The organism is Enterobacter sp. BIGb0383, assembly GCF_003751845.1.
Taxonomy (GTDB): Bacteria; Pseudomonadota; Gammaproteobacteria; order Enterobacterales; family Enterobacteriaceae; genus BIGb0383.
The window spans coordinates 228,345-457,054 of sequence record NZ_RJKQ01000002.1 but is presented as its reverse complement, the minus strand read 5'-3'; the positions used below and the strand labels follow the sequence as shown (position 1 = coordinate 457,054).

Below are 228,710 nucleotides of genomic sequence, written 5' to 3'. Positions count from 1 at the left end.
CGGGATGATGGATCCGCCGCGCCCTGAAGCCATTGAGGCTATTCACGCCTGCCAGACCGCCGGTATTCGCGTAAAAATGATCACCGGGGATCACCCGCAAACGGCCATGAGTATTGGACAGATGCTGGGGATCGGCAACAGCGAGCAGGCGGTTACCGGCTATGAGCTGGAGAAAATGAGCGACGGCGAACTGGCAAAAGCCGCGCTGGAATTCGATATCTTCGCCCGTACCAGCCCGGAACATAAGCTGCGTCTGGTCAAAGCGCTGCAGGATAACGGTGAAGTGGTCGGAATGACCGGCGACGGCGTTAACGATGCCCCGGCCCTGCGTCAGGCGGATGTCGGTATCGCGATGGGCATCAAAGGGACGGAAGTCACCAAAGAGGCTGCCGATATGGTCCTCACCGATGATAACTTTGCGACCATTGCCAGCTCGGTTAAAGAGGGGCGTCGGGTTTACGACAACCTGAAAAAAACCATCCTGTTTATTATGCCGACCAACCTGGCGCAGGGGCTGCTGATTATTATCGCGCTGCTGATGGGCAACCTTATTCCGCTGACGCCGGTATTGATCCTGTGGATGAATATGGCGACGTCCGTGACGCTCTCCTTTGGTCTGGCCTTCGAAGCGGCAGAGCGCAATGCCATGCATCGTCCGCCACGGCAGGCCGGCCGCCATGTGATGGACGCATTTGCTATCTGGCGCGTCGCCTTTGTCGGGACCATGATTGCCGTCAGCGCCTTTATGCTTGAAGCCTGGCTGCAGCCTCGCGGCTATTCTCCGGAGTTTATTCGCACCGTGCTGTTGCAGATGCTGGTGACCGCGCAGTGGGTGTATATGATCAACTGCCGCAGCAGCGACAGCTTCTCGTTAAACGCGGGCCTGCTGAAGAACAAAGGTATCTGGCTGGTGAGCGGCGTACTGCTTCTGCTGCAGCTGGCGATTGTCTACCTGCCGTTTATGCAGTCCATGTTTGGCACCGCCGCGCTGCCGCTGAAGTTCTGGCTGCTGACTCTGGGCGTTGCCGGTGCGATGTTCATTATCGTTGAAATTGAGAAGCGGCTGACGCGCCGGTTCCGCCAGTGCCATTCCGGCGCATCTATTGGCGGAGCGGTTCGGGAAGGTGCGAGATAAGGTGACACGGGGCGGCTAATCGGCCGCCCAGATTTCGCAGTGCCGCTGTACCAGGCCGATCAGCGAGCCGCCGTCGCTGACAAAATCGCGCATTCTTTTTGCCTCGCTGTCGGCGGTGTTGACCAGCCGGGCAATATCGTCCAGGGCGCTGGCGGCGTGAAAGGTGTCGGAGAACGCGTCGAGTTTCTCCAGCAAATGAGTAAGATCTTCTCCGATAGTGCGCTGGTTGCCGGTATGCACATCCGTTAGCATCCCCTGTAATCCAAAGCGGCACGCCTGATAACGGTTAAATTTATACAGCAGATAATCTTCAGGCTGATGTTTAAACGGTCGGGTTGCCAGAATCCAGTGGGCGAGGGTCTGAATAAACCCCGCCATGCTGATGGCCCGCCCGATCGTGAGCGGGGTATCCATCACTCTCACTTCCACGGTACCGAAATGCGGACTGGGGCGAATGTCCCAGTGCAGATCCTTGATGCTGTCGATCATGCTGGTATAGCTCAGCTGGCGGAACAGCCTGCGAAACTCATCCCAGTTTGCAACCCACGGCATCGGGCCGTTGTCGGGAAAGGCGGAAAACAGGTTTAGCCTGGCGCAGTCAAAGCTGCTGTCACTTCCCTGTAGCCAGGGCGAGGCGGCGTTGAGCGCGATAAAGTGCGGTACAAAGCGTGACAGGCCGTGGAGCAGATAGATCGCCTCGTCGCCGCTGGCACAGCCGACGTGCACATGCTGACCAAACACCGTCGACTGGCGCACCAGGTAGCCAAACATATCCAGAGTGTGCTGGTAGCGTTCGCTGGCGCAGACTTCCTGACGCTGCCACTGCTGAAACGGATGGGTTCCGCCGCCACAGATACCGACGTGCCGTTCAGCCGCCACGCGCAGAATTGAATGCTGCATCGCGCTGAGCTGGGCATGGGCCTGATGAATATCGCGGCAGACGCCGGTCGCGACCTCCAGCATACTTTCGGTAATGTCGTGTTTAACCTCGCCGCTTTTTATCTCACCCGCAAGACGCGCAATCAGCGCCGAAGAGTCCTGACTCAGATCGTATCCCGGTGGGTTTACCACCTGCAGCTCCAGCTCAATACCGAGGGTAAAAGGATCTGAAACGTGGAAGTCGGGTAGAGGCATGGTTCTGCTCGCGTCGGGGGTTTTGCTTTAGTATAGGTGGGAAAGGCCGCACCGACGTGCGGCCTGTTTGCGCAGCGATTACCAGCAGATAAAGCCGCCGTCTACCACCAGGTCAACGCCGGTGCAGAACGAGGCCGCGTCACTGGCAAGGAACAGCGCCGGACCGGCCATCTCTTCGACCTTTGCCATGCGCTGCATCGGGGTCTGGCTTTCAAACTCGCGGGTCTGATGTACCATCTCCGGGCGGGTGTTCATCGGCGTGGCGGTATAGCCAGGGCTGATGCTGTTGACGCGGATATGCTTATCGACCCACTCCATCGCCAGACTTTTGCTCAGATGGATCACGCCGGCTTTGGAACTGTTGTAATGCGCCTGCTCCAGCCCCCGGTTCACGATAATCCCGGACATGGAGGCGATATTGATAATCGACCCGCCGCCGCATTCGGCCATCAGCTCCGCTTCGGCCTTACAGGAATTCCATACTCCGGTCAGGTTGATATCAATCACCCGCTGCCACTGCTCGGCTTCCATCTCCAGCGCCGGGTTGGCGTTGGCAATACCCGCGGCATTCACCGCAATATCGAGGCGACCATACTGGCTTTTCGCCTGAGCAACCGCGTCACGAAGATGACTAAGCTGGCGGACATCGCCGGTAAACAGGCTGGCTTCACCGCCGATATCGGTAATATGCTTAACGGTGTCGCGCAGTCCGCCGTCTTCACGCACGTCGAAACACACCACCTTCGCCCCGGCGCTGGCCAGCGCGCAGGCAATGGTCTGGCCGATACCGCTACCCGCGCCCGTAACAAAGGCGACCCGCTGACTGAGGCTAAAGAGTTCCTGTGAGAAGTTTTTGGCAATCATTTATTGCGTTCCTTAATGGCGTTGCAGATGAGCAGGGTCCGTCAGGACATGATCAGGCCGCCGTCAACGTTAATGGTCTGGCCGGTGATATAGCGGGCGTCGTCAGAGGCCAGGAAGGCGACCAGCCCGGCGACGTCTTCCGGTTTTCCGGCGCGTTTTAAGGGAATGCCTTCTACCCATTCGGCCATCAGCTCACCTTTGCCGTAGCGTTTTTCGTCGGTGCTGAGAATTTCCCCCCAGACGCGATCGTTGTAGTCCCACATTTCGCTTTCGATAATGCCCGGACAGAAGGCGTTTACCGTGATATTCCAGGGTGCCAGCTCCTGAGACAGGCTCTGAGTGATGCCGATAACACCCATTTTGCTGGCGGCATAGTGCGGGGTGTAGATAAAGCCCTGGCGGCCCTGGCCGGAAGAGGTGTTAATCAGGCAGCCCTGGTTCTGCTTGACCATATATTTCGCCGCTTCACGACAGCAGAGCCAGACGCCGGTGGTATTTACGGCCAGCACCTTGTCAAAATCGGCCTTCGGCATCTTGTCGAAGTAGTCGATGGTGATCACGCCAGCGTTCTGGATCGAGACGTCGATAGTGCCAAAGCGTGCGGCGGCCTGGGCATAGAGATCCTGCACCTGGGCTTCATCGGTGACATCCACCTCAAGGGAGAGGATATCGGCATGGTAACGCTGACGCAGGCTCTCCGCCGTGTCATGGACCCGTGCAGCGTTGGACACCATCACCAGGCGTGCGCCATCGCGGGCAAAGCGCTCGGCGATCCCGGCCCCAATTCCGCGACAGGCTCCGGTGATCACCACGGTTTTTTGCTCAAAGTTTCGTTGCATGAACGTGCTCCTTCCTTTAAAGAGTCCGGGCGCGCCCGCGCCCGGTAAAATAGCGTGTTAACCCGGCGTCGCTTCCGAAGAGGGCGCTGCCGCCATTTTTTCGTCGTGGCGGCGCAGCAGGATGACCTTGTTTTGCAGGCGCTGCTGGAACTGGTCGACGATGACGGCGGTGACGATCACCACGCCCTTAATCACCATCTGCCAGAAGTCGCTGACGCCCATCATCACCATGCCGTCGGCAAGGAAAACGATGACGAAGGCCCCGATAATCGACCCGGAAACCCGCCCGCGACCGCCCGCCAGCGCTGTGCCGCCGAGCACCGTTGCGCCAATGGCGTCCATTTCGAACATATTGCCGGTCATCGGGTGGGCGGTTTGCAGCTGCGAGGCCACGACCAGTCCGACCAGCGCGGCACAGAGCCCGGAAAAGGCATAGACGAAGATTTTGGTTTTAATAATGGGCACACCGGCCAGACGGGCGGCGGATTCATTGCCGCCGATGGCGTAGATATAGCGGCCCAGCGGCGTTTTGGTGGTCAGCCAGAAGCCCAGCACCAGGAAGCCGATCATCAGCCAGATAGGGATATAGACGCCCAGCAGGGTGCCGGAACCCAGGGTGGCAAAACCGGTATTGCCCAGCGCTTCGATACCGTTGAGATTGGCGTAGGTGCTGCCGTCGTTAAACAGCAGGGCTGAACCGCGAGCGACGTACATCATGCCGAGGGTACAAATAAACGGCGCGACGCCAAAGCGAGTCACCACCGCCCCGTTGATAAACCCGGCGAAGATACCGAACAGTGCGACCAGGGCAATCACTTCCGGGACGTTAAAGAAAATGATGCTGCCGTTCCACAGCGGCAGGCCGTTGGTCAGCAACGCACCGGCGACCATACCGCAGATCCCGGCGACCGCGCCGACGGAGAGATCGATCCCACCGGTGAGGATCACCAGGGTCATGCCAATCGCCAGCAGGCCGGTGATCGCCACGTGCTGGGTCATGATCAGCAGGTTCGACGGCGTCAGGAAGTTCGGTACCATCACGCTGAAGAAGCCGATCACCAGCAGCAGGGCGATAAAGGTTCGGGCTTTCAGCAGGTACATGTAAATCATATATTTCTGGTTCATGATGGTTTCCAGCCTGGTTAATCTTGTGGAGTGGACGCGGCAATCAGTTTTTCCCGGGTGGCCGCGTGCCGGGGCAGGTCGGCGGCGATACGTCCGTCGGCCATCACCAGAATTCTGTCCGCCAGCGCCATCACCTCGTCCAGCTCCGAGGAGGAGAACATGACCGCCAGCCCCTGCTGGGCCATACGGCCAATCAGGTGATAGACATCGGTTTTTGCGCCGACGTCGATGCCGCGGGTTGGCTCATCCAGCAAGACGACCTGCGGCTGCGTCATCAGGGCTTTGCCCAGTACGACCTTCTGTTGGTTGCCGCCGCTCAGGGAGGTGACCGGCAGCTCCGGGTCGCTGACTTTAATCGCCAGCTGGGCAATCATGTCGTTAACGTTATCCCGCTCTTTGTGCGGATTCAGCCAGCGCCATGCGCGGCGAAAGCCCTTCAGGCTGTGGTCGGAAAGGGTCATATTGGACTGGATAGACATTATCTGAACGACGCCTTCGCCCTGACGATCTTCCGGCACCAGCGCCAGCCCCTTCTTCAGCCGGGTGTGAAACTGGGCTTTGTCGATACGCTCATCGTTAAGGTGGATCTCGCCCTGCTGACAGCTCATCAGGCCGATGAGCCCTTTGAACAGTTCCGTGCGCCCGGCGCCTAGCAGGCCGTAAATGCCGATCACTTCGCCTTTATTGAGGCTGAAGCTGACGTCGTTCAGACGATAGCCGCCGCTCTGGTGCAGGGCGGTAAGGCCGTTAACCTTCAGGACCGGCGCACCCTGCGGGGCGGGCTGGTAGTCGAAGTGCTTTTTCTTATCCCCGACCATCTGTTCTATGATCCAGGGCACGCTGGCGTCACACACATCGCGTTCGGCGATAAAGCGTCCGTCGCGGAAGATAGTGATGTGATCGCCGATCTCCATCAGCTCTTCCAGCCGGTGGGAGATATAGATAATGGTTACGCCGCGGCGCTTAAGCTGCTCGATAACGTTGAACAGAACCTTCACTTCCGACTGGCTGAGCGCCGAGGTTGGTTCGTCCATAATCAGTACCCGGGTGTCTTTCGACAGGGCGCGGGCAATCTCAACCAGCTGCTGGTGGCCGATCCCCAGCTCACCCAGTGGGCTGAGCGGGTCAACATCCAGCTCCAGCCGTTCAAGTAACGATTTTGCCAGCTGATACTGGTATGCCTCGTTAATCCGCCCGCGCTGGAAATACTCGTTGGCGATAAAAATGTTGTCCATCACGTTCATATTGGGAAACAGGTTCAGCTCCTGGAAAATAATGCTGATACCCTGTTTTTCCGCCTGGTGGGTGGAGCCGAGCGTAACGGGCTGGCCGTCGAGGAAAATCTGCCCGGAGGAGGGCGTTTCTACTCCGGCGAGCATTTTCATCATCGTCGACTTACCGGCTCCGTTCTCGCCAATCAGGACGTTGACCTTGTTGCGATAAACCCGGTAGTTGACGTCGTCGAGCGCCACCACGCCGGGATAGACGCGCGAGACATTGCGCGTCTCGATAATCACGTCCGACAGCGCTTCAGGGGCTGAATTATCGGGTTTCATTGGGCAGCCTCCCGCGCTACGATCTGCACCGGTGTTATCTCCGGCACCGTTTGCGGCGTATCCCAGGCGGAGAAGACGCCGTAGATCAGGCGGCTTTCACCCTCTTTCAGCTGCGCGGCCTGGATGGCGTTAACGGCCTGGTCGTTAATGGCGCGGCCATATTCACCGAACAGCACCTGGTCATTGAAGTCCTGGTAGCTGGCACCCTTAAAGCCGTCGCGCAGCAGCGTGCCGCGTAGGGTCGGGCCAATCTGGACCACCACGTTCTCACCGCTGTCTTCACGCAGGGTCATTTTGCCGCTGCGGGATTTGGTATCCAGGCGGCTGACGGTGCCCTGAACGCTGACGTAAAAGATGCACGGATTTTCGTCGGATGAACGATAGCCCAGGGTTTTACAGGCGCTGTAAAAGTCAGGCGCGGCGCGCAGGGACGTCATCAGCTCCGGCAGGGGGCGTGCATCGCGCACGACCTGAGGCACCAGCGTGTTTTTCCAGGTTTGCGCGACCGACGCCATATGCGGGTTAGGCGGTGACTTCAGGTCGGCAAGTTCCTGCTGAGAGACAATGCGGCAGCCGCCCAGCCCCAGAATGGCCGCCAGCAGCCAGATTTTTCTGGACATAACCTTCTCCTCTGCGCCCCCGAAGGGGCGCGACTGCGTTAACTCAGGACTTGATATTGAAATCCTGTACTTTGTCGGCGTTTTCCTGCGTCATCAGGATGCCGCGGAACATCACGCGCTGTTTCGCGGGTTTTGTGCCTTTTTGCAGGTAGTTATCGAGGTCGGTTACGCCCTGGGCTGCAATCCCCTGGGCCTGCAGCATGACCGTGGCTTTCAGCGTTCCGGCTTTAACGGCGTCGCGTTCGTCATTGCTGCCGTCAATGCCGACCACCACCACATCATCACGTCCCGCAGCTTTCAGGGCGGCAATCGCGCCCAGTGCCACCGGGCCGTTACCGCAGATCACGCCCTTAACGTCCGGGTGCGCCTGCAGGATGCTGTCCATAATGCGTTTGCCGTCGATCAGGGTGCCTTTCGCATCCTGGCGGGCGACGCTGACCATATCCGGATACTGGTCGAGCACCTGGTGGAAGGATTTGGAGCGGGTAACGCAGTTGTTATCCGCCAGGTTACAGGTCAGCTCGGCGTATTTGCCTTTCTCCGCCATTTTTTCGACGAATACGTTGGCGACTTCAGAGCCGGCCTGGAAGTTGTTGTGGGTGATCTGGACCAGAGCGACGTCATCAACCGGAATCTCACGGTTAATCAGCACCACCGGAATACCGGCATCTTTGGCTTTTTTAATGGCCGCGACGCTTGCCGTTGAGTCGGCGTTATCCAGCACAATGCCCTGGATCTTCTGGCCGATGGCGGTATCGATAAGCTCACTCTGCTTTTTCACGTCTTCGCCGTGGGAAAGCACCGTGGTTTTATAGCCCAGCTGCTGCGCTTTCTGGCTGGCCCCTTTTGCTTCTGACGCGTAGTAAGGGTTATCCAGTGAGTTGACCATAATCAGGATGGTGCCTTTTTCTGCGGCGTTAGCGGCGAAGGAGAAGGCGCCAAGGACGGCGACGGTTAACAGGTTTAAAGGTAATTTCATATCGATGTTCTCTCTGTATTGTTTTTGTCGGGTAGGGTTATGCCTGCGGTTTTACGCTTTCCCTGCGCGCATCCGTTGCCTTCCATCGAGTACGTTCAACCGCGTTTTTCCACTGGTGCCAGCGCTTTTGTAATCGTCCGTGGCGCGCCATATCTGGCTGGAACGCGCCGTGGGCGGAAAGGAATTGCTGCATTTCGTCGGGTGACATTGCGCTGACCGCTTTGCGGGCCAGCAGGGCTGCGCCAATGGCGGAAAGTTCCGGCACGTCGCTGCGCATCACCGGGCAGCCGAGCAGATCGGCCTGATACTGCATCAGCCAGTCGTTGCCGGTCGGGCCGCCGTCAACCATCAGCGCGCTCAGGGTGAAATCCGCATGCTGGCGCATGGCGACCACCACATCGGCAATCTGATAGGTAATAGATTCCAGCGCGGCACGGATCAGATGTGCGCGTTTGACGCCACGGCTCAGGCCGCAGATCACCCCGCGGGCGCTCTCATCCCACCAGGGCGCGCCAAGCCCGGTCAATGCCGGAACAAAATAGACGCCCAGCGTCGATTCAACCGAGGCGGGCAGGGTGTTGAGCGCGTGCAGGCGTTCAGCGTCGCTCAGTTCATTCAGCCCCGTGCAGTCGGCCATCCACGCCACGGCATCGCCCGTATGAGGGATATTGCCCTCCAGCCCGTAGACGATCTGTTCCCCGTCGTGCCAGGCGATGGTAGTCGCCAGCGCGTCAATATCGCACTGGGCGGAGCTGACCGGCGCCATGACCGAGGAGCCGGTGCCGTAGGTGGCTTTGACGCAGCCCGGTTTACCCATCGCATGGGCGAAAAGGGCCGCATGGGAGTCGCCGACCATCGACATCACCGGGATGCCGTCGGGAATATTCTTCAGCCCACGGGTGACGCCAAACAGGCCGCTGGAGGGTTTGATTTCCGGCAGCGCGGCGCGTGGGATCTGGAAGATGTTCAGCATCTCATCATCCCAGTCGCCGCTGTGCAGGCTAAGCAGCTGGGTACGGGCGGCGTTGGAGTAGTCACAGCAGAAGGCGTCGCCGCCGGTCAGGTTCCACAGCAGCCAGCTGTCGATGGTGCCAAGACAGATCTCGCCCTGGGCTGCCAGCGCCAGGCCATTGGGTACGGATTCCAGCAGCCAGCGCATTTTCGAGCCGGAAAAGAGCGGGGCGACGGGCAGGCCGGTGGTGGATTTGATCTGCTGCTCAAGGCGATCGCGGCGCAGACCTTCGCAGAACTCTGCGCTACGGGAACACTGCCAGGTGATGGCGCTGGCAAGCGGTTTGCCGTTGCTGCGATACCAGCCAATCGCGGTTTCCCGCTGGTTGCTGATGGCGAGAGCCGCGACGTTCTCGGTCCCCACTTCAGCGATGGCGCGGGACAGCACATCCAGAGAAGCCTCGACCAGCATCTCGCCGGACTGTTCAACCCAACCCTCACGCGGCGTTTCAATAGTGAGCGGCCGGGAGAATTTGGCGATAACCTTTCCCTGGCCATCCAGCGCAACGGCTTTGGCGTTGGTTGTCCCTTCATCGAGGGCGATAATAATCTCTTTGTGTGCCCGCATAACCTTGTCTCCAGATGTTCGCTGATACGCACTTCATCCACGCGGTTTTTATTGGTTGTGAATATATATTCGGTATTGATTATTTATTTAATACCTTAGCCAGATAATTTGCGATGAGCCACAGGCAAAATCGGCAATTGTGCTAAGAATCACAATATCGGTTAACAAATGGGCAACGAGAGACAGGAGAATTGAAAAATAAGGCGGAGGGGTAATGGTATGAAATTAAAGGAAATACTAACGTATTTACCTCCGGGGAACTGGCGTTCTCCCGAAGGCAAATAATCCTGAGATCAGGCTTTCATCAGGCCACGGGCGGTGTGGTAATCGGTGATAAGCACATCGATATAGCCGCCGCTCATCGCGCCTTTGATCGCGGCAACTTTTTCAACGCCACCGGCAAGAGCGACCACATTCGGGCATTTTTTGACTTTGCTCAGCTCCATACCAATCACCGGATCTTCGTCGTTTTGCAGTACCCCATCGCCCTGCTTATCGAAGTAGTGCAGGCAGATATCGCCGACGGCACCGCGGGTGGCGAGCGTTTGCAGCATCTCTTCGTGATAATAGTTGCCGGAGGTTTTCAGCAGCTGGGAAGGTTCCAGAATGCCAACGCCGACGATAGCAATATCCACATCGTCAAAGCGGGCGGTGACCTCGGCCACGTCTTTGCTGGCAATCAGTCGGTTTTTCTCTTCCATCGAGCCTTCGATGCTCTGCGACGGCAGCAGCCAGGCCTGACAGTTAAGCTGCTGGGCCAGGGTTTGCGTCAGGATCGTGGCCTGGACATTGCCATTCGGGCCGACGCCGCCGAGCAGCTGGATCACGCCGCTGGCCTTCAGGTTCTGGGCGTGGACCTCATCGACCATGGCGCGAATAGTTGAACTCCAGGAGGAGACACCCACCAGGTCTTTAGGCCGCAGGCGCGTTTCCAGATAGTGAGCGGCAGCGGAGCCTATGGCGCGCTTGATGGCCTGATCGCTGGCATCCTCTTCGGCATCGACGATGATGGCCTGGCGAATGCCGTAGCGCTCTTCGATCCCTTTTTCGAGATTGTGGAAGATGTTAGACGGCTGCACGACGCTGATTTTAACGACCCCTTCTTTCTGACAGCGGCTGATAGCGCGTGAGACGAAAGACTGCGAGAGGGAGAGCAATTCGGCAATATCGGACTGCTTGCGACCTTCCAGATAATAAAGATTAGCAATTTTAACCAGAAGGCGTTGTTCATCCTGCTTAGCCATACAATTCCTCAATAAAAATCAACAGTGTGAAGCCACAGGCTCGTTCCTATGATACGCGACAAATGCGGGCCTCTGAGTGTGATACAACACAAAAAATTATCAATTCGCGCAATCCACTATAGACAAACCCGGAAAGAGAATACCATAATTGAATAAAGAATCGATAATGAATATATATTCAATGCGATTGAACATACCCTGTTGCTATTGATGGCGGTGGGATGGATAAAAAGGCGGCTTCCCGGGCTTTTTTTTGTGACTAACGGAATAAATATTCGAGTGTGAAATAAAATTCAGAGGTGTTAGATGAATCCCTACAACGACGATGTTAAAACGCTGGAACAAAAAGCACGGGCGGTGCGGCGACATATTATTCGGCTCAATGCCAATAGTCCCGCAGGCGGCCATACCGGGGCCGATCTCTCTCAGGTCGAACTGCTGACCGCGCTCTATTTTCGCATCCTCAACGTGGCACCCGACCGGCTCGATGACGACGAGCGGGATATTTATATCCAGTCAAAAGGCCATGCGGTGGGCTGCTACTACTGCGTGTTGGCGGAAGCCGGGTTTATCCCCGTTGACTGGCTGAGTACCTATCAGCACCCCAACTCCCATCTGCCGGGCCATCCCGTGAAGCAGAAAACGCCGGGTATTGAGCTGAATACCGGTGCACTGGGCCACGGTTTCCCGGTCGCGGTTGGACTGGCGCTGGCCGCGAAGAAAAACAACAGCCGCCGCCGTATCTTCCTGGTAACCGGCGACGGTGAGCTGGCCGAAGGCAGTAACTGGGAAGCCGCGCTGGCCGCTGCCCATTACGGTCTCGATAACCTGGTGATTATCAACGACAAGAATAATCTCCAGCTGGCGGGCGCCACCCGCGACATTATGAATACCGATCCGCTGGCGGAAAAATGGCTCGCCTTCGGGATGGCGGTGACCGAGTGCGACGGCAACGATATGGCGTCGGTGGTTTCAGCCATTGAAGGGCTGACCGCCAACGGCAAGCCTAATGTGATTATCGCGCACACCACCAAAGGCGCGGGCGTCTCCTTTATTCAGGGTCGTCCCGAATGGCACCACCGGGTGCCGAAAGGTGAAGAAATTGAACTGGCGCTGGAGGAACTGAAAGATGAGTAATGCAGAACACTTAGCCACGGTGATGGTGGACGCGTTTATTGACGCCGTCGATCGGGGTATCGATCTGGTCCCGGTGGTGGCGGACTCGACCTCCACGGCCAAAATTTCGCCCTTTATTAAACGTTTCCCCGACCGGCTGGTGAATGTCGGTATTGCTGAGCAGAGTCTGGTTGGGATGGCCGCCGGGCTGGCGCTGGGCGGTAAGGTGGCGGTAACCTGTAATGCCGCACCCTTCCTGATCTCCCGCGCCAACGAGCAGATTAAGGTCGATATCTGCTACAACAACACCAACGTGAAACTCTTCGGGCTGAACGCCGGTGGCAGCTACGGACCGCTGGCCAGCACTCACCATTCGATTGATGATATTTCGGTGATGCGCGGTTTCGGCAATATCCAGATTTTTGCCCCGTCTTCGCCGCGGGAGTGCCGCCAGATTATCGATTATGCTCTGGCGTATGAAGGCCCGGTCTATATCCGCATGGACGGCAAAGCCCTGCCGGAACTCTATGACGAGCACTATCGCTTTGTGCCCGGCGCGGTAAACCTGCTGCGCGAAGACGGCGACGTGGCGCTGGTCGCGATGGGATCGACGGTTCATGAAGCGGTGGATGCGGCTACGCTGCTGGCGGATGCGGGCGTGCAGGCGAAGGTGATTAGCGTCCCGTCTATTCGCCCGTGCGATACGGCGGCGCTGGCACAGGCGCTGGCGGGCTGCAAAGCGGTGATTACCGTCGAGGAGCATAACGTGAACGGCGGGCTGGGCAGTCTGGTGGCGGAAGTGCTGGCCGAGCAGGCGATGGGCATTCGGCTCAAGCGTCTGGGGATCCCCGACGGGGAGTATGCGGCGGCAGCGGATCGCGGCTTCCTGCGTCGCTACCACGGTTTTGATGCTCAGGGTATTGCGGAAACGGCGCTGGCGCTTCGCTAGCTGCGAATAAAAGAAAAGCCTGCGCAATGCAGGCTTTATCTGGTTAACGCAGCGGCGTTTTCCGCGCCGGTGCGTCTCCGGCCACATAGTACGGCGCGTCGCTTCTCGGCAGCACCTTACCGCGAATGGCGTCGGCGATTTTTTCCCCGATCATAATCGTGGTGGCGTTCAGGTTGCCGGTCACAATCTGCGGCATAATCGAGGCGTCCACCACTCTTAATCCCCGCATCCCGTGAACCCGTCCTTCGTTATCCACCACGGCCATCTCGTCATAGCCCATTTTGCAGGTGCCACACGGGTGGAAGGCGGTTTCGGCGTGGTCGCGGACAAAGGCATCCAGCTGTTCATCCGTCTGGCATTCGATACCGGGACTGATCTCCCGACCGCGATAAGCATCCAGCGCGGGCTGGTTGATAATCTCCCGGGTGATACGGATAGCGTCACGGAACTCATTCCAGTCCTGCTCGCTGGACATGTAATTAAACAGAATTGCGGGCGCATCGTGCGGGTTGCGCGACGTCAGCTGCACGTGCCCACGGCTCGGGGAGCGCATGGAGCCAACGTGACACTGGAAGCCGTGCTCTTTTACCGCGTTGGAGCCGTTGTAGTTAATCGCCACCGGGAGGAAGTGATACTGAATATTCGGCCAGGCAAACTCACTGCGGCTGCGGATAAAGCCGCCGGCTTCAAAGTGATTGCTGGCGCCGACGCCGGTGCCGTTAAACAGCCACTCCGCGCCAATTTTCGGCTGGTTGTGCATCTGCAGGGCAGGGTAGAGCGAGACCGGCTGGGTGCATTCATACTGCAGATACATCTCCAGATGGTCCTGCAGGTTTTCCCCGACGCCTGGCAGGTCGTGTACCAGCGGCACGCCGACCTGTTCCAGAAGTGCGGCACTGCCGACACCGGAACGCTGCAGGATCTGCGGTGACGCAATCGCGCCCGCGCACAGCAGGACCTCTTTGCGTGCCGTGGCCCGCGACGGTATTGTACTGTCGCCTTCCAGCCACTCTACGCCAACGGCGCGCTTCTCTTCGAAGAGAATATGGTCGGTCATGGCGTGGGTAATAATCGTCAGGTTCGGACGCGGTTTTGCCTGGTCAAGATAGCCACGAGCGGTGCTGGCGCGGCGGCCTTTCGGCGTGACGGTACGGTCCATCGGACCAAAACCTTCCTGCTGATAGCCGTTAAGATCGTCCGTGCGCGGATATCCGGCCTGCACCCCGGCTTCCACCATGGCGTGGAACAGCGGGTTGTTGTCTTTCTTCGGCGTGGTCACGCTGACCGGACCGTCGGCACCGTGATAATCATTGGCGCCGATATCGCGGGTTTCCGCCTTGCGGTAGTAAGGCAGACAGTCGGCGTAGGTCCAGTTTTCCAGACCCTGAGCTGCGGCCCAGTTGTCGAGATCCATCGCGTTACCGCGAATGTAGCACATGCCGTTAATCAGGGATGAACCACCCAGACCTTTGCCGCGGCCGCACTCCATACGACGGTTATTCATATGCGGTTCCGGCTCGGTTTCATAGGCCCAATTATAGCGCTTACCCTGCAGCGGGAACGCCAGCGCTGCGGGCATCTGGGTACGAAAATCGAGTCGGTAATCCGGGCCGCCCGCTTCCAGCAGAAGCACGGTAGTATCAGGATCTTCCGTCAGTCGGGTTGCCAGTACGTTACCGGCGGAGCCGGCTCCGATAATAATGTAGTCAAATTGCAAAAAAACCTCCCGGTTAAAATATGGACTGGAATTTACCCATCTCAACCTGGATGGACTTCACCTGGGTATAACTCTGAAGCGTCATTACCCCGTTTTCGCGGCCAATACCGGAATGTTTGTAGCCGCCCACCGGCATCTCTGCCGGGGATTCGCCCCAGGTGTTGATCCAGCAGATACCCGCTTCGAGCTGATGAATGGCGCTGTGCGCACGGTTCAGATCGGCGGTGACAACGCCTGCTGCAAGGCCGTAATCCGTGTCGTTGGCGCGGCGAATCGCTTCTTCATCGCTTTCATAGGTGAGGATGGACATCACCGGCCCGAAAATCTCTTCCCGCACGATGGTCATCTTGTCCGTGCAGTCGGTGAACACGGTCGGGGCAACCCAGGCGCCGTTATCAAAGCCTTCGCCTTTCAGCACGTCGCCGCCGCAAAGCAGCGTTGCACCTTCTTCTTTACCTTTGGCGATATAGCGCAGCACGTTGTCGCGATGGGGGAAGCTGACAAGCGGGCCAAAGTTGGTGTTTTCATCGAACAGATCGCCCGCACGAATGCGGCCCACGCGCTCAACGATTTTCTGCTCAAATTCGTTCTTAAATTTCGCGGGTACAAAAACCCTGGTGCCGTTGGTGCAGACCTGACCGGAGCTGAAAAAGTTGGCCATCATGGCGATATCGGCGGCGAGATCCAGGTCCGCATCGTCGAAAATCACCAGCGGCGATTTGCCGCCCAGCTCCATCGTCACCTCTTTCAGGGACGAGGCCGCCGAATTCGCCATCACTTTTTTGCCGCTGGCGACGCCGCCGGTAAAGGAGACTTTGGCGATACCCGGATGCTCGGTCAGGAACTGGCCCGTTTCGGCACCGAGTCCTGGCAGCACGTTAAACACGCCGTCCGGCAGGCCAGCTTCGGTGTAGATCTCCGCAAGCTTGAGGGCGGTAAGCGGCGTCACTTCGCTTGGCTTGAAGATCATCGCGTTGCCTGCTGCCAGCGCCGGAGCCGATTTCCACAGGGCAATCTGAATCGGGTAGTTCCATGCGCCAATGCCTGCTACTACGCCCAGCGGTTCGCGGCGGGTATAGACGAATGAGGTGTCGCGCAGCGGGATCTGACTGCCTTCCAGCGCGGGGATAAGCCCGGCGTAATACTCCAGCACGTCCGCGCCGGTCACAATATCGACGCTGGCGGTTTCGGAATACGCTTTGCCGGTGTCGAGGGTTTCCAGCTTAGCCAGCTCATCATTGCGTTCGCGCAGGATCTCCACGGCGCGGCGCAGAATGCGGGAGCGCTCCATCGCGCTCATGGCGGCCCAGATTTTTTGTCCGCGTTGGGCACTCTGTACGGCGCGGTCGACATCCTCGCGGCCAGCGGCCTGGACGCTTGCCAGGACTTCGCCGTTTGCCGGGTTAATGGTATCGAAGGTGTTGCCGCTGGTGGCGGCGGTGTAGCGACCGTCGATATAAAGCTGTTGCTCGGCCATTCGGGACATAATTTCTCCTCGCTTAGTCGGTGTCGGTCAGCAAATGCTGACGAATAAAATGATGGGTCAGAGCCTCTGCGCGGTTGCGATCCAGCGGTTTGCCGCTCAGGGCGGCGCGCAGCCACAGACCGTCGATCAGCGCCGCCAGGCCGTAGCCTGCTTCCTGTGCCTGTTCGCGAGGGAGCTCGCGGCTGAACTCGCTGACCAGGTTGGACAGCAGGCGTTTGCTGCTGACCTGCTGCAGGCGAAACAGCATCGGCTGATGCATGCTGCTGGCCCAGAACGCCAGCCAGGCGTTCATCGCCGCGCCGCCAATCTGGCTATCGTCAAAGTTGCCCGCCACGATAGCGCGCAGTCGCTCTTCTGCGCTGGCGTCGGGCAGGGCGTGCAGGCGACTGAGCACCGCATGACGAAGCTGGCCGGTGATATCGCGCATCGTCGCTTCCAGCAGGCCATTTTTATCCCTGAAGTAGTGACTGATGATCCCGGTGGAGACACCCGCCCGACGGGCAATTTGCGCGATAGTCGCATCGTGCATTCCCACCTCATTAATGGCGGCAAGCGTGGCATCAATTAACTGACGCCGACGTATCGGCTGCATCCCCACTTTTGGCATCGCTACAGGCTCTTTTCATCACTTTCGTTAATCTATTAAAGCGTTTTTTGATTGGACGTTCAATATAAAATGTGTATTAATTGTTACGGATTTAAGCTTATGTAAGGATGTGTATGGTTAAGGGGTGTAAATAAAAATGAATTGAATCAATATATTATTTCTAAAGTCATTTTTAACAGTAGGGTTTTATTTCAATTTTGTTAAAAATGGATTTCTCGTTTTTCTACTTAAAATCATTAGCTGCTCATCTGAGTAGTCACCGTTACTTAGTCTGAGGTAATCGATGACGAATCTGACGAATACCAGAGAAAAGGACAAAATCAATCCGGTGGTTTTCTACACCTCGGCAGGACTGATTTTGTTGTTTTCCCTGTGCACCATTTTCTTCCGTGACTTTTCTGCGCTGTGGATTGGCCGCACGCTGAACTGGGTCTCTTCCACTTTTGGCTGGTACTACCTGCTGGCCGCCACGCTCTATATTGTGTTTGTGGTCTGTATCGCCTGTTCCCGCTTTGGCTCGGTCAAGCTGGGTCCGGAGCAGTCAAAGCCCGAGTTCAGCCTGTTGAGCTGGGCGGCGATGCTGTTTGCCGCCGGGATCGGTATCGACCTGATGTTCTTCTCCGTTGCCGAACCGGTCACTCAGTATATGCAGCCGCCGGAAGGCGCGGGTCAAACCATCGAAGCAGCGCGCCAGGCGATGGTCTGGACGATGTTCCACTACGGTCTGACCGGCTGGGCCATGTACGCCCTGATGGGCATGGCGCTGGGCTACTTCAGCTATCGTTATAATCTGCCGCTCACCATTCGCTCGGCGCTGTACCCGATCTTTGGCAAAAAGATTAACGGGCCTATCGGCCACAGCGTGGATATTGCTGCGGTGATCGGCACTATCTTCGGGATCGCCACAACCCTCGGGATCGGCGTGGTGCAGCTTAACTACGGCCTGAGCGTGCTGTTTGATATCCCGGACTCGATGGCGGCCAAAGCGGCGCTGATTGCGCTGTCGGTGATTATCGCCACGATTTCGGTGACATCCGGCGTCGATAAAGGCATCCGTATTCTCTCCGAGCTGAATGTGGTGCTGGCCCTGGGCCTGATCCTGTTCGTCCTCTTTATGGGCGATACCTCGTTCCTGCTCAACGCGCTGGTGCTCAACGTTGGCGACTATGTGAATCGCTTTATGGGGATGACCCTTAACAGCTTCGCTTTCGATCGTCCGGTGGAGTGGATGAACAGCTGGACCCTGTTCTTCTGGGCCTGGTGGGTGGCCTGGTCACCGTTTGTTGGCCTGTTCCTGGCGCGCATTTCCCGTGGGCGTACCATCCGCCAGTTTGTGCTCGGCACGCTGATTATTCCGTTTACCTTTACGCTGCTGTGGCTGTCGGTCTTCGGGAACAGTGCCCTGTACGAGATCATTCACGGCGATGCGGGTTTTGCCGAGGAGGCGATGGCTCACCCTGAACGTGGGTTCTACAGTCTGCTGGCGCAGTATCCGGCGTTTACCTTTAGCGCGTCGGTGGCGACCATTACCGGTCTGCTGTTCTACGTCACCTCCGCCGACTCCGGCGCGCTGGTGCTGGGGAACTTCACCTCGAAGCTGAAGGATATCAACAGCGATGCGCCGAACTGGCTGCGTATCTTCTGGTCGGTGGTGATTGGCCTGTTGACCCTCGGGATGCTGATGACCAACGGGATTTCGGCGCTGCAAAATACCACGGTGATCATGGGCCTGCCGTTTAGCTTTGTGATCTTCTTTGTGATGGCCGGGCTCTATAAATCCCTGAAGATTGAGGATTACCGCCGCGCCAGCGCCAGCCGCCATACGGCTCCACGACCTATGGGCGTGCAGGACCGACTGAGCTGGAAGAAACGTCTCTCGCGTTTGATGAACTATCCTGGCACCCGCTACACCCGCCAGATGATGGAGACGGTCTGTTTCCCGGCCATGGAAGAGGTAGCTCAGGAGCTGAAGCTGCGCGGTGCACAGGTGGAGTTACATAGCCTGCCGCCGGAAGAAGAGGAAAATCTGGGCCATCTGGAACTGCTGGTCAACCTGGGCGATGAGCATAATTTCGTTTATCAGGTCTGGCCGCGACAGTACACCATTCCTGGCTTTACCGGACGGGCACGCAGCGGTAAGTCTCACTATTACCGGCTGGAAACCTTCCTGCTGGAGGGCAGTCTGGGTAACGATCTGATGGATTACAGTAAAGAACAGGTGATCACCGATATCCTCGACCAGTACGAGCGGCACCTGAACTTTATCCATCTGCACCGGGAAGCGCCGGGGAATAGCGTGACGTTCCCGGGGATGTGATATCAGCTGGCGAGGGTAATCACCTGCTGGTGGTCCTGAACCCAGGCAACCGACAGGGAGGTTCCCGCCAGCTGCGGGGAGAAGTCGGCCAGACAGGTCAGGGTTATCTGCCGGGCATCAATGGCGATGACCCTGACGCTGGTAAATCCGGGCAGCGCTTTAGCTAACGGCGAGAAGGCTTTATACAGGCTCTCTTTTGCCGAAAATGCGACCGTCAGCGCCAGGGGGAAAGGCAGTCCGCTCTCCTCCAGGCGCTGACGCTCTTCTGGCGTCACCATCTCTGCCGCCAGTTCTTCGGCCAATTCTGGCGTGAATACCGTTTCCAGATCGATGCCTACCGGCTGCCGGGCGACCAGCGCCAGCGCCGTGGTCCCGCAGTGGGTGATACTGCCGTGCAGTTCTGCAGGCCAGAGCGGCTCTCTGTTTTCACCGATGCCGGGCACGTTTTTTTCACCGAACGCCGTTAACGCATGCACCGCCGCGATACGCCCGGCCAGATGTTCCGCCCGGCGCTTGCGTCCTGCGGTGGCAAGGCTGGTATGGTGCGGTAGCCACAGCAGGTCCGTTTGCAAAAAGGTCGTGGGATCAAAATCGATGCGATGTAGGGTAAATCCGGAGAAGACGAGGGTGTGATGCCGGGTATGCATGGGGAACTCCCGGCCCCTCTTCGTGAGAAGAGGGGCGGATGGGGATTAGAAGTGCGTGTTCACACTCATATACCAGGTACGACCCGGCTCGTTAAAGGTTGCTGCGCCTGCGCCATACATCCAGCCGTTATCACCACCGGTGCTCTGGGCATTACCCCGACGCCACTGACGCTTGTCGAAGACGTTATCCACGCCGCCGGTCAGACTGACATTTTTAGTGGCATCCCAGGTCGCGCTCAGACCAACAATGCTGTACGGGCTGACTTCGTTAGCCGCAGAGCCGGTGACCGGCTTCGCCTGGTAATCGTATTTCTTCGGCTGCTGTTTGCCGTACCAGGTAAAGGTGGACTGAACGGAGAGATCGTCCTGTACCTGCCAGCTCAGGGTTGAGTTGAGCGTATACTGCGGAATAATCGACAGGCGATCGCCGGTAGATTTATTTTTACTCTGCAGCATCCAGGTAAAGTTGTTGCTCCAGGTGACCGTTTCGGCAACCGGAATATTCAGCGTCCCTTCCAGGCCTTCAACCACCGCTTTCGGCACGTTGGTCCACTGATAGATATCGGTGGTCACGGTGCCTAAGGTGGTTTCCGCCAGCGGCGTCATACCGGCTTCAATCTTATTGCGGTAGTCGTTGCGGAACCAGGTGATACCGGCCAGCCAGTCGTCGTGTTTAAACTCAAGGCCGACTTCTTTGTTGACGCTGGTTTCGGCTTTCAGGTTGTCGTTGCCCATCATATAACAGCCGACTTGTTTGTTGTTGCTGTCAAGGCGGGCACGGTAGCAGCCCTGGCCCTTACTGTAGAGAATATAGTCGGTGTTGGTCTGGTACAGGCTCGGGGCTTTATAGGCGCGGGCAATCCCCATTTTCAGGGTAAAGTCGTCGCTCAGGCCCTGAGTCAGGTTCAGAGACGGGCTCCAGTTACTGCCTGTTTTGCTGTGATTATCAAAACGCAGGGCCGGGGTCAGCATAGTGCTGTCGGTCAGCTCCATATTGTTTTCAGCAAACAGAGAGAAGATCTCTGCTTGTGAATAAGGGCTGCGGCCTGTGCTGCTGCGGCCCGGGATATTACCGCCCTGGAGAGCCTGGGTGTTCGAGGCCATATCCTTCATGAGCTGCTGGTTCCACTCAGTACCGAGGGTCAGGTTCTGATTAACACCCAGTTCGAAAGGCAGGCTCACTTCACTGTGCAGGGTAACATCACCCAGGTCGATATCATTAAAGGTATTGCTGGAGAACAACCCTTCTAAACCGCCTGCCAGACCTTCGGCAAGACGGGTGTTGCGGGTATGTTCGTACTGGCCCCAGGTATTAGTTGTGACGCCATTATCCCAGCCACCCGTCCAGGTCAGGTTATAGGTCTGGCGGTAGAGACGGTTGGTCTCTTTACCATAATTTGAGCGGACAAGATTTTTGCCACTTCCCTGGCTGTCGTTGTTGGTATTCTGGGTATCGCCCGCGTAGAGGTTGCCCTGACGGCTGTAGCCGGATTCAAACTCCAGCGCCTGCATCGGCGCAAAATCCCAGCGCAGCATGCCGTTAATGTCTTTATTTACAGAACCTTCACGACCGGCTGGCATCGTGTTCTGGTAGATACCGGTACGTTCAGAACGATGGCTCTGGTTAATATCCCAGGCGTCGGCCTGCGTTTTCGCCATATTGCCGTAAAGGCGGAAGCTGAAATCTCCGCCCAGCGGACCGGTCAGGCTAAAGTTGGTGCGGCGGGTGGAACCTTCGTCTTTATGTTCCGGGGCGTTCATGTACGCATCCCAGGAGCCGTGCCATTCGCCGGTGGCTTTCTTGGTGATGATATTGACCACGCCACCGGCCGCGCCGTTGCCGTAGCGCGCCGCCGCCGGGCCGCGCAGGACTTCAATACGTTCGATCATTTCCGGCGGAACCCAGGCGGTATCGCCGCGGGTATCACGCTCGCCGCGCCAGCCCAGACGAACAGAGTTGCGGCTGGTGACCGGCTTGCCGTCGATCAGGATCAGGGTATTTTCCGGGCCCATACCGCGAATATCGATCTGGCGGTTGTTGCCACGCTGGCCGCTGGTGGAGTTACCGGTCAGGTTAACGCCCGGCATGGTGCGGATAATCTCGGAGACGTCGCGAGCCGCCGGGTTCTTACGAATTTCATCGGCGGTGATGGTCGATACGCCCGGCGCCTGCAGGTTTTGCTGCGCGGCGGTGATCACCATCGTATCTTCATGAGCGGTTGCCGCGTCGGTGGTTTCCTCTGCGTGCAGAGGCAGTGCCACACCGTAAATTCCCAGATTGACCAGCAAGGCCAGGGAGTGAATCTTCTTATTCATTGTACGTCCTGCTTTTCGTCGCGACCTGGCCCGGTATCCTTGCCTAATGGGCGAGCTGGCTGCATGGTAATGACCGGTGACTACGGGCGTGGCCCGTCCGTAAGGCTGGCGTGCAGTCTCCGGCATGATTTATCTTCAGGAATCGCGCTTCCCACAGCGCGCCAATACGCTATTGCAAATGAAAATAATTATCAATAATATTATCTTTATTTCTATGACGTAACACAAAAATTAGCTGGAAACATGGAGTTATATCGGTGGTGTCGTTAGCAGCAGGAAGTGATGACTGGTGGCGGGCGAAAAATGGCCCTGAATGGACGCCGGAAGGCGACCAGTACCGCGTGACCTTCTGGTGGCGTGACCCGTCAGGAACCGAAGCCACATCGTCGATCCGGCGGGTGTGGATCTATATTACCGGCGTGACCGACCACCATCAGAACGCCATGCCGCAATCTCTGGCTCGCCTGCCGGGCACCGATATCTGGCAGTGGCAGACGCAGCTGGCACCGACCTGGCGCGGCAGCTACTGCCTGATCCCCTCTGAACGTGACGATGATTTCCCCGCTGCGGCCTTTGCCGACGCGGGCCCGGACCGCCAGGCCCTGCGCGAAGGGTGGCGAAAACTGCTGCCCCGCGCCGTAGCCGATCCGCTAAACCGTCAGAGCTGGAAGGGCGGACGCGGTCATGCCGTCTCCGCGCTTGAAATGCCGCTGGCCCCGGTTCAGCCCGGCTGGGAGGCCCAGGATGTGCCCTTTACGCCGGCGCGCTGTATTGAGTGGCAAAGTCAGCGGCTGGGAAACCTTCGCCGCGTCTGGATCTTTACCACCGGCGACGCGCAGCCCGAAGAACGCCCGCTGGCGCTGCTGCTTGACGGGCAATTCTGGGCGGAAAGCATGCCGGTCTGGCCCGCCCTCGCCAGCCTGACTCGCGAAGGCAGGCTGCCTCCTGCGGTCTATCTGTTGATTGACGTTATCGACACGGTCCATCGCAGCGAAGAACTCCCCTGCAACCCCGATTTCTGGCTCGCCGTTCAGGATGAGCTGCTGCCGATGATTCACGCGCAGACGCCCTTTAGCCCTCTTCCCGAACGGACCCTCGTGGCCGGGCAGAGCTTTGGCGGACTGGCGGCGATGTACGCCGGTCTGCACTGGCCCGAACGCTTTGGCTGCGTGCTGAGCCAGTCCGGATCCTACTGGTGGCCAAACCGTGGCAACCACCAGCAGGGCGAGATCCCGCGCCAGCTGGCCAGCGGCGAGCTACAGCCACCGCCGCTGCGCATTGTGCTGGAAGCGGGTGCCAGAGAACCGATTATTTTCCGCGCCAACCAGACACTCTTTTCCCTGTTGCAGCCGTCGCAGCGGTCGCTTATCTGGCGTGAAGTCGATGGCGGACACGATGCGCTGTGCTGGCGCGGCGGGCTGACTGCGGGGTTGATTAGCCTTTGGCAGCCGTTTCTTGCGCCTGATAACAGCCGAGATTAAACACAGGAGTGTGGTATGCAATTCAGTAATCCCTTCGACGATCTGCAGGGACAATTTTACCTGCTGCAAAACGGGCAGCAGCAGTTCAGCCTGTGGCCGCAGCAGTGTGCGCTGCCGGAAGGCTGGCAGATAGTGTGTGAGCCGCAGTCGGCTGATGCCTGTCAGCAGTGGCTGGATACGCACTGGCAAACTCTGCTTCCTTCCCACTATGCACAGCAGGAGGCGGTCCAGTGAGTATGCGGATGCCTTTAGTGGCCGCCCAGCCCGGGATCTGGATGGCGGAAAAACTCTCTTCTCTGCCCAATGCCTGGAGCGTGGCCCACTACGTTGAACTGACCGGCGAGCTGGACGCAGCGCTGCTGGCGAAGGCGATCGTCGCCGGAATGGCGCAGGCCGATACCCTGCGGATGCGTTTTGCTGAAGATGACGGGGAAGTGTGGCAGTGGGTGGATGAGACGCTGACCTTCGCCGCACCACAGCTTACGGATCTGCGTAGCCATCGCGATACTCACGCGGCGGCGCTGGCCCTGATGCAGGCCGATCTGAACCAGGATCTGCGTGTGGACAGCGGTAAGCCGCTGGTCTTCCATCAGCTGTTGCAGGTGGCGGATAACCGCTGGTACTGGTATCAGCGTTATCATCATTTAGTCGTGGATGGTTTCAGTTTCCCGGCTATTACCCGCCAGATCGCTGCAATTTATCAGGCATGGCGTCGTCAGGAATCAACGCCCGCCTCGCCCTTTACCCCCTTTGCCGAGGTGGTGGAAGAGTATCAGCGCTATCGCAACGGTGAGGCTTACGTCCGCGACGGGGCGTTCTGGGCAGAGCAGCGCCGTCAGTTGCCGCCTCCGGCTTCGCTCTCCACCAGTCCGCTGCCGGGACGCGCGGCGACGACCGATATTCTGCGCCTTAAACTGAGCGCTGACCGGCAGGCTTTCAGCCAGCTGGCCGCCGCTGCACCCGGCAGTCAGCCTGCCGATTTGGCCCTGGCGCTGGTTTCCCTCTGGCTGGGTCGACTGTGCGGGCGTAACGATTACGCCGCCGGATTTATCTTTATGCGTCGAATGGGCTCGGCGGCGCTGTGCGCCACCGGACCGGTACTGAACGTTCTGCCTCTGGCGGTGCATATTGATCCTGCCGCGACCCTGTCACAGCTGGCCGCCAGCCTGGCCGGACAGCTGAAAAAAATGCGTCGTCATCAACGCTATGATGCCGAGCAGATTGTCCGCGACAGCGGCAGACCGGCCGGAGACGAACCGCTGTTCGGGCCGGTGCTCAATATCAAAGTATTTGATTATCAGCTCAGTCTTGATGGCGTCAGCGCCGTCACCCACACCCTGGCGACCGGACCGGTTAACGATCTGGAGATGGCGCTGTTCCCGGATGAGCAGGGCGGGTTGACGATCGAGCTGCTGGCCAACAAGGCCCGCTATGATGAAGCGACGCTGGCAGGTCATGCCGGGCGCCTTATTCAGCTGGTTCAGCAGTTTGCCGCCGATCCTCAGCTGCGCTGTGGCGATGCAGATCTGCTTACCGCAGAGGAACATCATCATCTGACGCGGATTAACGATACTGCCGTGATGCTGCCGACGGAGACGCTGAGTAGCCTGGTGGCGAAGCAGACGCAAAAAACGCCGGATGCAACGGCTCTTGCGGATGCCCGTTTTTCCTTTAGCTATCGGGAGATGCGCCAGCAGGTGCAGGCCCTGGCTCAGCGGCTGCGTGCGCGGGGCGTGCGTCCCGGCGACAGCGTGGCGGTGGCGCTGCCGCGCTCGGTTTTTTTAACCCTCGCCCTGCACGGCATTGTTGAAGCCGGTGCCGCCTGGCTGCCGCTCGATACCGGCTATCCGGACGACCGCCTGCGTATGATGCTGGAGGACGCGAAGCCTTCTCTGCTGATCACCTCTGAAGATCAGCTGAGTCGCTTTAGCGATATTCCGGATCTCGACAGCCTCTGCTACAGCACACCGCTGCCGACTGAAGAGACGGCATCTCTCGCGCTCTCCCGCCCTGAGCATACCGCTTATATTATTTTCACTTCCGGCTCGACCGGTAGGCCAAAAGGGGTGATGGTCGGACAGACCGCCATCGTTAACCGCCTCCTGTGGATGCAAAATCATTATCCTCTGACGGCAGCGGACGTGGTGGCGCAGAAGACGCCATGCAGCTTTGACGTCTCCGTCTGGGAATTCTTCTGGCCGTTTATCGCCGGGGCTAAGCTGGTCATGGCCGAGCCGGAGGCGCATCGCGACCCGCTGGCGATGCAGGAATTCTTTGCCCGCTATGGCGTAACTACGACCCACTTTGTGCCCTCGATGCTGGCGGCCTTTGTCGCCTCGCTGACGCCGGAAAGCGCCGAAAGCTGCCGAACGCTGCAACGCGTATTCTGCAGCGGTGAAGCGCTACCGACGGATCTGTGTCGGGAGTGGGAGCAGTTAACCGGTGCGCCGTTGCATAACCTGTACGGGCCAACCGAAGCGGCGGTGGATGTCAGCTGGTATCCGGCCTTTGGCGAGACGCTTGCGGCAGTGACCGGCAATAGTGTGCCGATTGGCTTCCCGGTGTGGAATACCGGTCTGCGGATCCTCGATGCCCTGATGCATCCGGTGCCGCCGGGCGTGGCAGGCGATCTCTATCTGACCGGCATCCAGCTGGCCCAGGGCTACCTTGGCCGACCGGATCTGACCGCCAGCCGCTTTATTGCCGATCCTTTTGCGCCCGGCGAGCGGATGTACCGCACCGGGGACGTCGCCCGCTGGCTGGAGAACGGCGCGGTGGAATATCTGGGCCGCAGTGACGATCAGCTAAAAATTCGCGGTCAACGTATCGAACTGGGGGAAATTGACAGGGCAATGCAGGCGCTGCCGGGCGTGGTCCAGGCGGTGACTCACGCCTGCGTGTTTAATCAGGCGGCGGCTACCGGCGGCGATGCGCGTCAGCTGGTGGGCTATATCGTTGCTGATTCCGGGCTGCCGATAGCGATGGAACCTCTGCTGGAACAGTTGCGTCAGCAGCTGCCGCCGCATATGGTGCCGGTGGTGCTGCTTCAGCTCAGTGAATTGCCTCTGAGCGCTAACGGCAAGCTGGATCGCAAATCGCTCCCGCTGCCGCAGCTCACCTCTGCGACCTCGGGTCGCGCGCCGCTGCCGGGCACGGAAACCCAGGTTGCCGACGCCTTCAGCCAGCTTCTGGGCTGCGAGGTACAGGATATTGAAGCTGACTTCTTTGCGCTGGGCGGTCACTCTCTGCTGGCGATGCGTCTTGCCGCGATGCTGAGCCGCCAGTTTGCGCGACAGGTCACGCCGGGACAGGTCATGGTTGCCTCCACGGTGGCGAAGCTTTCGGCGCTGCTGGAGTCCGATCTTAGCGATGAGCAGACACAGCGTCTGGGCTATGAAACCCTGCTGCCGCTGCGCGAAAGCAGCGGGCCAACGCTGTTTTGCTTCCACCCGGCCTCCGGTTTTGCCTGGCAGTTTAGCGTCCTGGCGCGCTATCTCAGCCCGCGCTGGTCCATTACCGGGATTCAGTCTCCGCGACCCAACGGGCCGATGGCGACCGCCGCCACGCTGGATGCGGTCTGCGAGCAGCATCTGGCGACCCTGCTGGCGATCCAGCCTCACGGGCCTTATTACCTGTTTGGTTACTCTCTCGGTGGGACGCTTGCGCAGGGTATTGCTGCCCGGCTGCGGGCGCGTGGGGAAGAGGTCGCATTCTTAGGCCTGCTGGATACCTGGCCGCCGGAAACGCAAAACTGGGCGGAAAAAGAGGCTAACGGACTGGATCCTGCCGTACTGGAGGAGATTGCCCGCGAGCGCGAGGCGTTTATTGCCGCGCAACAGGGGCAGGGCAGCAGCGAACTGTTTAACGCTATTGAAGGGAACTATGCCGATGCGGTCCGTCTGCTGACCACCGCCCACAGCCAGCCTTTCGATGGCAAAGCCACGCTCTTTGTCGCCGAGCGCACGCTACCCGCCGGGATGGATCCGCATCGCGCCTGGGGCCCGTGGGTCGGTGAGCTGGAGGTGTATACACAGGACTGTGCCCACGTGGATATTATCTCACCGCAGGCGTTTGAAACGATTGGGCCGCAGCTGCGGGAGTTATTAGATTAACGCCCTCCTTTAATACTGCCTTTTATATCCTCATCCCCGGCTATATGCCGGGGATTTTTCATCAGCGATGCTGATGCAATAGATAATATTTATCCTAAAAAAGTGTAAATGACTTATTTTCAGATATGTTTTGACATATCTGAAATGAGAGGCGTTATCTTTAAAGAAGATTACTGTTTTTTCTTTTGTATGTTTATATGTGTTATTGACATGTCTTAAGGCGATGACATTATCAGGAAGCGGAACTGCCTGAAATGTAATTGACATTATCAATGTAATTCCGGTAAGCATATTTTAAATGAATCATTGCGACGCAGAGCGCTATTAGATCGCTTAATGGACAGATAAGGAATTATCAAAGGATGGGCTGAGCATGAGGAGAGTTATCAAGTTAAGGAAGAGAATTAAAAGTACAGCGCTTGTGGTTCTGGGCCTGGCCGTTGTTTTCGTGGCCTGGTTTACCTGCGTCCAGGTTAGCGTGTATGGACATAATTACCATGCTGTTATAGAGAATCTAGATATTGTTATAAAAAAACCACAGTGCCTTGATTCTTTTTCCCGAGCGGAGTCATTAAAAAGAAAGTTTTCTTATAAATTATATTTGTGGTTGAAGTTGGATGAAAATAAAAGATTAAATCCTACATTAAGACTTGAGAAAGTACCTGAGGAATTGATAGCTGATTATTTTTATATTGCTGAGGATGCAACGACTGCGCAGAAAAGGCTCGAGTGTGAATTTTCAAATATCAGGATGGAGTTACATCCTGATGTCGGGGAAGGATTTATATATTTTGTGTACGTTTACTACAATGACATCATTAGCATAGTAGATGTTTTTCATGCTGGAATATATGCGCATATTAATGATGGCAAGGTCACAGAGGTGTCCGGGGATCTACACTGGGGTATTAGATAAAGGGAGTTTGATGATGAGTGCAAACATTGAAAAAATAGAGGTTGGCTACATATTTCTGAGGTATGGGTTTTATCATAAATACATTGTATATACGAATGTTAACGGAGAGAGATATAGCGTAAGAGGTGGGCCAGAAAGCCAGCTAGGTGATTATGGTAAACTTATTACAGAACATTCTGAATATAAAGATGGCTACAAAGATTATGATAAAGATAAACTGCATCATTTTGAGACAATCATAGAGAGTGACGATCTTTCTGAATTCTGGAACAAGATAAAAGAAAAGATGGCCTCGCTAAATGGTCAAGAGGAATATAATCGCTTAACCCACAACTCTAATACCGCTGTGGATTTGTCCTTGTGTTATGCGGGGCTTAATTTACCTCAAAATGACGGGGTCTGGGGGTATTGGGCACCAGCATCCTTAGATGATACTGATTACAATCCTTTACCGTTAAATCTGCCCCCGGATCTCTGCGGTAACGGAGTTGCCGGTCCCAGTCTGTCACCCGCTAAAAACACCACCTCACCTGTGATTCTCGATCTTGACGGCGATGGTATCGAAACGCTCTCCGTCAAAGCGGGGATCTTTTTCGATCACGATAATAATCTTTTTGCGGAAAACACCGGCTGGGTCAGCGCGGATGATGGCCTGCTGGTGCTGGATCGTAATGGCAACGGTGTGATTGATAACGGCAGTGAACTTTTCGGCAATAACACCGAGCTTGAAAATGGGCTGCTGGCAAAAAATGGTTACGAGGCGCTCAGAGAGCTGGACAAGAGCAATGATGGCCAGCTGGATAGCAGCGATGCTATCTGGGAGCAGCTTCAGGTCTGGCAGGACGCGAACAGCAACGGTCGGGTGGATGAGGGGGAATTGCGCTCGCTGGAACAGGCCGGCGTGGCCTCTATTGCTACCGGGTATAAAAACACGGACTTTATTGATAGCCAGGACAATGCGCATAAACAGACGGGAAGTGTCACCTGGGCCGATGACTCTGTCGGAAAAAGCGCCGATGTCTGGTTCAATACAAACACCGGGTATACGCGCTATGACGGAGTGGTCAATATCAGTGCAGAGGTCCGCGCGCTTCCCTATATTCGTGGTTTTGGCAATATGACGGACCTGCACGTTGCGATGAGCCAGAATACCGCGCTGCGGGGGATGGTCGAAAAGTATATATCGACTTCGCAAGAGGAAGATGCGGAGGCTTTATTACAGGATATTATCTTTGAGTGGGCTGGCGTGACGAATGTCGTTGCTGGTAGCAGGGGCAACAATATTGATGCCCGCTATCTGGCGGTACTCGAATCAGCCACCGGAGAACCCTATAAAAATGTGACAAATGGTACGGTCAATCCTCTACAAAATGCGGCGGGCGTGCTTAAGAATGAATACGTGCGTTTTGCAAAATATATTGAGGCCAGCTTACTGTCACAGACGTTGTATCGGGAGGAGTTTTCCAGTATCAGCCTCGAAATAAAATCCGATACAAGCGGAATAACATACAATTTCGCTGTCTTCGAAGCCCGCCTTGAGACGTTAAAAGAAACCAATATTGAACGCTACTTACAGGTAAGGAAGGTTTTTTATGCGCAGCTGGAATATATGCCCTCCCTTGCTGAAGAGCGTAAACGGTTCGGGATTGCTGGTGCCGTTCTTTTTGGCAATGATGAGAATAATGTGCTTAACGGTAAGGCGACGGATGATTATCTGTTGGGTGGTGCGGGAAATGACACGCTTAACGGCGGAGCCGGAAATGACACCTATATATTCAGCCGGGGAGACGGGCAGGACACCCTCAGCGGTGACTATGGCAGCAATGCTGAGGTAAACGTCCTGAATTTTGGCACCGGTATCACGGTGGATGATGTGACGGTCAGACGGAGCGGGGACAGCGGGCTGCTGCTGAGGCTGGTGAACAGCACCGATTATATTCTGGTAAAAAACTTTTTCTCCTCCGATACGCCGAATGGAAATTACAACCCGCTCCAGCAGGTGCAGTTTGCCGACGGCACGCTCTGGACGGTGGCGGATCTGGTGGCAAGGGCACTGCAGACGACGGAGAATGCGGACAGTATCAGGGGCACGTCCGGGGCGGATGTACTGCACGGCCTGGGCGGTGATGATGTCCTGTACGGGATGGCAGGTAACGACGTTCTGATGGGAGGCACCGGGAACGATGTCCTGAATGGCGGGGCCGGAAACGACATTTATGTGTTCAGCCGGGGTGAAGGGCAGGACACTCTGAGCGGTAGCTATGGCAGCAGTACTGAGGTAAACATCCTGAAGTTTGAGGCTGGTATCACGGTGGATGATGTGACAGTCAGACGCAGCGGTAGCAGCGATCTGCTGCTGAGGCTGGTGAACAGCACTGACTCTATTCTGGTGAAGGAATTTTTCTACTTCGACACGCCGAACGGTTATTACAATCCACTCCAGCAGGTACAGTTTGCCGACGGCACGCACTGGACGGTGGCCGATCTGGTAGGAAGGGCACTGCAGACGACGGAGAGTGCGGACAGTATCAGGGGCACGTCCGGGGTGGATGTTCTGTACGGTCTGGGCGGTGATGATGTCCTGTACGGGATGGCAGGTAACGACGTTCTGGCAGGAGGCACCGGGAACGATGTCCTGAATGGCGGGGCCGGAAACGACATTTATGTGTTCAGCCGGGGAGACGGGCAGGACACCCTCAGCGGTGACTATGGCAGCAATGCTGAGGTAAACATCCTGAAGTTTGAGGCTGGTATCACGGTGAATGATGTGACGGTCAGACGCAGCGGGGACAGCGGGTTGCTGCTGAAGCTGGTGAACAGCACCGATTATATTCTGGTAAAAAACTTTTTCTACTCCGATACGCCGAACGGTTATTACAACCCGCTCCAGCAGGTGCAATTTGCCGACGGCACGGTCTGGACGGTGGCCGATCTGGTAGGAAGGGCACTGCAGACGACGGAGAGTGCGGACAGTATCAGGGGCACGTCCGGGGTGGATGTACTGTACGGCCTTGGCGGTGATGATGTCCTGTACGGGATGGCAGGTAACGATGTTCTGGCGGGAGGCACCGGGAACGATGTCCTGAACGGCGGAGCTGGAAACGACACTTATTTGTTCAGCCGTGGAGACGGTCAGGATATCCTGCGGGGGTCCTGGCACAACATTGCGGAGACGAACACCCTGGTGTTTGACGCCGGTATCACGGTGGATGATGTGACGGTCAGACGCAGCGGTAGCAGCGGGCTGCTGCTGAGGCTGGTGAACAGCACTGACTCTATTCTGGTCGAGGACTTCTTCTCATCCGACAAACCGGACGGCTATTACAACCCACTCCAGCAGGTGCAGTTTGCCGATGGTACGGTCTGGACGGTGGCGGATCTGGTCTCGCAGACGCAGACACCGCCGGTGACAAAAAGTGCAGCTATCCTTGCAGGCCTGAATACTCTGCGTTTTACCGATGACATTCAGAGTGAAGACGTCGCGCTCAGCCGTGACGACGATAGTCTGATTTTGTCCTTTCACAACGGTAGCGACCCAATCACTGTCGAACACTATTTTACAGAGAACAACACTTATCTCGTTGATGAAATTCAGTTCAGCGATGTCAGCTGGCTTTCACAGGATGTCAGCAATTACCTCGACTATGATATTCCCCTTCCGCAGCCGGATACGGGTTATGCGACGCCGTCTATCGAGTTGTTAAAGCAGTCGGTAGTTCAGTTTTTGGCGAGCGGAGAGGATGCCGATGAGGCTGGCGGAGAAGCCATAACGCAGCTGACGCTGCCAAAAAGTGATGCCCAGAGCTGGTCTTCCGCTGCGGGCTATTAATCTGGACTGAGATAAAGGAGGCGGGTCAAGGCATTACCTCTTTGTCTTTATCCCCGTCGTCCCAGCGGCACCACCAGCGGCGTCTGCGCCACAGGATCGTCGATTATGGTGCAGCGTAAACCGTATATGGCTTCAATCAGCTCCGCCGTCACAATCTCTTTTGGTGCGCCCTGTGCCACGATCTTGCCGTCACGCAGCGCGATAAGATGGGTGGCGTAGCGGCAGGCCTGGTTGAGGTCGTGCAGGACGGCGGCAAGCGTATAGCCCTTCTCCCGGTTTAGCTCGCTCAGCAGCTCCAGCAGATCGATCTGATGGCCGATATCGAGCCAGGTGGTCGGCTCGTCAAGCAGCATAATCGACGTTTCCTGGGCCAGGACCATGGCGATCCACACTCGCTGTCGCTGACCGCCGGAGAGCGTATCCACGCTGCGATTCGCCAGATCGGTGATGCCGGTGGCGGTCATCGCACGTTTGACGGCCTGCTCATCCTCTTCACGCCAGCGCGCAAACAGCGGCTGATGCGGATAGCGTCCGCGTGACACCAGCTCCTGAACCGTAATATCGCCGGGCGTGGTAGCGTTCTGCGCCAGCAGGCCAATCCGCCGCGCAACCTCTTTGCTGGCGTAGTTCTGGATCAGCTCGCCATCGAGCCAGACGCTGCCTTCCAGCGGCGTCATCAGGCGGCTCAGCGTGCGCAGCAGGGTCGACTTGCCGCAGCCGTTAGGGCCGATAATTGCCGTAAAATGTCCATCGGGGATGGTGACGGAGAGCGACTCGGCAATGGTTTTTTTGCCATACCCGAGCGTTAAGCTATCGCCATGCAGGCGGGCTACAGTCGCGGTCATTTTTTACGGGACTCCTGAATTAACAGCACAATAAGGTAGATACCGCCCAGGCTGACGGTGACAACGCCAACCGGAAGTTGATACGGCATAAAGGCCTGCTGCGCGGCAATATCGGCCAGCAGCAACAGGACTGCGCCACACAGCGCTGACTGGGTCAGTCCCCAGCGCACCGTGCCGCTGAGGCGGCGGGCGATATGCGGGGCAACCAACGCAATAAACGAAATAGGCCCGGCCAGCGCGGTGGAGGCGGCGGTGAGTACGACGGCGACCAGCATCAGCAGCAGTCGGGATCGCTCGACGCTCACGCCGAGGGCGCAGGCGCTGTCGTCACCCATCTCCAGCAGCCGCAGGCGGCGGACCAGCAGCCCGGAAAACACCAGCATCAGCAGGAGCAGCGGCGCGGAAGGCCAGGTTTTAGCCCAGGTCAGGCCGTTTAGCGATCCCGCATTCCACAGCCCGGCGGTGACCGCCGTTTCCAGCGAGGCGTGCAGCAGCAGCCAGGTATTAAACGCCACCAGCATGGCACGAATACCAATCCCGATAATAATCAGGCGGAAGGTTTCGATGCCGTTGCGCCAGGCCAGCAGCCAGACCAGCAGAGAGGTGAGAATGCCGCCCGCCATCGCCGCAAAGGCAATCGCGGTAAGGTGCTGACCAAACAGCACCATCGCCACCAGCACGCCGCTCCATGCGCCGGTATTGAAGCCCATCACATCCGGGCTGCCCAGCGGGTTACGCATCAGGGACTGAAAAATAGCGCCGCTGACGCCGAGCGCGGCGCCGATCAGCAGGGCCATCAGCGCACGAGGCAGACGCCACTCCGTGACAACAAGGGTGATATTACGCGGCGCATCGCCGGTCAGGGCTGCCAGCACCTGGCCGAACTCCAGATTGACCGCGCCGCGCTGCAGGCTCCACAGCATAAGCACCAGGGCGGTAACGGTTAGCAGCAGGCAACTGGTCAGCAAGCGTCGTGAGACGGGCATCATGCGCCACCTCCATTACGCTGGCGACGTACCAGCCAGATCAGCACCGGTGCGCCGAGGAAGGCGCTGACCACGGAAACCCGCAGCTCGCCAGGCACCAGCAGGCGGCCAAGAATATCGGCAAACAGCAGCAGAGCCGGGGTGGCAAGTAACGTGACCGGCAGAGACCACCGGTGATCGGCCCCGACCATCCAGCGCGCCATATGCGGCATCATCAGACCGATAAAGGCAATCGGCCCGACAACTGCGGTGGCGGAACCACACAGGACCGTTATCACCAGCAGGCCGATGAGCTGCGTGCGTGCGACTTTACTCCCCAATGCCGTTGCCGTATCGCTGCCGAGACTCAGGCTGTTTAACGAACGGCTGAGCATCAGCGCCACGCTGCCCGCGACGAGAATCGGCACGACCACCACTTTCAGCGTTTCCAGGGTACGGATATCCAGCGAGCCGGCCTGCCAGAAGCGCAGCTGGTCGTAGACAACGGGATTAAGCAGGGCGATACCGCTGGAGAGACCTTCCAGCACGGCACCGAGGGCAACGCCCGCGAGGGTAAGGCGAACCGGGCTAAGTTGGCCGCCGCCCTGACTGCCCGTCAGGGCCACCAGCAGCGACGCGGCCAGCGCGCCGCAGAAAGCGAGAAGAAGCTGTTCGTGGGGAGAGGAGATCCCAAGCCAGGCCGCACCAAGGACGATAGCAAAGCTGGCCCCGGCATTGACGCCGAGAACGCCCGGATCGGCCAGCGGATTACGGGTCAGGCTTTGCATCAGCGCACCGGCCAGGCCGAGGGCGGCGCCGGCCAGCAAACCGGCCAGCGTGCGTGGCAGACGCGCATCGAGCACGATGGTGCAGTCCGCGCTCTGGCAGGTACCGATAAACGCATCTGCCACCACGGTAAACGGCAGTGATTTTGCGCCAATCAGCAGGCTCAGAACGACAGCAATGAGTAACAGCAGAATTAAGCCGGGCAGGGCAAGTGCGCGAGCCGCGGAGGGGGTCAATGACATAACAACTTCCCTGACGTACACGGCGTCATTTGCGGGTGTGTACGCTAATGATTCTAATTATCGTTATCGATTCAGTGCGTTTATGGTAGCATGTGCGCCCTCTGACCTGGTAATAAAAGTTCGTATTAAGGCGTTGTAATGAACCGACAATCCTGGCTGCTCAACCTCAGCCTCTTACAAACGCATCCGGCATTTCGCGCCGTGTTCCTTGCCCGTTTTATTTCCATCGTGTCTCTGGGGTTACTGGGCGTTGCCGTGCCCGTACAGATCCAGGCGATGACTCAGTCGACCTGGCAGGTAGGCCTCGCGGTGACCCTGACCGGTGGTACCATGTTTATCGGCCTGATGGCCGGTGGCGTGCTTGCTGACCGCCTTGAACGTAAAAAACTGATCCTGATCTCCCGTGCGACCTGTGGTATCGGCTTTATTGGCCTGTGGCTTAACGCCCAGCTGCCGGAGCCTTCCCTGCTGGCAATCTATCTGCTGGGGATATGGGATGGCTTCTTCGCCTCTCTCGGCGTCACCGCGCTGCTGGCGGCAACCCCGGCGATTGTTGGTCGTGAGAATCTGATGCAGGCGGGGGCGATCACCATGCTGACGGTGCGCCTCGGCTCGGTGATTTCACCTATGCTCGGTGGCCTGCTGCTGGCCAGCGGCGACGTCTCCCTGAACTATGGTCTGGCGGCTATCGGGACTTTTATCACCCTGCTGCCGCTGCTGTCGCTGCCGCTATTACCGCCACCGCCGCAGCAGCGCGAGCATCCGCTGACCTCGCTGTTGACGGCATTTCGTTTTCTGCTGCAAAACCCGCTGGTGGGCGGTATCGCTCTGCTCGGCGGTCTGCTGACGATGGCCAGCGCGGTCCGTGTGCTCTATCCGGCTCTGGCGCAGAACTGGCAGATGTCCGCCGCGCAGATTGGTTTTCTGTACGCGGCTATTCCGCTCGGTGCGGCACTGGGTGCCCTGACCAGCGGTAATCTTGCTCATCACGCGCGTCCCGGCTTAGTAATGCTGCTGGCGACGGTGGGATCGTTCCTGACCATCGCGCTGTTTGGCCTGATGCCCGTCTGGGCGCTGGGCGTCTTTTGCCTGGCGCTGTTTGGCTGGCTGAGCGCGGTTAGCTCTCTGCTGCAATACACCCTGCTGCAGACCCAGACCCCGGAAGCGATGCTCGGGCGTATTAACGGGCTCTGGACGGCGCAGAACGTGACCGGCGACGCCATTGGTGCGGCGGTGCTGGGTGGTCTCGGAGCGGTAATGACGCCGGTGGCGTCGGCAAGCGTGGGTGGCATGAGTCTGATGCTGGTGGGACTGATACTGCTGGTGGTGCTCGGGGAACTTAGACGTTTTCGCCAGACGCCTCCGGTGGTGGAGGCGTCCGCACGCTAATTAGCCAAACAGCGTTGCCAGCCGCTGTAGCAGCAGGGTGGCGCTGTAGTAGTCAAGACGGAAGGTTTCGGTGCCGAGCGCATAGACCCGCTTTTCCGCGACCGGTGGGAGATGAGCCAGTAGCGGATTGGCGTAAACCGCGCTGGCGTCTTTTTCGTCACCGGCAAACAGCAGCAGGGTCTGGCCGTTCAGCCCGGCCGCCAGGTTTTCGCCACCAAGCTGGATAATGTCATGACGCTTGCCCTGGCTTTTACTGGTGGTGAGTCCGGCGGGCAGGGTGGCGATGGTGAAACCGAGCTGCTCCAGCAGTTTGCCCTGGGCCGATTCAGCGGTCCACAGGTTAGCCCCGTGGGCGGCAGCGACGTAGACCAGCGCGCTAACCGGCTGCGGCGGCAGCGTCATTCGCTGTTTAACCTCGGCCAGCTGTTTATCAAAGCTGGCGATCCGCGCGGTGGCCTGCTTTTCCTGGCCGGTGATAGTGCCGAGCTGAGTCAGCAGCTCCTGCCAGCTTTTATCGTCATAGTTGACGATCAGTGTCGGGGCGATGGTGGAGAGCTGATCGTATAATGCCAGCGCGGAGTCACCGCCGGTGGCGCTGATCAGGATCAGGTCCGGCATTTGCGCCGCGACGGCTTCGGCGCTCGGCTCGCCGATATAGAGCCGGGCCAGCTGACGTGATTTGGCGATATCGCCCCACTGACGCAGAAAGCCTTGATCGTCGGCAAAGCGGTTACCCGGCGTGGTGGCGCCGCTGGCGACGACCGGCGCATCAATCGCCAGCAGCGAGCCGGTCAGCGTCACGCTGGTGGACACAATCCGCATCGGTTTTTGCTCGAGGGTATGCGTACCCCGGCTATCGGTGACCTGGCGCGGCCAGTCGGCGGCCTGCGCTGAGTTTAATCCTGAAATGAGAAACGCCGATATCAGCACAACCTGATGGCAAAAAGAACGAAATGTCACGGGGCGGCATCCTGTTTTTGTTGAGGTTAATGCGTCTCATTTTCAGTGTTGTATCCTGTGGATGCAAGCAATACCGCTATAACCGCACTGCGCGCTGTTGACACGGCCAGTGTTTACTTTTAGGTTAGCGGCTAAATAGAAATGATAATTATTCTTAAATATCGTTTTCGGAGGATAGTATGGAGACCTCAGTGGCAGAGGAAATACAGCAGACATCGGCACTTCTGCCGTCAGACAGCTTCTTCTTTATGTCGCCGTACCGCAGTTTTACGACTTCGGGCTGTTTCGCGCGTTTTTCTGAACCTGCCGCAGGCGGGGACGACCGCAACAGTCTGTTCCAGAAAAAACTGACCCAGGCGTTTAGCGACGCCAAAAGCGCGGGTATTAAAAATCCGGTAATGGTAGGCGCGATCCCGTTCGATACCACGCAGCCTTCCGCGCTGTTTATCCCGGAAAGCTGTGAGGCCTTCTCGCGTCCGGACAAACAGCGCTCGTCGCGCTATGTTGCCGGAACGCAGCTGAACGTCACTGCGCGAACCGCTATTCCGGAGCAGGCGCAGTTTATGGCGATGGTGGAAGAGGCCGCACGGCTCACCGCTACCCCGCAGGTGAATAAAGTGGTGCTGTCGCGCCTGAACGACATTACCACCGCCGAGAAAATTAACAGCGGTGCGCTGCTGGAACGACTGATCGCCCAGAACCCGGCCAGCTTTAATTTCCACGTCCCGCTCCCTGACGGCAGCGTGCTGCTGGGCGCCAGCCCTGAACTGCTGCTGCGTAAAGAGGGAGACGTCTTCAGCTCTCTGCCGCTGGCGGGTTCGGCCCGTCGTCAGCCGGACGATATGCTGGATCGCGAAGCCGGTAACAAGCTGCTGGCTTCGGAAAAGGATCGTCACGAGCATGATCTGGTAACCCAGGCCATGCGCACACAGCTTTCGGCCCGCAGCGCTCAGCTGACCCTGCCGGATTCTCCGCAGCTCATCACGACTCCGACGCTCTGGCATCTGGCGACGCCCATTGAAGGCCAGGCCCTCGACGGCGAAAACGCCCTGACTCTGGCCTGCCTGCTGCATCCGACGCCGGCCCTCAGCGGCTTCCCGCACGAGGCGGCAAAATCCCTGATTACTCAGCTTGAGCCGTTCGATCGCGAACTCTTTGGCGGGATTGTCGGCTGGTGCGATGCCGAAGGTAACGGTGAGTGGGTAGTGACCATTCGCTGTGCGCGGCTGTATGAAAAGCGGGTGCGTCTGTTTGCCGGAGCCGGGATTGTCCCTGCCTCTTCACCGGCCGCCGAATGGCGTGAAACCGGCGTCAAACTCTCGACCATGCTTAATGTTTTTGGATTGCAGTAAGGAGCAATAATGACCCTTCCCTTTACCCGCTGGCCCGACGAATTCGCGGCGCGCTATCGTGAGAAAGGTTACTGGCTGGATTTGCCGCTCAGCGATATTCTGACGCGCCATGCCGATAGCGACGAGACGGCGCTGATCGACGGTGAACGCCAGTACAGCTACCGCCAGCTTAACCGTGAGGCGGATAACCTGGCGGCATCTCTTCTGCGTCATGGCGTTCAGCCTGGTGAAACGGCACTGGTACAGCTGGGTAACGTCGCGGAATTTTACGTGACCCTGTTTGCGCTGCTGAAAGCCGGTATTGTGCCGGTCAATGCTCTGTTCAGCCATCAGCGCAACGAGCTGAACGCCTACGCTACGCAGATCGAACCGACCCTGCTGATTGCCGATCGCGCGCATGCTCTGTTCGGCAATGATGAGTTTCTTAATCAGTTTGTCGCTGAACATTGCTCTGTCCGCGTGGTGCTGCTGCGCGGCGATAACGGCGAGCACGCCCTGGAGTCGGCGATTGCCGAACCGGCAGCGATCCCAGTCGCAACGCCCACGCCTGCCGATGAGGTGGCGTTTTTCCAGCTCTCCGGCGGCAGTACCGGCACGCCTAAGCTGATCCCGCGCACCCATAACGATTACTACTACAGCATCCGCCGCAGTAATGAGGTGTGCCATTTCACGGCGCAGACCCGCTATCTGTGCGCGCTCCCGGCGGCCCATAACTACCCGATGAGCTCTCCCGGCGCGCTGGGCGTGTTTCTGGCCGGTGGCTGCGTGGTGCTGGCAGCGGATCCGAGCGCCACGCTCTGTTTCCCGCTGATCGAACAGCATCAGATTACGGTCACCGCGCTGGTGCCGCCTGCGGTCAGCCTGTGGTTACAGGCGATTGCCGAGTGGGGCAGCAATCAGCAACTGCGCACGCTGACGCTGCTGCAGGTTGGCGGGGCGCGGCTTTCCGCTACCCTTGCCGCCCGTATTCCGCAGGAGATTGGCTGCCAGCTTCAGCAGGTATTTGGCATGGCAGAAGGGCTGGTGAACTACACCGCGCTCGACGATACGCCGGAGCGGATCAATAACACCCAGGGCCGTCCGATGAGCCCGGACGATGAAGTCTGGGTCGCCGATGAGCAGGGTAACCCGCTCCCGGCGGGGGAAGTGGGGCGTCTGATGACTCGCGGACCGTACACCTTCCGGGGCTATTTCAATAGCCCGCAGCATAATGCTCAGGCGTTTGATGCCAACGGTTTTTACTGCTCCGGCGATCTGATCGCCATCGATGACCAGGGCTATATCACCGTCCAGGGGCGTGAGAAAGATCAGATCAACCGCGGCGGAGAGAAGATCGCCGCCGAGGAGATCGAAAACCTGCTTCTGCGCCACGAGTCGGTGATCCATGCCGCGCTGGTCAGTATGGAAGACAGCCTGCTGGGTGAAAAAAGCTGTGCTTTCCTGGTGGTCAGCGCGCCTCTGCGTCCTGTGGACGTGCGCCGTTTCCTGCGTCAGCAGGGGATCGCCGAGTTTAAATTGCCGGATCGCGTCGAATGCGTGGATGAGTTACCGCTGACGCCGGTTGGTAAAGTGGATAAAAAACAATTACGCCAGCGGCTGGCTGACCGCACGCTGGCCTGAAGGAGAAGACAAGATGGCCATTCCGAAGCTGCAGGCTTATGCGCTGCCGGACGCAGCGGACATTCCGCAGAACAAAGTCAGCTGGGCCTTTGAGCCTGAGCGCGCCGCGCTGCTGATCCACGATATGCAGGATTATTTCGTCAGCTTCTGGGGCGAAAACTGCGAAATGATGGAGAAGGTGGTCGCCAATATTGCCGCCCTGCGTCAGTTCTGCAAACAGCACAATATCCCGGTGTACTACACCGCTCAGCCGAAAGAACAGAGCGATGAAGACCGCGCTCTGCTCAACGATATGTGGGGACCGGGTCTGACCCGTTCTCCGGAACAGCAGAAGGTCGTTGCGGCTCTGGCCCCGGATGACGCCGATACGGTGCTCGTGAAATGGCGTTACAGCGCCTTCCACCGCTCGCCGCTGGAGGAGATGCTGAAAGAGACCGGCCGCAACCAGCTGCTGATCACCGGCGTTTACGCTCATATCGGCTGCATGACCACCGCCACCGATGCGTTTATGCGCGATATCAAACCCTTTATGGTTGCCGATGCGCTGGCGGATTTCAGCCGCGAAGAGCATCTGATGGCCCTGAAATACGTAGCCGGGCGTTCCGGGAGAGTCGTGATGACTGAAGAACTGTTGCCGGTCCCGACCAGCAAAGCCGCGCTGCGTGCGCTGATCCTGCCTCTGCTCGATGAATCCGACGAGCCGATGGATGATGAAAACCTGATCGACTACGGCCTTGATTCCGTGCGCATGATGGCGCTTGCCGCCCGCTGGCGCAAAGCGTTCGCCGATATCGATTTTGTGATGCTGGCAAAAAATCCGTCAATCGATGCCTGGTGGGCGCTGCTGTCCCGCGAGGTGAAGTAATGTCCGGTTTCGATTTTACCGGCAAAACGGTGTGGGTGACCGGGGCCGGTAAAGGCATCGGCTATGCCACGGCGTTAGCCTTTAGCGAGGCCGGTGCCAGCGTCACCGGTTTCGATCTCGCTTTTGGCCAGCAGGACTATCCCTTTGCCACCGAGCAGCTGGATATCGCCGATGCGGCTCAGGTCGCAGAGGTTTGCGGCCGCCTGCTGGCAAACCTGACCCTGCTCGACGTGCTGGTTAACGCCGCCGGGATCCTGCATATGGGGCCGACCGAGGCGCTGACGGCGGAAGCCTGGCAGCAGACCTTTGCGGTCAACGTCGGCGGGGCGTTTAACCTGTTCCAGCAGACGATCCCGCAGTTCCGCCGCCAGCAGGGCGGGGCGATTGTGACCGTCTCATCCGATGCGGCCCATACTCCGCGTCTGGGCATGAGCGCTTACGGTGCTTCGAAGGCGGCGCTGAAAAGCCTGGCCCTGACCGTCGGCCTTGAGCTGTCGGCGGCGCGGGTGCGCTGCAACCTGGTCTCTCCGGGCTCAACCGATACGGATATGCAGCGCACGCTGTGGACCAGTGACGACGCCGAACAGCTGCGTATTCGCGGCTTCGGCGAGCAGTTTAAGTTGGGGATCCCGTTGGGTAAAATCGCCCGTCCGCAGGAGATCGCCAGTACGGTTCTGTTCCTTGCCTCTGACCACGCCAGCCATATCACGCTGCAGGATATCGTGGTGGACGGCGGCTCGACGCTGGGGGCCTGATGATCTGGAAACGTCATCTCTCCCTTGAGGAGCTGAATGCCACCAGCCTGAATACCATGGTGGCCCATCTGGGCATTGTCTATACGAAGATCGGCGACGAGACGCTGGAAGCCGAAATGCCGGTCGACAGCCGCACTCATCAGCCCTTCGGCCTGCTGCACGGTGGGGCGTCGGCGGCGCTGGCGGAAACGCTGGGGTCAATGGCGGGTTACCTGATGACCCGCGAAGGCCAGTGCGTGGTGGGAACCGAGCTTAACGCCAGCCACCATCGCCCGGTTTCTCAGGGTAAAGTGCGCGGCGTCTGCCAGCCGTTGCATCTCGGCCGTCAGAGCCAGAGCTGGGAAATAGTAGTCTTTGACGAGCAGGGACGTCGCTGCTGCACCTGTCGCCTTAGTACTGCGGTAATGGGCTGATCTTATACCCTCGTCTTTCTGGCGAGGGTCACTTCTCCTCCTGCTTTTTTCATCCGTTTAACTTCCTGGAAGTGATCCCGTTAACACTGTGATGTAAATCCCCGGTTTTCTTGTTGTTTCGTCATGTATATAAGTTGTTAAATCGCGCCGAATGATCTAGAAACAAAATGTAACATTCTCATCGATCCTGGAGCGGGGCACCATCATGAATAACGCAGGGAAATACCTTATATGGGCAGTGCTGGCGGTTATCGGTGCTTTTGCCCTGGGCTATATAGCACTTAACCGGGGCGAACAAATCAACGCCTTGTGGATTGTCGTGGCGGCGGTCTGTATCTACCTGATTGCCTATCGTTTCTATGGTCTGTATATCGCTAAAAACGTGCTGGGCGTTGACCCGACGCGAATGACGCCTGCGGTACGGCATAACGACGGCCTCGACTATGTGCCGACCGACAAAAAAGTGCTGTTCGGTCATCACTTTGCCGCAATTGCCGGTGCAGGACCGCTGGTTGGACCGGTGCTGGCCGCACAGATGGGCTATCTGCCGGGGATGCTGTGGATCCTTGCCGGGGTGGTGCTGGCCGGTGCGGTGCAGGACTTTATGGTGCTGTTTGTTTCCACCCGTCGCGACGGGCGTTCTCTCGGCGAGCTGGTGAAAACCGAAATGGGGCCAACTGCCGGGGTTATCGCGCTGGTGGCCTGCTTTATGATTATGGTGATTATCCTCGCGGTGCTGGCGATGATCGTGGTGAAAGCGCTGACCCACAGCCCGTGGGGAACCTACACGGTGGCCTTTACCATTCCGCTGGCGATCTTTATGGGGATCTATATCCGCTATCTGCGGCCGGGGCGTATCGGCGAGGTTTCTGTTATCGGACTGGTGTTCCTGATCTTCGCGATTATTTCCGGCGGCTGGGTGGCGGAAAGCGAAACCTGGGCACCGTACTTTGACTTTACCGGCGTGCAGCTGACCTGGATGCTGGTGGGCTATGGCTTTGTCGCGGCGGTACTGCCGGTCTGGCTGCTGCTGGCCCCGCGTGATTATCTCTCTACGTTCCTGAAAATCGGTACCATTATCGGGCTGGCGATCGGTATCCTGGTGATGCGTCCGACGCTGACCATGCCTGCGATGACCAAATTTATCGACGGCACCGGACCGGTCTGGACGGGTAACCTGTTCCCGTTCCTGTTTATTACTATCGCCTGTGGCGCGGTGTCCGGCTTCCACGCGCTGATCTCATCCGGCACCACCCCGAAAATGCTCGCCAGCGAAGGGCAGGCCTGCTTTATCGGCTATGGCGGGATGTTGATGGAGTCGTTTGTGGCGATTATGGCGCTGGTCTCCGCCTGTATTATCGATCCGGGCGTCTACTTCGCGATGAACAGCCCGATGGCGGTGCTGGCTCCGGCGGGAACGGTTGACGTGGTGGCATCAGCGGCTCAGGTGGTGAGCGGCTGGGGCTTTAGCGTGACGCCGGAGACGCTGCATCAGATAGCTAACGAGGTCGGCGAGCAGTCGATTATCTCGCGTGCAGGCGGGGCTCCGACTCTGGCGGTGGGGATGGCCTATATTCTGCACGGCTCCTTTGGCGGACTGATGGAGGTCTCATTCTGGTATCACTTTGCCATTCTGTTTGAAGCCCTGTTTATTCTGACGGCGGTCGATGCAGGAACCCGTGCGGCGCGCTTTATGCTGCAGGATCTGCTGGGGGTGATTAACCCGAATCTGAAACGGACCGACTCGCTGCCCGCGAACCTGCTGGCAACGGCCCTGTGCGTGCTGGCGTGGGGATACTTCCTGCACCAGGGCGTGGTGGATCCGCTGGGAGGCATTAATACCCTGTGGCCGCTGTTCGGTATTGCTAACCAGATGCTGGCGGGTATGGCGCTGATGCTCTGTGCGGTTGTCCTCTTCAAAATGAAGCGCCAGCGCTACGCGTGGGTGGCACTGCTGCCGACAAGCTGGCTGCTGATTTGTACGCTGACCGCAGGCTGGCAGAAAGCCTTTAGCAGCGATGCGAAAGTGGGGTTCCTGGCCATTGCCAATAAGTTCCAGGCGATGATCGACAGCGGGGCCATTCCGCCGCAGTATACTGAGTCTCAGCTGTCACAGCTGGTGTTCAATAACCGTCTCGACGCCGGACTGACCATCTTCTTTATGGTGGTGGTCGTGGTCCTGGCGATGTACTCGATTAAGACCGCCCTGGCGGCACTGAAAGAGGAACATCCGACGGCGAACGAGACGCCGTATGAGCCGATGCCTGAGAATATCGACAAAATTGTGGCCCAGGCGAAAAGCGCGCACTAGTCAATTGCCCCCTCTTTCCCGGGCGGGGAAGAGGGGGAAAACCCAGGAGAGCACCATGTTCGATACACTGTCTAAAGCGGGTAAATATTTGGGTCAGGCGGCGAAGATGATGGTTGGCGTGCCCGACTACGACAACTACGTCGAGCATATGCGCATCAATCACCCGGACCAGACGCCAATGACTTACGAGGCGTTTTTCCGCGATCGGCAGGACGCGCGTTACGGTGGAAAGGACGGGGCGCGCTGCTGTTGATTTCCGGTAATCTTGCCCAATCAGGGAAGATAGAGTGCAATCTGCTCCTGCTGGCAACCGTAAAGCGCCGCCAGTTTTTCGCGGGTACGCTTTTGTGGGCGGGAATCCACGGATTCCAGTTGGGAAACGGCAGACTGGCTGATGCCCAGTTTATCCGCCACTTCCTGCTGGGATAAACCACGATAGATACGCCATGCCGCCTGCAGGCTGACGTTCTCTTTATCCATAATGCTGGCGACGCTATCAGGAATACCTACGTCATCATATTCGTCTGATTCGTAGGGCACATCCTCCCAGTCTTCTTCGTTTTCATCGTCGATCCCGGACATTTGCAGACGCATACGGAAGTATTCGGCGTAGGGGATTACGGCGTAGAGTCGGTTACCTTTTTCATCCTTAATAAACTGTACTGTCATAGCGCACAGGCTCCTCATGCAGGTATGTCGTAGAGGTTCTGCGTTTCACTGCGACAACGGTGCAGCGTTCGCTTCCCTCAGGATGCGTGAGGATAATACGGTAATCTCCCACGCGTAGCCGGTAATGGTTTTCTGGCCCCGACAGTTTTTTCAGATCCGGCAGCGGCGCCATGATGTCGCCGATGTCGTACAGCTTTTGCTTAATCCTCTCGCGGTAGCGGCCATCAATATTCAATAGCTGTTTTTTCGCGTTTCTGGACCAGATGATTTCCATTGAGATCTCCACTGTATACCCTTACAGTCCATAAGTAAATAATTAGATTATTAGCTGATCGCGTAATATCTTATGGCTGATAGCCTAATGCTCAGGGAGAGATGTGCAAAGTGGGAAGGCGAAAGCGGTCGAGGAGGATCGCAAATGTCTCTGCTCAGAAGCAGAGACATGCATAAAAGAGGGGGAAATTAACGCTGGAAGGTTTCGACTTTCTCAAAGGCCGCAAGCAGGCTCTCCGGCGTCAGGGTTACCGGCAGATAGTGAATGGACTCGACCGGACGCAGGGTGTGAGCAATCACTTTATCCAGCTCTGCACGGTTATGAATATCGACCTCCAGCGCCGCCAGCGTGGTTGGCAGATTGAAGCGCTGGTAAGCGGCAATCAGCTGCGCCAGCACGTCATCCTGGCCAAGCAGGGCGCTCTGTACCAGAATACCGTAGGCCACTTTGGTGCCGTGCAGGAATTTATCCGTCTGCGGTAATACCGTCAGGCCATTGTGTACCGCATGGGCTGCGGCGACGCGGGTATAGCGTTCGCCCAGGCCACCCACCATGCCGCCACCGGCAATAATCGCATCCACCACGTCACTGAAATCCTGGGTGAGTTCGCCGCGCTGCTTGTCCGCCAGCGCCGCCTCGCTTTTCTCCAGCAAAATATCGCGGATAGCCAGCGCGCCGTTAATGCCCAGACGCACGGTCAGAGGCAGTTTCTCCGGCTGCTGCGCCAGCACCACCGCTTCATACCATTTCGCAAGGGTATCGCCGATACCCGCCAGCAGATACTCCTCCGGCGCGGCGAGGATAATTTCCGGCTCCACCAGAACCAGGAAGTTGGCATCGTCAAAAATTTCAAACTGCAGAGCCTGACCAGCATCGTTGTACCACACGGAGAGCGGCGTCCAGGCGGCGCAGGTAGCGGCGATAGTGGGAATTGCGACAACCGGCAGGCCAAGACGGCGAGCCACCGCTTTTACCGTATCCAGCAGGGCACCGCCGCCGATCCCGATCACCACCGCACGGTCATCACCGGCTTCGCGTACCAACTCATTTACATCTTTTTCGCTGCAGTGGCCGGTAAAGGGCAGGTGTTTTGCACCCGGCAGGTCAAAGCTTTCCGGCAGATAAGGGCGTGCAGCCGCGAAGGCGCGATCGCCATAAATCCACACCGCCCGGGAGAGCTGATCGGCCGTAAAGAAGTCGTTCAGGCGTGCCAGACTGCCCGGATGAGAGAAGTAGTTGGCCGGGCCGATCACCACGCGAATTTCGGTGTTGCTCATTTGTTGGTTCCTTGTGTATTATCGCTATCCCGATGGTATGTCTGGATGTCCGGATGGCTAAGATTATTTAGCTTTATCTTATGCCTTTTCTGTCATTGTCAGTCAAGTCGGGCTATGAAAAATTCATCAAATCAATCATTCATTCAGGAGTTTGTCGCCATGAGCGCTAACCACCTCAGCATGCGCGGAATAAACCTGGCCTTTGCCGGTTTCAGGGCGCTGTCGCATGTCGATTTCGACATTAAAGGTGGCTCTGTCCATGCGCTGACCGGCGCGAATGGCGCGGGCAAATCAACCCTGATGGCGGTGCTGTGCGGCACCCACGATCACTATGAAGGCGAGATCGCCATCAATAACCAGGTGGTCTCAATCCGCTCTCCGCGTGATGCTAAGCAGTATGGGATCCATCTGGTGCAGCAGGAAGTCGATGTGGCGCTGGTGCCCGGCCTGAGCATTGCCGAAAATATCATGCTCGACCGCCTTGCTGAACCCGGCCACCGCTATAGCTGGTCGACTGTGCGTCAGCAGGCAAAGGCCGCGCTGGCACAGCTGGATATTAGCTTCGACGTGCGCCGCTCGGTGGATAGCTGCACCCTGGCGGAAAAGCAGCAAATCTTACTGGCGCGTGCGCTCTCCCATCACTGCCGTTTTCTGATCCTCGATGAACCCACAGCCCCGCTGGACCAGCATGAAAGTGAGCGCTTGTTCACCGTGGTGCGACGTCTTCAGGGACAGGGCATTGGCGTGGTCTTTATCTCGCACCGCATCCATGAGCTAAAAGCAATCTGCGACACCCTGACGGTGCTGCGCGACGGGCGTCTGATTGAGACCGGCCCGATGGCCGACCTGAGCGGTGAGGCCATCGTCGAAAAGATGCTGGGTCACGAGCTGAACGATATCTATCCGCCGCGCCGTCCGCCGCACGGTGAAGAAACCCTTTTAAATATTGATGGCCTGAATGATGATGGGCTGCTGCAGGATATCTCTCTGCGCCTGCGCAAAGGTGAAATTCTGGGGATTGCGGGTCTTGCGGGGGCCGGTAAAACCGAGCTGTGTAAAGCCCTGTTTGGTGCCACAAAAAGCCGTGCAACGCGCGGAGAACTGAATGGTCAGCCGTGGCAGCCAAATAACCCAGCGGATTCCGTCACGCGTGGCATGGCGCTGGTGCCGGAAGAGCGGCGCAAAGAGGGGATTTTTATCGAAGATCCCATCAGCATGAACCTCTCCGTCAGCGCCGATAACAGTTTCTCCCGCTGGAGTCTGTTCGGCCATCGTCAGGCCTGGCGCTGGGCGGAAGAAGTTATCGCCCGGGTCGGGATCCGTACCACCGGTCCGGCGCAGACGCTGCGTCGTCTCTCCGGCGGCAATCAGCAGAAGGTCGCCATCGGTAAATGGTTGCGGGCCAATGCCAACGTGCTGATTTTTGATGAGCCGACCAAAGGCGTGGACGTAAAAGCCAAAACCGACCTGTTTCAGCTGATTGACGGCCTGGCCCGTGAAGGCAAAGGCATTATTTACGCATCCGGCGAGTTCGCCGAGCTGGTCGGACTGTGCGACCGAATTTGTGTGTTGTGGGATGGCCGCATTGTGGCTGAGATTGCGGGCGCCGACGCCCGCGAAGAGACTTTACTGTACTATTCGACCGGAGGAACGGCAGCGTGAGCAAAGCCCTTTCAGTGAATGCGGCGGCGTCTGGCCGTCAGCAATTTTTCGATTTTCTCTATAAATGGGGCATGTTGCTGACCGTTGTTCTGTTGATCGCCATCTTTGGTATCGCTTCAGACAATTTCCTCGACCCGTTTAATATCATCAATATTCTGCGTTCCATCGCCATTGTGACGGTGATTGCGATTGGCGTGTCGATTTCCCTGACCGTTGGCGGGTTTGACCTGTCCGTTGGCTCGACCGCCTCGCTGGCCAATGCGCTGGTGATCTCGCTGTTTGTCTGGCACGGCTTTGGTACCACCGAGGCCATTCTGGTCACCCTGGCGCTTTGTACGCTGATTGGCCTGTTTAACGCCTTCCTGATTGTTGTGCTGCGTATTCCTGACATGCTGGCAACGCTGGCGAGCCTGTTTGTGATTCAGGGCGTGGCGATGACCTACAGCTACGGCGGTTCGATTACGCAAAATATGGTGCTGCCGAGCGGTGAAATGGCGGAAGGCATCATACCGGAAGGCTTTGGCCTGCTGGGCCAGGTGCCGACTATCGTGATTATTATGCTGGTGGTAACCCTGGTGGCGCAGCTTGGCCTGTCGCTGACCACCCACGGCCGCCGGATGTATGCCATCGGCGGCAACCCGGAAGCCGCGCGTCTCTCCGGCATTCGCACCGTCCGCTATAAAGTGGTGGCCTATGTGATTGCGTCCCTGCTGGCTGGTCTTGGCGGCATTCTGCTGGCTTCGCGTATCGGTTCTTCGCAGGTCAACGCGGGCGGTGGTTATCTGATGGATGCGGTTGCGGCGGCGTGGATTGGTTTCTCGCTGGCCGGTTCCGGCAAGCCAAACGCGTTGGGTACGCTGGTGGGCGCGGTGATCCTCGGCGTGCTTTCCAACGGGCTGGTGATGCTCTCCGTACCTTACTATGCAATGGATATCATCAAGGGGCTGGTGCTGGCTGGCGCTCTTGCACTCACGTATTTCCAGCGTCGATAGCAAACATTATAAACAACAGGGTAAACACAACATGAAAAAGATAGCACTGTCACTGCTGGCGCTGGGCTTACTGAGTGCGCTGCCGGGCTATGCCGCCACGCCTGCGCCGGTTCCGGCCGGGATTGCCAACCATGACGGTCAGATCCGTATTGCGATAGTTCGTAACCTCGGCTCCGACGATAACACCACCCAGTTTGTCTCCGGCGCGGTGCTGGAAGGGAAAAAGCTTGGCTTTAAGGTCAGCACCTTCCTGAGCAACGGCGACGATGCCAAATTCCAGGATTTCGTCAACCAGGCCATCAGCCAGAAATATGACGGGATTATTCTCTCCCAGGGCCGCGACCCGTACTCCACCGCGCTGGTGAAAAAAGCGCGCGATGCTGGGATTGCCGTTTCCGTCTTTGATACCGCCGTCACTGGCGATATTCCGGGCGTGACCGTGACTCAGCAGGATGACGCTTCCCTGACCAATCTGTCCGCAGGCCAGCTGATTAAAGACTTTAACGGCAAGGCGAATATCATCAAGCTGTGGGTCGCCGGTTTCCCGCCGATGGAGCGTCGTCAGGCAGCATGGAAAGAGCTGCAGAAAGCGAATCCGGGCATCAAAGAGCTGGAATCCATCGGTGCGGTCTCCTCTGACGTGCAGGGCGATACCGCCAACAAAGTCGGCGCGGTGCTGGCGAAATACCCGAAAGGGCAGATTGATGCCATCTGGGGTACCTGGGATGCCTTCAGTCAGGGCGCTTACAAAGCGCTGAAAGAGAATGGTCGTACCGAAATCAAACTCTACAGCATCGATGTCTCTAACCAGGATCTGCAGCTGATGCGTGAAGCCAACAGCCCGTGGAAACTGAGCGTGGCTGTGGATCCTAAGCTGATTGGTGCCACCAACGTGCGTCTGATTGCCAATAAGATTGCCGGTGAGCAGACTCCTGCGACCTACGACTTTAAAGCGGCGGCTATCCCGCAGGCGCTGCTGGCAAGCCAGGGTGGCGCGGTCAACGTAGCGTCGCTTGCGAAAATCATTCCAGGCTGGGGCCAGACTGAAGACTTTATCGCGCCGTGGTTCGCCACGCTGGAAGCCAAACACAAATAAGGATGCCCCATGGCGAGTGAACTCCCGCGTCCCGAATACAGCCGCAATATGCGGCTGATCGGTCACAGCGATCAGGGCGGACGCCCCGATGGCGTGCAGCTGATGGTCCATCGTGGCTTTGCCTATATTGGCCATATGGTGTCGCAGGGCTTTTCCATAGTCGACGTGCGCGATCCGAAGAACCCAAAGGCTGCCGGCTATGTGCCGGCGCCGCCGGGCACCTGGAATGTGCATCTGCAGGCGCATGACGATCTGCTGCTGGTCATCAACGCCCGGGATCTGTTTGCCGATGCCCGTTTTGCCGATGAGAAGGTGTACTACACCCGTCAGGTCGGTGAAACGGTCAGCGACGTGCAGGATAAAGGCTGGAGCGCCGGGCTGCGGATTTTTGATATCTCGACGCCGGATAAACCGCGCGAAATCAGCTTCCTCTCCCTGGACGGTATCGGTATTCACCGTATCTGGTACGTGGGCGGACGCTGGGCCTATGTGTCGGCGCTGATCGACGGCTTCACGGACTATATCTTCCTGACTATCGACCTTGCTGACCCGCGCAAGCCTGAAGTGGCCGGGCGCTGGTGGCTACCGGGTATGAACCAGTCTGAAGGTGAAACGCCGTCCTGGCCGGAAGGTAAACGCTACGCGTTGCACCATGCCATTATCAGCGGTGATACCGCCTACGGCAGCTGGCGCGATGGCGGCCTGACGATTCTGGACGTGAAGGATCGCAGTCAGCCGCAGCTTATCAGCCACCGCAACTGGAGCCCGCCTTTTGGCGGCGGAACACATACAGCGCTGCCGCTGCCGGACAGGGATCTGCTGGTGGTGCTGGATGAAGCGGTGCTCGATAATCAGGAAGATGGCGAGAAGCTGATCTGGCTGTTTGATATTCGCGAGCCGTCCAACCCGGTGAGTATCTCCACCTTCCCGCAGCCGAACGAGATTGATTATGTGGCAAAGGGCGCGCACTTCGGGCCGCATAACCTGCATGAAAACCGCCCTGGTAGCTTTGTCAGCTCAACGCTGATTTTCGCAACCTACCAGAACGCGGGCGTGCGGGCATACGATATCTCCGATCCTTATCGTCCGGTGGAAACAGGCGCGCTGGTGCCAGCGGCACCTGAAAAGATGATGGATACGCGGCCGAACCGTCCGCAGATTATTCAGTCCTGTGATGTGTTTGTTGACGCGCAGGGGATTATCTACAGCACTGACTATAACGGCGGGCTATCGGTGATTGAGTATCTGGGGTAAGTGAAAAACGTCCTCTCCCGACGGGAGAGGACGTTTTAATGCCGGTTTAGCTGTACTGGCGCACCCGCGCAATCAGTTCGTCGACGTTATCAATCCGCTCAGCAATCACAATCAGGGCTTTGCCCAGCGCAATCGCGTGTTTCAGGCAGGCGTGACGCATCTCTTCATCGCCGATGGTATCGAGATCGGCCACGTGGGACAGGCCCACGCTGCGGCGGATAAGCTCGGTGCCGCAGAAGCCGATGGCATCGTGCCAGACTTTTTGCAGAAACGCCGACGCGTAGCCCGGATACGCCAGCGCGACGTCGCGGGTTTTCTCCGCGGCCAGCGCCTGGAAACGTTCGGCAAAGCTGTGCCACAGTTCCTGAATATCTGTCAGACGCTGCTCGCGGGCAGCGGCGGCATCGCGGACCCCCATATGGCCCGGCAGGCCGCAGAAGTTCAGCAGCAGGTTGCCGATGGCGGTCCCGACATCAAAGCCGATCGGGCCGACATAGCCAAACTCGGCATCGATAGCCTTCAGGCTGCCTTCGGCCACAAACAGGGAGCCGCTGTGAATATCACCGTGCAGCAGCGCTTCGCTGTGGGCGAAGAAGCGGTGCTTCAGCGCGGCGACCGCCAGGCGAAGCTGATCGTCGTTGCGCAGGGCGGCGATGTCGCTTTCCAGCGCGGCCGGATAGTTATTGCGCTCGTGGACCAGGTACGGATCGTTAAAGAACAGATCCTCGGTGATTTCGCACATTTCCGGGTTAATAAAGCGGGCGACCATCGCTTTTTTAGCGTGCGGATGCAGATAAAAATCGCTGGTGTGGAACAGGGTTTGCGCCAGGTACTCGCCGAGCTGGCGGGCGGCCTGCGGGTAATAAACGTTGGCAATAAGCTCCCCGCGCCAGATTTTATGATCGGAGAGATCTTCCATTACCATTACCGCCAGTTCCGGGTCAAAATGGAGGATCTGTACCGTATGCTGCGGGCTGTGCTGATAGTGCTCCGTGAGGGTTTCGGCTTCGAGACGGGCGCGATCCAGGGTCAGCGGCCAGGACTCGCCGACGCAGCGCACGTAGGGCAGAGCCTGCTTAACGATAATGCGGCTGATGCCCTGCTTATCGAAGATTTTAAAGACCAGGTTAAGGTTGCCGTCGCCGACCTCCTGTGCATCCACCAGCGCGGAGGGATCGTCAAGTCCGCCAAATTGTTGGGCGTATGCCACCGCGTCTGAAGCGGTGAAGGTTCGGTATTGCGACATTGCCTTTATCCTCAAATTCTGTTTATAAAGCCATTCAGACGTCTATACATCCGTTGGTCATCCTGACACAATGTGACACAACAACGCAACAGGGATTTAACGACATGCAGAGATTACAGACCACCAGCCTGCGGGTAGCGGACAATCAGCTTTTTATTCTGGATCAGCAGGCCCTGCCGCAGGAAAAATGCTGGCTGCCTGCCGATACGGTGGCATCGCTGGTGGAGCATATTCACGCCCTGCGCGTGCGCGGTGCGCCGTTGATTGGCCTTTCTGCCAGCCTGTTGCTGGCGCTGCTGGCCGAGCGTGGAGAAGGGCGCGAGGCGCTGACTCAGGCGCTTGAAACCCTGCGTGCGTCGCGGCCAACGGCAGTGAACCTGATGAATAACCTCGATCGTATGAAAAAGGTGCTGGCGCAGGATGATTTCGCGACGGCGCTGACGGTGGAAGCTCTGCGGCTGATAGAAGAGGATAAGCAGCTCTGCGAACGTATTGCGCTTGCGGGCAGTGCGCTGGTGACGCCCGGCAGCCGTCTGTTAACCCACTGCAATACCGGCGGGCTGGCGACGGCGGGCGTGGGTACCGCGTTAGGCGTTATCGCGCATGCGTTTCGCGAAGGCAAGGTGGACAATGTCTGGGTGGATGAAACCCGTCCGCTGCTGCAGGGCGGCCGTCTGACCGCCTGGGAACTGGGCGAGCTTGGCGTGCCTTATCATCTGATTACCGACTCGATGGCCGCCAGCCTGATGGCAAAAGGGGAGGTTGATGCCGTCTGGGTGGGCGCCGACCGTATTGCGGCTAACGGCGACGTGGCTAACAAAATAGGGACCTATTCACTGGCGGTGCTGGCGAAGTTCCACGGTATTCCATTCTATGTCGCGGCACCGCAGACTACCCTCGATCCGGCCTGCCCGAACGGGGACGCCATTCCTATTGAACAGCGTGCTGCAACGGAAGTGACCGGCGTCGCGGGCAGCTTTGGGGCAGTACAGTGGGCGCCGGAGAACGCGCGAGTTTATAACCCGGCCTTTGACGTCACGCCTGCATCGCTGATTAGTGGCTGGGTGCTGGATACCGGCGTGGTGACGCCGGAAGATGTGGAGAACGGTGTATTTCGCTAATTATCTCGCCGGATGCAGCAGGACAACGCCGCTATTTTCAGTGTTGTCCGTATCCGTTGGCGGCCCGTTTTTCTCATAGCGCGGCGGCGTAAAGGCCGGATACTCCAGGCTACCTGTCTCGGTGCAGCGCACCGGGGCTTTTGAACCGGCGTAAAACAGATAGTACGTACTGGCGTTCGGGAAATAAGCCAGCTCATCACCGTTGCGAAAGTGCGCGCTCCAGAAGGGCGCGCCGCTTTTGGTCTGCGCCTTCGTTCTGCCGGAGGCGATCTGGAAATGGTTGCCCCACTTCATGGTCATCAGGCTGTAGTCAAAAAAGGAGACCGTCATATCGCCGCGCATCGGGCAATTCAGCCGGATGCCATTATTGGCGCGGGCGACGGAGGCAAAGGTCAGCAGGAGTAAGAACAGCGAAAATTTCATCAGAGAGTCCGGGGAGAGATCCAGAAGAAAGGGTAATCCATTTTCTCGATCTGTCACCCGGAAAAGGTATGTCAGCGCAATATAAAGCGAATCAGGATGTTAAGGGCTGAGTTACCACTTCATCTCGCCGGTATTCACCTGCGCACTCAGCTCAAGTGAACTCTCTTCTGCCAGCTGCGGATACACCGACTTTAAGGCCTTTATCACACCGGCGGAATCTTTATGCTCAGCCAGGGCTTTTTCAAAAGCCTGCAGGTAGTCGAGCGTAAAGGTAATCGCAGTATCACCCGCCGGACGCTCGCCCAGATAGTGGCCCGGAATCACCTGCTGTGGTTTATGTGCCTGCATCTCCTTCAGGGTGTCGGCCCAGAGTTTACGAATAGCCGGTGTCTGGGTATCTGCCGTCCAGACATGAATACCGGATGACACGCCTGTACCGCCAAGAATGGCTTTGTTTGCCGGGATCCAGACATACGCAGCGTAGTCATCGGCGTGTTTCAGCTCAATGGCTTCGCCGTCAACGGTAAAGCGGGTTGCGTGAGTGGCTTGTGGCACGACGATTTTGGTCGGCGCGCCGTCCTTCATCTGCGGGCCCCAGAAGGCCAGCTTGGCGTCTTTTGTGGCCACGATATGCTCAACCACCTTCGGCGTGGCGACCACTTTCACCTGCGGGAACGCTGCCACAATGGGCTGCAGGCCAAAGTAAAAGTCCGGATCGCCGGAGGTGATCACCACCTCTTTCAGCGTTTTGCCGCTGGCTTTGATCATCTCCACCAGCTTCTCACCATCCTTCACGCTGAACTGGGCATCAAACAGAATCGCCTCTTTCGGGCCGGAGACCAGGGTTGAGGAGACGGCAAAGACGCCCTTATCCTGCGGGTTATATACGTCCAGCTGTAGCGGTGCGGCAAAGGCAGGTGCGGTGGCCATTGCCAGCAGCAGAGAGAGTGATTTCATTTTCATTGTAAAATTCCTTACTGGATAGCCTGAATCAGGTGAGGTTGAACCATGGCAAAGAATGCCTCGGGGTTGCCGTAATATTTTCCGACCGGTTGCAGGCGGCAGTCGCCGTCCTGACTGATAATCGCCGCTGACGGGAAGCCCTGGCCGCCCATCTGCGCCATTAACATTCGCCCGTGCTGAATCGCTGAAAGCGCCTCGTGCTCCGGAATTTGCTCCAGTGCAACGCCATCGCCCTCCGTCTGGCGCAGCACCTCATTGACGATCTCCGGGCGTGTGATATCCCTGCCGTCGCGGTACCAGGCCGTCTGAATCGCATTCAGAAAACGCAGGTCCGCGCCGTTCTGGACAAAACACTGGGCCGCCAGCAGGCCGCGTGTGGCGGGAAGGGAGTCGAGCAGCAGGTCCGCCGACGCCAGCAGATTGTCCCGGTATTCACCCCCGAAAGGCATACCGGTCAGCGTCGCAATGCGGGCGTCATGTTCGTGGACGTGCGCCAGCCAGTCGGCGTCAAGGCGACGGCGCTGGGAGCCGACGAACAGACCGCCGGGCAGAATGAACTGCCGCAGCGGGAAATCCTGCGCCATGCGGTTAAGCAGCGGCAATGCGCCGTAGCTCCAGCCGCACAGGGGATCGATAATCCAGTAAAGCCCGGCCTGAAATGCCATTGCGTTCTCTCTCCACGTTTCGTTGTTGGCTCTATTATTAAGCGATCGTGGTTCTGATAGAATTCCTGAAACAATACATGCTGAGTTTCGTAAATCGATCTAATGGGGCGACGATGGACAGGATCATGGCGGCAATCACCTATAACCGGATCTGCGAGCTCGGTAGCCTGAGCGCGGCGGCAAGATCGCTTGGGATCTCTCGCCCGATGGTTAGCCGCTATCTCGATGAGATGGAGAAGTGGGCGGGTGCACGACTGCTGCATCGCTCCACCCGTCGCCTGACGATTACGCCAGCCGGTGAGAAGGCGCTGGAGAAAACCCGCCAGATGGCGTTGCTTTCGCAGGAGATCGAAGGGGATAGCACCAGCCTGACGCCATCCGGGACGCTGCGCGTCGCCTGCGCTCACTTTACCGCTACCCATATTCTGGGCCCGGTGATACCGACATTTCTCTCTCATTATCCGGCGTTGAGAATTGAGGTCGATATCAATAACCAGCCCGTCAGCCTTGTCGGAGAGCGTATTGACCTGGCGATTCGTATCACCAATAATCCGGAGCCCGGCACCATCGCCCGTTTGCTCGGCGAGTGCCGGTCCGTACTGTGCGCCTCGCCTGGCTATCTTCAGCGCTACGGCGACATCAGGACGCCGGACGATCTCCGCCAGCATAATTGCCTGCACTACAGCCGCTTTTCCGGCCAGTCCTGGACCTTCCGCGATCCGCAGAAGGGCACGCTTTCGGTAGCAGTCAAAGGCAACTTTAGTGCCGGGATCTCCTCGCTGCTCTGCGATATGGCGATGGCCGATGCGGGCCTGGCGATGGTCCCGGAAATCGAAGCCCGCCAGGGGCTGGCAAGCGGGAAACTGGTGCGGGTGCTACCGCATCTGGAGCCGCAAACGCTGGGGATTTACGGCCTGTACCAGTCCCGCGATCACCAGCATGCGGCGCTGGGGTTATTGCTGGATGCGGTAAAGGTGTCGGTGAGTGAGGGGTAATTTATCCCCTGCCAGGGATATGATGGTCTTTATCCTTTTGTCGGGATAAAATGCATGATTATTGACACTATCCCTTACTGGGTATAAGAATGAACTTATCCTTACCTGGGTATAAATAAATATGGAAGCCGCGCCGCAGATGATACAACCGAATATTTACAGCCCGACTCAGCTGGCAAATTATATGAGGCTTGTCCGGCAGAAAAACCGATGGACGCAAAGCGAACTGGCTAAGCGGATTGGGATTAAACAGGCCACGATCTCTAACTTCGAAAATAACCCCGACAAAGCGACCGTCACGACGTTGTTTAAAATACTGCAGTCTCTGGATATGGTGATGGTAGTGCATGAAAAAGGGGATAACGTGGCGGAAGACAGCCAGAATTATCAAGGAGATATGGACTGGTAATGGCAAAGCTTGTGGCCTGGATGAACAGTGAGCGTGTCGGCGAACTCACAAAGAAAACCAACGGCGCGCACACTTTCCGATGATTTCTCAAAGCCTGTTGCCGGGGCGATATGTTCGAATATGCATAAGCGGTTATTGAAAAGCCTTTGATGGATTGCAATACAGGTGGGTAACAATGGAATTCAGCGCGTACTTTCTTGATAAAGAATTTTCTCCAGAGGAATACGTACCGGAAAAGGAACATAATCCCTTTGGGCTGCGTGGTGCGCTTCGTCGTAAAGTAATGGTTTGCAGAGATAACCAGCCCGTTTTGCTTGTGCATATCTTTGTTGATTCAGATAAAGAGGGTTACCTGCTTGAACAGTGTTTCAGTGAACTTCTGCTAAATGAACACCACATTGCTATTTTATTCGGGCAGCATGTGCATATTTTAGACATTGCAAGTCAGCAGATACGCACTGTTTATCTTAACGATTATGTGGGAGACCTCTATCCATTGCCGGATGTGAATGCGGGTGTGCTGAGTGACACATTCCTGGCAGCCACATTTGAGTATGTCTTCTTGGTTGATATCCACGGGAGTATTATCTGGCAATCTCCGATGTGCGCCGTCGATGGTGTACTTATCAGTGAGGTGGCTGACGGGGTGATTTATGGTAGAGGTGACTGGGACCCACCGGGCGGATGGGAACCGTTCAGGCTTTCGCTGAACGACGGGACATTTATAAAACCATAACGAAGTCGAATATCCCCGAGTGGGGATATTTTATTGTTTATCCCTTTCTGGGGATAAACGGGATATCTCCATCGCCACGCAATCCTGAAGCCACGCCATAAAACTTTCCGCCCGCTGAATAAAGTGCTCAGGAGTATCTGTCGGGCTGTGGCTCTCGGTAAGCAGATACCCCATCTCATCGCTCTGTTCTGGATAGCGTGTGACAAAACGGGCGGCATTTTCCTCCAGGGTATCGGGCCAGTCGGCGTCGCTATCCGTTCGCAGCATATTCGTTGAACGCACCAGTTTTCTGGCTGCGGCACGCTGGGTAAACAGCCGTTCAGGCCCGGGAGCAAGTTCGCGTAGCTGTCTGATAAAACGGTTCAGGACTGACACCATATCGCCGTTGACAGCAACGGCAACCGCACGCGACGGACGAAAAAGTGGGAAATCAGCACGTAAATCCTCTCCGTAAATGCACCGGCAGTGATGCTTCAGCCAGTAGCCCCAACTGTTGTGATTATCAGGGTTTTGTACCCCCGCCAGCGTCCCGATATCAAAGTCGATTTTGCTGATAACAGGATGGGCGAGGGCAAGGTTGATACGTAAAGCCTTGAGTGCCTGTTGCTCATCTTCTGTCGGCGGGCGAGTAAGAATCAGACTGATATCAAGGTCAGAGCGTCCGGCAACGGCGCTGCCCTGCGCGACACTACCATAGACGTAGATACTGTGGACCAGAAAAGTCTGGCTTTGCGTCAGTTGGTTTATCAGGGCATTTACCACCGGCTGAAAGGTGTTTTGCAAAGGACCGGCGGGCGGCGTTGCAATAAATCCGTTTTGATCCAGAGCCATTAAAACCTCGTGAACAGGGCGTAAGATTGAATGCACAGGGTAACCGATGATCATTGCAGCTGCGAATGCGATAGCAAAAACAAGGAATAACGATGGATTCGACTTTTATCTCTCTTTGCTTTGGTCATCTGATATTGATGGCTATCGCCCTCCCGCTGGTGATGCAGAAGATCAAGCCTAACCATCTGTACGGTGTCCGGACTGCATTCACGTTGAGCAATAAAACGGTCTGGTATCAGGCGAATCGCTTCTGGGGGATCGCGATGATCGCCTCAGGTCTGGCGTTTTTTCTGCTCTCTGCACTGCTCGGCAACTGGCGGGCTGATGCGGATGAGCAACATGTTTCCATTGCCCTGTTTCTGGTGACGGTTTTGCTGCCTGCCGTTTTGACGATGGGGAAGCTTCGGTGTCTGAAAAAAGAGTGAGGGTTGTGTAACACAAGAGTCAGTGTCGGAAGGAGATACGCATTTCTTAAATTGGAACAGTTATCAGGGTTATATCCTGCCTGCAAAGCCAGCATAATTCGTCGCGTTAGCCTTTAACGGGTTCTGGCGAAGGATATTTGCAAAGGAAGGCGGGTCTGGATGAGTGAGATTTCATTTAAAGAAATACATTCCCTGTGTCTTATTACAACGCAACAGATAGTTGATGGTTTGGGTTGGGACACTATTATCGTCACTGTTCTTAGCGATATAGACGAAGCACGTCTTACTGCGGGTTCACTGCGTGCCAGGCTCAACTGGGCGTGGGCGATAGCGTTTTACAGAGAAAGCGCGAACGACAGTATTAGCAAAATCGCTCTCAGGGATATTGATCATGGCAAAGCAGGGGCTTTACATGCGGCGATTATTTGTAAACATGATGCGCGAAGAGAAATGTTCTCTGTTTGTATGATGGAAAATTTTATCGTGGACAGAGAGAGTGCGCTGACGGGGAAAGTGGCGCTTATTGCGTTGATCTATGCAACAACGTTCTGCCAGATTTCTGGACTTAATTACGTTTATATCCAGGACCCCTTACCTGAGGCTTTACCCTGGTACCGCACCTATGGATTCGCTCCTGTATGGTACGATTACAGCAAGGTTTCAGCTGAAGTGGAAGATATCCTGTATTACATCCGTCTAAAGATAATCAATAGTGCGTAGCACGTCCTCAAAAGCAAAGAGGGCTGTTTGTTTTATACTCAAATGAGATGTAGGATTGGGTGCACCACCGGAAAGTCACAAAGGAGGCGTGATGATCAAGCAAAGCAAAAAAGTGGACAGGGATAAAGCCGCAGCGGCTGCAAAGTCGGCCATTGATTTTTGGGCAACCATTGACGGTAATAAGCTTGCCAGCGTGTGTCGGACAGAGAAGTTTGTGGAACTTATCGGGCCGCTAAAAAAACCTGAAACAACCCGTCCCATATAATATTTTTGGTGTTTATTCATGAAGGGCTCCGAAAGGAGCCTTTTTGTTTTCGGTTAATCCACGGTTTTGGGCTTCACCACCTTACCGCCCGAAACTTTCCTCTTCGCCAGCCTGGCGCCGTTTTTCCCCGCCATCTCAACCAGCCGTTTAAACGTCGGACACTCCATATGCGACGGCGCAGGACAGTCGGCGACGTGGCGCAGCGTATCGCGCAGGGATGTCAGCTTCTGGATTTGCTGGTCAATCTCGTCGGCTTTTTGATGCAGTTCCCCGCGCGGCAGGTCCGGCGCGCCGTTGATGCCGAACATCCCGGCAATCTCTTCCAGTGAAAAGCCGGCGGCTTTTCCCATGGCGATCAGCCTGAGCTGTAGCAGCACCTCATGGGGAAACTGTCTGCGCAGGCCGTGGCGCTGTGTTGAGGCGATCAGCCCGACCTTTTCGTAATAGCGCAGGGCCGAAGGCTTTATGCCGCTCTTTTCCGCGACCTCTCCGATATCTAAAAATTTCATGCTTGACCTCAACTCGACTTTAAGTCGTAGGATGCGCCGGAACAGAACTTTCGGCAAGAGGAGCACGACAATGGAGCAGACGGAATCAACTCTTCAGGTAAAGAGACAAACGGGGATCGCCCTGGCCCTGGCGTTATCGATGCTGCTGGCGGCACTGGGTACCAGCATTGCCAATATCGCCTTGCCCACGCTGGCGGAAGTCTTCTCTGCGTCCTTTACGCAGGTGCAGGCGGTGGTGGTGGGCTATCTGGTGGCACTCACTGTGGCGGTGCTGATCGCAGGCCGTCTCGGTGACCGGTGGGGACTGAAGCCTGCGTTAATTGGGGGGCTTATTCTTTTTGCGGTCGCGTCCGTGCTGTGCAGCCTGGCATCCGGCCTGTGGTGGCTGGTTGCCGCCCGGGCCTTGCAGGGAATTGGCGCGGCTTTTCTGATGACGCTTGCGATGGCGCTGATGCGCCAGACCACGCCGCAGGAACGAATGGGTAGGGCGATGGGATTACTGGGCATGACCTCAGCGCTGGGGACGGCGCTTGGCCCCACGCTTGGCGGGCTGCTGTTAGCGGAACTGGGGTGGCGCAGTATTTTCTGGGTGCTGTGCCCGCTGGCCTGTATCGCGTTGATGTTGATCCTTGTCGCGCTGCCCACTGAACCGGGTAAACGAACGGGTAAGCCGCCTGGCTTGTGGTCAGTCCTCGACCGACATCTGGCCCCGGGTCTGATCGTTAACGTGCTGGTGGCGGGTATTGTTATGACGACGCTGGTGGTTGGCCCTTTTTATCTGGGAATCGGGCTGGGGCTGGATGCTCAAACCGTGGGTCTGGTGATGGCGACCGGGCCGGGGATCGCCATCTTCTGCGGTATCCCTTCCGGGCGGCTGGTTGATGCCTGGGGAAGCCGTCGGGTGCTGAGTCTGGGGCTGTTTCTGCTGGCAACTGGAGCGATTATGCTCGCTTTTGTGCCGAATGCCATTGGCGCTGCCGGATACGTGCTCTCGGTGATGGTGCTGACGCCGGGCTATCAACTTTTCCAGACGGCGAATAACACCGGCGTTTTGGCTGATGTCCCTAAGGAGCGCCAGGGAACGGTATCCGGCCTGCTTAATCTGTCGCGCAATATTGGCCTGATTGCCGGGGCATCGGTCATGGGCGCGCTCTTTGCCTTCGGTGCGGGGACGGAAGATATTGCCCATGCGACGGGTTCAGCGATCGAAGCCGGGATGCGGCTGACGTTCCTCGTGGCAGCAGGTGCAGTCGTCTGTGGGATTGCCATTGTGCGCCTGGCGGGGCGTTGATTAACGCTCTCCGCCAGAGAAGGCTTAAAACGCGTTCATCAGAATATAGGTCGCGTCCTGGCGTTTGTGCTGGTCAATTAAAGGCACCAGGCGTCTGAAGTGCTCGCTGGCGCAGTGGGCATCCAGCGCCGCCCGGTCAGGCCACTCTTCGATAAAGATAAAATGACCGGGATCTTTCTCATCAATATACAAATCGTAGGCGATGCAAAGCGGCTCCTGTCGGGTAGCCGAAACCAGTTCCCGATATAGTGGAGTAACGATTTCAATCGCTTCTGGCCTGATAAAATCTTCGGCAATCACTTTAAGCATTCTGTCTCCTGACGTGTAAATCCGTTGTGCCGGGATGGTAGCAAAGATTAAGGGGAAGAGGGGAGCGGGATGAAAAACTCTGCGGGAGAAATACTCAATACCAGAAACAAAGGGGCTTACGCCCCTTAAACATCAAAACCTTACGCCAGCCGCGGATACTTATCCGCAATCGCATCCCCGGTAAACTGCGCAATCCAGCCTTCCGGGTTATCGAAGATACGGATCGCCGTAAAGTTCGGCTCTGAGCCCATATCAAACCAGTGCGGCGTACCGGCCGGGACGGAGATCAGGTCGTTCTTCTCGCACAGGACCTGGAACACTTCGTCGCCGATATGCAGGCAGAACAGCCCTGCGCCCTCAACAAAGAAACGCACTTCATCTTCGCCGTGGGTATGTTCGTTCAGGAACTTCGCGCGCAGCTCGTCCTTGTTCGGGTTGTCGGCGCGCAGGCTGATGACGTCCCAGCTCTGGTAGCCTTTCTCTTCCACCAGACGGTCGATGGCGTGCTGGTAAGCGTTTATCACCGTTTCAGGGGCCGGATTAGCGCCGAGATCGCGGTCGGCCTGCCAGCGTTCGAAGCGCACGCCTTTGCCGTTGAGCTGCTGCTGGATCTCACCGGCGTCGGTGCTGTGCCACGTTGAGGTGCTGGCGTCGTTTACGGAGAAAATAGTCAGGGCGCTCATGAGGGGATCTGCTCCGGGTTAATGTGATCAAAACGATGAACCTGATGGTGGTGGCTGGCGGCATCGTTATCGCCGCGAATCAGCTGAACAGTACGCAAGCCTGCCTGTTCAGCGGCGTCCAGTTCCTGGTGGATATCCGACAGGAATAGCACCGAGGCGGGCGGCAGCGATAACTGGGCGGCAATATTCACATAGGACTGCGCTTCGCGCTTGGCCCCGATATGGGTATCAAAGTAGCCGCTGAACAGATGAGTAATATCACCTTCGTCGCTGTAGCCAAATAACAGTTTCTGCGCTGCAACGGAGCCAGAAGAATAAACATAGAGATCAAGGCCCTGCGACTTCCATTTTTCAAGGGAAGGCAGCACGTCCGGGTAGAGGTGGCCGGTAAAGTCGCCGTTAACGTAGCCTTCCTGCCAGATAATGCCCTGCAGCGCTTTTAACGCGGTGGATTTACGGTCTTCATCCATAAAGGCAAACAGAGTGTCGATAAGCTCCGGCGTGGTCGCCTCGGGGTTATCGATTTCACCGCGCAGGTTATCGAGGATCGAGGTGACCGGCTCGGCAAACTGCTGGGAGGTCACAAACGCGGCCAGCCGCTCGCGGGCGTACGGAAACAGAACGTTGTGCACAAAGCGAATATCGCTGGTGGTGCCTTCAATATCGGTAACGATCGCGCGGATCATAGCTTCTCCAGTTGGCGCAGGCGTAGCTCGCATTCGAATAAGAATTCCAGCCCTTCCAGATGACGGCGCGCTTCGGCGACGCTGCGGCCCCAGCAGGTGAGGCCGTGGCCGCGCAGCAGAAACCCGTAATCCAGCGGATGTGTCTGCGCCCGATCTTCTATGCGACGGGCGAGGGCATCAATATCCTGGTCATTATCGAACAGGGGAATATTGAGTGTATCAAGGTGGCTGGTCTGTCCGCTAAGGGATTTCTGCATCTCATAGCCGTTGAGGGCCAGCGTGGCCGATTTCTCGATGCGCGACAGCACCGTGGCGTTAACCGTATGCACGTGCAGCACCGCGTTAGCCTGCGGATAGAGGCGATAAATCAGCGTATGCAGACCGGTTTCGGCAGAGGGTTTGCGTCCGGATGGGACGCTGTTGGTGGCGATCTCTACCTGCAGGAAGTCGGCGGTGGTGAGCGTGCCTTTATCCTTGCCGGATTCGCTGAGCCAGCACCAGCGGTCGTTTTCACGCACCGACATATTGCCGCCGGTGGCCGGAGCCCAGCCTTTACTGCCTATCCAGTGACAGGCCTCGACGAGGGGAGTGAGTTGCAGGTTGTCTGTCATAGCCTTCTTTTTACCTCTGCGGGCAGGGCGCGTGGTGTGTCGTTTAGACGTCTAAGCGTCTTGATTGCCAAATATTAACATCGTGTTATAGTGGCTTCAACATAAGTATTACAGGCAGACACGCACATCATGAGCAACCTCGCACCCGTTCCGCAAAGCAAACTTCCCAACCTTGGCACCACCATTTTTACCCGCATGAGCGCCCTGGCACAGGAACATCAGGCGATTAACCTCTCCCAGGGTTTTCCTGATTTCGACGGGCCGCGCTATCTGCAGGAACGACTGGCGCACCATGTGGCGCAGGGTGCAAACCAGTACGCGCCGATGACCGGCGCTCAGGCGCTGCGTGATGCCATTGCCGATAAAACCGAGGCGCTCTACGGCCATCGTCCCGATGTGAATACGGATATCACCGTCACCGCGGGGGCAACTGAGGCGCTGTATGCCGCGATTACGGCGCTGGTGCGTCAGGGCGATGAGGTTGTCTGCTTCGACCCAAGCTACGACAGCTATGCGCCAGCGGTGGAGCTTTCCGGTGGGGTGTTAAAGCGCGTGGCGCTGCAGCCGCCGCATTTTCGCGTTGACTGGCAGGCGTTTGCAGGACTGATCTCTCCGCGAACCCGGCTGGTTATTCTGAATACGCCACATAACCCTTCTGCCACCGTCTGGCGCAAAGAGGACTACGCTGCGCTCTGGCAGGCCATTGCGGAGCAGGAGATCTATGTTCTGAGCGATGAAGTGTACGAGCATATTTGCTTTGCCGATGAGGGACATGCCAGCGTCCTGGCGCATCCTCAGCTGCGGGAACGGGCAATTGCCGTGTCGTCATTCGGTAAAACCTACCATATGACCGGCTGGAAGGTGGGTTACTGCGTGGCGCCAGCGGCGCTCAGCGCGGAGCTGCGCAAGGTGCACCAGTATCTGACGTTCTCGGTGAATACGCCTGCCCAGCTGGCGCTGGCGGATATGCTGCGCGCTCAGCCGGAACACTATCGCGAACTGCCGGACTTCTATCGCGCTCGCCGCGATGTACTGATTAACGCGCTGCGCGGCAGCCGTCTGGAAATACTGCCCTGTGAAGGCACCTACTTCCTGCTGGCGGACTACAGTGCGATTTCGGATCTCGATGATGTTAGCTTCTGCGAGTGGCTGACCAAAGAAGCCGGCGTGGCGGCAATACCGCTGTCTGTCTTCTGCGCCGATACTTTCCCGCATAAGCTGATACGCCTGTGCTTCGCCAAGCAGGAATCTACCCTGCTGGCGGCGGCGGAACGTCTGTGCAAACTGTAACTATTTAGCCGGAACGGGCGGCTCGCTGAACAGCTCCAGCAGCCCGTTAAGCTGCTTCATCTTCTGCACTTCGTCGGCGCTCATTCCAAGCTCCACGGCGATTTTCGCGTCCGTCCAGCCGTGCCCTGACAGCTCCCGTACCAGTTCTGAGGTCGCCCCAGGATTATTGCGCCCCCGGGCGCGGTTATGGCGCATGCTGGTGGCCATTCGCGAGGGTCTGCTGCTCGTGGGCAGGCAGGCCACGGGCAGATAGCCGTTAAGGGTTTTTTGCAGCCCCAGGCGGGAACGACACAGCTGGCGGCGATGCGCACCATCGATGATGTCATAATGCTGCTTGTCATTTTTGCTGACGACCAGCGGTTGAGTCAGGCCATCGCTCTCCAGAGAGCGCTGAAGCAGGCGGGTTTCCGCCAACGCCAGATGATTCGGGTTATAGTTGTTGGTCTCGATCTGCTCATCCCTGACCCACAGCACGCAGTCAACGGGCTGCTCTTTAAAGGGGCTGAGTTCGTGCATGGCCTGGCGAAAGGCGTTCAGGGCGCTAATGCGTTCGTCATCGGCTAGCGACGTCAGATAATCTTTTATTTCGCTTATTAATCGTTGTTGCATCCTATTTCATCCCTTGCGTGTTAATCCATGCACCGTGGTGCTACCGCAGGCGAAACCCGACTGAGGGGGCATATGTATAAGCAACACGCGCCAGACAGAACCGGGAAATAGCCAGGTTATTTAAGTCATAAATAAAAAGCAGATAATCACGAGCAGAATAGAGCGGAAAGACGTGAGATTCAACGGGGATAAATTCGCTGACCGGGGCGAAATACTCAAGTAAGATGCAGCTGAATGACTGTTATTTTTATAATAAACAATGCCTTATTAAGGGGGTTGTGACAGGGTTGAGTGGAGGGTAATAAGAATTATTATCGAAGGTTATTCTGTTACTGAGTGTAAGTAATAGATGTGTTAAATAGATTCTGGATTTATATATTAATGTCTTTAATTAATTTCCCGTGTGTTATTTATAAGCTTCATTAATTTATTTGCGGGCTGATAATTACGTTGTTTATGATTTTCTCACTGCCGTAGGCGGCGCAGACCAAACCTATCACAGCCATAGGCAGGACCTGCCGTACTCGCATTGCCCTTTTATTCTTCGGGTGGTGTAATTCATTTGCTGTACGACCTGTTCTTCAGGATATGTAGAGCGCAACGCACGCCAGCCTGACTGGCACTGAAGGTACTTTCGGGTATTTCAGGTAACAGGGCCGCCCGACCAGGCGGCCTTTTTACTTTTTGACACGCTAAGCAACAAACGGCATGACACCGACGTTGATAGGCTGAGCCATACTCTTGGGCGGTTTGTTAGATAACGCTTATTGATTTGATAAAGCAAACGCATTGGCCCATGTGAAGAAAGTTCGTTACCTTACATCTCAACGAAAACACGGAGGAAGTATAGATGTCCTTAATTAACACCAAGATCAAACCTTTTAAAAACCAGGCATTCAAAAACGGCGAATTTGTTGAAGTCACCGAAAAAGACACTGAAGGCCGCTGGAGCGTCTTCTTCTTCTACCCGGCTGACTTTACTTTCGTATGCCCGACTGAACTGGGCGACGTAGCCGACCATTTCGACGAGTTCCAGAAACTGGGCGTGGATATCTACTCTGTATCAACCGATACCCACTTCACCCATAAAGCATGGCACAGCAGCTCTGACACCATCGCGAAAATCAAATACGCGATGATTGGCGACCCGACCGGTGCCCTGACCCGTAACTTCGAGAACATGCGCGAAGACGAAGGTCTGGCTGACCGCGGTACCTTTATCGTTGACCCGCAGGGCATCATCCAGGCGATCGAAGTGACCGCTGAAGGTATCGGCCGCGACGCATCTGACCTGCTGCGTAAAGTGAAAGCTGCACAGTATGTTGCTTCCCACCCGGGTGAAGTGTGCCCGGCAAAATGGAAAGAAGGCGACGCGACGCTGGCTCCGTCCCTGGATCTCGTCGGTAAAATCTAATCGCGCTTTAGCGTGACGCGAATCGGGTGCGTCAGCACCCGATTTTCTTAGCAGGCACCATGACGCAAGCTGCGTTCAGACCGACCTTAATAACAAAGCAGCTTACATGATGATGTTTTAAGCCCAGGAGATAGCATGCTCGACACCAATATGAAAACACAGCTCAGGGCCTACCTTGAGAAACTGACCAAACCTGTTGAGCTGATTGCCACGCTGGATGACAGCGCTAAATCGGCAGAAATCAAAGAACTGCTGGCTGAAATCGCGGAACTCTCCGACAAGGTTACCTTTAAAGAAGATAACGGCCTTGCGGTACGTAAACCGTCGTTCCTGATTACTAACCCAGGCTCCAGCAACGGCCCGCGCTTTGCCGGTTCCCCGCTGGGACATGAATTTACCTCGCTGGTTCTGGCCCTGCTGTGGACCGGCGGCCATCCGTCAAAAGAGGCGCAGGCGCTGCTGGAGCAGATCCGCGATATCGACGGTGATTTTGAATTTGAAACCTATTACTCCCTGACCTGCCATAACTGCCCGGACGTAGTCCAGGCGCTGAACCTGATGGCGGTGCTGAACCCGCGTATCAAACATACGGCGGTTGACGGTGGCACCTTCCAGAACGAAATCACCGATCGCAACGTGATGGGTGTTCCGGCGGTCTTCGTTAACGGGAAAGAGTTTGGTCAGGGTCGTATGACGCTGGCGGAAATCGTCGGCAAAATCGATACCGGTGCGGAAAAACGTGCGGCGGAGGCACTCAACCAGCGTGAGGCTTACGACGTGCTGATTGTTGGTTCCGGCCCGGCGGGCGCGGCGGCGGCGGTTTACTCGGCGCGTAAAGGTATTCGTACCGGCCTGATGGGCGAACGCTTCGGCGGCCAGGTGCTGGATACGGTGGATATCGAAAACTATATTTCTGTGCCGAAGACCGAAGGTCAGAAGCTGGCGGGTGCGCTGAAGGCACACGTTGATGACTACGATGTGGATGTTATCGATACCCAGAGCGCATCCCGTCTGGTTCCTGCGGCCACCGAAGGCGGCCTGCACCAGATTGAAACCGCCTCCGGCGCGGTGCTGAAAGCGCGTAGCGTAATTATTGCCACCGGTGCCAAATGGCGCAATATGAACGTGCCGGGCGAAGATCAGTATCGCACCAAAGGCGTGACCTACTGCCCGCACTGCGACGGCCCGCTGTTTAAAGGCAAACGCGTGGCGGTGATCGGCGGCGGTAACTCCGGCGTGGAAGCGGCCATCGACCTTGCGGGGATCGTTGAGCATGTCACCCTTCTGGAATTTGCCCCGGAAATGAAAGCCGACCAGGTTCTTCAGGATAAAGTCCGTAGCCTGAGCAATGTGGATATCATCCTCAATGCGCAGACCACCGAAGTGAAAGGCGATGGTAGCAAGCTGACCGGCCTGGAATATCGCGACCGCGTCAGCGGTGATGTGCACCAGATTGCGCTTGCGGGGATCTTCGTCCAGATTGGTCTGCTGCCGAATACCACCTGGCTGGAAGGAGCCATTGAACGTAACCGCATGGGCGAGATTATTATCGACGCCAAATGCGAAACCAGCGTCAAAGGCGTATTCGCCGCTGGTGACTGCACCACGGTGCCGTACAAACAGATCATCATCGCCACCGGCGAAGGTGCAAAAGCCTCACTGAGCGCCTTTGACTATCTGATCCGCAGTAAAAGTGCCTGAAAAATAAGAAAGTAAGATAACCTGCAAAACAGAGAGGCTACCGAAAGGTAGCCTCTTTTTTATCTGCGGTTAACGGACAACCAGAACCGGAATATGCGCGTGGCGCACGATACTGGAGGCGTTAGAACCCAGCAGGTGGGTACTGATACTCGGGTTACGCGAGCCAATCACCACCACGTTAGCGCTCAGCTCTTCCGCCAGCTCGTTAATCGCATCGCGGATATTTCCGCGGCGGACGTGAAGCTTAATGCGTGCAGGATCGATGCTGAAGTGTTCGACGGTGGCGCGAAGGCGGGTTTCCGCCTCCTGCTGCAGATGCTCTTCGAAGCGGCGGACATCGGCTGCGAAGCGGTGCAGACTCAGGCTGGATGCGCCGGGTAACACGTGGACCAGATGGATAACGCCATCCTGCTGCGCCAGAAATTCAGCGTGGGTGATGGCCTTGTTGCTTAACTCCATTTCGTACACGTCAACCGGCATAATAATGGTGCTGTACATACGAGTTCCTCCCTTTAATGAACCTGCTTATATAACAGCACATTATTCGGAAAGTTTTTGTCATTCAGCTCGCATATTTGTCGGCCTGCGCAGGCTTTGGCGTAAAGTTTTGTTATCGGTGGGGAAGAAAACGGAAAGAGGATGCGGACACATCCTCTGAGAAAAGCGACGGGCGCTTTATGCAGAACGGTTAGCGGTTGAATTCACCGGCGGCTTCAGGCTGGTAGTTCAGCGCCAGCACTTCCAGGTGGGTGGTGGCACCGCCCGGCAACTCCCAGTGGATGGTGTCGCCAACCCGCAGTCCCAGCAGGGCCGCACCGACCGGTGCCATCACGGAAAGCTGGGTGTTACTGTCGGTCAGCTGCGCCGGGAACACCAGGGTACGCACGCGCTCTTCACCGCTGCTCAGATCGCGGAATTTCACTTCGCTATTCATAGTGACCACATCAGCCGGCATGGTTTGCGGGGAACACATCTGCGCACGATCCAGCTCGTCATTCAGCGCGTCGGCGACCGGAGAGTTTGCATAAGCAGGCTGTTCCAGCAGGCGGTCAATACGTTCGGCGTCAAAGTCATTAATTATGATGGCTGGTCTGGCCATTACTTACTCCATATCGTTAAGGCGGCACTGGCCGCAGGATCCAAAAGAAAACCCCCACCGTCAAAGGTGAGGGTTTTACAGGGTATGATACTGAGACTTTGCTTAACGGTGAAGTGACTCAGCGCACATCAGAGCAAGATGCTGCCGATTACCGCCAGAATAAAGGCGATTGAGCCAAGCAGCGTCTCCATCACAGTCCAGGTTTTGAGCGTGGTTTTCTCGTCCATCTCCAGGAAACGCCCCACCAGCCAGAAGCCGGAGTCGTTCACGTGGGAGAGCACGGTTGCGCCGCCCGCGATAGCGATAACGATAAAGCAGAGATCGAACTGGCTCAGGCCAGGCGTTGCCTGCACCATTGGGGCAACCAGTGCCGCGGCCGTCGTCAGTGCGACGGTTGCTGAACCCTGGGCCACGCGCAGCGCGGTGGAGATCACGAACGCGGCAACGATCACCGGCAGGCCGGTATCTGACAGCACGCCCGCCAGCGCATCGCCGATACCGCTGGCGCGCAGTACGCCGCCGAACATCCCGCCAGCACCCGTTACCAGGATAATGCCGCAGATCGGACCCAGTGCGCCGTCACAGATTTTTTCCAGATGCTTCAGGCTGTGCTGACGGCTGAAGACCATCAGAGCAAAGATGACGGTGATCAACAATGCTACCGGCGTTTTACCCAGCATACGCAAGAAGTTCACCAGTATGCTCTCTTTCTCGACCCAACCCATAACTACAGCGGTGTTAAGACCTGTTTCGAGGAAAATAAGCACCAGCGGCATCAGCAGAATGGTTAAGACCATACCGAATGACGGTGGTTGATGATTTGGGTCCGCCTGCACTTCGCCCAGGAAAGAGGATGGCAGTTTGATATCAAACTTTTTACCCGCGTACAGGCCGTACAGGTATCCACCGAAGTACCAGGTCGGCAGGGCGATAATCAGGCCGATGATCACCAGCAGACCAATATTGGCACCCAGCAATTCACTGGCTGCAACCGGACCCGGATGCGGTGGGACCAGGGCGTGCATGACCGCAAAGGCACCGGCTGCCGGGAAAGCGTATTTCAGCGTGGAGCCGCCAAACTGTTTGGCTACGCTAAAGATAATCGGCAGCATCACCACCAGACCGGCGTCAAAGAAGATCGGGAATCCGAACAGTAGCGAAGCGATGCCGAGTGCAAACGGTGCACGCTGTGCGCCAAATTTACCGATCAGTGTATCAGCCAGCACTTTTGCCCCGCCGGAAACCTCCAGCAGGCGGCCAATCATTGCCCCCAGTCCTACCAGCAGCGCAACACCTGCCAGCGTACTACCAAAACCAGACAACAGGGTTGGCACGACTTTATCAAATGCGATCCCGGTGGCAAGTGCGACAACAATGCTCACTAATGTTAATGCTAAAAAGGCATGCACCCGGAAGCGCATAATTAAAACGAGCAACAGTACTACTGCACCTGCTGCTATACCCAGAAGCGCACCGGCTCCAAGGGCGTTAGTCATATCGGTCATCATTTTTATCCTCAGCATTCGGCTCAGTGAAACCGTAGCGTAATCCCTGCTTTTATCACTGATACCGGTAACATGATACTGGTAACATGGAGGGGGATGTAAATAACTCATGACATACTTATTAACAAATTGAGAAGCAGCTCAAAGAATGGCAATTTCGCAGTTGCGCGGGGCAAAAGCGCCATTGTAGATGGTGCCCGGGATCAGAAGCCTGCTTTATCAATCACAAAGGCGGAGCCGCAGTTGCCGGGATGCGGCTGCGACAGTAGAGAGGTGGCAGAAAGAGGACCGTTAATCGCGCTGGCCCTAAGAGCAATCTGCATTTCGGTCAGATAAGCCGGTTTTCCGCTGCAGGTAAGCTTAATCGCCCGGGCGGCCTCATTGCCCCAGGTATTGATGACGGCGTCGTCAAACTCGCTCCGGGTAACGGTCTTACCGTAGTTCTGTGCCAGAAACTGGCCAATCGGGCTGTTTCTGACCTCGTCATTCATCCGCACCATGGTGCTGAAATACGCGTCAGGATCGAAGCCGAAACAGACGCCATGTTTGGCGTACTCATAGCGCTCCAGACAGGACTTACCGCCGGAGGCGGGCATCATGCGGTTAAGCTTATTGGCGACTTCCAGCGACAGACCCGTTTCTTCGGCGGCGCATTTACGGCTGGCTTTGGCTTCAGGATAGTTGGGGAGCGGACGGGTGGCGCAGCCGAAGCGCATCCAGCGGCGTTCATCGACGCCGTGGGCGGAGACAGATTTCGGCAGGCCCGGCCACAGGCCATGGATGGTTAAAAATTCGCGTTTATCTTCGCGCTCTTTCTGCGAGCGGCATTCTGCCGGACCGCTGCCCAGCCTGTCGTGCTGGCTCTGACAAAAGCCGGTCTGCCAGGACAGGGCCAGCACATAGCGATCAAAATCACCAAACTGCGTGGGTGTCAGCGGCGCTGCCGCTGTCTGAGTGGTCCACAGCGCAAACACGCTGGCACAGGCGATGACGAAATCCTTCCCGAACATATCGATTCCTGATGGCAGAGAGAGTGGAGGCAGGGGGTATTAAAGCATAAAAAAAGGCGCTGGATAGCGCCTTTTCAGTGCGGGATAACGGATCAGGCCGCGCTGCCCGGTACCAGAATTTCGGTCGCGATAATGACCACGATCAGGCCGACGATCACCGGCACAGAGGTGCGTTTCACCACTTCGAACGGGGAGATTTTCGCCATACCGGCCACCGCAACCACCACGCCGGAGACCGGGGAGATGGTGCGACCCAGGTTGGAGGCCTGCAGCATCGGGATCGACAGGTAAGCCGGATTGATCCCGGAAGAGTGGGCCAGTTTCGGGATCATCTCCACGAACGCATAAAACGGCGCGTTGCCGGAACCGGTGGTCATTGCCGCCAGCATGGTGAGGATCACCAGCACCAGCATCAGGATAATGCTTGCCGATCCGAAAGAGGTGGCAATCGAGATCAGGCTCTGGATAAAACCGATGGTGCTCAGGCCCTGGGCGAACACGCCCGCAGCGACCAGCAGCATTACCACGCCCGCGAAGGCGTCAGCCATTCCACGGTAGGCCACTTCGAGACCGGCGAAGACCTTCTGACCATTAAAGCCACGGATGAACTCGAGGATGGCGGCCAGCAGCATACAGATCACCAGAATGGTGATGATATGCAGTTCAGGACCCCATTTACCGTCAAAAATCAGTACCCCGATAATCGGCGTAAACGGCAGAATGGCGTAAAACCCAGGTGCGCTGGTGGTGATCTCGTTGACGTCGAGCATCTCGTGGCTGACGTTCTCTTTTTTATCCAGATAGCGCTGCCAGAAGAAATGCGCCACGGCCATCGCCAGAATGGCGGCAATGGAGATCGGCAGGGTGGTTTTAAACGCAAAATCCACCAGCGGCATTTCCGCCGCCTGGGCGGCAAGTACCACGTCGCCGGACGTCGGCGACAGGATAATGGCGGCCGGGGAGGCACAGATTGCGGCAGCCGCGCCGCGGCTGATACCGACGTTAACCATGACCGGGAAGAGCGTCGCCATCAGCAGCACGCCAAGGCCGGTGGCGGAGGAGACGGCCAGCGACATCAGGCAGGCGACAAAATAGGCCGCGACCATCAGGATATAAGGGGAGTTGATATAGCGCAGCGGACGCGAAGCCAGCTTCACGACCATATCGTTGGCGCCGATATGCGTCATATAGGCGGCAAAACCGCACAGCATCATAATCATCATCCCGAGATCGCCACCGCGGCTCATCAGCAGGATTTTGATATATTCGACAATATCGGTCGCGGTGTAGCCGGTGCTGGTCGCGCTGGACGGCAACACCTGGTGGCCCATCAGGGCGCTGATAATCAGCAGGGCCAGGCCGCCGACGAAGAGCACGCCGGTCGCCGAGTAGCCTTTAATGATATAGCGTGCCACGCCGACAATGACGGCCACGCCAATAAGAAGTTCAAGCAACGTTAACATTATTATCACCTGGTAGTATAAAGACTGCCCTGTCCGCAATTTTTACCCCGATATTCAGGGTATACCCAAAGAGGAGTGGCAATTTGCCGAAGAAACGGGTAGTCGTTGCTGATTAAAATCAATAAATCGACTACTAAATAAGCCGTCAGGATTATTTTTGTCCGAATAGCGACAAGCCGCCCACCATCATCTTGATTGCGCTGATAAAAGCAAGATGTATTTGTTTTGATGTTTAAATGAAAAATAAAAGTTAACAGTATTTTACCTGTGGGTTTTATTTATTCTCTGAACGTAAATCATCTAAAAAAGCCTTTAAAAATAAAAAAGAGGCTGCCTATACTCGAGCCTCTTCCACGCTAATTCTGACGAGCTGATATGCACGCTAGCCGGGGTAATTGCCTGCACTGTTTACGAAAGTATCTGCTGATACTTTTGTTGGCATTCTGCTGGCTGCTTATCCAGAGTCAGGTAGCGATTGCTTCCCATCACTGCGATCTCAGCGTGGATGGCGAGGCGGTGATGCTCCAGCATCAACAGCATCAGATGGCGGAGGACACGCCCGCCTACAGCATGATGAAAGGCCCCCTGTGCGAAAAGCACTGCGTCCCGGATATCATGCAAAAAGATCCCCAGCACACACCGCTGATTGCGCTTCCTGCCGCCACGACTCTGGCGGTAGTGACCCCGCTTTGTACAGAAACCATCGGCAGTGGCTGGGCGTTATCACCTCCGGCTACGGGGCCACCGGCAACCATTCGGTTCTGCCGGTTCAGAGAGTAGAAACACCTGTAACGCACTGAATTTTATCTATTCATTTACCGTTATCAGGAGTTTTTATGTTTGCTTATCTTTCCCGTGCGCTGACAGGCGTACTGCTGGTGCTGTCTGCGTCTCTTGCGCAGGCCCACGATATGTCTGCCCATGCGGGTATGAATCATTCTCCCTCCACGCCCGAGGTGTATCACACCGAAGGGACAGTCAAAGCGGTCAGCCCTCAGGCGTTGACCATTTCCCATCAGGCCATCAGCGCGCTGAACTGGCCGCCGATGACCATGCGTTTTGCGCCGCCGGAAGGCGAAGCGCTGCCGGCCGTTGCCGTCGGGGATAAAGTCAGTTTCAGCTTTACCCGGCGCGAAGGTGGCTACCAGCTTGTCTCACTGACGCCTCTGCGCTAACGGAGGCACCATGCAACGACGCACACTATGCCTGTGGCCTGGTGGGGTGTTGCTCGGCTTCATATGCTTTGCCGTACAGGCAGAGTCGTGGACGCTGACGCAAACCCTGACCGCCGCCCAGCGCTATTCGGCGGAGATCTCCGCCAGCAAAAATGAGGCGCAGGCCCTCGATGCAATGGCCGATTCCGCCCGCGAACTTCCGGATCCGCAACTGCGGTTCGGGATCGAAAACGTCCCTGTTCAGGGCAGCAACGGGCGCAGGTTGACCCGGGAAGGGATGACCATGCAGCGGGTCGGCGTGATGCAGCGCTATGTCAGCGAGGAGAAGCGGGAACGTAAAGCGCAGACCTTGCTGGCCCAGTCGCAAAGCGTCAACGCCCAGGCCGATGCCATCCGTGCCGGGCTGCAGCGGGATACTGCTCAGGCCTGGCTGGATCTGGCCCTGTCGACGCAGGCGCTGAATACCGCCCGGACGCTGGTGGCCGAAACCCGGCGTCAGATGGCGGGACAGAAAGCCAGCGTCAGCGGCGGATCGGTTCCCGCAGACAGTGTCCTGACGCTGCAGGTCACCCTGAATGCCATGCGTGATCGGGAGACGCTGGCGGAGCGGGATGTCCGCCTTGCGCAGACGCGTCTGATGGAACTGACCGGTCAGCAGCTGGATGGGATTAGCGGGAAACTGCCGCCTTATCAGCGGCTGCCCGCAGAAGAGCGAGTGATTGAAGAGGGCGTAACGCTGCATCCGGAAGTGATTGCCGCTTCCCGGGAAGCCAATACCGCCCGGGCGCGTTCGGCCCAGTCGGCGATTGCTGCCATTCCCGATGTTGACGTGGAGCTGTACTACGCCCGCCGCGCCGACGGCTATGAGGATATGGCCGGGGTGATGTTCACCGTCGATCTGCCGCTGTTCCAGGGACGTCGACAGAATAAAGACCACGCCGCCGATGTCTCGATGACCATGCAGGCCAACGATCGTCTGGCCCAGACCGAACGTACCCATCTTGCACAAGTCCGCTCTCTGATCGCCGAATACCAGGCCGCGCAGACCCTGTGGCAGCGCCAGCGGGATGAAACCCTGCCGCTGCAGAAAAAGCGCCTGTCGCTGGTGACCGCGCAGTATGGCGGGGGCCAGTCGGCGCTGCCCGAGCTGCTTGAGGCCCGTCGTGGCGTGCTGGAAACCGAGATGGCACTGAATGAATCGGAAAGAGAAATGGCCCGTCGCTGGGCGGCGATACGCTGGCTGATCCCGCAGGAGATAGCGCTATGAAAAAAACCATTATTGCCGTGGTGGTCAGCGCCCTGCTGGCCGCAGGCGCGGGATATCAGTATGGCCGCCAGCAGCAGACGGCGACGCCAGAAACAGCAGCGAGCGGTGAGCGGCAGGTACTCTACTGGTACGATCCGATGGTGCCCGGCCAGCGGTTTGATAAGCCGGGGAAATCGCCCTTTATGGATATGCAGCTGGTCCCGCGCTATGCCGATGAGATACAGGAACAGGGCGGAGTGAGCGTCAGCACCCGGCAGCAGCAAAATCTGGGCATGCGCACGGCGAAGGCGGAAGTGCGTGTACTGACCCCGGATTTCTCGGCTTTCGCGACCGTCAGCGTGGATGAGCGGAGTATCCGCGTCGTGCCGTCTCCGGCGGCGGGCGTGGTGGAGAAACTCTTTGTGCGTGCGCCTCAGCAGTGGGTGAAAGCCGGTGAGCCGCTGGCGCAGCTCTGGATGCCCCAGTGGACAACCGCCCAGCAGGAGTATCTGGCGGTACGCCAGCTGGGGGATGCGGCGTTGAGTCGGGCGGCCCGCGAACGTCTGGCGCTGCAATTTATGCCGGAGTCGGTGATTCAGATCCTGGAGCGTAGCGGCAAGCCGCAGACGCGTATCACCCTGCGGGCAGAACGGGCGGGTTATGTGACCAGCCTGACGGTCCGGGAAGGCGCGCAGGTGGAGGCGACCGCACCGCTGCTGGAACTGGCAGGTATCGACCCGGTGTGGGTCACGGTGGACTATCCGCAGACCCAGGCGCAGCGGTTAACGCCCGGCAGCGAAGTGGTGGCTACCGCCGATGGCTGGCCCGGTGAGACCTTTCACGGGCGGGTCAGCGAACTGCTTCCCCAGCTGGATGCGGCAACCCGTACTCTGAAAGCGCGTATCGTACTGGATAACCCACAGCACAAACTGAAACCGGGCATGTTTCTCTCCGTCACCCGTCCGGCGGGCCAGTCGCTGCCGCCGGTACTGGCGATCCCGGAAGAGGCGTTGATCGATACCGGCGATGCCCGTCGGGTGCTGGTGGCAAGCGGAGACGGCCATTTTCGTCCGGTTGACGTAGTGCCGGGTATGACCGCCTCCGGCTGGACGCAGATCCAGAGCGGGCTGAAGGAAGGAGACCTGGTGGTCACCTCCGGGCAGTTCCTGATTGACTCAGAGGCCAGCCTGCGTAGCGCCCTGCCGGAAATCGCGACGCCTGCCGCGCAGGAGTATGAAACCCACGGCGTGGTGGAGGCGATAGCCGATGGCACTATTACTCTCAGCCATCAGCCGATTCCCGCCCTCAACTGGGATTCGATGACCATGGACTTTGTGCTGCCGCAGCCGGTGTCGGGTCTGAAGCCCGGCGAGCGAGTGATGTTCCGCTTCCGGCTTGATGATACCGAAGGCGCGGTCATCACCCACCTGATGGCCGACACGGAGGTGATGAAATGATTGCCGCCGTGATCCGCACCGCGCTGCGCAACCGTCTGCTGGTGATCCTCGCCGCTATCGGTATGGCGGCCTGGGGAATCTGGTCATTACAGCGAACGCCGCTGGATGCCCTGCCCGATCTCTCCGATGTTCAGGTGATCGTTCGCGCCAGCTATCCCGGCAAAGCGCCGCAGATTGTCGAGGATCAGATCACTTACCCACTGACCACCACCATGCTGTCGGTGCCCGGCGCGAAAACCGTGCGTGGCTTCTCGATGTTTGGAGATGCTTACGTTTATGTGCTTTTTGAGGACGGGACCGATCTCTACTGGGCGCGCTCCCGCGTGCTGGAGTATTTAAACCAGGTCCAGTCGCAGCTGCCGGAAGGCGCAGAGGTGGCGCTGGGCCCGGATGCGACCGGCGTGGGCTGGATTTTTGAATATGCACTGATCGATCGCAGCGGTAAGCACAGCCTGGCCGACCTGCGGGCGATTCAGGACTGGAACCTGAAATTCGAGCTGAAAACGGTGCCTAACGTGTCGGAGGTCGCCAGCGTTGGCGGCATGGTGCGCCAGTACCAGGTGATCCCCGATCCTGCACGTTTGCGTGCGCTGAATATTACCCATCAGCAGTTAATTGATGCGCTGAAGGCAGCCAACCAGGAAGGTGGCGGCGCGGTGCTGGAGATGGGGGAAGCGGAGTATATGGTGCGCACCACCGGGTATCTGCAAAGCCTGGCGGACTTCCGCAAGGTGGTGATAACCAGCCGGGAAGGCGTCCCGATAATGCTTTCGGACGTGGCGACGGTACGCTACGGGCCGGAGATCCGCCGCGGCGTGGCTGAGTTTAACGGCGAAGGCGAGGTGGCGGGCGGCATTATCGTGATGCGCTACGGCAAGAACGCGCTGGAGACGCTGCATGCGGTGAAAGCGCGTCTGGCGACGCTGCAGAAGACGTTACCTGCGGGCGTGGAGATTGTGCCGGTCTATGACCGCTCAACGCTTATCGAGGAGGCTATCGATACCCTGAGCGCGAAGCTTATCGAAGAGTTTATCGTTGTCGCTCTGGTCTGCACCCTGTTTCTGTTCCATTTTCGCTCCGCGCTGGTGGCGATTGTCTCGCTGCCGCTGGGTATTCTTGGCGCCTTTGTGGTGATGCACTATCAGGGGATCAACGCCAATATCATGTCCCTCGGAGGGATCGCCATTGCCATCGGGGCGATGGTCGATGCGGCAATTGTGATGATTGAGAATATGCACAAGGTGCTTGAGCGCTGGCGGCACGATCATCCTGACCAGGAGCCAGAATCCGGTGACTACTGGCGTATCGCCGAACAGGCGGCGGTGGAAGTCGGACCGGCCCTGTTCTGTAGCCTGCTGATTATCACGCTCTCTTTTATCCCGGTATTTTCGCTGGAGGCGCAGGAAGGGCGGATGTTCTCCCCGCTGGCCTTTACCAAAACCTGGGCGATGGCGGTCGCGGCGGGGCTGGGTATCACTCTGGTTCCGGTGCTGATGGGCTACTTTATTCGCGGTCGGGTGCCGGATGAACAGGCTAACCCGCTTAACCGCTGGCTGATCCGCGTCTATGAGCCACTGCTGGACAAGGTGCTGAGCTGGCCGAAGCTGACTCTGGCGCTTGCTCTGGCCCTGCTGGCCCTGACGCTCTGGCCGCTCAGCCGGCTGGGGAGCGAGTTTATGCCGCCACTTGACGAAGGGGATCTGCTCTATATGCCCTCGACGCTCCCCGGCATCTCGGTCCGTGAAGCGACAAAGCTGCTGCAGCAAACCGACCGGTTAATCAAAAGCGTCCCGGAAGTGGATACGGTGTTCGGCAAAGCGGGTAGGGCGGAAACCGCGACCGATCCCGCCCCGCTGACCATGCTGGAAACCACCATTCGCTTTAAACCACGGGACCAGTGGCGACCGGGAATGACGCCGGAAAAACTGGTGGAGGAGCTGGATAAAACCGTCAGCCTGCCGGGCATTGCTAATGTCTGGGTACCTCCGATTCGTAATCGTCTGGATATGTTGTCCACCGGGATTAAAAGTCCGGTCGGCATTAAGGTCAACGGCAACAATCTGGCGGATATCGAAGAGGTCGCCCGTCAGATTGAGCGGGTGGTGAAAAACGTTCCGGGCGTCACCTCGGCGCTGGCGGAACGTCTCAGCGGCGGGCGCTACGTCGATATCCGTATCGACCGGCTGAAGGCCGCACGCTATGGCGTAACGGTTCAGGAGCTACAGTCGCTGGTGGCGACGCTGGTCGGTGGGGATAATATCGGCCAGACGATTGAAGGACGCGAACGTTATCCCATCAATATCCGCTATCCCCAGGCGTTAAGGGATAACGTCGATAAGCTGCGAATGCTGCCGGTGATCACGGACAGCGGGAGTCAGATTGCGCTGGGAGAGCTGGCCGACATTAGCGTCAGTGAAGGTCCGCCGATGCTGAAAAGTGAAAACGCCCGACTATCGAACTGGATTTATGTCGATCTGCGCGGGCGGGATCTGAAATCGGCGGTGGATGAGATGCAGCAGCGGGTGGCTCAGGAGGTGACGCTACCGCAGGGTGTCAGCCTGTCGTGGTCGGGTCAGTTTGAATATCTTGAGCGGGCAGCGGCGAAGCTACAAATAGTCCTGCCGGTCACGCTAATGATTATTTTCATCCTGCTCTGGCTAACCTTCAGACGTTTATCCGACGTGCTGCTGATTATGGGGACGTTGCCTTTTTCACTTATTGGCGGGGTCTGGCTACTCTGGCTGCTGGGCTATAACCTGTCGGTGGCCGGGGCGGTCGGGTTTATTGCCCTCGCCGGCGTGGCGGCGGAATTCGGGGTGATCATGGTGCTGTATTTAAACCATGCACTGGAGAAGCACCGGATGCTTGAGCCACAGGGCGGGGAAGCCATGCTGATGCGTGCCATTCACGAAGGGGCGGTGCTGCGCGTGCGGCCGAAAGTGATGACCGTGGCGACCATCATGGCCGGGCTGCTGCCGATTATGTGGGGCAGCGGGACCGGTTCTGAGGTGATGAGCCGTATTGCCGCGCCGATGGTCGGAGGCATGATCACCGCGCCGCTGCTGTCGATGCTGGTGATCCCGGCAATATACCAGCTAATCCATCGGCGAGAATAACAATGCTATGCGCCTGTTTTTTTCAGGCGCATATTTCGCGTAAACCGATAAACCAGGAAGCTTTCCTATATTCGTTAAGATTTCATTCATATATCGTGTGCTACTTTTACCCCGAACATGAATAAATGGTAGATCGAACGAGATGTTAGCGAAAAAATTTTTGGCTGTGCTACTGCTCATTTCCGGCACATTGACGCTGTCAGCCACCGCAGCAGAAAAGGGCTGGTTCTCCACCCTCACCGATAATGTCGCAGAGACCTGGAATGCGCCGCAGCATTACGATCTCTATGTACCGGCCATCACCTGGCATGCCCGCTTTGCCTATGACAAGGACAAAACGGACAAATATAACGAACGCCCCTGGGGCGCGGGGTTTGGCCAGTCGCGCTGGGATGAAAAAGGCAACTGGCACGGCATTTACCTGATGGCGTTTAAAGACTCTTACAACAAGTGGGAGCCGATCGGCGGCTATGGCTGGGAGAAAACCTGGCGGCCGCTGGCGGATGACAACGTGCATATGGGGCTGGGCTATACCGTCGGGGTCACGGCCCGCGATAACTGGAAATACATCCCGATTCCGGTACTGCTGCCGATGGCCTCGGTAGGCTACGGTCCGGTCACCTTCCAGATGACTTACATTCCGGGAACTTATAATAACGGAAACGTTTACTTTGCCTGGATGCGTTTTCAGTTTTAAACGCAACGGCAGCCCGTTATGTCAGGCTGAACACCCTGTTTACTGCTAAATCAACGCATAACGTGGTGGTCGAAAAAAAAACATCGACTTTTATCACTTTTTAGCAAAGTTAGACTGGACAAACGTCACCACAATTGGTGTACTGATACCCGACACAGCATTTGTGTCCATTTTTCATGTAAAGGTAATATTGATGTCTAAGATTAAAGGTAACGTTAAGTGGTTTAATGAGTCCAAAGGATTCGGTTTCATTACTCCTGAAGATGGCAGCAAAGATGTATTCGTACATTTCTCTGCAATCCAGTCCAACGGTTTCAAAACTCTGGCTGAAGGTCAGCGTGTAGAGTTCGAAATCACTAACGGTGCCAAAGGCCCTTCTGCTGCAAACGTTAACGCTATCTAAGCGAAACGACAGTAAGAATACAAAAACCCGCCATTGAGCGGGTTTTTTTTGTCCTGCGTTTAGTGGGCAGCCGTGACGGAAACAATCCAGAACGCCAGCGCGGTAAGGGCAAACGAGCCTAACATATTCACCGCAATATTCATCAACGCCCAGCCCGGACGCCCGTCCTGCAGCAGAAACACCACCTCAGCCGAAAAAGTCGAGAAGGTCGTCAGGCCGCCACAGAAGCCGGTGGTCAGCAGTAGCTTCCACATCGGGTCGATATGCGTCATCCGGTTAAACCAGGCCAGTCCCAGACCAATAATAAAGGCGCCGACCAGGTTGGCCGTTAGCGTGCCCAGAGGAATAGCGTGATGCAGCGGGTTGAGCTTCATGCCCAGCACCCAGCGCAGTACGCTACCCGTACCGCCGCCAATAAATACTGCGAAAAGGATTTGTAACACGCGAGATTCCTGCTATTTGATTAATAAGTTTGTTAAGTCTACTGCCGGAACATGGGTTCTGGCTACGCTCATCAGGTAAGGAGATAATAATGCGGGTAGCTGCAGGGCAATTTGTCGTTACGCCCCGGCCGGAGACAAACGCGCAGCAGTGCGTTGAGATGATGGCCCGGGCTCATCGTCAGGGCGCTTCACTGCTGGTGCTGCCTGAGGCGCTGCTGGCGAGGGAGGATGGTGATGCCGATCTGTCGGTAAAATCCGCCCAGACGCTGGAGGGGGCGTTTCTCCGTCTGCTGCTGGCGGAAAGCCGAACCAATACGCTGACAACCGTGCTGACGATCCACGTTCCCTCCACGCCCGGAAGAGCGATCAACACCCTGGTGGTGCTGCGCGGCGGGGAAGTGATTGCCCACTATGGCAAGCTCCATCTCTACGATGCGTTCCGCATTCAGGAGTCACGCCTTGTCGATGCCGGAGAGAGCTTACCGCCGCTGATTGAGGTGGACGGAATGCGGGTCGGGCTAATGACCTGCTACGATCTGCGTTTTCCCGAGCTGGCGCTGAGCCTGGCGTTACGGGGCGCAGATCTGCTGGTCCTGCCAGCGGCCTGGGTACGCGGACCGCTTAAAGAGCATCACTGGGCCACGCTGCTGGCGGCGAGGGCGCTGGACACAACCTGCTATGTTGTCGCCGCAGGCGAATGCGGTAGCCGTAATATCGGTCAGAGCCGGATTGTCGATCCCTTCGGCGTCACTCTTGCCGGGGCCGGGGGCGATCCCGGGCTGATTTTTGCCGAGGTGACGGCGGACTTTGTGCAGGAAGTGCGGGCGCAGCTTCCTGTATTACAAAACCGGCGCTTTGCGCCACCGCAACTCCTTTGACGATTTTTTCGGCAGGGCTTGATTCATCTTGTTACAGATTGCTATTGTGTGCGCGCGTCAAATATCCGTTAATAACCTGCGGACTTTATGGCGCGTAATGCAGCCTGTTTCAGAATAGAAGGTATTTATGGGTGAGATTAGTATTACCAAACTGCTGGTGATTGCCGCGCTTGTGGTGTTGCTGTTTGGTACCAAAAAGTTACGCACGCTGGGTGGTGACCTCGGCGCGGCGATTAAAGGCTTTAAAAAAGCGATGAACGATGACGATGCTACGGCGAAGAAAAACGCCGAAGACGAAGTGACGGCGGAAAAGCTCGCTCACAAAGAGTAAATACTGCGCAGTCAGCGAATAAAAAACCGGCCATGAGGGCCGGTTTTTTTATGGGATGTGTAAGCAGTTGCGTCAGCGCTGCGTTACTTCACTTCCATCCCTTTCGCCTGCAGGTCGGCGTGATAAGAAGAGCGAACAAACGGGCCGCAGGCTGCGTGGGTGAAGCCCATCGCCAGCGCTTCTTCTTTCATTTCATCGAACTCAAGCGGGCTGACATAGCGCTGTACCGGCAGATGGTGACGGCTTGGCTGCAGATACTGGCCCAGCGTCAGCATGGTGACGCCGTGGCGACGCAGGTCGCGCATCACTTCGATGATTTCCGCGTTGGTTTCACCCAGGCCAACCATCAGACCAGACTTGGTCGGGATATCCGGGTGCGCTTCTTTAAAGCGCTCCAGCAGCTTCAGGGACCAGTTGTAGTCGGCGCCCGGACGCACCTGGCGATAGACACGCGGCACGTTTTCCAGGTTGTGGTTAAACACATCCGGCGGCGTGGCGGTGATGATCTCCAGGGCACGATCCATACGGCCACGGAAGTCCGGGACCAGCGTCTCGATTTTAATGGTCGGGCTTTTTTCACGGATGGCGGTGATACAGTCGGCGAAGTGCTGGGCACCGCCGTCGCGCAGGTCATCGCGGTCAACGGAGGTAATGACCACATAGCGCAGCGCCATATCGGCGATGGTCTGAGCCAGCTTCAGCGGCTCGTTTGCATCCGGTGCGACCGGGCGGCCGTGGGCCACGTCGCAGAACGGACAGCGACGGGTACAGATGGCACCCAGGATCATAAAGGTGGCAGTACCGTGGTTGAAACACTCAGCCAGGTTAGGGCAGGAGGCTTCTTCGCACACAGAATGTAAGCCATTCTTGCGCATCGCGGCCTTGATACCCTGGATACGGGAAGAGTCTGCCGGAAGTTTAATCTTCATCCATTCCGGTTTTCTTAACAGCTCTTCGCGCTCTGTTGCCACGTTTTTAACCGGGATAAGGGCCATTTTATCGGCGTCGCGGTATTTAACACCGCGTTCCATCACAATGGGTTTACTCATACGTGCGTGTTCCAGTTGCCAATAACGAGGGAAAGCGTTTCAATTCAAGGTAATGTTGTATTTATCAACTATTTTTGAATTAACGACCGGCAGTATACCATTGATGGGGGTGATAAAGCAGCCTGAGAACCCGGCAAAATGTAAAATAGTTGTTGGTTTATGCGTTTGCCCAGGCGGGACGAGGCAGGAAAGGGACATCTTACAGCGCCTGACGAATCACCTCGACGACGCCTTCAATCACCGGATCGCGCAGGCTGAGCTTGTTATAATGTAGTGAAAATTCAATGCATTCCTCGTTGACTGGCGAAAAATCGATTGTCTGCAGGGGCCAGCACTGGCTGAACAGATCGAAGAAACGCTTCGGCATCAGGCCGAGTAAATCGCTACCGGCAATCAGTGCTGCAATCGTAAACATATTGTAACTGCTGAAGCTGACCTGCCGTTCAGGGAACATATCGTGAATACGCTTACGCAGGTCGCTGTGCCCCTGACCTTCCAGCATCAGCAGCGTGTGCTGAAACTGCTCCAGATCCGGCAGCGTGAGTGGCGCCTGTAGCGCCGGATGGCCTTTCCGACAGACCAGCACCAGCGGGTCGCTATAGAGGATATGATGGGCCAGCGAGCGCACGCTGTGCACGTGACTGTCGATAATCAGGTCCGTCTGGAACTGACTGAGCTGGGTGGCCGCATCCGTCACCGGCGTATTGCGCAGCAGCAGGTGGGGATAGCTCTCTTTTACCGCTTTATAAATGGGCGGCATCAGCATTGCCCCCAGCGAAGGCGGCGTCCCTATGGTAATGGTGCGCTGCTTGTCATAGCTGCCGCTAAGATCCAGCGCGCCAAGAATCGATTCCAGGCCCTGGCTAATATAGTCGTGCAGATGCGTGGCGTAGGCGGTCGGCGTGACGCCCTGGCCTTTGCGGATAAACAGCGGGTCGGGAAAAATAGTGCGCAGTTTCTGAATCGACTGGCTTATTGCCGACGGCGTCAGGTTGAGGATTTTGGCGGCGTTAACGATACCCTTATGGACATATACGGCTTCGAAGATCGTCAGCAAATTAAGATCGATATTACGTAGCGTGCGAAATATTTGCGGCGTGTCATCATCGAGACGCTGGCTAATCCGTCTTTCTGGCAGGTCATTATAATCCACGCTGACTCTCCGAATTCATACACATTATAAATAATAGTAGAAACGTCATTACTCGTTATTATTGTTGTTGACGCATTATTTTGGTGAATGTTTTTGCCTTATAAATCAGCATCTCGCTTTACGGAGCGGTATTTATCAGGCGCGGCAACAGCCTTGCCGCTCAAGGGTATTGAGCAGGTGTCTATTATTAATTAAATCAAGCCGCCATGAAAAAATAGAGAATCTTTCCAGGGTTGTAAAGAGGGAAGGGTGAAACAGTGGCGGTCTGCATAATAAATGACCGCCATACAGGATATATCATCCAGAAATATATTCGTGGGGCGGATTATTTAACCCTGTCAGAAAGTGACGAACCAGTATGGGCTCGATACTGGCCGGCGTGGCATCGGCCACCCAGTCCTTGACCTGCGCCATTTCCATACCCGCATAGCCGCAGGGATTAATCCGCTGGAAAGGGGAAAGGTCCATCGCAATATTGAGTGCCAGGCCGTGGAAAGAGCAGCCTTTACGGATACGCAGGCCGAGAGAGCAAATCTTCTTCTCACCCACATAGACGCCGGGCGCATCGGCACGCGGGAAGGCTTCAATACCCAGCTCAGCCAGCGTATCAACCACGGTCTGCTCCAGCAGGGTCACCAGCTCGCGCACGCCAAGCTTACGACGCTTAAGATTCAGTAACACGTACATGACCTGCTGGCCCGGGCCGTGGTAGGTCACCTGGCCGCCGCGATCGCTCTGGATCACCGGAATATCACCGGTGGCGAGAATATGTTCCGCTTTACCGGCCTGCCCCTGGGTGAAAACCGGGGGATGCTCTACCAGCCATATCTCATCGAACGTGTTTTCATCGCGGGTGTCGGTAAACTCATGCATCGCCTGGGATATCGGTGCGTAGGGCTGCTGACCGAGGTGGCGAACCAGAATTTTATCCTGAAACAAAACGGTATCTCCGGGGAGGAAATAAAAAGAGTGTCGGGGAGTATATCACAGCGGGGAAGGGGTTACCCGGCGTGGCCGGGTAACGATAAGGCTTACAGCACCATACGGACGCTTTCAATATTGCCCAGCTCTTCGTACAGAGTCTCTACCTGCTCGATATGCGTGGCGGTAATAGTGATAGACACCGAATGGTAGTTGCCTTTGCTGCTCGGTTTCACCTGCGGTGAGTAGTCACCCGGCGCGTGGCGCTGTACCACTTCCACCACCTGGTCAACCAGCTCGGGCACCGCCTGGCCCATTACCTTGTAGGTAAAGGAAGTCGGGAATTCAAGCAGTTCGTTAAGTTTGGTTTTCATGTCAGCTCCGGCGTTAAAAAGAACGACTCCTGCCATAAAAGGCAGGAGTCTGGGTCATGCTAAGTATATGGGGATGAAAATCGCTATTTCAAGTGGCGATTTATTAACCGAACCAGTGGTGGAAGGTCAGCTTGATATAGTCGATGATTTTACCGAAGAAATTGCCTTCTTCGATCTGCTGCAGCACCACCAGCGGGCGCTGTTCGATAGTTTTACCGTCCAGCTGGAAGTTAATGGTACCCACGACCTGGTTTTTCTGCAGCGGTGCGTGCAGCTCGCTGCTGTTCAGCACATAGCTGGCTTTCAGATCTTTCATGCGGCCGCGTGGGATAGTCAGATAGACGTCTTTATCCACGCCCAGAGACGCACGGTCGCTGTCGCCGAACCAGGCGGGTTCAGACGCGAACTCTTTGCCCACTTTCAGCGGGTTAACGGTTTCAAAGAAACGGAAGCCCCAGGTCAGCAGCTTTTTACTTTCGGTTTCACGGCCCTTAAAGGTACGTCCGCCCATTACCGCAGAGATCAGGCGCATCTGGCCTTCGGTCGCCGAGGCGACAAGGTTATAGCCCGCTTTGTCCGTATGGCCGGTTTTGATACCGTCAACGTTCAGGCTATTGTCCCACAGCAGACCGTTGCGGTTTGTCTGACGGATACCGTTAAAGGTGAACTCTTTCTCTTTGTAGATGGTGTATTCAGCCGGAACGTCGCGGATCAGAGACTGACCAATCAACGCCATATCGCGTGCGGAGCTGTACTGACCTTCGGCATCGAGACCGTGCACGGTCTGGAAGTGGCTGTTCTGCAGACCCAGGGCGTTAACGTAGCTGTTCATCAGGCTGACAAACGCATCCTGGCTACCGGCAACGAAATCGGCCATCGCTACGCAGGCATCGTTGCCCGACTGCAGGTTAATACCGCGGATCAGCTGCGAAACCGGCACCTGCATGCCCGGCTTCAGGAACATCAGGGAGGAGCCTTTGAAGACCGGGTTGCCGGTGGCCCAGGCGTCGTTGCCGATGGTCACCAGGTCGCTCTCTTTGAACTTACCGGCTTTCATGGCCTGACCGATAACGTAGCTGGTCATCATTTTTGTCAGGCTGGCGGGATCGCGGCGCGCGTCCGCATTCTGCTCTGCCAGAACCTTGCCGGAGTTGTAGTCGATCAGGATCCAGGATTCTGCGTCGATTTGCGGCGCACCCGGGATCATGGTTTTGATATTCAGGTCATCGGCATACGCAACGCTGGTTGCGGCACAGAGAGCCGTGGTGAGCGCCAGGCGCTGCACAAAACGAGCAGAGAAAGTGGTCTTCATGGTCAGAACAACGACATCCGTGATGGAGTTAAAAAAAGTGCCCTACTATAGCAAATGCTATACAGGCGGGCATCTGAGATTGCGCATGACTTTGTTAACGTCACTTACAGAAATTGACAATCTCAGATGCGTACGTAAATCAGTTGGCGCTGGCCACAAACGACTGCAGCTGCGCTTCGCTTTGCAGGCGCTGCTGTAGCGCGCTGGCTTCGGCCTTGCTGCTAAACGGCCCCAGTTGGATACGCCAGACCGCACCGTTCTGTACCACGCGTCCCGGCGCAGAGAACTGCTGGCTTAAGCGCTGCTGGAACTGTTGGGCACGGCCTTGATCGCTGACGGCGCCAACCTGGACCACCAGGCTACCGGCAGCCGCCGGTGCTGCGGCAGGTGCTGCTGTCTGAGCGGCGGGGGCAGCAGCAGGAACGGCACCCTGAACGGAACCCGGTGCCGTAATCGGCGCGTTCTGCGTTGCGACCACTGGCGTAGCGGCAGCCGGTGCTGCGGGCTCACTGCTTTCCAGTACGCCGGTATTCAGCGTGGTCGGGGCACCGAGAAAACCGCTGCTTCTGACCGGAGCGCCAGCGCTGTCTTCGCTTTGCAGCGTCGAATTACTGATCTCGCGAACGTCGCCCTGCGGCTGCATCGCCTGCGGTGCGGAGGAGACGCTGCCCATACCGCCGGCTAAATCCGGACGCGCTGGCAGCGCGTAGGTTTGTTTGGCGATAGTGGTACAGACGGTTCCCGGGCCGGACATGCTGCCATCCTGGGCCACGATAATCGGGTCGATCCGCACCTTGGTATTGTTCGAGTTGTTCAGGCGATCGGCGGCGGCACGGGAGAGGGAAATAACCCGGTCATTGCCGTAGGGGCCGCGATCGTTGATGCGTACCACGAGCATACGCCCGTTCGCCAGGTTGGTGATGCGGGCATAGCTTGGGATCGGCAGCGTCGGGTGCGCCGCCGTCAGCGCTGCGGCGTCAAACATTTCACCGGAGGCGGTCAGGTTGCTGCCCGGCTCGGCGTCATAAATTGCGGCGAAACCGGCCTGGCTGAAGCGGGAGGCATCCTGCACGATTTTGTAGTTTTTACCGTCGCGCTGATAATCCTGGTTGGCCGTGGCGTTCAGAGGCTCAAAGCGAGGCTCCGCGCCGCTGATTTCGACTATCGGACCGTTACATACCGCAGGTTGCGGTGCCACAGCGGTCTGCTGCTGGCCATCATCACTGGTACAGGCCGCCAGCAGTCCCGCCGCGACACAGATTCCGAGCCATTGTTTACGCATTGCGTACCTCTTACACACTTTTCGACAGCATTTTTCTGTGGGTGTGTATCGACATGATGATACCAAACCCGGCCATGAGTACGATGAGCGCTGAGCCTCCGTAACTCACCAGCGGCAGGGGCACCCCTACAACCGGCAGAATACCGCTCACCATACCAATATTCACGAAGACATAAACGAATAAAATCAGCATCAGGCCACCGGCCATTACCCGGCCAAAGGTGGTCTGCGCGTGGGCGGCAATCCACAGCCCGCGCATAATCAGCAGCAGATAGAGCGCCAGCAGGATCAGAATACCCACCAGCCCGAGCTCCTCCGCCAGAACGGCAAAGATAAAGTCCGTATGGCGTTCAGGAAGGAACTCCAGCTGCGACTGCGTACCGTGCAGCCAGCCTTTGCCACCGAAGCCGCCGGAGCCGATAGCAATTTTGGACTGAATAATATGATAGCCCGCGCCGAGCGGATCGGATTCCGGATCCAGCAGCATCATGACGCGCTGACGCTGGTAATCGTGCATCAGGAAGAACCACAGAATCGGAATAAAGGCCGCCAGCAGCAGGGCCGCAATGCCGATCAACCGCCAGCTCAGGCCGGATAAGAACAGCACGAAGAGGCCGGAAAGCGCGACCAGAATCGAGGTGCCGAGGTCAGGCTGAGCGGCAACCAGCAGCGTGGGCATAAAAATCAGTACCAGCGCGATAGCGGTATTTTTCAGCGACGGTGGGCAGACATCGCGGTTAATAAAGCGCGCCACCATCAGCGGTACGGCTATTTTGGCGATTTCCGAGGGCTGGAAACGAATGATACCCAGATCCAGCCAGCGCTGTGCGCCTTTTGAAATGGCCCCGAATGCATCAACGGCAATCAGCAGGATCACGCAGACGATATAGAGATAGGGCGCCCAGCCTTCATAAACCCGGGGCGGGATCTGCGCCATCACCACCATCACCACCAGGCCGATGGCAATCTGACCAATCTTACGTTCGGTCATGCCGATATCCTGGCCGCTGGCGCTCCAGATAACCAGCGAGCTGTACACCAGCAGCGCGAGAATAATCAGCAGAAAGAGAGGGTCGATATGGATTTTATCCCACAGAGACTTTTTGTTGCGGTTATCCGTCATGGTCATTAATCCTCCGCCGCCGCCGTGGCTGGGTTTTCATCCGGTAAATCCGTGTTGTTATCACCCAGCATGATGTGATCGAGGATCTGACGCATGATGGTACCGACCGCCGGCCCTACGCCGCCGTTCTCAAGGATGATCGCCACGGCGACCTGGGGTTTGTCGTAAGGGGCAAATGCCGTCATCAGCTTATGGTCGCGCAGGCGTTCCGCTATCTTATGGGCGTTATAGGTTTCGTTGGCCTTAAGGCCGTAAACCTGAGCAGTACCTGACTTGGCGGCAATTTTATAGGGCGCGCTGGCAAAGTATTTATGCCCGGTACCGTTGGCCCGGTTAGCCACGCCGTACATACCGTCTTTGGCGATCTCCCAGAAGCCGGAGTGAATATCGCCAATGGTGGTTTGTTCCGCCTGCTTCCACGGCACCTGTTTTCCGTCCTGGACGGTACTCATCATCAGGTGCGGAACTTTGACCACCCCGTCGTTAATCAGAGTGACCAGGGCTTTGTTCATCTGCAGCGGCGTCGCCGTCCAGTAGCCCTGGCCGATCCCCACCGGAATGGTGTCGCCCTGGTACCAGGGCTTCTTAACGTGTTTCAGCTTCCATTCGCGGGTAGGCATATTACCGGAACGTTCTTCCGAAAGATCGATACCGGTGTAATGGCCGTAGCCAAACTTGCCCATCCACTCAGACAGGCGGTCGATACCCATATCGTAGGCGACCTGGTAGAAGAAGGTATCCGCCGACTCTTCCAGGGATTTGGTGATATTCAGACGGCCGTGGCCCCATTTTTTCCAGTCGCGATAGCGCTTTTCGGAGCCGGGCAGCTGCCACCAGCCGGGGTCAAACAGGGTCGTATTATGGTTAATTACGCCGGTTGTCAGTGCCGAGACGGCAACAAACGGCTTCACCGTGGAGGCCGGCGGGTAGACACCCTGGGTCGCACGGTTAATCAACGGCGTATTGGGATCGTCCAGTAGGCCTTTGTAGTCTTTCGTGGAGATGCCATCAACAAACAGGTTCGGGTTGTAGCTGGGGGTCGATACCAGCGCCAGAATACCGCCGGTGCGTGGATCGGTGACCACGACGGCGGCACGGCTGCCTTCCAGCAATGTTTCAATATAGGTCTGTAAATTCACATCGATGGTCAGTCGGATATCGAACCCGGCCTGCGGCGGCACTTCTTTCAGCTGGCGGATCACGCGTCCGCGGTTGTTGACCTCGACCTCTTCATAGCCGGTCTGACCATGGAGCATCTCTTCATAGTAGCGCTCGATACCCAGCTTGCCGATATCGTGGGTCGCCGCATAGTTCGCCAGCTTGCCGTCTTTATCCAGGCGTTCGACGTCGCGGTCGTTGATTTTCGACACGTAGCCAATCACGTGGGTCAGGGCGGAGCCATACGGGTAGTAGCGGCGCTTGTAGCCTTTAACTTCCACACCCGGGAAGCGATACTGGTTCACCGCGAAACGTGCGACCTGGATTTCCGTCAGGTTAGTTTTAACCGGGATAGAGGTGAAACGGTGCGAGCGTGAACGCTCTTTTTTGAAATTGGCGATATCATCATCGGTCAGATCGACCACGCTGCGCAGGTCTTCCAGCGTTTGCTGAATGTTATCGACCTTCTCCGGCATCATCTCTACCTGATAGATGGTGCGGTTCAGCGCCAGCGGGATGCCGTTGCGATCGTAAATAATGCCGCGGCTGGGTGCGATGGGCACCAGCTTGATGCGGTTTTCATTGGAGCGCGTCTGGTAGTCGGTAAAGCGGACGATTTGCAGATTGTAGAGGTTGGCGATCAGCACGCCGGTCAGCACGACGATCCCGGCAAAGGCGACCAGCGCCCGACGCACGAAGAGCGCGGATTCTGCGGTATAGTCGCGAAAAGAATTCTGTAATTTCATCCGCTGCTTAATCTACCCTTGTCATCATTACTCGCGGTGGTAAGGGTGGTTAGTGGTGATGCTCCACGCCCGATACAGGCTCTCCGCAACCAGCACCCGCACCAGCGGGTGGGGAAGGGTCAACGCGGAGAGTGACCAACTTTGTTCCGCCGCCGCTTTACAGGCGGGCGACAAACCTTCAGGACCGCCAATCAGCAGGCTGACGTCGCGGCCGTCCATCTTCCACCGCTCCAGTTCATTGGCCAGCTGCGGCGTATCCCAGGGTTTCCCCGGGATATCGAGGGTCACGATGCGGTTCTTGCCCGCGGCGGCCAGCATCAGCTCGCCTTCTTTTTCAAGAATGCGTTTAATATCGGCGTTTTTGCCGCGCTTTCCCGCCGGGATCTCGATCAGTTCAAACGGCATATCTTTCGGAAAGCGTCGCAGGTACTCGGTAAAACCGGTTTGTACCCAGTCGGGCATTTTAGCGCCGACGGCGACCAGCTGAAGCTTCACGCATTAACCCCAGAGTTTTTCCAGCTCGTACAGACGACGGCTCTCTTCCTGCATCACGTGGACGATGACGTCTCCCAGATCGACAACGACCCAGTCAGCGATGGCCTGGCCTTCAACGCCCAGCGGCAGCAGCCCTGAAGCGCGGGATTCCTGCACCACATGATCGGCAATAGAAGCAACGTGGCGGCTGGAGGTGCCGGTACAGATAACCATGCAATCCGTGATGCTGGACTTACCCTTAACGTCGATAGCGATGATGTCCTGACCTTTCAGGTCATCTATTTTGTCGATAACAAAATCCTGGAGTTCTTTACCCTGCAAGTGTTCCCCCTGGGGAGTTGAAAATTAATCAATAGTAAACAGCCCGACAGTATACCCGAAAGTCTCGCGTATTCGGGACAAAATGTTGCCGGATGGGCTCGGGAAAGTGGGCTATCATCCCATCCCGGGCGTGTGATTGCATCGCCATTTTTGTAAAACAATTTCTCGGGCGAGGCCGCACAGGCTGCGGAGAATAGCAGCCTGTCGATGTCTGTCAATGGGACGGCGTCGTTGCGGGTGAAAAAACGGCAAATCAGGCGCTGGCGCGACTGTTCAGCACGCGCAGGGTGGCGAAATCCTCCTTAAGTTCGATCAAACTCCAGCACCCCTGATCCAGATGAAAATGCCACAGGGCGGCGGCGGGCATCTTTAGCAGCAGGGCAATCAGCAGGCTGAGTACGCCCTGGTGGCTGACAATAAGCACATTTTCCCGCTCGCTGTGCTGCGCCAGCTGCGCGATAAATTCGCTGACGCGGGTGCTGAAGTCCTGAAACCCCTCGCCGCCGGGCGGAACGGTATTTTCCCAGTCCGCACACCAGGCCGCCCAGTTTTCCACATCTTCCTCTGCCAGATCGCGATGGTGGCGCATCTCCCACTCACCAAAAAACATCTCGTTCAGCAGCGACGTCGTCTCGACCGGCACGGCCGTATCGGCCAGCACCAGCCGGGCGGTATGCCGGGCGCGCTCCAGCTCGCTGCAAAAGACATGGTCAAAAGTGACGTCCTGCAAGAGTGTATGCAGCGTCCGGGCCTGTTCTATTCCGCGTGCGGTCAGCACCGCCGGAGCATGACCGCAAAACACGCCCGCTACGTTGGCGTCAGTTTCGCCGTGGCGTACCAGCCAGAGCCGCATAGGTTTCTCCCTGTTGATGAAAGCATAAAATTGATTTCGCGACCCTAACCGGTCGTCGTTTTCCGTTAAGATAACCTTTTTGACCGGAGTGGCAATATGGCTTTGCTGAACAGCGCCCACGGGGGCAATATCCGCGAGGCGGCGGCGTGGCTGGGCATCGATCCGCAGCAGTTGCTGGATTTTAGCGCCAATATTAATCCGCTGGGGATGCCCGGGGCCTTAAAGCAGGCGCTTTGTCAGAATATGGACCTGCTGGAACGCTATCCGGATCCCGCCTATCCCGGCTTGTATCAGGCCCTGGCCGCGCATCATCAGCTGCCTGCCGCCTGGCTGCTGGCGGGCAATGGCGAAACGGAGGTGATTTATACTCTCGTACAGATGCTGGCCCCGCGTCGCGCTATGCTGGTTGCGCCGGGCTTTGCTGAATACCGCCGCGCCCTGCAGCAGGTTGACTGCCAGATTGAGACGTTTTTGCTGACGGAAGCCGAAGGCTGGCAGTTAACAGAGTCGATTCTGCCCGCGCTGACGGCGGAGCTGGATTGCCTGTTTTTGTGCACGCCCAATAATCCTACCGGCCTGATGCCGGATGAGAGCCTGCTGCTGGAGATTGTGGCGCGCTGTCGCCAGCTGAATATCGCCCTGATTGTGGATGAGGCCTTTCTCGATTTTCTGCCCGATCGCAGCGGGTTGATCCCGCATCTTGCCAGTAACCCGCACCTCTGGGTACTGCGCTCCCTGACCAAATTCTACGCCATCCCCGGCCTGCGGCTGGGCTATCTGCTGAACAGCGATCCGCAGGCGGTCGCACAGCTGCGTGAACGGCAGATGCCCTGGACCATTAACGCGCTGGCCGCGCTGGCGGGTGAGGTGATTCTGGAGGATAAGGCTTACCAGCAGGCGACGCTACGGTGGCTTAACGCCGAACGTCCCCGGCTCTGTCAGCGGCTGCGGGCGCTTTCCGGCGTAACGGTCCTCGAAGGGCAGGCGAACTATCTGTTTCTGCGCTGTGATGTGGCGGGGCTGGATCTACAGCGCGCGCTGCTGGAGCAGCATGTGCTGATCCGTAGCTGCGCCAACTATCCAGGGCTGGACGAGCGCTATTTTCGGGTGGCAGTGCGTAGCGCGGGGGAAAATGACCGTCTGGTGGAGGCGTTTGAACAGGTTTTAGCGGTATAGCCCTTCGGCATTGATATAGTCGAGCACCGCCTGCGGGAGCAGATCGTCGCAGGCTTCGTGTTGCTCCAGCCGCTCGCGGATCAGCGTGGCGGAGATCGCCAGCCACGGGGTTTCCGCCAGCCAGATTTTACCTGCCGGGAGCCGGTGCAGATCTTCCATATCGCGGGTCAGATGCCGTTCCAGCCACTGCTGGTGCACCTCTTCGGGCATGGTCATTGCGTAACCCGGGCGACGGCAGACGATCAGATGACAGTTATCGAGGATCGTTTCATAGCTGTGCCAGCTGGGGAACGTCAGCAGCGAATCCTGGCCGATAATAAACGCCAGAGAGGCGTCAGGGCCTTGCTCTTCCCGCCAGGCCTGCAGCGTCTGCGCCGTATAAGAGGGCGCGTCGTTCTTCAGCTCTCGTTCATCCAGGCGGAACAGCGGCTTATCGGCAATCGCCAGCTCGACCATCCGCTTACGCTGGGCGCTGGTCGCTTCCGGCTGGGCACGGTGCGGCGGCACGTTGTTGGGCATGATAATGACGCGTGACAGGCCCACCTGATTTGCCAGAGTTTCCACCGGCGTGAGGTGACCATAGTGAATGGGATCGAAAGTCCCGCCAAAGAGTGCCTGTAACGATGTCATATCAACCATCAATAAAGATATCTGCCAGCGCCTTATGACAGAGTAGCAAAGAAAGGCTTTCCAGCTCGTCCCAGACCGACTGGCCGTAATCTTTCTTCAGGGTCAGTTCGATGCGGGTCAGCCAGCTCACCGCCTGACGGAGCTGATCTTTGCTGAGGCGGTTAACGGCATCGGTGATAAGCCCCCGGCGATTCTGCCAGACGCGGTGCTTATCGAACAGGCTACGCAGCGGCGTATGGGCGGACTGGCGCTTGAGATTGACCAGCAGGAGCAGCTCACGCTGTAGGGTACGCAGCAGGATCACCGGTTCCCCGCCCTCAAGACGCAGCTGCTGGAGAATATGCAGCGCACGTTTGCTTTTGGCTGCCAGCAGGGCATCCACCCAGTGGAAAGGCGTGAAGTGGGCAGCATCGTTTACCGCCTGCTCAACCCTTGGCAGGGTCAGTTTGCCGTCAGGCCACAGCAGCGCCAGACGTTCCAGCGCCTGAGAGAGCGCCAGCAGGTTACCTTCATAGCAGTAACAGAGTAGCTGGCTTGCCGGTTCATCAAGCTGGAGCTTGTGTTGTTTTGCCCGCGCCGCCAGCCAGCGCGGCAGCTGCGCCTGTTCCGGCGTCTGGCAGGTCACCAGCACAGCACGATTTGCCAGAGCGGAAAACCAGGCGGCATTTTCCTGGGCTTTGGTCAGCTTATTGCCGCGAACGATCAGCAGCAGATCGTCATGCAGCATGCCGATAAGCGTGGTCAGCTGTTCGCCAATCGCGGCATTAGGACCGTTATCCGGCAGGGTGAGCGTCAGGGTCTGGCGGCTGGCGAACAGGCTCATGGCCTGGCTCAGCGCAAAAAGGGATGACCAGTCCGTGCTGGTATCCAGCACGCACTGATGATGTTCAGTAAAGTCATGGGTCGCGGCAATTTCACGCACCGCATCCTGGCTTTCCTGCAGAAGCAGCGGGTCATTACCGAGCAGCAGATACGCCGCGCGCAGCCCTTCATTGAGCTGCGCGCGGAGTTGTTCAGGGTACAGCCGAATCATCAGTTACCCAGCGTTGCGGAGACACGCGCTGGAGCCGGAGCGGCTTCCTCGCGTGTGGCTTCGGCATCAGCGACTTTCACGCTTGGCAACTGACGGATCAGCTGTTCCGCCGCTTTGATATACATCTCGTTGATGATCATGGTTTGCTCGGCGTTTTTGGCCAGCGCGGTCTGCGGGTTATCGAAGAACGAGCGCCAGACTTTGGTGCTGATAGGGTAAATATCATGCCCCGGGATCAGCACCGACGCGGAAACCGCCATCACCATCTGATATTCAGCGGTACGGCCGTCGCGGAAAATGGACGCGGTGTCTCTGGCGACAGACGCGCCGCCCAGCCGCAGGGACGGAACGTCCTGACGGGTTGAGCCTTTTTCCAGAACCTCGACGCCATTAAGGCGCAGCTGTTCACGTACCGCCCGGGTAAACGGACCGTTCGGATCGCCGCTATCCAGGATCATGGTTTTCATGGTTTCCGGAACCTGCGTGGTGCTACGCAGGTGCCAGCCACATCCGGCGGTGACCAGCACCACCAGAGACAACAACATTGTAGCCAGATGTCGCACGCTTCCTCCCGCGCTTAACCAACAACCAGATTGAGCAGTTTGCCCGGTACGTAAATCACTTTACGCAGGGTAACGCCCTCAAGATACTTCGCCACCAGAGGTTCCTGGCCAGCACGCTCACGGACCTGCTCTTCAGTGGCATCAATCGCAACGGTAATTTTACCGCGGACTTTGCCGTTGACCTGAACCACCACCAGGGTAGTGTTTTCTACCATTGCGCTTTCATCCGCCACCGGCCACGGTGCGTTATCAACGTCGCCTTCACCGCCCAGGGTTGCCCACAGGGTAAAGCTCACGTGCGGCGTGAACGGGTTAAGCATACGTACAACGGCCAGCAGCGCTTCCTGCATCAGAGCGCGGTCCTGCTCGCTCTCCTGCGGTGCTTTTGCCAGTTTGTTCATCAGCTCCATCACGGCTGCAATCGCGGTGTTAAAGGTCTGACGACGGCCAACATCATCGGTCACTTTGGCGATAGTTTTATGAACGTCGCGACGCAGCGCCTGCTGATCTTCGCTCAGCGCGCTGACATTCAGCGGGCTGACCGGGCCCTGGGACGTGTGCTCGTAAACCAGCTTCCAGACGCGTTTCAGGAAGCGGTTTGCGCCTTCCACACCGGATTCCTGCCATTCGAGGGTCATATCCGCCGGAGAGGCGAACATCATAAACAGACGAACGGTATCCGCGCCGTAACGCTCGACCATTTCCTGCGGGTCGATGCCGTTGTTCTTCGATTTGGACATTTTGCTCATGCCGGTATACACCAGCTCATGGCCGTCAGCGTCTTTGGCCTTAATGATACGGCCTTTCTCGTCGCGCTCAACGAGGGCATCTTTCGGGGAAACCCAGTTACGCTCGCCGCTCTCGCCGAGGTAGTAGAAGGCATCGGCCAGCACCATACCCTGACACAGCAGCTGTTTTGCCGGTTCGTCAGAGTTCACCATCCCCGCATCGCGCATCAGCTTGTGGAAGAAGCGGAAGTAGAGCAGGTGCATGATGGCGTGTTCGATACCGCCAATGTAGATATCCACCGGCAGCCAGTAGTTGGCCGCTTTCGGGTCCAGCATGCCTTTGTCGTACTGCGGGCAGGTGTAACGTGCGTAGTACCAGGAAGACTCCATAAAGGTGTCGAAGGTATCGGTTTCACGCAGCGCCGGCTGACCGTTAACGGTGGTTTTCGCCCACTCCGGGTCGGCTTTAATCGGGCTGGTAATGCCGTCCATCACCACGTCTTCCGGCAGGATCACCGGCAGCTGGTCTTCCGGCGTCGGTACCACGGTACCGTCTTCCAGGGTCACCATCGGGATCGGTGCGCCCCAGTAACGCTGACGGGAAACGCCCCAGTCGCGCAGGCGATAATTAACCTTGCGCTCACCGGCACCCATTGCGGCCAGTTTGTCGGCGATGGCGTTAAAGCCTGCGCTGTGGTCCAGACCGTTGAACTCGCCTGAGTTAAACAGCGTGCCTTTCTCGGTGTGCGCCTGAGCGGAGAGATCCGGCTCGCTGCCGTCGACGGCCAGAATAACCGGCTTGATCGCCAGGCTGTATTTGCTGGCAAACTCGTAGTCGCGCTGATCGTGGCCCGGAACGGCCATTACTGCACCCGTGCCGTACTCCATCAGAACAAAGTTTGCTGCCCAGACCGGGACGGTTTCGCCGGTCAGCGGGTGAATCGCTTTGATGCCGGTATCGACGCCTTTTTTCTCCATGGTCGCCATATCGGCTTCTGCCACCTTGGTGTTGCGGCATTCGTCGATAAAGGCAGCCAGCTCCGGTTTCCCGGCGGCAGCCTGCTGCGCCAGCGGATGACCGGCGGCAACGGCCAGGTAGGTCGCGCCCATAAAGGTGTCAGGACGGGTGGTGTAGACGGTCAGCGTCTGGTCGCTGTTCTCAACCTTAAAGGTGATTTCCACCCCTTCAGAACGGCCGATCCAGTTGCGCTGCATGGTCTTGACGGTGTCCGGCCAGTGGTCGAGGTTGTCCAGATCGTTCAGCAGTTCGTCGGCGTAGGCGGTGATTTTGATAAACCACTGCGGGATCTCTTTACGCTCAACTTTGGTGTCGCAGCGCCAGCAGCAGCCGTCGATAACCTGTTCGTTAGCCAGTACGGTCTGGTCGTTCGGGCACCAGTTAACCGCAGAGGTCTTTTTGTAGACCAGGCCTTTTTTAAACAGCTCGGTAAAGAACTTCTGCTCCCAGCGGTAGTATTCCGGGGTGCAGGTTGCCAGCTCGCGGCTCCAGTCGTAGCCAAAACCCAGCATTTTGAGCTGGTTTTTCATGTACGCGATATTGTCGTAGGTCCAGGGAGCCGGTGCGGTGTTGTTTTTTACCGCCGCGCCTTCCGCCGGCAGACCGAATGCATCCCAGCCGATCGGCTGCAGGACGTTTTTGCCCAGCATACGCTGATAGCGAGAGATCACGTCGCCGATGGTGTAGTTACGCACGTGGCCCATGTGTAGTCGGCCAGAAGGATAGGGGAGCATCGACAGGCAATAGTATTTTTCTTTGCTGTCGTCTTCGGTGACTTCGAAGGTGCGCTTCTCTTCCCAGTGAAGCTGTACTTTGGATTCTATCTCTTCCGGGCGGTATTGCTCTTGCATGGCAGCCAGTGGTCCTGTTTTCAAATACGGCTACCAGCGGTAGCCAATGAGATGTGGTATTGCAGATCCGCATAGCATAGCCCAAACCACCGCGTCAAAACAGCCTTTCGCACCGGCTGAGATGAAATCTGACGAGAGCCGCGGATACAAAAATTTACCCGGTCTGTGGGCGGGCTGACAAAGCGGGGCAGAAATAACGTCTATCATTAGAGAGAGTTAACGACCCGGGAGACGAAATGATGAACAAGGTTGCTCAATTTTATCGTGAACTGGTGGCGACATTCACCGAACGTCTGCGTAATGGTGAACGGGATATTGATGCGCTGGTGGAGCAGGCGCGTCAGCGTGTCAGCCAGACCGGTGAGTTAACCCGCACCGAAATCGACGAGCTGACCCGGGCTATTCGCCGGGATCTGGAGGAGTTTGCCCGCAGCTACGGCGAAAGCCAGGACGAACTGACTGACAGCGTGTTTTTACGCGTCATTAAGGAGAGTATCTGGCAGGAGCTGGCGGATATTACCGATAAAACCCAGCTGGAGTGGCGCGAGGTGTTCCAGGATCTTAATCATCACGGGGTTTATCACAGCGGCGAGGTTGTCGGGCTGGGCAATCTGGTGTGCGAGAAGTGCCATTTTCACCTGGCGGTCTATACGCCGGATGTGCTGCCGCTCTGTCCGAAGTGCGGCCACGATCATTTTCACCGTCGGGCGTTTGAGCCCTGAGTCAGCAGATGGCGCGCATCACGCGCGCCATCTCTGTTTTAGTGCAGGATCTTGGCGAGGAAGTCTTTGGCGCGGTCGGATTTCGGGCTGTCGAAGAAGGCGTCTTTATCCGCATCCTCAACGATTTTCCCCTCATCCATAAAGATCACCCGGTTAGCCACTTTACGGGCAAAGCCCATTTCGTGGGTCACCACCATCATGGTCATCCCTTCGTTTGCCAGCTCGACCATCACGTCCAGAACCTCGTTGATCATTTCCGGATCGAGCGCCGAGGTGGGTTCGTCAAACAGCATCGCCACCGGATCCATACAGAGGGCGCGGGCAATTGCCACACGCTGCTGCTGGCCGCCGGAGAGCTGGGCCGGATATTTACTGGCATGAGCGGAAAGGCCGACGCGTTCAAGGAGCTTCTGCGCCTTTTCACGGGCGGCAGCTTTATCGCGCTTAAGCACTTTTACCTGCGCCAGCGTCAGGTTTTCAATGATCGACAGGTGCGGGAACAGCTCGAAATGCTGGAACACCATCCCGACATGGGAGCGCAGCTCCGCCAGGTTGGTCTTTTTGTTGTTCACCTCGGTACCGTTAACGATAATCTCGCCTTTCTGTACCGGTTCCAGACCATTGACCGTTTTAATCAGCGTCGACTTACCGGAGCCGGAAGGGCCGCAGACCACCACAACTTCACCTTTCTTCACTTCCGTTGAGCAGTCGGTCAGCACCTGAAAGTGACCATACCATTTAGAAACATTCTTCAGGGTTATCATTAAACTGTCCTTTTCTTCAACCAGCTGACCAACAGCGATGCACTTAAACTAATAGCGAAATAGATCGCACCCGCAAACAGGACCATCTCAACCTGGGTTCCGTCGCGCTCACCAATGGTGGAAGCGGTGCGGAAGAAGTCGGCCAGGCTAAGCACATACACCAGCGAAGTATCCTGGAACAGGACGATCCCCTGAGTGAGCAGCAGCGGCACCATGGCGCGAAACGCCTGAGGCAGAATGATCAGCTTCATCGACTGCCAGTGGGTCATTCCCAGCGCCAGCGCGGCGCTGGACTGCCCGCGAGAGATACTCTGGATCCCGGCGCGAATAATTTCAGAGTAGTAGGCGGCTTCAAACATCGAGAAGGCCACCATCGCTGAAATCAGGCGGATATCGTTTTTCGGCGACAGTCCCAGCACATCCTGCAGCAGGCCGGGGACGATCAGATAGAACCACAGCAGGACCATCACCAGCGGGATGGAACGGAAAACGTTAACGTAGGCAGTTGCGAACCAGGCGAGCGGTTTAAAGCTCGACATACGCATGACCGCCAGCAGGGTTCCCCAGACGATACCCACAATCACGGCAATGACCGTAATTTTCAGCGTCACCAGCAGTCCGGCGAACAGATAGGGCATCGAGGGAACGATGGAACTCCAGTCAAACTCGTACATTATTTGCCCCCCAGATTGCCAGGCAGGCGAACTTTGCGTTCCACCAGGGTCATTACCAGCATTATGAAAGCGTTAATCACCACATACGCCAGGGTGATGGCGGTAAAAGATTCCCAGGCGTGAGCGGAATAATCCAGCAGTTTTCCCGCCTGCGCCGCCATATCCACCAGACCAATGGTCGAGGCGATGGCGGAGTTTTTCACCAGGTTCATCATCTCCGAGGTCATCGGCGGCACAATCACCCGGTAGGCGTTCGGCAGCAGCACATAGCGATAGGCCTGCGGCAGCGTCAGCCCCATCGCCAGCGCGGCATTTTTTTGTCCACGCGGCAGAGACTCGATGGCGGCGCGTACCTGCTCGCAGACGCGGGCGGCGGTAAACAGCCCCAGGCAGATCATCGACGAGACGAAGAACTGAATATTGGGGTCAAGTTCTGCCTTAAACCACATGCCGATATCTTCCGGCAGCAGTTCAGGTACCACCAGATACCAGGTGAAGAACTGGACGATTAACGGAACGTTACGGAACAGCTCAACGTAGCAGGTGCCGATCCCGGACAGGAAACGGTTAGGTACGGTGCGCAGAATGCCGAACAGGGAACCGACAAGGAAAGCGATGATCCAGGCGGTTATCGAAAGGGCTACGGTGACCTGGAAACCGCTCCAAAGCCAGCCCAGGTAGGTGGTGTTACCGAACGGGGCCTGTTGCAGGAAGATCCCCCAGTTCCAGTCTATTGACATAAATCTACTCCGGAAAAAAAAGGGTAGCAGACGCTACCCTCGAAGATTGTCTGAAGAGCTCACTTCTTTCGCGCCGGGTGGGGAACGACCACCCGACGTATAGTCTGTCCGCGCTGCTTCTACAATCGAGAGGGCAGGAGAACCCGCCCCTAATGGTTTTAATTAGTTAAGAGCCTTGTCGTTTGGTGTTTTGAACAGTGCCTGCATCTCATCAGAGAGGGCAAAGTTCATGTTCAGGTTTTTCGGTGGGATCGGGTTTTTAAACCACTTATCGAACCATTTTGCCGCTTCGCCGGAGGTTTGCGCCTGAGCAATGGTTTCATCGACCAGCTGTTTAAAGGACTCATCGCCTTTACGCATCATGCAGCCATAGGCTTCCTGCGACTGCGGCTTGCCGACGATCTCCCAGTTGTCCGGTTTCTTGGCTTTCGCACGTTCACCGGCCAGCAGGGCATCATCCATCATAAAGGCCACGGCGCGACCGCTCTCCAGAGTACGGAAAGAGTCACCGTGATCTTTGGCGCTGATGATGCGCATATCCATTTTCTGCTCTTCATTCAGCTTGTGCAGCAGCACTTCGGAGGTGGTCCCGGAGGTCACGACAACCGCTTTGCCTTTCAGGTCCGCGAAGTCCTTAACGTCACCGCCTTTTTTCGCCAGCAGACGGGTACCCACCACGAAGATAGTATTCGAGAAGGCGGCCTGTTTCTGACGTTCCAGGTTGTTGGTGGTGGAGCCACACTCAAAATCGAAGGTGCCGTTCTGCAGCAGCGGAATACGGTTCTGAGAAGTGATTGGGATCAGTTTGACCTGCAGATCCGGTTTGTTGAGTTTCTTTTTGACGGCTTCAACGATAGCGTTGGAGTAATCCTGAGAGTAACCCACCACTTTCTGCTGGTTGTCGTAATAGGAGAACGGTACGGAGGATTCGCGGTGCCCAACGACAATCACGCCGTTTTTGGCGATTTTATCCAGGGTGCTGCCTGCTGCAGGTGCATCTTCTGCATGGACTACGCCGGCAGAGATCCCCATCACCAGCATTGCTGTGGCTAGTTTACGTAATTGCATAACTCCAGCTCCTTTATCGTCAGCGTCAGGAACGCGTTGATACCCATTGTGAGTGTTGTGTTGTTATGGTCTGCAACTTTAGCGTGCAGTGTTGTACCCGTTTGTTAACATCTAGTTTGGCTTAATGTAAAGATTTTGCTGCTATATTGTTTATTTTTGCGAAGTGCTCCGCACCATTCAGAGGCAAAAATCTGTCCATGCACCATATTGGTGCCGGGGATGCGCTCCGGTGGTGCGTGCGTGTGAGCATTCGCGCAATTTATTAATTCCAGTTTGAATTAAGCAATTGGCGTGCCAGAGTGAAATTTTTTTGAGAAGACCCGCGCCGGACGGCGCGGGTAAAGCGGGGACTTAACGGCGGCGCTGGCGCAGGCTCAGCAGCAGGGCAGCAAAGCCCATCAGCAGGGTCAGCGCCCAGACGGTCCAGTTTCCGGTCCGGGCATAGGGGCTAATGCCGGTGGTCGGGGTAACCGTAGTCGTCAGCACCTGACGCGTAAACTGCGGGATCATCGCCTGGACTTCGCCCTGCGGACCGATCACAGCGGTAATACCGTTGTTGGTGCTGCGCAGCAGCGGACGCGCCAGCTCCAGAGAGCGCATCCGCGCCATCTGGAAATGCTGCCACGGACCGATGGATTTGCCGAACCAGGCATCGTTGGAGATAGTCAGCAGGAAATCCGTGTCCGGGCGGAAGTTATCGCGTACCTGCTCGCCGAGAATAATCTCGTAGCAGATGGCGGCCGTTAGCTTAAAGCCGTGGACAGAAAGCGCAGGCTGCACGTAGCCGCCACGGCTAAAGGAGGACATCGGCAGGTCGAAGAACGGCGCCAGCGGGCGCAGCAGTGATTCCAGCGGCACAAACTCACCGAACGGCACCAGATGGTTCTTGTAATAGCGATTACGGGAGGCGTAGCTGTAAGGATTATCCTTGCCGAGCGTGATAATCGTATTGTACGTGTCGTAACGGTTTTGCTTATTCAGCCGCGCATCGACGATACCGGTAATCAGGGAGCTGTTGCTGGCAATCAGCTCATTGTTCAGCATGGCGAGGAACTGCTGCTGGTTCATCTCGAGGTCGGAAATGGCCGACTCGGGCCAGATAATCAGCTGGGATTTACCCATCTCCGGACGCGTGGCGTCGAGATAGGTCCGCAGCGTATTCATCAGCTGGTCTTCATCCCATTTCAGCGACTGGGCAATATTGCCCTGCACCAGCGACACCTGAGTGGTGCGTTCCGGTACCGGCGTAAACCACTGGATATAGCGCAGCGGCCAGGGCAGGGCGAACAGCACGACGGCAGCCGCCAGCGGACGCCAGCTGCGGGTTGCCATTGCCAGCACCAGCAGGCCGCTGACCATCATCAGCAGGAAGGTGATCGCCTCCACGCCCATGACCGGTGCCAGTCCCTTCAGCGGGCCGTCAATCTGGCTATAGCCAAACTGCAGCCACGGGAAGCCGGTCAGGATCCAGCCGCGCAGGAATTCGGTGAGCTGCCACACCACCGGCGCTGCCACGGCCAGACGCACCCAGTGAGTCTTCGGCCACAGTCTCGCCAGCACACCGGCAAACAGCCCGGTGTAGAGCGACAAATACGCGGCCAGCAGCACCACCAGGAAGATATTGACGGCTTCGGGCATACCGCCAAACTGGGCGATACTGACGTACACCCAGTTAATGCCGCTGCCAAACAGCCCCATACCCCAGGCGTAGCCAATCGCCGCGCTCTGCAGCGGCCGACGGTTCAGCGTCAGCGCCTGCAGCCCCATCAGGGAGATAAGGGCGGCGGGCCAGAAGTCATAAGGAGAAAAAGCCAGCGTTCCGCTGGCTCCAAGGATCAGCGCCAGCAGCAGTCGTACGCGCTGGCGTTCAAAGACGTGGGCAAATGCCATTTACACTACTCGTCCAGTTTAGGTTGCGGAGAATCGTCCGGAATTCTGACATGAACCTGAATAATACGGCGGCTGTCGGCCATCGCAACTTTGAACTGGTAACCATCAATGTCGATGGATTCGCCACGCGCCGGCAGATGGCCAAACGCCTGCATCACCAGACCGCCGATGGTATCGACTTCTTCGTCGCTAAAGCGGGTACCGAAGCTCTCGTTAAAGTCTTCAATCGGTGCCAGAGCGCGTACCGTCCAGGTGTGGCGGCTGAGCTGGCGGAAGTCGATATCTTCCTCGTCGTCGTACTCGTCTTCGATTTCGCCGACGATCAGCTCAAGGATATCTTCAATGGTCACCAGGCCGGAAACGCCGCCGAACTCGTCGATAACGATAGCCATATGGTAACGCTGGGAGCGAAACTCTTTCAGCATGCGGTCAACCCGCTTGCTTTCCGGCACGACAACCGCCGGGCGTAGCACTTTTTCCATGCTGAAGGCTTCGGCATCGCTGCGCATAAACGGCAGCAGATCCTTGGCCATCAGAATGCCTTCAATATGGTCTTTATCTTCGCTGATTACCGGGAATCGGGAGTGAGCAGACTCGATGATCACATCAAGACACTCGTCGAGGGTCTGGTTGCGTTTCAGGGTGATCATCTGGGAGCGGGGGATCATGATGTCACGAACGCGCTGGTCCGCAATATCCATTACCCCTTCAAGCATATCGCGGGTATCCTCGTCGATAAGCTCGTTTTGTCCGGAGTCGCGGATCAGTGCCAGCAGCTCTTCGCGGTTTTTAGGCTCGGCGTGAAAAAGCTGGCTCAGTAACAGGGAGAAAAAGCCCTTTTTAGTGGTCAGGTTGTCGCTACTGTGGGAATTGTCGTCGCTCATGGCGTCGTATGGGTTCTCATGTGGGTTAATTTGCGCACGTCGCGCGTAAACTCAGCGCCGGACGGCAATTTTTTGCTCTGTTTCGGACCGCGAACGGCCCGAATTCAGAGTCTGTCATAAGCCGGGGCTTATTCCTTCTCGGAAATGTACGGATCCTCATAGCCCAGAGCAAGCATTATCTCTGTCTCAAGGCCTTCCATCTCTTCCGCTTCTTCATCTTCAATATGATCGTAACCCAGCAGATGGAGGCTGCCGTGCACCGTCATATGCGCCCAGTGGGCCTCCAGCGGCTTACCCTGTTCCTGCGCTTCCTGCTCGACCACCTGACGGCAGATAATTAAATCGCCCAGCAGAGGCAGTTCAATACCCGGCGGCGCTTCGAACGGGAAGGAGAGCACGTTGGTCGGCTTATCCTTGCCACGGTAGGTCAGGTTCAGCTCATGGCTTTCTGCGTTATCCACCAGGCGAATCGTCACTTCTGACTCTTCCTGGAACTGGGGGATCACCGCATCCAGCCAGTGCTGGAACTGCGCTTCGGTCGGCAGACCGCTGTTATCTTCACAGGCCAGCTGTAGATCGAGGATCACCTGACTCATTTTTGCTCCTGCTCTTGCGCGTCGCGTTTGCGCTCGGCGGCCAGTTCGGCTTTACGTTTTTGATCGGCTTCTTCCCAGGCCTCATAGGCATTAACGATGCGAGCCACCACCGGATGGCGCACCACGTCTTCGCTGTGGAAGAAGTTAAAGCTAATTTCATCGACCTCGGCCAGCACTTCAATGGCGTGACGCAGGCCGGATTTGGTGCTGCGCGGCAGGTCAACCTGAGTGATATCGCCGGTGATCACCGCTTTCGAGTTAAAGCCGATACGGGTCAGGAACATCTTCATCTGTTCGATGGTGGTGTTCTGGCTCTCATCGAGAATGATAAAGGCGTCGTTCAGGGTACGACCGCGCATATAGGCCAGCGGAGCCACCTCAATCACGTTACGCTCCATCAGCTTTTCAACCTTCTCAAAGCCGAGCATCTCAAACAGGGCGTCGTACAGCGGGCGCAGATACGGGTCCACTTTCTGGCTCAGGTCGCCGGGCAGGAAGCCCAGTTTCTCACCGGCTTCAACCGCCGGACGGGTCAGCAGAATGCGGCGAACATCCTGGCGCTCCAGCGCATCGACGGCGGCCGCGACGGCCAGGTAGGTTTTACCGGTACCTGCAGGACCCACGCCAAACGTAATATCGTGATCGAGAATATTGGCGATGTACTGGGCCTGGTTCGGCGTGCGCGGCTTAATGACGCCGCGTTTGGTCTTAATATTGACCGCCTTGCCGTACTCCGGCACGCTGTCGGCGCTCTGCTCCAGAACACGGGCTTCTTTTATGGCCAGGTGGATCTGCTCCGGGGCGATATCCTGGGTCTGGCCGCGCATCGGGGCCGTATCAACATACAGGGTGCGCAGAATATCGGCGGCAGCGTTAACGCTAATTTCGCGTCCGGTCAGTTTGAAATAATTATCGCGGCGGTTGATGTCGATACCCAGTCGCCGCTCCAGCTGTTTGATATTGTCATCAAACGGGCCACACAGGCTCAGCAGGCGGGAATTGTCTGCCGGCTCAAGGGTTAATTCACGCGTCTCTATGTTCAAACTTATCCTCTTATACATGTCTCGCCGGGCGGCAGGTTTGCCGTCGGGCAATCTCTTCGGGCCTGTCGGGAAATTATTCACGCCACAGGGAAAAGTCGCAAGCATCAGGCGAAATATGTGGGTGGAAGAGAGGAAAAACAAGGCCTGCCCGGACGGACAGGCCGACGGACTATGGCTGATAAATGCCTACGCCCAGCTCGTTCTCTTTGCGGGTACGGGCAATCACCGATGCCGGTGACTCGACGATGCGCAGGCCCATCTCTTCCTCCGTGCGCACGATTTTACCGCGCAGAGAGTTGGTGTAGACATCGACGATCTCAACATCAACAAACTTGCCGATCATATCCGGCGAGCCTTCAAAGTTCACCACGCGGTTATTCTCGGTGCGGCCGGAGAGCTCCATAATGCTCTTACGCGAGGTGCCTTCGACCAGAATACGCTGAGTGGTGCCGAGCATACGGCGGCTCCAGGCCGTCGCCTGCTGGTTGATGCGCTCCTGCAGAATATACAGACGCTGCTTTTTGTCTTCTTCGGGGACATCGTCCACCATATCCGCCGCGGGCGTGCCGGGACGGGCGGAGAAGATAAAGCTAAAGCTGACATCGAAATTCACCTCGCCAATCAGCTTCATGGTCTGCTCGAAGTCCTGAGTACTTTCACCCGGGAAGCCGACGATAAAATCAGAGCTGATCTGGATATCCGGACGGGCGGCGTACAGCTTGCGGATCGTCGATTTGTATTCCAGCGTGGTATGGGTACGGCCCATCAGATTCAGGACGCGGTCAGAGCCGCTCTGCACCGGCAGATGCAGGAAACTCACCAGCTCCGGCGTATCGCGGTAAACCTCGATAATATCGTCGGTAAACTCGATAGGGTGGCTGGTGGTAAAGCGAATGCGGTCGATGCCGTCAATTGCCGCCACCAGGCGCAGCAGTTCGGCAAACGAACCGGTGCTGCCATCGTAGTTCTCTCCGCGCCAGGCGTTGACGTTCTGCCCGAGGAGATTCACCTCACGCACGCCCTGAGCCGCCAGCTGGGCGATCTCAAACAGGATATCGTCACTCGGACGGCTGACTTCCTCACCGCGCGTGTAGGGCACGACGCAGTAGGTACAGTACTTATTGCAGCCTTCCATAATGGAAACAAACGCGCTCGGACCGTCGGCGCGGGGTTCCGGCAGGCGGTCGAATTTTTCAATTTCCGGGAAGCTGATATCTACCACCGGACTGCGGTTGGTGCGCCCGCGGACGCTGTTGATCATCTCCGGCAGGCGGTGCAGGGTCTGCGGCCCAAAAATGATATCAACATAGTGGGCGCGGCTGCGAATATGGTCGCCTTCCTGTGAGGCGACACAGCCGCCAACGCCGATAATAATGTCCGGATTTTTTTCCTTCAGCAGCTTCCAGCGTCCAAGTTGATGGAACACTTTCTCCTGGGCTTTTTCACGGATTGAACAGGTATTCAGCAGCAGAACGTCTGCCTCTTCTGCTACTTCGGTCAGCTTGTAGCCGTGTGTGGCATCGAGAAGATCGGCCATCTTCGATGAATCATACTCATTCATCTGACAGCCCCATGTTTTTATGTGGAGTTTTTTAGTCATCGACATGCTCATGCTCAGTGTAATGGCAGGAATGCAGGGGTCGTATTGTAATGCTTTGATTCCCGGGTGACCATAACTCATCTCTCAACGAAAACAATCGAGAAATCCGGTAAACTGCAGGGAATTAACGATAAGGATAATTGACCATGGCAAATCAACCTACAGATGTCGCCATTGTTGGCGGCGGAATGGTCGGCGGCGCGCTGGCGCTCGGGCTGGCGCAGCATGGTTTTACGGTCACCGTCATTGAGCAGGTGCCGCTACCTGCGTTTGACCCGGCGTCTAATCCCGATGTGCGGGTTTCGGCACTCAGCGCGGCATCCGTATCGCTGCTGCGCGGGCTCGGCGTCTGGGAAGCGGTGCTCGATATGCGCGCGCATCCCTGGCGGCGGCTGGAAACCTGGGAGTGGGAAACGGCGCACGTGGCCTTTGACGCCGCGGAGCTGAAGCTGCCGTTGCTCGGCTATATGGTGGAAAACAATGTGCTGCAGCTGGCGCTGTGGCAGGCGCTGGAAGCGCATCCGCAGGTGACCCTTCACGTACCGGCCTCGTTGAAAACGCTGGAACGCCATCCGCAGCACAGCGTGCTGCATCTGGATAACGGGGAAACGCTGACGGCGAAGCTGGTGGTCGGAGCCGACGGGGGGAATTCCCGCGTCAGGCAGATGGCGGGTATCGGCATTCACGCCTGGCGCTATCAGCAGTCCTGCATGCTCATTAGCGTGCGCTGCGAAGAGGAGCCGGGTGACAGTACCTGGCAGCAGTTTACCCCTTCCGGGCCGCGCGCGTTTCTGCCGCTGTATGGCGAATGGGCCTCGCTGGTCTGGTACGACACGCCCGCCCGCATTCGTCAGCTGCAGAGCATGAGTATGCCGCAGCTGCAGCAGGAGATTGAACGCCATTTCCCGGCCCGCGTCGGGCGCGTTACGCCGGTGGCTGCCGGCGCCTTTCCGCTGACGCGCCGTCACGCGCTGCAGTATATGCAGCCGGGGCTGGCTCTGGTTGGCGATGCGGCCCATACCATTCATCCCCTGGCGGGGCAGGGCGTAAACCTCGGCTATCGCGACGTGGATGCGCTACTGGATGTGCTGGCCAGCGCCCGCAGCCACGGCGAAGCCTGGGCCGACAAACCGGTGCTCAAACGCTACCAGATGCGGCGGATGGCGGATAACCTCATTATGCAAAGCGGAATGGACCTGTTTTACGCCGGGTTCAGCAACGAGCTCGGTCCGTTCAGGGTCCTGCGGAATCTGGGGCTAATGGCGGCACAGCGTTCCGGGGTGCTGAAACGTCAGGCGCTGAAGTACGCGCTGGGGTTGTAACAAAACGGCGGGATGACCGCCGTTTTTTTTCACCGTATTGAGAGCAGTTCTTCCAGTCCCGCATGGCGTGCGTTTCCGTGCGCAAAATAGCCCTGATACCAGACGCTTCCCGTCGGGGTGGTCATCTCCTCGGCGGTGAACTGGCCGCTCAGAAGCTGTTTTAGCGCGATAAGGCTACGGCCAAAGACGTACAGCAGCGCAAGCAAACTGATACCGGCAAGAAGGGCATTAAACGGCGTGACAGGCTGCGCCTGAAACTGCTGGTACAGCATCACAAGACAGAGCGCCTGAATCGCCAGCCTGACAAAAAAACCGCGTAGGAAAAATTGCCGGGTGCGCTGTGGGCTAAGGAAACAGGGGTTCTTGAGAATCGAGCGCTGCTCCCTGACGGGGATGCCCTGCACATAGACCAGCCATTCGCTGTTTTCTTTGATTGTCAGCGCGGTGCCTGCTTCATTGAGCCGATGAATACGCATCGACACCACCACGGGAAAAACGAGTCCGGCCAGCAGCAGATAGCCCACTACGGCAGAAAAACCGAAGACAGCACTGACGAAGGCGAGACTGCCCACGACAAGATACAGAGGCTTATAGAACCATAATGCGGATGTCTGGTAGTTCATGATCAATCCCTTTGGCGACAATTCCTGAGGAAGGAGAATAGCACCGGCAGGGAGTGGAGGCGACAGAAAACAAAAAAGCCCGCCGAAGCGAGCTTTTTTGCTATTAAGTGGCTGGGGTACGAGGATTCGAACCTCGGAATGCTGGTATCAGAAACCAGAGCCTTACCACTTGGCGATACCCCAATTGTAACTCTTACTTTCTTTTCTACTGATATTCTCAGCAGATTGCGTTGAAAAAACAACGTCTTTTTTGAAAATTGGCTGGGGTACGAGGATTCGAACCTCGGAATGCTGGTATCAGAAACCAGAGCCTTACCACTTGGCGATACCCCAATTTTTCATTTTCAGAAAGCAGCAATCGCAACTCTCTAAATTTGGTGGCTACGACGGGACTCGAACCTGTGACCCCATCATTATGAGTGATGTGCTCTAACCAGCTGAGCTACGTAGCCATAATGTACTGCTTTTACTTCCAGCTATTTCTTAAGACATAAAAGCCTCAGAAATATGGCTGGGGTACCTGGATTCGAACCAGGGAATGCCGGTATCAAAAACCGGTGCCTTACCGCTTGGCGATACCCCATCCGTGCAACGCTTGTCGGGAATGGTGCGGGAGGCGAGACTTGAACTCGCACACCTTGCGGCGCCAGAACCTAAATCTGGTGCGTCTACCAATTTCGCCACTCCCGCAAAAAAAGATGGTGGCTACGACGGGATTTGAACCTGTGACCCCATCATTATGAGTGATGTGCTCTAACCAGCTGAGCTACGTAGCCATCTTTTTTCTGCGTTACCTTATCGGCGTTGCGGGGCGCATTATGCGTATTGAGCCTTGTAGCGTCAATACCTTTTTCAACGAAAATTGCCGGAATGTGACTGTTTGGTTGGCTTGTGAACAGGCTGATGGATTATTCGGCAAAGATCCGCGTCTTAACGTCTATATTTCGCTATTTAATGCAAAAGAAACAGGCCCCGCAGGGCCTGTAGCAATAACAGAAACTTATTTATAGGCGGACTGGTGAACGCCGACCGCGCGGCCTGACGGATCGTTCATGGTTTTGAACGCTTCGTCCCATTCGATGGCTTTTGCCGACGAACAGGCCACGGATGGGCCACCAGGAACACACTCTGCCGCACTCGGTAACGGGAACAGCTCTTCGAAGATCTCACGGTACAGATAGGCTTCTTTAGAAGACGGCGTGTTGTGCTGGAAGCGGAAGCGTGCGGTTTCCAGCTGCTGGTCGCTGACCTGCTGTGCCGCCACCTCTTTCAGGGTGTCGATCCAGCTGTAGCCGACGCCGTCGGAGAACTGCTCTTTCTGACGCCACGCCACGCTTGCAGGAAGCATGGACTCGAAACATTCACGCAGGATGTGTTTTTCCATTTTGCCGTTGCCGCACATCTTATCCTGCGGGTTGATACGCATCGCCACATCGAGGAAGTTTTTATCCAGGAATGGCACGCGGGCTTCCACGCCCCAGGCGGACATCGCTTTGTTGGCGCGGGCGCAGTCAAACATATGCAGCGCCTGCAGCTTGCGCACGGTCTCTTCATGCAGCTCTTTGGCATCCGGCGCTTTATGGAAGTAGAGATAGCCGCCGAACACTTCATCTGACCCTTCGCCCGACAGCACCATTTTGATGCCCATCGCTTTGATTTTACGCGACATCAGGTACATCGGCGTGGACGCACGAATGGTGGTCACATCGTAGGTTTCAATGTGATAAATCACGTCGCGAATGGCGTCGAGGCCTTCCTGCACGGTGAAGTGAATTTCATGGTGCACGGTGCCCAGATGGTTAGCCACTTCCTGGGCAGCTTTCAGGTCCGGTGCGCCTTCCAGGCCTACGGCGAAGGAGTGCAGCTGCGGCCACCAGGCCTCTGATTTTTCCTGATCTTCCACACGACGTGCGGCAAATTTCTTGGTAATGGCGGAAATTACCGAAGAGTCCAGACCGCCGGAGAGCAGTACACCGTAAGGCACGTCGGACATCAGGTGGCTCTTGACTGCGTCTTCCAGCGCCTGTTTCAGTTCGGCTTTATCGGTGACGTTATCTTTCACCGCGTCATAGTCGAACCAGTCGCGCTGATAGTACTGGCGAATCACGCCGTCTTTGCTCCACAGGTAGCTACCCGCCGGGAACTCTTCGATGGTGCGGCACACCGGCACCAGCGCTTTCATTTCGGAGGCAACATAGAAGTTGCCGTGCTCATCGTGACCCATATAGAGCGGGATAATCCCGATATGGTCGCGGCCAATCAGGTACGCGTCTTTTTCACTGTCGTAGAGGGCAAAGGCGAACATACCCTGCAGGTCGTCGAGAAACTCCGGTCCTTTCTCCTGATACAGGGCCAGGATCACTTCACAGTCGGAGCCGGTCTGGAACTGATAGCGGTCGCCATATTCGGCGCGCAGGGCCTGATGGTTGTAGATTTCACCGTTGACGGCCAGAGCGTGGGTTTTCTTTTCGTTGTACAGCGGCTGTGCGCCGGCGTTGACGTCGACAATCGACAGACGCTCATGGGCGAGAATCGCTTTATCGCTGGCGTAAACCCCTGACCAGTCCGGACCGCGGTGGCGCATCAGGCGGGAGAGTTCCAGCGCTTTCTTACGCAGCTCTGTCGCGTCGGTTTTAATATCCAGTACACCAAAAATAGAACACATATCCGTCTCCGTTAACCCTGTCTGTCATTGTATTGTTGTAGTGCGTTCTCAAGAAAATGCCGGAAAGGAGAGAAGGGCGCAAGCGGTTTGGCGGTCGAAAAACAAAAAGTGCAATGAGGATTGTTGAAAGCTGAAAAACGATTACGATTCACGCTGCTTTATTGATGAATTATCAATTTTTGGTGCTTTTTATTGATGGTCTCTTTTTAGAGGGCTGCCAGAAATGAAAAACCACGCCCGGGGACGTGGTTGCGCTTCACAGAACGTCGATTTCCGCCACCGACGGATAAATCCATGAGGGCCGGAACGGCATGCTGTCGATATCATCCAGCTGTGAGACGCCGGAGAGGACCAGGATGGTTTCCAGTCCGGCCTGAAAACCGGCCAGAATATCGGTCCGCAGGTTGTCACCGACAATCACCGTCTGCTCAGAGTGGGCCTGCATCTTATTGAGCGCCGCACGGATGATCCACGGGCTGGGCTTGCCGACGTAGAACGGCTTGCGCCCGGAGATTTTCTCGATCCCGGCGCAGAGCGCGCCGCAGGCCGGATAAAAACCGCGGCCGTGGGTATCCGGGTTGGTGGCGATAAAACGTGCGCCGTTAGCCACGAAGAAGGCTGCGCGGTGCATCATTTCCCAGTTATAGGAGCGGGTTTCGCCGACGATAACAAAGTCAGGGTTGATATCGGTAATGGTAAACCCGGCTTTATACAGCTCGTGGATCAGCGCACCTTCGCCGACCACATAGGCTTTCTTCCCTTCCTGACGCTTGAGGAAATCCGCGGTGGCCATCGCCGAGGTATAGAATACGCTGTCCGGCACGTCGATTCCGGCGGAGGCGAAGCGGTTCGCCAGATCCTGCCCGGTCTGTGAAGGGTAGTTGGTTAACAGTACCAGCGGCATCCCTTTCTCCAGAATGCCCGTCAGAAACTCTGCGGCACCCGGTACGGCGACGTTATCGTGCATCAGCACGCCGTCGATATCACAAATCACATTCTTAATGGTCATGGACTACCCAATTTAAAGAGTGAATCGAAAACTAACTTTCAAGCAAATGCTGCAGCAGCACGCCGTTCAGCATGGCGCGTTTCACCAGCGCAAAGGCGCCGATAGCCGAGCGGTGATCGAGGGTTGAACGTACCACCGGCAGATTATGGCGAAACGCCTTCAGCACCTGGGTGTTAATACAGCCTTCAATGGCGGGCAGCAGCACTTTCTCCGCTTCCACAATTTCACCGGCGATCACCACTTTTTGCGGATTAAACAGGTTGATGGCGATGGCAATGGTTTTACCCAACTGACGGCCAACCTGTTCAATCACTTCGCAGGCCAGCGCATCGCCCTTATTGGCAGCTTTACAGATGTTTTTGATGGAGCAGTCGTCCAGGGTGACGCGGCTCTGGTAGCCCTGGCCCAGCAGATGGCGGACGCGCTGCTCGATGGCGGCATTGGCGGCAATGGTTTCCAGGCAGCCGAAGTTACCGCAGTGGCAGCGTTCACCGAGCGGGTCGACCTGAATATGACCGATTTCCCCGACGTTACCGTTGCGGCCGATAAAAATACGGCCATTGGAGATAATCCCCGCGCCGGTACCGCGATGCACGCGCACCAGAATCGAGTCGTCACAGTCCTGGCTTGCACCGAAATAGTGCTCCGCCAGCGCCAGGCTGCGGATATCGTGACCGACAAAGCAGGTCACCTTAAAGCGTTTTTCCAGCGCCTCAACCAGTCCCCAGTTTTCAACCTGGATATGGGGCATATAGCGAATCACGCCGCTTTCAGGATCCACCAGACCCGGCAGAATTACCGAAATGGCAATCAGCTCGCGAATTTTACGCTGGCAGGACTCAAGAAAGGTGGCGATGGTATTGAGCAGCGCGTGCTCCAGGGTTTCCTGGGTCCGCTCCGGCAGAGGGTAGTGCTCTTCGGCCAGTACTTTGCTGCTCAGATCGTAGAGCGTCAGGGTCGTGTCGTAACGTCCCAGACGCACGCCGATAGCATGAAAATTGCGGGTTTCGGTAATAATAGAAATCGCGCGGCGGCCCCCGGTGGAGGCCTGCTGATCCACTTCTTTGATCAGTCCCCGTTCAATCAGCTGGCGGGTAATTTTGGTGACGCTGGCAGGGGCAAGCTGGCTCTGCTCGGCGATCTGAATGCGCGAAATGGGGCCGTGCTGGTCAATCAGGCGGTAAACAGCCGCACCGTTAAGCTGTTTTACGAGGTCAACATTACCGATTTGCGCGTGTCCGCCTGATGTCATAATTACCTACTCAGTGACGACCTCGTTACCATTAACGATGGTCTTGATTACCTTATAATCCGGGGTGAACGCCGTCAGGTTAGCCACGTGGCCCGGCGCGATAACACCAAGCTGTGAGGCAACGCCAATGGCGCGAGCCGGATAGAGCGTGGCCATGCGCAGGGCTTCATCCAGAGCAATGCCGCAATGTTCGACCAGGTTACGTACCCCTTCGATCATCGTCAGCGACGAACCGCTCAGGGTGCCGTTCTCGTCCACGCAGAGTCCATTCCGGTAGTATATTGTTTTACCGGCAAAAATGAACTGCTCAATATTAGCACCCGCCGGTGCGGTGGCGTCGGTGACCAGGCACAGCTTATCGCCTTTGAGCCGTTTAGCATTGCGCACGTTGGCGTAATCGACGTGCAGGCCATCGACGATAATCCCGCAGTAAAGGTCCGGCTCATCAAAGATCGCACCGATCAGGCCCGGTTCGCGCCCGCTGATATAGGGCATCGCGTTATAGAGATGCGTCGCAAAGCCGATCCCGGCCCGGAAGCCTTTCTTCGCTTCCGCCAGGGTGGCGTTGGAGTGGCCAGCGGAGACCAGAATCCCGGCGTCGGTCAGTTGGCGAATGACGGCGGTATCAACCATCTCCGGTGCCAGGGTGATTTTGGTAATCACGTCGGCGTTGTCGCACAGGAAATTGACCAGTTCAGCGTCAGGCTGGCGCACGTAGTCCGGGTTATGCGTGCCTTTTTTGACAATATTCAGCCACGGACCTTCCAGATGCAGACCCAGCGCCTGATGCGGATGCTTCGCCAGGTACTCGCGCATCACGCGCACGCCCTGTTTCATTAACGCATCGCTGGTGGTGATCAGGGTTGGCAGATAGCTGGTACAGCCGGATTTCTCGTTCGCACGCTGCATAATTTCCAGCGTCTCAATCGTCACCGCGTCGGCGCTGTCGTTAAACTGCACGCCGCCGCAGCCGTTGAGCTGCACATCGATAAAACCGGGGGAGATAATGGCGCCCTTGAGTGAACGCTGTTCAATACCCGACGGCAGCTCGGCCAGCGGACAAAGACGTTCGATCCGATCCCCGGAAATGACCAGCGCGTGACCGTCCAGGATTTCGTGACCGGTGTAAATCCGGCCATGGATTAATGCATACATTACGACCCCCGATTGCAAAAAATGTCGCCCCACCGGCAGAGGGCAGGGCGAAGACGACTTTACAGACCTTTGATATTTTCCGCTTCTAATTCATTGAAGTATTTAAGCGTTTTCACTTTCAGTTCCATGGTGGACGGCTCATCGCAGACCATAACGGCCTTCGGATGCAGCTGCAGACAGCTGATGGTCCACATATGGTTCACGTTGCCTTCAACCGCCGCCTGCAGCGCCTGAGCTTTAACGTTGCCCAACACCAGGATCATCACTTCTTCTGCGTCCAGCAGGGTGCCGACGCCGACGGTCAGCGCATATTTCGGGACCTGGTTGACGTCGCCGTCAAAGAAGCGGGAGTTGGCAATACGGGTATCGTGGGTCAGCGTTTTAATGCGCGTACGGGACGAAAGCGATGAAGCCGGTTCGTTAAACGCGATATGACCGTCGTTGCCTACGCCGCCCATAAACAGATGGATCTTGCCGTAAGCGCGGATTTTTTCTTCATAACGACGGCATTCTTCGTCGATATCTGGCGCATTACCGTTGAGCAGGTTAATGTTCGCCGCCGGAATATCCACGTGGTCGAAGAAGTTGCGATGCATAAAGCTGTGGTAGCTTTCCGGGTGCTCTTTTGGCAGGCCGACGTACTCATCCATATTAAAGGTGACGACGTTCTGGAAGCTAACCTGGCCTGCTTTATGCATTTCAACCAGGGCCTTATAGGCGGTCAGCGGTGTGCCGCCGGTTGGCAGACCGAGAAGGAAAGGACGGTCTGCGGTCGGTTTGAAGGCGTTGATACGGTTAACGATATGGCGTGCCGCCCATTTACCAACCTGTTCAGCCGTAGCCAGGGGAATCAGTCTCATTCTGCACCTCTAAAGTTAAAATTAGAAAAGTTTACGAATTGCGTGCCTGGATATCCATAAGCGTAACCTGTTTTGGCGCGGTGGGCGGCAATTCGATTTGATTTTTTGGATGATAAAATAAGTTTTCGCTCTTAGCCAGAGAATGGATAAAGGAACTACAATATTTAGTGATTATTGTCACATAAAGTACGCTTTTAATTTGCGAGGCGAATTAATTTTCCACACACTGATAAAACAGGTGCACCGTCACCATGCTTTTCAGGTTTGTTACACAATAAAAAACGCAGTTCGAACGAGCCAAACCCACATAATTCAACTTGCAGGAAGCGTAGCTAACGCATCTACAACGTGAAGAATGACGGGTATAAACGGGGTCATAGGGGGAGTAAAGTGAGTATTCTTGGATATCTGCAGAAGGTCGGCCGTGCACTGATGGTGCCGGTCGCCACACTACCGGCCGCCGCCATTCTGATGGGCGTTGGCTACTGGATCGACCCTGTTGGTTGGGGTGGCGATAGCGCACTGGCGGCGTTCTTTATCAAGTCGGGTTCCGCCATTATCGACAATATGGGCGTGCTGTTTGCGGTGGGTGTCGCTTACGGTATGTCTAAAGACAAAGACGGCTCTGCCGCGCTGGCGGGCTTTGTCGGTTTCCTGGTCTTAACCACGCTCTGTTCACCGGCTGCCGTGGCGATGATCCAGAAAATCCCGGCCGATCAGGTTCCGGCGGCGTTCGGTAAAATCGAAAACCAGTTCGTCGGTATTCTGGTCGGTATCATCTCTGCCGAGCTGTATAACCGCTTTAGCAGCGTAGAGCTGCCGAAGGCGCTCTCCTTCTTCAGCGGCCGTCGTCTGGTGCCGATCCTCACCTCCTTTGTGATGATCGCCGTGGCCTTTGTGCTGATGTATGTCTGGCCGGTGGTCTTCAGCGGTCTGGTGAACTTTGGTGAGCATATCCAGAAGCTGGGCTCGGTCGGTGCCGGTGTCTACGCGTTCTTCAACCGTCTGCTGATCCCGGTTGGCCTGCATCATGCCCTGAACTCCGTGTTCTGGTTTGACGTGGCCGGTATCAACGATATCCCTAACTTCCTCGGCGGCGCGCAGTCTATCGAAGCCGGTAAAGCGGTTGTGGGCATCACCGGTCGTTATCAGGCAGGCTTCTTCCCGATCATGATGTTCGGTCTGCCGGGTGCGGCGCTGGCGATTTACCACTGCGCACGTCCGGAAAACAAAGCCAAAGTGCTGGGTATCATGATGGCGGGCGCCTTCGCGGCCTTCTTCACCGGGATCACCGAGCCGCTGGAATTCTCCTTTATGTTCGTGGCGCCGGTGCTGTACGTGATCCATGCGATCCTGACCGGTATCTCCGTTTATATCGCGGCCAGCATGCAGTGGATTGCCGGGTTCGGCTTTAGCGCCGGGCTGGTGGATATGTTCTTCTCCGCCCGCAACCCGCTGGCGACCCACTGGTACATGCTGATCCCGCAGGGTCTGGTGTTCTTCGCTATCTACTACGTGGTGTTCCGCTTCACCATCACGAAGTTCAACCTGCTGACGCCGGGCCGTGAGCTGGCCGTTGCCGGGGACGAAACCGATGGTCAGGACGTGAACGTGAGCGGCGACCAGGCTCAGGACACTTCCCAGCTGGCGCGGCAGTACATTGCTGCGGTCGGCGGCTCTGCCAACCTGACCGGCATTGACGCCTGTATTACCCGTCTGCGTCTGACCGTAAAAGACTCTGCGCTGGTCAATGAAAGCCTGGCGAAACGTCTGGGTGCGACCGGCGTCATTCGCCTGAACAAAACCAGCGTGCAGATTATTGTGGGCTTCGTTGCGGAAAAAATTGCTAACGCGATGAAAACCTCGGGTGACGTTCCGGCGGCCGAAGCGGCACCGGTCTCGGTGGCAAAGCCGACGCTGGCTGCGGTAAAACCGCAGGCTGATGCCGGTGCGCGGGTGATTGCCGCGCTGGTTTCGCCCGTTACCGGTGATATCGTGGCCCTGGAACAGGTGCCTGATGAAGCCTTCGCCAGCAAAGCGGTCGGTGACGGCGTGGCGGTGAAGCCGACGGAAAGCCTGGTGGTTTCACCGGCTGCCGGTACCATCGTTAAAATCTTCAACACCAACCATGCATTCTGCCTGGAAACCGAAAAGGGTGCGGAGATCGTGGTCCATATGGGCATCGATACCGTGGCGCTGAACGGACAGGGCTTTACCCGCCTGGTGGAAGAGGGTGCGGAAGTGGTGGCAGGTCAGCCGGTTCTGGAAATGGATCTCGACTTCCTGAACGCCAACGCACGTTCGATGGTCAGCCCGGTAGTCTGCAGCAATATTGACGACTTCAGCGGCCTGACGATTCAGGCTCAGGGTTCGGTGATTGCAGGCCAGACGCCGCTGTATACCATCAGCGGAAAGTAAGGCCAACGGCGTAACGCTGTTGAGGGCGGCGGGGGATTATCCTCCGCCGCTTTTTTTTGTCGTGATATTGACGGCAAATCGACCGCCCGCCCGCTGCCATCACTGAATTGTATAAGTAAAGGTTGTTTCCTGAGCCTGCTTATAAGATCATACGCCGTTATACGTTGTTGACGCTTTGAGGAACCCGCAATGAGTGAGGCTGAAGCCCGCCCGAGTAACTTTATTCGTCAGATCATCGATGAAGATCTGGCTAATGGTAAGCACACCGCTATCTGCACCCGTTTTCCGCCGGAGCCGAACGGCTACCTGCATATCGGCCATGCCAAGTCTATCTGTCTGAACTTTGGTATCGCCCAGGATTATCAGGGTCAGTGCAATCTGCGTTTTGACGATACCAACCCGGTGAAAGAAGACATCGAGTACGTAGAGTCGATCAAAAACGATGTGCAATGGTTAGGGTTCCAGTGGGCTGGCGAGGTTCGCTACTCCTCAAATTATTTCGATCAACTGCATCAGTACGCGATTGAGCTGATCAACAAAGGCCTGGCCTACGTTGACGAGCTGTCAGCGGATCAGATCCGTGAATACCGCGGCACGCTGACGCAGCCGGGTAAAAACAGCCCGTTCCGCGATCGCAGCGTGGAAGAGAACCTGGCCCTGTTCGAAAAAATGCGTGCCGGTGGCTTCGAAGAAGGCAAAGCCTGCCTGCGTGCCAAAATCGACATGGCCTCGCCGTTTATCGTGATGCGCGATCCGGTGCTGTACCGCATTAAGTTTGCCGATCACCACCAGACCGGCAGCAAGTGGTGCATCTACCCGATGTACGACTTTACCCACTGCATTTCCGATGCGCTGGAAGGGATTACCCACTCGCTCTGTACCCTGGAGTTCCAGGACAACCGTCGTCTGTACGACTGGGTGCTGGATAACATCACCATACCGGTGCACCCGCGCCAGTATGAGTTCTCACGTCTTAACCTCGAATATGCGGTGATGTCCAAGCGTAAGCTGAACCTGCTGGTCACCGACAAAATCGTTGAGGGCTGGGATGACCCGCGTATGCCGACCATTTCCGGTCTGCGTCGTCGTGGCTACACCGCGGCGTCTATTCGCGAGTTCTGCAAACGTATCGGCGTGACCAAACAGGACAACACCATCGAGATGGCGTCCCTGGAATCCTGCATTCGTGAAGATCTGAACGAAAACGCCCCGCGTGCGATGGCGGTTATCGATCCGGTTAAGCTGGTTATCGAAAACTACCCGCAGGGTGAAAGCGAAATTGTCACCATGCCTAACCATCCGAATAAGCCGGAAATGGGCAGCCGTGAGGTGCCGTTCAGCGCAGAAATCTGGATCGACCGCGCCGACTTCCGCGAAGAAGCCAACAAGCAGTACAAGCGTCTGGTAATGGGTAAAGAAGTTCGCCTGCGTAATGCCTACGTCATCAAAGCTGAGCGCGTTGAGAAAGACGACGCGGGCACCATCACCACCATTTTCTGCAGCTACGATGCTGAAACCCTGAGCAAAGATCCTGCTGACGGCCGCAAGGTCAAAGGCGTGATCCACTGGGTCAGCGCGGCGCACGCGCTGCCGGTTGAGATTCGTCTCTACGATCGTCTGTTCAGCATCGCTAATCCGGGCGCGGCAGAGGACTTCCTCGCCACCCTTAACCCGGACTCGCTGGTGATCAAACAGGGCTTTGCGGAGCCGGGTCTGCAGAACGCGGAAGAGGGCAAAGCGTACCAGTTCGAGCGTGAAGGTTACTTCTGCCTCGACGGCCGCTACAGCAGCGCTGAGAAGCGCGTCTTTAACCGCACCGTGGGCCTGCGTGATACCTGGGCGAAGATCGGCGAATAAGATCGTCGTTCCCGCCTCCTGAACGCCGCATATTGCGGCGTTTTTTTTTGCTTTACGCTCAGCGGGTTACTTCAAAGATATATTCGCAATGCGAATTAATATCACCAGACTTAAATTTTCATCCCGTTTCCCTTCTCCGTGATATAGCCATAATTCACTGTTTTTATGCTTATTACAGCGCGTTTTGAGAATTGTTACCAAATGCGATGAAATATGTGCAGTCGGTCATAGTCCTGCATTCTGGCGACGAAAAAGCATTGATAATTCGCGTCGCGAAAAATAGTCTTATAGACGATAAGCGAGGGCATTTTCACCGTCGGTTTATCGTTTTCTTATTGCGTATTTTTATTGCTGTCTGCCTTGCGGGCGGCGTTTTGAATGTCAAAGAGGATTAACTCATGCGTACGTTTAATCGTAAACGTAGTACGCTGGCGCTGGCTATTGCAGGCGTCACCGCACTTTCCGGGCTGGCTGTGGCACCCCAGGCCCATGCCGATGGTTTTATTGATGATTCTACCCTGACCGGCGGTATCTATTACTGGCAGCGCGAGCGTGACCGCAAAGATTTACTCGATGGAAATAAATACAAAACCAACCTTGCCCACTCTACCTGGAACGCCAACCTCGATTTTCAGTCCGGCTATGTAGCCGATATGTTCGGGCTGGATATTGCCGCCTTTACCGCCATCGAAATGGCGGAAAACGGCGACAGCGGGCATCCGAATGAAATTGCCTTCTCGGCAAAAAACCGCACCTACGACGAAGACTACAGCGGGGATAAGAGCGGTATCAGCCTCTATAAAGCTGCGGCAAAATTTAAGCTTGGTCCGGTCTGGGCGCGCGCCGGTTATCTCCAGCCGACCGGGCAAACCCTGCTGGCACCACACTGGAGCTTTATGCCTGGTACCTATCAGGGGGCTGAAGCCGGGGCCAACTTCGACTACGCCGATGCGGGTGCGCTGAGCGTCAGCTATATGTGGACCAACGAATATAAAGCGCCGTGGCATCTGGAAACGGATAAGTTTTACCGGAACGATAAAAAGACCAAAGTGGAGTATCTCCACTCGCTGGGGGCAAAATACGACTTTAAAAATGACCTGATCCTGGAGGCGGCTTTTGGGCAGGCGGAAGGCTATATTGACCAGTATTTCGCCAAAGCCAGCTACAGCTTCGATATTGCCGGTAGCCCGCTTTCGACCAGCTATCAGTTCTACGGCAGCCGTGACAAAGTCAGCGGCGGCGTCAACGATATTTATGACGGCACCGCCTGGCTGCAGGCGCTCACCTTCGGCTACAAGGTTGGTCAGGTGGATCTGCGTCTCGAAGGGACATGGGTGAAGGCCGACGGGCAGCAGGGCTACTTCCTCCAGCGCATGACGCCAACCTACGCCTCGTCGAATGGTCGACTGGATATCTGGTGGGACAACCGCTCTGACTTTAACGCCAACGGCGAAAAAGCGGTGTTCGCGGGCGCGATGTACGACCTGGCGAACTGGGATCTGGCCGGCTGGGCCGTGGGGGCATCCTACGTTTATGCCTGGGACGCGAAACCAGGCCGGATGGCGACGCCGGACGCGTGGTACAACGCGGATTACCGCCTGAAAGAGTCGGCTTACAGCCTCGATGCCCGCTATACCGTGCAGGATGGCCGGGCCAAAGGGACACAGTTTAAGCTGCACTTTACCCAGTATGATAACCATTCCGACATCCCAAGCTGGAGCGGCGGCTACGGCAACATCTTCCAGGATGAGCGCGACGTGAAGTTTATGGTCATCGCACCTTTCACCATTTTCTAATCGCCAGGGTTTGAACAGACAAAAAAAGACCCGCTTCGGCGGGTCTTTTCGTTGTTCGACAGGCATAAAAAAGCCAACCGTCAGGTTGGCTTCTGGTGTGCCAGAACCGCTTACTTCGGCTCGTGAGCCTTATCGTCTTCCCGGCAGTCGCCTTCCGCGCAGTGACCGTAAAGATAGAGGCTGTGGTTAGTCAGACGAATACCGTGCTTGACGGCGATTTCGCGCTGGCGAACTTCGATAGAATCATCGCTGAACTCGATAACCTTGCCGCAGTCGAGGCAGATCAGGTGATCGTGATGATGCTGCTGAGTCAGTTCGAAAACGGATTTGCCGCCTTCGAAATTATGACGGGTAACAATCCCGGCATCGTCAAACTGGTTGAGCACGCGATAGACGGTCGCCAGACCAATCTCTTCGCCCATGTCGATCAGGCGTTTGTATAAATCTTCCGCACTGACGTGATGGTTGTCAGGCTCCTGAAGCACTTCCAGGATCTTTAATCGAGGAAGCGTGACTTTCAGGCCGGCCTTCTTTAATGCGGTATTGTTGTCAGTCATGCGGAGTCTGTCCTGTTGCTAAACGATTCACTTCCTTAAGCGGAAGTATTACAGAGTATGCATTCAAGATAATGCGTCTCATTATAGAACTGCCATGTCTAAATGAAAACTACAAGTCTGAAGCAGAGTATGCTTTTAAAAACGAGGTACCGCCAGCAAAGCGGGAAAATGTTACCTCGTAAAAACAGAGGACATTGTACAGGGATGTGCCCAAAAGTTAAAAATTTGTAGCGATTATTTTGATTGCTTTTATCTATTAATACGGTGTAGCAATAATGCCACACCGTTATTAAATCAGGCGTTAATGATATCGCTCAGGTTCAGCTCGGCGGAGATCTGGTTGACCCATTTTTCCACGCGCTCTGCGGTCAGCTCTGGCTGACGGTCTTCATCAATGGCCAGACCCACAAAGTGGTCGTCATCGGCCAGGCCTTTAGAGGCTTCAAAATGGTAGCCCGCGGTTGGCCAGTGGCCCACGATGGCGGCACCACGCGGTTCGATAATATCGCGGATGGTGCCCAGCGCGTCGCAGAAGTATTCCGCGTAGTCTTCCTGGTCACCGCAGCCGAACAGCGCAACCAGCTTGCCGTTGAAGTCGACTTCTTCCAGCGTCGGGAAGAAATCATCCCAGTCGCACTGGGCTTCGCCGTAGTACCAGGTCGGGATGCCGAGCAGCAGGATATCGTAACCCGCCAGATCTTCTTTGCTGCTTTTGGCAATGTCATGAACGTCAGCTACGTCTTTGCCGAGCTGTTTTTGAATCATTTTCGCGATATTTTCGGTGTTACCGGTATCGCTGCCGAAGAAGATGCCAATGATTGCCATGAGTTAAATAACCTCTTGATACTTATTGATATGGTGGTGGCGCATTGCCCACGGATACGAGCAATCATAGCAGAACAGGGAAGGGCGCGGAAACAGCAATCACGCCGTACTGCACTCTTCGCTACATCAAATGGGATAAATGGCGGTTTTTCCGACGCGTTAACGGTCGTGCAGCGCCTGCAGCTGATTCATCAGTATCTCTTCAATCAGCTCGCTACGGCTCATATTGCGGGCATCAGCCAGTTCGTTCAGCGCGTCAACCGCCTGAGCATTGAGCTTGAGCTCAACGCGCTTCAGACCGCAGGCACGGTCGCGCTTCAGCTGGTTACGCTTATTAATGCGCAGCTGTTCATCACGCGAAAGAGGGTTGGTCTTGGGTCTTCCCGGACGACGGTCATTCGCGAACAGATCTATTGTCGTACGGTCAGTTTGTTCTTTTGCCATGATTCAGAGTGACTTGGGGGAAACAAGCAGCCGGGTTCATTGCCCGGACAGGTAGCGCGCCATCATACATCAGGGCAGGGGGATCGCCAACGACCGCGGGCATTATGCCGTGCGGTCGCTGGCTTTTTAATCACTGAGCGGTTTCGTTGAGGTAGCGACGGATAGCGCGCAGCACCGCTTCAGGCTTTTCCGCGTGCACCCAGTGACCGGCACCGGCAATGACGTGCGCCCGCGCCTGCGGGAACTGCGCCAGCAGCGTGTCGCGATACGCTTCAGAAACATAAGGAGAGTTGCCACCGGGAATAAACAGGGCAGGCTTATCCCAGGCCGTGATCGGCTCCCAGCCCACGATATGCTCATACTGGTCCCAGAGAACCGGCACGTTAAAGCGCCATTCGCCGTCGACGAAGGATTTGAGCAGAAACTGGATCACCCCTTCTTCATCCAGGGTTTCACGCATTACCGCCGCCGCCTGCGAGCGGGTGCTGCTGGTGGAGGCGCTGACGGCGTTAATCGCGGCGAAAATCTCGTCATGGCGACGAACGCCGTAGGCGACCGGCGCAATATCAATCGCTACCAACTGGTCGATGCGTTCCGGCGCCAGCGCGGTCAGCGCCATCACCGCTTTGCCGCCCATTGAATGCCCGATAAAGGTCGCTTTCTCAATCTGCTCCGCATCGAGGGTATCCAGCAGATCCTGGGCCATCGCGGCGTAGGTCATCTCCATCGAGCGTGGGGACTGGCCGTGGTTGCGCATATCAACCTGCACCACCTGACGATCGGCGATCAGATCGCGGGCCAGCACGCCCAGGTTGTCGAGGCTGCCGAACAGACCGTGGACCAGCACGATGGGAGAATTATTGTGCGGGTTTTGTGCAGATTGCACGCGGGTATTCAATTTCATAGCAAAGTTCTTTTTTTCGCTTCGTCGGGTTAGGTTATTATGGTGACCATTCTGCCGCCCGGCTGCAAGACCCGGAACTATTCCGAGTTTTGTTGCCATCCTGGTTTGACGCTATCCGCTGTTGAGATTTCACCCTATAATCTCAACGACTTGTATTCAGATAAGACACCGTACTGGATTAAGATGAAAACAATCGAAGTTGATGACGAGCTTTATAGCTATATTGCCAGCCATACCCGGCACATTGGCGAAAGCGCATCCGACATTTTACGGCGTATGCTGAAGTTTTCCCCTGCAACACAGAGCGCTACGCCTCAGGTTGTTAAGGCCGCGCAGCCTGCTACCGCTGCTGTCGTCGCCCCGATCAAAGCGGCGAGTCCGGTTAAAGATAACGTTCGCGCGGTGCGTGAGCTTCTGCTTTCCGACGAGTACGCCGAGCAGAAAAAAGCGGTTAACCGCTTTATGCTGGTGCTGACCACGCTGTATACCCTCGACGGCAAAGCCTTCACCGACGCCACCGAGTCGCTGCACGGGCGTACTCGCGTCTATTTCGCTTCTGATGAGCAGACCCTGCTGAAAAACGGCAGCACCACCAAGCCGAAGCACGTTTCCGGCACGCCGTACTGGGTCATCACCAACACCAATACCGACCGCAAGCGCGGCATGATTGAACATATCATGCAGTCGATGCAGTTCCCGGCGGAGCTGACCGAAAAGGTTTGCGGCACAATTTAACCTTGCATTAAAAGGACCAGGCAATGGCAATCCACAACCGTGCGGGGCAGCCTGCACAGCAGAGTGATTTGATCAACGTCGCCCAGCTGACGGCACAATATTACGTCCTCAAACCGCAGGCGGGTAATGCGGAGCACGCCGTTAAGTTCGGCACCTCCGGCCACCGCGGCAGCGCCGGTCGTCATAGCTTTAACGAACCGCATATCCTGGCGATTGCCCAGGCTATCGCGGAAGAGCGCGCCAAAAACGGCGTGACCGGTCCGTGCTACGTGGGCAAAGACACCCATGCGCTTTCCGAACCGGCATTTATTTCGGTGCTGGAAGTGCTGGCCGCCAACGGCGTTGACGTTATCGTGCAGGAAGATAACGGCTTCACCCCGACGCCGGCAGTCTCTAACGCTATCCTGGTGCATAACAAACGCGGCGGCGCGCTGGCGGACGGTATTGTGATCACCCCGTCGCACAACCCGCCGGAAGATGGCGGTATTAAATACAACCCGCCTAACGGTGGTCCGGCAGATACCAACGTCACCAAAGTGGTGGAAGACCGCGCTAACGCGCTGCTGGCCGACGGCCTGAAAGGCGTGAAACGTCTGTCGCTGGATGCCGCAATGGCTTCAGGTCACGTGAAAGAGCAGGATCTGGTTCAGCCGTTTATTGAAGGGCTGGCAGAGATCGTCGATATGGCGGCGATCCAGAAAGCGGGCCTGACCCTCGGGGTAGATCCGCTGGGCGGCTCCGGGATTGAGTACTGGAAACGTATTGCCGAGCACTACAAGCTTAACCTGACCCTGGTTAACGATCAGGTCGATCAGACCTTCCGCTTTATGCACCTCGACAAAGACGGCGCGATCCGCATGGACTGTTCGTCAGAGTGTGCGATGGCCGGTCTGCTGGCTCTGCGCGATAAGTTCGATCTGGCCTTTGCCAACGACCCGGACTATGACCGTCACGGTATTGTTACCCCGGCCGGTCTGATGAACCCGAATCACTACCTGGCGGTGGCGATCAACTACCTGTTCCAGCACCGTCCGCAGTGGGGCAAAGAGGTTGCCGTTGGCAAAACCCTCGTCTCCTCGGCGATGATTGACCGTGTCGTAAACGACCTGGGCCGTAAGCTGGTGGAAGTGCCGGTCGGCTTTAAATGGTTCGTTGACGGCCTGTTCGACGGCAGCTTCGGCTTTGGCGGCGAAGAGAGCGCGGGTGCATCCTTCCTGCGCTTCGACGGTACGCCGTGGTCCACCGATAAAGACGGGATCATCATGTGTCTGCTGGCGGCGGAAATCACCGCCGTCACCGGTAAAAACCCGCAGCAGCACTATGACGAACTGGCTGCCCGCTTCGGCGCGCCGAGCTATAACCGCCTGCAGGCGGGAGCCACTTCAGCGCAAAAAGCGGCGCTGTCTAAGCTCTCTCCGGAAATGGTGAGCGCCAGCACCCTGGCCGGCGATCCGATTACCGCACGTCTGACGGCCGCACCGGGTAACGGCGCGTCGATTGGCGGTCTGAAGGTGATGACGGAAAACGGCTGGTTTGCAGCGCGTCCGTCGGGTACCGAAGACGCCTACAAAATTTACTGCGAAAGCTTCCTCGGTGAAGAACACCGGAAGCTGATTGAAAAAGAAGCGGTGGAGATTGTCAGCGAAGTGCTGAATAAAGCCTGATAACAAATAACGCCTCCATCGCTGGGGGCGTTTTTTTTATCCCAGCGCGACCATCAGCGCACCGGCGGTGATCAGCGCCACACCAAGTCCCGATATCAGCGATACTTTCTCCCCGAACAGCACGACCGCCAGCAGCACGGCAAAGACCACGCTCAGTTTGTCGATAGGCGCGACCCGCGACACGTCCCCGGTTTTGATGGCCATAAAATAGAACAGCCACGACAGCGCCCCGGCGACGCCGCTCAGCACAATAAAGGCCAGCGCTTTTTTATCCGCCAGAATCGTGGAGATCAGAGAGAGTTTCCCCTGTACCACCACCACGCCCACCAGAAAGAGCGCCATCACCACGGCGCGAATTGCGGTCGCGGTATTGGCGTCCAGATGTTGTAAACCGATTTTGCCGAAAATGGCGACCAGCGAAGCGGTGACCGCTGACAGCAGGGCATAAACGAGCCAGATACTCATAGGTTTTCTCCTTGTGTGCCAGGAGGCTACACCCTCAGAGCATAAAGCGGTAGCCGATTCCTGTTTCAGTCAGTAAATGGCGGGGACGGGCAGGGTCCTGTTCCAGCTTCTGGCGCAGATGGCCCATATAGATGCGCAGATAGTGGCTATGTTCGACGGCGTTCGGCCCCCAGACCTGGCTTAACAGCTGGCGCTGGGTCAGTACCTTACCGGGATTATTGAGCAGTACCGCCAGCAGACGGAATTCGATAGGCGTCAGGTGGATTTCTTCTGTGCCGCGCTGAATACGGCGGGTAGAGAGGTCGACCTGGGTTTCGCCAAAGTGGATAACCGGCTCGCTGGCGCTTCCGGCGGCGTGGCGGCGCAGGGCGACGCGCAGCCGCGCCTGCAGTTCACCGATGCCGAACGGCTTACTGAGGTAGTCATCGGCGCCGGCGTCGAGGGCGGCGATTTTGTCGTGCTCTTCCGTGCGGGCGGAAAGCACGATCACCGGGACCTGGCTCCACTGGCGCAGATCGCGGATAAAATCGATGCCGTCCCCGTCCGGAAGACCGAGGTCGAGGATCACCAGGTCCGGTTTGCGGGTGGCGGCTTCCAGCAGGCCGCGTTGCAGGGTATCCGCGTCATATACGCGCAGGCCATCGGCTTCCAGCGCGGTGCGCAGAAAGCGGCGGATGGCCTGTTCATCTTCAACAATCAGAACGTTGGTCACAGTTCCTCGGCTAATTCATCCAGTTGCGGGGGCGACTCTATCGGCAGTGTAACACGGAAGCTGGCGCCGCCTTCCGGGCGATTGGCGGCGGAAATGGTACCGCCGTGCACCTCGACAATCGCCTGACAGATGGCCAGACCCAGACCCACGCCGGGAATGGCCGACTCTTTATTACCCCGGGCGAATTTGGCAAAAATCGCCCGCTCCTGGCCCGGTGGAATGCCCGGACCGCTATCCCACACCTCCAGCACGAGATGCTGCTCTTCATGACGGGCGCGGATACCAATGGTTGCCTGGTAACCGGCATACTTGAGGGCATTTTCCAGCAGGTTAATCAGTACCCGCTCAAACAGCGGGCCGTCCACCTGCACCAGCATTAAAGGATCGGGCAGGGAGAGGGTGATATGCCGACCGCCCAGACCCGGATCCATCGTACGCAGAGCGCTGCCGATCACCTCTTCCAGGGTCAGCCACTCTTTCTTCAGATTAAAGCCGCCGGACTGAATACGCGCCATATCCAGTAGATTATTGACCAGTCGGGTCGTGTTAAGTACGTGCTGGCGGATCTCATTGGCCTGCGGAGCGTGTTTTGAGCCTTCGCTGGCCAGGTCGAGCGTCAGGATCTCCGCCTGACCAAACAGTACCGTCAGAGGCGTGCGGAGATCGTGAGAGAGCGCCGCCAGCAGAGCGTTGCGAATACTTTCCCGCTCGCTGGAGAGCCTTGCCTGCTGCTCGCGGCTGGTCAGCGCCAGACGCTCCAGGGCGCTGGCGACCAGCAGGGTAAAGGTTTCCAGCAGGCGCTGCTGCTCAGGGATCATCAGTTGGCGCAGGTTGCCCGGCTCAATCACTACCAGCCCCCAGACGTGGCTGGCGCTTTTCAGGGGCAGGATCTGATAGGGCACGCCGGGCAGGGTATCGGTGCCTGCGCCTGCGGGCTGGCCCTTGTCAAAGCTCCAGCGGGCGATGGCATCATCCCAGGGCGTGATGCCCTGGCCTGGCGTAACGGGTACCGGTCGACCATTGTCATCCGGCAGCAGAATTTTACTGCGGGCGTGGAAGGTGGACTGAATAAACTGCTCGCTGGTGGCGGCGATATCGGATTCGCTGCGCCCCACCGCCAGCGCCTTCGACATTTCATACAGATGCCGGGTCCGCTGCTCCCGATAGCGCGCGACCCGCGCCTGATAGCGCACCCCAGCGGTCAGATTGCCGATGGTCAGGCCGACGGTCAGCATCACCGCGAAGGTCAGCAGATACTGGACGTCGGACACGGCCAGAGTGCCGCGAGGAGCAATAAAGAAGAGGTCAAAGCTGACCACGTTACTGACGGTTGCCAGCACCGAGGGCCAGCGGCCATACAGCAGGGCAACGATCACCACGCCCAGCAGGTAGATCATCACCAGGTTCGCGGCGTCGAAGGCGGTCAGCCACTGCATTGCCACCAGGGTTATCAGAGTACACAGGCCCAGCGCCACCAGACAGCCGTGGATCTGGACCCGCCATTTGTCCATTAGCGGGCGGTTATCGGCATTTTTCACCGGCAGAGGCGCGGGTTTATCCTCAAGGGCGACGATCACCAGATCGAGATCCGGTGCCCGGCGGGCCAGACGGTCGGAGAAACTCTCTCCGCTCCACCAGCGACGACGGTTCTGACGACCGAGCATAATTTTGCCGAGGTTATGCTCGCGGGCGTAGCGCACCACGGCTTTTTCCTCTTCCGTGTCGGCCAGGGTGGCGGTTTCCGCCCCCAGCTCCTGGGCCAGCCGCAGCGCGCTGAGGATCGCCCGACGCTGGCGTTCCGGCAGACGGTGCAGGGAAGGGGTTTCCACATAGACCGCGTGCCAGGCGCTGCCGAGCCGGGCCGCCAGACGGGCGGCGGAGCGGACCAGTTTTTCGCTGCCGGTCTGGTGGCCGATACAGAGCAAAATGGCGTCGCGTGTGTGCCAGACCTTGTCCTGGCCCTGCGTATCGCGCCAGGCGCGCATCTGATCGTCAACCCGGTCGGCGGTGCGTCGCAGGGCCAGCTCGCGCAGGGCGATCAGGTTACCTTTACGGAAGAAGTGTTCGATAGCGCGCTCGGCCTGGCCGCCGATATAAACCTTGCCCTCGTTGAGGCGCTGGCGAAGATCATCCGGGGGAAGATCCACCAGCACCACTTCATCGGCGACATCAAAAAACGGGTCCGGTACGGTTTCGCGTACCTGGATACCGGTAACCCCGCTGACCACGTCGTTCAGGCTTTCCAGATGCTGAACGTTAACGGTGGTAAAGACATCGATTCCGGCTTCCAGCAGCTCGTCCACATCCTGCCAGCGCTTTGGATGGCGCGAACCCGGCGCGTTACTGTGGGCCAGTTCGTCCATCAGTATCAACGCCGGACGCCGCGCAAGGGCGGCGTCGAGGTCAAATTCCATCAGGGTTCGCCCGCGATGGGCGACGGCTTTAAGGGGCTGGGTTGCCAGCCCGTTTTGCAAGGCGGCCGTCTCCTTACGGCCGTGGGTCTCTACGACACCGATCAGAATATCCAGCCCCTGCGCCCGGAGCCGCTGCGCTTCGGCCAGCATGGCGTAGGTTTTCCCGACGCCTGCGCAGGCGCCAAAAAAAACCTTCAGCCTGCCGCGATGCGGCTGGGCGGTTTGCTCCAGCAGGCGGTCAGGGTCCGGGCGCAGAGGCTCGTCAGTCATGGCTTAGTTATCCTTGAGCGCATCCAGCGCCATATTCAGTTCGACAATATTGACCACCGGCTGGCCGATAAAACTCACCAGCGGGGTTTGGGTATGGGCGGCAACCAGCGCCTCAACCTGCGCGTCCGGCAGCTGACGCGCTTTTGCCACGCGTGGGATCTGCCACTCTGCCGCCTGAGGTGACAGATGCGGATCCAGACCGCTCGCCGAGGCGGTGACCAGTTCCACCGGCACCTGCGGGTTAGCCTGCGGATTGGCGGCACGCAGGGCAGCAACGCGTTCGGCTACGGCCTTATCCAGCGCCGGATTGCTGGCGGCCAGATTGCTGCCGCCCGATGCTTCTGGATTATAGGGGGCTTCGCCGGTGGCGGAAGGGCGCCCCTGAAAATATCCCGCTGCGCTAAAGTCCTGGCCCATCAGGCGAGAACCGACAAGCAGGCCGTCGCGGTGCAGCAGCGAACCGTTGGCCTGGTCGGGAAACAGCCACTGACCCAGGGCGGTCGTTACCAGCGGATAGAGGCCGCCGGTAATGGCCGTCAGCAACATTAACAACAGAAAGGCGGTACGTAATAAAGCCATTTTTTGAATCCTCTTATACCAGGCCGAGCAGGGTCAGAATCAGGTCAATCAGCTTGATGCCAATAAAGGGCACCAGCAGCCCGCCCAGCCCGTAAATCCACAGGTTGCGACGCAGCATGGCCGAGGCGGTCAGCGGTTTATAGCTCACGCCTTTCAGCGCCAGCGGGATCAGGAACACGATGATCAGGGCGTTAAATATGACCGCGCTTAAAATCGCCGACGCCGGTGAGTGCAGCTGCATCACGTTCAGCGCATTGAGCTGCGGATAGGTGGCAGCAAAGGCGGCCGGGATAATGGCGAAGTACTTCGCCACGTCGTTGGCAATACTGAAGGTGGTCAGGGAGCCACGGGTCATCAGCATCTGTTTGCCGATATGCACCACTTCAATCAATTTGGTGGGGTTGGAATCCAGATCCACCATATTCCCGGCCTCTTTTGCTGCCTGGGTCCCCGAGTTCATCGCCACTGCCACATCGGCCTGGGCCAGCGCGGGCGCATCGTTGGTACCGTCGCCGGTCATCGCCACCAGGCGGCCTTCCGCCTGATACTGGCGGATCAGCGCCAGTTTGGCTTCCGGGGTCGCCTCGGCGAGAAAATCATCCACGCCGGCTTCGGCGGCGATAGCGGCAGCCGTCAGACGGTTATCCCCGGTGATCATCACCGTTTTGATCCCCATTTTGCGCAGCTGGGCGAAACGCTCTTTGATCCCGCCTTTAACGATATCCTTCAGGGCAATCGCGCCGAGGACGGTCGCCCCTTCGGCCACCACCAGCGGGGTGGCACCCTGGCGGGCAACACGCTCAACCAGAATATCGACATCCGCCGGGAAGTGGCCGCCGTTGGCTTCAATATGGCGGCGAATCGCGTCCACGGAGCCTTTGCGGATCGCACGGTCTCCAAGATTAATCCCGCTCATTCGGGTCTGGGCAGTGAAGGGGACGAAGGTCGCCTGCAGGCTCTGGACATCCCGCTCGCGCAGGTTAAAGCGCTGTTTGGCGAGGATCACGATACTGCGACCTTCCGGCGTTTCATCGGCCAGAGAGGAGAGCTGGGCGGCATCCGCCAGGGCGCGCTCTTCCACGCCTGCGGCAGGCAGAAACTCCGATGCCTGACGGTTGCCGAGGGTGATGGTGCCGGTTTTATCCAGCAGCAGGACGTCCACGTCGCCTGCCGCTTCTACGGCACGGCCGCTGGTGGCAATGACGTTAGCGCCGAGCATCCGGCTCATCCCGGCCACGCCAATCGCCGACAGCAGTCCGCCGATGGTGGTGGGGATCAGGCACACCAGCAGGGCAACCAGTACTGTGACGCTGACCGGCTGGCCGCCCCAGGCTGAGAACGGCCACAGGGTGGCGGTTGCCAGCAGGAAAACGAGGGTCAGGGCGATCAGCAGAATGGTGAGGGCGATTTCGTTCGGCGTTTTGCGACGCTGAGCGCCTTCGACCATGGCGATCATCCGGTCGAGGAAGGTTTCACCCGGGTTGACGCTGCACTGAATCACCAGCCAGTCGGAGAGAATGCGCGTGCCGCCGGTCACCGAGGCGAAGTCGCCGCCGGATTCGCGGATCACCGGTGCGGATTCCCCGGTAATCGCGCTCTCATCGACCGACGCGCCACCCTCAAGCACCTCGCCGTCACAGGGGATAATATCCCCGGCTTCGACCAGGACCAGATCGCCTTTGCGCAGATCGGACGCCGGGACATTTTCCGTCTTCGCGTCATGCTGCGGCGCGCTCAGCTTGCGTGCAAAGGCGGTTTTCTTGACGCCTTTCAGGCTGTTGGCCTGCGCTTTGCTGCGACCTTCCGCCAGGGCTTCGGCGAAGTTGGCGAACAGCACCGTAAACCACAGCCAGACGCTGACCGCGCCGGTAAACCCGGCGCTGCCCTGAAGGTGGCCGCTGGCCATCGCAATCGTCAGCAGGGTGGTCAGGACGCTGCCCGCCCAGACGATAAACATCACCGGGTTGCGCCACTGCACGTGCGGACTTAATTTTCGAACGGCATCCATTATTGCCTGTCGGGTCAGGTTTGGCTCGAACAGGGCCAGTTGCTTGCGACTCATAAAACGCGTCTCCGCCAGCTTTACAGTAAAGAGAGATGTTCCGCGACCGGGCCAAGCGCCAGGGCGGGAATAAAGGTCAGGGCGCCAACCAGCAGTACGGTGCCGATCAGCAGGCCGATAAAGAGCGCACCGTGGGTGGGCAGAGTACCGCTACCGACGGGCTGGCTCTTTTTCGTTGCCAGGGAACCGGCAATCGCCAGCACCGGAATAATCACCCCGAAACGGCCGACAAACATGCATACCGCCAGCAGACAGTTCCAGAACGGGGTATTGGCGCTCAGTCCGGCAAAGGCGCTGCCGTTATTGTTGGCGGCTGAAGAAACGGCGTAGAGTACTTCGCTAAAGCCGTGGATCCCCGGATTAAGCATCCCGCCGCGTCCGGCCTCGGTCATCATCGCCAGGGCGGTGCCGAGCAGAACCAGCGCGGGGGTAATCAGGATCGCCAGCGCGGTCATCTTCATTTCACGCACGTCAATTTTCTTGCCGAGGTATTCCGGGGTTCTGCCGATCATCAGCCCGGCGATAAACACCGCCAGCAGCACAAACAGCAGCATGCCATACAGGCCCGATCCGACGCCGCCAAACACCACCTCGCCAATCTGCATCAGCCACATCGGCAGCATTCCGCCAAGAGCAGTAAAGGAGTCATGCATGGCGTTGACCGCACCGCAGGACGCGGCGGTGGTGACCACGGCGTAGAGGCTGCTGGCCAGAATGCCAAAGCGGCTCTCTTTGCCTTCCATATTGATGGCGCTGTCGGCCCCAAGGGCGACAAAGTGCGGGTTACCCTGCCATTCGGCCCACATCACGATGGCGACGCAGACCACGAAAATCAGCGACATCGCCCAGAGAATGGCGTGGCCCTGACGCCTGTCGTTAACCGCATCACCAAAAGCAAAGCACAGCGCGGTGGGGATCAGGAAGATCGCCAGCATCTGCACCAGGTTGGTCAGGGCCGTCGGGTTTTCAAACGGATGCGCCGAGTTAGCGTTAAAGAACCCGCCGCCGTTGGTGCCGAGCATCTTAATCGCTTCCTGAGAGGCGACCGGGCCCATCGGCAGCAGATGCTGTGCACCTTCGAGACTGGTGAAGGCCTGGTACGGCAGGATGTTCTGCAGGGTGCCCTGCTGGATAAAGAACAGCGCAATCAGCAGCGACAGGGGCAGCAGCAGCCACAGGGTGACGCGGGTTAGATCAACCCAGGCATTGCCGAGGGTGGTCGCGCTCTGTCGTGCAAAGGCGCGGATCAGCGCGAAGATCACCGCCAGCCCCGTCGCCGCAGAGAGGAAGTTCTGCACCGTCAGCCCCGCCATCTGGCTGAAATAGCTCAGGGTGCTTTCCCCGGCGTAGGATTGCCAGTTGGTGTTGCTGACAAAGCTGACGGCGGTGTTGAGCGCCAGATGCCACGAGAGGCCAGGCAGCTGCTGCGGGTTAAGCGGCAGCACGGCCTGTAGCATCAGGATGGCAAACAGCAGCCCGAGTCCCAGCAGGTTAAGGGCCAGGATGGCCAGCAGATACTGTCGCCAGTTCATTTCGCGAGTATCGATGGCAAGACTGCGCCACAGAATGCGTTCAATGCCCGCAACCCCCGGCAGCGGCGCACCGAGGATCATTTTCCCCAGAAGCGTACCGACGGGGCGCGCCAGAATAAACAGCACCAGCATAAAGCTGGCAATCAGTAAAAACGCCTGGGCCGCCATCAGAAAGCCTCCGCGTTAATCAGGGCATAAACCAGATAGCCCAGTAACAGGAAAACCAGCACGATGCCGGTGATTACGCCTGCACTCACACTCCACCTCCGGGTGTTTTATTGTCTTGCCATGAAGGTAGATTTTTCGGTGCAAAGATTTCGCAAAAAACGCGGGGGCGGGTGTAAAGAAAGTATAAAAATGGCAAAGACCATTTTTTAACTAATGGTTAGTATTAATTTAACTTTTATGTAACTAATTTTCAGGGCGAATGTAAATAAAGCTTAAATTGACAAAAATTAGTGGTCGGATGAGTAGTAAAATTACAAACAAAACGGTACTCTTTTAAGCAGACAACAATCTATCTTTTCCGGTGATGATTACCGGCCACAAATTAAGGGGAGAAATATGACACTGTATAAAGCGTTTCCGGTCCACGTCGTGATGATGCGTCGCACGCTCGCCGTTGTGGCGGGTCTTCTGGCACTGCCCGCAATGCTGTTCTGGAAAGATCGCTCACGTTTTTATAGCTATCTGCACCGCGTCTGGTCTAAAACCAGCGATAAACCGGTCTGGATGGAGCAGTCTGAAAAGATCGGCTGCGACTTTTACTAAAGCAATGTGATAAAAAAATAAAGACACACGCAGCATAGCCGCCCTCTTCGAGGGCGGTTTTTTTTTGCACGCTGACGTTATGAGAAAGGTCAGGCCACTCAGCCTCTACTTGCGCCTGTAACATTATTAAAACACTATAAGACTGAATTTCCAGACAGTAATTCAGGAGTGTTATGACCACCCATCTGGTTTGGTTTCGCGCCGATTTGCGCGTGAATGACAACCTGGCGCTTGCCGCCGCGTGTCGGAACACCAGTGCGCGTGTGCTGGCGCTCTATATCGCCACCCCCGGACAGTGGAAACAGCATGATATGGCGCCGCGTCAGGCGGCGTATCTGTCGGCGCAGCTTAATGCGCTACAGCAGGCGCTGGCGGAGAAGGGCATTCCGCTACTGTTTCAGAGCGTCGACCGCTTTGCCGACAGCGTTGAAGCCCTGCAGGCGCTTTGCGATAAGCACAACGTTGACGCGCTGTTTTACAACTATCAGTACGAAATCAATGAACGCCTGCGCGATGCGGCGGTGGAAAAACGGCTGGATACGGTGACCTGTCAGGGCTTTGACGACAGCGTCCTGCTGGCGCCGGGCAGCGTCATGACCGGCAGTCGGGAGATGTATAAAGTCTTCACCCCGTTTAAAAATGCGTTTGTGCGTCGCCTCCAGGAGGGGCTGCCCGAATGCGTGGCCGCGCCAAAGATGCGTCCCGACGGTGCGCTAAACGATCCCCTCACGCCGATAACCCTCGACTACCCGCAGGATGATTTTGACGCGACGCTGTTCCCGGTGGGGGAAAAAGCCGCCATCGCGCAGCTGCGCCATTTCTGCCAGCAGGCGGCGGGAAAATATGAAGAGCAGCGCGATTTTCCGGCCATCGAAGGCACCAGCCGTCTCTCCGCCAGCCTGGCGCTGGGCGTGCTGTCGCCGCGTCAGTGCCTGCATCGTCTGCTGGCCGAACAGCCGAAAGCGCTGGATGGCGAGGCTGGTGCCGTCTGGCTGAATGAGCTGATCTGGCGCGAATTCTATCGCCATTTGATGACGTACCATCCTGCCCTTTGTAAGCACCTGCCGTTTATCGGCTGGACCGACGGTGTGCGCTGGCAGGAGGATGAAAGTTTGTTACAGGCCTGGCAGCGGGGGCAGACGGGCTATCCCATCGTCGATGCGGCGATGCAGCAGCTGAATGAAACCGGCTGGATGCATAATCGTCTGCGAATGATCGCTGCCAGTTTCCTGGTTAAGGATTTGCTTATCGACTGGCGCAAGGGAGAGCGTTATTTTATTTCTCAGCTGATCGATGGCGATCTCGCCGCCAACAACGGCGGCTGGCAGTGGGCGGCCTCAACCGGAACGGATGCGGCACCCTATTTTCGTATCTTTAACCCCACCACTCAGGGGGAAAGATTTGATAAAAGCGGCGCGTTTATTCGCCAGTGGCTACCGGCCCTGGCCGACGTGCCGGACAGCGCAATTCATCAACCCTGGACGTGGGCGGACAAGCAGGGCATCACGCTTGAGTATCCCCGCCCCGTTGTGGACCACAAACAGGCGCGCGTCGCCACGCTGGCGGCCTACGAGGCCGCCCGTAAACAGGAAAGAGAGTGACGATGAAAAACACCGAACTGGAACAACTGATCAACGAAAAACTCAACAGCAAGGCCTTCAGTGATTATGGCCCGAATGGCCTGCAGGTTGAGGGACGCGAGACGGTGCAAAAGATTATCACCGGCGTGACCGCCAGCCAGGCGCTGCTCGACGAAGCGGTGCGCCAGGAGGCGGATGCGGTGATCGTGCATCACGGCTATTTCTGGAAAAACGAAGCGCCGATTATCCACGGTATGAAGCGTCAGCGCCTGAAAACCCTGCTGGCAAACGACATCAACCTCTACGGCTGGCATCTGCCGCTGGATGCGCACCCTGAGCTGGGTAATAACGTCCAGCTGGCGGCGCTGCTGGGTATCACCGTGATGGGCGAAATCGACGAACTGCTGCCCTGGGGCGAGCTGGCGATGCCGGTTCCTGGGCTGGAGCTGGCGTCGTGGATTGAAGCGCGCCTCGGCCGCAAGCCGCTGTGGAGCGGCGATACCGGGCCGGACAAGGTTCAGCGCGTGGCCTGGTGCACCGGCGGCGGGCAGGGCTTTATTGATAAAGCGGCCCGCTTCGGCGTCGATGCGTTTATCACCGGGGAAGTCTCGGAACAAACCATCCATTCGGCGCGTGAGCAGGGCCTGCATTTCTATGCGGCCGGACATCATGCGACCGAACGCGGCGGCATTCGCGCCCTGAGCGAATGGCTGAATGAAAACACCGATCTGGATGTCACCTTTATTGACATCCCGAACCCGGCCTGATGAGGAACACCAGAGTGCAGCGAGCGCGTTGTTACCTGTTGGGAGAAACGGCGGTGGTGCTGGAACTTGAACCACCGATGACGCTGGCCAGCCAGAAGCGTATCTGGCGGTTAACCCAGCGTCTGGCGGATTTCCCTGAAGTACGGGAAGCGATCCCGGGCATGAATAATATTACCGTTATCCTGAACGATCCCCAGAATGCGGCGCTGGATGCTATCGAACAGCTCCAGCGCTGGTGGGAAGAGAGCGAAGCCCTGGAGCCGGAATCGCGGGAGATTGCGATCCCGGTAACCTACGGCGGGCAGGGCGGGCCGGATCTGGCGGAGGTGGCGCGCCACAGCGGCCTGAACGAAAAGCAGGTTGTGGAACTGCATGCCTCCGTTGAGTACGTGGTGTGGTTCCTCGGCTTCCAGCCGGGCTTCCCCTATCTGGGCGGCCTGCCGGAACGGCTGGCGACGCCGCGTCGGGGTGAACCGCGCCTGGCGGTACCGGCCGGTTCCGTCGGCATCGGCGGGGCACAGACCGGCATCTATCCGCTGGCAACGCCGGGCGGCTGGCAGCTGATCGGGCATACGGATTTGCCGCTATTCGATCCGAAGAAAGATGAGCCGGTCCTTCTGCGACCGGGCGACAGGGTGCGCTTTGTACCGCAGAAGGAGGGCGTATGCTGACGATTATTCGTGCGGGGATTTACACCTCGGTGCAGGACGGTGGCCGGGACGGTCTGCGTCAGTCGGGGATCAGCCACTGCGGGGCGCTGGACAAACCGGCCCTGCGTATTGCTAACCTGCTGGTGGGCAACGACGCCGACGCTGCAGCCCTGGAAATAACCCTCGGCCAGTGCGAAGTGGAGTTTTCCCATGACGGCTGGTTCGCGCTGACCGGTGCGGGCTGCGACGCCACCCTCGACGGCCATGCCGTCTGGACGGGCTGGCGTCTGCCGGTCAAAGCCGGGCAGCGTCTGACGCTGAAGCGCCCGCGTCACGGCATGCGCAGCTATCTGGCGATTGCGGGCGGCATCGATGTGCCGCAGGTGATGGGCTCGGCGAGCACCGACTTAAAAGTGGGCATTGGAGGTTTTGAAGGGCGTCTGCTGCGCGATGGCGACCGGCTTGCCATCGGGCCTGATGCAAAGACCTTTATTGAATCACGCGGCGTGAAACAGCTGCTTTGGGGCAACCGTATCCGCGTGCTGCGGGGGCCGGAGCATCATGAATTTGATGATGCGTCCCAGGAAGCCTTCTGGCGCTCGCCCTGGCAGCTCAGCCCGCAGAGTAACCGCATGGGCTACCGTCTGCAGGGCCAGCCGCTGGTGCGTACCACCGACCGGGAGATGCTTTCCCACGGTCTGCTGCCCGGCGTGATTCAGGTTCCGCATAACGGCCAGCCCATTGTGCTGATGAACGATGCCCAGACCACCGGGGGCTATCCGCGTATCGCCTGCATTATTGAGGCGGATATGTACCATCTGGCGCAGATCCCGCTGGGACAGCCGATTCACTTTGTACCCTGCACCCTTGAAGAGGCCCTGAAGGCCAGACGCGAGCAGCAGATCTATATTGAACAGCTGGCATGGAGGCTTAATGAAACACGTTGATTTAAATGCCGATCTCGGTGAAGGCTGCACCAGCGACAGCGCCCTGCTGCAGCTGGTCTCGTCGGCCAATATTGCCTGCGGTTTCCACGCGGGCGATGCGCAGACCATGCAGGCCTGCGTACGCGAGGCGCTGAAAAACGGCGTCGCCGTTGGCGCTCACCCGAGCTTCCCGGATCGGGAGAACTTTGGCCGTACGGCAATGCAGCTTCCGCCGGAAACGGTCTATGCGCAAACCCTGTATCAGGTTGGCGCCCTGGCGGCGATCGTAAAGGCAGAAGGTGGGCGGATGCGCCACGTTAAGCCCCACGGCATGCTCTATAACCAGGCGGCAAAAAATGCCGTGCTGGCGGACGCTATCGCCCGGGCTGTTTTTGCCTGCGATCCGGCCCTGGTCCTGGTGGGGCTGGCGGGCAGCGAGCTGATCCGTGCCGGACAGCGTCTGGGCTTAACAACGCGTGAAGAGGTGTTTGCCGACCGGGGATATCAGGCGGACGGCAGCCTCGTTCCGCGTGGTCAGCCGGGGGCATTGATCGACGATGAAGAGCAGGCCCTGGCGCAGACACTGGGGATGATATCCGAAGGTAAAGTGCAGAGCATCGACGGGAGCTGGGCCAGCGTTAACGCCCAGACGGTCTGCCTTCATGGCGACGGTGAGCACGCCCTCGCCTTTGCCCGCCGCTTGCGCTCGGCGTTTGAAGCAGGCAGTATCAGTATTCGTTCCTAAACGAAAATTAAAATAAGACTGTAAACAACTCAACAACATACAGGGTAACAATATCATGGGAGAAGCCGTATCTCTCTGGCCACTGACGGGGATTGCCGTCATCGTGGTCGGGTTCCTTTTGCGCTTTAATCCGGTGCTGGTGGTGATCGTCGCCGGGATTGTCACCGGTCTGGCGGCGCAGATGCCAATCGCCACCATCCTTGAAAAACTGGGTGAAGGCTTCCTTAACACCCGCAACCTGCCGTTTATTCTGCTGATCCCGCTGGCGGTTATCGGCCTGCTGGAGCGTCACGGTCTGAAAGAGCGTGCCCAGGCGTGGATTGCGAAGATCCGCAGCGCCACGGCGGGTCGTCTGCTGATTGTCTATCTGTTTGTCCGTGAAAGCTCGGCAGCGCTTGGGCTGACCAGCCTCGGCGGTCATCCGCAGATGGTTCGCCCGCTGCTGGCCCCGATGGCGGAAGGCGCGGCGGAGAAGAACTACGGCGAATTGCCGGGTGCGGTGCGCTATCGCCTGCGCGCCATGTCGGCGGCGACGGATAACGTCGGCCTATTCTTCGGGGAAGATATCTTTGTCGCCTTCGGCGCGATCATCTTTATGCACAACTTTATGCTGGAGTCCGGTGGGATCCAGACCGAGCCGCTGCATATTGCGCTGTGGGGTATCCCGACGGCGATCTGCGCCTTTATTATTCATGCGACCCGTCTGTGGCGCCTGGATAATCATATTGCGCGCGAGCTGGGCAAAGTGAGCACTGACGGTCAGAACAGAGGAGCGGCATAATGTTTCAGCAAAGCTATCTCTACTGGCTGGCCGGCGCTATTTTGCTGGTGGTGGCCATTATGTCCTGGCGCGACAAGGCCAACCCGCGTCGTCTGACCACCGGCCTTTTCTGGGGGATCTACGGTCTGCTGTTCCTGCTGGGTAACTGGACCTTCGAGCTGGTTGGCGATAAACGCACGGTGCATATTGCCGTCGGTGGGGCGGTGGTTGTGCTGGCGCTGATCGCCGGTTTCGGCGGCGTTCGCCTGGGCAGCTACCATCAGCGTAGCCAGCAGGAGCGCGAAGCCAGCGCCCAGCGCCTTGGCAGCCGTCTGTTCCTGCCCGCTCTGGCAATTCCTGTCATCACTGTTGTCGGCGTACTGCTGTTTAATAATCTGCCGTCGCTACAGCTGGCCCTGTTTGGGCCGGGTAACCACTCGACGCTGGTGACGCTCTTCTCCATGACTGTCGGCTCGCTGGTTGGCCTGGTGAGTGCGGTGATCATGACCCGCGAACAAGCGCATCAGCCGTTGCAGGAGGCGCGTCGCCTGCTGGACTCGATCGGCTGGGCGTTTATTCTGCCGCAGATCCTCGCCACCCTCGGACTGCTGTTTACCACCGCAGGCGTCGGCACCGGTATTGCCTGGCTGACCCAGGAATATCTCGCCGTCGACAGCCGCTTTATCGCCGTGGCGGTCTACGCTATTGGCATGGCGCTGCTGACGATGATTATGGGCAATGCCTTCGCGGCCTTCCCGATTATCACCGCCGGTATTGGTATTCCGGTGCTGGTCCTGCAACACGGCGGTAACCCGGCGGTGATGGCGGCTATCGGGATGTTCTCCGGCTACTGCGGGACGCTGATGACGCCGATGGCGGCCAACTTCAACATTGTTCCGGCCGCGCTGCTGGAGCTGCCGGATAAAAATGCGGTCATTAAGGCGCAGGTACCCACGGCGGTGCTGCTGCTGATTGCTAACGTGTTCCTGCTCTATTTCCTGATGTTCCTGTAAGGAGGGATGATGCGTACGGTACTGGTAACCGGGTTTGAACCTTTTGGCGGTGAGACGATCAACCCTTCCTGGGAAGTCGTTCGCCGTCTTGATAACGTGATTATCGGCGAATGCCGGGTGGTTGCACGACAGCTGCCCTGCGTCTTTGACGAGTCGCTGGCGGTCCTGGACCGGGCAATCGACGAACTCCAGCCGTCGCTGGTGCTGGCCGTTGGCCAGGCCGGTGGTCGCGTTGACCTGACCGTCGAGCGGGTCGCGATTAACGTCGATGACGCGCGTATCCCGGACAATAAAGGCCAGCAGCCGGTGGACCGGCCCGTGGTGGCCAACGGTCCTGCTGCCTGGTTCAGCACGCTGCCGATTAAGGCGATGGTCGCCGCGATCCGTGAGGCCGGTATTCCGGCCTCCGTCTCCCATACGGCGGGCACCTACGTCTGTAACCATGTCATGTATGGCCTACTGCACAAGCTACAGGCCACGCCGGAAGTGAAGGGCGGGTTTATCCATATCCCGTGGCTACCGGAGCAGGCGGTGGCGCATCCGGGCGCGGCCAGCATGGCGGCGGAGACGGTGCTGCACGCGCTGGAAATCGCTATTGAAACAGGGCTGCGGGTCGATACCGATCTCAAACTGTCCGGCGGTACCACGCACTAATCACGGAGTCGTTTATGCCTGAGGGACCGGAGATCCGCCGCGCGGCGGATAGCCTGGAGGCCGCCGTTCAGGGCAAACCGCTGACGGACGTCTGGTTTGCCTTTCCTGAACTTAAGGCGTACGAGCTGACGCTGGTCGGCCAGTGTATCGAGCGTATCGATACCAGGGGAAAAGCGATGCTGACCCGCTTTAGCGGTGGCCTGACGCTCTACAGCCATAATCAGCTGTACGGCGTCTGGCGAGTGGTCGAGGCGGATGAATCGCCGCAAACCACCCGCGTGCTGCGGGTCAGGCTACAGACGGCGGAGAAAGCGATTCTGCTCTATAGCGCCTCGGATATCGAAATGCTGAGCGCGGAACAGCTTGCCACCCATCCGTTTTTACAGCGGGTCGGACCGGACGTGCTCGATATGTCCCTGACGGCAGAGACGGTAAAAGAGCGCCTCCTGTCGCCGCGTTTTCGGCGGCGACAGTTTTCCGGACTGCTGCTGGACCAGACGTTTCTCGCCGGACTGGGCAACTACCTGCGGGTCGAAATCCTCTGGCACACCGAACTGGCTCCGCAGCACAGGGCACAGGATCTTACCGACCCGCAGCTGACTGCGCTGGCGGAATCGTTGCTCGCCATCCCCCGACTCTCCTGGACCACGCGCGGCACGCTGGATGAAAACCGTCACCACGGGGCGCTGTTTCGCTTCCGGGTCTTTCATCGGGCGGGCGAAGCCTGCGAGCGCTGCGGGGGCATTATCGAGAAGACAACCCTCTCTTCGAGGCCGTTTTACTGGTGTCCGGGGTGTCAGCGTTGAGCGCGGGCGCGCTGCCCGGTGAGAAAATAAAGAAGCTTCCCAGCGCCATCAGGCAGGCACTCACCGCACCGTAAATCATCACCCAGCCAAAGCCATCGAGCAGTGCCGTATTGATCGCGTCATAAGGGGCGGCAAGATGTGCCAGTAAGGTGCCAGAACGTTCCACCACCGTGATATCGCCCGCCGCCACTTTCTCTGCCAGCTGACGCAGGCTCTCGCCCGCTGTAACCCCGAACCGCTGGTGCAGGCTGGTCATAATCCCCTGCACCAGGATAAAGCCCATCAGCGCGATATTGAAGGCCAGCGAGATCATCCTGGCGCTGGTATCCGCGCCTGAGGCCATGCCGGCGCGTTCGGTCGGGACGGCGGCGGTAATAGCGTTGGTGACGGTGGTGTTGGTCAGGCCCAGGCCAATACCTGCCAGGATGCAGCCGGGCAGAATCAACCAGCCCGGTAGCCCGGACCCGCTGGCGATTTTCATCAGCGTAAATCCGAGGCCAATCGTCAGCAGCCCCGTGGGGATCACCACGCCCGGCTGAAAACGCAGGGCGAGACGTTCTGCGAAGGGAGGCACAAACAGCGTAGGCAGGGTGTAGGCCAGCAGCGCCAGACCCGTTTCCACGCTGCTGTAGCCCAGCCCGACGTGGAACCAGACCGGCAGATAAATAATAAAGGGCCAGAAGCTGAAGTTTTGCCCCATTGAACCCAGCAGCGCGCCCGAGAAGTTACGTACCCGGAACACCTGGAAGTCGATCATCGGATGCGGGTGGCGGCGCTCCGCGACGATAAAGGCCGCAAAGCTGAGCAGCGACAGGCCGATAATACTCAGGGCTGCGGGGCTGGTGAAGCCCAGGACCGGGCCCTGGGTCACAAACAGGACCAGGCAGCAGACGGCGACCGACAGGGTAATGATACCGCCTATATCCAGCTTGCCCGCCTGCGGGGCACGGGACTCCTGCACGCCCAGCTGGCTCAGGGTTAACGCAATCGCCGCCAGCACAACGTGGATGATAAAGACCCACTCCCAGCTTGCCAGCATCAGGATCGCGGTCCCGACAATCGGGCCAAAGCCCAGACCCGCGCCAAAGACAATGCCCCACCAGGCGAAGGCCCGACTGCGGAGTTTGCCGGTGCGGAACTGGCTGGAGAGAATGGCTATCTGGCAAATCAGCATCATCGCGGCGCTCAGCCCCTGCAGAAAGCGGGCCGCAATCAACACGGACGGGCTTTGCGTCAGCCCGCAGACCAGCGAGGTCAGGCCAAAGGCCAGGATACCCAGGGTAAAGATGCGTTTGCGGCCGTAGCGGTCGGCCAGAGTGCCAACGGCCATCAGGATGGTGGTCATGGCGATGGTATAGGCTGCCATCACCCACTGCAGCTGGCGAAAGCTGGCGCCCATCACCTGCTCAATCGTCGAGAGAACCGGCGGTACGCTGGAGATCTCCAGCCCCATCATCAGCGCAGATAAACAGACAGCGGCGAGGGCAACGTTGCCCTGGCGAGTAGGGGAAAGCGTCATAGGGCATCCTTTAACAAAGTAAAATGTCGTCGTCGGCTTACGGATGCTAGGGATGACGCAGTTATTTAGCAATGCTATGGTTGGGCATATCAGTCACAACAAATCTGGATGATTCATGAGTCGACCCGTGCTGGACGTGGAATCGGTGCAGGCCTTTGTCGCCATTGCCGATTTTCAAAGCTTTACCCGGGCTGCCGAAGCCCTGGGCACCACCCAGGGTGCCATCAGCGTCAAGCTCAAACGGCTGGAGGCGCGGCTGGGCTATAAACTGCTGGAGCGTACTCCCCGGCAGGTTCGCCTCTCTGCCGAGGGCGCGCTGTTTATTAATCCCGCACGGGATTTTTTACTGGCCCACGATCGGGCGGTTGCCTCTCTCTCTGCAGAGTGCCGACGTTTTCGTCTGGGTATCGCCGAGCACGTGGCGGGGCCGGAAATTCCCGTGCTGCTGGCCCGTCTTAATAAACAGGATCCCGCCTTAACGATTGAGGTGCGGCTGGAAAACTCCCGCAGCCTGCTGGATGCCTTCGATAAGGGCGATCTGGATGCGGTTATTGTCCGTCAGGATGACGATAGCCGGGGTGGGGAAGACCTGGGCCCGGAGCATTTCGGCTGGTTTGCCGCACCGGGTTTTCATCAGCATCCGGAGAAACCGCTGCGGCTGGCGGCGCTGGCACCCTGCTGCGGCGTGAGGGATATTGCCATTCGCGCGTTATCCGCAGCGGGTATCAAGTGGAATGAAGTCTTTGTCGGCGGCGGCAGCGCTGCCGTTGTTGCCGCCGTATCGGCGGGCCTGGCCGTCGCGGCGTTTTCCTGCCGCCTGGCACCCTGTGACACGCTTGAAGTCAGCCAGGCGCTGGGATTACCGGCGCTGCCCTCGTCGCGAATTATGCTCCACTCCACCCTGACCGACGGGCGCTCGCGCGATGCGCTGCGTACCCTGGCGGCGGCTTACCGGGAGCACCGCACGGTAAAGCACGCCGGAGTGTCGGTCTGAGGCCGTGCGTTAACGTTGGGTCTGCGTCTGGCGAACTCGTAGTAGCGTATATACCGCGCAGGCCGTGAGCACCGCCAGCCCGGCCAGGACATACAGTATCGTGATGAAAGAGGCGGCATAGCTCTGTGATAACAGGGACTCAAAGCCGGGCAGTAGCGATGACGCCGTGTGGATCTCCCCGAGTGCGGCTCGACTGGATGCTTCCAGGAGTGCCTCCTGTGGCGTCGTTAAAGCCGCCTGGCTCAGGCGATGCTGGATAAGCGTAGCCAGCAGAGCGCCGATCATGGCGATAGCCACGCCGTCGGCAGAGACGCGCACCGTGTTGAAGATGCCCGTCGCCATGCCGACCCGCTCCGGCGACACGACGCTCACCGCCATGGCGTCCATCAGGCCCCACGGAACGCCTATGCCGATACCGATAAGCAGCAGGGGCAGATGTAGCGCCTGTCCACCGCCTTGTGCAAAACCGCTTGCAAGCCATACCAATCCCGCCGCGACAAGCAGCAGACCGACAGCTGAAAGGCTTCCAGGCCTGAACCAGCGCGTCAGCAACGCTGCCAGAAAGGGCACCAGCAGCAGCGGTGCGGCAAGCCAGACCATCATTTTCCCGGCCTGTAACGCGCCATAGCCGTCAATACCGATAAAGCGCCCCGGCAGTATGACGATAAGCAGGATAAACAAAAATGCGGGCGATGCCGCTAATACCTGTACGCCGAGGAATCCCGGGTCGCGGAAAAAATCTAAATCCAGCATCGGATGGGCGGCCCGTCGCTCGATAACAGTAAAGCCGATAAACACCACGCCCGACGCCAGGAGCGCGGTGACCACCAGGATATCATGCCATCCGCTTTCGGGTACGCGCAGCATGCCCCAGGTAAAAAGCCCCAGCGCCAGGGTGAAGGTTATCGCCCCAGGCCAGTCTGGCGTGCCGCTGACCGTCTCCTGTCCGTGTCGGGTGCTGACGGCAACCAGCCCGAGGCCCAGCACCCCGATAATTCCCGTAGTGTAGAATACGCTCTGCCAGCCGCTTGCCTCTACCATCCACCCCGAGACTAACGGTCCGAACGAAAGACCCAGACCAAAGGTTGTGCCCAGCAGGCTGAAAGCCCGGGCGCGAGCAGCCCCCGTAAACAGCGGTGCCAGAGAGGACATGGCTGCCGCAAACGCTGCCGCGCCGCCCAGTCCCTGCAATAACCGCAATAGGTCGATCCACAGTACGGAGGGGGCAAACGGGATGGCAAAGGTAAATACGCAAAACCCTGCCAGCCCGGTTAGCCAGAGACGTCGACGCCCATAAATGTCGGTCAGGCTACCTGCTACCATCATCGCGCCACCGTAGCTGAGGATGTAGGCATTCATGATCCAGCTCAGCTGGGTGGGGCTGCCGCCCAGCGCCTGGCCGATAGCGGGCAATACGACCGCCGGGCCGGTGAAACAGAGCGGGATCAGCAGGCCGGTAAGGCAAGCCGCCAGAAATTGAAGCCCACGCATATGCGTGGCCGGAGAGGTTAACGTTGCGGGCATGGTTTTTGTCTGTCAAAGGGGATGAATGTTGTCCGGCAGGTTAGGCTAATGATCGAGAAAGAAAAACAGGATAAAGTTACAAATACTTCGGACAAAAATGTCTTAAATGGAGGCGTTCAATGATGGATAGCCTGGGGAGCATTGGTATTTTCGTGCGCGTCGCTGGTCGCCTGGGGTTCTCGGCCGTAGCACGCGACCTCGGGGTTTCTCCTTCGGCCGTAGGAAAGGCCGTCGCCCGTCTGGAAGATCGCCTGGGCGTGCGTCTGTTCCACCGCAGCACGCGCACGCTGGCGCTGACGGCGGAAGGCGAAATATTCCTTGAGCGTTGCCGTCGGATCCTGAGCGAAGTTGAGGCGGCCGAGCTGGAAATGACCCGGGCCAGCGAAACGCCGCAGGGCCGATTGCGCATCAGTCTGCCCCGGCATAGCGGTCTGTTCGAACCGGTTATCGCGGATTTTATGCGGCGTTATCCGGCTGTGGAGCTGGATCTGGATTTCTCCGACCGCTTCGTGGATGTCATCGGTGACGGTTTCGATGCGGCAGTGCGAACCGGGAATCTGACCAGTTCGGGGCTTAAACAGCGCAGGCTAGGGGATTTCCGGCGCGTTCTGGTTGCTTCTCCGCACTATATTGAGTCCCACGGACGCCCGGCACAGCCCGCCGACTTGCAGGACCATATCTGCCTGCATTACCGCTTCCATAATACGGGCAAAATAGAACGCTGGCCGCTTCCGCCCGCGTCGGATGACGACGTCCTCGATCTACCGCGCATGTTGATTTGTAACAGCGTGGAAATGCGTATCCATCTGGCCTTGCAGGGCCAGGGCATCGCCTGTCTGCCTGATTTTATCGTGGCAGAACACCTGCGGAGTGGACGATTGCAAACTCTGCTTGAAGACTGTACCGACAATAGCAGCACGATGTGGGTGGTGTGGCCCGCCAGTCGGGATCTGTCGCCCAAACTACGGGCTTTTATTGACTGCCTGAGTGCGCAAGTGCTGAGTCAGGGAACGCGATACTGAAATAAAAAAACGCGCCCGAAAGCGCGTTTTTTAATACCCCGAAAATGATTATTTTTTCAGGTCGCTTTTGAAGTCGCGTTTTTCGTAGCCGGTGTAGAGCTGACGCGGACGGGCAATTTTCATGCCTTCGCTGTGCATCTCGTTCCAGTGCGCGATCCAGCCTACCGTACGCGCCATGGCGAAAATAACGGTGAACATGGAAGACGGGATACCCATCGCTTTCAGAATAATGCCAGAGTAGAAATCGACGTTCGGGTAGAGTTTCTTCTCGATAAAGTACGGGTCGTTCAGCGCAATGTTTTCCAGCTCCATTGCCACTTCCAGCAGTTCATCTTTGCTGCCCAGCTCTTTGAGAACTTCATGACAGGTTTCACGCATCACGGTGGCGCGTGGGTCATAGTTCTTATAGACGCGGTGGCCGAAGCCCATCAGACGGAACGAATCGTTCTTATCTTTGGCGCGGCGAACAAATTCCGGAATGTGCTCAACCGAGCTGATTTCTTCCAGCATTTTCAGCGCGGCTTCGTTAGCACCGCCGTGCGCCGGTCCCCACAGGGAGGCAATACCGGCCGCGATACAGGCAAACGGGTTCGCGCCGCTGGAGCCTGCAGTACGTACGGTCGAGGTCGACGCGTTCTGCTCGTGGTCAGCGTGCAGGATCAGAATACGGTCCATTGCGCGCTCCAGCACCGGGTTAACCTCGTAAGGTTCGCACGGGGTGGAGAACATCATATGCAGGAAGTTACCGGAATAGGAGAGATCGTTACGCGGATAAACAAATGGCTGACCAATCGAATATTTGTAACACATCGCCGCCATAGTCGGCATTTTGGACAGCAGGCGGAACGCGGCAATTTCACGGTGACGTGAGACGTTAACGTCCAGCGAATCGTGGTAGAACGCGGCCAGCGCGCCGGTGACGCCGCACATCACCGCCATCGGGTGAGAGTCGCGACGGAAGCCATGGAACAGGCGAGTGATCTGCTCGTGGATCATGGTGTGACGGGTCACGGTGACGGTGAATTCGTCGAACTCTTTCTGCGTCGGTTTTTCGCCGTACAGCAGGATGTAACAGACTTCCAGATAGTTCGATTCGGTCGCGAGCTGGTCAATCGGGAAACCGCGATGCAGCAGGATGCCTTCGTCACCGTCGATAAAGGTGATTTTGGATTCACACGAAGCGGTAGAGGTGAAGCCCGGGTCAAAGGTAAACATCCCTTTCGAACCCAGACTACGGATATCGATAACATCCTGACCGAGCGTGCCTTTTAGCACATCCAGTTCAATAGCATCGTCACCATTGTAGGTGAGTATTGCTTTTTTATCAGCCATTTACGGTCTCCTTAGCGCCTTATTGCTTAAGACTGCCGGACGAGGATTTGCATTCGGGCTGTAAAGTGATGTGACCAGTTTGTTATATGGCTCGCCGCTCTGTGGAGAGAGGATGACAGGGTACAGAGCAATGGGCGCTGGCAGGCACAACGATCAATCTACAGTGAAAAAACAGCAAATCAGGGGTTCGGCAATCCGAATTTTTCAAACCTGACTATCACTAATAACTGTCCTGACTTCTCCGGTCAATACCGCCACACTGTTACATAACTTATTTGCAGGTGAAAGAGTGACCCCATAACTTTTGCGAATTATATGCCTTTCTGGAGGATGTTTGTAACAATAATGTTTAACATTTGTCAAATCAGATGATTAAAAATTAATAATATGTTGTTATCGTGACCCTGATCACTGTTCACAATAAAACCCGACAAACTATATGTAGGTTAATTGTAATGATTTTGTGAACGGCCTATACTGCCGCCAGGTCTCCGGAACACCCTGCAATCCCGAGCCACCCAGCGTTGTAACCCGTCTTGTCGCATCTGGAAGCTGCTATTTATACATGACGTACGGTTATAGAAGAGGAACGCTGTCTGACACGCCTGCAGACCGGAGGAAGGAATAATAAGAACAGCATGTGGGCGTTATTCATGATAAGAAACGTGAAAAAACAAAGACCTGTCAATCTGGATCTGACAACGATTCGGTTCCCCATAACGGCTATAGCATCTATCCTTCACCGCGTTTCCGGCGTCATTACCTTTGTGGCCGTCGGTATTCTGCTGTGGCTGCTGGGCCTGTCACTCTCTTCACCGGAAGGCTTCCTGGCTGCATCCGCAATCATGGACGGCTTTTTCGCTAAATTCATTATGTGGGGCATTCTCACCGCGCTGGCTTACCATGCCGTCGGCGGGATCCGTCATGTGATGATGGATGTTGGCTGGCTTGAAGAGACGTTCGCCGCAGGGAAACGTTCAGCTACTCTTTCCTTTGTGATTACTGTCGTGCTTTCACTTCTCGCAGGAGTCCTCGTATGGTAAGCAACGCCTCAGCATTAGGACGCAACGGCGTACATGACTATATTCTGGTCCGCGCTACCGCTATCGTCCTGACCCTCTACATCATCTATATGGTCGGTTTCTTCGCCGTTACCGGCGACGTGACCTGGGAAGTGTGGACGGGTTTCTTCTCCTCCGCCTTTACCAAAGTATTCACCCTGCTGGCACTCTTCTCGATCCTTATTCATGCCTGGATTGGCATGTGGCAGGTGCTGACCGACTACGTTAAACCGCTGGCTATACGCCTGCCGTTGCAGCTGGCCATTGTGGTCACGCTGGTGGTTTACGTCATTTATGGATTCGTTGTGGTGTGGGGTGTGTAATGAAACTGCCAGTCAGAGAATTTGATGCTGTAGTTATTGGTGCCGGTGGCGCAGGTATGCGTGCGGCACTGCAAATTTCCCAGAGCGGCCAGACCTGTGCGCTGCTCTCTAAAGTCTTCCCAACCCGTTCGCACACCGTGTCGGCGCAGGGCGGTATCACCGTCGCGCTGGGCAATACCCATGAAGATAACTGGGAATGGCACATGTACGACACGGTAAAAGGCTCCGACTATATCGGTGACCAGGACGCCATTGAATATATGTGTAAAACCGGCCCGGAAGCGATTCTGGAGCTGGAACATATGGGCCTGCCTTTCTCCCGCCTGGATGACGGTACCATCTATCAGCGTCCGTTCGGCGGACAGTCGAAAAACTTCGGCGGCGAGCAGGCGGCACGTACCGCTGCGGCAGCTGACCGTACCGGTCACGCCCTGCTGCACACCCTTTACCAGCAAAATCTGAAAAATCATACCACCATCTTTTCCGAGTGGTACGCGCTGGATCTGGTGAAAAACGAAGACGGCGCGATTGTCGGCTGCACCGCCCTGGATATTGAAAGCGGCGAAGTGGTGTACTTCAAAGCCAAGGCCACCGTGCTGGCGACCGGTGGCGCCGGGCGTATTTACCAGTCCACCACCAACGCCCATATCAATACCGGCGACGGCGTGGGTATGGCGATCCGCGCGGGCGTTCCGCTGCAGGATATGGAAATGTGGCAGTTCCACCCGACCGGTATTGCCGGTGCGGGCGTGCTGGTCACCGAAGGTTGTCGCGGTGAGGGTGGCTATCTGCTGAATAAACACGGCGAGCGCTTTATGGAGCGTTATGCACCGAATGCGAAAGACCTGGCGGGTCGTGACGTGGTGGCGCGTTCCATCATGATCGAAATCCGCGAAGGTCGCGGCTGCGATGGTCCTTGGGGCCCGCACGCCAAGCTGAAGCTCGACCATCTGGGCAAAGAGGTTCTGGAATCCCGTCTGCCGGGTATCCTGGAACTCTCCCGCACCTTCGCTCACGTGGATCCGGTCAAAGAGCCGATCCCGGTGATCCCAACCTGCCACTATATGATGGGCGGGATCCCGACCAAAGTATCCGGTCAGGCAATCACGGTGAACGAGAAGGGTGAAGATGTGGTGGTGCCGGGCCTGTTCGCGGTGGGTGAAATCGCCTGCGTCTCGGTCCACGGGGCTAACCGTCTCGGCGGTAACTCCCTGCTTGATCTGGTGGTCTTTGGCCGTGCGGCGGGTCTGCATCTGCAGGAGTCCATCGCCGAGCAGGGACCGCTGCGTGATGCCACCGAAGAGAATATTGACGCTTCTCTGGCGCGTCTGAACCGCTGGAACAACAACCGTACCGGTGAAGATCCGGTGGTTATCCGTAAGGCGCTGCAGGAGTGTATGCAGCACAACTTCTCGGTATTCCGCGAAGGCGACGCGATGGCCAAAGGTCTGGAGCAGCTGAAAGTTATCCGCGAGCGCCTGAAAAATGCCCGCCTGGATGATACCTCCAGCGAGTTCAATACCCAGCGCGTTGAGTGTCTTGAGCTGGATAACCTGATGGAAACCGCCTACGCCACCGCGGTCTCTGCAAACTTCCGTACCGAAAGCCGTGGCGCCCACAGCCGCTTCGACTTCCCGGATCGTGACGATGAAAACTGGCTGTGCCATTCCCTGTATCTGCCAGAGTCGGAATCCATGACGCGTCGTAGCGTCAATATGGAGCCGAAACTGCGTCCGGCTTTCCCGCCGAAAATACGTACTTATTAATGCGGAGACAGGTAAATGAAACTCGAATTTTCGATCTATCGTTATAACCCGGATGTCGACGATGCTCCGCGCATGCAGGATTACCAGCTGGAAGGCGAGGAAGGTCGTGACATGATGCTGCTGGATGCCTTAATCCAGCTGAAAGAAATCGACCCGACCCTGGCGTTTCGTCGTTCGTGCCGTGAAGGTGTCTGCGGCTCTGACGGCCTGAACATGAACGGCAGAAACGGTCTCGCCTGTATCACGCCGATTTCGGCGCTGGGCAACGGCAAGCAGAAAATTGTTATTCGACCTCTTCCTGGATTGCCCGTAATCCGCGATTTGGTTGTGGACATGGGGCAATTCTATGCCCAATATGAGAAGATTAAGCCTTACTTATTGAATAATGGGCAAAATCCACCCGCTCGTGAGCATCTGCAGATGCCGGAGCAGCGTGAAAAACTGGACGGACTGTACGAGTGCATTATGTGTGCCTGCTGCTCGACATCCTGCCCGTCGTTCTGGTGGAACCCGGATAAGTTTGTTGGCCCGGCTGGCCTGCTGGCGGCATACCGTTTCCTGATCGACAGTCGTGATACGGAAACTGACAGCCGTCTGGAAGGTTTAAGTGACGCTTTCAGCGTATTCCGGTGCCATAGCATCATGAATTGCGTCAGCGTATGTCCTAAGGGACTGAACCCGACGCGCGCCATCGGCCACATTAAGTCGATGCTGCTGCAAAGAAGTGCGTAAGTGATAAAGCCCCTCTCCCTGACGGGAGAGGGTGCAGGAAATCTTTAAAAACCGCCACATGGCAGTTGCAGTAATCGAGTCGTTCTGAGCGAGGCAAGGCGGCAACGCAGTCGCAGCCTGAACGAGGAAGATTAATGGCAGTTTTTAAAGGTTCCTTCGCGGGTCAGAAAGAGCTCGCAGGTGAACCCCGGCACATACACGCGGTGTATGTGGTAGTTTCTACGGCGAAATAAGCTAAAAAGCTTAAGGGATCACGATGCAGAACGGCGCAATGAAAGCCTGGCTGGACTCTTCTTTCCTCTCTGGCTCCAACCAGAGCTGGATAGAACAGCTCTATGAAGACTTCTTAACCGATCCTGACTCTGTGGACGCCAACTGGCGTTCAATGTTCCAGCAGTTACCTGGTACCGGAGTTAAACCGGATCAATTCCATTCGAAAACGCGTGATTATTTCCGTCGTCTGGCGAAGGATGCCTCACGTTACTCTTCCTCGATTTCCGACCCTGATACCAACGCGAAGCAGGTTAAAGTCCTGCAGCTTATCAACGCATACCGCTTCCGCGGTCACCAGCAGGCGAACCTCGACCCGCTCGGACTGTGGCAGCAGGATAAAGTGGCGGATTTAGACCCGGCGTACCACGATCTCTCCGAAGCCGATCTCCAGGAAAGCTTTAACGTAGGTTCATTTGCTATCGGCAAAGATACGATGCCGCTGGGCGAGCTGCTTGCCGCGCTCAGGCAGACCTACTGCAGCTCCATCGGCGCGGAATATATGCATATCACCAGCACCGAAGAGAAACGCTGGATCCAGCAGCGGATTGAATCTGAGGTGGGTAAAGCCAGTTTCTCCAGCGCTGAGAAAAAACGTTTCCTCAGTGAGTTGACCGCGGCGGAAGGTCTGGAGCGCTACCTGGGTGCGAAATTCCCCGGTGCTAAGCGCTTCTCGCTGGAAGGCGGCGATGCGATGATCCTGATGCTTAACGAGCTGATCCGCCATGCGGGCGGCAGCGGCACCCGCGAAGTGGTGCTGGGGATGGCCCACCGTGGTCGTCTGAACGTGCTGATCAACGTGCTGGGTAAAAAGCCCCAGGATCTGTTTGACGAGTTCGCCGGCAAGCATAAAGAACACCTCGGCACTGGTGACGTGAAGTACCATATGGGCTTCTCATCCGATGTTGAAACCGACGGCGGTCTGGTGCATCTGGCGCTGGCGTTTAACCCGTCGCACCTCGAAATCGTCAGCCCGGTGGTTATCGGCTCCGTGCGTGCGCGCCTCGATCGTCTCGACGAGCCGAGCAGCAGCAAAGTCCTGCCGATTACCATTCACGGCGATGCGGCCATCACCGGCCAGGGCGTGGTTCAGGAAACCCTGAACATGTCGAAAGCCCGCGGCTACGAAGTGGGCGGCACCGTGCGTATCGTGATTAACAACCAGGTTGGTTTCACCACCTCGAACCCGCTGGATGCGCGCTCTACGCCGTACTGTACCGATATCGGTAAAATGGTGCAGGCACCGATTTTCCACGTTAACGCCGATGACCCGGAGGCGGTCGCCTTTGTGACCCGCATCGCGCTGGACTTCCGCAATACCTTTAAGCGCGACGTCCTGATCGACCTGGTCTGCTATCGCCGTCACGGCCATAACGAAGCCGATGAGCCGAGCGCAACCCAGCCGCTGATGTACCAGAAAATCAAAAAACACCCGACGCCGCGTAAAATCTATGCCGACAAACTCGAGCAGGATAGCGTCGCGACGCTGGAAGATGCCACCGAGATGGTTAACCTGTACCGTGACGCGCTGGACGCGGGCGAGTGCGTGGTCGAATCCTGGCGTCCGATGAATATGCACTCCTTTACCTGGTCGCCGTACCTCAACCACGAGTGGGATGAGAGCTACCCGAACAAGGTTGAGATGAAGCGCATTCAGGAGCTGGCGAAGCGGATCAGCACCGTACCGGATGCGGTTGAGATGCAGTCTCGCGTCGCGAAGATCTATACCGACCGTCAGGCGATGGCGGCAGGGGACAAACTGTTTGACTGGGGCGGCGCTGAAACTCTGGCCTACGCGACCCTGGTTGATGAAGGTATTCCGATTCGCCTCTCCGGCGAAGACTCCGGTCGCGGCACCTTCTTCCACCGTCATGCCGTCGTTCACAACCAGGCGAATGGTTCAACCTACACCCCGCTGCAGCATGTCCATAACGGGCAGGGCACCTTCCGCGTCTGGGACTCCGTGCTGTCGGAAGAAGCGGTGCTGGCCTTTGAATACGGCTACGCCACCGCCGAGCCGCGTACCCTGACCATCTGGGAAGCGCAGTTTGGTGACTTCGCCAACGGTGCACAGGTTGTTATCGACCAGTTCATCAGCTCCGGCGAGCAGAAATGGGGCCGTATGTGTGGCCTGGTGATGCTGCTGCCGCACGGCTACGAAGGCCAGGGTCCGGAGCACTCCTCCGCGCGTCTGGAACGTTATCTGCAGCTCTGTGCTGAACAGAATATGCAGGTCTGCGTCCCGTCCACCCCGGCACAGGTTTATCACATGCTGCGTCGTCAGGCGCTGCGCGGGATGCGTCGTCCGCTGGTGGTGATGTCGCCGAAATCTCTGCTGCGTCACCCGCTGGCGGTGTCCAGCCTCGACGAGCTGGCCAACGGCACCTTTATGCCGGCCATCGGTGAAATTGACGAGCTGGATCCGCAGGGCGTGAAGCGCGTTGTGATGTGTTCTGGTAAGGTTTATTACGATCTACTGGAACAGCGCCGCAAGAACGATCAAAAGGATGTGGCTATCGTCCGTATCGAGCAGCTGTATCCGTTCCCGCATCAGTCGGTGCAGGAAGCGATAAAACAATATGCACACGTACATGATTTTGTCTGGTGCCAGGAAGAGCCGCTTAACCAGGGCGCCTGGTACTGCAGCCAGCATCATTTCCGTGAAGTGATTCCTTTCGGGGCCGCTCTGCGCTACGCAGGACGCCCGGCCTCCGCCTCACCGGCGGTAGGGTATCTGTCCGTTCACCAGAAACAGCAGCAAGATCTGGTTAATGACGCGCTGAACGTCAATTAAATAAAGGATAAATAATGAGTAGCGTAGATATTCTTGTTCCCGACCTCCCTGAGTCCGTCGCCGATGCGACCGTCGCCGTCTGGCATAAAAAACCGGGCGATGCGGTCACTCGTGATGAAGTCCTGGTAGAAATCGAGACCGACAAAGTGGTACTGGAAGTACCGGCGTCAGCGGACGGTATTCTTGATGCGGTGCTGGAAGATGAAGGTGCCACCGTCACCTCCCGTCAGATCCTCGGTCGTCTGCGTGAAGGTAACAGCGCAGGTAAAGAAACCAGCGCGAAATCGGAAAGCAAAGCGTCCACGCCGGCCCAGCGCCAGCAGGCTTCGCTGGAAGAGCAGACCAACGATGCGTTAAGCCCGGCGATCCGTCGCCTGCTTGGCGAGCACAACCTGGAAGCCAGCGACATTAAAGGCACCGGCGTTGGCGGACGTATCACCCGCGAAGACGTGGAAAAACATCTGGCGAAAGCCCCGGCGAAGAAAGAGGCTGATAAAGCTCCTGCGGCCGCACCGGCCGCTGCTGCCAAGCCTCAGCTGGCTGGTCGTTCAGAAAAACGCGTCCCGATGACCCGCCTGCGCAAGCGCGTAGCCGAGCGTCTGCTGGAAGCGAAAAACTCCACCGCCATGCTGACGACCTTTAACGAAGTCAACATGAAGCCGATTATGGATCTGCGTAAGCAGTACGGCGACGCGTTTGAAAAACGTCACGGTATCCGTCTGGGCTTTATGTCCTTCTACGTGAAAGCGGTTGTTGAAGCGCTGAAACGCTTCCCGGAAGTGAACGCCTCCATCGACGGCGAAGATGTGGTCTACCACAACTACTTCGACGTCAGCATGGCGGTCTCTACGCCGCGTGGCCTGGTGACGCCGGTCCTGCGCGATGCGGATGCGCTGGGCATGGCCGATATCGAGAAGCAAATTAAAGAGCTGGCGCTGAAAGGCCGTGACGGCAAGCTGACCGTAGAAGATCTGACCGGCGGTAACTTTACCATTACCAACGGCGGCGTCTTTGGCTCCCTGATGTCCACGCCGATTATCAACCCGCCGCAGAGCGCGATCCTCGGTATGCACGCCATTAAAGACCGCCCGATGGCGGTTGATGGCAAAGTCGAAATTCTGCCGATGATGTACCTGGCGCTCTCTTACGATCACCGTCTTATCGACGGCCGTGAATCCGTGGGCTTCCTGGTCGCCATCAAAGAGCTGCTGGAAGATCCGACCCGTCTTCTGCTGGACGTTTAGTGCCGATTGCCCGGCGGCGTAAGCCGACCGGGCCAACGATTATCACCTGCACTTCAGACCGGATGACTCTGCATCCTGTCTGAAGGATTACCTGAAGGATGGATAGAACGCATGAACTTACACGAATATCAGGCCAAACAATTGTTTGCCCGCTATGGCTTGCCTGCGCCTGTGGGCTATGCCTGTAACACGCCGCGTGAAGCGGAAGAAGCCGCGTCGAAAATCGGCAGCGGCCCGTGGGTGGTGAAATGTCAGGTTCACGCTGGCGGCCGCGGTAAAGCGGGCGGCGTGAAAGTGGTAAATAGTAAAGAAGACATCCGCGCTTTCGCTGAAAACTGGCTGGGCAAGCGTCTGGTGACCTACCAGACAGATGCGAACGGCCAGCCGGTTAACCAGATCCTGGTTGAAGCCGCGACTGATATCGATAAAGAGCTCTATCTGGGTGCGGTTGTAGACCGCAGCAGCCGTCGCGTGGTCTTTATGGCTTCTACCGAAGGCGGCGTGGAAATCGAAAAAGTGGCGGAAGAAACCCCGCACCTGATCCACAAAATTGCCCTCGATCCGCTGGCCGGCCCGATGCCGTACCAGGGACGTGAGCTGGCGTTCAAACTGGGTCTGGAAGGCAAGCAGGTTCAGCAGTTCACCAAAATCTTTATGGGTCTGGCGACCATCTTCCTTGAGCGCGACCTGGCGCTGATCGAAATCAACCCGCTGGTTATCACCAAACAGGGCGACCTGATCTGCCTCGACGGAAAACTGGGCGCTGACGGCAACGCGCTGTTCCGTCAGGCGGACCTGCGTGAAATGCGTGACCCGTCGCAGGAAGATGCCCGCGAATCTCAGGCTGCACAGTGGGAACTGAACTACGTTGCGCTGGACGGCAATATCGGCTGTATGGTGAACGGCGCCGGTCTGGCGATGGGCACCATGGATATCGTCAAGCTGCACGGCGGCGAACCGGCGAACTTCCTTGACGTGGGCGGCGGCGCAACCAAAGAGCGCGTGACCGAAGCGTTTAAAATCATCCTGTCTGACGACAATGTTAAAGCCGTTCTGGTTAACATCTTCGGCGGCATCGTGCGCTGCGACCTGATTGCCGACGGTATTATCGGCGCGGTAGAAGAAGTGGGCGTTAACGTACCTGTGGTTGTACGCCTGGAAGGCAACAACGCGGAACTGGGCGCTAAGCGCCTGGCGGACAGCGGCCTGAATATTATTGCAGCGAAAAGTCTGACGGATGCAGCGCAGCAGGTTGTTGCCGCAGTGGAGGGTAAATAATGTCTGTTTTAATCGATAAAAACACCAAGGTTATCTGTCAGGGTTTTACCGGTAGCCAGGGGACGTTCCACTCTGAGCAGGCGATTGCCTACGGTACGCAAATGGTCGGCGGCGTAACGCCGGGCAAAGGCGGCACCACGCATCTGGGTCTGCCGGTATTTAACACCGTGCGCGAAGCGGTTGAAGCGACGGGCGCAACGGCTACGGTTATCTATGTTCCGGCACCGTTCTGTAAAGACTCTATTCTGGAAGCTATCGACGCCGGGATTAAACTGATTATCACCATCACCGAAGGTATCCCGACCCTGGATATGCTGACCGTGAAGGTGAAGCTGGATGAAGCCGGCGTGCGCATGATCGGTCCGAACTGTCCGGGCGTGATCACCCCGGGTGAGTGCAAAATCGGCATCATGCCGGGCCACATTCACCTGCCGGGCAAAGTGGGCATCGTTTCCCGCTCCGGTACGCTGACCTACGAAGCGGTTAAGCAGACCACCGACTACGGTTTCGGCCAGTCCACCTGCGTTGGCATCGGCGGCGACCCGATCCCGGGCTCTAACTTTATCGATATCCTGAAGCTGTTCCAGGAAGATCCGCAGACCGAAGCGATTGTGATGATCGGTGAGATCGGCGGCAGCGCGGAAGAAGAAGCGGCGGCCTATATCAAGGACCACGTAACCAAACCGGTTGTTGGCTATATCGCCGGTGTGACCGCGCCGAAGGGCAAGCGTATGGGCCACGCGGGCGCGATTATCGCCGGCGGTAAAGGTACCGCTGACGAGAAATTTGCAGCACTGGAAGCGGCGGGTGTGAAAACCGTGCGCAGCCTGGCCGATATCGGCGATGCGCTGAAGTCCGTCATTAAATGATTCCTCTCTGCTCTCCTGCGGGAGAGCTTTAAGGCGGAGCATTTCGCCGCCTTGCGACTTAACTGGCCACCTTCGGGTGGCTTTTTTTATTTCACGCAGTCTACCTGCTAAATCTGGCGATTAAATGCGGATGACATTCTATTTTTTTTGCCGGATAATTCCGCAGCCTGAAAAAGCGTAATTAGCGATTAAATGGCCGCGTCATTTAATATCTGTACGCAGGGAAGGGTGGTTAATTTACTTTAAGGGGATGTTAAGTGAAATTTAATATAAAGGCATTGGTGCTGGCGTTATCTGCATTTACCAGCATGGCGGGCGCAGAGTCGATGAATATCGAAGTTCTGAGCGCCACCGTTAAAGATCAAAAAATTGATAATGCCGCGATTACGCTGCAAAAGAACGGTGCCCAGTCAGTAACTGCTCACTCCGATGCTGCGGGTAAGGTGCGTCTGGATGCGCCATTCGCCGTCGATCAGGACAGTCTGCTGATCATCAAGAAAGAAGGCTATTCCGACCTGGTCGTAAAATGTCCGTGTGACGGCATGACCTATGCCGTGAGTCCGGTAATGAAAAACCTCGACGGCATGCGTATTGTATTGACCTGGGGTAAAAATCCTCGCGATCTCGATTCTCACCTTATCTATCCTGGCAATCATATTTATTTCGGGCATAAAGAGGGAACTGACGCGAATCTTGATGTTGATGACACCGATAGTTTTGGACCCGAAACAATAACTATCAATAAAAAACGTCTGGGCGAAAGTTATCTTTATGCGGTTCAGGATTATACTAACCGTCTGCATCCTAATTCTCCTACGCTGTCTGCCAGCGATGCCAAAGTATTTGTCTACGTCGGGAGTTCTCTGGTGCGGACATATAACGTTCCGGCCAATAAGGCGGGAAATGTCTGGGCAGTATTCCGTCTGAATCCAAACGGCGACTTTGAAGATATCAACACCGTCAGTCAGGCCGACTTCCGTGGCCGTGATGTTGATACGCTGCCAGAGGTTCTGAATGGCGTTCAGGGCTCGCTGAATGTCAGCCCGGCAACGGCCAACAGCACTCTGGCGAAAAAACTGAACCGCAACGGTGAGGCGGCCTATGGTCGCGGTGAACTGGCTCAGGCCACGTCACTGTTCCAGGCGGCTATCGAACAGGATAGCGCCTTCGGTCAGGCATACAGCAACCTCGGCCTGGCGTATCAAAAACAGGGCAATATCGCCGAAGCGATTTGGGCAAACCGTAAGGCCATCGCGCTGGCGAGCGGCAACAATGCGGCGACCACTCGTGCCAGCTCTTACTACAATATTGCCAAAATTTATGAGAACGCCGGTCAGTTCAGCGATGCGCTGACCCATTACGAATTTGCCAAAGGGCAGAAGAGTAACGCCGTCTATGACAAGGCGATTGAGCGTGTGAAAGGTAAGATGTAGGGGAAGCACTCTCCAGCTATTTTTGTGTGCACGGTGACGGAGGCTTCGGGCCTCCGTTTTCTTGGGGATTAGTTAATTAATTGTTAAATTAGTACCTGGAGATATGAATAATCACCCCGCGTGGCAATAAAATAACCTCCCGAAAGTGGTGAAAAAAAAGACAAGTGTCGTTTTTGTTACACGCGTCGTTAGCGAAATTTCATTGTTAAATAAAATCGCATCTATTAGTAAATTCTCTTCATTTGATAATCCTCACGGTTAACATGCCATCATCTCGTTAACATTGCCTTTACGCAAAGCCTCAGAAGCAACAAATGGTTTACATAAAAGGGAAAAATTGATTTATATCAAAATTCAATGACTGGATTAAGAGCACAAAAATCATTAAATTGTCGCGGATCAAACTGGCCTTGAGATGGCATATTCGCTATAAATTGATCACCGTCGAAAAACGTAAAAGTGATTCAATAAAAACCTGTTTATTGTAAGGGTTTTGCGGCGTACTATATTTGCGAATCAAATTTGGTATTTATTAACGTATTTGTAACCTTTCACCATTACTGTTTTCTCTCGCAGCGGAAGTGGTAACGAAGGAAGGGAGCAAATGAATTTGTATTGGGGCATGTGTGTGGTTTCTCGCTTGCGAGTCATCACTCTCGGAGTCTTCATGCGATGAGCAAGGAGTCATAATGTTAGATATAGTCGAACTGTCACGCTTACAGTTTGCCTTGACCGCGATGTACCACTTCCTGTTTGTGCCGCTGACGCTGGGTATGGCGTTCCTGCTGGCCATTATGGAAACGGTCTACGTTCTTTCCGGCAAACAGATTTATAAAGATATGACCAAGTTCTGGGGCAAGTTGTTTGGTATCAACTTCGCACTGGGCGTGGCAACCGGTCTGACCATGGAGTTCCAGTTCGGGACTAACTGGTCTTACTATTCCCACTACGTTGGGGATATCTTCGGTGCGCCGCTGGCCATTGAAGCTTTGATGGCATTCTTCCTTGAATCTACCTTTGTAGGTCTGTTCTTCTTCGGTTGGGATCGTCTGAGCAAAGTTCAGCATATGTGCGTCACCTGGCTGGTTGCGCTGGGCTCGAACATGTCTGCATTGTGGATCCTTGTGGCCAACGGCTGGATGCAAAACCCTATCGCGTCGGATTTCAACTTCGAAACCATGCGTATGGAAATGGTGAGCTTCGCCGAACTGGTGCTCAACCCGGTTGCGCAGGTTAAATTTGTCCACACCGTGGCGTCCGGCTATACCTGTGGCGCGATGTTCATCCTTGGCATCAGCTCCTACTATCTGCTGCGTGGTCGCGACGTTGCGTTCGCGAAACGTTCCTTTGCCATCGCGGCCAGCTTCGGTATGGCGGCGATTCTGTCCGTTATCGTTCTCGGCGATGAGTCCGGCTATGAAATGGGCGACGTGCAGAAAACCAAACTGGCTGCTATCGAAGCCGAATGGGAAACCCAGCCGGCACCGGCTGCCTTTACCCTGTTCGGTATTCCTGACCAGGACGCGCAGGAGAACCGCTTCGCCATTCAGATCCCTTACGCGCTGGGTATTATCGCCACCCGTTCAATCGACAAGCCGGTTATCGGCCTGAAAGATCTGATGGTACAGCACCAGGAGCGTATCCGTAACGGGATGAAGGCTTATGCGCTGCTGGAGCAGCTGCGTGCCGGTTCTACCGACCAGGCCGTTCGCGACCAGTTCAACAACGTGAAGCAGGATCTGGGCTACGGTCTGCTGCTTAAACGCTATACCCCGAACGTGACCGATGCGACTGAAGCGCAGATTCAGCAGGCGACCCAGGATTCTATCCCGCGCGTTGCACCGCTGTACTTTGCCTTCCGTATCATGGTCGGCAGCGGCATCCTGATGCTTCTGATTATCGGCGTCTCCTTCTGGACCGTGATTCGTAACCGCATCGGCGAGAAAAAATGGCTGCTGCGCGCTGCGCTGATTGGCCTTCCGCTGCCGTGGATTGCCATCGAAGCCGGCTGGTTTGTTGCCGAATATGGTCGTCAGCCGTGGGCTATCGGTGAGGTGCTGCCAACGGCGGTAGCGAACTCGTCGCTGACCGTGGGCGACCTGCTGTTCTCAATGATACTGATTTGCGGCCTCTATACATTGTTTATGGTGGCGGAAGTGTTCCTGATGTTCAAATTTGCTCGCCTTGGGCCGAGCAGTCTGAAAACAGGTCGCTATCACTATGAGCAGTCCTCCGTGACTACTCAGCCGGCACGCTAAGACAGGAGTCGTCAAATGATTGATTATGAAGTATTACGTTTTATCTGGTGGCTGCTGATTGGCATTCTGCTGATTGGTTTTGCGGTTGCTGACGGTTTCGACATGGGGGTGGGCATGCTCACCCGTTTCCTCGGTCGCAGTGACACCGAGCGTCGAATCATGATTAACTCCATCGCCCCGCACTGGGACGGTAACCAGGTATGGCTTATCACCGCCGGCGGCGCGCTGTTCGCCGCCTGGCCGATGGTCTATGCCGCGGCGTTCTCCGGTTTCTACGTGGCGATGATCCTCGTGCTGGCGTCCCTGTTCTTCCGTCCGGTCGGTTTTGACTACCGCTCCAAGATTGAAGACACCCGCTGGCGCAACATGTGGGACTGGGGCATCTTCGTGGGCAGCTTCGTGCCACCGCTGGTGATCGGCGTGGCCTTCGGCAACCTGCTGCAGGGTGTGCCGTTCCATGTTGATAGCACCATGCGTCTGTTCTACACCGGTAACTTCTTCCAGCTGCTCAACCCGTTTGGTCTGCTGGCCGGTGTGGTTAGCGTAGGGATGATCCTGACTCAGGGTGCCACCTACCTGCAAATGCGTACCGTCGGCGAGCTGCATCTGCGTGCCCGCACAACGTCGCAAATTGCGGCGCTGGTGACGATGGTCTGCTTCGCGCTGGCCGGCGTCTGGGTCTATTACGGTATCGACGGCTATGTTGTGACTTCGGTTATGGATCACCACGCAGCCTCTAATCCGCTGGTCAAAGAAGTGGCCCGTGAAGCGGGTGCCTGGATGGTGAACTTTAATAACATGCCTATCCTGTGGGTGATTCCGGCTCTGGGTGTGGTACTGCCGCTGTTGACGCTGGTCTGCTCCCGGGCAGAGAAGGGTGCCTGGGCGTTCCTGTTCTCCTCCCTGACCCTGGCCTGCATCATTCTGACCGCCGGTATCGCGATGTTCCCGTTTGTGATGCCGTCCAGCACCATGATGAATGCAAGTCTGACCATGTGGGATGCCACCTCAAGTCAGCTGACGCTGAACCTGATGACTTACGTGGCGCTGGTGTTCGTACCGATTATCCTGCTCTACACCACCTGGTGTTACTGGAAGATGTTCGGTCGTATCACCAAAGAAGATATCGAAAGCAACACCCACTCTCTGTACTAAGTAAGGAGCATAACGATGTGGTATTTCGCCTGGATTCTGGGAACGCTTCTTGCCTGTGCATTTGGGATCATCACCGCCCTGGCGCTTGAGCACGTTGAAGCGACCAAAGACGGACAAGAAGAACACTGATGAATAAAATTATCGCAACCTTGTATGCGGTAATGGACAAGGGCCCGTTAAGGGCCCTTTCCTTAGTGATGGCGTTGCTGCTGGCCGGCTGCATTTTCTGGGACCCGTCCCGTTTTGCGGCAAAGACCAGCGATCTTGAAATCTGGCATGGCTTCCTGCTGATGTGGGCCGTGTGCGCCGGGGTCATTCACGGCGTAGGCTTTCGCCTGAAAGCGCTGCACTGGAAGGGCGTTTTCTGTCCTGCTATTGCCGTGCTGGTGATGTTTGCCGGTTTGATTTTCTTCTTCGCCTGAGCGACCGTTTATCGCCCGAAAATGTCCCGCAAATCATCCGCTGAATGCGGCGGGACATGACCTCAGGTTATGGCCTTGCATAACCTCATAAATTTTTACTCTCCCTTTACCTCAACCCATTCCAAACAACCTTTGCCGCGAGTATAGTAGCGAAGTTTAAAAGCTCTAACCTTTTGCATTACCGGGATGTAAAGTGAATACAACGCTGTTTCGATGGCCGGTTCGTGTCTACTACGAAGATACCGACGCCGGTGGTGTGGTTTACCACGCCAGTTACGTGGCTTTCTATGAGAGAGCACGCACAGAGATGCTGCGCCATCACCACTTCAGTCAGCAGGTTCTGTTGGAGGAGCGCGTTGCGTTCGTGGTTCGCAAAATGACGCTGGAGTATTTTGCGCCCGCCCGACTCGACGATATGCTCGAGATCCAGACGGAAGTTACCTCAATGCGTGGAACCTCAATGGTCTTTACGCAGAGAATAGTCAATGCAGAGAACCGGGTACTGAATGAAGCAGAAGTTCTCATTGTCTGTGTTGATCCACTCTTAATGAAGCCTCGTGCGCTTCCCAAGTCTATTGTCGCGGAGTTTAAGCAGTGACTGACATGAATATCCTTGATTTGTTCCTGAAGGCAAGCCTTCTGGTTAAACTTATCATGCTGATTTTGATTGGTTTTTCTATCGCGTCCTGGGCCATCATTATCCAGAGAACGCGTATTCTGAACGCCGCTACGCGTGAAGCGGGCGCCTTTGAAGACAAATTCTGGTCCGGCATTGAACTGTCGCGTCTCTACCAGGAGAGTCAGGGACGTCGCGATGCACTGAGCGGATCGGAACAAATCTTCTATAGCGGGTTCAAAGAGTTTGCACGCCTGCACCGCGCGAACAACCATGCGCCGGAAGCGGTCGTGGAAGGGGCGTCACGTGCGATGCGCATCTCAATGAACCGCGAGCTGGAAACCCTGGAAACGCATATTCCGTTCCTCGGCACCGTTGGCTCCATCAGCCCGTATATCGGTCTGTTCGGTACGGTTTGGGGGATCATGCACGCCTTTATCGCGCTGGGCGCGGTAAAACAGGCGACCCTGCAGATGGTTGCGCCAGGTATTGCAGAAGCACTGATCGCCACGGCTATCGGTCTGTTTGCCGCGATCCCTGCGGTTATGGCCTATAACCGCCTGAACCAGCGCGTGAACAAACTGGAACTGAACTACGACAACTTTATGGAAGAGTTCACGGCTATTCTGCACCGTCAGGCCTTTACCGCAAGCAGCGAGAGCAACAAGGGGTAAGCCATGGCCAGGACTCGTGGACGAGGTCGTCGCGACCTCAAGTCCGAAATCAACATCGTACCGCTGCTGGACGTACTGCTGGTGCTGCTGCTGATCTTTATGGCGACAGCGCCGATCATAACCCAGAGCGTAGAGGTTGATCTGCCGGACGCGACCGATTCGCAAACCGTCAGCAGCAACGACGATCCGCCGGTGATCATTGAAGTCTCCGGCGTTGGCCAGTACAGCGTAGTGGTTGAGAAAGATCGTCTGGATCAGCTGCCGCCGGAACAGGTTATCGCCGAGGCGCAGCGCCGCATGCAGAGCAACCCGAAGACGGTCTTCTTGATCGGGGGCGCGAAAGACGTGCCTTACGATGAAATAATTAAAGCGCTGAACCTGTTACACAGCGCGGGTGTGAAATCGGTCGGCTTAATGACCCAGCCTATTTGATCACCTGCTGCCAGCCCGGCGTGAAAACGCCGGACAACAGGGGAACAGTTTTTGGGAACCGAGAGTGTCAAAGGCAACCGAACAAAACGACAAGCTTAAACGAGCGATAATTATTTCAGCAGTGCTGCACGTCATTCTCTTTGCAGCGCTGATCTGGAGTTCGTTCGATGAAAACATTGAAGCTTCTGCGGGCGGCGGCGGCGGTTCTGCTATTGATGCCGTCATGGTCGATCCCGGTGCCGTGGTCGAGAACTACAACCGCGAACAGCAGCAGCAGTCCAGTGCGAAGCGTGCAGAAGAACAGCGCGAGAAGCAGGCTCAACAGCAGGCGGAAGAACTGCGTGAAAAGCAGGCCGCCGAGCAGGAGCGTCTGAAAGAGCTGGAAAAAGAGCGTCTGACCGCACAGGAACAGGCGCGCGAACAGGCCGCCGAGCAGAAAAAAGCGGAAGCCGCAGCGCAGCAGGCGCAGGAGCAGCAGAAGCAGGCTGAAGAGGCCGCGGCTAAAGCCGCTGCGGACGCAAAAGCCAAAGCGGACGCACAGGCGAAAGCCGCTGCGGATGCACAGAAAAAAGCCGAAGCAGAAGCGGCGAAAGCGGCTGCTGACGCGAAGAAAAAAGCCGAGCAGGAAGCGGCGAAGAAAGCCCAGCAGGACGCCGAGAAACAGGCTCAGGCTGAAGCCGCTAAGAAAGCCGCCGCTGAGAAAGCGGCTGCCGACAAGGCCGCTGCCGCGGAAAAAGCCGCGACTGAGAAAGCCGCCGCTGCTGAAAAGGCCGCAGCCGAGAAAGCCGCCGCCGCGAAAAAGGCTGCCGCTGAGAAGGCCGCTGCCGATAAGAAAGCTGCAGCAGACAAAGCCACCGCCGCCAAAAAAGCGGCTGCGGAGAAAGCGGCCGCAGCGGAAGGCGTCGACGACCTGTTTGGCGACCTGAGTTCCGGTAAGAATGCACCGAAAACCGGCGGCGGGGCGAAAGGCAATAATGCCGCTGCAGCCGGTAGCGGTAATACTAAGAATAACGGTGCTTCAGGTGCCGATATCAGCAACTACGCTGGACAGATAAAATCGGCCATTGAAAGCCGCTTTTATGACGCCGCATCGTACGCGGGTAAAACCTGTACGCTGCGCGTAAAACTGGCCCCGGACGGACTGTTACTGGATATCAAATCTGAAGGCGGCGATCCTGCGCTCTGTCAGGCAGCCCTTGCGGCAGCCCGTCAGGCGAAGTTCCCGAAACCGCCAAGTCAGGCCGTGTATGAAGTCTTCAAAAACGCGCCGCTGGACTTTAAACCTTAAGCGTCATTTTCCCCGTTGAAACGGCGGGGGAAACCGCCCGAGGAAGCCACAGGGATCGGCTAGTTTTGTATATTTGAGTTTGTTAACATTCTGCTAAATTATCGCAGACTTCGCGTCTGGATAAGGGAGATATGATGAAGCAGGCATTACGAGTAGCATTTGGTTTTCTAATGCTGTGGGCAGCGGTGCTGCACGCAGAAGTACGTATCGAGATCACCCAGGGGGTAGACTCGGCGCGCCCAATCGGCGTCGTGCCGTTCCAGTGGGCCGGGCCGGGTGCCGCACCTGAAGATATCGGTGGTATCGTAGGTGCTGACCTGCGCAACAGTGGCAAATTCAACCCGCTGGACCGTTCTCGTCTGCCTCAGCAGCCGGGTACCGCTCAGGAAGTGCAGCCTGCTGCATGGTCTGCGCTCGGGATCGATGCCGTGGTTGTTGGTCAGGTAACGCCTAACCCGGACGGAAGCTACAACGTCGCGTACCAGCTGGTTGATACCGGCGCGGCACCGGGTAGCGTACTTGCGCAGAACTCCTACAAGGTGAACAAACAGTGGCTGCGCTATGCCGGCCATACCGCCAGCGACGAAGTGTTTGAAAAGCTGACCGGTATTAAAGGCGCTTTCCGCACCCGTATCGCCTACGTGGTACAGACCAACGGCGGTCAGTTCCCGTATGAGCTGCGCGTCTCTGATTACGATGGCTACAACCAGTTTGTGGTTCACCGTTCTCCGCAGCCGCTGATGTCACCGGCCTGGTCGCCGGACGGCAGCAAGCTGGCCTACGTGACCTTTGAAAGCGGTCGTTCCGCGCTGGTTATCCAGACGCTGGCAAACGGTGCCGTGCGTCAGGTTGCGTCATTCCCGCGTCACAACGGGGCACCGAGCTTCTCGCCTGACGGTTCTAAACTGGCCTTCGCCCTGTCGAAAACCGGTAGCCTGAACCTCTACGTGATGGATATTGGCTCTGGTCAGATCCGCCAGGTCACCGACGGTCGCAGCAACAACACTGAACCGACCTGGTTCCCGGACAGCCAGAACCTGGCGTTCACCTCCGATCAGGCAGGTCGTCCGCAGGTGTATAAAGTGAATGTGAACGGCGGCGCCGCACAGCGTATTACCTGGGAAGGTTCGCAGAACCAGGATGCTGACGTGAGCAGCGACGGCAAATTTATGGTGATGGTGAGCTCCAACGGTGGGCAGCAACACATCGCTAAACAAGATCTCGAGGCGGGTGGCGTACAGGTTCTGTCGTCAACGTTTTTAGATGAAACGCCAAGTCTGGCACCTAACGGCACTATGGTTATCTACAGCTCTTCTCAGGGGATGGGATCCGTGCTGAATCTGGTTTCAACAGATGGGCGTTTCAAAGCGCGTCTTCCGGCTACCGATGGACAGGTTAAATCGCCTGCCTGGTCGCCGTATCTGTAAAATATAAATAATTAATTTTTAAAGGAATCATAGAAATGCAACTGAACAAAGTGCTGAAGGGGCTGATGCTGGCTCTGCCTGTAATGGCCATCGCGGCCTGTTCTTCCAACAAAAACGCGAGCAACGATCAGAGCGGTGAAGGCATGCTGGGTGCCGGTACTGGTATGAACGGCAACGGCAACATGTCTTCTGAAGAGCAGGCACGTCTGCAGATGCAGCAGCTGCAGCAGAACAACATCGTTTACTTCGATCTCGACAAGTACGATGTACGCTCTGACTTCGCTGCCATGCTGGACGCGCACGCGACCTTCCTGCGTAGCAACCCGTCCTACAAAGTGACCGTAGAAGGTCATGCTGACGAACGTGGTACCCCGGAGTACAACATCTCCCTGGGCGAACGTCGTGCTAGCGCCGTTAAAATGTACCTGCAGGGTAAAGGCGTTTCTGCTGACCAGATCTCTATCGTTTCCTACGGTAAAGAAAAACCTGCAGTACTGGGTCATGACGAAGCGGCTTACGCTAAAAACCGTCGTGCCGTACTGGTTTACTAAGAGAACCGCATGAGCAGTAACTTCAGACATCACCTGTTGAGTCTGTCGTTACTGGTTGGCATAGCGGCCCCCTGGGCCGCTAATGCTCAGGCGCCAATCAGTAGTGTCGGCTCAGGCTCGGTCGAAGACCGCGTCACCCAACTCGAGCGCATTTCCAACGCGCACAGTCAACTTTTAACCCAGCTCCAGCAACAGGTCGCCGATAACCAGACCGATATTGATTCCCTGCGTGGTCAAATTCAGGAAAGCCAGTATCAGTTGAACCAGGTTGTTGAGCGCCAGAAGCAGGTTCTGCTGCAGATGGACGCGCTAAGCAGCGGCGGAGCCGCGGCAACGCAGCAGCCGGCCAGCGGCGATCAGAGCGGGGCTGCAACAGCTACCCCTGCGCCTGATGCAGCGGCCAGCAGCGCGCCGGTCCAGAGCGGCGATGCGAATACCGATTACAATGCGGCGATTGCACTGGTGCAGGACAAGTCCCGCCAGGCTGATGCTGTCGTAGCATTCCAGAACTTCATCAAAAAGTACCCGGATTCAACCTATCTGCCGAATGCTCACTACTGGCTGGGGCAGCTGAATTACAATCAGGGTAAACGCGATGATGCGGCGTACTACTTTGCCAACGTGGTGAAGAGTTACCCAAAATCCCCGAAGGCACCCGATGCGATGTATAAAGTCGGCGTGATCATGCAGGACAAAGGGGACAGCGCGAAAGCCAAAGCGGTTTATCAGCAGGTTATTAGCAAGTATCCCGGCACGGACGGTGCCAAACAGGCGCAAAAACGTCTGTCTGCGATGTAATGCACGCTGCATGACCGGAATTTGCATTATTTCTGGTCATGCCGCTTGATTCATAAGCAGTCAGGCAACCATCAGCGAAATTTATGTTGCGCTGAAATCTTAAATCAGTAATATATGCCGCCGTTGCCACGGGATATGAAACAAGCCTGTAGCGGCAAAAAGTGGGTCGTTAGCTCAGTTGGTAGAGCAGTTGACTTTTAATCAATTGGTCGCAGGTTCGAATCCTGCACGACCCACCACTATTTAAGTAAAGCATATTCAGGCGGCACCCGAACGGGTCGTTAGCTCAGTTGGTAGAGCAGTTGACTTTTAATCAATTGGTCGCAGGTTCGAATCCTGCACGACCCACCATCTTATTGGTGGGAAAGTCTGAATGATGTAAAGCAGTAACCCGGAAGGGGTCGTTAGCTCAGTTGGTAGAGCAGTTGACTTTTAATCAATTGGTCGCAGGTTCGAATCCTGCACGACCCACCATTTAAGATTTTAGTAGCACCGAAATGGGCGATTAGCTCAGTTGGTAGAGCATCTCCTTTACACGGAGGGGGTCGGCGGTTCGAGCCCGTCATCGCCCACCATTTCGGGTCGTTAGCTCAGTTGGTAGAGCAGTTGACTTTTAATCAATTGGTCGCAGGTTCGAATCCTGCACGACCCACCAATGCAAAAAAGCGCCCTAAAGGCGCTTTTTTGCTATCTGCGATACTGATGATTCGAACCTGCGCAGGTTCGGGTCGAACGCAGTGAGACAACGGAGCCGCTGGCGGCGACGGCCCAAAGGGCGAGGCGAAGCCGAGTCATCCTGCACGACCCACCAATGCAAAAAAGCGCCCTAAAGGCGCTTTTTTGCTATCTGCGATTTATTCCGCACGACTTCTCCTCCCTAATCGTTTATCTTGTTTAGCATACAAAACAAATCTGCCGTTACTAGCGCATTTTCTGTTGCTGATTCGGTTTTTTGTTAAGTGGATAAAACGAGAAAGCCCTATGAGCGTGATGTTCGATCCCCAAACCGCGATCTATCCTTTTCCTCCTCGTCCGGTACCGCTAAACCAGGATGAGAAACAGGTCCTCCGTAGCCGCATTAAGCGCCTGCTGGCTGAACGCGATGCGGTAATGGTGGCCCATTACTATACCGATCCCGAAATTCAGCAGCTGGCGGAAGAGACGGGCGGCTGCGTAGCCGACTCGCTGGAGATGGCCCGCTTTGGTGCCAGACATTCCGCCTCAACCCTGCTGGTTGCCGGGGTGCGCTTTATGGGGGAAACGGCCAAAATTCTCAGCCCGGAAAAAACCATCCTGATGCCGACGCTGCAGGCCGAGTGCTCCCTGGATCTTGGCTGTCCTGCCGATGCTTTTAACGCCTTCTGCGACGCCCATCCTGACCGGACCGTGGTGGTGTATGCCAATACCTCGGCGGCGGTAAAGGCGCGTGCCGACTGGGTGGTGACCTCAAGCATTGCGGTTGAGCTGATTGAGCATCTCGATAGCCTGGGCGAAAAAATTCTCTGGGCGCCGGATCGACATCTTGGCCGCTACGTGCAGAAACAGACCGGTGCCGACGTACTGTGCTGGCAGGGCGCCTGTCTGGTCCACGATGAGTTTAAAACGCAGGGATTGCTGCGCATGAAAGCGCTTTATCCGCAGGCGGCCGTGCTGGTGCACCCGGAATCACCTCAGTCGATTGTTGATATGGCCGATGCGGTAGGATCGACCAGCCAGCTGATCGCTGCGGCACGAAGCCTGCCGCATTCGCAGCTGATCGTCGCGACCGATCGCGGAATTTTCTATAAGATGCAGCATGCCGTCCCGGAAAAAACGCTGATGGAGGCGCCTACAGCAGGCGAGGGCGCGACCTGTCGCAGCTGCGCCCACTGCCCGTGGATGGCGATGAACGGCCTGCAGGCGATTGCTGAGAGGCTGGAGCAGGGTGGCAGCGAGCATGAGGTCCACGTTGATTCCAGCCTGCGTACGCGCGCGCTGCTGCCGCTTAACCGTATGCTGGAGTTTGCGGCTACACTTAAAAATTAAATTGAAACAATGCGTTGTTTAACGCTCTGGGGAACAAATGGACTTTTTGAGTACGCAAAATATCCTGGTGCATATACCGCTAGGCGCTGGCGGCTATGACCTGTCATGGATCGAAGCCATTGGCACGCTGGCTGGCCTGCTTTGCATCTGGCTGGCGAGCCTGGAGAAAATCAGCAACTATGCGTTCGGTCTGGTGAACGTCACCCTGTTTGCGATCATCTTCTTCCAGATCCAGCTGTATGCCAGCCTCCTGCTGCAGCTGTTCTTCTTTGCCGCCAATATCTACGGCTGGTACGCCTGGTCCCGGCAGACCAGCCAGAATGAAGCCGAACTGCAGATCCGCTGGCTGCCGCTGCGCAAAGCCCTCGGCTGGCTGGCGGCCTGCGTGATTGCGATTGGCCTGATGACGTTTTATATCGATGCGGTGTTCGCTTTCCTGACCCGAATTGCGGTCAGCGTGATGCAAACTTTCGGGCTGAATGTGACGATGCCGGAACTGTTGCCTGATGCCTCGCCGTTCTGGGATTCCTGCATGATGGTACTCTCCATCGTGGCGATGATCCTGATGACCCGCAAATACGTCGAAAACTGGCTGCTGTGGGTGGCGATCAACGTTATCAGCGTGGTGATTTTTGCCCAGCAGGGCGTTTACGCCATGGCGCTGGAGTACGTGCTGCTGACCTTTATCGCTCTTAACGGTAGCCGGATGTGGATGAGCAGCGCGAAAAGCCGGGGCTCACGCGCGCTGTCCTAATGATGGTGATGATGATGGCCGGACTGAACAGCGCTTAGCTGGCAGTCCGGTCCGCTGCAGGGCTGGTATTCCATCTGCACGGTGGCGTGCTCAATCTGATAGTGATGGGCCAGAAAATGCTGGATACGATCCAGCAGGGCATCATGATCGTGGGGCGGAATAACCTGCACGTGCAGCGTCATCAGCGATTTCTCACCGACCAGCCACAGATGCACGTGATGCACGTCGCGCACTTCCGGTATCGCCCGGCGCAGATGGCGCGTCAGGGCATCCACGTCGACAGAGAGCGGCGCACCTTCCAGTAGCTCATTGACACTCTCTTTCAGCAATCTCCACGCGCTGCGCAGCACCAGACAGGAGACCAGCACTGACAGAATCGGGTCAATCGGCGTCCAGCCGGTAAACAGGATCACCAGCGCAGCGACAATAGCCCCCACCGAACCGAGTAAATCTCCCATCACATGCAGTGCGGCCGCCCGGACGTTGAGGTTTTGCGCCTCATTGCCCCTCTGCAGTAGCCAGAAGGCGAGAATGTTCGCCAGCAGCCCCGCAATGGCTACGCCCATCATAATGCCGCCACCGACCGGCTGAGGGGCGTAGAAACGCCGTACCGCTTCGATAACGATAAACAGGGTAATCACCACCAGGGCAATCGCATTCACAAACGCCGCCAGGGTGGTGAGCCGCAGCCAGCCAAAGGTGCGACGGCTGCTGGGTGGGCGACGCGAAAAATGGACCGCCAGCAGGGCGAAAAGCAGGGCCGCAGCATCGGTCAGCATATGGCCCGCGTCCGCCAGCAGGGCCAGGGAGCCAGACACCAGCCCGCCGATGACCTCCACCACCATAAAACCGGCGGTGACGACAAAGGCCAGCAGCAGGCGACGGGCGTTATCATCCTGAGGTAAAGAGGGGGAGCCGTGGGAGTGCGAATGTGCCATAAAGGGGTCCTGCCCGGTTAATCTTCACGCTGACTATCATTGCAGATCTTTTTGTTTCGCGCATAAAAAAGGAGAGCTGCGCTCTCCTCTTTAACCTCTGCAACCTCCGCCAGATTACTGGCTGGTGCCGTCGGTTTTGCTCTGTTCCTTAGTGGTATCAACCTGTTTGTTGATATCCGGGCAGCGTCCATCCTTACACATGGAGTTTTTATGCTGCTCGTCTTTAGTCATAGAGTCGGAGGTGGCTCCGCCTCCGGTGCCGTTCGGGCCGGTATTGATCTGGCTGCTGTCTGAGTCTTTGGGCACCATGTTCTCATGCGCATCCGGTGCCGGCTGACCCGCCGCCGCTGCGGCATTCGCCTGGCCGTTGCCGCTGTCAGACGCACCGGACTGCGCACCCGCTGCCGCCAGGGCTGAACCACCGGCCAGTGTCAGAGTGGCTGTCAGGAAAAGCGTGGCTAATTTATTCATTTTCATGGGGATGCTCCTGTTCTGGTCGTTATGTCGGATAACTTCTTCCAACAGTGCATAACTGAAGGGTAAGCCGTTCATACTGGTCAAAAATCTCGCCTGCATTATCTGGTACAGCCGGGAATATTGTTAAAACCGTAAAACAAAGTACTTACGGTTACTAATCTTAGCGTTTGTCCCGGCTTTCGCTACTTTCTGGCGCTTTTTAGATTATTTCCAGGAATTATCCGTTCGAAGTGTAAAAGCCCGTTTACACTCCCTGACTGAAGAGATAGATTGAAGGGATTGCATTCAATTATATAAATATGGCAACGCTGGAAAGAGCATGAACTATCAGAACGATGATTTACGCATTAAAGAGATCAACGAGTTATTACCTCCTGTAGCGCTCCTTGAAAAATTCCCTGCCACCGATCGCGCTGCCACAACGGTTGCAGGCGCGCGCAAGGCGATCCACAAAATTCTCAAAGGCAGTGACGATCGCCTGCTGGTGGTGATTGGCCCGTGCTCCATTCACGATCCGGCGGCGGCGAAAGAGTATGCCGAACGCCTGCTGGCGCTGCGTGAGGAGCTGAAAGGCGAGCTGGAAGTGGTGATGCGGGTCTATTTTGAAAAGCCGCGTACCACCGTGGGCTGGAAAGGGCTGATTAACGATCCGCATATGGATAACAGCTACTGCATCAATGACGGCCTGCGCATTGCCCGTAAGCTGCTGCTGGATATTAACGACAGCGGCCTGCCGGCGGCGGGGGAGTTCCTTGATATGATCACTCCGCAGTACCTGGCGGATCTGATGAGCTGGGGCGCCATTGGCGCACGCACCACGGAATCTCAGGTGCACCGCGAGCTGGCCTCGGGCCTCTCCTGCCCGGTGGGCTTTAAGAATGGGACCGACGGCACCATTAAGGTGGCGATTGACGCTATCAACGCCGCGGGTGCACCGCACTGCTTCCTGTCGGTGACCAAATGGGGCCACTCCGCCATTGTGAATACCAGCGGTAACGGCGACTGCCATATCATTCTGCGCGGCGGCAAAACCCCGAACTACAGCGCAAAACACGTGGCGGAAGTGAAAGAGGGGCTGGAGAAATCCGGTCTGCCCGCACAGGTAATGATCGACTTCAGCCATGCCAACTCCAGCAAGCAGTTTAAAAAGCAGATGGAAGTGGGCGAGGATGTTTGCCAGCAGGTTGCCGGTGGGGAAAAGGCGATTATCGGTGTGATGATCGAAAGCCATCTGGTGGAAGGTAACCAGAACCTCGAAGGCGGTGAACCGCTGGTTTACGGTAAGAGCGTCACCGATGCCTGTATCGGCTGGGAAGATACCGACGCGATCCTGCGTCAGCTGGCAGCAGCGGTTAAAGCACGTCGCGGCTAAGGCTCCGGCGGGCAATAAAAAAGCGCGGAAGGCTCCGCGCTTTTTTTATGTCCGGGGTTGACCTTATTTGGCTTTACCCTGGTTAGCCACCGCTGCGGCTTTCGCGGCGATTTCGTCGGCGTTGCCCAGGTAGTAACGTTTCAGCGGCTTGAAGTTCTCGTCGAACTCATACACCAGCGGTACGCCGGTCGGGATGTTCAGTTCGAGGATCTCATCTTCACTCAGGTTATCAAGGAACTTCACCAGCGCACGCAGGGAGTTACCGTGTGCAGCAACGATAACGCGCTCGCCGGACTTCATGCGTGGCAGGATGGATTCGTTCCAGAACGGGATCACGCGTTCAATCGTCAGCGCCAGGCTCTCGGTGGTCGGCAGCTCTTTCTCAGTCAGTGATGCGTAGCGCGGGTCGTGGCCCGGGAAACGCTCGTCGTCTTTGGTCAGCTCCGGCGGGGTAACCGCGAAGCCACGACGCCACTGTTTAACCTGCTCGTCACCGTATTTCTCAGCGGTTTCGGCTTTGTTCAGACCCTGCAGTGCGCCGTAGTGACGCTCGTTCAGTTTCCAGGATTTCTCAACCGGCAGCCAGGCCTGATCCAGTTCGTCCAGGATGTTCCACAGGGTATGGATGGCACGTTTCAGCACGGAGGTATAAGCAAAATCGAAGCTATAGCCTTCCGCTTTCAGCAGTTTACCCGCTGCTTTTGCTTCGCCCTGGCCTTTTTCGGACAGGTCAACATCGTACCAACCGGTGAAGCGGTTTTCATTGTTCCACTGGCTTTCGCCGTGACGAACCAGGACCAGCTTAGTTACAGCCATCGTATTACTCCTTTGATACACGTTGTCATGCAGCAGCATGGGGGCGGTGTATGAGTTTTTGATTGAATGATAACAATTCTCATTATATTGCCCTGACCTCGTCAGCGGCAACGCATAACCTTAACCATAGCGAAAATAGCGGCGCAGTGTAAGGTGCTTGTGAATGCAGGGTTGCGATTTTGTCTGCAACTGGCGTTATTTTCGGCAGGAGAAGCGAAAAAAGCCCTCTTTGCAGAGGGCCGGGAATTACGCAGGAATAAACTGATAGTCCGTCAGGCTGACGTACTCAACGCCGGGACGAAGAATGCAGTCCGGCTGGGGCCATTCGGGGTGGTTGGGCGAGTCCGGGAGGAATTCGCTTTCCAGCGCCAGGCCCTGGAACGCCTCGAAGGCATCAGCCTCACGGGACGGGGTGCCCGCCAGGTAGTTACCGGAGTAAAACTGCAGCGCAGGGGCGGAGGTATAGACCGTCATCTGCAGCTTTTCATCCGCAGACCAGAGGTGTGCGGCCGGCTGGCCGGCATCGCCTTTCGCCTGCAGCAGGAAGGCGTGGTCGTAGCCTTTCACCTTGCGCTGATTCTCATCGTTGAGGAAATCGTCGGCGATACGCTTCGGCGTGCGGAAGTCAAAGCCCGTCTCAGCGACACTTTGCGGGTCGCTTTCGGGGATCCCCAGCTCATCGACCGGCAGCCAGGCGTCGGCCAGCAGCTGCAGCTTGTGGTTGCGCACATCGCTGCGGACGCCGTCGAGGTTAAAGTAGGCGTGGTTGGTCAGGTTGACCGGGCAGGCTTTATCGACGGTGGCACGATACTCAATCGACAGGCGATTATCTTCGGTCACCCGATAGAGCACGCTGACGCTGAGATTGCCCGGGAAGCCCTGGTCGCCGTCCGGCGAGTTCAGAGTCAGGCGGGCGCTGCTTTCGTCCTGATGAGCCACCTGCCAGCGGCGCTTATCGAAGCCTTCCGGCCCGCCGTGGAGCTGGTGCTGCTCCTGGCTTGGGCTGAGCGTATATTCCACGTCGCCGAGGCTAAAGCGGCTCTCTTTAATGCGGTTGGCGTAGCGGCCAATAGACGCGCCGAGAAATGCCGCCTGCTGCGTGTGCTGCAGCGGAGTCGCGCAGCCAAGAAGGGTCTCACGCACGCTGCCGTCGGACAAAGGCACTTTCGCGGACAGGAGCGTGGCGCCCCAGTCCATCAGCGTGACCACCATCCCCGCGCTATTGCGCAGGGTCAGCAGCCGGAACGGCAGCCCGTCGGGTGCCGGTTGGGTATTTTCGGTTAGCACTGGCCGGCCCCCTGGGATGCTTTGCAGACGTAGAAGGTCTCTTTGATACCGGTTGCGGCTTCATATTGATCGGCGACAGCCTGTTTCACTTCCGGCACCAGCGATTCCGGTACCAGGGCGACGATACAGCCGCCGAAGCCGCCGCCGGTCATGCGCACGCCGCCGCGCTCGCCGATGGTGGCTTTCACAATCTCGACCAGGGTATCGATCTGCGGCACGGTAATTTCGAAATCATCGCGCATGGAGGCATGAGACTCGGCCATCAGCACGCCCATGCGCAGCAGATCGCCTTTTTCCAGGGCGTCTGCGGCTTCAACGGTGCGGGCGTTTTCGGTCAGCACGTGGCGAACGCGTTTTGCCACCACCGGATCAAGCTGGTGGGCAACGGCGTTAAACTGGCTCAGCTCGACGTCGCGCAGGGCTTTTTGCTGGAAGAAGCGGGCACCGGTTTCACACTGTTCGCGGCGGGTGTTGTACTCGCTGCCGACCAGGGTGCGCTTAAAGTTACTGTTGATAATGATCACCGCCACGCCTTCCGGCATGGAGACGGCTTTGCTGCCCAGAGAGCGGCAGTCGATCAGCAGGGCGTGATCTTTTTTGCCCAGGGCCGAAATCAGCTGATCCATGATGCCGCAGTTGCAGCCGACAAACTGGTTTTCCGCTTCCTGGCCGTTCAGGGCGACCTGAGTGCCATCCAGCGGCAGATGATAAAGCTGCTGGAAGACGGTGCCGACCGCCACTTCCAGCGAGGCGGAGGAGCTTAATCCTGCGCCCTGCGGCACGTTGCCGCTGATAACCAGATCCGCACCGCCAAACGCATTGCTACGTTTTTGCAGATGTTTCACCACGCCGCGCACGTAGTTTGACCACTGCTGGCTGTCATGGGCGACAATCGGCGCATCCAGCGAGAAGCTGTCTTCCTGATTGTCGTAGTCGGCGGCGATCACGCGAACGATGCGGTCCGGGCGCGGGGCGCAGCTGATGACCGTCTGATAATCGATGGCGCAGGGCAGAACAAAACCGTCGTTATAGTCGGTATGTTCGCCAATCAGATTGACGCGGCCCGGGGCCTGGATAGCGTGGGTGGCAGGGTAGCCAAATTTTTCAGCAAACAGGGATTGGGTTTTATCTTTCAGACTCATTGTTATTCTCCGGATTCGCGAAAATGGATATCGCTGACCGCACGCAGGCGCTCAGCGGCCTGCTCTGCCGTCAGGTCGCGCTGGGTTTCTGCCAGCATTTCGTAGCCCACCATAAACTTGCGAACGGTGGCAGAGCGCAGCAGCGGCGGGTAGAAGTGGGCGTGAAGCTGCCAGTGGGTATTCTCTTCGCCGTTAAACGGCGCGCCGTGCCAGCCCATCGAGTAGGGGAACGAGCACTGGAACAGGTTATCGTAGCGGCTGGTGAGTTTTTTCAGCGCCAGGGCCAGATCGCTACGCTGTTCGGCACTCAGATCGGTGATGCGCTGAACGTGCGCCTTCGGCAGCAACAGGGTTTCAAACGGCCATGCGGCCCAGTAGGGAACCACAGCCAGCCAGTGGGTGGTTTCCACTACCGTACGGCTGCCGTCAGCCAGCTCGCGCTGAACGTAGTCCACCAGCATCGGTGAACCCTGTTCGGCGAAATAAGCCTTCTGAAGCCGGTCTTCACGCTCGGCTTCATTGGGCAGGAAACTGTTGGCCCAGATCTGGCCGTGCGGATGCGGGTTGGAGCAACCCATCGCCTCGCCTTTGTTCTCAAAAACCTGCACCCAGGGATAACGCAGGCCCAGCTCGGCGGTCTGCTCTTGCCAGGTCTGTACGACCTGCTCCAGGGCGTCGAGGCTCAGCACCGGCAGCGTTTTGCTGTGGTCCGGTGAAAAGCAGATCACGCGGCTGGTGCCGCGTGCGCTCTGGCAGCGCATCAGTGGGTCATTGCTTTCCGGCGCGTCCGGCGTATCGCTCATCAGCGCCGCAAAGTCGTTAGTGAAAACGTAAGTGCCGGGATAGTCAGGGTTTTTATCACCGGTGACGCGGTCATTGCCCGGGCACAGGAAGCAGTCCGGGTCGTGGACAGGCAGCGTCTGCTTCGCAGGCGTTTCCTGCGCCCCTTGCCAGGGACGCTTCGCGCGGTGAGGCGACACCAGAATCCACTGATCGGTCAGCGGATTGTAGCGACGATGCGGGTGATCAACAGGGTTGAATTGCTCCATGAGAGTTCCTTAAGGACTGCGTTTAATCCGGATAACCCTGCGGATGGCGTGACTGCCAGTGCCAGGTATCCTGCGCCATCTCATCCAGCGTGCGGGTCACACGCCAGTTCAGCTCTTTGTCAGCTTTGCTGGCATCGGCCCAGTAGGCCGGGAGATCGCCCGCGCGACGAGGCGCGAAGTGGTAGTTAACCGGCTTGCCGCAGGCTTTGCTGAAGGCGTTGATCACGTCCAGCACGCTGCTGCCGACGCCGGCACCGAGGTTATAAATATGCACGCCCGCTTTACCGGCCAGCTGCTGCATGGCGGCGACGTGGCCGTCGGCGAGATCCATCACGTGGATATAGTCACGCACGCCGGTGCCGTCGTCGGTCGGGTAGTCGTTGCCAAAGACCGCCAGCGAATCACGACGGCCTACCGCCACCTGGGCGATATAGGGCATCAGGTTATTCGGGATCCCCTGCGGGTCTTCACCCATATCGCCGGAAGCGTGGGCGCCAACCGGGTTGAAATAGCGCAGCAGGGCGATACTCCAGTCCGGCTGGGCCGTCTGCAGATCGGCAAGGATCTGCTCGACCATCAGCTTACTTTTGCCGTACGGGCTTTGCGGTGTCCCGGTCGGGAAGCTTTCAACATAAGGGATCTGCGGCTGGTCACCGTAGACGGTGGCAGAGGAGCTGAAAATAAAGTTCTTCACGCCAGCGGCGCGCATGGCGGAGACCAGGCGCAGGGTGCCGTTCACGTTGTTGTCGTAGTACTCCAGCGGTTTGCTGACCGACTCGCCGACGGCTTTCAGACCAGCAAAGTGGATCACCGCGTCAATGGCGTGATCGTGGAGGATTTCCGTCATCAGGGCTTCGTTACGAATATCCCCTTCAACGAAGGTGGCCTGCTTGCCGCCAAGACGGTCGATAACCGGCAATACGCTGCGCTTACTGTTGCACAGATTATCGAGAATAATCACGTCATGACCCTGCTGCAGTAGCTGCACGCAGGTGTGACTTCCTATGTAACCGCTACCACCGGTAACTAACACCCTCATAATTCGCTCCATTACGCTTATGTTATGAACTAAAAATAGCATATCAGAGATGCGAAAAGTGTGACATGGGATAAAATAGTGGAATCGTTTACACTGATTTTTTTCCGCCCGATAAGGCGCACGGAAAAAGCGAAAACCCGCTGTGGAAGCGGGTCTGCGTAAGAGGTGTGATTAATCTTAAAAGCGAGGCGTCACAAGGGCTGGCCTAGCGGAAAGCGGCTAATTGCTCGTGAAGGTTAAACGTCATCAGCGAAAGCCAGGCCACCAGCCCGAAGTAGAGCAGGGCGTACTCGCCGCGTTTGGCCGCGGTCAGGGTGCTGCTGTACTCGCTGCTTTCATTGCGCCGGGCCCAGAGCTGTGTACCTGCCAGTACGCAGACCAGCAGCAGAAGCGGGCTGGGATGGAGGTAAAAAAAGCCCAGCAAAATCGGAATTCCCGGATACCAGATCTTACGCGAAATGGCAGCGGTAACACGCCCGCCGTCGAGAGGCGGAACGGGGATCAGATTAAACAGGTTCAGCAGAAAGCCCGAGTACGAGAGGGCCAGCAGCAGAGAGCTGCCGTAATGCCGGGCCAGAAAGTAGCAGCCCGCGGCGGCAAGTGACCCCAGAAGCGGGCCGGCAATGCCGACCCAGGCTTCGGTTTCCGCATCCGGGATCTGCTCTTTCAGGCCGATCCACGCCCCGACGAAAGGGATAAACATCGGCAGGCCGACATCAAGGTTCCGCTGCCGTGCGGCGAGGTAGTGGCCCAGCTCATGACAAAAGAGCAGGACCACAAAGCCGACGGCATAGGGCCAGCCAAAGACCATCGCATAGGTGATGACCGACAGCAGCATCGTGCCGCCGGACAGCATAAACTTCCCGAGCGAGGCACCCTTTAGCAGCAGAAACAGCAGTTTCATGCGTCGAGATCAGGGTGAGATTTCTTGCGAGCCAGCAGTTTTTTCGCGCCCATACCGACTGCCGCAATGCCGATCACACCCAGCTTCCAGAACTTCAGCAGCGTCACGCCAATCAGCGCCAGCAGGCCCAGTTTCTTGGCTGCGATCCCGCCGATCAGCGCGGCCAGACCGTACTCGGCCACTTTATCGGTGGAGGCATTAAAGTCGCCGTAGCCTTTGCCGTCATTAAAGTGCACGGCGCTCAGGAGCTGGTTAGCCAGCGGTTTTTCGCTCTCCACGGTGCCGCGGTCGGTCACCAGGTTCAGAGAGAGATAGCCTTCACGGCCCAGTTGGTAGGTGTTGTAGTTCACACCCTGTTCCGCTTCCGGCACGTTGCTGCCGATATCGCGAATCGCGGCAGACCAGACCAGGCGGTGGGTCGGCTGCAGATAATGCGGTTTTTCCACCCAGCCCAATACTTCAATCGGGGCAATACCCTGCTCGGCGCGGGATTTATTACCTTCTTTGGTCCCTTCCTGCAGGTTATCGAGCAGTTCATCGGCATCCCAGTCTTTGGCGTCATCATCTTTGATATAACCGGAATCAATATATTCGATCGACACAAAGCCGGAAATATTGTCGTGGAAAATGAGTCCGTGGAATGACGAGTCGACGCTGTTGCCGATCAGTCGCATAAACTGGCCGGCCTCTTTGGGTGGGACCCAGGTGTAATCCGCCGGCAGATCAATCGTGGCCTGATTGCCCAGCTTAACCTTTTCAGGGCCGGTTACGCTGACCCTGCGCATGGCATCCATCGCCCGCTCCATCTGGAGCTCCTCGGCAGTGGGGGTTTCGGCGCGAACGGCGGTGGAAAAGGTGATAAGAGCGACCAGAAGCAGAGAGAGGTAACGCGTAAAGCCGAATAGCTTATTCATATTCATCCTATAAAGTAAATTCACCCGGCGTCCTTCGTCGGGCTATTTTCGCTTGCCTAAATAAAATCGGCCATCTGCCCTGAAATAGACGGGGATGGCCTGCAATTGCTTATATTTTTTTAATGCACTAACCGGCGTATTAAATCACAGTTACGCGTCCCTGCGTATTCCCCATTATTTGGGATTGATCTCGTAGCGATAGATATTATCGGCAGGGACGAACGTCAGCCGGTGGGTAATACAGTCCGGCGCGTCCTGCGCGTGGTGAGAGACAAACAGCAGCTGGGTTTCCCCCTCGCTAATCAGGACGTCAACAAAGCGGCGGATCAGCTGGCGGTTTAGCGGATCCAGCCCCTGCAGAGGCTCGTCGAGGATCAGTAGCGTCGGGTGTTTCACCAGGGCGCGGACTATCAACGCCAGCCGCTGCTGGCCCCAGGAAAGGCTGTGGAACGGTGAGTCTGCGGTACGGCTATCCAGTCCCAGAATATCCAGCCACTGCTGTACCAGCTTGTGCTGCTTGTCCGATACCGCCTGGTAAATCCCGATGGAATCAAAATAGCCGGAGAGGATCACATTGCGTACGGTGGTGCTGACCCGGTAGTCCAGATGCAGGCTACTGCTGACGTAGCCGATATGTTTTTTAATATCCCAGATGGTTTCACCGCTGCCGCGGCGGCGGCCGAACAGGGTGAGATCGTTGCTGTAACCCTGGGGATGGTCGCCGGTGACCAGACTCAGAAGGGTCGATTTCCCGGCCCCGTTGGGGCCGGCAATATGCCAGTGCTCGCCCGTTTTTACCGTCCAGTCCAGATGGTGAATAATCGGCTGGTCGTTGTACGACACCACGCCGTCATTAAGCTGGATCAGCGGCTGGCTGGCATCAAGACCGTGGCGGGCGGCAGGCGCGTCCGGTTCGGGTAGCATAATCGTGCCGAGCTTTTCACTGTGGGCCAGCTGGGCGATCAGCACCTGTCGAAGCAGGGCTTCCCGCTCGCCGGTTTCCGTCAGCGTACAGTCGGCCAGCACGCCTGCGAACTGGACAAAATCGGGGATCTCATCAAAACGGTTAAGCACCAGCACCAGCGTTAATCCGCCCGCGTGCAGTTCGGCCAGCAGCTCAGCCAGCTGCTGGCGCGAGGCGACGTCAAGTCCGTCAAAGGGTTCATCAAGGATCAGCAGGTCTGGCTCGGCCATCAGGGCCTGGCAAAGCAGGGTTTTACGGGTTTCACCGGTGGAGAGATATTTAAAGCGCCGCGAGAGCAGGGCGCTGATACCAAACTGTGCCGCCAGCTCTGCGCAGCGGGATGCGTCTTTCACCTCGTCCTGGATAATCTCCGCCGTCGTGCGGCCGGTATCCTCTTCCCCAGGGCTGAGCAGGTCCGTATTGTTTCGCTGCCATTCGTCGCTGACCAGCTTCTGTAGCTGTTCAAACGACAGGCGGGTGATGCGGGAAAAATCGCTCTGCCGCACACCTTCAAGCTGCGTCAGCTCTCCCGCCAGGGCGCGGGCGAGGGCTGATTTTCCGCTGCCGTTGGTGCCCACGAAGGCCCAGCTCTCCCCGGCGGCCAGCTTTAATGCGTCGAGTTTCAGTACTTTTGTATCGCTCAGGCGAAACGTGCCTTGCGAAATTTGCAACGATGACATTGTGTATCCCACTTATTGCAGTAATGCCACAGGGATACCGGGTGTCGCCCCTAATGTCAATGTGCGCCAAGAAGATAATTTATTGTTTGTATTTAAATTAAATGATTATCGGATTCTTCTTATATCCCAGCGTGAATTTCCCGGCTGGCAAGTTATTATAAAAATAATAAGTGCTCATATTGAAATAACCAAAAACTACTGTATACTTAACCAGGCTGTATGTTTATACATATGTTTTTTAATGAGAAGGAGTTCTTTATGTCTGGTTACACAACCCCTATTGCTTACTATAAAGATGGATTGCCTTATACCGCTAATGGGCAGGTGATTATTATTATTACAGGTGGTCCAACCCCCCCTACCGGAACAATCCCTACAACACCGCCATCTGGAGGTGGTTTATATGTAACGCCACTGCCATCTAATGTGGCGCCGGTGTACTTGAAAGATCGCCTAAAAGTAGAGTACATTCCTGGTAAAGGTCGTCAATTTACACCTTATAATCAGCTTACTCAGTTACAGAATATTTTTAATAAGCAAATTTCTGAAGCCCGAGCCAGAATTTCTGTTCCTGTAAATAAAATCATTGAAAGCGCCAATACGTCCGTTCAGGAAACAATTAAGACCCAAACAGACGGCGATAACAGAGTCAAGGAAAAGAATAACCAACTGAAAGATGCACTCAAAGGTTTGCAGGATGCAAATACTGAGTGTCAGGCAGCTGATAATGATGTAAACCAAAAACATGCGGCAGCTGAAAAAGCATTAAATGATGTTAAACCTAAACTGGGATTGACTAAAGTTGCGCCAGAAGATTTTGACATGTTTTTAACTCAAATATTGCAACCTGTATCAAGAACCTATTGGGAAAACTTTTCCGTAAAACCGCGAGTGGCGGAATTCAACGCAAAACAGCGACTCATCGCGGCTCTTGATAATTTAGCAGTCATTATCAATGATGTGAAATCGAAAACCAATGCACTGGCTGAACAGGTTAAACAGATTATTATTGAGAGGGAAAAAGAAGATACCGATCTGAAGGATGCCGTTAAAGCTACGGCAGATTTTTATAAAGAACTGACAGAAAAGTTTGGCGAGCAATCGGCCAAAGTTTCAGAAGAACTGGCTGCTGCCGCCAAAGGCAAAACCATAAAAAATGCGGATGAAGCACTGAAAGCATTTGAAAAATACAAGGATGTGTTGAACAAAAAATTCAGTGTTAAAGATCGGGAAGCTATCTCTAATGCGCTAGAGTCACTTAAGCGAGATGAAATGGCGAAGAATTTTGCCAGATTCAGCAAAGCATTTAAATATGTTGGGAATACGATTGATGTATATGATACAGCTATGGAGTTAAAAAAGGCTGTAGAAACTGATAACTGGCGACCATTTTTTGTCAAACTGGAATCATTAGCCGCTGGACGAGCTGCCACTGCGATTACTGCATTTTCATATAGTATTATTCTTGGCACACCATTAGGTATCTTCGGGTTTGCCATCATGATGACATTGGTCAGTGTCTTCGTTGATGACAAATTTGTCGAGAAGATTAATAGTGCACTTAAAATTTAAATGAATAAACACCTAGCCAATTTTGGCTAGGTGTTTTACTAATGCATATACTGAAAATCCCAAAGTCAAAGGAATTGCAAATACAAAACAAAAGATAAATAGAATAGCTTGTAGACTTCCTCCTGTTGCGCTTGTGAAGAAGTCTTTTTTCCAGAATTCTTTTTTTGCAAACAACATTCCAAATCTCTCCATGATTTTATTAGCGAAAGGATATAATATCCCACTTATAACGGAGAAAATTAGCATGTAAGTTAATTTTTGATTATCCTGACTGACTTGCCAGTCTAAATAAACGATCAGTATCGGGATCACTCCCCAAACCATTTTTTTAAAATAATATCCCCACGTCATCACCACCCCACTGCTACGTTGTTGTAAAAAAACACTATTATTGTCATCGGGAGCAGAGATGTAAAGCAGAGCGTCCTGGTCCTTGCTCGGGAAGCGGATTAATACCGGGCTGATTGGCTGACGCGGCGAACCGCGTCAGCGCCAGTCTTAACGAAGCGTAGCGAGAATAATTTTGTCGGCATTAAAGCAGGCGATAACCTCATCGCCTTCGCTGAAGCCGCTGGCCTGCTCAACCGGCAGGGTGGCGCACAGGGTCTGACCGTCGGCCAGGGTCAGCAAGATTTCACTTTGCTGACTGCCGTGTTCAATATGACGAATACGGCCCTGGAGCTGGTTATCTGCCGCCTGCGCCTGAAGCGGGTCGCGGGTCAGGGTCACCCAGGGGGCTTTCAGCAGCACCAGAACCTCGGTGCCTTCCTGCAGGCCCAGCCGCTCGCCGCTGCGAGCGGTGATCGCCACTTTCAGCCGCGTTTCGCCATCGGCCAGCAGGACATCGATATGCTCCTGCACCTGCTGGTGGTCGCGGGCGGTGACGGTACCAAACCACTGGTTGCGGGCGCTGGTCTGCAGTGAGAAGCGGGAGATGGCCGCCAGCAGGCTGTCGAGCGGCAGGGCGTCATCATCGCTCAGCACGTCGAAAGCCTTCTGCTGGATCTGGGCCAGCAGATCGTAGAGCTGGATCAGCCGCTGGCCATAACGGGTCAGCACCGCACCGCCGCCGCCTTTGCCGCCGGTGGCGCGATCCACCAGCGTCTGCTCGCTGAGCTGGTTCATTTCATTGATCGCATCCCAGGCGCTTTTATAGCTGATACCGGCGTTCTTCGCGCCCTGGCTAATGGAGCCGGTCTGCTCTACCTGCTTAAGCAAGGCGATACGGCGCGGGTCGGCAAACAGGCGCTGCTGCAGTTTCAGGGTCAGAAGGATTTCAGCCTGCATAGATGAGATTCCTGGAAAACAAAACACATAGCGCGTATTGTGGCGTAAAGCGGCGGCGACGAACAGCTTACCGCACAAAAGGGCATGTTTTTTCTGCGGATCCGGTTACAATGACCCGGTCACAATATCTGGAGTTGACCATGTTTGAGTTGCTGAAAAGTCTGGTTTTTGCTGTCGTCATGGTTCCCGTGGTGATGGCTATTATTCTGGGGCTGATTTACGGCCTGGGCGAAGTGTTCAATATCTTCTCCAATATCGGCCATAAAGATCGTACCCGCTCCGAACAGCACCGCTGATTTCTAAAAACGCCCGGTTATCCGGGCGTTTTGCTCTCTGACTCTTCCCCGCCTTCCTCTGCATATACCCCTGCATGTTCTATAGTTATTTACGTTAAGGCAACCTTTACAGGAGCAAAACGTAATGTCGAAAGAACAAAATAACAAAGAACCTGAACATCGCACGACGATATCCGGCCCTGAATCGGCTCAACCGGGGCTGGGATCGCTGGCACCGAAAGACGGTTCCCACTCGCCTCCGGCCAAACCAACTCCACCCGGCAAACAGCCAACGGCACCGGGCAGCCTGAAATCCCCCGACGCCCACAGCGCCAAGCTGGAGCAGCTGGAAAACAACCGCAAAAACGGGACGGGTGCGCACCTGACCACCAATCAGGGGACGCGGATCGCCAACGACCAGAACTCTCTGCGGGCTGGCACCCGGGGGCCGACGCTACTCGAAGACTTTATTATGCGTGAGAAGATCACGCACTTTGACCATGAGCGCATTCCGGAGCGTATCGTCCACGCCCGTGGCTCGGCCGCCCACGGCTATTTTCAGCCCTATTACTCCCTGAAAGAAGTCACAAAGGCCCATTTTCTCGGCGATCCTGAGCAGGTGACGCCGGTATTTGTCCGATTTTCTACCGTGCAGGGCGGGGCGGGTTCAGCCGATACCGTGCGGGATATCCGTGGTTTTGCCACCAAGTTTTATACCGAAGAGGGCGTGTTCGACCTGGTGGGTAACAATACGCCGATCTTCTTTATTCAGGACGCGCACAAGTTTCCCGATTTTGTTCATGCCGTGAAACCCGAGCCGCATAACGAAATGCCTCAGGGGCAGAGCGCCCATGACACCTTCTGGGACTATGTCTCGCTTCAGCCGGAAACCCTGCACAATGTCATATGGGCCATGTCCGATCGCGGTATTCCCCGCAGCTATCGGACAATGGAAGGCTTTGGTATTCATACCTTCAGGATGATCAATGCCGAAGGCAAAGCGACCTTTGTCCGTTTCCACTGGAAGCCGGTGGCGGGTAAAGCTTCCCTGCTGTGGGATGAGTCGCAGAAGCTCACCGGTCGCGATCCGGATTTTCATCGGCGCGATCTGTGGGAGGCCATTGAAGCGGGTGATTACCCCGAATTCGAACTCGGCTTACAGCTGATTCCACAGGAGGATGAGTTCAAATTCGATTTCGATCTGCTGGATGCTACCAAGCTGATCCCAGAAGAGCTGGTACCGGTGCTGCGGGTCGGCAAGATGGTACTCAACCGCAACCCTGACAACTTTTTCGCCGAAACGGAGCAGGTCGCTTTCCACCCCGGACATATCGTCCCCGGCCTCGATTTTACCAACGATCCTCTGCTGCAGGGGCGGCTCTTCTCTTATACGGATACCCAGATTAGCCGCCTGGGCGGGCCTAACTTCCATGAAATTCCGATTAACCGGCCGGTCTGCCCGTGGCACAATTTTCAGCGCCAGGGCATGCACCGGATGGATATTGATACCAACCCGGCTAACTACGAGCCGAACTCCATCAATGACAACTGGCCGCGAGAAACGCCGCCTGCGGCAGAAGGCGGCGGCTTTGAGAGCGACCAGGAACGAGTCGAAGGGCATAAAGTCCGCGAGCGTAGCCCGTCTTTTGCCGACTACTACTCGCAGCCGCGGCTGTTCTGGCTGAGCCAGACCCCGTTCGAACAGCAGCATATTATCGACGCCTTTGCTTTTGAACTGAGCAAAGTGGCCCGCGCTTATATCCGCGAGCGGGTGGTTGATCAGCTCACGCGTATCGATGTTTCTCTGGCGAAGGGGGTGGCGGCGCAGCTCGGTCTTACTCTCACGAAGGATCAACTGAAGACGCAGCCGCCGGGGGACGTTAACGGTCTGAAAAAAGCCGAGAGCCTGAGCCTGTATGCGGTGCCGGACGGGAGCATTAAGGGCCGTCAGGTAGCGCTCTTGATCGGTGAAGGGGTCAAAGCCGCCGACGTGCTGACGATCCTCAGGCAGCTTAAGTCCGAGGGCGTGCATGCTAAACTGCTGGCCGCGCATATGGGAGAGGTGCGGGCGGACGACGGATCTCTGCTGCCGGTTGATGCGACCTTCAGCGGTCTGCCTTCCCTGACCTTCGATGGGGCGATTGTCCCGGACGGGAATATCGACGCGCTGTGGGGAAGCGGTGATGCCCGCTACTTCCTGCTGGAAGCCTATAAGCACCTGAAAGTTATTGGGCTGAGCGGCGACGCCCGGCGTTTTAAAGCCCCGTTCGCTCTCGGCGATAAAGAGCAGGAAGAGGGCGTGGTAGAGCGTCAGAGTGCGGATAGCGCCTTTATGCAGGCCTTTCTGACCGCGCTGGCTTCACATCGTATCTGGTCCCGCAGCCAGAAGGCCCGAACCATCGCGGCCTGACGACACTTTCGATCCCCGCCTGGACGGGGGGATCGTGCGTTTTTGCACGGCTATTCCTGTTTCTCCCCTCAAGTCTTTGCCATTTTTGCCGTTGTATACCTCAGAAAGAGTACCATTTAGCGCTGGGAAAACCCGCCCAGTACCGTTATATTTGCCCGTACATAACGGTACATAATATAAGGGGTTACATCGATGGCACATTCATGGTTAAAGTTAGTTGTTGGCACTACCCTGGCAGTTTCTGTTGCTGGTCAGGCGCTGGCGCAGGATAAAATTACGGTATTCGCAGCCGCTTCGCTGACCAACGCGATGCAGGATATTGCGACTACGTATAAGAAAGAGAAAAACGTTGAGGTGGTCTCTTCGTTTGCCTCTTCATCGACGCTGGCCCGCCAGATTGAAGCCGGTGCGCCTGCGGACCTGTTTATCTCCGCCGACCAGAAGTGGATGGATTACGCGGTAGAGAAGAAAAGCATTGATACCGCCACCCGTGCAACGCTGCTCGGCAACAGCCTGGTGGTTGTGGCACCGAAAAGCAGCGCTCAGGGCGATATCACCATTAATGCCCAGACCGACTGGACGCCTCTGCTCAAGGGTGGCCGTCTGGCCGTCGGCGATCCGGACCATGTTCCGGCCGGTATTTATATGAAGGAAGCGCTGCAAAAATTAGGCGCATGGGATACGCTGTCAGGCAAACTGGCCCCGGCGGAAGATGTCCGCGGCGCGCTGGCCCTGGTAGAGCGTAGCGAAGCGCCGCTGGGCGTGGTCTACGGCTCTGATGCTGTTGCCAGCAAAGGGGTTAAAGTTGTTGGTACCTTCCCTGAAGATTCACATAAAAAGGTCGAATACCCGATGGCGATTATCGACGGTCATAAAAACGCAGACGTCAGCGCGTTTTATGATTATCTGAAAGGGCCGGAGGCTTCGGAAATCTTTAAACGTTACGGATTTACTACGCGCTAATGATACTGACGGATCCTGAATGGCAGGCTGTCCTGCTGAGCCTTAAAGTCTCTTCCCTGGCTGTGGTGATAAGCTTGCCTTTTGGGATCTTCTTTGCCTGGGTGCTGGTGCGCTGCACCTTCCCGGGCAAATCTCTGCTCGACAGCCTGCTGCATTTGCCGCTGGTGCTGCCGCCGGTCGTCGTGGGTTACCTGCTGCTGGTGGTGATGGGGCGCAAAGGCATTATTGGTTCCTGGCTGTACGACTGGTTTGGTTTTACCCTCGCATTTAGCTGGCGCGGCGCGGTACTGGCGGCGGCGGTGATGTCCTTCCCTCTGATGGTGCGGGCGATTCGCCTGGCGCTGGAAGGGGTCGATATGAAGCTTGAACAGGCCGCAAGAACGCTTGGTGCCGGGCGCTGGAGAGTGTTCCTCACGATCACGCTACCGTTGACCCTGCCGGGTATTATTGTCGGCACGGTGCTGGCCTTCGCCCGTTCGCTGGGCGAGTTTGGCGCGACCATTACCTTTGTTTCTAATATTCCGGGTGAAACCCGTACTATTCCCTCCGCGATGTATACGTTGATTCAGATGCCGGGCGGCGAAAGCGCGGCGGCGCGACTGTGCGTCATCTCCATCGTACTGGCGCTGGTGTCGCTGATGGTTTCCGAATGGCTGGCGCGTCTTAGCCGTGAACGGATGGGGAAATAACCGATGCTTGAACTCGATTTCACCCAGACCCTCGGCAGCCATCGGCTGACCATTAATGAGACCCTGCCTGCTGACGATACCACGGCCATATTTGGCGTATCTGGCGCGGGGAAAACGTCTCTTATCAACGGCATTTGCGGCCTCACCCGGCCGGAAAAAGGGCGCGTCGTGCTGAACGGGCGCGTGCTGAGCGACACGGAAAAGAATATTTTTCTGCCGCCGGAAAAACGACGTATTGGCTACGTTTTCCAGGACGCGCGACTGTTTCCGCACTATAGCGTGCGCGGCAATCTGCGTTACGGGATGGCGAAGACCATGCAGCCCCAGTTCGATAAGCTGGTGGCACTGCTGGGTATCGAAGCCCTGCTTGATCGCCTGCCGGGCAGCCTCTCCGGCGGAGAAAAACAGCGCGTGGCGATTGGCCGGGCGCTGCTGACCGCGCCGGAACTCCTGCTGCTGGATGAACCTCTGGCCTCGCTGGATATCCCGCGTAAGCGCGAGCTGCTGCCTTATCTGCAGCGCCTGGTGCGTGAAGTCAGTATTCCAATGCTTTACGTCAGCCACTCGCTGGATGAAATTCTCCATCTGGCGGATAAAGTGCTGGTGCTGGAAGAGGGCAAGGTGAAAGCCTTTGGCAGTCTGGAGGATGTCTGGGGCAGCAGCGTGATGAACCCGTGGCTGCCGCAGGATCAGCAGAGCAGCGTGCTGAAGGTGAGCGTAATGGAACATCACCCGCACTACGCGATGACCGCGCTGGCGCTGGGCGATCAGCACCTGTGGGTCAATAAACTGGAGCGTCCGCTGCAGTCCACCCTGCGCATCCGCATCCAGGCGACCGATGTCTCTCTGGTGCTACAGCCGCCGATTCAGTCCAGCATTCGTAATATTCTGCGTGCCAGAGTCGCAGACTGTATTGAAAACGACGGCCAGATTGAGGTGAAGCTGGAAGTGGGAAGCCGCATCCTGTGGGCGCGTATCAGTCCCTGGGCCCGGGATGAACTGGGCGTCAAACCGGGCCTGTGGCTCTATGCGCAGATTAAGAGCGTCTCCATTACCACCTGATTACAGCAGCTGGCGGTAAATAAACTCTGCGATGCTGTCGGTCGTGTTATCACCAATCACCACGCTGGCGCGGGCTTTTACCGCGTCATCGGCGTTGCCCATTGCCACGCCGATCCCGGCGGTTTCCAGCATGCTGATATCGTTGTAGTTATCGCCAAAGGCTACCACGTCCTGCATGGTCAGCCCCTGAGATTCCACCCAGCGCTTCAGGCGATAGCCCTTGCTGTTGCCGCGTTGGGCGACGTCGACCTGATCGTGCCACGACCACTCGCACTCCAGTCCGAGGCGGGTTTCAACGTGCTTACCAAACGCCTGCAGCTTAGGGATATCTTCATCGGTCAGGGCAAACTTCCACACCGCATCCGCATCCTGTGCCGCCTGGGCCAGCGACGCCACCTGAGTGAAGACCGGGCGCTGCTCTGCGGGCAGGCTCTGCGCCCAGTTCTGGGTGCGGATCACGTGGCCGGTCGGGCGTTCGTAGAGCATCGCGTCATCGACGTACATCAGGCCGTGGATCTGGTGCTCCTCCAGCAGGGCGATCACGTCCAGGGCAGATTCTGCCGGAAGCGGATTAGACTCCAGAACCTTTTTTGCATGATAATCATACAAATAGGTGCCATTACAGCAAATTGCAGGTGTATCCAGCGCCAGCGCCTGATAAAAAGGATGGATGGCGACGTGATGGCGTCCCGTGACGATGATCGGTTGATATCCGGCTTCTCTGGCGCGGGCCAGGGCTTCGAGGGAGGCGGGTAACAGGGTTTTTTGCGGCGTCAGAAGCGTACCGTCTAAATCAAGAGCGATCACACGCGAGGTCATGGGCGTTGTATTCCTGGTTTATGTTGAGTCATTAATTGACCTGTATGGTACACCGTGCGGGCGGGTGCGAAAACGCTGCGGCAATAATTGCGCATTTCGCGCCAAAAAAGATTATCCTGGTACACCCGTTCCTGATATCAGATTGCCTGCACCGAGAAACAGACAGGCTAAAATTTGCATCCGCTTGCAGCGAAAAAGGAGAATTCATGAAACAGACCGTTTATACCGCCAGCCCGGAAAGCCAGCAGATCCACGTCTGGCGTCTGAACCCGCAGGGGACGTTGACCCTGGTGCAGGTGGTTGACGTTCCGGGGCAGGTCCAGCCGATGACCATCAGCCCGGATAAACGCTATCTCTACGTGGGCGTCCGCCCGGAATTCCGCGTGCTGGCTTATCGCATTGCGGCCGAAGATGGCGCGCTGAGCTTTGCCGGAGAAGCCGCATTGCCGGGTAGCCCGACCCATATCTCTACCGACCGTGAAGGGCGCTTTGTGTTTAGCGGCTCCTATAACGGCGCCAGCGTCAGCGTTATCCGTCTTGAAGACGGTCTGCCGGTTGGCAGCGTTGAGACGATTGAAGGTCTGGAAGGCTGCCACTCGGCCAATATCTCCCCGGATAACCGTACCCTGTGGGTGCCTGCGCTGAAGCAGGATCGCATCTGCCTGTTCACCCTCGGCGAAGACGGCAAGCTGAGCGCGCAAAACCCGGCGGAAGTGACCACCGTAGAAGGCGCGGGTCCGCGCCATATGGCGTTCCATCCGAATCAGCAGTTCGCTTACTGCGTCAACGAGCTGAACAGCTCCGTGGACGTCTGGGCGCTGAATGCGCCGAACGGCAAAATTGAGTGCGTGCAGACTCTCGATATGATGCCTGCGGACTTTGCTGACACCCGCTGGGCGGCGGATATCCACATTACGCCGGATGGCCGTCACCTGTACGCCTGCGACCGTACTTCCAGCCTGATCACCATCTTCAGCGTGTCGGAAGACGGCAGCGTCCTGACGCTCGAAGGCTTCCAGCCGACCGAAACGCAGCCGCGCGGCTTTAATATCGACCACAGCGGTAAATTCCTGATTGCCGCCGGGCAGAAGTCTCACCATATCGCGGTGTACGAAATCACCGGCGAGCAGGGGCTGCTGAGCGAAAAAGGCCGCTATGCGGTGGGTCAGGGACCGATGTGGGTGGTGGTTAACGCCGACTAAGGTTTCAGCCATAAAAAAACCTCGCCGCGGCGAGGTTTTTTCGTTTTAAGTACGGCCTTATTTCTTCGGCTCAGCGACCACTTTACTGCCCACGCCGCGGTTGTTGAATTCCCACATGCGGTTAAAGTTAGTGTCGTTCAGGTTACGCTGAATATTGCCTTTATCATCCTGCACGCCGGTATTGCCCGCGAACGGACGCTGTGAAGCCGCCGCAGCCGCCCACGGAGTGGCATTATTAAAGCCTTCGCCGATGACGCTATCGCGGATCACCACCTGACCGTTGGTGGCCTGGTCTACGTCCAGAGAACGACCCAGCTGCGCCACGCCGTTGCCCGCCGCGTTAAAGCGGCTGTTCACGGCGAGGAAGCCGTAGAAGATATTGGCCTGGGTTGCTGGCGCAAACACATAGCCTTCCTGCTGGGTACGCGAGTTCACCACGCGGAAGTCCGTGTTATCGAACACCACCGCGCCGCGACCGGCAACCAGATCCACATCGCCTTCGATATAGCTATTGGTGACCAGGGTGCGGGTCTGACGATCGTTCTGCAGGCGGTTTTCAACGCCGCTGTTGGTCACGAAGAAGGTGTTCTGACGACCGAGGATATTGACCTTGTCGATCTGCACCTGGTCACCGTCGCTGCGCAGGGCAACGGCCTGATGATTACCGGCATCGACGCTGTCGCCGAGGTTGTTGGCGATGGTCAGGTTCTGCAGCTGCAGGCCTTTGTTCTGCGACCACACAACCGCAGAGCACATCACGCCAATGGTCGCGTTGCGTTTGTTCTGGCAGCTATCGAACATATACCAGGCCGGTTTACCCGGCATATATTTCCCGGCCGGATTGACCAGGCGACGCCAGCTGGTGGTGTCCATTTCGGAATCAATCGCCAGGCTCAGCTTGGTGTCCGTAGACTGTGCGCCCGCACCGTACAGGGTGACGCTGCCCGGTGCAGCCGGAACATATACGGTGCCTTCATATTCACCCGGCAGGATCTGAATATAGACACGGTTGCTGCTGCGAAGCGCAATCGCGGCATCAACGGCGGCCTGGACGGTGGTGTGGGTCACACCTTCACCGCCGGCAGGGCCGACCACGAAGTCCGCTTTCGCCGGCAGGCGAATCGGAAAAGGTTTCCACGCCGCGGCTGACGGATTGGTGTCAGAGAAGTAGCGGGCCGCCACAAAGTTTTCCGCTTCACCGGCGGTGAGTACCGGGCGAGCTGCGGTGCCCGGCGCAGCCTGGTCAGAAGGCAGTTGATCGGGCGGGGTTGAGCTACAGGCCGTCAGCGTAACGCCAAACGCCAGCGCCAGCGCGGCACGGGAAACCGAAAATATGTTCAAAACGCACTCCAGCTAAGCAGGTTAAAAGTAAATCCTTCAAAGCCTGCTTTTTTATACTAAGTTGAGCGAAACGGGAAGCGATGAGACAAAATTTATCCCAATCCCGGTTGACATGTGGTCGTTAATGCAAATAAATGTCTATACAACCCATGACAACTCAAGCCGATGACCAGACTCTCCTGCGATGACCAAATCTGGCGCAATGCGCGTCTTGCGACCTTCGATCCTTCCCGGCCGCAGCCTTACGGTTTGCTCGATAACCATGCGTTAATCGTGCGCGATGGCCGTATCCGGGCCGTGGTCCCGGAAGTGGATCTGAGCGCCGGTAATAAAATGGTCGACCTTGGTGGACGACTGGTGACGCCGGGGCTCATCGACTGCCATAGCCACCTCATTTTCGGCGGTAGTCGGGCAAAAGAGTGGGAGCAGCGGCTTAACGGCGTCTCCTATCAGCAGATTAGCGCGCAGGGCGGCGGTATCAATGCCACCGTACGCGCGACCCGCGACAGCGATCGGCATACGCTGTTGTCACAGGCCCAGGCCAGGCTGGAGCGCCTGATGCGTGAGGGCGTCACCACGATTGAGATTAAATCCGGCTACGGGCTGGATCTGGCAAGCGAAGAGAAAATGCTGCGCGTGGCCGCTGAGCTGGCGCAGCATAACTCCGTCGAGGTCAGCCCCACGCTGCTGGCCGCCCACGCCACGCCGCCGGAATACCGGGATCGCCCGGATGACTACATCACCCTGGTCTGCGAGCAGATCCTGCCGGACCTGTGGGAGAAAGGACTGTTTGAGGCAGTGGATCTGTTTTGTGAGAGCGTGGGCTTCAGCCTGGCGCAGAGCGAGCGGGTTTTTGACGCGGCGCGTCGGCACGGCATTCCGCTGAAAGGCCACGTTGAGCAGCTCTCCTCCCTGGGCGGTGCGGAGCTGGTCAGCCGCTACGGCGGATGGTCTGCGGATCATATTGAATATCTCACCGACGAGGGCGTTGAGGCGCTGCGCCAGAGCGGAACCGTGGCAGTGCTGCTGCCGGGGGCGTTTTACTTTCTCAATGAAACCCGTCGCCCGCCGGTGGCGCGGCTGCGGGAGCGGCAGGTTCCGATGGCGGTCGCCACCGATTTCAATCCTGGCACCAGCCCCTTTGCCAGCCTGCATCTGGCGATGAATATGGCCTGCGTGCAGTTTGGCCTGACCCCCGAAGAGGCCTGGACCGGCGTAACGCGCCATGCGGCGCAGGCACTGGGCCGCCAGCACAGTCACGGCCAGCTGACGTCAGGCTTTGTCGCCGACGCGGCTGTGTGGGATGCGGAACACCCGGTGGAGATTGTCTACGAGCCGGGACGTAATCCCCTTTATCAACGCTATTTCCGTGGGGAGGCGACCCTGTGAATCTCTGGTATCCCGGCGATCCCGCACTCTGGCAGGGGCGTGATGACAGCGCGGAGGCCGACAACGCCCTGCGGCTGTTTCAGACCGTCCGTATCAGCCCGCGCTTTGAACCCGACCCGCAGGGAATCGCCCTGCTGGGGTTTGCCTGCGATGAGGGCGTCAGGCGTAACCAGGGGCGTAGCGGTGCCGCCGACGGGCCGCAGGCTATTCGGCAGGCGCTGGCGAATATGGCCAGCCATACGGGCCATGAACGGCTGGTTGATATGGGTAATATTCAGCCTGAAGGAGAGGCGCTGGAGGCGGCACAGCAGGCGCTGCACGACGCCGTTTTCATCTGCCAGCGCCAGCAGATGCGCACTCTGGTGCTGGGTGGCGGACACGAAACGGCTTTCGGCCACGGAGCGGGCGTGCTGGATGCCTTTCCCGATGAGAAGGTAGCGATTATCAATCTCGATGCGCACCTCGATTTACGTGCTGCCCGCGAGGCCAGTTCCGGGACGCCTTTTCGCCAGCTGGCAGAAAAGTGCGCCGTGCAGCAGCGTGAGTTTCTGTACTGCTGTATCGGCGTTAGCCGGGCGGCGAATACGATGGCGTTATGGGATGAGGCAGCCGCCAGGCAGGTGAGGGTGATTGAGGATCTGGCGGTGTTGAACGATTTTAACGGGCAGGTGCTGCCGGAAATCGAGCGACAAATTGCCGGGGCCGACAGGATTTATCTGACGCTCGATCTTGACGTGCTCCCGGCCCATGAAATGCCCGCCGTGTCCGCACCTGCGGCGCTGGGTATTCCGCTGGCGCAGCTGCTGCGCATTGTGGAGCCCCTGTGCCGCAGCGGCAAGCTCCAGGCGGTGGACCTGGTGGAGTTTAATCCCCAATTTGATAATCAGGGCATGGGGGCGAAGATCGCCGCCCGGCTGGCGTGGCAAATCGCCCACTGGTGGCGCTAAATCAGTTTATACTCGGCCCCCGCCGAACACGACTATAAGGAAAGTTCGCCCTATGTTTTCGTCCCGACCCGCCTCTGCCTCTGCCCCTGCGCCTTTCTATGAAAAGGTGAAACAGGCCATTAGCGAGAAGATCGCCACCGGCGTCTGGCGGCCGCACGATCGTATTCCGTCCGAGGCGGAGCTGGTGGCGCAGTTTGGCTTCAGCCGGATGACCATTAACCGCGCCCTGCGCGAGCTGACGGATGACGGGCTGCTGGTGCGTCTGCAGGGTGTCGGCACCTTCGTGGCCGAGCCGAAAGGCCAGTCGGCGCTGTTTGAAATTCGCAGCATTGCCGATGAGATTGCCTCCCGTCAGCACCGGCATCGCTGCGAGGTGCTGCTGCTGGAGAGGATAAAGGCGGATGTCCGCCAGGCCGCCGCGCTGGGCCTGGCGGAAGGCACGGAGATTCTCCACTCCCTGATGGTTCACTATGAGAACGATGTGCCGGTCCAGATTGAAGACCGCAGCGTCAATGCCACGGTCGCGCCGGACTATCTGCACCAGGACTATACCGTCACGACGCCACATGCTTATCTGTCGCAGGTTGCCCCTCTCACCGAAGGGGAACATATTGTCGAAGCGGTACAGGCTACGTCGGAAGAGAGCCGTTTACTGCAGCTCCAGCCCACGGAGCCCTGCCTGCTGATCCGCCGCCGGACCTGGTCTACGGCGCATATCGTTTCCCACGCTCGTCTGCTGTTCCCCGGCAGCCGCTATCGTTTGCAGGGCCATTTCAGCTCCTGATCCTCGCGTCGGCAAAAGCGTGACTGCCGACGCAACATAACAAAAATGTATCTTAGTTGTTAAATCCAGGCTTGCACATGCTTGTCTATACAAGTATAGGTATTTAAACATACCGCATCGATCCGGAGGATCCCAATGTCGCAACGCCCTTATCGTCAGCAGGATATTCGCGCCCCGCGCGGCACCACGCTGACGGCCAAAAGCTGGCTCACGGAAGCGCCCCTGCGCATGCTGATGAACAATCTTGACCCGGAGGTCGCGGAAAATCCGCACCAGCTGGTGGTGTACGGCGGGATTGGCCGGGCCGCACGCAGCTGGGAATGCTATGACGCCATCGTCAAAGCGCTGACGGCGCTGGAGGCCGATGAAACGCTGCTGGTACAGTCCGGCAAGCCGGTCGGGGTCTTTAAAACCCACGAAAACGCGCCCCGGGTGCTGATCGCCAACTCCAACCTGGTCCCGCACTGGGCGACCTGGGAACATTTCGACGAGCTGGATGCGAAAGGGCTGGCGATGTACGGCCAGATGACCGCCGGAAGCTGGATCTATATCGGCAGCCAGGGAATTGTGCAGGGGACCTATGAGACCTTTGTCGAGGCCGGACGCCAGCACTATCAGGGCAAGTTGCAGGGGCGCTGGGTGCTGACCGCTGGCCTTGGCGGAATGGGTGGGGCGCAGCCGCTGGCCGCGACCCTGGCCGGGGCCTGCTCCCTGACGATTGAGTGTCAGCAGAGCCGAATCGATTTTCGTCTGCGTACCCATTATGTCGATGAGCAGGCCGATTCCCTCGACGACGCGCTTGCCCGAATTAAGCACTACACCGCCGCCGGTAAAGCGGTCTCTATCGCTCTGTGTGGCAACGCAGCTGAAATCCTGCCAGAACTGGTGGCCCGCGGCGTGCGACCGGACCTGGTCACCGACCAGACCAGCGCCCACGACCCGCTACGTGGCTATCTGCCGACGGGCTGGCATTGGGAGGAATATCAGCAGAGGGCGGAATCCGATCCTGCCGGAACCGTGCTGGCCGCGAAGAAATCGATAGCCGCTCACGTCAACGCCATGCTGGCCTTCAGCCAGATGGGCGTGCCCACCTTTGACTACGGCAATAATATTCGTCAGATGGCAAAAGAGACGGGCGTCGAAAACGCCTTCGATTTCCCCGGCTTCGTTCCGGCCTATATTCGACCGCTCTTCTGCCGCGGCATTGGCCCGTTCCGCTGGGTGGCGCTTTCCGGCGATCCCGAAGATATTTATAAAACCGATGCCAAAGTGAAAGCCCTTATCCCTGACGACACCCATCTGCACCGCTGGCTGGATATGGCCCGGGAACGTATCAGCTTCCAGGGACTCCCGGCGCGTATCTGCTGGGTGGGTTTAGGCTGGCGGCAAAAGCTGGGGCTGGCGTTTAATGAGATGGTCCGCAGCGGGGAAGTCTCTGCGCCGATTGTGATTGGCCGCGACCACCTTGACTCTGGCTCCGTCGCCAGCCCGAACCGCGAAACGGAAGCGATGCGCGACGGCTCCGATGCGGTCTCGGACTGGCCGCTGCTCAATGCGCTGCTAAACACCGCCGGGGGCGCGACCTGGGTGTCGCTGCATCACGGCGGCGGCGTCGGGATGGGCTTTTCTCAGCATGCCGGGATGGTGATTGTGTGTGACGGAACCGACGCGGCGGCGGAACGCATCGCCCGCGTCCTGCACAACGATCCGGCCAGCGGGGTGATGCGCCATGCGGATGCCGGTTATGCTACAGCCATTGATTGCGCCGTCGAACACGGGCTGAATCTGCCCTCTGTCCCGGCCACCCAGGAGCCGCGTTAATATGCACTCACTTACTCTTATTGCCGGTCAGCTGACGCTGGCCCAGCTGCGTGAAGTCTACAGCCAGCCGTTGACCATCAGCCTGGACGACGGCACGGAAGCGGCTATCAACAATAGCGTGGCCTGCGTTAACGCCATTATCGCCGAGGGGCGTACGGCCTACGGTATTAACACCGGTTTTGGTCTGCTGGCGCAGACCCGTATCGCCACGGACGATCTGCAAAACCTCCAGCGCTCTCTGGTGCTCTCTCATGCCGCTGGCGTGGGTGAACCGCTCGATGATGCCTGCGTTCAACTGATGATGGTGCTCAAAATCAATAGCCTGGCCCGGGGTTATTCCGGGATCCGCCTTAGCGTCATCCAGGCGCTGGTGGCGCTGGTCAATGCCGGTATTACGCCCTGGGTTCCCGCCAAAGGCTCGGTAGGGGCATCCGGGGATCTCGCCCCGCTGGCGCATATGTCCCTGACCCTGCTGGGCGAGGGAAAAGCGCGCTGGCAGGGGGAGTGGCTGCCCGCCCGCGAGGCGCTGCAAAAAGCCGGGCTGGAGCCGGTCGTGCTGGAGGCCAAAGAGGGGCTGGCGCTGCTTAACGGCACCCAGGCTTCTACCGCCTTTGCGCTGCGCGGCCTGTTTGAGGCGGAGGATCTCTTCGCCGCAGCGGTTGTATGCGGGGCGTTAACCACCGAGGCGGTACTGGGTTCACGGCGGCCGTTCGATCCGCGCATCCACGAGGTACGAGGCCAGCGCGGGCAGATGGATGCGGCGGGGCTTTACCGCCATCTGCTCACCGACAGTAGCGCGATTTCACAGTCCCACCAGAACTGTAGCAAGGTCCAGGATCCTTACTCCCTGCGCTGTCAGCCGCAGGTGATGGGCGCCTGCCTGACTCAGCTGCGTCAGGCAGCGGAGGTGCTGCTGATCGAGGCTAACGCGGTGTCCGATAACCCGCTGGTCTTTGCCGACGAGGGAGAGGTGATTTCCGGCGGTAACTTCCATGCCGAACCGGTGGCGATGGCGGCGGATAACCTTGCCCTGGCGATTGCCGAGATCGGCGCGCTCTCCGAACGACGCATTGCGCTGATGATGGACCGGCATATGTCCCAGCTTCCGCCATTCCTGGTCAATAACGGCGGCGTGAACTCCGGGTTTATGATTGCGCAGGTGACGGCAGCGGCGCTGGCCAGCGAGAACAAAGCCCTGGCGCATCCGCACAGCGTCGACAGTCTGCCGACCTCGGCCAATCAGGAGGATCATGTTTCGATGGCCCCGGCTGCCGGGCGTCGTCTGTGGGAGATGAGCGCCAACACCCGTGGAGTGGTGGCGGTCGAGTGGCTGGCGGCCTGTCAGGGGATCGACCTGCGCGATGGCCTGACCTCCAGCCCGCTGCTGGAGGAGGCGCGTCGTCTGCTGCGCGAGCAGGTCAGTCATTATGACAAGGACCGTTTCTTTGCTCCGGATATCGACAGCGCGACGGCGCTGCTGGCGCAGCGGGTACTGAGCGGGCTGCTGCCCGCCATTCTGCCCAGCCAGATTACGGAATAAACAGGGTTTCGTTTTTGACTGCCGCAACGACGGCGGCGGTCAGGCGCGAGAGCTGCTGCGGGCTAATCATATAGGGCGGCATCAGATAGATTAACCGCCCGAAAGGCCGGATCCACACGCCCTGTTCAACGAAGAAGCGCTGGAGCGCGGCCATATTGACCTGATGGCGCGTCTCCACCACGCCGATGGCCCCAAGTACCCGCACGTCGGCAACCGTTTCGGCGTCGCGAGCCGGTTGCAGTTCGGCCTCCAGCTGAGCCTCAATCATAGCGACCTGCGTCTGCCACTCACCGCTTTCCAGTATCGCCAGGCTTTCCGCCGCCACCGCGCAGGCCAGCGGGTTACCCATAAATGTCGGGCCGTGCATAAAGCAGCCCGCTTCGCCGTTGCTGATGGTGTTCGCCACGTCGCGGGTGGTTAGGGTTGCAGACAGCGTCATCGTGCCGCCGGTCAGGGCTTTACCGAGGCAGAGAATATCCGGCGTAATGCCCGCGTGGTCGCAGGCAAACAGCTTCCCGGTGCGGCCAAAACCGGTGGCGATTTCATCGGCAATCAGCAAGATCCCTTCCCGATCGCACATTTTTCGCAGCCGCTTCAGCCACTCCGGATGGTAGATACGCATCCCGCCCGCACCCTGCACAATCGGCTCGATAATCACGGCGGCGATCTCTTCGCGATGGGCGGCCATCAGCCTGGCGAAAGCGACCATATCCCGTTCGTCCCACTCGCCGTCAAAACGGCTTTGCGGCGCGGGAGCGAAGAGATTTTCCGGGAGATAGCCTTTCCACAGGCTGTGCATCGAGTTATCCGGATCGCAGACCGACATGGCTCCGAAGGTATCTCCGTGATAGCCATTGCGGAAAGTGAGAAAACGCTGGCGCGGCTGGCCTTTGGCCTGCCAGTACTGCAGGGCCATTTTCATCGCCACTTCGACCGCCACCGATCCGGAATCGGCGAGGAACACGCACTCCAGCGCCTCCGGCGTCATCGCCACCAGTTTGCGGCAGAGATCTACCGCAGGTGGATGGGTAATACCGCCAAACATCACGTGCGACATCCGGCCAATCTGCGCCTGCATGGCCGCGTTCAGACGGGGATGATTATAGCCGTGGATCGCCGCCCACCAGGAGGACATGCCGTCAATCAGGCGCTCGCCGCTGGCCAATTCCAGCTCGCAGCCGTCGGCGGCAACCACCGGATAAACCGGCAGGGGAGAGGTCATGGAAGTGTAGGGGTGCCAGATATGCTGCTGGTCAAATGCGAGATCGTCCGGGGTCATAATCGACTTGTAAACCAAATTAAAAACATTTAGGTTTACAAGTATAACCCGAACCACAGTCTGATAACACCTTTTTGGAGAGGCCCCATGGCTCACCTTTCTCGCTGGACACTGTCGCAAGTCACCGAACTTTTTGAAAAACCGCTGTTGGATTTGCTGTTTGAAGCCCAGCAAATCCACCGTCAGCACTTCGATCCGCAGCAGGTGCAGGTCAGCACGCTGCTGTCGATTAAAACCGGCGCCTGCCCGGAAGACTGCAAATATTGTCCGCAAAGCTCCCGCTATAAAACGGGTCTGACCACCGAGCGTCTGATGGAAGTCGAACAGGTGCTGGACTCCGCCCGCAAAGCCAAAGCCGCCGGCTCTACCCGTTTCTGTATGGGCGCGGCGTGGAAAAACCCGCACGAGCGCGATATGCCGTACCTTGAGCAGATGGTACAGGGCGTCAAAGAGATGGGCCTGGAAGCCTGTATGACGCTCGGCACGCTCTCTCAGGATCAGGCCGAGCGGCTGGCGGGCGCGGGGCTGGATTACTACAACCACAACCTCGATACCTCCCCGGAATTCTACGGCAATATCATCACCACCCGCAGCTATCAGGAGCGTCTGGATACCCTGGGTAAAGTGCGCGATGCCGGGATCAAAGTCTGCTCCGGTGGGATCGTGGGCCTGGGCGAAACGGAGAAAGATCGCGCCGGACTGCTGTTGCAGCTCGCCAATATGCCGACGCCGCCGGAAAGCGTGCCGATCAATATGCTGGTGAAGGTCAAAGGCACGCCGCTGGCCGATAACGACGACGTCGACGCCTTTGATTTTATCCGCACCATCGCCGTGGCCCGCATTATGATGCCGACCTCGTACGTGCGCCTCTCCGCCGGGCGCGAGCAGATGAACGAGCAGACCCAGGCCATGTGCTTTATGGCCGGGGCGAACTCGATCTTCTACGGCTGCAAACTGCTGACCACCCCGAACCCGGAAGAGGACAAGGATCTCATCCTGTTCCGTAAACTGGGCCTGAACCCACAGCAAACCGCCGTCAGCGTGGGGGACAACGAGCAGCAGCAGCGTCTGGAGCAGGCCCTGCTTACCCCGGATACGGAAACCTACTACAACGCCGCCACCGTATGAGCTGGCAGCAACGTATCGATGCCGCGCTGAGTGAACGCCGCGCGGCACAGACCCTGCGCCAGCGCCAGCCGCTGATGCAGGGGGCTGGTCGCTGGCTGGACGACGGCACCCGGCGCTATCTCAATTTCTCCAGCAATGACTATCTTGGCCTCAGCCAGCATCCGCGGGTGATTGGTGCCTGGCAGGCCGGTGCGTCTCACTACGGCGTGGGCAGCGGCGGATCCGGCCACGTGAGCGGCTTTACCCATGCTCATCATGCCCTGGAGGAGGAGCTGGCCGGATGGCTGGGCTACTCCCGTGCGCTGCTGTTTATCTCCGGCTTTGCCGCCAACCAGGCGGTGATTGCCGCTCTGATGGGCAAGCCGGATCGCATTGTGGCCGATCGCCTGAGTCACGCCTCGCTGCTGGAAGCCGCCAGTCTCAGCCCGGCCGTGCTTCGCCGCTTTACGCATAACGATCCGGCCCAGCTGGCGAGCCTGCTGGCAAAACCCTGTGACGGCCAGCAGCTGGTGGTGACGGAAGGGGTGTTCAGCATGGACGGCGACAGCGCCCCGCTGGCGGAAATAGCCCGCGTCACCGACGCGGCGCAAAGCTGGCTGATGGTCGACGATGCCCACGGTATCGGCGTGACCGGCGACGGCGGGCGCGGGAGCTGTCAGGCGCAGGGCGTTCATCCTGAGCTGCTGGTGGTCACCTTCGGCAAAGGTTTTGGCGTCAGCGGCGCGGCGGTACTGTGCAGCGATACGCTGGCAGATTATCTACTGCAGTTCGCCCGCCATCTGATTTACAGCACCGCGATGCCACCGGCCCAGGCGGAAGCCCTGCGCGTGGCGCGGGCGATTATCGACAGCGACGAGGGCGATGAGCTGCGGGCAAACCTTGCGGACAATATTAACCACTTCCGCCAGGGGGCTGCGGTGCCGGACGGGCGGCTGACCGACTCGCAGAGCGCCATTCAGCCGCTGATTGTCGGTGAAAACGCCCGGGCGCTGGATCTGGCCCGACGGCTGCGGGAGCAGGGTTGCTGGACCACCGCGATCCGCCCACCCACGGTGCCGGTGGGTACGGCTCGTCTGCGTCTGACCCTGACCGCCGCGCATCAGCGCGGCGATATCGCCAGACTGCTGGAGGTCCTCAATGGCGAGGGTCGATAAATCGGCGGTCGCGGCGGCCTTTGGCCGTGCGGCGCAAAGCTACCATCAGCACGCTGAACTGCAGCGGGAGAGCGCCAGCCGACTGCTCTCGCTCTTGCCTGGGCGTAACTATGTGCAGGTCCTGGATGCGGGCTGCGGACCGGGCAGCATGAGCCGCTACTGGCGTGACGCGGGCGCGCAGGTCACGGCGCTGGATCTCTCTGAGCCTATGCTGGCCGAAGCCCGGCGTCAGCAGGCGGCGGATCGTTTTCTTCTGGGGGATATTGACGCGCTGCCGCTGGCAGACGGCGAAGTGGATCTGGCCTGGAGCAACCTGGCCGTCCAGTGGTGCGATGATTTGCGTCATGCCCTGGGCGAGCTGCGGCGGGTGGTCCGCCCCGGCGGCACGGTGGCGTTTAGTACCCTGGCGGCAGACTCCCTTGGCGAACTGAATCAGGCCTGGGCGACCATCGACACGCATCCCCATGCCAACCGCTTTTTGCCCGAGGCGCAGATCCTCGCCGCCCTTGACGGCTGGCGCGTGCAGTACGCCCTTTGCCCGGTCACCGTCTGGTTCCCCGATGCCCTGAGCGCTATGCGCTCTCTGAAGGGTATCGGCGCGACCCATCTGCACCAGGGGCGGCGTGAAGCCCCTTTGACCCGCAGGCAGCTCCAGCAGCTCCAGCTGGCCTGGCCTCAGCGGCAGGGACAGTGTCCTCTGACCTATCAACTTTTTCTGGGAGTAATGGTTTGTGATTAAGCGTTATTTTGTCACCGGCACCGACACCGAGGTCGGCAAAACGGTGGCCAGTTGTGCGCTGCTACAGGCGGCGGCCCGGCTGGGCCTGCGGACGACAGGCTATAAACCCGTGGCGTCAGGCAGCGATATGACGGCTGAGGGACTGCGCAACAGCGACGCGCTGGCCCTGCAGCGCAATAGCACCCCCCGACCGGACTACCGGCAGGTCAATCCCTATACCTTTGCCGAGCCAACCTCGCCGCATATCATCAGCGCGGCAGAAGGTCGGCCTATCGATCCGCAGGTCATGTCTGCGGGTCTGAGAACGCTGGAAAAACAGGCCGACTGGCTGCTGGTGGAAGGGGCGGGAGGCTGGTTTACGCCTCTGTCAGAGACCTTCACCTTTGCCGACTGGGTGGCGGCGGAACGTCTGCCGGTGATCCTGGTGGTTGGCGTGAAGCTGGGCTGTATTAACCATGCCATGCTCACCGCCCAGGCCATTTCTCAGGCCGGGTTAACCCTGGCGGGCTGGATCGCCAATGATGTCACCCCGCCTGGAAAACGCCACGCCGAGTATATGGCGACGCTGCAGCGGGTGCTGCCCGCGCCGCTGCTGGGGGAGATCCCCTGGCTTGAGGCGGCCCCGGAAGCGAGCGATATCGGGCACTATCTTGATATCAGGGCCCTGGATGGGGCGTCATCCAGCGAGAAAGCACCTGCTCATCCAGCTGGTTAACATAGCCCTGCGCGACGCTGCGTCCCTGATGCAGCAGGCAAAAACGGTTTGCCACCCGATGGATAAATGACAGGTGCTGCTCTGCCAGCAGCACCGTCATCCCGAAATCCTGACTCAGCCGAACGATCAGATTGCCCAGCTTATGCATAAAGGCCTGGCCAATTCCACGCGTCGGTTCGTCGAGGATCAGCAGGCGAGGGTGCACAATCAGCGCCCTCGCCAGCGCCAGCTGGTATTGATCGTCCTCTGACAATCCCGCCCCTTTCACCTGCCGCAGCGCGTAGAGTTCCGGAAAGAGCGTATAGATCTCGCCGGTAATGGCCCCCGCCGGTTTCGGCCCGGCCAGCATGGCGATATGCAGATTTTCTTCCACCGTCAGCTGGGAAAAAACGCGCCTGTCCTGGGCGACATAGCCGATGCCGATGGCCGCCCGATGCTCCGCAGAGAAATTCAGCAGGTCACGCGGGGCGCTTCCCGCGTCGTGCCAGAGAATCGTCCCGCTCTCAATGGGCAGGTGGCCGGTGATACAGTTCACCAGCGTCGTTTTCCCCATGCCGGGAAGCCCGATAACGCAGGTACACTCTCCCGGGGCTAAATCGAGACTGACGTTCCACAGCGTATGCTGGTTGCCGTAATACTGATTAACCGCGTGCAGACTCAACATAGGACTCTCCTCCGGTTTTTCGATGCGGGTGATATCAAGGCCCGGTTATCTGGCTATTTGCAAAATGCCTGTGACAAAACCTGCAAAATGCTTGCCAGAACCGTTAACCGGTGACAAAACCCGATCTTTTTCGGATCCTGCCGATAAAATATCGGGTAAAGCGGGCAGACGCCCGCCGAAACGGCGGCGTTTTGCACTTTCACAGTGCTGAATGATGTCGGGCGGTGGTGCAACGGGTTGGCGTGAGATCGCGGGCACGATCCCGCAGGATCCACAAGGACGCTTAGCGGTTAAATGGCAAAATTAAGCGATATTTTTTTTTTATGCTGTCACTTTGCGGAAAAAGGACAGACGAGGCGGAGGCCGCCGACTATGGCCTGCGGATAGTTATCCACTATTCCTGTGGATAACCTTGTGCATTAGAGTTAGAAAACTTGCGGTAAGCGAGAGAATACGCGGCCTGCGCATGAATTGATGGGAAACGCGGCTTTTAATTTTTATTGTTTATTATCAATATGTTATTTAAAAGCAATGGGTGTAAAGAAAGTGTCACCCGCTGCCACAAAACTTTCATGACCCGGCTTGACAAATGTTAAAAATAGAAAAAATTCTGGGGATAACCGGGAGGTGATGGTGTTTTATCCCGTCGCGGCGGAAATTTCACCCGCAATCGCAGGTTCTGCGCTCAAGGACCTGCGATCTTCTCGCCGGTTACTGTTTTTTCATCCAGTCTTTTTTACTGGCAAAATTGGCGGTGGAGAGTAGAATTAATCGCCTGCCCGCTAATTCCCTCATCAGGAAGCTGTACATGAGTAAACCGTTTAAACTGCACTCCGCTTTCCGTCCCTCCGGCGACCAGCCAGAGGCGATTCGTCGTCTTGAGGAAGGGCTGGAAGATGGCCTGGCGCATCAGACGCTGCTCGGGGTTACGGGGTCGGGGAAAACGTTCACTGTCGCCAACGTCATTGCCGATCTGCAGCGCCCGACGATGGTGCTGGCGCCGAACAAGACGCTGGCCGCGCAGCTGTACGGCGAAATGAAGGCCTTCTTCCCGGACAACGCGGTAGAGTATTTTGTCTCCTACTACGACTACTACCAGCCGGAAGCCTACGTGCCCAGCTCCGACACCTTTATTGAAAAGGATGCCTCGGTTAACGAACATATCGAGCAGATGCGCCTCTCGGCGACCAAAGCGCTGCTGGAGCGGCGGGATGTGATCGTGGTGGCGTCAGTGTCGGCGATCTACGGCCTGGGCGATCCGGACCTGTACCTGAAAATGATGCTGCACCTGACCCAGGGCATGATTATCGATCAGCGCGCTATCCTGCGTCGACTGGCGGAGCTGCAGTACACCCGCAACGATCAGGCGTTCCAGCGCGGCACCTTCCGCGTGCGCGGCGAGGTCATTGATGTCTTCCCGGCCGAGTCGGACGATATCGCTCTGCGTATCGAACTCTTTGATGAAGAGGTCGAGCGCCTGTCGCTCTTCGACCCGCTGACCGGGCATATCGAATCGACCATCCCGCGCTATACCATCTACCCTAAAACGCACTACGTGACGCCACGCGAGCGTATCGTCCAGGCGATGGAAGAGATCAAAGTGGAGCTGGCGGACCGCCGTAAGGTGCTGCTGGCTAATAATAAACTGCTGGAAGAGCAGCGCCTCAGCCAGCGAACCCAGTTCGATCTCGAAATGATGAATGAGCTGGGCTACTGCTCGGGCATTGAAAACTACTCGCGCTATCTTTCCGGTCGCGGTCCCGGCGAGGCACCGCCGACCCTGTTTGACTACCTGCCTGCCGATGGCCTGCTGGTGATCGACGAATCCCACGTGACCATTCCGCAAATCGGCGGGATGTATCGCGGCGACCGGGCGCGTAAAGAGACGCTGGTGGAGTACGGTTTCCGCCTGCCGTCGGCGCTGGATAACCGCCCGATGAAGTTTGAAGAGTTTGAGGCGCTCGCGCCGCAGAGCATCTACGTCTCCGCAACGCCCGGCAACTACGAGCTGGAGAAATCCGGCGACGAGGTGATTGACCAGGTGGTGCGTCCGACCGGCCTGCTGGATCCCATTATCGAAGTGCGTCCGGTCGCGACCCAGGTCGACGATCTGCTCTCCGAAATCCGCAAGCGGTCGGTGATTAACGAGCGCGTGCTGGTCACGACCCTGACCAAGCGGATGGCGGAAGACCTGACCGAGTACCTGGAAGAGCACGGCGAGAAGGTGCGCTACCTGCACTCGGATATCGATACGGTTGAACGTATGGAGATCATCCGCGATCTGCGCCTGGGCGAGTTTGACGTGCTGGTCGGTATCAACCTGCTGCGTGAGGGGCTGGATATGCCGGAGGTGTCGCTGGTGGCGATCCTCGACGCCGATAAAGAGGGCTTCCTGCGCTCCGAACGTTCCCTGATCCAGACCATCGGACGTGCGGCGCGTAATATCAACGGCAAAGCTATCCTCTACGGGGATAAAATCACCGCCTCGATGGAAAAAGCGATTGGGGAAACCGAGCGCCGTCGTGAGAAACAGGAGCGCTATAACGAGGAAAACGGCATTACGCCGCAGGGCCTGAAAAAAGACGTGGTGGATATTCTGTCTCTCGGCAGCAATATCGCGAAGACCAAAGCCAAAGGTCGCGGCAAATCTCGCTCACCGGTGCAGGAAGATACCGTTGTGCTGACGCCGAAAGCGATGCAGCAGAAAATTCACGAGCTGGAAGGGCAGATGATGAAGCACGCCCAGAACCTGGAGTTCGAAGAGGCGGCGCAGGTTCGCGACCAGCTACAGCAGCTGCGAGCGCTTTTCATTGCGGCTTCATAAGGCGCTTAATATTCCCTTAATCTTCTTCGCCGACACTGTCGGTGTTGAGATAAGGAGAAGAGTATGTCCGCAACGACCCTTCGTGAGTGGCTGGCGCTGAGCGCCAGCCTGCTGATTGTTGTCGGCTTTGCTGCTAACTGGATTATGACCTGGTAATTAGCGTTCGCGCGTGACCGGCTGTAGTCTGACCCAGGCCCGCACCCCAGGGAGCGGGCGGCGGTTTTGCAGAAAGAACTCCCCGTCGTGCAGCTGAACAATCCGGTTAACGATGCTTAACCCCAGTCCGGTGCCGCCGTAGCGGCTGTCCATTCGCACAAAGGCTTTACTGAGCTCGCCGCTCTGGCTTTCATCAATGCCCGGGCCTTCATCCTCCACGGCCATAACCGGGCCGGAGCCGTCTACGCTTAGCGTTATCGCCGACTTTTCCGGGCTGTAGCGATGGGCATTTTCCGTCAGATTACGCAGTATTACCCGCAGCAGCGTGACGTCTCCCCGTACCTGGATATCCTGCGCGTTCTCGGGCAGCACCAGCCGCTGCTGGCGTGCAGCCAGCATGGTTTCCAGCTCTTCGCGCAGGGGCATCACCACATCCTGGATCAGCCAGACATGCTGATAGCTCCCCGCTGAGAATGACTGACCGACGCGGGCCAACTGCAGGAGCTGTACCACGCTGTCGGTCATCTGGTCCAGCCGCTGGAGCAGGGGATCAACGTCGATGCCTTTGCTGCGCGAAAGCAGCTCAAGATGCAGGCGCAGACCGGCCAGCGGCGTACGCAGTTCGTGTGCGACGTCGGCGGTAAACAGGCGTTCGCGATCGAGGGTGAGGGTCAGACGTTCGACCAGCTGGTTAATTGCGTGGGTGACCGCATCGACCTCGCTGATACGGCTGTGCAGTTCAACCGGGCAGAGATTATCCGGGCTGCGGTTTTCCAGCTCCTGCTGCAATTTTGCCAGTGGGCGGGTGATCAGCTTCACGGCCTGGTAGCACAGCGCCAGCGCCAGCCCGACAATCAGCATACTGGGGACCAGCAGGCTGGCGACCGACTCGCGGATCTCATGCTCGATGGATTTGTGGTAGTCGCGGCTGTGCAGGGCGCTTTCGACAAGAATTTGGATCTGCTCTTTGCTTTCGTGCCATAGCCAGAAGGCGCTGATCAACTGGCAAAAGACCAGGATCGCGCCGATAGCCAGCAGCAGCCGCTGGCGCAGGCTCCAGCTCTTGTGGTTCAGCTTAATCACTGGCGGCCTGCGTGGCTGTGCGGTGGGTGACCAGCATATAGCCAAATCCGCGCAGCGTGCGGATACGCGTTTTGCCGATTTTGTCGCGCAAATGGTGGATATGGACCTCCAGGGTGTTGGTCGAGGGTTCGTTATCCCAGCTGTAAATGTCGTTATACAACACTTCCCGGTGAACGGGGCTACCCGCCTTAAGCATCATGCGCTCCAGCAGAGCATACTCTTTTGGCGTCAGGTCCAGCTCTGTGTCATTCAGCCAGACCTGATGATGGGTCATATCGAGGCTGAGGCCGTCAACGTTAAGCCGGGTATCGCCCTGGTTATGCTGACGACGCAGCAGGGCGCGAATGCGGGCATTGAGCTCGTCGAGGGCGAAGGGCTTAATCAGATAATCGTCGGCGCCGGTATCCAGCCCGGCAATACGGTCGCTGACCGTATCCCTTGCGGTTAAGATCAGCACCGGCAGAGCCTGTTTTTCCCGGCGTATGCGGCTTAAGAAATGCAGACCGTCTTCATCTGGCAGGCCAAGGTCCAGCACCAGCAGGCTGTAATGGCCGTTAGCCAGACAGAGGGCCGCTTCACGCGCCGTGGAGACGCCATCGCAGACGTAACCCTCGCTCTTCATTGCCATCATCAGGCCCTGCAGCAGCAGAGCATCATCTTCAACGACCAGTATCTTCATTTACCGACTCCGGTGCAGGGGGCCAGGATATCGTCCGCGGCCTGGTACTCTTTGGTGCTGACGCCCATTATACCCAGCAGGGTGGAGAAGAGATTATCCTGGGAATAATTCTGCTCGCCCGCACGCTTTTTCAGGCAGGTATCGCTGACGCCGTAGCGTTTCTGATAGTCGTCCGACAGCCACATCACCATCGGGATATGCTTTTGCTCGTCCGGCGCGATGGACCAGGGCAGGCCGTGCAGGTAAACGCCATTCTCACCCAGCGATTCGCCGTGGTCGGAGAGATAGACCAGACTGGTGGTAAATTTATCCTGCTTTGACTGCAGTAATTTAATTGCTTTATCAACAATATAGTCGACGTACAGAATACTGTTGTCGTAGGTATTGGTCAGCTGTTCCTGGGTACAGGACTGGATCTGATTGGTGTCGCAGGTTGGCGTGAACTTGCGGAACGCGGGTGGATAACGGTTGTAATAGGTCGGGCCGTGACTGCCGATAGTGTGCAGGACGATCACGCCATCTTTTTGCAGGCCGTCGATATACTCGCTCAGACCGTGGAACAATACTTCGTCGTAGCACTCGCCGTTAATGCACTGGCCCGGCAGCTTCAGGGCGTTCATATCCTGGCTCGGTACCCGATCGCAGGCGCCTTTACAGCCGCCGTCGTTTTCATTCCACAGGACCTGAATTCCCGCACGCTGGATGATATCCAGCAGGCCTTCCTGATGTGCTGCCAGCTGGTCGTCATAATTCTTACGCGGCATATTTGAGAACATGCACGGCACGGATACCGCCGTGGCGGTGCCGCAGGAGGCCGTTTTCGGGAACCAGACGACGTTGTCCTGGCTCAGGCGCGGATTCGTCTCACGCGGGTAGCCGCCGAGGGAAAAATTGGCTTCGCGGGAGGTTTCGCCGACGATAAGAATGGTCAGGTTCTTGCGCGGCCCCTGCTGCATTCTGGCCTGCTGCTGTGCATCTTCGCCTATTTTAACCAGCGGCAGGTTGCTCAGACGGTTATGCGAATACCAGGAGTAGCTGGCCGCAATGCTGTTTGACGGGCTGAGGGACTTCACCAGCTCTTTGTTGTTGCGAAACAGGGAGGCGTAGTCCTTATAGAACATCAGTGCAATCAGGATAATTACCGCGATGGACGCCAGGATGCTTAGCCCTTTACGGGCCGCTTCGCGCCAGGCGGAAACCGGCTTTTTAACCTTCACCCACCAGGCCAGGGCAACCGCCGCAACGCCGGTGATCAGCATCGTTGCAATCATGCTCGGCGACATCAGAGCAAAGCTCTCCGCTGCGGTCGTGTCGAGGATATTGGTCACCATCGAGCGGTCGATAATGATGCCGAAGCTCATAATAAAATACTGCGCGCTGGCACAGAGCAGAATAAACAGGCTGATCAGCAGCCGGTCCAGGCGGACAAACGAGGCCAGGGTTACCAGAATATTGATCACCGCAAAGGCGACGAGCGGCATCGACAGAAACACCAGGGCGTTATGCAGTGAATCGACCGGCAACAGCGCGAACGCCTGGCGGTAATAGGCAATATTCAGCACCAGCGAGATATACAAAGAAAACAGAACAATAAACGTCAGGCGACCGAGGGTCGGGCGACGAAAGGCAAGTAAGCGCATACTTATGACTCAGTAATAAATATTGCGCTTAGGGTCGCAGGAGTAGTTTAAGACAACCTTAAGATGGGGAAGCAATAAGCAACAGGGCCGATAACCGGCCCCGATGGTGAGTTAGCCAAACGCCTGAATGGCCTGTTCCAGCGCCTCGCGCAGCAGATGGCGATCGTGGCGATAGGGGATATCGCTGGCTTCCAGCGGCGTTTGGATCACCACCCGGTCGGTGACGCTGCTGACGTCCACCTTCGGACCAACCACCACCGCATCGATAATTTTTTTGCCAACTACCTGCTCCATCAGTGCGAGCTTATCGGCCAGCGTCAGGCTGGCGGCGGCAGGGCTGAGCTCGCGGCCCAGGTTGCCGATATAGACCATTGGTGCCGGGGTACGGCGCAGGGCGCGGGCGATATCATCCAGCAGCAGAATCGGCATCAGGCTGGTGTAGAAACTGCCAGGGCCAATCAGGATCAGGTCCGCCTCGGCGATGGCTTCTACCGCCTCGCGGGGCGCGCTCACTTTTGGGGTGAGCATCAGCTCTTTTAGCGGCTGAGTTAGCTGATCGATATTGACCTCACCGTAGACTTCATGGCCTTCGTGATCGAGCGCCATCAAATCGACCGGCATTTCCGACATTGGGATTAACAATGCATCCACTTTTAGCAGGTTGCGAATTAAATTGATCGCTTCCAGAGGCCGCACGCTAAGGTGATCCAGCGCCTTTAACATCAGATTTCCGAGGTTATGCCCGGAAAGTTCGCCATTACCGCCAAAACGATACTCAAACATGGCGGATGCGACGCTGGGTTCGGTAATTAACTGATTAAGACAGTTGCGCATATCGCCCCAGGCGATACCGCCTTCGGCACGGCGGATACGGCCGGTAGAGCCGCCGTTGTCGGTGGTGGTGACCACGCCGGTCAGGCGTGAGCCGAGCGAGGCCAGCGATGACATGACTCGGCCCAGCCCGTGGCCGCCGCCGAGAGCCACAACACGATCGAGATCGGCAAAAGTGCGATTGCGCATACAAATTCCCTGTTTCACATTTACCGCGCTACAGTAGCGCAACTACCCCTAAAAGACGATGCCGCACGGGCGACAAAATGATGCACGTCAATGCAAAAACGCTATTTTTGCGTATTCTGGTGCGAAATGCAGGATAACACCGCTATATATTAAATTATATAGCGAAATGTAGAGTCTGGCGAAAGGGAAGCTAACGCGCTACTATCCTCAGTACTCACTCCGGCACTGCCGGAGTAACACACTTAGCCTTATGTACCTAAGTCGCAAGATACGGTGCTTTGGCCGTGGCCCTGAGCCACCAGGGTGTCGGAAGAAATGACGACATCTCCCGATTTGGAAAGGTGTCTATGGAATCGCTTCTTACCGATGCGTTTGCGCGTAAGTTTTATTACTTACGCCTTTCGATCACCGACGTGTGCAATTTTCGTTGCACCTACTGCCTGCCGGACGGCTATCGTCCCGGCCACGTCACCAATAACGGCTTTCTCAGTGTAGATGAAGTTCGCCGCGTGACCCGCGCCTTTGCCGGCATGGGCACGGAAAAAGTGCGCCTGACCGGCGGGGAACCCTCCCTGCGCCGTGATTTCAGCGAGATCATCGCCGCCGTACGCGAAAACCCGGCGATTCGTCAGATTGCGGTGACCACCAACGGCTACCGGCTGGCGCGTGATGTTGCCCAGTGGCGCGACGCCGGGCTGACCGCGCTGAACGTCAGCGTCGATAGCCTCGACGCCCGCCAGTTTCATGCCATTACCGGACAGGATAAATTCCGCCAGGTGATGGACGGTATCGACGCGGCGTTCGACGCCGGTTTTGACAAGGTGAAAGTCAACACCGTCCTGATGCGCGACGTCAACCATCACCAGCTTGATACCTTCCTGGCGTGGATCAAACCGCGCGCCATTCAACTACGCTTTATCGAACTGATGGAAACCGGCGACGGCGGGGAGCTGTTCCGCAAACATCATCTCTCCGGAATGGTGGTGCGCGATGAGCTGCTGCGCCGCGGCTGGATACGTCAGCTTCGCCAGCGCAGCGACGGACCGGCCCAGGTCTTCTGTCACCCGGACTACGCGGGCGAGATAGGCCTTATCATGCCTTACGAAAAAGATTTCTGCGCCAGCTGTAACCGCCTGCGCGTCTCGTCGGTGGGCAAGCTGCACCTGTGCCTGTTTGGCGACGGTGGGGTGGATCTGCGCGACCTGCTGAGCGACGACGCCCAGCAGCAGGCGTTACAGGAGCGTATTGCCGGTGCGCTGCAGCAGAAGAAGCAGACCCACTTCCTGCACCAGGGTGATACGGGCATTACGCAGAATCTTTCGTATATCGGCGGCTAATTAAGGAGAATTGTAATGAGTCAGGTTAGTGCAGAATTTATTGCCACCCGTGTCGCTATCTTAACCATCTCCAGCCGTCGCGGCGAAGAGGATGATACCTCCGGTCACTGGCTGCGTGATGCGGCGCAGGAAGCCGGTCATACGGTCGTCGATAAGGCGATAGTGAAAGAGAACCGCTACGCCATTCGGGCCCAGGTTTCTGCGTGGATCGCCAGCGACAACGTGCAGGTGGTGCTGATTAACGGTGGCACCGGGCTGACCGACGGCGATCAGGCGCCCGAAGCGCTACTGCCGCTGTTTGACCGGGAAATCGAAGGCTTCGGTGAAGTCTTTCGTATGCTCTCCTTTGAGGAGATTGGTACCTCGACGCTGCAGTCCCGCGCGCTGGCCGGTATCGCCAACCGGACGCTGATTTTTGTCATGCCCGGATCAACCAAAGCGTGCCGCACCGCGTGGGAAAATATTATCGCCCCGCAGCTGGATGCGCGGACCCGCCCCTGTAATTTTCATCCCCATCTGAAGAAATAAGCTATGTCGCAACTGACCCATATTAACGCAGCCGGTGACGCCCATATGGTCGATGTCTCGGCGAAAAACGAGACCGTTCGCGAAGCGCGGGCCGAAGCCTTTGTCACCATGCGGGCGGAAACCCTGGCGATGATTGTCGACGGCCAGCACCACAAAGGCGACGTGTTCGCCACCGCGCGTATCGCCGGGATCCAGGCCGCCAAGCGGACCTGGGAGCTGATCCCCCTGTGCCATCCGCTGCTGCTGAGCAAGGTCGAGGTCCAGCTGGAGGCCGAGACGGAACATAACCGGGTGCGTATCACCGCCGTCTGCCGCCTGAGCGGTAAAACCGGCGTTGAGATGGAGGCCCTGACCGCCGCATCGGTGGCGGCCCTGACCATCTACGATATGTGCAAGGCGGTGCAGAAGGATATGGTGATTGGTCCGGTGCGCCTGCTGGAAAAAAGCGGCGGCAAATCCGGCGATTTTAGGGTGGACGCGCATGATTAACGTTATCTTTTTTGCCCAGGTCCGCGAACTGGTGGGCACCGACACCCTGGCCGTCGAGGCCGGGTTTGACACGGTTGAGGCGCTGCGTCGCCATCTGAGCGCCCGCAGCGACCGCTGGGCGCTGGCGCTGGAAGACGGCAAGCTGCTGGCGGCGGTCAACCAGACCCTGGTCAGCCTCGACCATCCGCTAAACGACGGGGATGAAGTCGCCTTCTTCCCGCCGGTTACGGGAGGTTAACATGGCTGAAACCCGTATTCGCGTCGGCCAGGCGCGCTTCAGCGTCGGGGAAGAGTACCCGTGGCTGGCAGAGCGTGACGAAGACGGCGCGGTCGTCACCTTTACCGGCAAAGTGCGCAACCATAACCTGGGCGACAGCGTGAAGGCGCTGACCCTGGAGCACTATCCGGGCATGACGGAAAAAACGCTGGCGGAGATCGTCGAAGAGGCCCGCCGCCGCTGGCCGCTGGGCAGGGTGACGGTGATCCACCGCATCGGCGAACTCTGGCCGGGCGAGGAGATTGTTTTCGTCGGCGTTACCAGCGCCCACCGCAGCAGCGCCTTTGAGGCCGGGGAGTTTATTATGGACTACCTGAAAACCCGGGCGCCTTTCTGGAAGCGTGAAGCAACGCCGGAAGGCGACCGCTGGGTTGAGGCGCGTGAAAGTGACCAAAAGGCAGCAACGCGTTGGTAATAGGTTTAGGCGGATGTGTTAATCTTATTAACGTGTAATCCCTTTCAACTGAGGAGTAAGTCATGGACCGATTTCCACGTTCAGATTCGATAGTGCAGAATGCCCGCTCCGGGCTGCAGACCTATATGGCTCAGGTATACGGCTGGATGACCTGCGGCCTGGTGCTGACCGCCTTTATTGCCTGGTACGCAGCCGGTTCACAGGCGATTATGGAGTTTGTCTTCTCCAGCCGGATCACCTTCTTTGGCCTGATTATCGCCCAACTGGGGCTGGTATTTGTGCTTGCCGGGATGGTACAGCGCCTGAGCGCCGGGATGGCCACCACCCTGTTTATGCTCTATTCCGCACTGACCGGGCTGACGCTTTCCAGTATCTTCCTCGTCTACAGCCTGCCGTCCATCGGCAGTACCTTTATCGTCACGGCCGGGATGTTCGGTGCCATGAGCCTCTACGGCTACACCACCAAACGCGACCTCAGCAGCTGGGGCAACCTGCTGTTTATGGGCCTGATTGGGATTATCCTGGCGTCGCTGGTGAACTTCTGGCTGAAAAGTGAAGCGCTGATGTGGGCCGTGACCTATATCGGGGTCGTCATCTTTGTCGGTCTGACCGCCTACGACACCCAGAAGCTGAAGAATATCGGTGAGAATATTGACGTGCGCGATGCCAGCACCCTGCGTAAATACTCCATTCTCGGTGCGCTGACCCTGTATCTGGACTTTATCAACCTGTTCCTGATGCTGCTGCGTATTCTGGGCAATCGTCGCTGATAACTCCGTTTCTCTCTCCCGGTGATGCGAATGCATTTCCCGGGAGAGGGAATATTATTTTTCTGCCATCGCTTTTTTATATTCAAAGGTGCCATCCCAGTCGGGAAGTTTTTCTGGTGGTAAAGGGACTATTTTATCTATGTCGGGGAATCGGGCTGAAGGGTTAAAATTAATTTCTGCTTTAATCTTAGTGTAACGACGAACTCGTTCAGGATCTGCGTCTAAAGCTAAATAATCAACATCAGGTTCAGAAAGTGGTGAATCGAACGCCCTGATTAATCTTAAAGCAGATAAATTATTTCCATTCTTCACACCTAGCTGATAATACTTTATTGCTTTCGAGTAATCTTTGGTTTTTAACAGATGAAACCATCCGGCTAACCAGTCTGCGGCTTCTCCATTCCCCTGGCTTGCTGCACAATCCAGCATCGCCTCACCAATTTTCGGATTGAAAGCCGGGTTCTTTTTAAAATGAACCCTAAGCGTTTTAGGCTCGGTATAATCTTCAAACTGTTCGGTCAGAAAAAGCTGGCCCAGATAGTTCTGCGCCTCCGGGTTACCCAGATCGGCGGCTTTACGAAAATAGGCTAATGCCGTAGTTTTATCCCTTTTAACACCATAGCCGCGTTCAAGATAGTGCCCCATCAGATAGTAGCCTGCGGGGATATTAATCTGCATCATTCGTTCAGTAATCGCGACAACTTCCTCCTGAGGGGGCTTCCCTTTTACTGGCGCTGCAAGTCTTCGGGTCAACATATTCTGAAGATTTATCATGGCCTTATAATGGTCTTTCCCTGCCGCCTGACGGTAAAGATCCGCAATCGCATCAAAATTTTTCTCGCCTGCTGCTTTTTGCATGCTGCGAGCCAGGCTAAACCAAATTTCGGCCTGAGGATCCAGAGGGGGAAGGTGCTCGGCTTCTGTTGTACAGCTAAATGACAGGGTAATATCCTGTGGTTTCGACTCTTTTTCATTATTACAGCCGGTTAAAGCCCATAGGATTGTGACGGCACAGAGATACCGTATTTGATAATTCATTAATTCTTACCCTCCAGCGGTACTTTTTTATATTCAAAAGTGCCATCCCAGTCGGGAAGTTTTTCTGGTGGTAAAGGGACTATTTTATCGATATCGGGGAATCTCGATGAAGAATTTAATTTTATCTCATTATACATTGATTTATATCTAAAAATACGTTCAGGATCTTTTTCAACACCGAGGTAGCTGCCTTTATCATCTGGCCTTGGGGAGTTAAATGCTGAGATTAATGTCATGACAGATAATTTATTACCATATCGAGCAGCTAGCTGATAATAACGTAAGGCATTTGGGTAATCTTCTTTTGAGATACTAAACCAGTCTGCAAGATAATATGCTGCATTACCATTTCCCTGGTTTGCTGCACAATCCAGCATAGACTTACCAATTTTTGGATTAAAAATCGGGTTGTTTTTAAAATGAACCCTAAGCGTTTTAGGCTCAGTATAATCTTCAAACTGTTCGGTTAATAAAATCTTTCCGAGATAGTTCTGTGCCTCCGGGTTTCCTAGGTCAGCGGCTTTGCGAAAATAGGCTAATGCTACGGTTTTATCTCTTTTTACGCCATAGCCGGTTTCAAGATAATGTCCCATCAGATAGTAGCCTGCGGGAATATTTTTCTGCATCATATTTTCAACGATCTCTATGACCTCCTCCTGGGGAGACCTTCCTTTCACTGGTGTCGCGAGCCTTCGTGATAGCATATTCTGAAGATTGATCATGGCTTTATAATGGTCTTTCCCTGCAGCCTGACGGTAGAGATTCGCAATCACATCAAAATTTTTCTCGCCCGCTGCTTTTTGCATACTGCGAGCCAGGTTAAACCAAATTTCGGCCTGAGGATCGAGAGGGGGAAGATGCTCGGCTTCTGTTGTACAGCTAAACGACATGGTTATATCCTTTGGTTCCGACTCTTTTTCATTATTGCAGCCGGTTAAAGCCCATATCATTACTATTGCACAGAGATGCCGCGTTCGATAATTCATTAGCTCTTACCCTCCTGCGGCACTTTTTTATATTCAAAGGTGCCGTCCCAGTCGGGAAGTTTTTCTGGTGGTAAAGGGACGATTTTATCAATGTCGGGGAATCGGGCTGAAGGGTTAAAATTAATTTCTGCTTTAATCTTAGTGTAACGACGAACTCGTTCAGGATCTGCTTCTAAAGCTAAATAATCAATATCAGGTTCAGGAAGTGGTGAATCGAACGCTCTGATTAAACTTAAAGCAGATAAATTATTCCCATTTTTAACACCTAGCTGATAGTATTTTATGGCTTTAGAATAATCTTTTTTTAGTACATGAAACCATCCAGCTAACCAGTCTGCGGCTTCTCCATTCCCCTGGCTTGCTGCACAATCCAGCATCGCCTCACCAATTTTCGGATTGAAAGCCGGGTTCTTTTTAAAATGAACCCTAAGCGTTTTAGGCTCGGTATAATCTTCAAACTGTTCGGTCAGAAAAAGCTGGCCCAGATAGTTCTGCGCCTCCGGGTTACCCAGATCGGCGGCTTTACGAAAATAGGCTAATGCCGCAGTTTTATCCCTTTTAACACCATAGCCGCGTTCAAGATAGTGCCCCATCAGATAGTAGCCTGCGGGGATATTAATCTGCATCATTCGTTCAGTAATTGCGACAACTTCCTCCTGAGGGGACTTCCCTTTTACTGGCGCTGCAAGTCTTCGGGTCAACATATTCTGAAGATTGATCATGGCCTTATAATGGTCTTTCCCTGCCGCCTGACGGTAAAGATCCGCAATCACATCAAAATTTTTCTCGCCCGCTGCTTTTTGCATGCTGCGAGCCAGACTGAACCAAATTTCGGCCTGCGGATCCAGAGGGGGGAGATGCTCGGCTTCTGTTGTACAGCTAAATGACAAATTCATATCCTTTATGTCCTTTCCTTTATTATTATCGCAACCAGCTAAAGTCAAAATGAGTATCAATATAGGTAAG

Annotated in this window: 213 protein-coding genes, 11 tRNA genes, 1 other RNA gene, 1 pseudogene and 1 riboswitch (2 of these 227 cut by a window edge); of the genes and pseudogenes, 115 read left to right on the top strand and 111 right to left on the bottom strand. The window is 57.1% G+C overall.

Annotated features, from left to right (window positions below):
- Positions 1-1,135, top strand: partial view of a cation-transporting P-type ATPase gene (locus EDF81_RS10555; protein ID WP_123348098.1) — the final stretch only. 1,619 nt of this gene lie to the left of the window's left edge; the window shows 1,135 of its 2,754 coding nt (coding positions 1,620-2,754); its start codon lies off the left edge, out of view; the stop codon is at positions 1,133-1,135.
- Between the two features lie 15 nt (positions 1,136-1,150).
- On the opposite strand, the gene EDF81_RS10550 is transcribed toward EDF81_RS10555, so the two are convergent.
- From EDF81_RS10550 to EDF81_RS10510, 9 genes are all read right to left on the bottom strand, one after another.
- On the bottom strand, positions 1,151-2,269 hold the full coding sequence (locus EDF81_RS10550; protein ID WP_123348097.1) for a YbdK family carboxylate-amine ligase: 1,119 nt from the start codon (positions 2,267-2,269) through the stop codon (positions 1,151-1,153).
- Positions 2,270-2,347: 78 nt separating this feature from the next.
- Positions 2,348-3,133 (bottom strand): SDR family oxidoreductase, encoded by a 786-nt coding sequence (locus EDF81_RS10545; protein WP_123348096.1) that lies wholly within the window; start codon positions 3,131-3,133, stop codon positions 2,348-2,350.
- Between the two features lie 41 nt (positions 3,134-3,174).
- Positions 3,175-3,972 carry an SDR family oxidoreductase gene (locus tag EDF81_RS10540; protein WP_123348095.1) on the bottom strand — a complete coding sequence of 266 codons (798 nt, stop codon included), beginning with the start codon at positions 3,970-3,972 and terminating at the stop codon, positions 3,175-3,177.
- A gap of 57 nt (positions 3,973-4,029) precedes the next feature.
- The gene (locus EDF81_RS10535) at positions 4,030-5,097 is read right to left on the bottom strand and encodes an ABC transporter permease (protein WP_123348094.1); all 1,068 of its coding nucleotides are present in this window, start codon (positions 5,095-5,097) and stop codon (positions 4,030-4,032) included.
- 17 nt (positions 5,098-5,114) lie between these two features.
- The gene (locus tag EDF81_RS10530) at positions 5,115-6,653 is read right to left on the bottom strand and encodes a sugar ABC transporter ATP-binding protein (protein ID WP_123348093.1); all 1,539 of its coding nucleotides are present in this window, start codon (positions 6,651-6,653) and stop codon (positions 5,115-5,117) included.
- Positions 6,650-7,273, bottom strand: coding sequence for a DUF2291 family protein (locus tag EDF81_RS10525; protein WP_123348092.1), 624 nt, complete (start codon positions 7,271-7,273; stop codon positions 6,650-6,652). The genes EDF81_RS10530 and EDF81_RS10525 overlap by 4 nt, the downstream gene beginning before the upstream one ends.
- Positions 7,274-7,316: 43 nt before the next feature.
- The gene (locus EDF81_RS10520) at positions 7,317-8,252 is read right to left on the bottom strand and encodes a D-ribose ABC transporter substrate-binding protein (protein WP_123348091.1); all 936 of its coding nucleotides are present in this window, start codon (positions 8,250-8,252) and stop codon (positions 7,317-7,319) included.
- A gap of 37 nt (positions 8,253-8,289) precedes the next feature.
- Positions 8,290-9,831, bottom strand: a complete 1,542-nt coding sequence (locus EDF81_RS10515; protein WP_123348090.1) for an FGGY family carbohydrate kinase — start codon at positions 9,829-9,831, stop codon at positions 8,290-8,292.
- Between the two features lie 293 nt (positions 9,832-10,124).
- Positions 10,125-11,075, bottom strand: coding sequence for a sugar-binding transcriptional regulator (locus EDF81_RS10510; RefSeq protein ID WP_123348089.1), 951 nt, complete (start codon positions 11,073-11,075; stop codon positions 10,125-10,127).
- 306 nt (positions 11,076-11,381) lie between these two features.
- Between EDF81_RS10510 and EDF81_RS10505 the strand changes: the two genes are divergently transcribed.
- Both EDF81_RS10505 and EDF81_RS10500 read left to right on the top strand, forming a co-directional pair.
- A complete protein-coding gene (locus EDF81_RS10505) occupies positions 11,382-12,212 on the top strand; it encodes a transketolase (protein WP_123348088.1) in 831 nt (276 codons plus the stop codon).
- Positions 12,205-13,140 carry a transketolase family protein gene (locus tag EDF81_RS10500; RefSeq protein WP_123348087.1) on the top strand — a complete coding sequence of 312 codons (936 nt, stop codon included), beginning with the start codon at positions 12,205-12,207 and terminating at the stop codon, positions 13,138-13,140. Before EDF81_RS10505 ends, EDF81_RS10500 begins: the two co-directional genes overlap by 8 nt.
- A gap of 43 nt (positions 13,141-13,183) precedes the next feature.
- On the opposite strand, the gene betA is transcribed toward EDF81_RS10500, so the two are convergent.
- From betA to betI, 3 genes are read right to left on the bottom strand one after another with little or no spacing between them, the layout of a single operon-like run.
- The gene (gene betA / locus EDF81_RS10495; RefSeq protein ID WP_123348086.1) at positions 13,184-14,857 is read right to left on the bottom strand and encodes a choline dehydrogenase; all 1,674 of its coding nucleotides are present in this window, start codon (positions 14,855-14,857) and stop codon (positions 13,184-13,186) included.
- A gap of 13 nt (positions 14,858-14,870) precedes the next feature.
- Positions 14,871-16,343, bottom strand: a complete 1,473-nt coding sequence (gene betB, locus EDF81_RS10490) for a betaine-aldehyde dehydrogenase (protein ID WP_123348085.1) — start codon at positions 16,341-16,343, stop codon at positions 14,871-14,873.
- Positions 16,344-16,356: 13 nt separating this feature from the next.
- Positions 16,357-16,950, bottom strand: coding sequence for a transcriptional regulator BetI (gene betI / locus EDF81_RS10485; protein ID WP_123348084.1), 594 nt, complete (start codon positions 16,948-16,950; stop codon positions 16,357-16,359).
- A gap of 283 nt (positions 16,951-17,233) precedes the next feature.
- On the opposite strand from betI, the gene EDF81_RS10480 reads away from it, so the two are divergent.
- On the top strand, positions 17,234-19,267 hold the full coding sequence (locus tag EDF81_RS10480; protein ID WP_123348083.1) for a choline transporter: 2,034 nt from the start codon (positions 17,234-17,236) through the stop codon (positions 19,265-19,267).
- Positions 19,268-19,269: 2 nt separating this feature from the next.
- Here EDF81_RS10480 and entD read toward each other — a convergent pair whose 3' ends face one another.
- The gene (entD, locus tag EDF81_RS10475) at positions 19,270-19,914 is read right to left on the bottom strand and encodes an enterobactin synthase subunit EntD (RefSeq protein WP_123348082.1); all 645 of its coding nucleotides are present in this window, start codon (positions 19,912-19,914) and stop codon (positions 19,270-19,272) included.
- A gap of 45 nt (positions 19,915-19,959) precedes the next feature.
- On the bottom strand, positions 19,960-22,230 hold the full coding sequence (locus EDF81_RS10470; protein ID WP_123348081.1) for a TonB-dependent siderophore receptor: 2,271 nt from the start codon (positions 22,228-22,230) through the stop codon (positions 19,960-19,962).
- Positions 22,231-22,487: 257 nt separating this feature from the next.
- Here EDF81_RS10470 and fes point away from each other — a divergent pair, with 257 nt between their 5' ends.
- From fes to EDF81_RS10450, 5 genes are all read left to right on the top strand, one after another.
- Positions 22,488-23,711 (top strand): enterochelin esterase, encoded by a 1,224-nt coding sequence (gene fes / locus EDF81_RS10465; RefSeq protein WP_123348080.1) that lies wholly within the window; start codon positions 22,488-22,490, stop codon positions 23,709-23,711.
- 15 nt (positions 23,712-23,726) lie between these two features.
- A complete protein-coding gene (locus EDF81_RS10460) occupies positions 23,727-23,945 on the top strand; it encodes an MbtH family NRPS accessory protein (RefSeq protein WP_123348079.1) in 219 nt (72 codons plus the stop codon).
- A complete protein-coding gene (gene entF, locus EDF81_RS10455) occupies positions 23,942-27,823 on the top strand; it encodes an enterobactin non-ribosomal peptide synthetase EntF (protein WP_123348078.1) in 3,882 nt (1,293 codons plus the stop codon). The genes EDF81_RS10460 and entF overlap by 4 nt, the downstream gene beginning before the upstream one ends.
- A 373-nt stretch (positions 27,824-28,196) precedes the next feature.
- Positions 28,197-28,739, top strand: a complete 543-nt coding sequence (locus EDF81_RS23930; protein ID WP_148049922.1) for a hypothetical protein — start codon at positions 28,197-28,199, stop codon at positions 28,737-28,739.
- A 10-nt stretch (positions 28,740-28,749) separates the two neighbouring features.
- Positions 28,750-32,568: a calcium-binding protein gene (locus EDF81_RS10450; protein WP_184999521.1), complete on the top strand. Its 3,819-nt coding sequence runs from the start codon at positions 28,750-28,752 to the stop codon at positions 32,566-32,568.
- Between the two features lie 47 nt (positions 32,569-32,615).
- On the opposite strand, the gene fepC is transcribed toward EDF81_RS10450, so the two are convergent.
- From fepC to fepD, 3 genes are read right to left on the bottom strand one after another with little or no spacing between them, the layout of a single operon-like run.
- The gene (gene fepC, locus EDF81_RS10445) at positions 32,616-33,413 is read right to left on the bottom strand and encodes an iron-enterobactin ABC transporter ATP-binding protein (RefSeq protein ID WP_123348076.1); all 798 of its coding nucleotides are present in this window, start codon (positions 33,411-33,413) and stop codon (positions 32,616-32,618) included.
- Positions 33,410-34,399: an iron-enterobactin ABC transporter permease gene (fepG, locus tag EDF81_RS10440; RefSeq protein WP_123349028.1), complete on the bottom strand. Its 990-nt coding sequence runs from the start codon at positions 34,397-34,399 to the stop codon at positions 33,410-33,412. Before fepG ends, fepC begins: the two co-directional genes overlap by 4 nt.
- On the bottom strand, positions 34,399-35,406 hold the full coding sequence (gene fepD, locus EDF81_RS10435; RefSeq protein WP_123348075.1) for a Fe(3+)-siderophore ABC transporter permease: 1,008 nt from the start codon (positions 35,404-35,406) through the stop codon (positions 34,399-34,401). The genes fepG and fepD overlap by 1 nt, the downstream gene beginning before the upstream one ends.
- A gap of 138 nt (positions 35,407-35,544) precedes the next feature.
- Between fepD and entS the strand changes: the two genes are divergently transcribed.
- Complete coding sequence (gene entS / locus EDF81_RS10430) at positions 35,545-36,795, top strand: enterobactin transporter EntS (RefSeq protein ID WP_123348074.1); 1,251 nt, start codon at positions 35,545-35,547, stop codon at positions 36,793-36,795.
- Here entS and fepB read toward each other — a convergent pair whose 3' ends face one another.
- On the bottom strand, positions 36,796-37,755 hold the full coding sequence (gene fepB, locus EDF81_RS10425; protein WP_123348073.1) for a Fe2+-enterobactin ABC transporter substrate-binding protein: 960 nt from the start codon (positions 37,753-37,755) through the stop codon (positions 36,796-36,798).
- Between the two features lie 179 nt (positions 37,756-37,934).
- On the opposite strand from fepB, the gene entC reads away from it, so the two are divergent.
- The 7 genes from entC to EDF81_RS10390 all read left to right on the top strand — a co-directional run bounded on the left by entC (position 37,935) and on the right by EDF81_RS10390 (position 45,324).
- Positions 37,935-39,107, top strand: coding sequence for an isochorismate synthase EntC (gene entC / locus EDF81_RS10420; RefSeq protein ID WP_123348072.1), 1,173 nt, complete (start codon positions 37,935-37,937; stop codon positions 39,105-39,107).
- A 9-nt stretch (positions 39,108-39,116) separates the two neighbouring features.
- Positions 39,117-40,727 carry a (2,3-dihydroxybenzoyl)adenylate synthase EntE gene (entE, locus tag EDF81_RS10415; protein ID WP_123348071.1) on the top strand — a complete coding sequence of 537 codons (1,611 nt, stop codon included), beginning with the start codon at positions 39,117-39,119 and terminating at the stop codon, positions 40,725-40,727.
- 13 nt (positions 40,728-40,740) lie between these two features.
- On the top strand, positions 40,741-41,592 hold the full coding sequence (locus tag EDF81_RS10410) for an isochorismatase (protein WP_123348070.1): 852 nt from the start codon (positions 40,741-40,743) through the stop codon (positions 41,590-41,592).
- Complete coding sequence (gene entA, locus EDF81_RS10405; protein ID WP_123348069.1) at positions 41,592-42,347, top strand: 2,3-dihydro-2,3-dihydroxybenzoate dehydrogenase EntA; 756 nt, start codon at positions 41,592-41,594, stop codon at positions 42,345-42,347. Before EDF81_RS10410 ends, entA begins: the two co-directional genes overlap by 1 nt.
- Positions 42,347-42,760, top strand: coding sequence for a proofreading thioesterase EntH (gene entH, locus EDF81_RS10400; RefSeq protein WP_123348068.1), 414 nt, complete (start codon positions 42,347-42,349; stop codon positions 42,758-42,760). Before entA ends, entH begins: the two co-directional genes overlap by 1 nt.
- 205 nt (positions 42,761-42,965) lie before the next feature.
- The gene (gene cstA / locus EDF81_RS10395; protein ID WP_123348067.1) at positions 42,966-45,071 is read left to right on the top strand and encodes a pyruvate/proton symporter CstA; all 2,106 of its coding nucleotides are present in this window, start codon (positions 42,966-42,968) and stop codon (positions 45,069-45,071) included.
- 55 nt (positions 45,072-45,126) lie between these two features.
- The gene (locus EDF81_RS10390; protein WP_123348066.1) at positions 45,127-45,324 is read left to right on the top strand and encodes a YbdD/YjiX family protein; all 198 of its coding nucleotides are present in this window, start codon (positions 45,127-45,129) and stop codon (positions 45,322-45,324) included.
- A 20-nt stretch (positions 45,325-45,344) separates the two neighbouring features.
- Here EDF81_RS10390 and EDF81_RS10385 read toward each other — a convergent pair whose 3' ends face one another.
- The 3 genes from EDF81_RS10385 to EDF81_RS10375 form a co-directional block, all read right to left on the bottom strand.
- Complete coding sequence (locus tag EDF81_RS10385; protein ID WP_123348065.1) at positions 45,345-45,740, bottom strand: helix-turn-helix domain-containing protein; 396 nt, start codon at positions 45,738-45,740, stop codon at positions 45,345-45,347.
- Positions 45,721-46,014: a type II toxin-antitoxin system RelE/ParE family toxin gene (locus EDF81_RS10380; protein WP_123348064.1), complete on the bottom strand. Its 294-nt coding sequence runs from the start codon at positions 46,012-46,014 to the stop codon at positions 45,721-45,723. Before EDF81_RS10380 ends, EDF81_RS10385 begins: the two co-directional genes overlap by 20 nt.
- A 188-nt stretch (positions 46,015-46,202) precedes the next feature.
- Positions 46,203-47,291 carry an oxidoreductase gene (locus EDF81_RS10375; RefSeq protein ID WP_123348063.1) on the bottom strand — a complete coding sequence of 363 codons (1,089 nt, stop codon included), beginning with the start codon at positions 47,289-47,291 and terminating at the stop codon, positions 46,203-46,205.
- A gap of 159 nt (positions 47,292-47,450) precedes the next feature.
- Here EDF81_RS10375 and EDF81_RS10370 point away from each other — a divergent pair, with 159 nt between their 5' ends.
- Genes EDF81_RS10370 through EDF81_RS10355 form a run of 4 tightly spaced genes read left to right on the top strand, consistent with a single transcriptional unit; the run spans position 47,451 to position 52,295 of the window.
- Positions 47,451-48,953 carry a sugar ABC transporter ATP-binding protein gene (locus EDF81_RS10370; protein ID WP_123348062.1) on the top strand — a complete coding sequence of 501 codons (1,503 nt, stop codon included), beginning with the start codon at positions 47,451-47,453 and terminating at the stop codon, positions 48,951-48,953.
- Positions 48,950-49,945, top strand: a complete 996-nt coding sequence (locus EDF81_RS10365; protein ID WP_123348061.1) for an ABC transporter permease — start codon at positions 48,950-48,952, stop codon at positions 49,943-49,945. Before EDF81_RS10370 ends, EDF81_RS10365 begins: the two co-directional genes overlap by 4 nt.
- 31 nt (positions 49,946-49,976) lie before the next feature.
- A complete protein-coding gene (locus EDF81_RS10360) occupies positions 49,977-51,041 on the top strand; it encodes a sugar ABC transporter substrate-binding protein (RefSeq protein WP_123348060.1) in 1,065 nt (354 codons plus the stop codon).
- A 9-nt stretch (positions 51,042-51,050) separates the two neighbouring features.
- Positions 51,051-52,295, top strand: a complete 1,245-nt coding sequence (locus EDF81_RS10355; RefSeq protein WP_123348059.1) for an LVIVD repeat-containing protein — start codon at positions 51,051-51,053, stop codon at positions 52,293-52,295.
- Positions 52,296-52,341: 46 nt separating this feature from the next.
- Here the strand turns inward: EDF81_RS10355 and mtnK are convergent, their stop codons facing one another.
- Positions 52,342-53,541 (bottom strand): S-methyl-5-thioribose kinase, encoded by a 1,200-nt coding sequence (mtnK, locus tag EDF81_RS10350; protein WP_123348058.1) that lies wholly within the window; start codon positions 53,539-53,541, stop codon positions 52,342-52,344.
- A 104-nt stretch (positions 53,542-53,645) separates the two neighbouring features.
- Here mtnK and mtnA point away from each other — a divergent pair, with 104 nt between their 5' ends.
- Complete coding sequence (mtnA, locus tag EDF81_RS10345; protein WP_123348057.1) at positions 53,646-54,662, top strand: S-methyl-5-thioribose-1-phosphate isomerase; 1,017 nt, start codon at positions 53,646-53,648, stop codon at positions 54,660-54,662.
- On the opposite strand, the gene EDF81_RS10340 is transcribed toward mtnA, so the two are convergent.
- The 3 genes from EDF81_RS10340 to EDF81_RS10330 form a co-directional block, all read right to left on the bottom strand.
- Entirely contained in the window at positions 54,663-55,085 is a 423-nt protein-coding gene (locus EDF81_RS10340; RefSeq protein WP_123348056.1) for a hypothetical protein, read from the bottom strand.
- 111 nt (positions 55,086-55,196) lie between these two features.
- Positions 55,197-56,048, bottom strand: coding sequence for a Vmh family MBL fold metallo-hydrolase (locus tag EDF81_RS10335; RefSeq protein WP_123348055.1), 852 nt, complete (start codon positions 56,046-56,048; stop codon positions 55,197-55,199).
- An 11-nt stretch (positions 56,049-56,059) separates the two neighbouring features.
- On the bottom strand, positions 56,060-56,713 hold the full coding sequence (locus tag EDF81_RS10330) for a DsbA family protein (protein ID WP_123348054.1): 654 nt from the start codon (positions 56,711-56,713) through the stop codon (positions 56,060-56,062).
- Positions 56,714-56,826: 113 nt separating this feature from the next.
- Here EDF81_RS10330 and EDF81_RS10325 point away from each other — a divergent pair, with 113 nt between their 5' ends.
- The 4 genes and pseudogenes from EDF81_RS10325 to EDF81_RS10315 all read left to right on the top strand — a co-directional run bounded on the left by EDF81_RS10325 (position 56,827) and on the right by EDF81_RS10315 (position 58,853).
- On the top strand, positions 56,827-57,708 hold the full coding sequence (locus EDF81_RS10325; RefSeq protein WP_123348053.1) for a LysR family transcriptional regulator: 882 nt from the start codon (positions 56,827-56,829) through the stop codon (positions 57,706-57,708).
- A 139-nt stretch (positions 57,709-57,847) separates the two neighbouring features.
- Positions 57,848-58,117, top strand: a complete 270-nt coding sequence (gene hipB, locus EDF81_RS10320) for a type II toxin-antitoxin system antitoxin HipB (RefSeq protein WP_123349027.1) — start codon at positions 57,848-57,850, stop codon at positions 58,115-58,117.
- A pseudogene (locus EDF81_RS24230) lies at positions 58,117-58,197 on the top strand (hypothetical protein); the annotation flags it as partial. The gene hipB and the pseudogene EDF81_RS24230, both read left to right, overlap by 1 nt.
- Positions 58,198-58,292: 95 nt before the next feature.
- Entirely contained in the window at positions 58,293-58,853 is a 561-nt protein-coding gene (locus EDF81_RS10315) for a hypothetical protein (protein ID WP_123348052.1), read from the top strand.
- 30 nt (positions 58,854-58,883) lie between these two features.
- Here EDF81_RS10315 and EDF81_RS10310 read toward each other — a convergent pair whose 3' ends face one another.
- Entirely contained in the window at positions 58,884-59,738 is an 855-nt protein-coding gene (locus tag EDF81_RS10310) for a nucleotidyltransferase domain-containing protein (RefSeq protein WP_260232695.1), read from the bottom strand.
- A 38-nt stretch (positions 59,739-59,776) separates the two neighbouring features.
- Between EDF81_RS10310 and EDF81_RS10305 the strand changes: the two genes are divergently transcribed.
- The 3 genes from EDF81_RS10305 to EDF81_RS24055 all read left to right on the top strand — a co-directional run bounded on the left by EDF81_RS10305 (position 59,777) and on the right by EDF81_RS24055 (position 61,094).
- Complete coding sequence (locus tag EDF81_RS10305) at positions 59,777-60,109, top strand: SdpI family protein (RefSeq protein ID WP_123348050.1); 333 nt, start codon at positions 59,777-59,779, stop codon at positions 60,107-60,109.
- Between the two features lie 159 nt (positions 60,110-60,268).
- Complete coding sequence (locus tag EDF81_RS10300; RefSeq protein WP_123348049.1) at positions 60,269-60,829, top strand: hypothetical protein; 561 nt, start codon at positions 60,269-60,271, stop codon at positions 60,827-60,829.
- A 91-nt stretch (positions 60,830-60,920) separates the two neighbouring features.
- The gene (locus EDF81_RS24055; RefSeq protein WP_184999522.1) at positions 60,921-61,094 is read left to right on the top strand and encodes a hypothetical protein; all 174 of its coding nucleotides are present in this window, start codon (positions 60,921-60,923) and stop codon (positions 61,092-61,094) included.
- A gap of 53 nt (positions 61,095-61,147) precedes the next feature.
- Here the strand turns inward: EDF81_RS24055 and EDF81_RS10295 are convergent, their stop codons facing one another.
- A complete protein-coding gene (locus EDF81_RS10295) occupies positions 61,148-61,603 on the bottom strand; it encodes a helix-turn-helix domain-containing protein (RefSeq protein ID WP_123348048.1) in 456 nt (151 codons plus the stop codon).
- A 70-nt stretch (positions 61,604-61,673) separates the two neighbouring features.
- Between EDF81_RS10295 and EDF81_RS10290 the strand changes: the two genes are divergently transcribed.
- Positions 61,674-62,894, top strand: coding sequence for an MFS transporter (locus EDF81_RS10290; protein WP_123348047.1), 1,221 nt, complete (start codon positions 61,674-61,676; stop codon positions 62,892-62,894).
- Between the two features lie 24 nt (positions 62,895-62,918).
- Here the strand turns inward: EDF81_RS10290 and EDF81_RS10285 are convergent, their stop codons facing one another.
- The 4 genes from EDF81_RS10285 to EDF81_RS10270 form a co-directional block, all read right to left on the bottom strand.
- Complete coding sequence (locus EDF81_RS10285; RefSeq protein ID WP_123348046.1) at positions 62,919-63,203, bottom strand: putative quinol monooxygenase; 285 nt, start codon at positions 63,201-63,203, stop codon at positions 62,919-62,921.
- Positions 63,204-63,343: 140 nt separating this feature from the next.
- A complete protein-coding gene (locus EDF81_RS10280; RefSeq protein ID WP_123348045.1) occupies positions 63,344-63,886 on the bottom strand; it encodes an acireductone dioxygenase in 543 nt (180 codons plus the stop codon).
- Positions 63,883-64,572, bottom strand: a complete 690-nt coding sequence (gene mtnC / locus EDF81_RS10275) for an acireductone synthase (protein WP_123348044.1) — start codon at positions 64,570-64,572, stop codon at positions 63,883-63,885. The genes EDF81_RS10280 and mtnC overlap by 4 nt, the downstream gene beginning before the upstream one ends.
- Positions 64,569-65,183, bottom strand: a complete 615-nt coding sequence (locus EDF81_RS10270) for a methylthioribulose 1-phosphate dehydratase (RefSeq protein ID WP_123348043.1) — start codon at positions 65,181-65,183, stop codon at positions 64,569-64,571. The genes mtnC and EDF81_RS10270 overlap by 4 nt, the downstream gene beginning before the upstream one ends.
- Before the next feature lie 129 nt (positions 65,184-65,312).
- Here EDF81_RS10270 and EDF81_RS10265 point away from each other — a divergent pair, with 129 nt between their 5' ends.
- A complete protein-coding gene (locus EDF81_RS10265) occupies positions 65,313-66,473 on the top strand; it encodes a pyridoxal phosphate-dependent aminotransferase (protein WP_123348042.1) in 1,161 nt (386 codons plus the stop codon).
- Here the strand turns inward: EDF81_RS10265 and EDF81_RS10260 are convergent, their stop codons facing one another.
- Entirely contained in the window at positions 66,474-67,082 is a 609-nt protein-coding gene (locus tag EDF81_RS10260) for a ParB N-terminal domain-containing protein (RefSeq protein ID WP_123348041.1), read from the bottom strand.
- Positions 67,083-67,932: 850 nt separating this feature from the next.
- On the opposite strand from EDF81_RS10260, the gene ahpC reads away from it, so the two are divergent.
- Complete coding sequence (gene ahpC, locus EDF81_RS10255; protein WP_123348040.1) at positions 67,933-68,496, top strand: alkyl hydroperoxide reductase subunit C; 564 nt, start codon at positions 67,933-67,935, stop codon at positions 68,494-68,496.
- A gap of 135 nt (positions 68,497-68,631) precedes the next feature.
- Complete coding sequence (ahpF, locus tag EDF81_RS10250) at positions 68,632-70,197, top strand: alkyl hydroperoxide reductase subunit F (protein WP_123348039.1); 1,566 nt, start codon at positions 68,632-68,634, stop codon at positions 70,195-70,197.
- Positions 70,198-70,266: 69 nt separating this feature from the next.
- Here ahpF and uspG read toward each other — a convergent pair whose 3' ends face one another.
- From uspG to dcuC, 5 genes are all read right to left on the bottom strand, one after another.
- Positions 70,267-70,695: a universal stress protein UspG gene (gene uspG, locus EDF81_RS10245; protein ID WP_123348038.1), complete on the bottom strand. Its 429-nt coding sequence runs from the start codon at positions 70,693-70,695 to the stop codon at positions 70,267-70,269.
- 190 nt (positions 70,696-70,885) lie between these two features.
- Complete coding sequence (gene rnk / locus EDF81_RS10240; RefSeq protein WP_123348037.1) at positions 70,886-71,296, bottom strand: nucleoside diphosphate kinase regulator; 411 nt, start codon at positions 71,294-71,296, stop codon at positions 70,886-70,888.
- A 128-nt stretch (positions 71,297-71,424) separates the two neighbouring features.
- Positions 71,425-72,801: a GntP family permease gene (locus EDF81_RS10235; protein ID WP_123348036.1), complete on the bottom strand. Its 1,377-nt coding sequence runs from the start codon at positions 72,799-72,801 to the stop codon at positions 71,425-71,427.
- A gap of 203 nt (positions 72,802-73,004) precedes the next feature.
- Positions 73,005-73,811, bottom strand: a complete 807-nt coding sequence (rna, locus tag EDF81_RS10230; protein WP_123348035.1) for a ribonuclease I — start codon at positions 73,809-73,811, stop codon at positions 73,005-73,007.
- A 92-nt stretch (positions 73,812-73,903) separates the two neighbouring features.
- Positions 73,904-75,274, bottom strand: coding sequence for an anaerobic C4-dicarboxylate transporter DcuC (dcuC, locus tag EDF81_RS10225; RefSeq protein ID WP_123348034.1), 1,371 nt, complete (start codon positions 75,272-75,274; stop codon positions 73,904-73,906).
- 435 nt (positions 75,275-75,709) lie between these two features.
- On the opposite strand from dcuC, the gene EDF81_RS10220 reads away from it, so the two are divergent.
- The 7 genes from EDF81_RS10220 (at position 75,710) to cspE (ending at position 83,368) form a co-directional block, all read left to right on the top strand.
- Positions 75,710-76,054: a DUF2946 domain-containing protein gene (locus EDF81_RS10220; protein ID WP_311316600.1), complete on the top strand. Its 345-nt coding sequence runs from the start codon at positions 75,710-75,712 to the stop codon at positions 76,052-76,054.
- Between the two features lie 56 nt (positions 76,055-76,110).
- Positions 76,111-76,449, top strand: coding sequence for a copper-binding protein (locus EDF81_RS10215; RefSeq protein ID WP_123348032.1), 339 nt, complete (start codon positions 76,111-76,113; stop codon positions 76,447-76,449).
- 10 nt (positions 76,450-76,459) lie between these two features.
- Positions 76,460-77,716: a TolC family protein gene (locus EDF81_RS10210; RefSeq protein WP_123348031.1), complete on the top strand. Its 1,257-nt coding sequence runs from the start codon at positions 76,460-76,462 to the stop codon at positions 77,714-77,716.
- A complete protein-coding gene (locus tag EDF81_RS10205; protein WP_123348030.1) occupies positions 77,713-79,152 on the top strand; it encodes an efflux RND transporter periplasmic adaptor subunit in 1,440 nt (479 codons plus the stop codon). The genes EDF81_RS10210 and EDF81_RS10205 overlap by 4 nt, the downstream gene beginning before the upstream one ends.
- Positions 79,149-82,268, top strand: a complete 3,120-nt coding sequence (locus tag EDF81_RS10200) for an efflux RND transporter permease subunit (protein WP_123348029.1) — start codon at positions 79,149-79,151, stop codon at positions 82,266-82,268. Before EDF81_RS10205 ends, EDF81_RS10200 begins: the two co-directional genes overlap by 4 nt.
- Positions 82,269-82,410: 142 nt before the next feature.
- Positions 82,411-82,965 carry a lipid IV(A) palmitoyltransferase PagP gene (gene pagP / locus EDF81_RS10195; protein ID WP_123348028.1) on the top strand — a complete coding sequence of 185 codons (555 nt, stop codon included), beginning with the start codon at positions 82,411-82,413 and terminating at the stop codon, positions 82,963-82,965.
- A 193-nt stretch (positions 82,966-83,158) separates the two neighbouring features.
- Positions 83,159-83,368, top strand: coding sequence for a transcription antiterminator/RNA stability regulator CspE (cspE, locus tag EDF81_RS10190; RefSeq protein ID WP_004859511.1), 210 nt, complete (start codon positions 83,159-83,161; stop codon positions 83,366-83,368).
- Positions 83,369-83,427: 59 nt separating this feature from the next.
- On the opposite strand, the gene crcB is transcribed toward cspE, so the two are convergent.
- Positions 83,428-83,811, bottom strand: coding sequence for a fluoride efflux transporter CrcB (gene crcB / locus EDF81_RS10185; protein ID WP_123348027.1), 384 nt, complete (start codon positions 83,809-83,811; stop codon positions 83,428-83,430).
- Between the two features lie 89 nt (positions 83,812-83,900).
- On the opposite strand from crcB, the gene EDF81_RS10180 reads away from it, so the two are divergent.
- Together EDF81_RS10180 and tatE are read left to right on the top strand one after the other, a co-directional pair.
- The gene (locus EDF81_RS10180; protein ID WP_123348026.1) at positions 83,901-84,689 is read left to right on the top strand and encodes a deaminated glutathione amidase; all 789 of its coding nucleotides are present in this window, start codon (positions 83,901-83,903) and stop codon (positions 84,687-84,689) included.
- Positions 84,690-84,816: 127 nt separating this feature from the next.
- Positions 84,817-85,020, top strand: coding sequence for a twin-arginine translocase subunit TatE (tatE, locus tag EDF81_RS10175; RefSeq protein ID WP_123348025.1), 204 nt, complete (start codon positions 84,817-84,819; stop codon positions 85,018-85,020).
- Positions 85,021-85,103: 83 nt separating this feature from the next.
- Here the strand turns inward: tatE and lipA are convergent, their stop codons facing one another.
- From lipA to EDF81_RS10110, 11 genes are all read right to left on the bottom strand, one after another.
- On the bottom strand, positions 85,104-86,069 hold the full coding sequence (gene lipA, locus EDF81_RS10170; protein ID WP_123348024.1) for a lipoyl synthase: 966 nt from the start codon (positions 86,067-86,069) through the stop codon (positions 85,104-85,106).
- 199 nt (positions 86,070-86,268) lie between these two features.
- Positions 86,269-87,222, bottom strand: a complete 954-nt coding sequence (locus EDF81_RS10165) for a YbeF family transcriptional regulator (RefSeq protein WP_123348023.1) — start codon at positions 87,220-87,222, stop codon at positions 86,269-86,271.
- Between the two features lie 297 nt (positions 87,223-87,519).
- Complete coding sequence (lipB, locus tag EDF81_RS10160) at positions 87,520-88,161, bottom strand: lipoyl(octanoyl) transferase LipB (RefSeq protein ID WP_123348022.1); 642 nt, start codon at positions 88,159-88,161, stop codon at positions 87,520-87,522.
- Positions 88,162-88,253: 92 nt separating this feature from the next.
- The gene (gene ybeD / locus EDF81_RS10155) at positions 88,254-88,517 is read right to left on the bottom strand and encodes a DUF493 family protein YbeD (RefSeq protein ID WP_123348021.1); all 264 of its coding nucleotides are present in this window, start codon (positions 88,515-88,517) and stop codon (positions 88,254-88,256) included.
- A gap of 103 nt (positions 88,518-88,620) precedes the next feature.
- Positions 88,621-89,829 (bottom strand): D-alanyl-D-alanine carboxypeptidase DacA, encoded by a 1,209-nt coding sequence (gene dacA, locus EDF81_RS10150; RefSeq protein ID WP_123348020.1) that lies wholly within the window; start codon positions 89,827-89,829, stop codon positions 88,621-88,623.
- A 139-nt stretch (positions 89,830-89,968) separates the two neighbouring features.
- A complete protein-coding gene (gene rlpA, locus EDF81_RS10140) occupies positions 89,969-91,111 on the bottom strand; it encodes an endolytic peptidoglycan transglycosylase RlpA (RefSeq protein WP_123348018.1) in 1,143 nt (380 codons plus the stop codon).
- Positions 91,112-91,121: 10 nt separating this feature from the next.
- Positions 91,122-92,234 (bottom strand): peptidoglycan glycosyltransferase MrdB, encoded by a 1,113-nt coding sequence (mrdB, locus tag EDF81_RS10135; protein WP_123349026.1) that lies wholly within the window; start codon positions 92,232-92,234, stop codon positions 91,122-91,124.
- 5 nt (positions 92,235-92,239) lie between these two features.
- Positions 92,240-94,138, bottom strand: a complete 1,899-nt coding sequence (gene mrdA, locus EDF81_RS10130; protein WP_123348017.1) for a peptidoglycan DD-transpeptidase MrdA — start codon at positions 94,136-94,138, stop codon at positions 92,240-92,242.
- A gap of 27 nt (positions 94,139-94,165) precedes the next feature.
- Positions 94,166-94,633 carry a 23S rRNA (pseudouridine(1915)-N(3))-methyltransferase RlmH gene (gene rlmH / locus EDF81_RS10125; RefSeq protein WP_123348016.1) on the bottom strand — a complete coding sequence of 156 codons (468 nt, stop codon included), beginning with the start codon at positions 94,631-94,633 and terminating at the stop codon, positions 94,166-94,168.
- Between the two features lie 3 nt (positions 94,634-94,636).
- Positions 94,637-94,954 carry a ribosome silencing factor gene (gene rsfS / locus EDF81_RS10120; RefSeq protein WP_123348015.1) on the bottom strand — a complete coding sequence of 106 codons (318 nt, stop codon included), beginning with the start codon at positions 94,952-94,954 and terminating at the stop codon, positions 94,637-94,639.
- A 253-nt stretch (positions 94,955-95,207) separates the two neighbouring features.
- Positions 95,208-95,807 carry an adenosylcobalamin/alpha-ribazole phosphatase gene (locus tag EDF81_RS10110; protein ID WP_123348013.1) on the bottom strand — a complete coding sequence of 200 codons (600 nt, stop codon included), beginning with the start codon at positions 95,805-95,807 and terminating at the stop codon, positions 95,208-95,210.
- 96 nt (positions 95,808-95,903) lie between these two features.
- Between EDF81_RS10110 and cobD the strand changes: the two genes are divergently transcribed.
- Positions 95,904-96,983: a threonine-phosphate decarboxylase CobD gene (gene cobD, locus EDF81_RS10105; protein ID WP_123348012.1), complete on the top strand. Its 1,080-nt coding sequence runs from the start codon at positions 95,904-95,906 to the stop codon at positions 96,981-96,983.
- On the opposite strand, the gene nadD is transcribed toward cobD, so the two are convergent.
- The 4 genes from nadD to leuS are packed head-to-tail and all read right to left on the bottom strand — an operon-like array spanning position 96,972 to position 101,806.
- Positions 96,972-97,613, bottom strand: a complete 642-nt coding sequence (nadD, locus tag EDF81_RS10100; protein WP_123349025.1) for a nicotinate-nucleotide adenylyltransferase — start codon at positions 97,611-97,613, stop codon at positions 96,972-96,974. The genes cobD and nadD overlap by 12 nt on opposite strands.
- A 1-nt stretch (position 97,614) precedes the next feature.
- A complete protein-coding gene (holA, locus tag EDF81_RS10095; RefSeq protein WP_123348011.1) occupies positions 97,615-98,646 on the bottom strand; it encodes a DNA polymerase III subunit delta in 1,032 nt (343 codons plus the stop codon).
- Positions 98,646-99,209 (bottom strand): LPS assembly lipoprotein LptE, encoded by a 564-nt coding sequence (gene lptE / locus EDF81_RS10090; protein WP_123348010.1) that lies wholly within the window; start codon positions 99,207-99,209, stop codon positions 98,646-98,648. The genes holA and lptE overlap by 1 nt, the downstream gene beginning before the upstream one ends.
- A gap of 14 nt (positions 99,210-99,223) precedes the next feature.
- A complete protein-coding gene (gene leuS, locus EDF81_RS10085; protein WP_123348009.1) occupies positions 99,224-101,806 on the bottom strand; it encodes a leucine--tRNA ligase in 2,583 nt (860 codons plus the stop codon).
- A gap of 239 nt (positions 101,807-102,045) precedes the next feature.
- On the opposite strand from leuS, the gene EDF81_RS10080 reads away from it, so the two are divergent.
- On the top strand, positions 102,046-102,528 hold the full coding sequence (locus tag EDF81_RS10080) for a zinc ribbon-containing protein (RefSeq protein WP_123349024.1): 483 nt from the start codon (positions 102,046-102,048) through the stop codon (positions 102,526-102,528).
- Positions 102,529-102,566: 38 nt separating this feature from the next.
- Here the strand turns inward: EDF81_RS10080 and EDF81_RS10075 are convergent, their stop codons facing one another.
- From EDF81_RS10075 to miaB, 9 genes are all read right to left on the bottom strand, one after another.
- The gene (locus EDF81_RS10075) at positions 102,567-103,292 is read right to left on the bottom strand and encodes an amino acid ABC transporter ATP-binding protein (protein ID WP_123348008.1); all 726 of its coding nucleotides are present in this window, start codon (positions 103,290-103,292) and stop codon (positions 102,567-102,569) included.
- Entirely contained in the window at positions 103,292-103,966 is a 675-nt protein-coding gene (gene gltK, locus EDF81_RS10070; protein WP_123348007.1) for a glutamate/aspartate ABC transporter permease GltK, read from the bottom strand. Before gltK ends, EDF81_RS10075 begins: the two co-directional genes overlap by 1 nt.
- Positions 103,966-104,706, bottom strand: coding sequence for a glutamate/aspartate ABC transporter permease GltJ (gene gltJ, locus EDF81_RS10065; protein ID WP_123348006.1), 741 nt, complete (start codon positions 104,704-104,706; stop codon positions 103,966-103,968). The genes gltK and gltJ overlap by 1 nt, the downstream gene beginning before the upstream one ends.
- Before the next feature lie 162 nt (positions 104,707-104,868).
- A complete protein-coding gene (locus EDF81_RS10060; RefSeq protein ID WP_123348005.1) occupies positions 104,869-105,774 on the bottom strand; it encodes an amino acid ABC transporter substrate-binding protein in 906 nt (301 codons plus the stop codon).
- 351 nt (positions 105,775-106,125) lie between these two features.
- On the bottom strand, positions 106,126-107,664 hold the full coding sequence (gene lnt, locus EDF81_RS10055; RefSeq protein WP_123348004.1) for an apolipoprotein N-acyltransferase: 1,539 nt from the start codon (positions 107,662-107,664) through the stop codon (positions 106,126-106,128).
- Between the two features lie 5 nt (positions 107,665-107,669).
- The gene (gene corC, locus EDF81_RS10050) at positions 107,670-108,548 is read right to left on the bottom strand and encodes a CNNM family magnesium/cobalt transport protein CorC (protein ID WP_123348003.1); all 879 of its coding nucleotides are present in this window, start codon (positions 108,546-108,548) and stop codon (positions 107,670-107,672) included.
- Positions 108,549-108,676: 128 nt separating this feature from the next.
- On the bottom strand, positions 108,677-109,144 hold the full coding sequence (gene ybeY, locus EDF81_RS10045; RefSeq protein WP_123348002.1) for an rRNA maturation RNase YbeY: 468 nt from the start codon (positions 109,142-109,144) through the stop codon (positions 108,677-108,679).
- On the bottom strand, positions 109,141-110,187 hold the full coding sequence (locus EDF81_RS10040) for a PhoH family protein (protein ID WP_184999523.1): 1,047 nt from the start codon (positions 110,185-110,187) through the stop codon (positions 109,141-109,143). The genes ybeY and EDF81_RS10040 overlap by 4 nt, the downstream gene beginning before the upstream one ends.
- A gap of 169 nt (positions 110,188-110,356) precedes the next feature.
- Positions 110,357-111,787, bottom strand: coding sequence for a tRNA (N6-isopentenyl adenosine(37)-C2)-methylthiotransferase MiaB (miaB, locus tag EDF81_RS10035; RefSeq protein ID WP_123348000.1), 1,431 nt, complete (start codon positions 111,785-111,787; stop codon positions 110,357-110,359).
- 146 nt (positions 111,788-111,933) lie between these two features.
- Here miaB and ubiF point away from each other — a divergent pair, with 146 nt between their 5' ends.
- On the top strand, positions 111,934-113,109 hold the full coding sequence (ubiF, locus tag EDF81_RS10030) for a 3-demethoxyubiquinol 3-hydroxylase (RefSeq protein WP_123347999.1): 1,176 nt from the start codon (positions 111,934-111,936) through the stop codon (positions 113,107-113,109).
- Positions 113,110-113,138: 29 nt separating this feature from the next.
- On the opposite strand, the gene EDF81_RS10025 is transcribed toward ubiF, so the two are convergent.
- From EDF81_RS10025 to EDF81_RS09995, 7 genes are all read right to left on the bottom strand, one after another.
- Positions 113,139-113,732 carry a hypothetical protein gene (locus EDF81_RS10025; RefSeq protein ID WP_123347998.1) on the bottom strand — a complete coding sequence of 198 codons (594 nt, stop codon included), beginning with the start codon at positions 113,730-113,732 and terminating at the stop codon, positions 113,139-113,141.
- Between the two features lie 108 nt (positions 113,733-113,840).
- Positions 113,841-113,915: transfer RNA gene (locus tag EDF81_RS10020), tRNA-Gln, on the bottom strand.
- 75 nt (positions 113,916-113,990) lie between these two features.
- A tRNA-Gln gene (locus tag EDF81_RS10015) sits at positions 113,991-114,065 on the bottom strand.
- Positions 114,066-114,107: 42 nt separating this feature from the next.
- A tRNA-Met gene (locus EDF81_RS10010) sits at positions 114,108-114,184 on the bottom strand.
- Positions 114,185-114,240: 56 nt separating this feature from the next.
- Positions 114,241-114,315 (bottom strand) — tRNA-Gln (locus EDF81_RS10005).
- A 22-nt stretch (positions 114,316-114,337) separates the two neighbouring features.
- Positions 114,338-114,422: transfer RNA gene (locus EDF81_RS10000), tRNA-Leu, on the bottom strand.
- A 9-nt stretch (positions 114,423-114,431) separates the two neighbouring features.
- A tRNA-Met gene (locus EDF81_RS09995) sits at positions 114,432-114,508 on the bottom strand.
- Positions 114,509-114,550: 42 nt separating this feature from the next.
- Here EDF81_RS09995 and EDF81_RS23925 point away from each other — a divergent pair.
- Positions 114,551-114,742 carry a hypothetical protein gene (locus EDF81_RS23925; RefSeq protein ID WP_148049921.1) on the top strand — a complete coding sequence of 64 codons (192 nt, stop codon included), beginning with the start codon at positions 114,551-114,553 and terminating at the stop codon, positions 114,740-114,742.
- Here the strand turns inward: EDF81_RS23925 and asnB are convergent.
- The 5 genes from asnB to nagB all read right to left on the bottom strand — a co-directional run bounded on the left by asnB (position 114,733) and on the right by nagB (position 120,673).
- Positions 114,733-116,397: an asparagine synthase B gene (gene asnB / locus EDF81_RS09990; RefSeq protein ID WP_123347997.1), complete on the bottom strand. Its 1,665-nt coding sequence runs from the start codon at positions 116,395-116,397 to the stop codon at positions 114,733-114,735. The genes EDF81_RS23925 and asnB overlap by 10 nt on opposite strands.
- Positions 116,398-116,653: 256 nt before the next feature.
- Positions 116,654-117,406 carry a ribonucleotide monophosphatase NagD gene (nagD, locus tag EDF81_RS09985; RefSeq protein WP_123347996.1) on the bottom strand — a complete coding sequence of 251 codons (753 nt, stop codon included), beginning with the start codon at positions 117,404-117,406 and terminating at the stop codon, positions 116,654-116,656.
- Positions 117,407-117,437: 31 nt separating this feature from the next.
- Positions 117,438-118,658, bottom strand: a complete 1,221-nt coding sequence (locus EDF81_RS09980) for an N-acetylglucosamine repressor (RefSeq protein ID WP_123347995.1) — start codon at positions 118,656-118,658, stop codon at positions 117,438-117,440.
- Positions 118,659-118,664: 6 nt separating this feature from the next.
- Entirely contained in the window at positions 118,665-119,813 is a 1,149-nt protein-coding gene (gene nagA, locus EDF81_RS09975) for an N-acetylglucosamine-6-phosphate deacetylase (RefSeq protein ID WP_123347994.1), read from the bottom strand.
- 59 nt (positions 119,814-119,872) lie between these two features.
- A complete protein-coding gene (nagB, locus tag EDF81_RS09970) occupies positions 119,873-120,673 on the bottom strand; it encodes a glucosamine-6-phosphate deaminase (RefSeq protein ID WP_123347993.1) in 801 nt (266 codons plus the stop codon).
- Between the two features lie 390 nt (positions 120,674-121,063).
- On the opposite strand from nagB, the gene nagE reads away from it, so the two are divergent.
- The 3 genes from nagE (at position 121,064) to chiP (ending at position 126,744) form a co-directional block, all read left to right on the top strand.
- On the top strand, positions 121,064-123,091 hold the full coding sequence (gene nagE / locus EDF81_RS09965; RefSeq protein WP_123347992.1) for an N-acetylglucosamine-specific PTS transporter subunit IIBC: 2,028 nt from the start codon (positions 121,064-121,066) through the stop codon (positions 123,089-123,091).
- 189 nt (positions 123,092-123,280) lie between these two features.
- On the top strand, positions 123,281-124,948 hold the full coding sequence (gene glnS, locus EDF81_RS09960; RefSeq protein ID WP_123347991.1) for a glutamine--tRNA ligase: 1,668 nt from the start codon (positions 123,281-123,283) through the stop codon (positions 124,946-124,948).
- A gap of 398 nt (positions 124,949-125,346) precedes the next feature.
- Complete coding sequence (gene chiP, locus EDF81_RS09950) at positions 125,347-126,744, top strand: chitoporin ChiP (protein ID WP_123347989.1); 1,398 nt, start codon at positions 125,347-125,349, stop codon at positions 126,742-126,744.
- 110 nt (positions 126,745-126,854) lie between these two features.
- Here the strand turns inward: chiP and fur are convergent, their stop codons facing one another.
- The 4 genes from fur to ybfF form a co-directional block, all read right to left on the bottom strand.
- Complete coding sequence (fur, locus tag EDF81_RS09945) at positions 126,855-127,301, bottom strand: ferric iron uptake transcriptional regulator (protein ID WP_123347988.1); 447 nt, start codon at positions 127,299-127,301, stop codon at positions 126,855-126,857.
- Between the two features lie 294 nt (positions 127,302-127,595).
- On the bottom strand, positions 127,596-128,126 hold the full coding sequence (fldA, locus tag EDF81_RS09940; protein WP_123347987.1) for a flavodoxin FldA: 531 nt from the start codon (positions 128,124-128,126) through the stop codon (positions 127,596-127,598).
- Positions 128,127-128,285: 159 nt separating this feature from the next.
- Positions 128,286-128,570: a LexA regulated protein gene (ybfE, locus tag EDF81_RS09935; protein ID WP_123347986.1), complete on the bottom strand. Its 285-nt coding sequence runs from the start codon at positions 128,568-128,570 to the stop codon at positions 128,286-128,288.
- 130 nt (positions 128,571-128,700) lie between these two features.
- A complete protein-coding gene (gene ybfF, locus EDF81_RS09930) occupies positions 128,701-129,474 on the bottom strand; it encodes an esterase (protein ID WP_123347985.1) in 774 nt (257 codons plus the stop codon).
- A gap of 183 nt (positions 129,475-129,657) precedes the next feature.
- Here ybfF and seqA point away from each other — a divergent pair, with 183 nt between their 5' ends.
- Both seqA and pgm read left to right on the top strand, forming a co-directional pair.
- Positions 129,658-130,209 (top strand): replication initiation negative regulator SeqA, encoded by a 552-nt coding sequence (gene seqA, locus EDF81_RS09925; protein WP_123347984.1) that lies wholly within the window; start codon positions 129,658-129,660, stop codon positions 130,207-130,209.
- A 23-nt stretch (positions 130,210-130,232) separates the two neighbouring features.
- Positions 130,233-131,873, top strand: coding sequence for a phosphoglucomutase (alpha-D-glucose-1,6-bisphosphate-dependent) (pgm, locus tag EDF81_RS09920; protein WP_123347983.1), 1,641 nt, complete (start codon positions 130,233-130,235; stop codon positions 131,871-131,873).
- A 36-nt stretch (positions 131,874-131,909) separates the two neighbouring features.
- Here pgm and EDF81_RS09915 read toward each other — a convergent pair whose 3' ends face one another.
- Genes EDF81_RS09915 through kdpF form a run of 7 tightly spaced genes read right to left on the bottom strand, consistent with a single transcriptional unit; the run spans position 131,910 to position 140,164 of the window.
- Entirely contained in the window at positions 131,910-132,338 is a 429-nt protein-coding gene (locus EDF81_RS09915; RefSeq protein WP_123347982.1) for an EamA family transporter, read from the bottom strand.
- A 34-nt stretch (positions 132,339-132,372) separates the two neighbouring features.
- Entirely contained in the window at positions 132,373-133,050 is a 678-nt protein-coding gene (gene kdpE / locus EDF81_RS09910; protein WP_123347981.1) for a two-component system response regulator KdpE, read from the bottom strand.
- Positions 133,047-135,734, bottom strand: coding sequence for a two-component system sensor histidine kinase KdpD (gene kdpD, locus EDF81_RS09905; RefSeq protein ID WP_123347980.1), 2,688 nt, complete (start codon positions 135,732-135,734; stop codon positions 133,047-133,049). Before kdpD ends, kdpE begins: the two co-directional genes overlap by 4 nt.
- A gap of 3 nt (positions 135,735-135,737) precedes the next feature.
- Entirely contained in the window at positions 135,738-136,313 is a 576-nt protein-coding gene (gene kdpC, locus EDF81_RS09900) for a potassium-transporting ATPase subunit KdpC (protein WP_123347979.1), read from the bottom strand.
- A 13-nt stretch (positions 136,314-136,326) separates the two neighbouring features.
- Positions 136,327-138,375: a potassium-transporting ATPase subunit KdpB gene (kdpB, locus tag EDF81_RS09895; RefSeq protein WP_123347978.1), complete on the bottom strand. Its 2,049-nt coding sequence runs from the start codon at positions 138,373-138,375 to the stop codon at positions 136,327-136,329.
- Positions 138,376-138,395: 20 nt separating this feature from the next.
- A complete protein-coding gene (kdpA, locus tag EDF81_RS09890; protein WP_123347977.1) occupies positions 138,396-140,075 on the bottom strand; it encodes a potassium-transporting ATPase subunit KdpA in 1,680 nt (559 codons plus the stop codon).
- Complete coding sequence (gene kdpF, locus EDF81_RS09885; RefSeq protein ID WP_001670793.1) at positions 140,075-140,164, bottom strand: K(+)-transporting ATPase subunit F; 90 nt, start codon at positions 140,162-140,164, stop codon at positions 140,075-140,077. Before kdpF ends, kdpA begins: the two co-directional genes overlap by 1 nt.
- Before the next feature lie 307 nt (positions 140,165-140,471).
- On the opposite strand from kdpF, the gene EDF81_RS09880 reads away from it, so the two are divergent.
- The 10 genes from EDF81_RS09880 to nei all read left to right on the top strand — a co-directional run bounded on the left by EDF81_RS09880 (position 140,472) and on the right by nei (position 148,579).
- Positions 140,472-140,678 carry a YbfA family protein gene (locus tag EDF81_RS09880; protein WP_123347976.1) on the top strand — a complete coding sequence of 69 codons (207 nt, stop codon included), beginning with the start codon at positions 140,472-140,474 and terminating at the stop codon, positions 140,676-140,678.
- Between the two features lie 173 nt (positions 140,679-140,851).
- The gene (gene phrB / locus EDF81_RS09875) at positions 140,852-142,279 is read left to right on the top strand and encodes a deoxyribodipyrimidine photo-lyase (protein ID WP_123347975.1); all 1,428 of its coding nucleotides are present in this window, start codon (positions 140,852-140,854) and stop codon (positions 142,277-142,279) included.
- 2 nt (positions 142,280-142,281) lie between these two features.
- A complete protein-coding gene (locus tag EDF81_RS09870) occupies positions 142,282-143,025 on the top strand; it encodes a type 2 GTP cyclohydrolase I (RefSeq protein ID WP_123347974.1) in 744 nt (247 codons plus the stop codon).
- Between the two features lie 14 nt (positions 143,026-143,039).
- A complete protein-coding gene (gene pxpB, locus EDF81_RS09865) occupies positions 143,040-143,696 on the top strand; it encodes a 5-oxoprolinase subunit PxpB (RefSeq protein WP_123347973.1) in 657 nt (218 codons plus the stop codon).
- Entirely contained in the window at positions 143,690-144,622 is a 933-nt protein-coding gene (pxpC, locus tag EDF81_RS09860) for a 5-oxoprolinase subunit PxpC (protein ID WP_123347972.1), read from the top strand. The genes pxpB and pxpC overlap by 7 nt, the downstream gene beginning before the upstream one ends.
- Positions 144,609-145,346: a 5-oxoprolinase subunit PxpA gene (pxpA, locus tag EDF81_RS09855; RefSeq protein ID WP_123347971.1), complete on the top strand. Its 738-nt coding sequence runs from the start codon at positions 144,609-144,611 to the stop codon at positions 145,344-145,346. Before pxpC ends, pxpA begins: the two co-directional genes overlap by 14 nt.
- 55 nt (positions 145,347-145,401) lie before the next feature.
- Complete coding sequence (locus tag EDF81_RS09850; protein ID WP_123347970.1) at positions 145,402-146,127, top strand: DUF969 domain-containing protein; 726 nt, start codon at positions 145,402-145,404, stop codon at positions 146,125-146,127.
- Positions 146,124-147,119 (top strand): DUF979 domain-containing protein, encoded by a 996-nt coding sequence (locus EDF81_RS09845; protein ID WP_123347969.1) that lies wholly within the window; start codon positions 146,124-146,126, stop codon positions 147,117-147,119. Before EDF81_RS09850 ends, EDF81_RS09845 begins: the two co-directional genes overlap by 4 nt.
- Positions 147,120-147,128: 9 nt before the next feature.
- Positions 147,129-147,773, top strand: coding sequence for a pyroglutamyl-peptidase I (gene pcp / locus EDF81_RS09840; protein WP_123347968.1), 645 nt, complete (start codon positions 147,129-147,131; stop codon positions 147,771-147,773).
- A 14-nt stretch (positions 147,774-147,787) separates the two neighbouring features.
- On the top strand, positions 147,788-148,579 hold the full coding sequence (gene nei / locus EDF81_RS09835) for an endonuclease VIII (protein ID WP_123347967.1): 792 nt from the start codon (positions 147,788-147,790) through the stop codon (positions 148,577-148,579).
- On the opposite strand, the gene EDF81_RS09830 is transcribed toward nei, so the two are convergent.
- Positions 148,518-150,098 carry an MFS transporter gene (locus tag EDF81_RS09830; protein WP_123347966.1) on the bottom strand — a complete coding sequence of 527 codons (1,581 nt, stop codon included), beginning with the start codon at positions 150,096-150,098 and terminating at the stop codon, positions 148,518-148,520. The genes nei and EDF81_RS09830 overlap by 62 nt on opposite strands.
- Positions 150,099-150,213: 115 nt before the next feature.
- Here EDF81_RS09830 and EDF81_RS09825 point away from each other — a divergent pair, with 115 nt between their 5' ends.
- On the top strand, positions 150,214-151,092 hold the full coding sequence (locus tag EDF81_RS09825; RefSeq protein ID WP_123347965.1) for a LysR family transcriptional regulator: 879 nt from the start codon (positions 150,214-150,216) through the stop codon (positions 151,090-151,092).
- Positions 151,093-151,101: 9 nt separating this feature from the next.
- Here the strand turns inward: EDF81_RS09825 and EDF81_RS09820 are convergent, their stop codons facing one another.
- The gene (locus EDF81_RS09820; RefSeq protein WP_123347964.1) at positions 151,102-152,616 is read right to left on the bottom strand and encodes an MFS transporter; all 1,515 of its coding nucleotides are present in this window, start codon (positions 152,614-152,616) and stop codon (positions 151,102-151,104) included.
- A 119-nt stretch (positions 152,617-152,735) separates the two neighbouring features.
- Here EDF81_RS09820 and EDF81_RS09815 point away from each other — a divergent pair, with 119 nt between their 5' ends.
- Complete coding sequence (locus EDF81_RS09815; protein WP_123347963.1) at positions 152,736-153,638, top strand: LysR family transcriptional regulator; 903 nt, start codon at positions 152,736-152,738, stop codon at positions 153,636-153,638.
- Between the two features lie 48 nt (positions 153,639-153,686).
- Here EDF81_RS09815 and EDF81_RS09810 read toward each other — a convergent pair whose 3' ends face one another.
- Positions 153,687-154,970 carry a citrate synthase gene (locus EDF81_RS09810; RefSeq protein WP_123347962.1) on the bottom strand — a complete coding sequence of 428 codons (1,284 nt, stop codon included), beginning with the start codon at positions 154,968-154,970 and terminating at the stop codon, positions 153,687-153,689.
- A 638-nt stretch (positions 154,971-155,608) separates the two neighbouring features.
- On the opposite strand from EDF81_RS09810, the gene sdhC reads away from it, so the two are divergent.
- From sdhC to pnuC, 28 genes are all read left to right on the top strand, one after another.
- Positions 155,609-156,013 (top strand): succinate dehydrogenase cytochrome b556 subunit, encoded by a 405-nt coding sequence (gene sdhC / locus EDF81_RS09805; RefSeq protein WP_184999524.1) that lies wholly within the window; start codon positions 155,609-155,611, stop codon positions 156,011-156,013.
- Positions 156,007-156,354, top strand: coding sequence for a succinate dehydrogenase membrane anchor subunit (gene sdhD, locus EDF81_RS09800; RefSeq protein WP_123347961.1), 348 nt, complete (start codon positions 156,007-156,009; stop codon positions 156,352-156,354). Before sdhC ends, sdhD begins: the two co-directional genes overlap by 7 nt.
- Positions 156,354-158,120, top strand: a complete 1,767-nt coding sequence (sdhA, locus tag EDF81_RS09795; protein ID WP_123347960.1) for a succinate dehydrogenase flavoprotein subunit — start codon at positions 156,354-156,356, stop codon at positions 158,118-158,120. The genes sdhD and sdhA overlap by 1 nt, the downstream gene beginning before the upstream one ends.
- A gap of 15 nt (positions 158,121-158,135) precedes the next feature.
- Positions 158,136-158,852, top strand: a complete 717-nt coding sequence (locus EDF81_RS09790; protein ID WP_123347959.1) for a succinate dehydrogenase iron-sulfur subunit — start codon at positions 158,136-158,138, stop codon at positions 158,850-158,852.
- Positions 158,853-159,108: 256 nt separating this feature from the next.
- On the top strand, positions 159,109-161,916 hold the full coding sequence (gene sucA, locus EDF81_RS09785; RefSeq protein ID WP_123347958.1) for a 2-oxoglutarate dehydrogenase E1 component: 2,808 nt from the start codon (positions 159,109-159,111) through the stop codon (positions 161,914-161,916).
- A gap of 14 nt (positions 161,917-161,930) precedes the next feature.
- Positions 161,931-163,160: a 2-oxoglutarate dehydrogenase complex dihydrolipoyllysine-residue succinyltransferase gene (gene odhB, locus EDF81_RS09780; protein ID WP_123347957.1), complete on the top strand. Its 1,230-nt coding sequence runs from the start codon at positions 161,931-161,933 to the stop codon at positions 163,158-163,160.
- A 111-nt stretch (positions 163,161-163,271) separates the two neighbouring features.
- Entirely contained in the window at positions 163,272-164,438 is a 1,167-nt protein-coding gene (sucC, locus tag EDF81_RS09775; protein ID WP_123347956.1) for an ADP-forming succinate--CoA ligase subunit beta, read from the top strand.
- Complete coding sequence (sucD, locus tag EDF81_RS09770; RefSeq protein WP_123347955.1) at positions 164,438-165,307, top strand: succinate--CoA ligase subunit alpha; 870 nt, start codon at positions 164,438-164,440, stop codon at positions 165,305-165,307. The genes sucC and sucD overlap by 1 nt, the downstream gene beginning before the upstream one ends.
- A gap of 257 nt (positions 165,308-165,564) precedes the next feature.
- Positions 165,565-166,740, top strand: coding sequence for a tetratricopeptide repeat protein (locus EDF81_RS09765; RefSeq protein WP_123347954.1), 1,176 nt, complete (start codon positions 165,565-165,567; stop codon positions 166,738-166,740).
- A gap of 689 nt (positions 166,741-167,429) precedes the next feature.
- Complete coding sequence (gene cydA / locus EDF81_RS09760; protein WP_123347953.1) at positions 167,430-168,998, top strand: cytochrome ubiquinol oxidase subunit I; 1,569 nt, start codon at positions 167,430-167,432, stop codon at positions 168,996-168,998.
- A gap of 15 nt (positions 168,999-169,013) precedes the next feature.
- Positions 169,014-170,153, top strand: coding sequence for a cytochrome d ubiquinol oxidase subunit II (cydB, locus tag EDF81_RS09755; RefSeq protein ID WP_123347952.1), 1,140 nt, complete (start codon positions 169,014-169,016; stop codon positions 170,151-170,153).
- A gap of 15 nt (positions 170,154-170,168) precedes the next feature.
- On the top strand, positions 170,169-170,282 hold the full coding sequence (cydX, locus tag EDF81_RS09750) for a cytochrome bd-I oxidase subunit CydX (protein ID WP_123347951.1): 114 nt from the start codon (positions 170,169-170,171) through the stop codon (positions 170,280-170,282).
- On the top strand, positions 170,282-170,575 hold the full coding sequence (gene ybgE, locus EDF81_RS09745; protein WP_123347950.1) for a cyd operon protein YbgE: 294 nt from the start codon (positions 170,282-170,284) through the stop codon (positions 170,573-170,575). Before cydX ends, ybgE begins: the two co-directional genes overlap by 1 nt.
- 193 nt (positions 170,576-170,768) lie before the next feature.
- On the top strand, positions 170,769-171,173 hold the full coding sequence (gene ybgC, locus EDF81_RS09740) for a tol-pal system-associated acyl-CoA thioesterase (RefSeq protein ID WP_123347949.1): 405 nt from the start codon (positions 170,769-170,771) through the stop codon (positions 171,171-171,173).
- Entirely contained in the window at positions 171,170-171,865 is a 696-nt protein-coding gene (tolQ, locus tag EDF81_RS09735; RefSeq protein ID WP_123347948.1) for a Tol-Pal system protein TolQ, read from the top strand. The genes ybgC and tolQ overlap by 4 nt, the downstream gene beginning before the upstream one ends.
- A gap of 3 nt (positions 171,866-171,868) precedes the next feature.
- Positions 171,869-172,297, top strand: a complete 429-nt coding sequence (gene tolR, locus EDF81_RS09730; protein WP_123347947.1) for a colicin uptake protein TolR — start codon at positions 171,869-171,871, stop codon at positions 172,295-172,297.
- A 64-nt stretch (positions 172,298-172,361) separates the two neighbouring features.
- Positions 172,362-173,585, top strand: a complete 1,224-nt coding sequence (gene tolA / locus EDF81_RS09725) for a cell envelope integrity protein TolA (RefSeq protein WP_123347946.1) — start codon at positions 172,362-172,364, stop codon at positions 173,583-173,585.
- 134 nt (positions 173,586-173,719) lie between these two features.
- Positions 173,720-175,012 (top strand): Tol-Pal system beta propeller repeat protein TolB, encoded by a 1,293-nt coding sequence (tolB, locus tag EDF81_RS09720; RefSeq protein ID WP_123347945.1) that lies wholly within the window; start codon positions 173,720-173,722, stop codon positions 175,010-175,012.
- A 35-nt stretch (positions 175,013-175,047) separates the two neighbouring features.
- The gene (pal, locus tag EDF81_RS09715) at positions 175,048-175,563 is read left to right on the top strand and encodes a peptidoglycan-associated lipoprotein Pal (protein WP_123347944.1); all 516 of its coding nucleotides are present in this window, start codon (positions 175,048-175,050) and stop codon (positions 175,561-175,563) included.
- A gap of 9 nt (positions 175,564-175,572) precedes the next feature.
- The gene (gene cpoB, locus EDF81_RS09710; protein ID WP_123347943.1) at positions 175,573-176,361 is read left to right on the top strand and encodes a cell division protein CpoB; all 789 of its coding nucleotides are present in this window, start codon (positions 175,573-175,575) and stop codon (positions 176,359-176,361) included.
- Between the two features lie 163 nt (positions 176,362-176,524).
- Positions 176,525-176,600: transfer RNA gene (locus EDF81_RS09705), tRNA-Lys, on the top strand.
- Positions 176,601-176,636: 36 nt separating this feature from the next.
- Positions 176,637-176,712, top strand: a tRNA-Lys gene (locus EDF81_RS09700).
- A 47-nt stretch (positions 176,713-176,759) separates the two neighbouring features.
- Positions 176,760-176,835: transfer RNA gene (locus tag EDF81_RS09695), tRNA-Lys, on the top strand.
- 25 nt (positions 176,836-176,860) lie between these two features.
- Positions 176,861-176,936: transfer RNA gene (locus EDF81_RS09690), tRNA-Val, on the top strand.
- A gap of 4 nt (positions 176,937-176,940) precedes the next feature.
- Positions 176,941-177,016 (top strand) — tRNA-Lys (locus EDF81_RS09685).
- Positions 177,017-177,046: 30 nt separating this feature from the next.
- A non-coding RNA gene (locus EDF81_RS09680) (RtT sRNA) lies at positions 177,047-177,172 on the top strand.
- Between the two features lie 170 nt (positions 177,173-177,342).
- Entirely contained in the window at positions 177,343-178,386 is a 1,044-nt protein-coding gene (gene nadA, locus EDF81_RS09675; RefSeq protein WP_123347942.1) for a quinolinate synthase NadA, read from the top strand.
- A gap of 37 nt (positions 178,387-178,423) precedes the next feature.
- On the top strand, positions 178,424-179,140 hold the full coding sequence (gene pnuC, locus EDF81_RS09670; protein ID WP_123347941.1) for a nicotinamide riboside transporter PnuC: 717 nt from the start codon (positions 178,424-178,426) through the stop codon (positions 179,138-179,140).
- On the opposite strand, the gene zitB is transcribed toward pnuC, so the two are convergent.
- Positions 179,137-180,078 carry a CDF family zinc transporter ZitB gene (gene zitB / locus EDF81_RS09665; RefSeq protein ID WP_123347940.1) on the bottom strand — a complete coding sequence of 314 codons (942 nt, stop codon included), beginning with the start codon at positions 180,076-180,078 and terminating at the stop codon, positions 179,137-179,139. The two genes, pnuC and zitB, sit on opposite strands and share 4 nt — an antisense overlap.
- Positions 180,079-180,192: 114 nt before the next feature.
- Entirely contained in the window at positions 180,193-180,555 is a 363-nt protein-coding gene (locus tag EDF81_RS09660; protein WP_123347939.1) for a protein YbgS, read from the bottom strand.
- A gap of 319 nt (positions 180,556-180,874) precedes the next feature.
- Between EDF81_RS09660 and aroG the strand changes: the two genes are divergently transcribed.
- The gene (gene aroG / locus EDF81_RS09655; RefSeq protein WP_123347938.1) at positions 180,875-181,927 is read left to right on the top strand and encodes a 3-deoxy-7-phosphoheptulonate synthase AroG; all 1,053 of its coding nucleotides are present in this window, start codon (positions 180,875-180,877) and stop codon (positions 181,925-181,927) included.
- 63 nt (positions 181,928-181,990) lie between these two features.
- Here aroG and gpmA read toward each other — a convergent pair whose 3' ends face one another.
- The 8 genes from gpmA to modF all read right to left on the bottom strand — a co-directional run bounded on the left by gpmA (position 181,991) and on the right by modF (position 190,722).
- Positions 181,991-182,743 carry a 2,3-diphosphoglycerate-dependent phosphoglycerate mutase gene (gene gpmA, locus EDF81_RS09650; protein WP_123347937.1) on the bottom strand — a complete coding sequence of 251 codons (753 nt, stop codon included), beginning with the start codon at positions 182,741-182,743 and terminating at the stop codon, positions 181,991-181,993.
- Between the two features lie 246 nt (positions 182,744-182,989).
- Positions 182,990-184,030, bottom strand: a complete 1,041-nt coding sequence (galM, locus tag EDF81_RS09645; RefSeq protein ID WP_123347936.1) for a galactose-1-epimerase — start codon at positions 184,028-184,030, stop codon at positions 182,990-182,992.
- A complete protein-coding gene (gene galK, locus EDF81_RS09640) occupies positions 184,024-185,172 on the bottom strand; it encodes a galactokinase (protein WP_123347935.1) in 1,149 nt (382 codons plus the stop codon). The genes galM and galK overlap by 7 nt, the downstream gene beginning before the upstream one ends.
- A 2-nt stretch (positions 185,173-185,174) precedes the next feature.
- Positions 185,175-186,221 (bottom strand): galactose-1-phosphate uridylyltransferase, encoded by a 1,047-nt coding sequence (galT, locus tag EDF81_RS09635; protein WP_123347934.1) that lies wholly within the window; start codon positions 186,219-186,221, stop codon positions 185,175-185,177.
- Between the two features lie 22 nt (positions 186,222-186,243).
- A complete protein-coding gene (gene galE / locus EDF81_RS09630) occupies positions 186,244-187,260 on the bottom strand; it encodes a UDP-glucose 4-epimerase GalE (RefSeq protein ID WP_123347933.1) in 1,017 nt (338 codons plus the stop codon).
- Between the two features lie 205 nt (positions 187,261-187,465).
- The gene (locus EDF81_RS09625; RefSeq protein ID WP_184999525.1) at positions 187,466-188,164 is read right to left on the bottom strand and encodes a site-2 protease family protein; all 699 of its coding nucleotides are present in this window, start codon (positions 188,162-188,164) and stop codon (positions 187,466-187,468) included.
- Entirely contained in the window at positions 188,161-189,078 is a 918-nt protein-coding gene (locus EDF81_RS09620; protein ID WP_123349021.1) for a DUF2167 domain-containing protein, read from the bottom strand. The genes EDF81_RS09625 and EDF81_RS09620 overlap by 4 nt, the downstream gene beginning before the upstream one ends.
- 174 nt (positions 189,079-189,252) lie before the next feature.
- Positions 189,253-190,722: a molybdate ABC transporter ATP-binding protein ModF gene (gene modF, locus EDF81_RS09615; protein ID WP_123347932.1), complete on the bottom strand. Its 1,470-nt coding sequence runs from the start codon at positions 190,720-190,722 to the stop codon at positions 189,253-189,255.
- A gap of 258 nt (positions 190,723-190,980) precedes the next feature.
- On the opposite strand from modF, the gene EDF81_RS09610 reads away from it, so the two are divergent.
- Positions 190,981-192,294: a colicin-like pore-forming protein gene (locus tag EDF81_RS09610; protein WP_260232694.1), complete on the top strand. Its 1,314-nt coding sequence runs from the start codon at positions 190,981-190,983 to the stop codon at positions 192,292-192,294.
- A 12-nt stretch (positions 192,295-192,306) separates the two neighbouring features.
- On the opposite strand, the gene EDF81_RS09605 is transcribed toward EDF81_RS09610, so the two are convergent.
- Both EDF81_RS09605 and modE read right to left on the bottom strand, forming a co-directional pair.
- Entirely contained in the window at positions 192,307-192,645 is a 339-nt protein-coding gene (locus EDF81_RS09605) for a colicin E1 family microcin immunity protein (protein WP_123347930.1), read from the bottom strand.
- Positions 192,646-192,792: 147 nt separating this feature from the next.
- Positions 192,793-193,581, bottom strand: coding sequence for a molybdenum-dependent transcriptional regulator (gene modE, locus EDF81_RS09600; RefSeq protein ID WP_123347929.1), 789 nt, complete (start codon positions 193,579-193,581; stop codon positions 192,793-192,795).
- 140 nt (positions 193,582-193,721) lie between these two features.
- On the opposite strand from modE, the gene EDF81_RS09595 reads away from it, so the two are divergent.
- The 5 genes from EDF81_RS09595 (at position 193,722) to modC (ending at position 198,980) form a co-directional block, all read left to right on the top strand.
- Entirely contained in the window at positions 193,722-193,877 is a 156-nt protein-coding gene (locus EDF81_RS09595; RefSeq protein ID WP_123347928.1) for an AcrZ family multidrug efflux pump-associated protein, read from the top strand.
- Positions 193,878-194,001: 124 nt separating this feature from the next.
- Positions 194,002-196,266 (top strand): catalase HPII, encoded by a 2,265-nt coding sequence (gene katE / locus EDF81_RS09590; RefSeq protein ID WP_123347927.1) that lies wholly within the window; start codon positions 194,002-194,004, stop codon positions 196,264-196,266.
- A 192-nt stretch (positions 196,267-196,458) separates the two neighbouring features.
- Positions 196,459-197,229 carry a molybdate ABC transporter substrate-binding protein gene (gene modA, locus EDF81_RS09585; protein ID WP_123347926.1) on the top strand — a complete coding sequence of 257 codons (771 nt, stop codon included), beginning with the start codon at positions 196,459-196,461 and terminating at the stop codon, positions 197,227-197,229.
- A complete protein-coding gene (gene modB / locus EDF81_RS09580; RefSeq protein WP_123347925.1) occupies positions 197,229-197,918 on the top strand; it encodes a molybdate ABC transporter permease subunit in 690 nt (229 codons plus the stop codon). Before modA ends, modB begins: the two co-directional genes overlap by 1 nt.
- 3 nt (positions 197,919-197,921) lie before the next feature.
- On the top strand, positions 197,922-198,980 hold the full coding sequence (gene modC / locus EDF81_RS09575) for a molybdenum ABC transporter ATP-binding protein ModC (RefSeq protein WP_123347924.1): 1,059 nt from the start codon (positions 197,922-197,924) through the stop codon (positions 198,978-198,980).
- Here the strand turns inward: modC and EDF81_RS09570 are convergent, their stop codons facing one another.
- A complete protein-coding gene (locus EDF81_RS09570; protein ID WP_123347923.1) occupies positions 198,981-199,799 on the bottom strand; it encodes a pyridoxal phosphatase in 819 nt (272 codons plus the stop codon).
- Between the two features lie 206 nt (positions 199,800-200,005).
- Between EDF81_RS09570 and pgl the strand changes: the two genes are divergently transcribed.
- Positions 200,006-201,001: a 6-phosphogluconolactonase gene (gene pgl / locus EDF81_RS09565; RefSeq protein WP_123347922.1), complete on the top strand. Its 996-nt coding sequence runs from the start codon at positions 200,006-200,008 to the stop codon at positions 200,999-201,001.
- A 57-nt stretch (positions 201,002-201,058) separates the two neighbouring features.
- Here the strand turns inward: pgl and EDF81_RS09560 are convergent, their stop codons facing one another.
- Positions 201,059-202,342 carry a putative acyl-CoA thioester hydrolase gene (locus EDF81_RS09560; RefSeq protein ID WP_123347921.1) on the bottom strand — a complete coding sequence of 428 codons (1,284 nt, stop codon included), beginning with the start codon at positions 202,340-202,342 and terminating at the stop codon, positions 201,059-201,061.
- A gap of 165 nt (positions 202,343-202,507) precedes the next feature.
- Between EDF81_RS09560 and hutI the strand changes: the two genes are divergently transcribed.
- The 5 genes from hutI (at position 202,508) to hutH (ending at position 208,823) form a co-directional block, all read left to right on the top strand.
- Positions 202,508-203,731 (top strand): imidazolonepropionase, encoded by a 1,224-nt coding sequence (hutI, locus tag EDF81_RS09555; RefSeq protein ID WP_123347920.1) that lies wholly within the window; start codon positions 202,508-202,510, stop codon positions 203,729-203,731.
- The gene (hutG, locus tag EDF81_RS09550; RefSeq protein ID WP_123347919.1) at positions 203,728-204,678 is read left to right on the top strand and encodes a formimidoylglutamase; all 951 of its coding nucleotides are present in this window, start codon (positions 203,728-203,730) and stop codon (positions 204,676-204,678) included. Before hutI ends, hutG begins: the two co-directional genes overlap by 4 nt.
- A 52-nt stretch (positions 204,679-204,730) precedes the next feature.
- Positions 204,731-205,462: a histidine utilization repressor gene (locus tag EDF81_RS09545; protein WP_123347918.1), complete on the top strand. Its 732-nt coding sequence runs from the start codon at positions 204,731-204,733 to the stop codon at positions 205,460-205,462.
- Positions 205,463-205,597: 135 nt separating this feature from the next.
- Entirely contained in the window at positions 205,598-207,283 is a 1,686-nt protein-coding gene (gene hutU, locus EDF81_RS09540) for a urocanate hydratase (protein ID WP_123347917.1), read from the top strand.
- A gap of 1 nt (position 207,284) precedes the next feature.
- Positions 207,285-208,823: a histidine ammonia-lyase gene (gene hutH / locus EDF81_RS09535; protein WP_123347916.1), complete on the top strand. Its 1,539-nt coding sequence runs from the start codon at positions 207,285-207,287 to the stop codon at positions 208,821-208,823.
- On the opposite strand, the gene bioA is transcribed toward hutH, so the two are convergent.
- On the bottom strand, positions 208,813-210,102 hold the full coding sequence (gene bioA / locus EDF81_RS09530) for an adenosylmethionine--8-amino-7-oxononanoate transaminase (RefSeq protein ID WP_123347915.1): 1,290 nt from the start codon (positions 210,100-210,102) through the stop codon (positions 208,813-208,815). The genes hutH and bioA overlap by 11 nt on opposite strands.
- Before the next feature lie 87 nt (positions 210,103-210,189).
- Between bioA and bioB the strand changes: the two genes are divergently transcribed.
- The 4 genes from bioB to bioD are packed head-to-tail and all read left to right on the top strand — an operon-like array spanning position 210,190 to position 213,838.
- The gene (gene bioB / locus EDF81_RS09525; RefSeq protein ID WP_123347914.1) at positions 210,190-211,230 is read left to right on the top strand and encodes a biotin synthase BioB; all 1,041 of its coding nucleotides are present in this window, start codon (positions 210,190-210,192) and stop codon (positions 211,228-211,230) included.
- On the top strand, positions 211,227-212,384 hold the full coding sequence (bioF, locus tag EDF81_RS09520) for an 8-amino-7-oxononanoate synthase (protein WP_123347913.1): 1,158 nt from the start codon (positions 211,227-211,229) through the stop codon (positions 212,382-212,384). Before bioB ends, bioF begins: the two co-directional genes overlap by 4 nt.
- Positions 212,368-213,123: a malonyl-ACP O-methyltransferase BioC gene (gene bioC / locus EDF81_RS09515; protein WP_123347912.1), complete on the top strand. Its 756-nt coding sequence runs from the start codon at positions 212,368-212,370 to the stop codon at positions 213,121-213,123. Before bioF ends, bioC begins: the two co-directional genes overlap by 17 nt.
- Positions 213,116-213,838 carry a dethiobiotin synthase gene (gene bioD, locus EDF81_RS09510; RefSeq protein WP_123347911.1) on the top strand — a complete coding sequence of 241 codons (723 nt, stop codon included), beginning with the start codon at positions 213,116-213,118 and terminating at the stop codon, positions 213,836-213,838. The genes bioC and bioD overlap by 8 nt, the downstream gene beginning before the upstream one ends.
- On the opposite strand, the gene EDF81_RS09505 is transcribed toward bioD, so the two are convergent.
- Complete coding sequence (locus EDF81_RS09505) at positions 213,780-214,502, bottom strand: ABC transporter ATP-binding protein (protein ID WP_123347910.1); 723 nt, start codon at positions 214,500-214,502, stop codon at positions 213,780-213,782. The two genes, bioD and EDF81_RS09505, sit on opposite strands and share 59 nt — an antisense overlap.
- Positions 214,503-215,310: 808 nt before the next feature.
- Between EDF81_RS09505 and uvrB the strand changes: the two genes are divergently transcribed.
- A complete protein-coding gene (uvrB, locus tag EDF81_RS09500; protein WP_123347909.1) occupies positions 215,311-217,326 on the top strand; it encodes an excinuclease ABC subunit UvrB in 2,016 nt (671 codons plus the stop codon).
- Between the two features lie 156 nt (positions 217,327-217,482).
- Here the strand turns inward: uvrB and pmrB are convergent, their stop codons facing one another.
- The 4 genes from pmrB to yvcK all read right to left on the bottom strand — a co-directional run bounded on the left by pmrB (position 217,483) and on the right by yvcK (position 221,904).
- Entirely contained in the window at positions 217,483-218,565 is a 1,083-nt protein-coding gene (pmrB, locus tag EDF81_RS09495) for a two-component system sensor histidine kinase PmrB (protein WP_123347908.1), read from the bottom strand.
- On the bottom strand, positions 218,558-219,244 hold the full coding sequence (gene pmrA, locus EDF81_RS09490; RefSeq protein WP_123347907.1) for a two-component system response regulator PmrA: 687 nt from the start codon (positions 219,242-219,244) through the stop codon (positions 218,558-218,560). Before pmrA ends, pmrB begins: the two co-directional genes overlap by 8 nt.
- Positions 219,241-220,884: a phosphoethanolamine transferase EptA gene (eptA, locus tag EDF81_RS09485; protein ID WP_123347906.1), complete on the bottom strand. Its 1,644-nt coding sequence runs from the start codon at positions 220,882-220,884 to the stop codon at positions 219,241-219,243. Before eptA ends, pmrA begins: the two co-directional genes overlap by 4 nt.
- 111 nt (positions 220,885-220,995) lie before the next feature.
- Positions 220,996-221,904, bottom strand: coding sequence for a uridine diphosphate-N-acetylglucosamine-binding protein YvcK (yvcK, locus tag EDF81_RS09480; protein WP_123347905.1), 909 nt, complete (start codon positions 221,902-221,904; stop codon positions 220,996-220,998).
- A 227-nt stretch (positions 221,905-222,131) separates the two neighbouring features.
- A riboswitch (molybdenum cofactor riboswitch) is annotated at positions 222,132-222,264 on the top strand.
- On the opposite strand from yvcK, the gene moaA reads away from it, so the two are divergent.
- The 6 genes from moaA to EDF81_RS09450 all read left to right on the top strand — a co-directional run bounded on the left by moaA (position 222,252) and on the right by EDF81_RS09450 (position 225,720).
- On the top strand, positions 222,252-223,241 hold the full coding sequence (moaA, locus tag EDF81_RS09475) for a GTP 3',8-cyclase MoaA (RefSeq protein WP_123347904.1): 990 nt from the start codon (positions 222,252-222,254) through the stop codon (positions 223,239-223,241). Its footprint overlaps the riboswitch before it by 13 nt.
- A 15-nt stretch (positions 223,242-223,256) precedes the next feature.
- Positions 223,257-223,769 carry a molybdenum cofactor biosynthesis protein B gene (moaB, locus tag EDF81_RS09470; RefSeq protein WP_123347903.1) on the top strand — a complete coding sequence of 171 codons (513 nt, stop codon included), beginning with the start codon at positions 223,257-223,259 and terminating at the stop codon, positions 223,767-223,769.
- Positions 223,770-223,772: 3 nt separating this feature from the next.
- Entirely contained in the window at positions 223,773-224,258 is a 486-nt protein-coding gene (gene moaC / locus EDF81_RS09465; protein WP_123347902.1) for a cyclic pyranopterin monophosphate synthase MoaC, read from the top strand.
- Positions 224,251-224,496, top strand: a complete 246-nt coding sequence (gene moaD, locus EDF81_RS09460; RefSeq protein WP_123347901.1) for a molybdopterin synthase sulfur carrier subunit — start codon at positions 224,251-224,253, stop codon at positions 224,494-224,496. Before moaC ends, moaD begins: the two co-directional genes overlap by 8 nt.
- A 1-nt stretch (position 224,497) precedes the next feature.
- Entirely contained in the window at positions 224,498-224,950 is a 453-nt protein-coding gene (moaE, locus tag EDF81_RS09455; RefSeq protein WP_123347900.1) for a molybdopterin synthase catalytic subunit MoaE, read from the top strand.
- A gap of 62 nt (positions 224,951-225,012) precedes the next feature.
- Entirely contained in the window at positions 225,013-225,720 is a 708-nt protein-coding gene (locus EDF81_RS09450; protein ID WP_123347899.1) for a Bax inhibitor-1/YccA family protein, read from the top strand.
- Positions 225,721-225,774: 54 nt separating this feature from the next.
- Here EDF81_RS09450 and EDF81_RS09445 read toward each other — a convergent pair whose 3' ends face one another.
- The 3 genes in view from EDF81_RS09445 to EDF81_RS09435 are tightly spaced (each overlapping or abutting the next) and all read right to left on the bottom strand, a layout consistent with a single transcriptional unit that may run on beyond the window.
- Positions 225,775-226,758 (bottom strand): DUF6396 domain-containing protein, encoded by a 984-nt coding sequence (locus tag EDF81_RS09445; protein WP_123347898.1) that lies wholly within the window; start codon positions 226,756-226,758, stop codon positions 225,775-225,777.
- Complete coding sequence (locus EDF81_RS09440; RefSeq protein ID WP_123347897.1) at positions 226,758-227,744, bottom strand: DUF6396 domain-containing protein; 987 nt, start codon at positions 227,742-227,744, stop codon at positions 226,758-226,760. The genes EDF81_RS09445 and EDF81_RS09440 overlap by 1 nt, the downstream gene beginning before the upstream one ends.
- A protein-coding gene (locus EDF81_RS09435; RefSeq protein WP_260232693.1) for a sel1 repeat family protein crosses the window boundary here: on the bottom strand, positions 227,744-228,710 show its 3' portion. Its footprint extends 20 nt past the window's final position; 967 of the gene's 987 nt are visible here — the last part of the coding sequence; the start codon falls outside the window, past its right edge; it ends in the stop codon at positions 227,744-227,746. The genes EDF81_RS09440 and EDF81_RS09435 overlap by 1 nt, the downstream gene beginning before the upstream one ends.

What these genes read in the sequence shown, in the direction of transcription:
- EDF81_RS10550 (WP_123348097.1), bottom strand. Translation starts at nt 2,269, where the DNA reads ATGCCTCTACCCGACTTCCACGTTTCAGATCCTTTTACCCTCGGTATT.
- EDF81_RS10545 (WP_123348096.1), bottom strand. Translation starts at nt 3,133, where the DNA reads ATGATTGCCAAAAACTTCTCACAGGAACTCTTTAGCCTCAGTCAGCGG.
- EDF81_RS10540 (WP_123348095.1), bottom strand. Translation starts at nt 3,972, where the DNA reads ATGCAACGAAACTTTGAGCAAAAAACCGTGGTGATCACCGGAGCCTGT.
- EDF81_RS10535 (WP_123348094.1), bottom strand. Translation starts at nt 5,097, where the DNA reads ATGAACCAGAAATATATGATTTACATGTACCTGCTGAAAGCCCGAACC.
- EDF81_RS10530 (WP_123348093.1), bottom strand. Translation starts at nt 6,653, where the DNA reads ATGAAACCCGATAATTCAGCCCCTGAAGCGCTGTCGGACGTGATTATC.
- EDF81_RS10525 (WP_123348092.1), bottom strand. Translation starts at nt 7,273, where the DNA reads ATGTCCAGAAAAATCTGGCTGCTGGCGGCCATTCTGGGGCTGGGCGGC.
- EDF81_RS10520 (WP_123348091.1), bottom strand. Translation starts at nt 8,252, where the DNA reads ATGAAATTACCTTTAAACCTGTTAACCGTCGCCGTCCTTGGCGCCTTC.
- EDF81_RS10515 (WP_123348090.1), bottom strand. Translation starts at nt 9,831, where the DNA reads ATGCGGGCACACAAAGAGATTATTATCGCCCTCGATGAAGGGACAACC.
- EDF81_RS10510 (WP_123348089.1), bottom strand. Translation starts at nt 11,075, where the DNA reads ATGGCTAAGCAGGATGAACAACGCCTTCTGGTTAAAATTGCTAATCTT.
- EDF81_RS10505 (WP_123348088.1), top strand. Translation starts at nt 11,382, where the DNA reads ATGAATCCCTACAACGACGATGTTAAAACGCTGGAACAAAAAGCACGG.
- EDF81_RS10500 (WP_123348087.1), top strand. Translation starts at nt 12,205, where the DNA reads ATGAGTAATGCAGAACACTTAGCCACGGTGATGGTGGACGCGTTTATT.
- betB (WP_123348085.1), bottom strand. Translation starts at nt 16,343, where the DNA reads ATGTCCCGAATGGCCGAGCAACAGCTTTATATCGACGGTCGCTACACC.
- betI (WP_123348084.1), bottom strand. Translation starts at nt 16,950, where the DNA reads ATGCCAAAAGTGGGGATGCAGCCGATACGTCGGCGTCAGTTAATTGAT.
- EDF81_RS10480 (WP_123348083.1), top strand. Translation starts at nt 17,234, where the DNA reads ATGACGAATCTGACGAATACCAGAGAAAAGGACAAAATCAATCCGGTG.
- entD (WP_123348082.1), bottom strand. Translation starts at nt 19,914, where the DNA reads ATGCATACCCGGCATCACACCCTCGTCTTCTCCGGATTTACCCTACAT.
- EDF81_RS10470 (WP_123348081.1), bottom strand. Translation starts at nt 22,230, where the DNA reads ATGAATAAGAAGATTCACTCCCTGGCCTTGCTGGTCAATCTGGGAATT.
- EDF81_RS10460 (WP_123348079.1), top strand. Translation starts at nt 23,727, where the DNA reads ATGCAATTCAGTAATCCCTTCGACGATCTGCAGGGACAATTTTACCTG.
- EDF81_RS23930 (WP_148049922.1), top strand. Translation starts at nt 28,197, where the DNA reads ATGAGGAGAGTTATCAAGTTAAGGAAGAGAATTAAAAGTACAGCGCTT.
- EDF81_RS10450 (WP_184999521.1), top strand. Translation starts at nt 28,750, where the DNA reads ATGATGAGTGCAAACATTGAAAAAATAGAGGTTGGCTACATATTTCTG.
- fepC (WP_123348076.1), bottom strand. Translation starts at nt 33,413, where the DNA reads ATGACCGCGACTGTAGCCCGCCTGCATGGCGATAGCTTAACGCTCGGG.
- fepG (WP_123349028.1), bottom strand. Translation starts at nt 34,399, where the DNA reads ATGCCCGTCTCACGACGCTTGCTGACCAGTTGCCTGCTGCTAACCGTT.
- fepD (WP_123348075.1), bottom strand. Translation starts at nt 35,406, where the DNA reads ATGTCATTGACCCCCTCCGCGGCTCGCGCACTTGCCCTGCCCGGCTTA.
- entS (WP_123348074.1), top strand. Translation starts at nt 35,545, where the DNA reads ATGAACCGACAATCCTGGCTGCTCAACCTCAGCCTCTTACAAACGCAT.
- entC (WP_123348072.1), top strand. Translation starts at nt 37,935, where the DNA reads ATGGAGACCTCAGTGGCAGAGGAAATACAGCAGACATCGGCACTTCTG.
- entE (WP_123348071.1), top strand. Translation starts at nt 39,117, where the DNA reads ATGACCCTTCCCTTTACCCGCTGGCCCGACGAATTCGCGGCGCGCTAT.
- EDF81_RS10410 (WP_123348070.1), top strand. Translation starts at nt 40,741, where the DNA reads ATGGCCATTCCGAAGCTGCAGGCTTATGCGCTGCCGGACGCAGCGGAC.
- entA (WP_123348069.1), top strand. Translation starts at nt 41,592, where the DNA reads ATGTCCGGTTTCGATTTTACCGGCAAAACGGTGTGGGTGACCGGGGCC.
- entH (WP_123348068.1), top strand. Translation starts at nt 42,347, where the DNA reads ATGATCTGGAAACGTCATCTCTCCCTTGAGGAGCTGAATGCCACCAGC.
- cstA (WP_123348067.1), top strand. Translation starts at nt 42,966, where the DNA reads ATGAATAACGCAGGGAAATACCTTATATGGGCAGTGCTGGCGGTTATC.
- EDF81_RS10390 (WP_123348066.1), top strand. Translation starts at nt 45,127, where the DNA reads ATGTTCGATACACTGTCTAAAGCGGGTAAATATTTGGGTCAGGCGGCG.
- EDF81_RS10385 (WP_123348065.1), bottom strand. Translation starts at nt 45,740, where the DNA reads ATGACAGTACAGTTTATTAAGGATGAAAAAGGTAACCGACTCTACGCC.
- EDF81_RS10380 (WP_123348064.1), bottom strand. Translation starts at nt 46,014, where the DNA reads ATGGAAATCATCTGGTCCAGAAACGCGAAAAAACAGCTATTGAATATT.
- EDF81_RS10375 (WP_123348063.1), bottom strand. Translation starts at nt 47,291, where the DNA reads ATGAGCAACACCGAAATTCGCGTGGTGATCGGCCCGGCCAACTACTTC.
- EDF81_RS10370 (WP_123348062.1), top strand. Translation starts at nt 47,451, where the DNA reads ATGAGCGCTAACCACCTCAGCATGCGCGGAATAAACCTGGCCTTTGCC.
- EDF81_RS10360 (WP_123348060.1), top strand. Translation starts at nt 49,977, where the DNA reads ATGAAAAAGATAGCACTGTCACTGCTGGCGCTGGGCTTACTGAGTGCG.
- EDF81_RS10355 (WP_123348059.1), top strand. Translation starts at nt 51,051, where the DNA reads ATGGCGAGTGAACTCCCGCGTCCCGAATACAGCCGCAATATGCGGCTG.
- mtnK (WP_123348058.1), bottom strand. Translation starts at nt 53,541, where the DNA reads ATGTCGCAATACCGAACCTTCACCGCTTCAGACGCGGTGGCATACGCC.
- mtnA (WP_123348057.1), top strand. Translation starts at nt 53,646, where the DNA reads ATGCAGAGATTACAGACCACCAGCCTGCGGGTAGCGGACAATCAGCTT.
- EDF81_RS10340 (WP_123348056.1), bottom strand. Translation starts at nt 55,085, where the DNA reads ATGAAATTTTCGCTGTTCTTACTCCTGCTGACCTTTGCCTCCGTCGCC.
- EDF81_RS10335 (WP_123348055.1), bottom strand. Translation starts at nt 56,048, where the DNA reads ATGAAAATGAAATCACTCTCTCTGCTGCTGGCAATGGCCACCGCACCT.
- EDF81_RS10330 (WP_123348054.1), bottom strand. Translation starts at nt 56,713, where the DNA reads ATGGCATTTCAGGCCGGGCTTTACTGGATTATCGATCCCCTGTGCGGC.
- EDF81_RS10325 (WP_123348053.1), top strand. Translation starts at nt 56,827, where the DNA reads ATGGACAGGATCATGGCGGCAATCACCTATAACCGGATCTGCGAGCTC.
- hipB (WP_123349027.1), top strand. Translation starts at nt 57,848, where the DNA reads ATGATACAACCGAATATTTACAGCCCGACTCAGCTGGCAAATTATATG.
- EDF81_RS10315 (WP_123348052.1), top strand. Translation starts at nt 58,293, where the DNA reads ATGGAATTCAGCGCGTACTTTCTTGATAAAGAATTTTCTCCAGAGGAA.
- EDF81_RS10310 (WP_260232695.1), bottom strand. Translation starts at nt 59,738, where the DNA reads ATGATCATCGGTTACCCTGTGCATTCAATCTTACGCCCTGTTCACGAG.
- EDF81_RS10305 (WP_123348050.1), top strand. Translation starts at nt 59,777, where the DNA reads ATGGATTCGACTTTTATCTCTCTTTGCTTTGGTCATCTGATATTGATG.
- EDF81_RS10300 (WP_123348049.1), top strand. Translation starts at nt 60,269, where the DNA reads ATGAGTGAGATTTCATTTAAAGAAATACATTCCCTGTGTCTTATTACA.
- EDF81_RS24055 (WP_184999522.1), top strand. Translation starts at nt 60,921, where the DNA reads ATGATCAAGCAAAGCAAAAAAGTGGACAGGGATAAAGCCGCAGCGGCT.
- EDF81_RS10295 (WP_123348048.1), bottom strand. Translation starts at nt 61,603, where the DNA reads ATGAAATTTTTAGATATCGGAGAGGTCGCGGAAAAGAGCGGCATAAAG.
- EDF81_RS10290 (WP_123348047.1), top strand. Translation starts at nt 61,674, where the DNA reads ATGGAGCAGACGGAATCAACTCTTCAGGTAAAGAGACAAACGGGGATC.
- EDF81_RS10285 (WP_123348046.1), bottom strand. Translation starts at nt 63,203, where the DNA reads ATGCTTAAAGTGATTGCCGAAGATTTTATCAGGCCAGAAGCGATTGAA.
- EDF81_RS10280 (WP_123348045.1), bottom strand. Translation starts at nt 63,886, where the DNA reads ATGAGCGCCCTGACTATTTTCTCCGTAAACGACGCCAGCACCTCAACG.
- mtnC (WP_123348044.1), bottom strand. Translation starts at nt 64,572, where the DNA reads ATGATCCGCGCGATCGTTACCGATATTGAAGGCACCACCAGCGATATT.
- EDF81_RS10270 (WP_123348043.1), bottom strand. Translation starts at nt 65,183, where the DNA reads ATGACAGACAACCTGCAACTCACTCCCCTCGTCGAGGCCTGTCACTGG.
- EDF81_RS10265 (WP_123348042.1), top strand. Translation starts at nt 65,313, where the DNA reads ATGAGCAACCTCGCACCCGTTCCGCAAAGCAAACTTCCCAACCTTGGC.
- EDF81_RS10260 (WP_123348041.1), bottom strand. Translation starts at nt 67,082, where the DNA reads ATGCAACAACGATTAATAAGCGAAATAAAAGATTATCTGACGTCGCTA.
- ahpC (WP_123348040.1), top strand. Translation starts at nt 67,933, where the DNA reads ATGTCCTTAATTAACACCAAGATCAAACCTTTTAAAAACCAGGCATTC.
- ahpF (WP_123348039.1), top strand. Translation starts at nt 68,632, where the DNA reads ATGCTCGACACCAATATGAAAACACAGCTCAGGGCCTACCTTGAGAAA.
- uspG (WP_123348038.1), bottom strand. Translation starts at nt 70,695, where the DNA reads ATGTACAGCACCATTATTATGCCGGTTGACGTGTACGAAATGGAGTTA.
- rnk (WP_123348037.1), bottom strand. Translation starts at nt 71,296, where the DNA reads ATGGCCAGACCAGCCATCATAATTAATGACTTTGACGCCGAACGTATT.
- EDF81_RS10235 (WP_123348036.1), bottom strand. Translation starts at nt 72,801, where the DNA reads ATGACCGATATGACTAACGCCCTTGGAGCCGGTGCGCTTCTGGGTATA.
- rna (WP_123348035.1), bottom strand. Translation starts at nt 73,811, where the DNA reads ATGTTCGGGAAGGATTTCGTCATCGCCTGTGCCAGCGTGTTTGCGCTG.
- dcuC (WP_123348034.1), bottom strand. Translation starts at nt 75,274, where the DNA reads ATGTTAACGTTGCTTGAACTTCTTATTGGCGTGGCCGTCATTGTCGGC.
- EDF81_RS10215 (WP_123348032.1), top strand. Translation starts at nt 76,111, where the DNA reads ATGTTTGCTTATCTTTCCCGTGCGCTGACAGGCGTACTGCTGGTGCTG.
- EDF81_RS10210 (WP_123348031.1), top strand. Translation starts at nt 76,460, where the DNA reads ATGCAACGACGCACACTATGCCTGTGGCCTGGTGGGGTGTTGCTCGGC.
- EDF81_RS10205 (WP_123348030.1), top strand. Translation starts at nt 77,713, where the DNA reads ATGAAAAAAACCATTATTGCCGTGGTGGTCAGCGCCCTGCTGGCCGCA.
- EDF81_RS10200 (WP_123348029.1), top strand. Translation starts at nt 79,149, where the DNA reads ATGATTGCCGCCGTGATCCGCACCGCGCTGCGCAACCGTCTGCTGGTG.
- pagP (WP_123348028.1), top strand. Translation starts at nt 82,411, where the DNA reads ATGTTAGCGAAAAAATTTTTGGCTGTGCTACTGCTCATTTCCGGCACA.
- cspE (WP_004859511.1), top strand. Translation starts at nt 83,159, where the DNA reads ATGTCTAAGATTAAAGGTAACGTTAAGTGGTTTAATGAGTCCAAAGGA.
- EDF81_RS10180 (WP_123348026.1), top strand. Translation starts at nt 83,901, where the DNA reads ATGCGGGTAGCTGCAGGGCAATTTGTCGTTACGCCCCGGCCGGAGACA.
- tatE (WP_123348025.1), top strand. Translation starts at nt 84,817, where the DNA reads ATGGGTGAGATTAGTATTACCAAACTGCTGGTGATTGCCGCGCTTGTG.
- lipA (WP_123348024.1), bottom strand. Translation starts at nt 86,069, where the DNA reads ATGAGTAAACCCATTGTGATGGAACGCGGTGTTAAATACCGCGACGCC.
- ybeD (WP_123348021.1), bottom strand. Translation starts at nt 88,517, where the DNA reads ATGAAAACCAAACTTAACGAACTGCTTGAATTCCCGACTTCCTTTACC.
- dacA (WP_123348020.1), bottom strand. Translation starts at nt 89,829, where the DNA reads ATGAAGACCACTTTCTCTGCTCGTTTTGTGCAGCGCCTGGCGCTCACC.
- rlpA (WP_123348018.1), bottom strand. Translation starts at nt 91,111, where the DNA reads ATGCGTAAACAATGGCTCGGAATCTGTGTCGCGGCGGGACTGCTGGCG.
- mrdB (WP_123349026.1), bottom strand. Translation starts at nt 92,234, where the DNA reads ATGACGGATAACCGCAACAAAAAGTCTCTGTGGGATAAAATCCATATC.
- mrdA (WP_123348017.1), bottom strand. Translation starts at nt 94,138, where the DNA reads ATGAAATTACAGAATTCTTTTCGCGACTATACCGCAGAATCCGCGCTC.
- EDF81_RS10110 (WP_123348013.1), bottom strand. Translation starts at nt 95,807, where the DNA reads ATGCGGCTCTGGCTGGTACGCCACGGCGAAACTGACGCCAACGTAGCG.
- cobD (WP_123348012.1), top strand. Translation starts at nt 95,904, where the DNA reads ATGGCTTTGCTGAACAGCGCCCACGGGGGCAATATCCGCGAGGCGGCG.
- nadD (WP_123349025.1), bottom strand. Translation starts at nt 97,613, where the DNA reads ATGACATCGTTACAGGCACTCTTTGGCGGGACTTTCGATCCCATTCAC.
- holA (WP_123348011.1), bottom strand. Translation starts at nt 98,646, where the DNA reads ATGATTCGGCTGTACCCTGAACAACTCCGCGCGCAGCTCAATGAAGGG.
- leuS (WP_123348009.1), bottom strand. Translation starts at nt 101,806, where the DNA reads ATGCAAGAGCAATACCGCCCGGAAGAGATAGAATCCAAAGTACAGCTT.
- EDF81_RS10080 (WP_123349024.1), top strand. Translation starts at nt 102,046, where the DNA reads ATGAACAAGGTTGCTCAATTTTATCGTGAACTGGTGGCGACATTCACC.
- EDF81_RS10075 (WP_123348008.1), bottom strand. Translation starts at nt 103,292, where the DNA reads ATGATAACCCTGAAGAATGTTTCTAAATGGTATGGTCACTTTCAGGTG.
- gltK (WP_123348007.1), bottom strand. Translation starts at nt 103,966, where the DNA reads ATGTACGAGTTTGACTGGAGTTCCATCGTTCCCTCGATGCCCTATCTG.
- gltJ (WP_123348006.1), bottom strand. Translation starts at nt 104,706, where the DNA reads ATGTCAATAGACTGGAACTGGGGGATCTTCCTGCAACAGGCCCCGTTC.
- EDF81_RS10060 (WP_123348005.1), bottom strand. Translation starts at nt 105,774, where the DNA reads ATGCAATTACGTAAACTAGCCACAGCAATGCTGGTGATGGGGATCTCT.
- lnt (WP_123348004.1), bottom strand. Translation starts at nt 107,664, where the DNA reads ATGGCATTTGCCCACGTCTTTGAACGCCAGCGCGTACGACTGCTGCTG.
- corC (WP_123348003.1), bottom strand. Translation starts at nt 108,548, where the DNA reads ATGAGCGACGACAATTCCCACAGTAGCGACAACCTGACCACTAAAAAG.
- ybeY (WP_123348002.1), bottom strand. Translation starts at nt 109,144, where the DNA reads ATGAGTCAGGTGATCCTCGATCTACAGCTGGCCTGTGAAGATAACAGC.
- miaB (WP_123348000.1), bottom strand. Translation starts at nt 111,787, where the DNA reads ATGACTAAAAAACTCCACATAAAAACATGGGGCTGTCAGATGAATGAG.
- ubiF (WP_123347999.1), top strand. Translation starts at nt 111,934, where the DNA reads ATGGCAAATCAACCTACAGATGTCGCCATTGTTGGCGGCGGAATGGTC.
- EDF81_RS10025 (WP_123347998.1), bottom strand. Translation starts at nt 113,732, where the DNA reads ATGAACTACCAGACATCCGCATTATGGTTCTATAAGCCTCTGTATCTT.
- EDF81_RS23925 (WP_148049921.1), top strand. Translation starts at nt 114,551, where the DNA reads ATGCGTATTGAGCCTTGTAGCGTCAATACCTTTTTCAACGAAAATTGC.
- asnB (WP_123347997.1), bottom strand. Translation starts at nt 116,397, where the DNA reads ATGTGTTCTATTTTTGGTGTACTGGATATTAAAACCGACGCGACAGAG.
- nagD (WP_123347996.1), bottom strand. Translation starts at nt 117,406, where the DNA reads ATGACCATTAAGAATGTGATTTGTGATATCGACGGCGTGCTGATGCAC.
- EDF81_RS09980 (WP_123347995.1), bottom strand. Translation starts at nt 118,658, where the DNA reads ATGACATCAGGCGGACACGCGCAAATCGGTAATGTTGACCTCGTAAAA.
- nagA (WP_123347994.1), bottom strand. Translation starts at nt 119,813, where the DNA reads ATGTATGCATTAATCCATGGCCGGATTTACACCGGTCACGAAATCCTG.
- nagB (WP_123347993.1), bottom strand. Translation starts at nt 120,673, where the DNA reads ATGAGACTGATTCCCCTGGCTACGGCTGAACAGGTTGGTAAATGGGCG.
- glnS (WP_123347991.1), top strand. Translation starts at nt 123,281, where the DNA reads ATGAGTGAGGCTGAAGCCCGCCCGAGTAACTTTATTCGTCAGATCATC.
- chiP (WP_123347989.1), top strand. Translation starts at nt 125,347, where the DNA reads ATGCGTACGTTTAATCGTAAACGTAGTACGCTGGCGCTGGCTATTGCA.
- fur (WP_123347988.1), bottom strand. Translation starts at nt 127,301, where the DNA reads ATGACTGACAACAATACCGCATTAAAGAAGGCCGGCCTGAAAGTCACG.
- fldA (WP_123347987.1), bottom strand. Translation starts at nt 128,126, where the DNA reads ATGGCAATCATTGGCATCTTCTTCGGCAGCGATACCGGTAACACCGAA.
- ybfE (WP_123347986.1), bottom strand. Translation starts at nt 128,570, where the DNA reads ATGGCAAAAGAACAAACTGACCGTACGACAATAGATCTGTTCGCGAAT.
- ybfF (WP_123347985.1), bottom strand. Translation starts at nt 129,474, where the DNA reads ATGAAATTGAATACCCGCGTGCAATCTGCACAAAACCCGCACAATAAT.
- seqA (WP_123347984.1), top strand. Translation starts at nt 129,658, where the DNA reads ATGAAAACAATCGAAGTTGATGACGAGCTTTATAGCTATATTGCCAGC.
- pgm (WP_123347983.1), top strand. Translation starts at nt 130,233, where the DNA reads ATGGCAATCCACAACCGTGCGGGGCAGCCTGCACAGCAGAGTGATTTG.
- EDF81_RS09915 (WP_123347982.1), bottom strand. Translation starts at nt 132,338, where the DNA reads ATGAGTATCTGGCTCGTTTATGCCCTGCTGTCAGCGGTCACCGCTTCG.
- kdpD (WP_123347980.1), bottom strand. Translation starts at nt 135,734, where the DNA reads ATGACTGACGAGCCTCTGCGCCCGGACCCTGACCGCCTGCTGGAGCAA.
- kdpC (WP_123347979.1), bottom strand. Translation starts at nt 136,313, where the DNA reads ATGGCTTTATTACGTACCGCCTTTCTGTTGTTAATGTTGCTGACGGCC.
- kdpB (WP_123347978.1), bottom strand. Translation starts at nt 138,375, where the DNA reads ATGAGTCGCAAGCAACTGGCCCTGTTCGAGCCAAACCTGACCCGACAG.
- kdpA (WP_123347977.1), bottom strand. Translation starts at nt 140,075, where the DNA reads ATGGCGGCCCAGGCGTTTTTACTGATTGCCAGCTTTATGCTGGTGCTG.
- EDF81_RS09880 (WP_123347976.1), top strand. Translation starts at nt 140,472, where the DNA reads ATGACACTGTATAAAGCGTTTCCGGTCCACGTCGTGATGATGCGTCGC.
- phrB (WP_123347975.1), top strand. Translation starts at nt 140,852, where the DNA reads ATGACCACCCATCTGGTTTGGTTTCGCGCCGATTTGCGCGTGAATGAC.
- EDF81_RS09870 (WP_123347974.1), top strand. Translation starts at nt 142,282, where the DNA reads ATGAAAAACACCGAACTGGAACAACTGATCAACGAAAAACTCAACAGC.
- pxpC (WP_123347972.1), top strand. Translation starts at nt 143,690, where the DNA reads ATGCTGACGATTATTCGTGCGGGGATTTACACCTCGGTGCAGGACGGT.
- pxpA (WP_123347971.1), top strand. Translation starts at nt 144,609, where the DNA reads ATGAAACACGTTGATTTAAATGCCGATCTCGGTGAAGGCTGCACCAGC.
- EDF81_RS09850 (WP_123347970.1), top strand. Translation starts at nt 145,402, where the DNA reads ATGGGAGAAGCCGTATCTCTCTGGCCACTGACGGGGATTGCCGTCATC.
- pcp (WP_123347968.1), top strand. Translation starts at nt 147,129, where the DNA reads ATGCGTACGGTACTGGTAACCGGGTTTGAACCTTTTGGCGGTGAGACG.
- nei (WP_123347967.1), top strand. Translation starts at nt 147,788, where the DNA reads ATGCCTGAGGGACCGGAGATCCGCCGCGCGGCGGATAGCCTGGAGGCC.
- EDF81_RS09830 (WP_123347966.1), bottom strand. Translation starts at nt 150,098, where the DNA reads ATGACGCTTTCCCCTACTCGCCAGGGCAACGTTGCCCTCGCCGCTGTC.
- EDF81_RS09825 (WP_123347965.1), top strand. Translation starts at nt 150,214, where the DNA reads ATGAGTCGACCCGTGCTGGACGTGGAATCGGTGCAGGCCTTTGTCGCC.
- EDF81_RS09820 (WP_123347964.1), bottom strand. Translation starts at nt 152,616, where the DNA reads ATGCCCGCAACGTTAACCTCTCCGGCCACGCATATGCGTGGGCTTCAA.
- EDF81_RS09815 (WP_123347963.1), top strand. Translation starts at nt 152,736, where the DNA reads ATGATGGATAGCCTGGGGAGCATTGGTATTTTCGTGCGCGTCGCTGGT.
- EDF81_RS09810 (WP_123347962.1), bottom strand. Translation starts at nt 154,970, where the DNA reads ATGGCTGATAAAAAAGCAATACTCACCTACAATGGTGACGATGCTATT.
- sdhC (WP_184999524.1), top strand. Translation starts at nt 155,609, where the DNA reads ATGTGGGCGTTATTCATGATAAGAAACGTGAAAAAACAAAGACCTGTC.
- sdhD (WP_123347961.1), top strand. Translation starts at nt 156,007, where the DNA reads ATGGTAAGCAACGCCTCAGCATTAGGACGCAACGGCGTACATGACTAT.
- sdhA (WP_123347960.1), top strand. Translation starts at nt 156,354, where the DNA reads ATGAAACTGCCAGTCAGAGAATTTGATGCTGTAGTTATTGGTGCCGGT.
- EDF81_RS09790 (WP_123347959.1), top strand. Translation starts at nt 158,136, where the DNA reads ATGAAACTCGAATTTTCGATCTATCGTTATAACCCGGATGTCGACGAT.
- sucA (WP_123347958.1), top strand. Translation starts at nt 159,109, where the DNA reads ATGCAGAACGGCGCAATGAAAGCCTGGCTGGACTCTTCTTTCCTCTCT.
- odhB (WP_123347957.1), top strand. Translation starts at nt 161,931, where the DNA reads ATGAGTAGCGTAGATATTCTTGTTCCCGACCTCCCTGAGTCCGTCGCC.
- sucC (WP_123347956.1), top strand. Translation starts at nt 163,272, where the DNA reads ATGAACTTACACGAATATCAGGCCAAACAATTGTTTGCCCGCTATGGC.
- sucD (WP_123347955.1), top strand. Translation starts at nt 164,438, where the DNA reads ATGTCTGTTTTAATCGATAAAAACACCAAGGTTATCTGTCAGGGTTTT.
- cydA (WP_123347953.1), top strand. Translation starts at nt 167,430, where the DNA reads ATGTTAGATATAGTCGAACTGTCACGCTTACAGTTTGCCTTGACCGCG.
- cydB (WP_123347952.1), top strand. Translation starts at nt 169,014, where the DNA reads ATGATTGATTATGAAGTATTACGTTTTATCTGGTGGCTGCTGATTGGC.
- cydX (WP_123347951.1), top strand. Translation starts at nt 170,169, where the DNA reads ATGTGGTATTTCGCCTGGATTCTGGGAACGCTTCTTGCCTGTGCATTT.
- ybgE (WP_123347950.1), top strand. Translation starts at nt 170,282, where the DNA reads ATGAATAAAATTATCGCAACCTTGTATGCGGTAATGGACAAGGGCCCG.
- tolR (WP_123347947.1), top strand. Translation starts at nt 171,869, where the DNA reads ATGGCCAGGACTCGTGGACGAGGTCGTCGCGACCTCAAGTCCGAAATC.
- tolB (WP_123347945.1), top strand. Translation starts at nt 173,720, where the DNA reads ATGAAGCAGGCATTACGAGTAGCATTTGGTTTTCTAATGCTGTGGGCA.
- pal (WP_123347944.1), top strand. Translation starts at nt 175,048, where the DNA reads ATGCAACTGAACAAAGTGCTGAAGGGGCTGATGCTGGCTCTGCCTGTA.
- cpoB (WP_123347943.1), top strand. Translation starts at nt 175,573, where the DNA reads ATGAGCAGTAACTTCAGACATCACCTGTTGAGTCTGTCGTTACTGGTT.
- nadA (WP_123347942.1), top strand. Translation starts at nt 177,343, where the DNA reads ATGAGCGTGATGTTCGATCCCCAAACCGCGATCTATCCTTTTCCTCCT.
- pnuC (WP_123347941.1), top strand. Translation starts at nt 178,424, where the DNA reads ATGGACTTTTTGAGTACGCAAAATATCCTGGTGCATATACCGCTAGGC.
- zitB (WP_123347940.1), bottom strand. Translation starts at nt 180,078, where the DNA reads ATGGCACATTCGCACTCCCACGGCTCCCCCTCTTTACCTCAGGATGAT.
- EDF81_RS09660 (WP_123347939.1), bottom strand. Translation starts at nt 180,555, where the DNA reads ATGAAAATGAATAAATTAGCCACGCTTTTCCTGACAGCCACTCTGACA.
- aroG (WP_123347938.1), top strand. Translation starts at nt 180,875, where the DNA reads ATGAACTATCAGAACGATGATTTACGCATTAAAGAGATCAACGAGTTA.
- gpmA (WP_123347937.1), bottom strand. Translation starts at nt 182,743, where the DNA reads ATGGCTGTAACTAAGCTGGTCCTGGTTCGTCACGGCGAAAGCCAGTGG.
- galK (WP_123347935.1), bottom strand. Translation starts at nt 185,172, where the DNA reads ATGAGTCTGAAAGATAAAACCCAATCCCTGTTTGCTGAAAAATTTGGC.
- galT (WP_123347934.1), bottom strand. Translation starts at nt 186,221, where the DNA reads ATGGAGCAATTCAACCCTGTTGATCACCCGCATCGTCGCTACAATCCG.
- galE (WP_123347933.1), bottom strand. Translation starts at nt 187,260, where the DNA reads ATGAGGGTGTTAGTTACCGGTGGTAGCGGTTACATAGGAAGTCACACC.
- EDF81_RS09625 (WP_184999525.1), bottom strand. Translation starts at nt 188,164, where the DNA reads ATGAAACTGCTGTTTCTGCTGCTAAAGGGTGCCTCGCTCGGGAAGTTT.
- EDF81_RS09620 (WP_123349021.1), bottom strand. Translation starts at nt 189,078, where the DNA reads ATGAATAAGCTATTCGGCTTTACGCGTTACCTCTCTCTGCTTCTGGTC.
- modF (WP_123347932.1), bottom strand. Translation starts at nt 190,722, where the DNA reads ATGTCATCGTTGCAAATTTCGCAAGGCACGTTTCGCCTGAGCGATACA.
- EDF81_RS09610 (WP_260232694.1), top strand. Translation starts at nt 190,981, where the DNA reads ATGTCTGGTTACACAACCCCTATTGCTTACTATAAAGATGGATTGCCT.
- EDF81_RS09605 (WP_123347930.1), bottom strand. Translation starts at nt 192,645, where the DNA reads ATGACGTGGGGATATTATTTTAAAAAAATGGTTTGGGGAGTGATCCCG.
- modE (WP_123347929.1), bottom strand. Translation starts at nt 193,581, where the DNA reads ATGCAGGCTGAAATCCTTCTGACCCTGAAACTGCAGCAGCGCCTGTTT.
- EDF81_RS09595 (WP_123347928.1), top strand. Translation starts at nt 193,722, where the DNA reads ATGTTTGAGTTGCTGAAAAGTCTGGTTTTTGCTGTCGTCATGGTTCCC.
- katE (WP_123347927.1), top strand. Translation starts at nt 194,002, where the DNA reads ATGTCGAAAGAACAAAATAACAAAGAACCTGAACATCGCACGACGATA.
- modA (WP_123347926.1), top strand. Translation starts at nt 196,459, where the DNA reads ATGGCACATTCATGGTTAAAGTTAGTTGTTGGCACTACCCTGGCAGTT.
- modB (WP_123347925.1), top strand. Translation starts at nt 197,229, where the DNA reads ATGATACTGACGGATCCTGAATGGCAGGCTGTCCTGCTGAGCCTTAAA.
- modC (WP_123347924.1), top strand. Translation starts at nt 197,922, where the DNA reads ATGCTTGAACTCGATTTCACCCAGACCCTCGGCAGCCATCGGCTGACC.
- EDF81_RS09570 (WP_123347923.1), bottom strand. Translation starts at nt 199,799, where the DNA reads ATGACCTCGCGTGTGATCGCTCTTGATTTAGACGGTACGCTTCTGACG.
- pgl (WP_123347922.1), top strand. Translation starts at nt 200,006, where the DNA reads ATGAAACAGACCGTTTATACCGCCAGCCCGGAAAGCCAGCAGATCCAC.
- hutI (WP_123347920.1), top strand. Translation starts at nt 202,508, where the DNA reads ATGACCAGACTCTCCTGCGATGACCAAATCTGGCGCAATGCGCGTCTT.
- EDF81_RS09545 (WP_123347918.1), top strand. Translation starts at nt 204,731, where the DNA reads ATGTTTTCGTCCCGACCCGCCTCTGCCTCTGCCCCTGCGCCTTTCTAT.
- hutU (WP_123347917.1), top strand. Translation starts at nt 205,598, where the DNA reads ATGTCGCAACGCCCTTATCGTCAGCAGGATATTCGCGCCCCGCGCGGC.
- hutH (WP_123347916.1), top strand. Translation starts at nt 207,285, where the DNA reads ATGCACTCACTTACTCTTATTGCCGGTCAGCTGACGCTGGCCCAGCTG.
- bioA (WP_123347915.1), bottom strand. Translation starts at nt 210,102, where the DNA reads ATGACCCCGGACGATCTCGCATTTGACCAGCAGCATATCTGGCACCCC.
- bioB (WP_123347914.1), top strand. Translation starts at nt 210,190, where the DNA reads ATGGCTCACCTTTCTCGCTGGACACTGTCGCAAGTCACCGAACTTTTT.
- bioF (WP_123347913.1), top strand. Translation starts at nt 211,227, where the DNA reads ATGAGCTGGCAGCAACGTATCGATGCCGCGCTGAGTGAACGCCGCGCG.
- bioC (WP_123347912.1), top strand. Translation starts at nt 212,368, where the DNA reads ATGGCGAGGGTCGATAAATCGGCGGTCGCGGCGGCCTTTGGCCGTGCG.
- EDF81_RS09505 (WP_123347910.1), bottom strand. Translation starts at nt 214,502, where the DNA reads ATGTTGAGTCTGCACGCGGTTAATCAGTATTACGGCAACCAGCATACG.
- uvrB (WP_123347909.1), top strand. Translation starts at nt 215,311, where the DNA reads ATGAGTAAACCGTTTAAACTGCACTCCGCTTTCCGTCCCTCCGGCGAC.
- pmrA (WP_123347907.1), bottom strand. Translation starts at nt 219,244, where the DNA reads ATGAAGATACTGGTCGTTGAAGATGATGCTCTGCTGCTGCAGGGCCTG.
- eptA (WP_123347906.1), bottom strand. Translation starts at nt 220,884, where the DNA reads ATGCGCTTACTTGCCTTTCGTCGCCCGACCCTCGGTCGCCTGACGTTT.
- yvcK (WP_123347905.1), bottom strand. Translation starts at nt 221,904, where the DNA reads ATGCGCAATCGCACTTTTGCCGATCTCGATCGTGTTGTGGCTCTCGGC.
- moaA (WP_123347904.1), top strand. Translation starts at nt 222,252, where the DNA reads ATGGAATCGCTTCTTACCGATGCGTTTGCGCGTAAGTTTTATTACTTA.
- moaB (WP_123347903.1), top strand. Translation starts at nt 223,257, where the DNA reads ATGAGTCAGGTTAGTGCAGAATTTATTGCCACCCGTGTCGCTATCTTA.
- moaC (WP_123347902.1), top strand. Translation starts at nt 223,773, where the DNA reads ATGTCGCAACTGACCCATATTAACGCAGCCGGTGACGCCCATATGGTC.
- moaD (WP_123347901.1), top strand. Translation starts at nt 224,251, where the DNA reads ATGATTAACGTTATCTTTTTTGCCCAGGTCCGCGAACTGGTGGGCACC.
- moaE (WP_123347900.1), top strand. Translation starts at nt 224,498, where the DNA reads ATGGCTGAAACCCGTATTCGCGTCGGCCAGGCGCGCTTCAGCGTCGGG.
- EDF81_RS09450 (WP_123347899.1), top strand. Translation starts at nt 225,013, where the DNA reads ATGGACCGATTTCCACGTTCAGATTCGATAGTGCAGAATGCCCGCTCC.
- EDF81_RS09445 (WP_123347898.1), bottom strand. Translation starts at nt 226,758, where the DNA reads ATGAATTATCAAATACGGTATCTCTGTGCCGTCACAATCCTATGGGCT.
- EDF81_RS09440 (WP_123347897.1), bottom strand. Translation starts at nt 227,744, where the DNA reads ATGAATTATCGAACGCGGCATCTCTGTGCAATAGTAATGATATGGGCT.